Genomic DNA, 230,686 nt, shown 5'->3' on the forward strand with positions numbered 1-230,686 from the left:
TCTCGCACACTGAGAAAGGACAGGGGAATATCCAGGTCCAGCAAGTGGCTGTGCACGCCGCGGACGCCAAGGCTACGGTCGGTTTCGGCGGCAGTCAGCAAGGCGTCGATGACTTTCAGGCGGATCAGGCTGGTTCGCAGACCATAGCTTTTGAGCAACAGCCTGATCCGTTCGTTGCCATTGCGCTCGCCCCGTTGACTGAAAACACCGGAGCCCATGGCGGAGCCCTTTGGCGCATTGCTACCGTCCGTTGGCAGTTGCGAGTTGTACATGCAAAAACTCCTTTTCAGAGCCGGCCAGGAAATGTGATGGGTGCTCTCACTCAATAAGACGTACGAGCAAGGCAAATAATGAAGCCCCGAATGTAGAAATTTTGTCGCCATCACGTCAGCAGCCTGTGAGACGGCGGTAAAAAGCGTCTTTCACGGCCTAAATTTTTGTCATTTGTTTCGTTCCTAGGGGAAGGCGCAGTGCGTGTATGACGCAGGGTGTTTGTCTTTTCGATCAGGAGCGAGCGTGATTATTTCCAGGCAGTTAACCCGGTTGAGCCTTGCAGGCGTGTTGGTAGGCTTGAGTCTTGCGGCAAACGCACGCAGTCAGCCGGAGCAGGCGAGCGCTGACATTCGCCGGACCAGTTTCGGTGTGCCGCATATCCGCGCCGACAACGAGCGCGGGCTCGGTTATGGCATTGGTTACGCCTACGCTCAGGACAACCTGTGCTTGCTGGCCAATGAGGTCACTACGGTGAACGGCGAACGCTCACGCTATTTCGGCCCGGATCAGTTCACGGTCGAAGAACGCGAAAACCTGGTCAGCGATCTGTTTTTCAATTGGCTGAACACGCCACAGGCTGTCGAGGGTTTCTGGCAGGCGCAAACCCCGCCAGTGCGCGATCTCATTGAAGGGTATGTGGCGGGCTATAACCGTTCGCTGACAGAACGTCGGGTGCAGGGTTTGCCGCCGCAGTGTCAGGGCGACTGGGTGCGCGAGATTACCGCCCAGGATCTGGTCAAGTTGACGCGGCGCCTGCTGGTCGAAGGCGGATCAGGGCAGTTTGCCGAAGCATTGGCCGGTGCAACGCCACCCAAAGCCGTGGCTCATGTGGCAGGCGAACCGGTGTCGTTCCAGGTGGCCGCCTCGCGCATGCAGCGTTTTGCTCTGGATCGCGGCAGCAACGCCGTGGCAGTCGGCAGTGAACGTTCGTTCAATGGCCGCGGCATGTTGCTGGCCAATCCGCATTTCCCTTGGGTCGGCGGGATGCGTTTCTATCAAATGCACCTGACCATTCCCGGCAAACTGGACGTCATGGGCGCAGCGCTGCCGGGGCTGCCGATGATCAACATCGGTTTCAACCAGCACCTGGCGTGGACCCACACAGTGGACTCGTCCAAGCATTTCACCTTGTATCGCCTACAACTCGATCCCAAGGATTCGACCCGTTATCTGCTCGACGGCAAGTCATTGCCGATGAAGAAACAGACCCTGACCGTGAACGTGAAACAACCGGATGGCCAGACCAGACCGGTTTCTCATGTGGTCTACAGTTCGCAGTTCGGCCCGATCGTGCAATGGCCCGGAAAGCTCGACTGGGACAACCAGTTCGCCTACAGCTTGCGCGACGCCAATCTGGATAACGACCGGGTCTTGCAGCAGTGGTATGCAATGAACCGCGCGGTCAGCCTCAACGACCTGCAGGTCTCGGTGCACAAGATCCAGGGGATCCCGTGGGTCAACACCCTGGCGACGGATGATCAGGGGCAGACGTTGTACATGAACCTCTCGGTCGTGCCGAACGTCAGTGCCGACAAACTGGCCAGGTGCAGTGATCCGCGGGCCGGGTTGCAGATGATCGTCCTCGACGGTTCCAACAGTGCGTGTGCCTGGGACATCGACCCGACGGCTGCACAAAAAGGCATTTTTGCGGCAGACAAGTTGCCGCAGCTGTTGCGCAAGGATTTTGTGCAGCACTCCAACGATTCGGCCTGGATGGCCAACCCGGCGCAACCGCTCACCGGTTTTTCGCCCTTGATCAGCCAGGATGGCCAGCCATTGGGGCTGCGCTCGCGTTTTGCGCTGGATCGCCTGAACACGTTGAACAAGGCAGGTCCCATAGATGCGACGGATCTGCAACACATGGTGATGGACGACCAGGTGTATCAGGCGGCACAAGTGATGCCGGACCTGCTGCAGTTCTGTGCGGCGGCACTGGGTGCCGATGCACCAGCGCTCGCGCCGCTGTGTGCCAGTCTCAAGGCCTGGGATCGCAGTGCGAATCTGGACAGTGGTCTGGGGTTTGTGCATTTCCAGGATGTCATGGCGTCGCTACAGGAAACGCCTGATCTGTGGCGTGTGGCGTTCGATCCGAAAGACCCGCAACACACCCCGCGTGGCCTGGCGGTCGATCGTCCGGAAGTCGCAAAGGCAGTTCGCGAAGCGATGCTGGCGTCGGTCGCTCAGGTGAACAAGAGGGGGCTCAAGGCCGATAGTCGCTGGGGTGATATCCAGGTGGTCAGCAGCGGCGGTCAGCAGACACCGATTCACGGTGGACCTGGCACTCTTGGCGTTTATAACGCCATACAGAGCGTGCCAAGAACCGACGGGAAACTCGAGGTCGTCAGCGGTACCAGCTATTTGCAGGTGGTGACCTTCGATGACAAGGGACCGCAGGCCCAGGGGCTGCTGGCATTCTCGCTATCCAGTGACCCGGCCTCGCAGTACTCCAGAGATCAGACCGTGGCATTTTCCAGGAAGCAGTTGAGTGTGTTGCCGTTCACCGAACAGCAGATCACGTCCGATCCGCAGTATCAGGTTCAGACGATCCGCGAGCAGGATGAAAAAGCCGGGAAGGTGGCCGTACAGTAACGCTGAGGGTGTTTGAACGAAGCATGAAGGCCGCACCTTGCAAAAGTCGCGGCCTTCAGCTTTTTGGGGCTTGTTGCGGAATGGAATTGAGGACCGGATTGCCATCCTTGTTGCGGGTCAGGTAGACCGGTAACACCTTGGGCAGGGAAGCCACCAGGTTGTTGAGCTCTTTGATGTTGTAGATGCCGCCGATGCGAATCGAGCCAGTGCTGTTGTCGGCCACCATCACCGGTTTGCTCAAGTAGCGATTGATCAATGGCAATGCGTCGGTCAGCGCCAGATCATCGAGCACCAGTTTTCCGCTGCGCCAGGCCAGTGAGTTGTCATTGTCGTGAGTCTGACTGATCCGGGGAGTGAAGTCGCCGCGTCTATAGCTAGCCTGCATCGCTGGCTCGAGGCGCAAACCGTCACCTGTAACGGCGTCATTACTGCTCACCAGCACCGAACCTTCTATCAGGTTCACGCGTACCTGATCGTCATACATCCAGACGTTGAATTGGGTGCCGGTGACTCGAATCCTGCCTTCGGCCGCTTTGACAATGAAGGGGTGTCGAGTGTCATGGCTGACACTGAAGAAGGCTTCGCCTTTTTTCAGCGTAATCCGACGTTGATCCTTGTAGTTGCTGAACGTCAGCTCACTGCCCAGGTTCAGTTCCACCTGACTGCCATCGCTCAGGGTGACCTGGCGGACATTGTCGTTCGCCTCGAAATGTTGGTAGGAATTGGGTAGCCAGCCCAGGTTCCAGCCGCTATAGGCCGCCAGCGGCAATGCCATGGCGCAAACCGCGGCGGCGATCCCGAAGGTGCGCCAAGGCGTAGCAGGTTTGGCGCGGACCATCGGGACCACGGCTTCTGGACGTGGCAAGTCCCCCGCGACATCCCAGATCTCCAGCATGGCCTCGTACTCGAACGCGTGAAGCGGATGAGCGTCATGCCATTGCTCGAACGCCTGCCGCTCTTCAGCAGTGCAATCGTTGGCGTGCAGACGCATGCACCAATGCGCAGCGGCATCGGTGATTGCGTCATATTGGGCTTGCGAGAGAGGGTTGTCGGTCATTGACTCATCCTGATTTCCTGCATTCTAACCTTGTGAGGAAGTCTGCGAGAACAACCGTCATGGCAATTACCCATCAAACTGGCACTTATTTTTTAAAATTTACGGGGTGCTGGTGTGCAATTGGCGACCCAGATGAGTGATCAACCAGGTGACGCTGTCGGCGTTAGCGAGTTGCACCCCCAGTCTGATCAGTGGGTCTTTTTTGAAGGTTGTGCGGGCACCGCTGAGGTTGTCCTGGCCGGTCAAGGTCAAGATATGTTTCTTTATCCGATCCGTATTTCCATCAGAAGTATCACCCAGGTCCTCCCATTCACCGTCATCAGGGTTCAGGACTTTGAACAGCTGTGTATACGGCGTCTTGATTGACAATGCGCTGCCCTGAAGACCGCTTAAGGCAGTCTTGAGCTCAGTGGCATAAATACTGGCCGTTCCTATCAGGTCGACAAATGGTCTGCCGGTATCGAGATAAGAAATGTCTTCGGTATTGCAGGCAATGTGCGAAATCTCATGGATCAGGGTTGCCGCCCGGGCATGAGTGTTGATGGGGAAGGCGGAGTCGAACAGGTGTGGACGGTAGAAGTCGAAATTGGGAAAAAAGAAGTTTTCTGTCAGGTAAATTTTCCTTTTTACGTCCTTTGGAATGGTGAAGGCGTAGGTGTTTTCCGCGCTATCGAGGTGTTTTCCGATCACAAAACGCCTGGAATTCGGCTTTCTGAGTGTCGGTTCCAACAAGGCCGCAAAAACGTCGCCCAGGACTTTTTCGATCTTCTCCACATGTGCGTCCGTCACTGCGGGCACGTCGATAAAATCCATGATGAGCTGGTGCACGGGCGTGACCGTGCCGTCTGACGTTTTCAGCAGTTGCAGGTTGCGCAAGCTGTTCCATGCGTAGGTGGTTGCCAGATCCAGCGCCTCGTCAATCTGACGAGCCTTTTGCGGAAAAATTTGACGGATTTGGGGCATTCCACGGGCTTCGACATTAATGCTTACCCAAACCGAAATCGCGCTCTGTAGTCGGTTGACAAGGCTGAAGCGGGGCGCGGGTGTTCCCCTGTTCAGAACCCATTGTTTCGATTCGTTCAGACGTAGATAAGGGCCACGGTTGTTTGTGTCGCCGATACGCCAGCGGGTGCCGTGTTTTTCGACGGGATACACTTTGCCTTCAACCGGCCCGTAGTGTTTTTTTGTCGACGGATGAGAGTAGAGCCCAAGCCTGGAGTCGTGTGTCAGCGAACCCAGATCGACGTCAATGCTTTCATGACGCTTCAACTGCGTGCGCTCGGGTGAGGTGATGTCGATGGCCTGCCATTTGAGTCGGGTGACGGGCGTTTCTGGTGCCGGCACGCTGGACGTCGAAGGCTCCGTCACTGGATTCCCCATCGATTGCCGCAACGAGGCCAGTTGTGCAATGCCGCTGATAAATTCCTTTATCGCCGCCCCCCATTTGTGCGTTTGAAGGTCCTCGGCGGACTGCTTGATGTCGCGATAACTGCGCCACACCGTGATCGGGTAGGCCAGCTTGCCGGTCAAGAACGTAAGTGCCTCATGCAAATCTTCACCCAGCACATGCTTGATGGTTGCCCATTCACCCTGCTTGTTGTCATCGGTCTGACAACCGAGCAATCGGGTTAGTAACCCGACGTTGTCGTTGAACAAGTGTTTGAACAGATTCCCCTTGATTGGATTGGACGCCAGTGTCACTTCGGGGAGGCGGTTACTGGAGGTCGCCATCCTGTACTCAAGCTGTATCCGGTCAGGCTGCGCAAGGTTCATGAGTACCCAGTCGAGCAGGCCGCCGCGAGTCTTCAGTTCTGTCAGCAGTTGTGCTTCATTCTTGTATTCTTTCACTGCGTGCCGAGGGCTGTGAGGCGCGAGAAGGACCTGTGGCGCTGCACTATTCGCCGATGAGCCGATCAAATAGACGCCAGGTATTTTGATCGCCTGTCCGCTCTTGATACCCAGGAATTCAAGTGGGCGGATGATCGCGAGGGCGCCGTCGACAGCCGCGCGGGCGATGCCGTCGGGCATATCCATGACCTGGCGAATAAGGTCAAACCCGGTTTCGCTCAGGCGCTCTTGTAGTTTTTCCGAATGGGCGTAATGCATCAGTTGCCAGGGTAATTGTGCGTAAAACCGCTTCCTGCGGTCCGTTGCATTTGCCTGGGTGTCTGCAAAGGCTTCGTTCAATGTCTTTTGTTGATGTTCACCCAGCTTCAAGTTTCGTATCAGGTCCCTGATGTAGTTTTGGTCCATGTCCTCGGGAATCACGGCGGCATCCAGCGACGCCAGTCTGAAATGGGTTATGTCCAGATCCTTGAAATGGGTCAATGCAAAGTCGGTCAAGGTTTGAGTGCTGGCCGCAGACCTCGGGCGTGCGCTGATCAGGATCTGGACCTTGTCCGGATCAATGTCGAACGTATCTGCCTTGAGTTGTTTTTCAAGTTCGTGGTGCGCCGTGCGCGCCAGGGAACGTATGCCAGTGAGGTAGTCCTGATCGTCGGTGACATTGTTGAGGTATTGCTGAAGCAACTCGCCATGCAATATCTGATCTTTGATGGACGCCTTGGCCAGCCATGCGGGCAGTTTTTGCTGGGTCGTCAGGGATAGGGCAATGTCCGCCGCACGGTCCAACCCAGTCATCGGTTGGCGTAGCGCCACCAGCTTCAGAAGACTGGCCAGGGTTGTCGCGGGGAGCTTCGTGGCCAGCGCACCGGTGACGCACACCTGGTCCAGCTGGACATAGGGCTTTTGCACGTGATCGAGAAAATGCTCATCTATTCGCTGCAGCGGCGCCAGGGTGTAAGTCTTCCCGGCCACTCTCTCGCTACGTCCAAGGTTCTCCAGAAGGGTGGTGCGAACATCGGCGTCCTTGAGGCGTCGATCCAGCTCGCTCAGCAACGGAGTCAATGCCCTGAAGGCTTCAAATCCCGACGCCGGCGTCCACAAAATTGCCTTGCCCGAATGCTTCGGGTCCAGGCCTCCACGTTCAGTCAGCACAAAACAACTGGCCAGTTTCAACGGGGCCGTGGCTTCGCTTGCCTTCAAGGCCAAGGAAAATACGTCCGGCAAAAAGCCGTTCAATGCCGCTCGCTGCAAGCGTACCGGGGTATCAAGCACGGTTTTGATGATCGCCTGTTCCGTCGCACTCAGGGTGCGCATGACGGCGTGCAGATTCAATTCACTGCGCAATGCCGTTGACAGGGTGTGAGTGAAACTCGATTGCAAGCTCCCGAGCGACGAATCGACGATGCGCTGTGCCTCGGTAATTGTGCGGGTTGTTGTGGGAATGACTGGATGGTTGTCGAGGAGATGGTCGAGCGCCTGCTCTACGGAGGAGAGTCGCGCCAGCTGCTCTTTGGCCGACTCGGCGCGAACGGTGGCCGGTTGCGCGCTCCAGCGCTGGTCAGCGTGTGTACTCCAGCGTCCTTCGGTATCGGCCGCCAGCAGTCGATCGTCGATCAGTCCCCGGACATCCAGCGCCTTGTCGATCAAGGCTTGAGGATCCTGTGTACCGTCGCTTTCACGGTAACGGCTCAGCGCGTGGGACAGGTTCTCCCGCTGTTTGCCAAGGATGTCGTCCATCAATTGTTCAAACACCGGGCCGATGATCGGCTCACCGACAATGACACGCTCATCCGGCGCCAATGACAGTAACGTGCCGCGTTCGTCCGATGACATGAAGTTGAGCAGCGTGTCTTCATGGCCTTCGCTTTTCATCATCTCCAGGACGATTCTCCTGACAGCGGGCAGGTCGCTGGTCGCCTCGATACCTCTGGACTGTGTGTACAGAAAGCCCAGGGTTTCGCGGCTGCCGATCATCAAGGTCGAGGCCAGCTGCGCGTAATGCTTGAAGGGCGCGGTGATACGCACTTTTTCGATGCGAAGAGGATCGACGGTTTCAGGTTCGAGGCTGACATTCATCAGTCGCACGTATTCCTGCGTCGTTAGAACACCTTGCTGACGCTCAAGCAAAAGCTTCACGTGAAAGGTATCGCGCAAACCCTCGGCAAAAAACGCCGAGCGTGACTGCCCGTTAATCATCGGTGTGTTCCAGAACGTCTTGAGCAGGCTCTGCAAGTGAGGGGTAAAACTTTGCGCGATCTCTTTGACTGCGCTTTCCCAGGTCCGGTTATCGGCGTCGCTGCTCACACTGTGTTGGGGATTGGAAAAGACTCTGGAATCGCCAGCCGGCCACTGGTTGGTCAGGTAGTAATGCAGCAGGGCATCGCTCAGTGAAGGCGAGGAAAGCGTGTGCGGGTCATCGCTGCCGTTGGAGGCTGAAATCGTCCTGACAAAGCTCCTCAGTCGAGTAAGGCGCTGGTCCAGTTTGGGGAACGGTTTGTGCAACGCGTTCTTGAGGGTCTCGTCCAGCATCGATTGCAACGTTGGCAGCTTGACCAGTTCGCCCATCATCGTCTTGATGTTCTGAGCCTGATTGCGCTCGAGGGTGAGCTGCTGGTCCTGGAACACCGCTCCTTCGATTGTTTTCGTGGCAATGTCTGGCGCAGTGGCGGCCGCTAAAGCGCTGCGTTGTTCGATGGAGAGAAAGCGCAGCAGCTCACGCTTTCCGGTGGGCTGTGCCAACCATTCCTTGAGTCTGCTTTTGAGGTCCTCCATGTCCGCGAATTTGATCAGGCCTTTCCACGGGGTGTAGAGCGTGACTTCTCCAGCGTTGGGCCGGCTCATGGCAAAAGCGCCGGCCAGGGGGATATCGGGTGCATCAGGTACGCTTAAAAGCAGCTGGTCGACGTGCATGGGCTTGCTATTGGCGATGCGGATTTGATGCGTCGCCAGATAAACAACCTGCAACCACTTCAGGTCATCAATCGTGAAGGACAGTTCCTTTTCGCGTTCATCGGGCTGTCTGGCTCTGGATGCAATTTCTGCCTCGTCGAAAAAATACGGTAATGGACTACTCATGGTTTTCCTCGATGTGCTGCGATCGGCGGGTGATCGCAGGCCGTTGGATTGAGGAAAAACAGTACGGTCAATGGAAGGCACGGGTGCGGTACATATTGCTTGAGCCAAACAGGCTGTCGAGACTTGACAGGACGCCGGTAAAACAGCGCTTAATCGACAACTGTTTTGGGTTGCCCAGCAACCTTGTTTCACCCTGTTGCCCGTACTCAATAATAAAACTGGAGCTTCAGATGACCGCAACGCCCGAAGTGGCCGTCAGTTCGAACACTCAAACGCTCGATTTCGACGCGCTCGTTCTTTTGCTTGAGCAGATTTTTCAACGCCATGGCACCTCCGCCGAGGTGGCCAGGACACTGGCCCTCAACTGCGCCGGCGCCGAGCGCGATGGCGCCCATAGCCATGGCGTGTTCCGCATTCCCGGTTACGTGTCGACGCTCCAGAGCGGCTGGGTCAATGGCCAGGCCGTGCCGGTGGTCGAGGACGTGGCTTCGGGCTTTGTCCGGGTCGATGCCGGTAATGGTTTCGCCCAACCGGCCCTCGCGGCAGCACGCGGCTTGCTGGTGGAAAAGGCCCGCAGTGCCGGCATTGCAGTGCTGGCGATTCGTAACTCCCACCATTTCGCCGCCTTGTGGCCGGATGTCGAGCCCTTTGCCTATGAAGGGCTAGTGGCGCTGAGCGTGGTCAACAGCATGACCTGCGTGGTGCCGCACGGCGCCGATCGTCCGCTGTTCGGGACCAACCCGATTGCTTTCGCCGCCCCTCGGGCTGACGGCGATCCGATTGTCTTCGACCTGGCGACCAGCGCCATTGCCCATGGCGATGTGCAGATCGCCGCACGCAAGGGCGAGCGTTTGCCGCCGGGCATGGGGGTGGACGGTCTTGGCCAGCCGACCCAGGACCCGAAAGCGATTCTTGAGGGCGGCGCGTTGCTGCCGTTTGGCGGGCATAAAGGCTCGGCGCTGTCGATGATGGTGGAACTGTTGGCGGCGGCGTTGACCGGCGGCAATTTTTCCTTCGAGTTCGATTGGTCGAATCATCCGGGCGCCAAGACGCCGTGGACGGGCCAACTGTTGATCGTGATCGACCCGAGCAAGGCGGCCGGGCAGAATTTTGCCGAGCGCAGTCAGGAACTGGTCCGGCAGATGCACGGGGTAGGGCTCAAGCGTTTGCCGGGCGATCGACGTCACTTCCAGCGGGCGAAGGCCAGCACCGATGGCATCCCGCTCGACGCGCAGACGTTGGCGAATTTGCGGGCATTGGCCGGGCTCTGAGGTCCGCATAAAACCGGGGCATGAAAAAGGCGAGCGCAATGCTCGCCTTTTTGCTTTTGTACCTAAAGCAGAACCGCTTACCGCCGACCGAGCAACAACCCGACTACCAGGCCGAAACCGGCAGAGATCGCCACGGTTTGCCACGGATGACCACCGATGTAGGTTTCAGTGGCTTCGACCGCAGGTTTGGTCCGGTCACGAACGCTGGTGACGGAGTCCCGAGCCTGCTGAAGTTTCTGGGCGATCTGCCCACGAAGGGTGTCCGCTTCCTCACCCACCAGTGAGGCACTGCTTTTGAGCAGCTTTTCCGACTCTTCGATCAGAGCCTGAAGTTCGCTGAAGGCTTGATCCTTGATCTGGTCTTCGGCGATTTGTGCGGCGGTTTTCCGGGCCATTGAGGTACTCCTTGCAGATAAAAGGACAGTGAACAGTGGAGTCTGTCGTCAGTGAAAAAGTTGCAGTGGATTTCGCGTTGACCCAACCCAGACGAAAAATCCTGAGTCGGACATTTCTTCCTACAGTGTAAGATGTCGCCTATTTTACGCAGCAGGTAACTCCCATGAGCTTCAATCTGGCCGACAAACCCCTTGCCGAGCGCGCTGCGCTTGAAGATGAGAAATCCCGTCTGTTCGATCTCTGGCAAAGCAACCTGGGCAAGTCCAAGGGCGAGGCCGCACGACTGTTCGGTGAACGCGCCAAGCGCAAAGGCAAATGGGCGGAGTGGGTCCGTGCCGAACTTGACGGCATGTCGCCCCCGGAATTTGCGAACATGGTGCGCAGTGAAGTCAATCGCCTGATGGCTGCCAAGTAGCGCTCGTAAAACTTGCGACAATCGCTTCCCGCACTTTCAGCACCACCGGATCGAGCTGCGTACTGGTGCGCCAGCCCAGTTCGATCGGGTATCGCGGCAACGCCAGAGGGCAGGGCAGCAGTGCCAGTCCGCTGAGCGCCGCAATGCTTTGGGCCGCATGGGCCGGAATGGTCGCCACGGCCTGACTGCCCTTGAGCAAGTGCGGTAATGCCGCAAAATGTGTGGTCGAGGCGCACACACGCCGACTCAACCCCAGCGCCGCCAGCCCCTCATCGGTGATCCCGATAAAGCCGCCCGACGACACCAGAATGTGCTCGCGAGCGACGAACTCATCAAGGCTGAGGGTCTGCTGTCCCTCGGCCAGGCTGAGCGGGTCCACCAGGCACAGATAACCGCCTTCTCCCAACACCTGACGGCTGAGCAAGCGCTCGGCAAACCCGCCTGCGGTGATCGCCAGATCAATGCTGCGTTCCATCAACGCCTGGGCGACGATCTGGCTATGGGTCTGACGAAAGATCAACCGCAGCTTCGGCGCGACGCAGGCGATTTCCTCGATCAGCCGGCGCCCATAAGCGATTTCGAAATCATCGGACATACCCACGGTCACCGAACGCCCGTCGTAATGGTGAGCGTGCGGATCGACCATCGCCAGGCTCTGCCGGCATTTGTTCAGGGCATCGCTGACCACCGGTTTCAACTGATTAGCCTTGAGCGTAGGCGCGAGCCCTCGGCCGGTTCGCACAAACAACTGATCGCCATACACCTCGCGCAGCCTTCGCAATGCGGCGCTGACGGCTGATTGCGTCACGCCCAGACGCAACGCGGCCCGGCTGGCGCTGGACTCTTCATGCAGTGCTTCGAAGACTTTCAGCAGGTTGAGATCGACGGTGGCGATATTCATTTGGTTCATATCATTCAGCAGTGAATGGGGCTTTATTGATGATCCCGTGGCGCCTGAGAATGAGCAACACCTCATTGCTTTCGGAGTTACTGCGATGCCCAAGTCAATCGTTGCTGCACTGCAAATCGGCTCTTTACCCGGCGGCAAAGCCGAGACCCTGGAACAGATCCTTTCTTGGGAAAACGCGATTATCGAATCCGGCGCCGCGCTGGTGGTCATGCCGGAAGCGTTGCTCGGTGGCTACCCCAAAGGCGAGGGCTTTGGTACTCAGCTGGGTTATCGACTGCCGGAAGGGCGTGAAGCCTTTGCCCGGTATTTCGCCAATGCGATCGACGTGCCCGGCGTGGAAACCGAAGCGTTGGCCGGGCTGTCTGCGCGCACCGGCGCCAACCTGGTGATCGGCGTCATTGAACGCGCCGGCAGCACCTTGTACTGCACCGCGTTGTATTTCGATCCGCAGGCCGGGCTGGTCGCCAAGCACCGCAAACTGATGCCCACCGGCACCGAGCGGTTGATCTGGGGCAAAGGCGATGGCTCGACGCTGCCGGTGATCGACAGTCAGGTCGGGCGGATCGGCGCGGTGGTGTGTTGGGAAAACATGATGCCGCTGCTGCGCACCGCGATGTACGCCAAAGGCGTGGAGGTCTGGTGCGCGCCAACGGTGGACGAACGGGAAATGTGGCAGGTCAGCATGCGCCATATCGCCCATGAAGGACGCTGCTTTGTGGTCAGCGCCTGTCAGGTCCAGGATTCACCGCAAGCCTTGGGCGTGGCGATCGCCAACTGGCCGGCGGACCGGCCATTGATTGCCGGTGGCAGCGTGATCGTCGGGCCGATGGGCGATATTCTGGCGGGACCGTTGCGTGACAGCGCCGGTTTGCTCACCGCAGAAATCGACACCGATGACTTGGTCCGCGCCCGTTACGACTACGACGTGGTCGGGCACTACGCGCGCCCGGACGTGTTTGAGTTAACGGTGGATGAGCGGGCCAAGCCTGGTGTGCGCTTCACCGCGTGACCGGGACATCCGGGTTCTCCATGACCCGCAGGATCGAGGCTTCCGGATCGAAATCGTCCTCTTCCAGCTCAATGAACTCTTCGGGCAGGAAGATATTCAGCACGATTGCGCACAGCGCGCCGACGGTGATCGGCGATTCGAAGATGTTGTGCAGCGCCTTCGGCAACTCGCGCAGCACTTCCGGAACCGCCGCGACACCCAGGCCCATGCCGAGCGAAATCGACACGATCAGCATGTTGCGCCGATGCAGGCCGGCTTCGGCGAGGATCTTGATCCCGGCAACGGCGACGGTGCCGAACATCACCAGTTCAGCACCGCCGAGTACCGGTTTGGGCATCAGTTGCAGCACCGCGCCGATCATCGGGAACAACCCCAGCACCACCAACAAACCGGCAATGAAGAACGCCACGTAGCGGCTGGCCACGCCGGTGAGCTGAATCACGCCGTTGTTCTGGGCGAAGGTCACCATCGGCATGCTGTTGAACACGGCGGCCATGGCCGAGTTGAGGCCATCGGCGAGCAGGCCGGACTTGATTCGGCGGAGGTAGATCGGGCCTTTGACCGGCTGCCGCGAAATCATTGAGTTGGCGGTCAAGTCACCGGCGGCTTCCAGTGGCGACACGAGGAAAATCACCGCCACCGGCACAAACGCCACCCAATCGAAGTTAAAGCCGTACTTGAACGGCACCGGTACGCTCATCAGCGGTACGTCGGGCAGGCTGGCGAAGTTGACGTCACCCATCAGCCAGGCCACGACATAACCGAGGGTCAGGCCGATGACGATCGCACCGAGACGCAGGAACGGCACATCGACCCGGTTCAATACCACAATCGTTCCGAGCACCAGGGCGGCCAGGGCCAGATGACTGGCCGCGCCGAGGTCCGCCGCACCGAAGCCGCCGGCGATGTCGGTCATGGCGACTTTGATCAGCGACAGGCCCATCAGCGTGATGATCGTGCCGGTCACCACCGGGGTGATCAGCATGCGCAATTTGCCGATGAACTGGCTCAACACCACTTCGATGAAGGCCGCGAAAAAGCATACGCCGAAGATGGTCGACAGGATCTCATCGGTGCCGCCACCCCGGGCCTTGACCATGAAGCCGGCACTGAGAATCACGCTGATGAATGAGAAGCTGGTGCCTTGCAGACACAGCAGGCCGGAACCGATCGGGCCGAAACGTCGTGCCTGAACAAACGTGCCCAGCCCCGAAACGAACAGGGCCATGCTGATCAGGTACGGCACTTCGCTTTGCAGGCCGAGGGCGCCCCCCATGATCAGGGTCGGGGTGATGATGCCGACGAAACTGGCGAGCACATGTTGCAGGGCGGCGAAGACGGTGGCGGTCAGAAGCGGGCGGTCGTCGAGGCCGTAAATCAGGTCGTTATTACGCGGGGCGGGGGCTTTTTCAGAGGCGGTCATGGTGGTGTGCATGCCAGAAGGCGGGCCGGGTCAAAAAATGGAGGCGCAGGATGCCAGCAGCGGGCATCGAGGGCAAACGATACAGAGGCGGTGTACGCAGAACCTGTGGCGAGGGAGCTTGCTTCCGCTGGGCTGCGAAGCGGCCCCAAAATCGGCTATCGCAGTATTTCAGTCATACCGTATGTGACGGATTTACGGCTGCTGCGCAGCCGAGCGGGAGCAAGCTCCCTCGCCACAGGGTGCAGTGGAGATCAAACGGGCGCCGCGAACGCTGCTAACAAATCCTCTTCAAACGCCTTCTGCGCATCCCCCGGCACCTGCGCGCGATGGCGGGCCAGATGGAAGGCCACATCAAAACTCATATCGCCACGGCGCACGGCGCGCAGCAGTCCCTTGTCTTCCCAGCTGCGGGCAAAGTGTTCGGGTAAATAACCGACATGCTTGCCGGAGAGAATGAAGGCGAGGGTGCCTTCGACTTGCTCCGAGCGCGCCGAACACATCTTCCCCTGGAAGGGCTCGTCGCTGCGCAGGAAACGGTAAGGGTGATCGACCCGGTCACAAGCCTGTAGCGCCAGATCATCAGGCGCATCGTCGGTGAACAGCGGATGGCCAGGGGCGCAATACAGGTGCTGGGTTTCCGTAAACAGTTCGCGGTAGTCAAAAGCGCTTTGCACTTGTGAGAAATAGCCGATCGCCAGGTCCAGTCGTTGTTGCAGCAGCAACCGTTCCATTTCGCCGGGCATGGCGCTGATCAATTCGATGCGCACCGATTCGTCCCGTTCACGGAAGCGCCGGATCGCATCGGCGACCCGTTGCAGCACGGATTGATCGAGTGCTTCGGACAGCCCCAGACGAACCTCGCCGATCAAACGCCCGGCCACACCATTGGATTGGTGGCGGAAGGCTTCGATGGACTCGAACAGGCTGCGAGTCGCGCTGAGCAGTTGCTCGCCCTTGGGCGTGATTTTGAAACCACCCTTGCCGCGACTGCACAGCCGATAGCCGAGTCGGGTTTCCAGTTTGGCCATTTGCTGGCTGATGCTCGACTGGCTCAAGCCCAACTCACCCTGAGCCGCGCTGAAACCGCCGCACTCCACCACGTTGACGAACAGGCGCAGCAGTTGCAGATCGAGATCATGGAGTTGGCCGAGCATCAAACATTACTCCGGGATAAAGTCAGGATAACAAACTTGATATTTCACCAATGTATCCGACGACGCATTCTGCATCCACTTCCTCTGGTCAGGTGTTCGTCATGGCTCCCACCTTCAAGTTGTGTTTATCCGCGCTGTTTCTCGCCATGGCCGTATCGGCTCAGGCCGAGGAAAAAGTCGTCAATCTCTACAGTTGGGCCGATTACGTTGCGCCGGAAACCTTGCAGCGGTTCGAGCAGGAAACCGGCATTCACGTGCGTTACGACACGTTCGACGCGCCGGAAGTGCTCGAAACCAAACTGCTCACCGGTGGCAGCGGTTATGACGTGGTGGTGCCGTCGTCCAGTGTTCTGGCACGCGGGTTGGCGGCCGGTGCGCTGAAGGCCATTGCTCACGAAGGCCTGAAGGGCTACGCCAACCTTGATCCGGATCTGTTGGAAAAACTCGCTGCGGTCGACCCCGGCAATCTCTACGGTGTGCCCTATACCTGGGGCACGCTGGGGCTTGGGATGAACGTCGAAGCGGTGCGCAAACGCTTGCCGAACGTGCCGCTCAACAGCCTGGACCTGCTGTTTAAACCGGAGTACGCCAGCAAACTGAAGGACTGCGGCATCGCGATCATCGACTCGCCACAGGAGGTGATCGGTCTGGCGTTGCACTATCTGGGTAAAGATCTCTACAGCACGGACAAGAACGACCTGGACGCGGCGCAAGCGTTGCTGCATCAGTTGCAGCCTAACGTGTTGTACGTCGCCAGCGGACGGCAGATCAACGATCTGGCCAACGGCAGCGTCTGTCTGGCCCTGGCCTATAACGGTGACGCGAGCATGGCCGCCGATCAGGCGCGCAAGGCCAACAAACCCTATGAAATCGCCTACCGGATTCCTAAGGAAGGCACCCTCGTGTGGCAGGACAACCTGGCGATCCCCAAGGACGCGCCACATCCCGAAGCCGCACGCCAGTTCATTGAATTCATGTTGCGTCCGGAGTCCGTCGCGGCGCTGACCAACACCTTGTTCTTTGCCACCGCCAACCAGGCCGCCACGCCGCTGGTGGATGAGGCCGTGCGCACCGATCCGGACATTTACCCACCCGCCGACGTGCGTGACCGGCTGTACGCCGACCGCAGCATGAGCCTCAAGGACATGCGTCAGCGCACCCGTGTGTGGACCACTTTCCGTAGCCGCCAATAATAAGGAACCCGAGATGGACGTCCCGATGCAAAACGATCAGGCCATGACCCGCGACAGCCTCTACGGCACTGCCGCCGAAAGTACCTACGCCGGCATCACCAGTTTCATGCGTCGTCGCTACAGTCGCGACTTGCGCGGCGTTGATGTAGCGGTCAGCGGTGTCCCGTTCGACACCGCCACCAGCAACCGCCCCGGCGCGCGTTTCGGACCACGCGGCATTCGTGCCGCGTCCACCGGGATTGCCTGGGAACGCCATTGGCCATGGACCTTCGACCCGTTCGACCATCTGGCGGTCATCGACTACGGCGATTGCGACTTCGATTACGGCACACCGCAGTCGGTGCCGGAAAGCATCGAAGCCCATGCCGAGCACATTCTCAATGCCGGTAGCGCGATGCTGACGTTCGGCGGGGATCACTTCATCACGTATCCGCTGCTCAAGGCTCATGCGCGTAAACATGGTCCGCTGTCGTTGATCCACTTCGACGCCCACAGCGACACCTGGCCGGACGAAGACGGCAAGCGCGTCGATCACGGCACGATGTTCTGGCACGCGGCCAAGGAAGGTTTGGTGGATCCGTCGCGTTCGGTGCAGATCGGGTTGCGCACCACCAATGACGATCACCAGGGCTTTCAAGTGCTGGATGCGCGGCAAGTGCATCGAAGTGGTGTTGATGCGATTGTCGAAGCCATTCGGGCGCGGGTCGGTGATAACCCGGTGTACCTGACGTTCGACATTGATTGCCTCGATCCGGCTTTCGCTCCAGGCACCGGAACGCCGGTGTGCGGCGGCTTGAGCACGGTGCAGGCGCTGGAAATCCTCGGTGGCTTGCGCGGGATCAATCTGGTGGGGATGGACGTCGTCGAAGTGGCGCCGGCCTACGACAGTGCGGACATTACCTCACTGGCGGCGGCGACGTTGGCGATGGAAATGCTGTGCCTCTATGCAGCGAAGCATAAGGTCGACCGGTAAAACGCCTTCGCGGGCAAGCCTCGCTCCTACAAGTTTTGTGGCGTTCACACATTTGTGTTCGCCGATATCCTGTAGGAGCGAGGCTTGCCCGCGAAGCTTTTTCAGGCCACTGGGATGATAGGCAGATCCAGGGTTTCAGCCCCGGTAAATCGCGCCATCGACCCGGCAATGGATTCATGGGGCACGCCCATCTCCACACCACTGACCCCATCAAGCCGCGACAGTTGATCCCCACTCAATTGCACATCCAAAGCACCCAAGGTCGCATCGAGTTGTTCACGGGTGCGCGAGCCGAGAATCGGAATCAGCGCCGTGGTCGAACGCTTGGCTTTTTCCCGCAGCCAGGCAATGGCCACGTGCGTCGGGCTGGCGCCCAGTTCCGCGGCGACGGCCAGCAACGTGTCGAGCAGGGCGGTTTCACGGGCGCTTTTCTCGGCGTGGATCAGCACGCCGAGTTTGGCGGCGCGGTTGTCGCCATCGTTGGTGCGGTACTTGCCGGTGAGGAAGCCGCCACCCAACGGTGACCATAACGTCGCGGCCAGGCCCAAGGCTTCGGCCATCGGCAGTTGTTCACGTTCGGCGGTGCGTTCGGCGAGGCTGTATTCCACCTGAATCGCAGCAATCGGTGAGAAACCACGTACTTCGGCCAGCACATCGGCTCGCGCGATGCGCCACGCCGGGAAGTTCGACAGCCCTGCGTAGTGAATTTTGCCGGCGCGCACCAGATCGTCGAAACCGCGCAGGATTTCTTCCATCGGCGTTACGCCATCGCTCATGTGGGCCCAGAACAGGTCGATGTGGTCGGTGTTGAGTCGTTTCAGGCTTTCTTCCACGGCGCGAACCATGTTCTTGCGGTTGTTGCCGGTGTGGGAAATGCCCGCAGCCGGCGTGGTCCCCAGGGTGTATTTGGTGGCGATAACCAGACGATCCCGTTCCGCTGCGATGAACTCGCTGAGCATGGCTTCCGACTGGCCCGCCTGATAGCCGTTGGCGGTGTCGATGAAATTGCCGCCGGCCTCCAGGTAGCCATCAAAAATGCGTTTGGCTTCGTCACGCTCGGCGCCATGACCCCAACCGGTGCCGAAATTACCGGCGCCCAGCGCCAGTTCCGAGACCCGCAAGCCGGTTTTGCGGCCGAAGACTTTGTAATGCATGGGATGACTCCTGAAGGAAAAAGCGTTGGGGGTCGAATATAAATGTCTGTCGACATGTATTTAATATGATGCGAGTAATATTTGGCGTCAAGGGGCTTTTCCGTTCGCAAGGGAAAGGCCGACCACCGGCCTCATTGCTACTGCCACTTTCTGACAGGGTCCTCTGCTAAGCTCCGACAACTTTTACCGACAGAGCCTGCCAATCGTGTCGCGAACCACTCGTTTACTGACCTTGTTGCAAGTGCTGCGTGGCAAAAGTCGTCCGGTGACCGCGGCGACGCTTGCCGGTGAATTGGAGATTTCCGAGCGCACGCTGTACCGCGACATCGCCGAACTCACCGCCCTCGGCGCGCCAATCTACGGCGAAGCTGGGATCGGCTATGTGCTGCGCAGCGGTTTGTTTCTGCCGCCGTTGATGCTCAACGCCGATGAAACCGAAGCCATCGTGCTGGGGTTGCGCTATGTCGATCAGCGCGGCGATGAGGTGTTGAGCAAGGCGGCGGCGGATGCGCTGGCCAAGATTGCTGCGGTATTGGCGCCTGAAGCGCTGGACGCGTTACGCAACCCGACAGTGTTGCCGGGGCCGCCCGGTTATGGCTTTGCGCCCAACGCGGTGCCACTGAATGTGTTTCGCCAGGCCATCCGCGATCAGATCAAGCTGCACATTGATTACGCGGACGCCCATCAGGTGCCGAGTCAACGGCTGATCTGGCCGCTGGCCCTGGGGTTTCTGAACGAGGTGCGAATCATCGTCGCCTGGTGTGAATTACGCAGCGCCTATCGCACCTTTCGCACCGACCGGATCTCGGCGGCGAACGGGCAGGGCGAGCGTTATCCGGGGCGGCGCAGCGACCTGCTGCGCACCTGGCGCAAGCAGATGCAACTGGACGAAGCAGGGCGTTTCACTCCTGACAAGAACTGACACAGGCTTGTTTTAGCATGGCTCCAGAATCAACAAACAAGGAGCCGTAACCATGTCCAATCCCGCCTCTTCACTGGCACCCGCCATCGCCGCCTACATTGCTGCCGCCAATGCCCGCGACACCTCGCGGGTCGCCAGTTTTTTCGCTGAGGATGCCAATGTGTTCGATGAAGGCCAGCACCAGGTCGGCACTCACGCCATCGCGCAATGGATGCAAGACACCGCCCAGCGTTATCAGCCACGGGTCGAAGTGCTCGACGTGCAACTGCGCACCGGCAAAGTGTTGGTGCATAACCTGATCTCCGGAACGTTTCCGGGCAGCCCGCTGGAATTGCGCTACATGTTTCGCCTGAATGAACAGGGCAAGATTGCCCGGCTAGACATCTCTCTCTAACCAAGGGGCATGGCATACTGCCGCGCATGAATGTCGACTCCCCCTTAAGCGCCTGGCAACACGCCATCGAACAGAAGGGTTTCGTCCAGGACGAAGCCCAGGAACATGCCGTGTGGGCGCTGCAGAAATGCTACGAGGCGCTGCATGAAGGGCGCACCCCGATCACTGGCGTGTACCTCTGGGGCCCGGTCGGGCGCGGCAAGACCTGGTTGATGGATCAGTTTTACCAAAGTCTGAAGGTTCCGGCCCGTCGCCAACACTTTCACCATTTTATGGGCTGGGTCCATCAGCGTTCGTTCCAGCTGACCGGCACCGCCGACCCGTTGAAGGCGCTGGCTCGCGAACTGAGCGAGGAAGTGCGGGTCCTGTGCTTTGACGAACTGTTCGTCAACGACATTGGCGACGCGATCATTCTCGGGCGTTTGTTTCAGGTGATGTTCGAGCAGGGCGTGGTGGTGGTCTGCACCTCCAATCAGCCACCGGACCAGCTGTACGCCGATGGCTTCAATCGCGATCGGTTCGTGCCCGCCATCGAAGCCATCAAGAAACATATGCAGGTGATTGCGGTGGATGGCGGCGAAGATCATCGCCTGCACCCAGGCAAAGCTTTGCAACGTTACTGGGTGGCGGCGCCCGGGCAGCCCAGCGCGCTGGGTGAAGTGTTCAAGGCCTTGACCGTCGGCCAGTCGGTGTCCAGTGACCCGATCAAGGTGGGCTACCGCTCTCTCAATGTCGTTCAGGCCAGTCAAACCGTACTCTGGACTCGTTACGCCGATCTCTGTGAACAGCCGTTTGCCGCCATGGATTTCATCGCCCTGTGCGACACCTTCAGCGCTATTCTGTTGAGTGAAGTGCCCAACCTCAGCGCGCAAAAGCGCGAAGGGCGCATCGCCCGAGGCACTGAAGACGGCGTCGAACGGGTGGTGGCGGGCGATCGCGAGTTGCCGCAATTGTCGGTGCATGACGACGGTGTACGGCGTTTCATCGCCCTGGTGGACGAGTGCTACGACCGCAAGGTGCCGCTGTGCCTCGAAGCGCAGGTGCCCATGGAATCGTTGTACACCGAAGGTTATCTGGAGTTTCCGTTCCGCCGCACCCTCAGCCGTTTACAGGAAATGCAGCTGCAACGCTTCGCCGAAGCTTGAACAAGGAGCCGCGAACATGAATCAGCCTTTGTCGCACCATTTGCTGACCATGGCCTATCAAAACGCCTGGGCCAATCATCGTCTCGCCAAGGCCTGGAGCCAGTTGACTCCGGCCGATCTGGCGGCACTGCGGGTCAGCTTCTTTCCCAGTCTGCGCGCCACCCTCAATCACATCCTGACCTGCGACTGGTTTTACGTGGATGCGCTGGAACGCGAGTTGCGCGGCGATGATCCGCATCCCGAATGCTATGTGTTTTTCAACCAGGACGAGCCGTTTACGCACGCCGTGGACCTTAAGCGTGAACAAGCGCTGGTGGACCGTCGACTGATCGCCTATTGCGAGCAAATGCGCGATGCAGACCTCGGCAAGATCGTGACCATCGCCCGGGACACGCCGCAACATGACAGCCGCTTGCGCCTGCTGTCCCATCTGTTCGAGCACCAGATCCATCATCGCGGGCAGGTTCACGCCATGCTCAGCGGCACCTCGGTCAAACCACCGCAACTGGACGAGTTTTTCTGTGCCGGTGAGTCAGGCCTGAGGGCTGAGGATTTTGCCGAGCTGGGGTGGACCGAGGCGCTGATCTGGGGCGCTTGAGCGAAAAATTACCGCAGGATCGGGTTGTCGACACAGCTGTGCCCGCGATATTGTCGGTCGGCCCTTCAGTGCGAGATGCACTGGGGCAACTTAATGTGTGAACGAGGGTGGAAATGGAATCCGCAGAAATTCTTGTGCTTCAGGCCAGTTACACCAATGCGGTGCATGCCGAGGCTATTGGACTGGTGCTGAATGCTTACGCCGAAGACCCGATGGGTGGCGGCCACTCGTTGTCCGCCGACTTGTTGAAGCAACTGCCGGCGGAACTGGCCAAACGTCCCCACGCGTTCAGCGTTCTGGCTTTTGTCGGTGGCGAGCCGGCCGGGCTGGTCAATTGCTTTGAAGGTTTCTCGACCTTCGCCTGTCGGCCGCTGGTTAATGTGCACGATGTGATGGTGGTGAAGAAGTTTCGCGGCTTGGGGTTGAGCCAGAAGATGCTGCAAAAGGTCGAGGACATCGCTCGCCAGCGCGGTTGCTGCAAAATCACACTGGAGGTGCTGGAAGGTAATGCAGTCGCCCAGGCTTCCTATGGCAAGTTTGGTTTTGCCGCAGGCATGTTTGACCCGGCGCACGGTCGGATGCTGTTCTGGACCAAAGCGCTTTAAGGTATTACGAGCAAAGAAAAAGGGCGTCCATCAGGACGCCCTTTGTCGTTACGGTTTGTAGTGCTCGGTCACTTGCGCGGTTTGATCATCTGGAACCCGGAGTTCATTGCTCTGGGTAACTTGGCCCTGGGCCTGTTGTTGATTGAACCGCAGGCTCTCAAAGTAATACCGCATGCGTTCAGCGCCACCTTCGGCGAATACAGCGGTTGAACTGAACATCATCAGGCCAGCGAGGATCATGGTTGTACGTTTCATGGTGTGCCCCACTACGAGTTGTCGGGTCCTTTCTTCCATGAAGCAGTGTCGAAGGGACATTATCCGCCGATTCCGTCAAATGGGAATTACCAGCACCTAGAGCTTCCAGTCCAGGCTCAGGGTCACCGTGCGCGGGTCACCCCAGAACACACCGTTATAGAACCCGACGTTGTCGTAATACTTCTTGTCGAACAGGTTATCGACGTTCAGCGAGGCAGACAGGTGCCTGTCGAATTCATACCGCGACATCAGTTTGACCACGGTGTAGGCCTCTTGCCGCATCTTCGTCCTTTCGGTGATCACCGCACCGTTGGCATTACGTCCCACCGGGCGACTGGCAGCGCGGAACACATCGCTCTGCCAGTTCACCGCGCCACCCACGGTCAGTGCCTGCCAGTCGCCGGGCAAACGATAGGCCGTGGAGAGCCGGAACATGTTCAGCGGCTGGTTGGTATTGGCGCGTTTCTTTTCGCCATTGGCCGAGTGGGTGTAGGTGTAGCCGGCCGTCATGTTCCAGCCCGCCATGAGCTCGCCCGAGAGCTCGGCTTCGAAGCCCTGAACCTTGTTGCCTTTACCGCCTGACTTGAAGAACTCCTCGCCGGTGACCGGGTCCGGCGGCACCGAATCGTCGAGTTCGGCAACGTTGTCCTGTTTGCTCCAGAACAGCGCGGTGGCGAGGTTCAAACGTTCTTCAAGCAGGCTGCCCTTGAGCCCCAGTTCATAGTTGCTGCCCACCACTGGCTCGAGGTATTTGCGATGGCTGTCGCGATTGTCTTGCGGGTTGAAGATGTCGGTGTAACTGACGTACGCCGTGTATTCAGGGGTGAGGTCATAGAGCAGCCCGGCGTAGGGCGTCCACATGTCGTTGTGTTCCTGGCGGGTGGCATCGACGCTGCTCAATTGCAGGTTGGCGTCGTACTTGTTGGTCTTGCTCGACATTTTCCAGCTGCCATAACGACTGCCGAGTACGGCGTGCAGGTCATCTGTCAGGCTCAGGCGAGTGGCCAGGTAACCGGCCTTCTGGCGGGTACTGTCTTTTGAACCTGAAAGGCGGGTGACCGTGTCGGGAAACTTGGCGATGTTGCCCATGTATTTCCAGTCGCGGATGCTTTCGTAATCCTCCGCCCTTGGGCCGTCCACCATGTAGGGGGAGTCTTCCCGGCGCTCGGCCTCGCCATAGCCGATCATCATTTCGTGGTTCCGTCCGAACAGCGAGTAAGGGCCCGCCACGTTGAAGTCATAAGCCTTCATTTTTTGCGTGCTGAGCATGTGGCTGACGTTGGCGCTCATGCCACTGCGATCCGCCTCAGGAAAACCCCCGCCGCCGTAGTAGATCTTGCCGTCGGTGTCGCTCTCGCGATGGGTGTAGGCGGCCTTGGCGTGCCAGCCGGCACCCAGTTGGTGTTCCAGCGTGGCGAACGCGGTTTTGTCCTTGAGTGGCCAGGAACTCCACGACGTGGCCATGTTGGTGGAGCGTCCGAGGTTGGCCTTGCCACCGTCGGCGTTCCAGTACGGCACCGTGCCCCAGGACGTGCCCTGGACGTGTTTGTTCTGATAGTCGTAACCCACGGCCAACACGGTGTCATCGGTCAGGTCGGCTTCGAGAATGCCGTAACCGACCTCCCTTTGTTGCTGGTACTTGTCGCGAAACGAATCGCTGTCGCGATAGGCCAGCACGCTGCGTCCGCGCAAACGGCCATCGAACGCCAGCGGGCCACCGACATCCAGATAACTGTTGTAGTCGTCATAACTGCCGCCGCTGACACCGGTCTGGACTTGCCACTGCGCCGTCGGCCGTTTGCGCACCATGTTGATGGTGGCGGAAGGGTCGCCCGCGCCGGTGGTCAGCCCGGTGGCACCGCGAACCACTTCGATGCGGTCGTAGATGATGGTGTCGGAATCGGACTTCATGTAGCTGAAGGTGTTCAGCATGCCATCAATCTGGAAATTGGTGATCGAGTAACCCCGGGACGAATAGCTGACCCGGTCCGAATCGTTGTGCTGAACGACGATGCCGGTGGTCTGGCTCATGGCTTCGGACAGCGTGCCGAGTTTGAAATCGTCCATTTGCTGGCGCGTAACCACGGACACCGATTGCGGCGTTTCCTTGATCGACAGGTTCAAGCGCGTCGCAGTGCTCATGGCACCGGTGGTGTACGACTCGGTGTTTTCGGTGGTGCTGCCTAAACCTTGGGCGGTGACATGGGTGGCGCCCAGTTCGAGGGTGCGGCCGGGCTCTTTCTCAGGTCCGGTTTCAGCCAGCAAGTCGGGGCACAGGGCGGCACTGCACAGGCCCAGGGTAAAGGTCATGGAACGGGTGATAGGCGCGAACATCGCAGCCGACTCCTTGTCTTCGAGGAAAAAATTCCGTTTGTTCAAAGACGAAGGGGAGGGACGGGATTTAGCTGTAAACGAGAATAATTGTTATCTTTGCGAAGTATCGGACAGCACAGTCGCGCAATGGCGTAGGAAAAGGGGGCCGGAGCTAATGCCAGTCGCGGATACCGAGCGGCCATAGGGCGCGGGAGTATCAACAGGCAGATGTGAAAACTTCGTGAGTTGACGGGGCTGTCAAAAAGGGGATGGCAGGTCGGAAACAGCAGTGGGCTGCTTCCGAATCAAGCGAGGGGATCAGGCGTGAGGCACACGGTGAGTGACGGGCAAAGGCTGGGCCTGATTGCTTTGTGTCAACAAGCGCAATTGCGCGAGCTCCTGCTTCAACTGGTCGCGCTCGTCTTTCAACTGGCGCAATTCATCGCGACGGATCGTGACGTAAAGGGTTTGTGCTGGTCGTGCTGCGTGTACTGTGCCCATTGCTCACCTCGCAAATGGCTGCCTCAACTGTAAATCCGCCCCGACATCGGTGCTTATTTACTATCGGCTGCGATTTTGATTTCTTTTGCCCCTGAAGGGAACTTTTTTATTTTTCATGGTCGTTGTGTCTTCGGCACGATTCCCGACGTTATCAATCTGGATCGGGCACAATGCCCGGAAACTATGTGGCAGCGCTCTGGACTAACCCTCAATAGTCGCGTTGGGCTATAACCTTTTGACACACATTATTTGTAGTAGGGAGCATCAGCACATGCAACTCGGGATTATTGGACTGGGCCGCATGGGCGGCAATATTGCGCGGCGCCTGATGCTCAACGGGCATACCACCGTTGTTTACGACCGCAATACCGCCTTTGTCGACACCCTGGCCGCAGAGGGCGCCTCTGGCGTCATCGACCTGCCGGCGCTGGTCGCTGGCCTGGCCAAGCCACGTGCGGTGTGGGTCATGCTGCCGGCTGGCGCACCGACCGAAGACACCATCGACACCCTGAGCACCTTGCTCGAAGCTGGCGATACCATCATCGACGGCGGCAACACCTTCTATAAGGACGATATCCGCCGGGCGAAAACCCTCTCGGAAAAAGGTCTGCACTACGTCGACGTCGGCACCTCCGGCGGCGTCTGGGGCCTGGAACGCGGTTACTGCATGATGATCGGTGGCGAAGCCGAGGTGGTTAAACGCCTTGATCCGCTGTTCGACAGCCTTGCACCGGGCCTGGGCGACATTCCCCGGACCAAGGACCGCAAGTCCGAAGACGATCGTGCCGAGCGCGGTTACATCCACGCAGGCCCGGCCGGTTCGGGCCATTTCGTGAAAATGATCCACAACGGCATTGAATACGGAATGATGCAGGCCTTCGCCGAAGGCTTCGACATCCTCAAGACCAAGGCCAGCACCAACCTGCCGCAAGACCAGCGTTTCGACCTGAACGTTGGCGATATCGCCGAAGTCTGGCGTCGTGGCAGCGTCGTGTCGTCCTGGTTGCTCGACCTGACCGCCGACGCGCTGGCCAGCGATCCGAAGCTCGACGGTTACTCGGGTTCGGTGGCTGACAGCGGTGAAGGTCGCTGGACCATCGAAGCCGCCATGGAGCAATCGGTGCCTGTACCGGTGCTGTCGAACTCGCTGTTCTCCCGCTACCGTTCGCGCGGGCAAGGCACCTTTGGCGACAAGATTCTCTCGGCCCAGCGCTTCGGCTTCGGCGGCCACGTGGAGACTTCGAAAAAATGACCCGTCTGATCCGCAATAAATCCAAGGCAGAGCCCGCACCACCGACCACGCTGTTTCTGTTCGGTGCCCATGGTGATCTGGTCAAGCGCCTGCTGATGCCGGCGCTGTACAACCTGAGTCGTGACGGTCTGCTTGGGGATGGACTGCGGATCATCGGCGTTGACCACAACGCGATCACCGATGAAGCCTTTGCGCAAAAACTCGAAGACTTCATTCGGGCCGAAGTGGCCGCCAAGGTCGGCAAGGGCGATCAAGCCCTTGACCCGGACTTGTGGGCCAAGTTGGCCAAAGGCATCAGCTACGTCCAGGGCGACTTCCTGGACGACAGCACTTATCAAGCGCTGGCGGCGAAAATTGCCGACAGCGGCACTGGCAACGCGGTGTTCTACCTGGCTACCGCGCCACGATTCTTCAGCGAAGTGGTGCGTCGTCTCGGCGCCGCCGGCTTGCTGCAGGAATCGCCAGAAGCGTTCAGAAGGGTAGTGATCGAAAAACCCTTCGGTTCCGATCTGCCAACGGCCGAAGCCTTGAACGCTTGCTTGCTCAAGGTGATGACGGAAAACCAGATCTACCGGATTGATCACTATCTGGGCAAGGAAACCGTGCAGAACATTTTGATCAGCCGGTTCTCCAACAGCCTGTTTGAAGCGTTCTGGAACAATCACTACATCGACCACGTGCAAATCACCGCCGCCGAAACCGTTGGCGTGGAAACCCGTGGCAGTTTTTACGAAAACACCGGCGCCTTGCGGGACATGGTGCCCAATCACCTGTTCCAATTGCTGGCGATGGTCGCCATGGAGCCGCCGGCCGCCTTTGGCGCCGATGCGGTACGCGGCGAGAAAGCCAAGGTGGTCGGTGCGATTCGCCCCTGGTCGGTCGAGGAGGCGCTGGCCAACTCGGTGCGCGGCCAATACACCGTTGGTGAAGTCGACGGCAAAGAGTTGCCGGGGTATCGCCAGGAAAACAACGTGGCGCCTGACAGCAATACCGAAACCTACGTTGCGCTGAAAGTCATGATCGACAACTGGCGCTGGGTCGGCGTGCCGTTTTACCTGCGCACCGGCAAGCGCATGAGCGTGCGCGATACCGAGATTGTCATCTGCTTCAAACCGGCTCCGTATGCGCAGTTCCGTGATACCGAGGTCGATGAGCTGCAACCGACCTATCTGCGAATCCAGATTCAGCCTAACGAAGGCATGTGGTTCGATCTGCTGGCCAAACGGCCCGGCCCGGCCTTGAAAATGGCCAATATCGAACTGGGCTTTGCCTACAAGGATTTCTTTGAAATGCAGCCGTCTACCGGCTACGAAACCCTGATCTACGATTGCCTGACCGGCGATCAGACGCTGTTCCAGCGTGCCGACAACATCGAGAACGGCTGGCGCGCCGTGCAGCCTTTCCTTGATGCCTGGCAGCAGGACACGAGCGTGCAGAGCTATGCCGCTGGCGAAGACGGCCCGCAGGCTGCGCAAGATCTGCTGACTCGCGACGGTCGCGTTTGGCACGGCCTCGGATGAGTGAGCCGACGCAACAGCCCATCCGTTTTCTGCTCAGCGACATGGACGGCACTTTGTTGCTGCCCGATCACAGCCTTAGCCAACGCACTATCGAAGCAGTCCGCTCCTTGCGCGAAGCCGGCGTGCTGTTCAGCCTGGCCACCGGTCGTCCACCCAAAGCCATGTTGCAGCAGATTGAAGCCCTGGGTGTCGACCTGCCGACGGCAGCCTTCAATGGCGGCACTATCGTCAACCCGGACGGCAGTTTGCTGGTCGCGCATTACTTGCCGGCAACGGCGGCGCTGACGGCATTGACGTTGTTTGCCGACCGGCCGGACATCGAAATCTGGGTGTTCAGTGGTGGCGACTGGTTGCTGAAAGATCCGGACGGCCCAATGGTGCCGCGTGAACAGCACGGCCTGGGTTATCCGCCAGTGGTGGTCGAGAGTTTTGAGCCGTACCTGGAACGCATCGACAAGATCGTCGCCACCAGCAACAACACGCAGTTGTTGATTGAACTGGAAGCGCTCCTGCTGCCCGAAGTGGAAGGCCAGGCACAGGTCTCCCGTTCACAGCCGATTTATCTGGACGTGACCGCGATGCAAGCCAACAAGGGTGCAGCACTGGCGACACTGGCCGAATTTCTTGGTGTGCCGCTTGAGCAGACCGCGGCGCTGGGCGATGGCGGCAACGACCCGGCGATGTTTCACCGCGCAGGCTTGTCGATCGCCATGGGGCAGTCGGAAGAGGCGGTGAAGCGCCAGGCGGACGTGGTGACGGGCGCCAATACCGAGGACGGTGCGGCGCAAGCAATCGAGCGTTATATCCTCAACGCAGGTTAACCGCGTTATCGTTCTTCGCGGGCAAGCCTCGCTCCTACAGGTTATCGGTGTCCGTGTGATCGATATAAAACCTGTAGGAGCGAGGCTTGCCCGCGAAGGCGTCAGACCTGATGTCTCAAAGCCAGAAACTCACCGCATACCAGCCAAGAACACCCATCACCACGGTGTACGGCAACGCCATCCACACCATCCGCCCGTACGACAGGCGAATCAGCGGTGCAATCGCCGAAGTCAGCAGGAACAGAAACGCAGCCTGACCATTGGGCGTCGCCACGCTAGGCAGGTTGGTGCCGGTGTTGATCGCAATCGCCAGCGTCTCGAAATGCTCACGGCTCATGTGGCCAGAGATGAAGGCCTGTTTGACTTCAGTGATGTAAATGGTCGCGACGAACACGTTATCGCTGATGGCCGACAGCAAGCCGTTGGCAATAAACAGCATGCCCGGTTGTTGATCCGCTGGCAGCGCCAGCACCCACTGGATCAAAGGCGTGAACAGCTGCTGATCGTGAATCACCGCCACCACCGCGAAAAACACCACCAGCAGCGCAGTGAACGGCATGGCGTCCTTGAACGCGTTGCCGATACGGTGCTCGTCGGTGATGCCAGTGAATGCGGTGATCAGCACGATCACCATCAAACCGATCAGGCCGACCTCAGCAATATGAAACGCCAACCCCGCAATCAGAATCAGCGCTGCCAATCCCTGCACGATGAGCGCTGCACGTTGGCGCGAGGTGCGTTCGGCATTGTCTTCTGCAGCGTAATTGGCCAGCACCGCACGCACGTTGTCCGGCAACAGCGTGCCGTAACCGAACCAGCGAAGTTTCTCCAGCAGGACGCAGGTCACCAGGCCTGCCACCAGGACCGGCAATGAAACCGGGGCGACTTTCACAAAGAACTCAGAGAAGTGCCAGCCCATCTCGTGGCCGATCAGCAGGTTCTGCGGCTCGCCGACCAATGTGCACACGCCGCCCAGTGCGGTACCCACGGCACCGTGCATCAGCAGGCTGCGCAGAAAGGCGCGGAATTGTTCGAGGTCGGCGTGATGGAGGGCGGGCAGGTGCTGGTCATCGCCAAACGCGCTGTCCTGACGCGGATCATTGCCGGAGGCGACGCGGTGATACACCGAGTAAAACCCGACGGCGGCGCTGATGATCACGGCGGTCACGGTCAAGGCATCAAGAAACGCCGACAGAAACGCCGACAGAAAGCAGAACATCAACGCCAGCAGCGCCTTGGAACGAACCCCGAGCAGCAGTCGTGAGAACAGAAACAGCAGCAGGTCTTTCATGAAGTAGATGCCGGCCACCATGAACATCAGCAGCAGGATCACCGGGAAGTTGTGCACCAGCTCGTCGTAGAGTGCCTGGGGCGTGGTCATCTTCAGCAACAGGGCTTCGATCAACAGCAGGCCGCCGGGCATTAACGGATAACACTTGAGCGCCATCGCCAGGGTGAAGATGAACTCCAGCACCAGCAGCCAACCGGCTACCACTGGGCCTACGGTCCACAGCGCCAAGGCGTTGAGAATCAGGAAGCCGATAATGCTTGCCTTGTACCAGCGGGGTGAATGCCCGAGAAAATTGTGCGCGAACGCCTGTGCCATTGAACCGGGCATCGGCTACTCCTTGTATTAAGAAGCGCGCAACTTGCCGTAAGCGGAAGGGAAGATCAAGTGTAGGAATACTGTGCGGGCTTACCCGAGATAGCGTGCGACGATCGCTCGATAGTTGCCGTCCAGTGAATAGCCTCCGACGACGATGTTTCCATCGGCCTGCATGACCACTGAAGTCGCGGTATCCAGGCTGCGGCTCAGGCGGGTGCGAACCCAGCCGACGCCATTGCCGAAGCTGAGATCGAGTTGCCCGTCGGGTAGATGCCGCGCCACAATGAAATCCGCCTCGACGCCGCCGATCGTGGCTCCGACCGTCACCACGCTGCCGTCCGGCAGTGCCTTTGCGTCGGTCCACTGGCAGCCACTGTGACCGATTCCCAGCAGTTGGGCCTGGCCGCCATTGCAATGAATGTCCGGGCGGCCGTTGCTGTGTACTTTAAGTGCCAGGCAGTGCATCGGGTCGCGGCTGCTGCCGAAGCACTGCACATCGCCATTTTCCTGTTGGACGATCTGGCTGACCTGAGCGCTATACCCACGGGCCTTGAAGGTCATGAAACCATCCACGGCAAAACAATCGTCGAGCCTGCCGTCGGTGTGATAGCGGGCCAGCAGACCTTCTTCAGGAAAGTTGATCGACCCGCCCACCAGGATCCGCCCGTCTCGTTGCACCATCAGGCTGCTGAGCCAAGTGTTCATCAACAAGTGCCTGACCATCACGAAGCCACGACCATTAAAGGTGTGGTCCAGCGATCCGTCGGTGTTGAGCCGTATCAGTATGCCGACATGATCGGACAGTTCGAAGTGATGATTGGCCTGCAGCAGGATTCGACCATCTTCCTGCACGCAGAAATCACAAGCCTCTGCACCCGGTACGCCGGGGGGGAGCCAGGTATCACGCACGCCTTGGGAAAGACCGCCCGGCAGGCGCACGACGCAGCGGCCATTGTCGCCAAAACCGTGAGCCGGCCGACCCTGCTGATCAAACAGGGCGAGGGCGGGCAGTGTCCGGTGAGCATTTTCGTAGTGCAGGCCGGCTACCAGAATGTGCCCATCGGGCAGTACGTGGACTTTACCCGCCATGGCCTCGAAGCCGTGTTCGAATTGCCCGATGACGCTGCCTTGATTGCCGAATGCCAGATCTGCCGAGCCGTCCTCGAGCAAACGTGCCACGCCGAAGCGGCTACCGCCTGGCGTTCCTACCTTCGCTGCGACTAACAACCTGCCACGTGAATCAATCGCGACCCCGTTGGCCATGCTTGAGAGGCTGCCAGCGAAATACACCTGGGTTTTGCCGGCCGAGGCAAAGGTAGTATCAAGTTTTCCGGCGTCGCTCAGTGTTTCCGGTAACGCAAACGCGGTCTGGATTGACATGCACGCAGCTCCTTGCGAGTCGTCCTGAACCGGGAGTTTGGGCGGCGACTTTATAAGGAAACATTCAATCCCTGAACGCCTGGATGCACAACTGTCATAACTAACAGGCGGAGGGTCGCTGTGTGCCAGAACAGTGTCTTTTCGACCCACTGACAAGCCTGCCAAGTAGTTGGCCGCGTGTAAGTTCGAATATTAATCGGGGGAGGGGGCGGGTTACCGTTTAGTAACCCGCAAAACGCTTAGTGCGGCATCGACCACGATTGGAGTTTGTAACCTTCCTCGCTCAATTCCGCACGTGCTGCTTCAAGCAGGCATTCAAGTTGCGCAGGATCGGTATAGGCACTGCTTGGGATCTGCTTGCGGCCGATGCTGCGGGTGTTGGTGCGATCGATGACGGTCAGGCTGAGTTCGCCATTGCCGTCTTGTGGGGCCCAGGCCACGCATTGGAACGGTTGGAATGCGCGGTCGGCAATCAAAAGAGCTTCATTGATGCGGAGCGGGGCGTTCATGGGTTTTTCTCTCTGTATGCCCAATCAAGTGATGTGCCGTCGGCTGGGCTTACCGTTCGGCTGGTTACTTGTACTGATGCCCGCAACCGGGGGGCGGGTCACATACAATTAAAAGAAATATCAACTTTCTTTCATTGGCTCAAGGTGTGGGCAGGGTTTGAAAGCTGAATGAAAGGAAGGAGTCGTTAGGTCACTAACTAAATCGCTTCTTATAACTAATAACGCAACTGCTCTATAGTCAAACGGTACAAGGTCACGTCAAATTATTGCTAACGTTACAGCCAGGCCCGCCAAACGACTGTTTTTAATAATATTTGATAAATTTGGCGCCAAGGAACAGTCATGATCGAAGCGCCTGCGTTACGACGTCTGTTAGTAGTGGATCCTTGCGACGACTGCCATCGTCTGCTGCCGGTTTTGCGCTCTGTGGGTTGGGACGTTGACAGTTGCACCCTGGAAAACGTTGCCGACAAAACCTGCGATGTCGGCCTGTTGCGTTTACAGCCTTTTCACCTCGAACGCCCGGAAGCCGTCAAAGAGCTGATCAGCCGTAGCGGTACCGAGTGGATCGCCGTACTCAACCAGGAAGTCCTGCGATTGCAGAATGTCGGGGACTTTGTCTGCGAATGGTTTTTCGATTTCCATACCTTGCCATTCGATGTGTCCCGGGTTCAGGTGACGCTGGGCCGGGCATTCGGGATGGCACGCTTGCGTGGGCAGGGCACGGTTCACATTGATCAGCCTGAACACGAGCTACTTGGCGACAGCAAACCCGTTCGTGAACTGCGCAAGTTGCTGAGCAAACTGGCGCCCACCGAGTCTCCGGTATTGATCCGTGGTGAAAGCGGTACCGGTAAAGAACTGGTCGCCCGCACGCTCCATCGACAATCCCAACGTCACAGCAAACCCTTTGTCGCGATCAATTGCGGCGCAATTCCCGAACACTTGATCCAGTCCGAACTGTTTGGCCACGAGAAGGGTGCTTTTACTGGCGCCCATCAACGCAAGGTCGGGCGGATCGAAGCGGCTAACGGCGGCACGCTGTTTCTCGACGAAATCGGTGATCTACCCCTGGAGCTGCAGGCGAACCTGTTGCGTTTCCTCCAGGAAAAACACATCGAGCGGGTGGGCGGCAGTCAGCCGATTCCCGTGGATGTGCGGGTGTTGGCTGCGACCCATGTCGATCTTGAGGCCGCGATCGAGAAGAAACGCTTTCGCGAAGATTTGTATTATCGCCTGAACGTGTTGCAGGTCGCGACCGCGCCGCTGCGTGAGCGCAATGGCGATCTGTCGATGCTGGCCAACCACTTTTCCCATTTCTACAGCCATGAAACCGGCCGCCGTCCGCGCAGCTTCAGTGAAGACGCGTTGATTGCCATGGGCAAGCATGACTGGCCGGGCAATGTGCGTGAGCTGGCCAACCGGGTACGTCGCGGGTTGGTACTGGCCGAAGGCCGTCAGATCGAAGCGCGAGACCTGGGGCTGATCAGCCAGCAGGCCATTGCCGCGCCGATGGGCACACTGGAAAACTACAAACACCGGGCAGAACGCCAGGCCTTGTGCGATGTACTTAACCGCCACAGCGATAATTTGAGCATCGCCGCCAAGGTGCTGGGGATATCCAGGCCTACCTTCTACCGTTTGTTGCACAAGCATCAGATACGTTAGACGCAAACAACAAAAAAGCCCCGCCGGGATTGAAGTCGCGGCGGGGCTTTGTTGTTGTGGATTAGAAGTAGTACGGGAATTTCAGGCTGAAGGAAAAGTCTGGCGAGTCGTCGGTCAGACCGATGGACAGGTTGGGAACGATTGTCAGGTTATTGGTTGCTGCCAGGGTCATGCCGATGTTGAAGTTGGCCGAGTTGTAGTCGCTGTTGGTAATCGATTGCCAATCACCTCCGTCCGGCTTGATCTTGCTCTTGCGGGCGAACTGATCGGTGAACGAGAACGACATACTCATCTTCTCGTTCAAGGCGAATGCAATACCAGCGCCGACCTGCCAGGAATCGCCCAGTTTCACGTCCCCGGGCACCTTGGAGTTGACCTGAGGGCTGATGTCGCTGAAAGAGTCTTGCATGTTGTAGGTGTAGGCCAGGCTGCCGAACAGTACGGCCGGGTCGAAGGTCTTGACCAGCGAGATACCCGGGGTGATCGACCAGACACCATTGCCGGTAGGCAAGTCCTCGGGTACCGAGAGGTTATCGTTGGACGGATCATTGACCAGCTTGATGCCGTAAGGGTCATCACCGGTCGGGGCCTTGACGCGCAGTGTAACGACCGCGTCGGGCAGATTGGCCGACTCATCCAGAAACTTGTAAGCAACACCAACGTTCACATCGCCGATGGTCGGGTCGCGGGTAACGGTTGCGTCCGACGTCACCGGGCCTGCGCCACCAGCGCCACCGGAGGAGTACGTTGATTCGCGATAAACCACGGGGACGTTAATGTCGAACTGCCAGCGTTGCCCCGTGTTGTAGCGGGCAGTCAGGTCCAGTGTCCAGTTGTCGGCCTTGATACGGTCGAGGTTGATGTTGCCGAGGAAAATCGAGTCCAGTGCCAGGAACCCGTTAAGTACCAACGCTCGGGTATCGTAGTGCGTGTAGGTCAGGCCGGTTTCGAAACTGAACTTGCCGCCACCGAAGAAGCCGCTGGCTTCGTCATACAGGTTGGAAACGCTTTGCGCAGGCTCCGAATCATCCTTGAGCGATTGGCCGTATGAACTGCCTGTGGTTCCCGGCGCACCGGCGGCCACCGTCTGGGCACCCCTGGTCGGTTCCGCAGGGGATTTGGTCAGGCGTTTGGGAGGCGGTGGCGCCGGTGTTTCTTCGACTTGGCGAACGCGTTGCTCGAGTACCATCAGCGCGTTCTGTTGTGCTTCGTAACGCTGTTTCAACTCCATGAGTTCTTGTTTTAGTATCTCGACCTGGGGGTCCGGTGCTGCGTACAGCAGTGTCGCCGGGGCCAGGCTACTCAAACAAACGATAGCTCTGAACGTTAACGATCGGTGCATGGGTTAGCCGTCCCTTCTGAGTACATCTGATGAGACTGAGCGTAGATCAGAATCCTTGAGTGCGAAGACCTTTAAGCTGGTCCAGGTTGCCGTTCAGCGATCCGGTTGTCGCCACGTTGTCACGCAGCACGACATTGAGGGACGTGAAGTTGCGGACCTGGTTGCCACCGCCGAGCAACGTCGCATTCTGCATCAGCCCACCTTGGGCAAGGCGTTGTACGGTACTGCCCTGGTTGTTGTTGGCCACGATGTTGAGTTGCACACCGGTACCGGTCGAGGAAACGCTCAGCGAACCCGCGCCATTGGCGCCGACCAACGTCTGGCCTGCGCCCAGTGCCTGGCCCTGCTGTTGCGTTGTGGGTGCCTGGTTACCCTTTGTGACGTTGATATCAACGTTGTTGTAGGCGGTGTTATGGTCGCCGGCAGCGCGCACGACTTGAGTGACGCCTTCGGTGCTGTTGAGGCCGTTGCCGCCAGTGACGGTACCGGTGCCTTGCGAACTCGCCGAACCATTACCTTTTTCGTCGATCATCGATACATAGAACTGTGGCTGGAGGGTCGATTGTTGAATTTGCATCGAGGAAGTTGCCCCGATCACTTCACCGTTGGCATTTTGCCAAGTGCTGGTCATGACAATGCCGAAACTGACGATCCGTCCCGGCATCACATAGCGGCCTCGCAAGATCGACAGTTCCTGATCATTCAGTTCAATGGGTTTGAACGTCTGTGCCTGGGTCGGCAGGCTGGCGGCCAGGCAAACCACGGCCAGCCAGATTGGAGTCTTCATTGGAATGCTCCCGGAGCGTCGTGCTCCCTTGTTATTAGAAGAAGTCGCTTTGGATGAATCCGAAATCCATCAACTCTGCGTCTTGCACCGGGCTGAAGGTGTTGATGCGGTTCTTGGCGGTCAGTGGTAGCGGGGGGGTGAGCAACGCATTGGTTTTGTCGTAGCCCTGGCCGATCACGGCAAAGATGATGCCGTTCCAGCCTTTAACAAAGTCGTCGACTTTGTAACGTTTATGACCGAGTACCGGATCTCCGATATAGACCCAGCCCTCATGGACTCTTTGCATGACCACAAAATGTTTGTAGCCACGGATATCCATGAGCACCACCACCGGAATTCTGATCTGGCTCAACGTTTCCGTCGCTACCCGGTAGCCACGGGCCCGCATGCCGATACTTTCCACGTAGCGCTTCATGTCGAGCATGGAAAAGCCCTGGACGCGGACAAGATCCTGATCGGAGTGTGCCAGCATGCCTTCGATGATTTGTTCTTCGTTCACGTCCAGCCAATAGGCCTGGCGCAATACGGTCGCCAGCGCAGCTGCGCCGCAACTGAAGTCGGTTTTCTGTTGCACCAGGTCGGCAAATTTACGCTCGCGGATGCTCTGGATCGGCTTATACACCACCGCGCCGCCCGGCAAGACGGAAAGCGGCAGTTGTGCAGCCTCGATCACACTGGCCACGCAAAGCAAAAATGCCAAGGCGATTATGCGCATAGTGGGACGCCCTTCTGGTTGTGTTGAAAAAGGCCCCCGTAAGGGGGCCTCAAGAGACAACAATTAGAACGACTGGTTGGCAATGGACAGCGAGTTGCTTTGTTGGTTACCCACACCGGCAGCCACGTTGACGCCCAGGTTGCCACTGCCACCATTCACCGAACCGCTCAGGGTTGCAGTGTTGGTCACAGGGTTAGCCCAGCCAGTTGGAGTCAGCACTTGATAGGAGTAGGTGTTGCTCAAATCAAATGAACTGCTTTCACTGAAGCTTCCCGCTTTTGCGAACTCGGATTCGGACGATTTACTGGCCGATTTTTCGAACGAGGAGGAGTTCGATTTCTCGAACGACTTATCGAACGATTTTTCGAACGACGAATCGCGCGATTTGTTGTACGCAGATTCACGAGACTTGTCGAACGAGGAGTCGTGAGATCTGTCGAACGAGGATTCGCGCGATTTATCGAACGATTTGTCTACCGATACGCTAAGCGATGCGTCAAGCGATGCGGTAAGCGATGCTTCGGAACTCCTGCTGCGGGTGCGATCGCCATAGCCATTGTTGACGGTAGTGGAATGGGAAGCCGCCGCAGCAGCGTCCAAATTAGCGGTCAAGGAAGCATCCAGGGATGCACTCGAAGAACCGCTTGCACTGCTGCTGTTGGAACCGCTTGCAGAACTGCTGTTAGAACCGCTCGCAGAACTGCTGTTGGAACCGCTCGCATTGCTGCTCTTCGAACCGCTTATATCAACGCTAAGGGAACCGGCGGAATTAGAGCTCTTGGCACCGGACGCGGACCAGCTCGAAGAAGCGCTTTCACTGCCGCTAACCTCGAACGACTTATCTTTAGAGAAACTGCCGCTGGCCGTTTTAGTTACCGTAATGGTATCTACGCGATAGGTCCGATCAGCGTTGTTATTCACTGTCAGGCCAGGACCGCTTTGATTGGCAGAGGCGCTGGCTGTTGCGTTACCCAACGGGGCGTTGGAGTTGGCAATTGCCATGGTGTTTTTCTGTTGGTTAAGGTCGCCACCAGCAATGTTGACCCCCATATTACCGCTGCTGCCATCGGCCGATCCGCTCATCACAGCAGAGTTTTGAGTGCCGTAGTTCCACACCTTGTTGTTGTTGCTGTATTGCGTGACTCGAGCGCTGGCGTCGGCATTGCCGAACACGAAGCTGTTATCGAGGCTGGAGGTGGAACCGGCGTTTGCGATGGCGGCCGCGTTGTCTTGTTGGTTGCCGGCGCCTGCTGCCACGTTGACGCCGACGTTGCCGCTCGCGCCTGAGGCAGAGCTGCTCATCTCGGCTGAGTTCTCAGTCCCTTCGTTGTAGATGCGGTTGCCGGTACTGGTCTGCCTGTCGTGCGCAGTGGCGGTCGCGTCGGTATGGATCACTGTTGGAGGAGGAGTGTGGTGGCCATTGTGATGGTGACCACGCCGATCGTTCTGTCCAGCTTGTGCAGCAACAGCCAAGACCGCAGCGATTGCAAAAACCAGAGGTTTTATTGCCATCGAAGGTTTCATGGTGGTTCTCCGTACTTATTTTAGGTTAAGTGTTGTACCTACCTGTTTGGGTCAGTCCGTGACCCGTACGCTCAGGGTATTGGCCGTTCGGTTTCCCACCCCGGCGCTCTGATTCAACTGAATCACCCCACGGCTACCGGTGAAGGCCTGATCGCTGGTAGCGATCTGGCGATAGCCTGGTTCAGAGTCAGTTGGATCGGAGTTGATGATCAGCGTCACGTTCTGTTGCCTGAGGACGCTGTCGTCGATGCTTTGCGGCTGTGCGCCAATGCTTATTCGCACGGCATTGGCTTGCTGGTTGCTGGCGCCCGCGCTCTGGTTGACGCCCAGTACGCCGTTGCCGTGGCTGAAGGAGTCGCCTTGAATGCTGGATCGAGCATCGATCCTGGGGTCGACCACCGTACGCAGCCGTTGGCGGATCTGTGTGGTCGCGCTGGCTCCATGGCCCACGGCGATAGCCCGGGCGTTAGCCTGTTGCTGTAAATCGCCGGCGGCCTGGTTGACCCCGAGGTTGCCTTGGTACTGCGCGCCCGAACCGTCGATTTCGGCATTGTTGATGACGGGAGATTGGGCAAAGGTCGATGCACTGCAAAACATGGCGATAATCAGCAGCGTACGATTCATCTTAACGGTCTCCCGTTATGACTTTCAGAGCACCCAGGCCTTGCTGGACGCTTGAATTGACCATGTTGGCAATACCGTTGCCGGCATTTCCCGAACGTCCGGCGGGGAGGTTGGAAAGCTGGGTCTGGTTGCTGATATTGCCGCCCAGGTTGTTGGTGTTTTGAGTGACCAGGCGGGAGATGCCTGCACCACTGGCGACACCGGCAAAGTCGCCGTCGCTCAACTCGTTCGTTTGACTGAGGATTTGTTTGGACGGGTTGGCATTGGCGGTCGTGGGACTCGGATCGGGAATTATCGGCGCACGCGTTGCCATGCGCGGCTGAACATCGCGTTTGATAATGATGATGCCGTTGTCAGCTTGTACAGGCAGGCAAACACTTGAGCCCAATGCGCATCCGATCAGCAGGAGGCTAAAGAAGTTGTTTTCAAGTTTCCCCACGGCGGCAATTCCTTCTGTAAGTGGAACGCTGGCCCTTATAGCGTTGCGAGGAAGAGAGCAGAAGGTGTGCCGGTTTTCGTTTTTCTATTGAAAACAGTGGCTTGGCTTTAATTGTCGAGGTGGTCAATAAGTTTTGTAACGCCTCTGAGACAGATCCACGCAAAAACGCCGTCCAAGCAGGCGATATTGCTCGCTAAGGGCGCTGAAGGCAGGTTGTATCAGTGGCTTAACATATTCTTGCTGGAGTGCTTTAGCCGCTTTAGCTCGCGGGTTTGCGCAGGGGTTGGTGTTTCAGGAGTGGACGTTTTCGACAGGACGCGGTAGCGCTGTCAGGCTTTGAGCAGGCGCATCACAGCCTCGAAGGCTGCGTCCTTGCGCTGTTGCCAATCACCTTGCAGCACCTGGTAAGGCTGGCGGTGCAGGTCAAGCCATTGGCGGCTGGCCTGGAAAAACGCCTGGCGTTCTGCCAGTTGCGGTTGGCAACGCTGCCCGTCGTCATGCCAGACCACAATTTCAGGGCTCAGCAGCAAATGCAGGTCGTAGTGACGTGCCAGCAATGCTTGCTCGATCCACGTCGGGCAAGCGCCAAACAAGGTCTGGCTCCAGAGGATGTTGCTCAGCAAGTGAGTGTCGAGAATCAGCAAATGTGGCTGCCGGGCACGTGCCTCATCCTCCCATTTCAGCTGCCCTCGGGCGATTTCCGGAATGTCGGCCAGGCAGGTGTCTCGTGGGTTTTGTTCGATGAACCAGCGTACATATTCGTCTACCAGAACGCCGCCGAAATGCTGTTGTAACTCGGCTGCCAGCCAACTCTTGCCGCTGGATTCGGGGCCCGTGAGTACCAGAACTTTCATGTCCGCAACGCCGGATCGGCCCGCCATTCCCGCCAGCCTTGCACGGCAATCATTGCGAACAGTGCGTAGAGCCCGGCGGTCAGGTACAGGTCTTTGTAGATAAACAGCCCCACGAAGATCACATCCAGGGTGAACCACAGCGGCCAGCATTGAACGCGTTTTTGCGCCATCCATACCTGCGCCACCAGGCTGAAGCCAGTCAGCGCCGCATCGAGCCAGGGTTGTGCGGCATCGGTCCAGTTCGCCATTGCAGCGCCCAGCAACAGACTGCCAACCGCTCCAATGAACAGGCTGATAGCGATCGATTTACCGTCGAGCAGGCTGACCTGCCGACCATGGCGCGCGTCCCCCGCACGCGTCCATTGCCACCAGCCATAGAGCTGCAATGCGGCGTAGATCACCTGCAGGAGCATGTCCGAGTAGAGCTTCACCTCAAAAAAGATCCAGCTATAAAGCAGCACCATGACCAGACCGATCGGCCAGCACCAGGGGTTCTGTTTGACCGTCAACCAGACGGCAATGACACCGAGGGCAGCGGCGAACAGTTCAAGCCCGGACATGGAGGTTCCTTGGGGGAAGTCGAAGAGGGCGGCGATTGTACCCAGAGAGTTGAGGAAGGCGTTAGTCACCCTGGGCCAGGGTCGGCAGGGTTATTGTGGCGAGGGAGCTTGCTCCCGCTCGGCTGCGCAGCAGCCGCAAAGATGGCTGAGTCGTTTTGCCTGACAAAACGCGATGACCGATTTGAGGGCCGCTTCGCGCTGGAGCGCCAGCCCGGCCCAGCGGGAGCAAGCTCCCTCGCCACAGAGATGAATTTTGGCCGCTCGGTGGTTACACCCGGAACTGCTTGAGCAGTCCGTTCAATTGCTCACTCAATTCCTTCAGGTGAACGCTGGCCACGCTCGACTGTTCGGCCGCCAGCGCCGTGCTGTGGGACAAACCGGCCGCCTGGGTGACGTTCTGGTTAATGTCCTCGACCACATGCGCCTGTTGCAAGGTTGCGCTGGCGATGGAGGCGTTCAATCCGTTGAGGTTGCGCAGCGCCTGGGCAATGGCATTCAGGCTTGCACCGGCCAGGCCGGCCTGTTCGATGGTCAACTGCGAAGCACGGCTGCTGTCGCTGATCACTTTGACCGCCGCTTCGGAGTGACTTTGCAGGCGTTCGATCATCGACTGGATCTCGGCCGTGGACTTCTGGGTACGCTGGGCCAGCAGTCGCACTTCGTCGGCCACCACCGCAAAACCCCGACCTTGCTCGCCGGCCCGGGCGGCTTCGATGGCCGCGTTGAGGGCCAGCAGGTTGGTTTGCTCGGCGATGGAGCGGATCACTTCGAGGACGCTGCCGATCTGCGTGCTTTCGGCGGCCAGGGTACGAATCACTTCCACCGCCTGGTCGATGGTCGACGACAGCTTGTCGATCTGTTGCAGGCTGCCATCGATGTTGACCTGGCCTTGCTGCGCCTGAGACTCGGCATCGCGCATTTCGCTGGCGGCGTGCTCGGCGTTTTTCGCGACGTCGTGTACGCCATACGTCACTTCATTGATTGCCGTGGCCACCAGTTCCATTTGCTGGGACTGTTGCTGACTGCGTTGCTGGGCCTGGGCGGCGTCGTTGCCCAGTTCGCTGGAAGACTGGCCCAGGGCACTGGCGGACACTTGCAGTTCCCTGATTACGAGTCGCAGCTTGGCGGTGAAGGCGTTGAAGTGGCGTGCCAGTTGCGTGACTTCATCCTGGCCATGGGTATCGAGGCTGCGGGTCAGATCGCTCTCGCCACTGGCGATGTTGGCCATGGCGTTCACGGTTTCCTGCAGTGGACGCACGATGCTGCGGGCAATCAAAATCACCAGCAGCGCCATGATCAGGGCGATCACCAGCCCCACGAACGAGGCCTTCCAGACCTGGCCATAGAACTCGGCCTGCATGTCATCGATGTACACGCCCGAACCGATCACCCAACCCCAGGGTTCGAACAGTTTGACGTAGGAGGTTTTTTCTACCGGCGCGCTGGCGCCCGGTTTAGGCCAGCGATAGTCGATGGTGCCGGCACCCTTGGACTTGGCGACGGCAACCATTTCGTTAAACAGGGCAAAACCGTCCGGGTCACGGATTGCCGAGAGGTTCTGGCCATCGAGCTTCGGGTTGGCCGGGTGCATGATCATCACCGGCGTCAGGTCATTGATCCAGAAGTAGTCGTTCTGGTCATAACGCAGACCGCGAACGGCGCTCAGCGCCTGCTTCTGCGCAGCGTCGCGGGTGAGGGTGCCGGCAGTTTCGAGGTCGTGGTAATAGGTCAGAATGCCACTGGCGGTTTGCACCACATGCTGGGTTTTCTGAGCCTTGGCGTGGTACAGGTCATCGTGAATCTGCTTGAGCATCAAGACGCCCAACGTCAATAGCATCAGGACGGCCACGATCAAGATGAGCCACAAACGTCGGCTGATCGACATACTGCGCAAGCTGTTCATAACGCTGTCACTCCGGTTTCTTTTTCTTGTAATAAATGATCGCCAGCATCCAACCACACTTTGCCGATCGGTCATATCCGACCCAAGTCCAATAACGCGGCAGCGCTAATCGGGCTTGTCTGATAGGATTTCGGCCCCGCGCGGAAAAACCTGAGTCCAAGTTGATTTTTCACGGAATTTTGATGGTTCCGTCTGGATCCTGTGCGCGCGGGACTTCAGCTAGGCTGATCGCAGTAAACGTTCTGAACAAATATTAACGGGGCATGCCGTGGCGCATGGCTTCTTGGGGGATTGATGGATCTTTGGACTGCCTTTTCGGCATTGATACTTGGGGTTGTAGAAGGGCTGACGGAGTTTTTGCCGATTTCCAGTACCGGCCACCAGATCATCGTGGCTGACCTGCTCGACTTCGGCGGCGAACGGGCCATGGCCTTCAACATCATTATTCAGTTGGGGGCGATTCTGGCGGTGGTGTGGGAGTTTCGCCGCAAGATTTTCGATGTGGTTATCGGTTTGCCGACGCAGCCGAGCGCTCGACGCTTTACCGCGAACCTGCTGATCGCCTTCCTGCCGGCCGTGGTATTGGGGGTGATTTTTTCCGATTTGATCCACCAATACCTGTTCAACCCGATCACCGTCGCGACGGCGTTGGTTGTGGGCGGGATCATCATGTTGTGGGCCGAAAAGCGTCAGCATGAAGTGCATGCCGAAACGGTTGATGACATCACCTGGAAAGACGCCCTGAAAGTCGGCTTCGCCCAGTGCCTGGCAATGATTCCCGGAACTTCGCGTTCCGGCTCGACCATCATTGGTGGCTTGTTGTTCGGGCTGTCGCGCAAGACCGCTACTGAGTTCTCGTTCTTCCTGGCGATGCCGACCATGGTCGGCGCGGCCGTTTACTCGGGCTACAAATACCGCCACCTGTTCGTCCCGTCGGATTTTCCGGTGTTCGCAATCGGCTTCGTCACCGCGTTCATCTTTGCAATGATTGCCGTCAAGGGCTTGCTCAAGTTCATCGCCAGCCACAGCTACGCAGCGTTTGCCTGGTATCGCATCGCGTTCGGCCTGGTCATCCTGGCCACCTGGCAGTTCGGCTGGGTCGACTGGACCGCGGTCAAGCCATGAATGATGGTAGCGCGCGCAACAAGGCCGGTGGAGAGATCCGCAATCTTCGGCTGAAACTGTCGGTGTTTGCGGTCCTGTGCGCGCTGCCGCTGTACGGCTCGATGTCGTTGTGGCTGCACGGGGTTTCGGTGATTCCCCTGGCGGCGTACGGGGTCGTCAGCCTGCTGGCGTTCTTGCTGTACTGGAGCGACAAGCGCAAGGCGCGCGCCGACCATTGGCGCACACCCGAGAACGTGCTGCATGCAGTGGAACTCGCCGGCGGCTGGCCGGGTGCCTTACTGGCCCAACAGGTGTTTCGGCACAAGACGCGAAAGCTCTCGTTTCAATTGGTGTTCTGGATCATCGTGCTGATGCATCAGGTGTTCTGGATCGACCAGCTGTTTCTCGGCGCCCATCTGTTCGCGCTGTTTTAAAGCAGCAGTCCGACCTGGGTGCGCTTGGGCAACTTGCTCACCACCAATTGATGGGAACGCTGCAACAAGCCTTGCAGCTCTTCAGGGCCCAGCGGGTAGGGCGTTTCCATGATGATCCACTGAGCCCGCGCCAGATACGGCGCCGGGCGGATTCCCGGGCGGTCGCAATGACCGAGAAACAAGTCCTTGTCGACCTTGAACGCCAGGGATTCGCCCCGCAGATTCTGCAAGGCGAACATCTTGTTCCCCGCAATCGAAAACACCCGTACGCCACCCCATTTGTAGTCTTCCCGCGCACCCGGCAGCGCGAGACAGAATTGCGCGACATCCTCTTCGCTCATACGTCCAGCCTTCATATCAGTCGGTCCCCACAGGCATTGAATGATTCGATCAAATGGTCGAGCCAGGCGCGTACGGCCGGCATCACCCCGCGCCGATGAGGGTAGACCGCTTGCAGCCAGCCGCCAGGCAGCGACCAATCGGGCAGCAATTGCACCAGCGAGCCGTTTTCCAGTTCCTGCTCGCAATACATCATCGGCAGCATGGTAAAACCCTGGCCGGCGAGGGTGCAGGCCTTGCGCACGATAAAGTCATCGATGCCCAATCGCGCTTCGAGGGTGAGATCGCAGCTTTTGCCCTGTTGGTCGAGCATACGGATATGCACCAGGCGGTCGGCTTCCAGGGCGCCGAGCACGGGCAGGTTTTTCAGGTCTTCGGGGTGGCTGATTTCACGTCCGTGCAAAAAACCAGGGCTGGCGACCATTGCCATCTGCGCCTGGCGCAAACGTCGGGTGACCAGCAGCGGATCCTCATCGCCCAACTCACGCACCCGCAGCGCCACATCGACGCCCTCGGTCACCAGGTCGACGCGGCGATTGAGCAGCATGACTTCCAGTTGAACCTGAGGGTACTTTTCAAGAAATTTGCTGATCACCGTCGGCAACATCTCATGGGCCAGACCGACGGGGCAGGACACCCGCAAGCGCCCCCGAGGTTCGCTGGACATGCTGGCGACGGCTTCATCGGCCATCTCGGCTTCCAGCAGCATCGCCTGACAGTGCCGCAGGTAACGTTCACCCACGGCGGTCAACTTCAGTTGTCGGGTGGTGCGTTGCAGCAGGCGCGCGCCGAGACGCTCTTCGAGCTCGGCGATGCGCCGCGACAACCGCGACTTGGGAATGCCGAGCAAACGCCCGGCCGCCGCGAAGCCACCGGCTTCAACCACCTTGGCGAAGTAGTAGAGATCATTGAGATCTTGCATGGTGCGAGCTCGATTGTTCTATCAGTGGGACGAACTATCGCATTGTTGCAGTCTAATCAGCTATTGGTTTCGCCTGTAGGATTCTCCCCATCAGATCGCCTCGTAGCGATCCTCACCTGGAGATCCCACATGAAACTGCTGCATATCGATTCGAGCATTCTTGGTGACAACTCGGCTTCCCGTCAGCTGAGCAGCGAAGTCGTTAAAGCCTGGCAAGCCGCCGAGCCGACCGCCGTGGTGACCTACCGCGACCTGGCTGCCGATTCCATCAGCCATTTCTCCGCCACCACCCTGGTTGCCGCCGGCACCGCCGCTGAATTGCGTAACGCTGCGCAGCAGCACGAAGCCGAGCTGAGCGCCACTACCCTGGCCGAATTCCTCGCCGCCGATGCCGTAGTGATTGCAGCTCCGATGTACAACTTCACCATCCCGACCCAACTCAAGGCCTGGATCGACCGCATCGCCGTTGCCGGTCAGACCTTCCGTTACACCGAAGCCGGCCCTGAAGGCCTGTGCGGTGGCAAGAAAGTCGTGATCGTATCGACTTCCGGCGGTCTGCATGCGGGTCAGGCGACTGGCGTTGCTCACGAGGAGTACTTGAAAGTGCTGTTCGGCTTCATCGGCATCACTGACATCGAGTTCGTCCGTGCCCATGGTCTTGCCTACGGCGACGAAGTCCGCACCAAAGCCATGAGCGACGCTCACACGCAAATCAGCGAGCAGTTGTTCGCCGCTGCGTAAGGCTTCTGTAAAGAAAATCAAACAGCTCGAGCAACATCCAAAAAACTCTGTATTCTGATCACGCAAGTGCCAGATACGGAGTTTTTTGTTTCTGGCTGTTTCGGAATTTCATTAAACAGTGGCCCGAGTTATGCAGTCGAGGGTTAACGTCCCCGGTCAGTAGCCAGGTGGAGCCTCCCATGGTGCGTCTTTGTGCAACCTTACTGATTTGCCTGCTCAGCAGCCTGAATTCAGTGCACGCCGCGCCTGTGCCGCAGCCTCGCTGGAGCGTCGGTTTCCATGAGATGAGCTTTCTCGACCCTCTGGACTTGCAGCCGATGCGCGCCATCGCCTTCTATCCCTCCAGTGACAAGGAGCACTCCAGCATCCTCGAGGGCTACACGGTCGAAGCGGGCGAAGACACCCGAGTCGCCATCGGCCGTTTCCCGATGCTGATGCTGTCCCACGGCAACACCGGAACCCCGCTGGCCTTGCACGACCTGGCCACGTCGCTGGCACGCAAAGGGTTTGTGGTGGTGGCGGTGATCCACCCCGGTGACAACTCCAAAGACCACAGCCGCCTTGGTACGTTAAGTAACCTTTACGGTCGGCCTATCCAGATTTCCGAAGCTATTACCGCGACACTCGGCGATCGTATGCTCGCGCCCTTCGTCAATGCCGATCAGGTCGGTGTGATCGGCTATTCGGCGGGTGGGGAGACGGCGCTGATTCTGTCCGGCGCGACACCAGACCTGGACCGTCTGCGCCGTTACTGTCAGGAGCGCCCGGACGACCACGATGCCTGCAACACCCAGGGCGAATTGATTGCTGACCGTGATGACTTGCAACCGGTGGCTGACCCGCGGGTTCGCGCCTTGCTGCTCATGGCGCCGCTGAGCCTGAAGTTTGGCCGCCATACCCTGGCCGACGTGCATGTGCCGGTGCTGCTCTACAGCGGCGACGGCGACAAACTGGTGGCGTTCGACAAAAATGCCGCCGCCCTGGCGCGCAAACTGCCGATCGCACCGGACTTCAAGTTGCTGGCGGGGGCAGGGCACTTTGTGTTCCTGGCGCCTTGCAATGAAGAGCAGATCCTCGCCATGCCGGCGCTGTGTACCGATGCCGATGGCGTCGATCGCAAAGACATCCATCGCAACATGGTGTCCGAAGCCGGGCGTTTCTTCTCTCACGCGCTGAGCAAACCGACCCGGGCCGGAATGCAGACGGCGGATCAGTAATCAGGCGTTCATCGCACGACGTTTCAACAACAGCGTCAGGCCCAATCCTGCTACCGACAACAACGCCGCGCTAAAGAAAATCCACGTGTACCCCAGGTTCAACGCCACCGCGCCCATCAACGGCCCGGCAATCGCCAGCGCCAGATCGAAAAACACCGCGTATGCACTCAGTCCCGCCCCGCGACTGGAATTGGGCACTTGCTTGATCGCTTCGACCCCCAGCGCCGGATACACCAGCGACAGACCGAACCCGGTCAGGCCTGCGCCGATCAGTGCATAACCGGTCGAAGGTGCAAGCCATAGCAATGCAAGGCCCACCGTTTCAATGCTCATACAGGCAATGGCCGAGGTGAATCCACCGAAACGGCTGATGCTGGAGATGAATAGCAATCGCGCCAGAATGAAACACACGCCAAACACCGTCAGACAGTAAGCCGCGCCGGCCCAGCCACGACTGACGTAATACAGGGTAATAAAAGTGGTCAAGGTGCCGTAACCGATGGAGGCGAGGCTCAGGCTCGCGCCGAACGGTGCAATTCGCCCGAACACCGCCCAGAACGGCAGGCGCTCGCCGCGAATCACCGGCACCGAGGGTTTGTTTCGGATCAGCAACAGCGCCGCCAGCGCCAGCACCGACAGCGCGATCCCAAGACTGGCGAACCCCAGCTCGCCGACCATCACCACGCCCAGCGGCGCACCAATGGCGATGGCGCCATAGGAGGCGATGCCGTTCCAGGAGATCGAGCGCGCGGTATGTTCAGCGCCCACCTGACCCATGCACCAACTGATGGTGCCGACCCCGATCAAGCCTTGGGCAACGCCCAGCAACAAGCGGCCGGCGATCAGGACCACCAGGCTCAGCAACGGAAAGCTTTGCAGCAGCGTTGAGATCAGCGTCAGCACGCCACTCAACACAATCCCCGATAAGCCGTAAACAATCGCTCGCTTGGTACCGATGTTGTCCGACATGCGCCCGGCCATCGGGCGGCTGAGCAGGGTGGCCAGGTATTGCGAGCCGATGGTCAGCCCCGCGATGATCGCGCTGAAACCGAGCTGCTCGTGGACGTAGCCTGGCAATACCGCAATCGGCAGGCCGATGCAGAGGAAGGCAATAAAGGTATAAAAGACGATGGAGACGATCTGCCGAGTGATCGCCATGGAGCTTTGTGGGGGCAGTTGCTGCACAGACATGAGGGCTCGTTCGCGGGCGGCGGTAGGAGAACTGCATCATGGCGCGGGCATGAAATAAAAGAAAGCAGGCTAACTATATTCGTTGCACTTCTGGGCTTCATCGCGAGCAGGCTCACTCCTACAGGTGACCGCAATCCACTGTAGGAGCGAGCCGGCTCCGGGCGGCGTTCCGACGAAGGTTTCAGCACCACAGAATTATTAAATCCTGAAATGCAAAAAGCCCTGTCACCAGGACAGGGCTTTCTATTGAAGCAGGCTTACTTAGAACACAACGCCCTGGCTACGCAGGTAGTCGTCATATGTGCCGCTGAAGTCGATCACGCCGCTAGGGCTCAACTCGATGATGCGGGTGGCCAGGGACGATACGAACTCACGGTCGTGGCTGACGAAGATCAGCGTGCCCGGATAGTTCTCCAGCGCCAGGTTCAGCGCTTCGATGGATTCCATGTCCAAGTGGTTGGTTGGTTCGTCCATGATCAGCACGTTCGGCTTTTGCAGGATCAGCTTGCCGAACAGCATGCGACCTTGCTCACCACCGGAGATGACCTTGACCGACTTGAGGATCTCGTCGTTGGAGAACAGCATCCGGCCGAGGGTGCCGCGAACGATTTGCTCGCCGCCCTGGGTCCATTGTCCCATCCAGTCGAACAGGTTGCAGTCGTCTTCGAAGTCGTGCGCGTGGTCCTGGGCGTAGTAGCCCAGTTCCGCGGCGTCGGTCCACTTCACGGTACCGGCATCCGGGGTCAGTTCGTTGACCAGGGTGCGCAGCAGGGTGGTTTTACCGATACCGTTCGGGCCGATGATCGCCACGCGTTCGCCAGCTTCAACCTGGAAGCTGAAGTCCTTGAACAGTGTCTTGCCGTCGAAGCCTTTGGCCATGCGCTCGACGATGACCGCCTGACGGTGCAGCTTCTTGGTTTGTTCGAAACGGATGAACGGGCTCACACGGCTCGAAGGCTTGACTTCGGCCAGCTGGATCTTGTCGATCGCCTTCGCGCGGGAAGTGGCCTGCTTGGCTTTCGAGGCGTTGGCCGAGAAGCGGCTGACGAACGATTGCAGCTCGGAAATCTGTGCTTTCTTCTTGGCGTTGTCCGACAGCAGTTGCTCGCGGGACTGGGTCGCCACGGTCATGTACTCGTCGTAGTTGCCCGGGAACAGACGCAGCTCGCCGTAATCCAGGTCAGCCATGTGGGTGCACACGCTGTTCAGGAAGTGACGGTCGTGAGAGATGATGATCATCAGGCTGGAGCGCTGGGTCAGAATGTTTTCCAGCCAGCGGATGGTGTTGATGTCCAGGTGGTTGGTCGGTTCGTCGAGCAACAGCACTTCAGGATCGGAGAACAGCGCCTGAGCCAGCAATACGCGCAGTTTCCAGCCCGGGGACACTTCGCTCATCGGGCCGAAATGCTGCTCGATGCCGATACCCAGGCCCAGCAGCAGTTCGCCGGCGCGGGATTCGGCGGTGTAGCCGTCCATTTCGGCGAATTCGGTTTCCAGCTCGGCCACGGCCATGCCGTCTTCTTCAGTCATTTCCGGCAGCGAGTAGATACGGTCGCGCTCGGCCTTGACCTTCCACAGTTCTTCGTGGCCCATGATCACGGTATCGATCACGGTGAATTCTTCGTAAGCGAACTGGTCCTGGCGCAATTTACCCAGACGCACGTTCGGCTCGAGCATGACCTGGCCGCCGGACGGCTCGAGGTCGCCGCCGAGGATTTTCATGAAAGTCGACTTGCCGCAACCGTTGGCGCCGATCAGGCCGTAGCGGTTGCCCGCGCCGAATTTGACCGAAACGTTTTCGAATAGCGGCTTGGCGCCGAACTGCATCGTGATGTTAGCTGTAGAGATCAAAGGTTTTTCCTGCGAAGCATTCAGAGTAGCTAGGGTTGCGGCAGTACCGATTCAGTACCCGTTTCCGGTTTTCGAACCACAGGAAATGCATCCCGGTCAGAAGCGGAAGGTCCATCTGGCAATAAGTGGACAGCAGCATATGGAGCGCTTGGCCCGAGTCGAAGTGCGCTGAGACGGGGTTTATTCCCGTCATCAACCAAGGGGGGCGCGTAATGTTTGGCGGCGATTGTACTGGTCTGGCTCTTTAAACGATAGGGCGTTAAGGCCGCACGGCCACTTTGGCAGCATCAGTGGACAGATTTTCACATCTGAAGGTTAACTATTGGTTACAAACTGTGGCTAAAATGCCATCTATCAACTGATGCCGACAGGCGGCACAGGCTCAAGGACGCGCCATTCGGGAGCGCTATTTCGTATTCAGACGCTGCACAAGACCTTTGGGCCGATTGGCCGGCAAGGGACGCAGTATGTTCACTTCTGACGTGTGACGATTTGTTGTGAAATTGATCATTGCCGCTATTTACGTTGTATCCATTGCGTACGTCCACTTGCGCGGACGTGTGCGCCACAAGCTGGGCCGCCAACTGAGCGACCACTCGACATTTCTGGCGCCGATCAACTGCTTCCTTTATATGTTCTCGAAAATCCCCAACAAGCCTTATCTCAACCCGGCCGATTTCCCTGATCTGAGTCCGCTGCAGGACCATTGGGAAGAAATTCGCGCCGAGGGCCGAAACCTGCTCAGGGCCGGGGAGATCAAGCGCTCGAATCAATACGACGACGTCGGTTTCAACTCGTTCTTCAAGACTGGCTGGAAACGTTTCTACCTGAAGTGGTACGGCGACAGCCATCCTTCGGCCATGAAACTCTGCCCGCGCACCACCGAACTGGTGCAAAGCATCGGCTCGATCAAGGCCGCAATGTTCGCCGAGCTGCCACCGGGTTCGAAACTGGTCCGTCACCGCGATCCGTATGCCGGTTCCTACCGCTATCACTTGGGCCTGGAAACGCCGAACGATGCCGGTTGCTACATCAACGTCGATGGCGAGCACTACCACTGGCGTGACGGTGAAGCGGTCATGTTCGATGAGACCTTCATTCATTACGCCGAAAACACCACCGAGCAGAACCGCATCATTCTGTTCTGCGACGTTGAGCGGCCGATGAAGTATCGCTGGGCGGCGGCGTTCAATGGCTGGTTCAGCCGTAATGTGATGTCGGCGGCGGGCGCGCCGAACGATTCGAGTGACAAGACCGGCGCTATCAACCGCTTGTTCGCCAAAATCTACAAGATTCGCCTTCGCGGCAAAGCGCTCAAGAAACGCAATCGCAAGCTGTATTACCTGGAGAAGTGGGCGATTTTTGGTGGTTTGCTGGCGATTTTGGTGCTGATCTGATTTCCGCGTTGTGGCGTATGACGCCTTCGCGAGCAAGCCCGCTCCCACAGTTAATCGCGATCACCTGTAGGAGTGAGCCTGCTCGCGAAGAGGGCCTGACATTCACCACAAAATCATCAATCAGCCACGAGAAGTCTTCGTGGCTTTTTTGTTCGCGGCCGGCTTCGTTTTACCCGTGCTCTTGCCGCCGAGGCTGCGTTTAAGTAGCTCGGTCAAATCAATAACATCCGCGGTTTTGCGTTCCTCTTCACCCGTCGCAGTCTCGACATCCTCAATCTTGCCTTCATTAGCCTTCTTCTCGACCAGCGCCATGATCTTGTCTTCAAAACTGTCGCGGTAATCTTCGGGCTTCCAGTCGGCACTCATGTCCTGAACCAGTCGTTTGGCCATGTCGAGTTCACCTTTGGCCAGTTCGGGCTTGGTGACTTCACTGCCCAAATCCAGCGTATCCAGACTTCGCACTTCGGCGGGCCAGCGCAGCATCACCAAGACCATTGCCGATTCCAGCGGCATCAGCGCGGCGAGGTGCTGGCGCGTGTGCAGCACAACATGAGCGAGGGCGACTTTATTGGTTTTGCTTAGCGTTTCGCGCAACAGCGCATAGACCTTGCCACCGCGTTTGTCCGGCGCGAGGTAGTAGGGCGTATCGATGTTTTGCAGGGGAATCTGGTCGCTGTCGACAAAGGAAAAGATGTCGATGGTTTGAGTGGACAGCGGGTGCGCCGACTTGATTTCCTCTTCACTGAGGATCACATACCGACCCTTTTCATACTGCACACCTTTAACGATGTGTTCTTTGGTCACTTCCTTGCCGGTGACCTTGTTGACGCGCTTGTAGCCCACCGGGTCCATGCTGCGGCTGTCGAGCCAATCGAAATCCACCCCTTGCGATGACGTCGCCGAGACCAGCGCTACAGGGATATGCACCAGACCGAAACTGATCGCGCCTTTCCAGATTGCCCGTGCCATGGTCGTCTTCTCGCGAGTGATGTTCAGGTGACCTGTGACGCGGTGTAAAAGTTTCCGCGGGCTGCGACCCGGTCCTGCGGGCGTATCGGCGGTCGTGTCAACTCGTGTTACATCTTGTGAAGGAGGTTTTAGTTAACAAATCCGGACCCCGGGCGTAGCGTGATATCGAAGTTCCTATCCACGCTGATGGCGAGAGGCTCCCCATGAACAGATTTGTGCTCGGCTGCACCGCGTTGGCGTTGAGTGGCGTGCTGAGCCATCTGGCCCAGGCTGACACTGCATCACCACCTTCTTCACTGCTATTGGCCCAGAGCCCGACGGGCCACACCAGCAATCCTTACAACAGTCCGATTCGCCGGGCCAATCCCAACAGCATGCAAGGCACGCAACCCAGCGCGCCGGCCATCCGAGGCCCAAACACAGTGCCCGTGCCGCGGCCACCGACGCTTGATAATGGTGGCATCGGCAACCGCTATCCCCAGGATCGCTCGCCTTCCGCCACTCCACCGAAATTCATTCCCAATCCACCTCCTCGAGACTCAGGCACCAGCAACCGTTGAACGGCACAACAGCGTTCTTGCCAGCCATTCAAACGACAAAAGGAATCGTGCATGTTGCGTAAAACCCTTCTGGCCACACTGTGTGCCAGCGCACTGATCACTGCCACGGCGCCCGTTTTCGCAGCGCCAACCCAGAATTTCAAAAGCGAACAGGGCACCCTCGAGGTGACGACAATGACCAAGGGGCTTGAACATCCCTGGGCCTTGGCGTTTCTTCCCGATCGCCAAGGGATGCTGGTGACCGAAAGGCCCGGCAACCTGCGGGTGATCAGCGCCGACGGTAAACTTTCCGCTCCGCTCAGTGGCGTACCAAAGGTTTGGGCCAAGGGGCAGGGCGGCTTGCTGGATGTCGCGTTGTCGCCCGACTTCAAGCAAGACCGCACGGTCTACTTGTCTTATGCCGAAGGTGGCGGTGAGGGCGACAAGGCCGGGACGGCGGTGGGTCGCGGACGTCTGTCTGACGACCTGACAGCCATCAAGGATTTCAAAGTGATCTTTCGCCAGGAGCCCAAGCTTTCACTCGGTAACCACTTTGGCTCGCGCCTGGTATTCGATCGCGACGGCTATCTGTTCATCACCCTTGGCGAGAACAATGACCGGCCGACCGCCCAAGACCTCGACAAGCTGCAAGGAAAGGTCGTGCGGATCTACCCGGACGGCAAGGTGCCGGATGACAACCCCTTTGTCGGCCAGGCCGGCGTACGCCCGGAAATCTGGTCCTACGGCCAGCGCAATCCGCAAGGCGCGGCGCTCAATCCCTGGACCGGCACCCTCTGGGAAAACGAACACGGTCCCCAGGGTGGCGATGAAATCAACATCATCGAGCGTGGCAAGAACTACGGCTGGCCGATGGCAACCCATGGCATCAACTATTCCGGCCAGCCGATTCCGGAAGCCAAGGGCAAGACCGCCGAAGGCACCGTCGCCCCGCACCATGTCTGGGAAAAGTCCCCCGGCCTCAGCGGCATGGCGTTCTACGATGGCGACCGCTTCAAGGCCTGGCAGCACAACGTGTTTATCGGCGCGTTAGTGAGCCAGGAGTTGATCCGCTTGCAGTTCGATGGCGACAAGGTCGTTCACGAAGAACGATTGCTGGGCGAACTCAACAAGCGAATTCGCGATGTGCGGCAAGGCCCGGACGGGTATTTGTATGTGTTGACCGATGAGGATGACGGGGCGTTGTACAAAGTCGGATTGAAGTGAAAAACCACCGCCCCAAAACTCCAGGATCAGGTCTCTTGATGGACTGTTACGGCTTTCTTTCGATCCTGCAGCCCACGCACCACCAAGTACAACAACGGCCCGATGGAAACGAATAGTGCGGTGATCAAAAGATAAGGAATCACTGTCCTCCCTGACTGGCCACGCTTGCGTGCATCTGTGTACATCCAGATGCCCGCGAGCGTCGCCAACAGGTACAAATCAATCACCACCTGCGCCGTGTCGGGGCGCGACATCAGGCTGAGGCCGAAGTCGATCAATGACTGTTCAGCCTGGAGCATCACCGAAACGGTGTAGCCGGCGAACGCAATCAGGGCAATGAGGGGCAGGGCGACAGACTTCATGGTTTCCTTCCTTGGGACAATGAGCAGAGTCGCCAGCCTACAGAGGCCGAGTAAAATTGGCCATTGACTTGCCATCAGCGTCCGGCTAATTTCCGGACATGACTTCTACTGTATTGCGCTGCCAGCCAAGCATTATTAACGCCATTCCTTATTTGGCGGGCTAGCTCACGACTGCAGCACCCAACCCGCCCTAGAGGCGGGTTTTTACTTTCTGTCTCTTGGGCTCCGATCAAAGTCAGGAGACGACCATGAGCAACACCACCGCCCAGCAGACCTTGCTTGAGCACTACGTGAAAAAGATCCTCGCCGCGCCCGTGTACGAACTCGCGGTGCGTACGCCGCTGCAACCGGCGCCAGCGTTGTCCGAGGCGCTCGGTAATCAAATCCTGCTCAAACGCGAAGACCTGCAACCGACCTTTTCCTTCAAGATCCGCGGCGCCTACAACAAACTGGTGCAGTTGAGCGATGAGCAAAGGGCTCGCGGGGTCATCACCGCTTCCGCCGGTAATCATGCCCAAGGCGTGGCATTAGCGGCCCGTGAACTGGGAATTGCGGCGACTATCGTCATGCCGTGTACGACGCCGGAACTGAAGGTGCTGGGCGTACGCAGTCGAGGCGCCGATGCCGTGCTGCATGGCGAGAGTTTTCCGTTTGCGCTGGACTATGCGCTGAACCTGGCGCAGCAAACCGGTCGCACCTTTGTCTCGCCCTTCGACGACCCGGACGTGATCGCGGGGCAGGGCACCGTCGCCATGGAAATCCTGCGTCAGCATCAAGGTCCACTGGACGCGATCTTCGTCCCGGTCGGCGGTGGCGGCCTGATCGCCGGCATCGCGGCGTACGTCAAATACTTGCGACCTGAAGTCCGCATCATCGGCGTCGAGTCGGAGCATTCCGCCTGTTTACATGCGGCATTACAGGTCGGCGAGCGAGTTGTCCTGCCAACCGTAGGTACTTTCGCCGACGGTGTGGCCGTCGCACAGATCGGTGCTTATGGTTTCGAAGTCTGCCGGTTTTGCGTCGATGAGGTGTTGACCGTCAGCAACGACGAACTCTGCGCCGCGATCAAGAATATCTACGACGATACCCGCTCGATCACCGAACCTTCCGGTGCCTTGGCCGTGGCCGGAATCAAGAAATACGTGGCGCAAACCGGTGCGTGTGGTCAGACACTGGTAGCCATCGACTCGGGCGCCAATATCAATTTCGACAGTTTGCGCCATGTGGCCGAGCGCGCCGCATTGAGCGGCGCCCCGGCGTGAGCGGTGTCAGGCCAGCAGCGGGCGCAGGAAGGTCCGCTCGTAACTGACGATAAACTTCTTCTCGACCAGCGAAGCTACAAGCGCGGTGCTTTCGGCGTCAGTCATCGCGATATGCCGGTAGCTTTCGTAGTCCGCCAGCGAAGGAAAGCTGAACAGGCAGTAGGCGATATTGCTCGCGCCCTCGGAAGGCAGGAAGTACCCGTGGTGCGTACCGCCCAAACGCTCGACGATGCCGAGCCAGGCCTTGGCGTAGGCTTCGAATTCGCTGAGTTGATACGGATCGATCACATATTTGACGTGGCAGGTAATCAAAATGGCGCTCCTGTAACGGGATAGAACGGTTATTCCTGGGCGGCTTTCTCGACCTTGCTTGACGCCGACCAGATCCGGTAGCGGACTTCGACGTCTTTGGGCACGTAGAGCACGATCGGCAGTTTGCTGTTGTAGCGCAGCATGAAACCGTCACCGACCACCGGCACAAAGTCCTTTTTACTTTTGCCGTCAGGGCAGGCCATCTGCGTACTCATCGGGCCGATGACTTTTTCCAGTCGGTAGAACGGGTAGCCCCAGCCCTCGAGGTTTTTCTCCTCGAGAATGCCGCCCAAGCGTTGGCGATTACAGTCGACGGTCAGGGTTTTGCCGGCGAGGACTTCGACCTGGAAGCTGTCTTCCTGAGCCTGCGGGGCAAGGTGAATGACCTGGCGGGCGAAACCGCTCTCGGGCTTCGGAAACGGCGCAACTTCTTCGAGTTTCGCGGCGTGAGCAATGGTCGACATCCCGGCAACAATCAGCCCGACGGTAGTGATACAGGTCAAAGAACCCATGGTGCCTCCTTGCGTGCGAGTGGGGTCAGCGGATACTGAATTGATTGGCCGCATTCTTACTGGCGTCGTCGGCCAATGCAAACTTGTCGCTGGATGTATGCAAATTGCAGGGGCACCACAACGCCTTTCTTGCATATTGCATGGGCTATTTACGCGAGGTTTCGCTAAATCGTTGATTTACCGATGAGCTGCAGTGCGAAATCCAAGGCATGTTTTATGCTGTAGCTGGTCTTAAGCTGGCCAGGGATTTCATTGAGTCAGTGTCGATCGTTGATTGGCAGTCTCACATTAAGGAGAGGGTCGTCATGTTTCTTTCTGCCTTGGAACTTCGCAATATCATTGAAAGCAGTTTTTTGCCGAAACGTTGTCAATGCACGCTGTCGCCGGACCTGTCGATGACCGTCAAGGTGTATTCCGATCGTGAAACTGATCATCTCGATCTGGTGAAGACAGGAATAAATGCCAAACAGCTGAATGGTTGCCGGGAAATCAATGACCTGATAGCTGGACTGCGCTCTGACATGCAGCGCCAAACCATTGCCCAGACCCTGCATCCAGACAGAAAAGCGCTTTAGCCCACGGTTTCGAGTTCCATCGACACGCGCTGGGTCTGGAGAAATGCCAGACCCAGCGCCAGTTCGAACACCACCGCAAGCAATATGCCCGGACCGGCATGGCCATTGAGCCATTCGCCGAAGCCCAATGCTGCCAGCCCCCAGCAGCCGACCATGAAACCATTGCTCAGCGCATGGCGGGTGATCGAAGGCGCCTCGTTTCGAACCCGATAAAACATCACGCCCAATGCCGCGAACAGCATTGCACTGCGCCGCGCGACAACGCCCACCGCCAACGAGTACTCGATGCTCCAGATTGAAAGCAACCAGTTGGGCATCAAACCCCAGACCAGGGCCAACAGAAAACACAGCGCGGCGGTAAAAGTCGACAAGGCACGAAACGATAACTGCATGGCGAATCCTTGCGGCAGTGGAGGGGAGGCGCTAGAGCATAGCGCCAGAACCCCTCACAGGAATACCGCAACGTGTTGAATCAGACCTTTCAGTCAGTTCTGATAACTGCAGGCGTCGGAAAGTTTACGGTAGGAGATTTCCGCAGGCTTGCCCGAGGTGCTATCGATGTACTTCATGTCGGCTGTGACCACTTTGCAGTCCAGCGTCTGCGGTTCGGTCAAGGTAATGACCTTGCCCACGTGCAGCGGCATACCGTAGTGGTACGGCACCGCCTGGGAGCTCGAAGTGTCATTGGCCTGGGCCAGGCCGGCAAACGCGGTGCAGGTGAGGGCGGTGGTGATCAGCAAGGTGCGCATGTTCATGAACGTTCTCCGATGCAGGCTTAAAGTCAGCTCGACGTCTAGGCGTCGAACCTGCCGCACTGGGCGTCAGAGAACTCTGAGGGCGTGCGGTCCAGTAAAGTTTTGGACCGCGGGGTTAAGCGATGGTTAACCCGACCGAATGCCGCCTGTCGTGAGGAGGTTTCTGACAGAGGTTTCATATAGGTAAAAAAACTGAGGGAGCTTCGGCGTGTTCCTACACGCTCGGACTCTTTGTCGTCTTTCGCCGGCAGGCTACCAGCGTTTACTGTTTGACCTCGCTGCAAAATCAGCGAGCAGGTTTGGTCACCTGAGAACAGTGCACATATGTGTGCCATGATTCGCCTTACGGACATCTATGTCCTTATGGCGCATTGCTGTGGCGGCTGTGTGCAGGACGCCTTCGGGCGAGCTGAGTTACTGTTCTCGGTTGACCAAGCCTGTATACAGTCCGCCTCCCATCGTTTGGTCACGGTGCTGGCGGTTACTTCAAAACAGACGAGTAACTTACTATGCCAACGCTAAATCCATTCCCCGATCGCTATCGCTCAATCAAAAGCAGCGTTACCGAGACAAGCCCAATGGTCATCGACACCGAGGCCAATCCCCAAGACATCCTCGAAGCCGCTTTACAGCGTGTCCGAGCCGCCAGCCAGTTACTCGAAACGCTTCATTGCCAGTGTTTCAAGAACGGTGATGTTCAAGATATTCCGCACATTACTCATGCGCTTTATCTGCTAACGCAGGATGGGTCCGATTTGCTGCTGGTTGCGCAGCAGCAGATGATGGGGTGGAAGGCGCCGGCCTGACGCTATGCGGGAAGGATGGGAAGCAGGAAATGCGGTTCATATTGATCGTTGCGAATCAATTCCTCCACTTACTGCTTCCAATTCTTAGGCGAGGGTTGAGTGCTCACTGGACCTCGTAGGTGAGGTTCCAATAGGTACTAGCGGCTCAGCTTTTCTGGGAAAAACGACAGTGGAGGATGGGTTGCTTTCCATGTTTCGGCAAGTTTTTTTGCCTCAATGATCTGTTCGGGAGTTATTTTTGCAGAGATTTTCTGCAGTTGGTCTTTTACGTCTGCTTGCATCCCTCCGCCGCCGTCCAGTTCTTTTAGTAGGTAAATTAGTGCGTAGCCTTTTACAGCGTCGAGAGGATATCCATATAAATCAGGCTCGTGAGCTAAATCCGAACCGTACAGTATTGCATACTCCCTCATCCCTTTTGGATATCCTCCTTCTGCAGATGCTTTAAACCATTTTTCAATAGAACCTTGACGTTGCCAAGGTAGAAAAAAACCTTCCCCTTGCTTCTCCGTTATACCCATCCAATATTGTGCAATTGGGTGCCCAGCCTCTGCCGCTCTCTTCAGCCAATTTTTATCGACTGTGAGTTCGTACATTATATACATTGTTTCTGCATCACCATTTTCTGCTTTTGGCTTGGCGATTCTTTGCGCTTGCTTCAACCACTCGATGGGCTTTTTTTGATCAGGAGGACAATCATTTGAAAACGTACATAGATCTTTTTCGCTACGCCCAAGCTGAATCATGGCGTAAAGATCCCCTTGCGCGGCAGAGGCCTCATACCATTTCCGAGCTTCAGGATTCATATAGTGATTTTTTCTCCTGAGCGACTCTCCCAGATAATACTGTGCTTCGTGATCGCCGGCTTCCGCTGCAATGGTCAGGAAGTGGGTGGCAGAAACAGCCTTGTATTGATTGTAGAGAGTTATTCCCCGCACTTTTGCTGATTGCTGCTCCGAGGAAAATTCGGCGGATGCTGGATTTGCAAACGCAATAATCAACAGTGTGGTAAATAGACTTTTCTTAATCAATGTTAACGACTCAACTTTTCCGGAAAAAACGACAGAGGTGGATGAGTCGCTTTCCAGTTTTTTGCAAATTCGTTAGCTTCTGAAATTTGTTCCGATGTCATTTTTTCGGCAATTTCCGGCAGGGTTTCATTTACGTAGACCTGTACATCTCCGCCTCCGTCAAGTTCAGATAGTAGCGAGGTTAACGCATAACCTTTAACCCTATCTAATGGGAAGTCGTAAAGCGATGGTGAGTGGGCCGAATATGCGCCATAACTGCTGACGCCTGACTTGTACCCCTTTTTAGCTGCTTCGACAATCCAATGGCGAGCGACTGTTAAATCACCTTGGTCTTCATAAATAAACGCAGCGTATTCCATCATTGCAGGCGGGTATCCTCCTTCTGCAGATAGTTTCAACCAGTTTCCAACTGCCTCATGCCGCTTCCACGGCAAGAAAAAACCGTCTCCTTGCCGAGTTCCAATTGCCATCCAGTATTGAGCTAATGCATATCCAGAATTTGCAGATTTCTCAAGCCATTCCTCCTTAAGTGTTAGTTCATACATTAAGTACATCGCTTCGGGGTCACCACTTTCAGCAACAGGTTTCGTCAAATCTAGCGCGTGTTTCAACCATTGCGCCGGTGTTTTTGTACTTGCAGGGCAGTTGCCCATGTTGACGCAGAGATTATCATCACTTCGTCCGAGCTGAATCATCGCATAAACGTTATTTTGGTTTGCTGATTCCTCGTACCACTTTTGAGCTTCGGCGGTCATAAACTGCTTTTCTTTGCGTAGCCTTTCGGCTAAATAAAACTGTGCTTCTGCATCTCCAGCTTCAGCTGCAATACGCAACTCAAGTTGCGCATTTTTATATTGATTGAATAGCAAGATTCCTCGCGATTTGGCAGCTTGCTCATCCGGAGTAAGGTGTGCGTTTGCGTTGCCTGATAAAGCTGAAATAAGTAACGCACCAATAATGATTTTTTTCATTTCACATCTCAGAGATAGGCTATCTAGCTTCCTTCCAAGGGCAAGATTAAACACGCTGAAACTCCTATGGATGGAGGCTGATATTAGAAATCGATTTTTTCAGGATAAAAAGACAGCGGGGGATGCTCATTTTTCCATTTTTTAGCAAGCTGCATTGCAAGTTCAATTTCTTTGGGGGGCATATCTTTTGCTATTTGCGGTAGCGTTTCTTCGACGTCAACCTGAGCAGTTCCTCCGCCGCCTAGTTCTTTCAATAGCGAAATTAATGCGTAGCCTTTAGTTTTATCCATCGTAAAGCCTAATGTATTAGGCTCGACAGCCAGAAAATAGCCATAGTTATAAACGCCGGATTCATATCCAGTAGAAGCCGCTTGCTCTACCCAATATCGGGCCTGTTCTAGATCTCCTTTTTCTCGGTATATTCCAAAGAGCTGCATCATTGCTTTAGGGTTTCCGCCTTTTGCGGAGGCCAAAAACCAAGTCTCAACCGATTGCTGGCGCTTCCAAGGTAGCAAAAAACCTTCTCCTTGACGGTCACCGATAGCCATCCGATATTGCGCGACGGGGCTTCCAGCATTAGCAGATTTTTCTAACAATTTCCGGTCGGCTGTTAATTCATACATTATATATAGTGATTCAGCGTCACCTTGATCAGCTTTTTCTTGTGCGATCGTTGTCGCTTCTGCCAACCATTCCTCTGGTTTCTTTTTTCCACTTGGGCAGTTGTTCATGGTCCTGCATAGATCGCTGTTACTCCTGCCAAGTCGGATCATTGCGTAAAGATCACCTTGTTCTGCGGCCGCCTCATACCATCTATAGACTTCGGTAGTGATATATTGATTTTCTTTACGCTGTTCTTCGGCCAAATAGAATTGAGCCTCTGAATCTCCACCTTTTGCTGCGATACGTAATTCAGGTTGGGCACTTTTATATTGATTGAATAGCATCAAACCCCGAGTTTTGGCTGCTTGCTCAACCACGGTGAGGCCTGCAAATGAAGAGCCTGAAAGACATAGTGAGAACAAAGCGATTATTCGAAGACATTTTGTAGGCACATGCGACTCACTTATTATATAAATGCCGGCGATAAAGTCGGCGATATATCTGCATAAATAATTACTTCAGGACAGTTGACCCACATCTGAGCTCTAGTCGTCAAGCTATTGGTCTCTCAGTATCCAAGTTTGTCAGGATAAAATGAAAGTGGGGGATGAGAGTCTTTCCACTTTTTAGCAAGTATCTTAGCTTCGTCGATTTGTCCAGGGGACATTTTTGCAGCTATTTCGGGCAGGACTTCGTCCACATAGGGTTTGATGTTTCCTCCTCCATCGGGCTCGGTGAGTAGGGATGTCAACGCGTACCCTTTGACCAAGTCGAGCGGGAAATCGTAAAGCGATGGCGCGTGTGCCAAGTAAGCACCATAGCTACTCACACCTGTTTCATACCCCGATTTTGCTGCTTCTTCAATCCAATGGCGTGCAACGCTGAGATCACCTCCGTTCTCATAAAGGTATGCTGAAAATTCAAGCATTGCTTTTGGAAAACCACCTTCTGCGGAGGCCTTCAACCATCGCCCAATTACTTCTTGACGCTTCCAGGGTAAAAAAAACGTTTCTCCTTCTTTATATCGATTTGCCAGTAGCCATTGACCCTGTGCATAGCCAGCTTCGGCTGATTTTTCAAGCCAGTCTAATTTGGTAGTAGCGAGATACATGATGTACATCGCTTCGCCGTCACCGCTATTCGCTTTAGGCTCAGCGATTTTCCATAGATGCTCTAGCCATTCACCTGGGCTCTTCGAGCCTTTAGTGCAATTGTTCATTGTGTTGCACAAGTCACTTTTTGATGTCGCAAGTTTAAACATTGCGTAGTAGTCATCTTGCGCCGCCGCCGCTTCGTACCATTTTTGGGCGTCTGCGGTAATGCACTGCTTCTGCTGGCGTAATTCTTCCGCTAAATAAAATTGGGCTTCTCTGTCTCCCGCTTCTGCCGCGATAGTGAGTTCAGGAGTAGCAATTTTGTATTGATTGTAGAGGACCAAGCCCTGAATTTTGCTCTGTTGCTGCTGAGGGGTAAGATCTGCTCGGGCGTGGCAACTCAACATAAATAGAATAGAAATTGCTAGTGCGACTCTGGTTTTTATAGAGTGTGCCCATAGATGCGGTTGTGTGCCTTGATGCGGCCGTGGATAGATTCTAGAACTCAAAGTTACAGGCCTAATTTTTCGGGGTAGAAGGAAAGTGGTGGGTGTGTGGCTTTCCACTCTTTAGCAAAATGATTGGCTTCGGTGATTTGTTCGGGCGTCATTTTTTCCGAAATAAGAGGGAGTTTTCCTTCGATATAAACTTGGACGTTTCTACCTCCGTCTAGCTCTTTCAGTAACGATACCAATGCATAGCCTTTTATGAGATCGATAGGGTATCCGACTTTATCAGGGGTATGAGAAAGATAAGTGCCGTAGCTGCTTACAGCGTCTTGGTAACCAGTTTTAGCAGCGATCTCAAGCCAATGACGAACGCCTTCCATATCACCACGCTCATACAAAATAGAAATGTATTCGATCATCGCCTTCGGGTATCCACCCTCGGAAGATGCTTTCAACCATTTCTCTTCGGCGGATTTACGATTCCACGGTAGTAAAAAACTACCTTTTCCCTCCGAATAACGATTGGCTAACAGCCATTGTGCCGGGGCGTAGCCTGCTTCTGCCGATTTTTCTAGCCATGTTAGATCAGACTTTGCGTTGTACATGATGGCCATTGCTTCGGCATCCCCCTTCATAGCGCGAGGCTCCGCCGTTTTTATTAATAACTCTAACCAATCACCAGCACTTTTAATTCCAGAAGGACATTTATTTGCCACCGCGCAAAGGTCCCCTCCAGCCGTGGCGAGCTGAAACATTGAGTAGTAGTCACCTTGAACAGCAGAGGCTTCGTACCACTTTTGAGCTTCGTCGGTCATAAGCTGTTTTTCTTTGCGCAGTTCTTCGGCTAAATAAAACTGTGCCTCTGCATCTCCGGCTTCTGCGGCTATACGCAATTCACGTTTTGCATTTTTATATTGGTTGAATAGCAAGATTCCCCGCGATTTAGCAGCTTGCTCATCTGGAGTAAGGTGCGCATTTACGTTGCCTGATAAGGCTAAAGCGAATAATGCACCGACAATGAGCTTTTTCATTACAGAGCGCATGTAAGAGATTCGCCTAGATAGTATTGGGTTTCATGATCGCCACTTTCGGCTGCTGCTTTGAGATAGGGTAATGAAGAAATGGATTTGAATTGATTGTAAAGCGCCAAACCTTGATTTTTTGCAAGCTGCAAATCTTCGGAAATATGCGCATATGCAGTCATTGAGAATATCCAGATAATAGCAATTACTGATTTTTGTTTCATGGACTGTTTAGCGGCTTAGCTTGAAAGGGTAAAACGAAAGGGCGGGGTGAGTTTTTTTCCAGTTGGCAGCAAATCTATCTGCCTCATCTAATTGAACCTTATTCATTTTTTCTTTGATTTTAGATATGACGTATTCTGCATCTTCCTTAGCGCCGCCGCCATCAAGTTCAAGGAATAGCGAAAGCAGTGCATACGATTTCACAAAGTCTACTGGAAATCCGAAGTCGGTGTTTTTTCCAGATAAATAGTAGCCGTAGTTAAAAATCGCCTCCACATATCCTGTAGCTGCAGCCCGTTCGGTCCAGTTTCTAGCACCTTCAGGGTCCTTTTTTTCTAGCAAGGCCGCTGCCAGTCCACTCATTCCCCTAGGATAACCACCTTCCGCGGAGGCTTTCATCCAGCGTTCAACTGCATCTGCTCGACTTGAAGGCAATAGAAAAAAACCTCCTCCTTCACGATAATCAGTTGCCAATAAATATTGTGATAATGCGAAGCCGTTTTCCGCTGATTGCTCAAGCCATTTTTTATCGCCAGTAATCTCGTACAGTAGATACATTGATTCGGCGTTGCCTTGTGCGGCTTCCTTAGCGGCCAATGATTTTGCGCTTGCCAGCCATTCCTTAGGGTCTTTTTGACCTTTCGGGCAGTTATTCATGGTTGCACAGAGATCACCCTCCATCTGGCCAAGCCTAATCATTGAATATATATCGCCTTGAAGTGCAGATGCTTCATAAGAGCTCTGTGCCTTAGGTGTAATATATCTATTCTTTTTTCGAAGTGCTTCGCCCAGATAATACTGGGCTTCGTGATCACCTGCGTGGGCCGCTAATTCAAGGAATGGCACTGCTGAGCTTGTGTTGAACTGATTGTAAAGTGTGATGCCTTGCGTTTTCGTGGAATTCAGGTCCAACGTAGGCTGTGCGTTAACCTTGATAGATATTTCGATCGCGAAGAGGGCTATGAAAAAATACGCTCTCATAGTGTTAATAGTTCATAGCTTGTCAGGGAAGAAGGATAGTGGTGGGCGAGTTACTTTCCATTCCGTCAGGGTTTTTTTTGATTTTTCAATCTGTTCAGCAGTCATTTTTGCCGCGATTTCAGGAAGTTCGTCTAGTGCAAATTCTCGCATGCCGCCCCCACCGTCTAGTTCAAGCACCCAGGAAATGGATGCATAGGCAGTTACTAGATCCTCCTTAAAGCCGTATTCCGGCGATTGACCTGCTAAGTAAGACCCATAACCATATACAGCGCTGACATATCCAGTCATTGCAGCTTTTTCGTTCCACGACCTGAATTGCTCCCAGTCCTTTTTTCGACCCTGAATCGCGGCATACGCCAACATACCTTGAGGGTTGCCACCCTCCGCCGACGCCTTCATCCAACGTTCGACCATATCCGCGCGTTTTGACGGTGTCAGGAAGAAGCCTTTACCTTCGCGGTATTCCGCCGCTAGATAGTACTGCGCTAGCGCAAAACCTCCGTCTGCGGATTTTTCAAACCATTTGTCGTCTCCGGTTATCCGGTACATCAAATACATAGCCTCAGCGTCACCTTTTTCAGCTTCTTTCGTAGCAGCCTCTAAAGCACTTTTGGACCACTCGCTTGGCGATTTTTTTTCACCTGAGCAGTTGTTCATCTCAACGCAGAGATCGTTATTGCGTTGAGATAATCTTATCATTGCATATATATCACCTTGGCGAGCAGAGGCTTCATACGCGCCCTGGGCTTCTGGAGTTATATATTTGTTGTTTTTACGTAAAGCTTCGCCCAAGTAGTATTGTGCCTCACGATCGCCACCTTCCGCTGCCGCCTTCAGATAGGGGATTGCAGATATGGCTTTGAATTGATTGTAAAGCTCAATACCCTTTTCCTTTGCTTTCACCTGCTGCGTCGATACTTCTGCCTGCGCCGCAAAGCTAAAGATTAGAGTTGATAAGGCAATGCAAATGGCACTTTTCAGTCTTAACATGTTTAGTTGGCTCGATTATAAAGGGCCGGAATATTTCATGGTGGTAATCGGGACATAGCTGTTTTCCCGAAAGTCCAGCTTGCAGAACGCGTCTATACGCTGACCCATTTTCTTCACATTTGATTTATAGCGGGCCCGAGCTTTAACGCCTTCAGGACGTTCCATGCTAAGTACAGGCACTGCCATGAAATTGTCTAGTCTGTATCTATTCTCACAATACGCTTTCCCGGACTCTTCAGGTGCGATACCTAGTTTGTTCATGCATTTGCAAGCGTCTTCAAATAGCTGTTGAGCTTTGGTTAACGCTTCAGCGCCATCCGCCGTTGATCCTACCCAATAAATTACTCTGTCGAGAGCTCGTTGTTGGAGCAGGCGTGCTTCCTGTTTCACGTACTTACGATCGACAGTGTTACTTGCACTTAAATCTTGGTTCGTTGAAGTTACTGAAAACTCTTCTGGTTCAGAACTGAGCGTCATAAGGAGCGGGCCCAAAGCCGCAGGCGTTGCTTCCATAAACCATTTTTTCAATTCAGCTTGATTTTCATATTCAATAATAGTGTCTGCAATGGGCCCTCCCTTTCCACTACTGGTCATCGCGTCATATAGATTCATAATAACGTTGATTCCCATCATGTAGACCATTGCAACATCCAACCCAACCGCGCCGAGCATGTTCAGTGCAGAAGCTTGTTCAGCAGCCTCCGGAGTCATCCAACTAATAGAAGCGCCTTTAGCCTTATACAACTCACGCCGATAAATGTTGATAAGTTCTACAACAGCCTCGTAACCCACCTCAAATTTGAAACTACCAGTTGCACCCGGCCCAAGAACAACGGTTGCTTTAAGATTGAGGATGAATTTTCCCTTATCCAGAGAAATGCCAGCATTGCCCTGCAAGCCCGCGCCATAGGCAGCGCCTAAAGATCCGCTGAGGTTGGCAAGCGTTAGCCATTGGCTAGCGCTCGTAGCCTCCTTGCTGTTATTGATTCCGGTGGTGGGTCCTGCACGTAACGCAGCCAATGCTTTAGGTGGAGCCCAATTTAAAGCTCCTGTCAGTTGGATACCTGCTTGCACGCCGGCGAACAGATCGAATTTGGCCTTCATGCCATCTTCAATTTGTATTTTGGCGGCCTTGCCGGACAGGACTTGGCCACTTGATTTGGTGTCGACGGCGGTCAGAGCCTTGGATTTGTATTCAAGGTCTGGAGTAGGGCTGGTATCACCATTGTCGGCTTTGGTTTTGATCGTTTCTTCGTGGGTCTTACGTTCGGCCTTCGCTTCGGCATCTTCTCGTTGTGCCGGTTTGACAGGGCTGAGTGTTGCGCCATATTTGGCGTTGCCAGTTACAGGTGAAAGTTCAATGCTGCCGGCTAGCATGAGTGACGCACCAGCGTATCCCCAGGCACGGGCACCGAAGTGGAAGGACATACGGCCGAGGTTCAAGGTTTGAAGCTGAGGATTATCTTCAAGGTAGTAATCGACAGTCACATCCTTGGCCTTCTCGCGCGTCGGCATGTCGATTTTTAGCAGTTCCACTTCACCTCGTGCCAAGTCAAAGCTCAGTGATGCGCTTGCCGACGTCTGAAAACCTTCAGCGGCGGTGTAGGAGGGGCCTTCCAGTTTCACTTCGCCATGCAGTTTTTTTTGTGGCGGCGCCAGGCAGCGGACGAATTGCGCTTGTGGGCTCTTATCGAAGAGCCTCACCTCACCACGAACACTCTTTTTGAAGACTACCTGCTTGAGATGCTCGCCCCATTCTTTGCGCGCGCTGGCATCCTCGAGCTCAGTCACTTTATGGCCACTGCTTTGGAGGAAGCTGTAAAACTTGTCAATATTGAACCAGCCAGTGGTGTCAAACCAATCGCCGGCCTGGTCTCCAATTCTTAGTGCACCCTGGCTTTCAAGCCACTGCCCGAATACCTTCTGCGCACTGTTTTTACTCGCACCACCGTCACCATTTGCGGGGATACCTTCAACCACTTTGCTGATGCTCTTACCGGCTTTTTTCAAGTCTTCCTCAAGCAGTTTTGGCGCACCCTTGAGGGTCAGCAAACTGAACCATTTCAATGGTGTCCCGCTTGCACCCAGCGTGCTGACCTCCCTTAGCGGAAAGCCCTCCTTGATGAGGCGGTCAATAGGCTGCGGCTCAAACTGCTCTGGTTCCCATAGCAAGTGACGTCGAATAGGGTCAGCGGCGACTTTTTGCTTGGCCTTTTCGTGCAAACCTTGTTTTACAACTTGCAACCGGTCCCATTCAGTACGTTCGGCCTCGACCAGCCCGGCCGGTGCCTGGGCATTTTGACCGGTCGCTTCGATCCAGTTTTTATACTTTTCACGTAGACGGTCATTGATTTCCGACTGCTGTTTTTCTGTATCGAGGTACAACTTGAACTGCTCGATACCTGAAGTGATGTCATTGCCACTGATCAGCGCATATTCAGGCAAGGCGATCCCGTACTCCGCTACCTTAATTATCGCGTCGGTGTATTCGTGATAGGCAAACGACTTGGCTTCGCCGTGCTTCCAGGCCAGATAGGCGTACGTATCACCTTCGCAGGTGTATAGGCACTTCTGCAGCTCATCACGTTTTTTCTTGTCTGTTTCAAGGAGCTTGGCGATATCTTCCTGCGCCTGTGGCTGGATGCCGTCCCCGCTGATCAACGCCTTGCGTTTTTCCAGATAATTCTGGACGCGGGCGCGGGCTTCGATTGCCGCAGGAGCGAACAACGTGCCGTTCTCGTAGGAATGCCCCGTCTTTACAGCCGCAGCGATAGCTGTTTTTTTAAGCGCCAACCATTCGCTGCGTAACTTATGTAGTTCGCTGTAATCATTGCGAATGCGGTTCTGAGTATCGTTATCCGCCTGAAGTTGATCTATCCGCGAGCGTTGAGTATCGGTTTTTGGCGCTTCGGCCTTTGGTGCATCCTTCTCTTTGGCGCGTTTTACTTCTTGTCGACTGCGAAGGACCATTCCTGGGTCCATTTCGATATTCGGTTCCTGAGCTTCAATGGCCTCCATTCTCTGGCGCTGTTCGCCTTCGAGGAAATTACTCAGTTTTGGCTCAAGGAAGTAACTCAGCAATCCGCTATCGTCTAATCCCTTCAGGCGCTCATCGCGGGATTTACTCGGCGAAATCTGATTCTCCAGCGCGTGCATCGCCTCCTTCATCGAGGACGCAGCGCGCTCAGGCAGTAACCAAAACTCTTGTTCGTCGGTTGCATAAATGGCGGTGCCAAACGTGCCGGAACAAGGCTTTGGCTGATCCTTGAAACTGGGCGCACACGTTTCTGTAAAGTCTTTTTTGGGTCCCAAATCAATGGATTCAGAGCCAGGCGCAGCTGCGCTTTGGGCCTTTGGAGCTTGTTCGGAGGACGCTGGTGGAGCGGCCGCGGGCGTTGCAACCACTTCAGCCTGAGCACTCTTGGGAACACTAAGATTCCAGCCCGGCATAATCACATCCGGGTAGGCGATAAAGGGATTCAACTGGCGCAATTGCGCAACAGTGGTTTTGTAGCGAACAGCAATCTCGCTGAGGGTTTCACCAAGACTGACTGAATGATTGGTAATTTCCATGGTGCTTCCGTTCTATTGTTGCGTCGGGTTCATTGGGGATTGGCGGATGCTGTTTGCATCAGCTGTTCAACCTTGATGAACGACTCTTCCCTGGATTGCAGGATGGCCATTGCTTCTGGCCGTGTTTCAAGCAACGGTCCGTCGACGACGGAGGCGAGCTTGAGCAAGTGATCACCTTCGTAGATGTTGTTTTTGAGCAAAAGGTCCAGGTTCTCGGTAATTACATTGATCCGGTCATCACCGGGCTCACTGAACGCTGCATATTGCTCATCGACCCAGTACAACCAACCCAGTCGCGCTTGAACCTTTGCCGCGCTGTCGGGAAGGTTGAACGCCGGGCCATCACCACGCCACTTCAGTTCCGATTTAGCCGTCCATGACAGCCACGCACCGCGCTCTTTGCCGAAGTGGCTCGGGGCAGGGCTGTACACCGCTTGCCAAGGACCGAACAATTGAATGGACGTGTCGCCTACGGTGTAGGCCAATGCGGCCCAGAGACTCGGTTTGTGATAGCTCAACAGGCTTTGGCCGCCGGAACCGTCATTGGCTCGCAGCAACCAGCGAGCGTGTGCGAGCGCCTGAGTGGCGTCTTCTGCGGCCAAGGCAATGCCCGAATGGTTTTCTTCGCACAAACGCGTGGCTTCGACTGCCAACCGGCTGCCCCAAGACGCCGTGAGCCAGAGCGGACCTTCATTGGCGATTTCCGCAAAGTCAGTGCTGCTGAACAAGGCTTGAGCATTCATCGGTTCGCCTATGCGATACAGACGCGACATCGCTTCGGGCTGGCGTGCGCGATCGATGATGAAACACAGGACCTGACTGGACTGTTCCCTGGGCAGCGACTCGAATCCGTAACGCGGTGCGGCCAGCAGGGTGTTCATGGCGGTTACATGCATGTGCAATCCTTACGGCTGCAAGCGCCGTTGCTTTGTTTGCCGCATAACGGAGTAATGCCCGACTCGTTGAGACGGCTGGGGAGAGGGGCCTTGCCCGCTACATCCGCATCCGCCACCTTCATCGGCCCCGGCAACAACGGCGCAGCAGGCGTCCCCGAACCTGGTCCGCCGCCCGAGTTAACCTTCACCTGCGCGCCACTGATCGTCACGCCCCCCGCATCCACCTTCACAAAGCTCCCGCCAGCCTTGGCCGTCAGCTCCATGCCACCCTCAACCACAACCTTTTCCCCAGCGTTGTAGTGAATCTCCTGACCGGCCTCGACAAACTGCGCCGTCCCCACCTTTACATGCTGAGTCACAGCAACTGTCAGGTGATCATTCGCCCGCGTTTCAGTTTTACGATCGAGGTGGGTAATCCGATGCTCTTCAACCTTGAACTCACTGAAAACATTGGCCTCGACCGTGTCGTGTCGCTCGTTGCCGATGCGAATCTTCTGGTCGTGCTCAATGTTTTCATCCCAATCGCGCTGGGCGTGCAGATAAATCTGTTCCGCACCTTTTTTGTCTTCAATCCGAAACTCGTTGTAACCGTTGCCACCCGGTGAACTCAGGGTCTTGAAAGTGCTGCGGGTCTTGTTCGCCGGCAGGTCGTACGGGACGACGTTTTCCTTGTGGTACAGGCAGCCGGTGATCAGCGGTTGGTCGGGGTCGCCTTCCATGAATGACACCAGCACTTCCATGCCGATGCGCGGGATGGCGATGCCGCCGTAGGCATTGCCGGCCCAGCCGGTGGCGACGCGCAGCCAGCAGCTGGTGTTGTCGTCGGCCTGGCCTTCGCGGTCCCAGTGGAACTGGACTTTGACGCGGCCGTATTTATCGCAATGGATTTCATCGCCCTTGGGGCCGGTGACGATGGCGGTCTGGCTGCCCAGGACTTTGGGTTTCGGATGTTCGAGGGCCGGGCGGAAGTGCGCGTCCCACGGGGTGGCGAGGAAGCGGTTGCGGTAGCCCTGGTGGAAATCGTCTTTGTTCTGGGTGACGTCGCTGGTGACGTTTGCGCCGAGCACTTGCGGCTGTTTGCCTTCGTGCACCACTTCCAGCAGCAGCCAGAGGTCGTTCCACTCGGCGCGCGGGTGTTCGCTCAGGGCCAGGAAGTGGCCGCTGACCAAGGTTGGCTCGTCGCTTTTGCCTTCGGCAAGCTTGTAGTCGCTGCGGTGGCGTTCCAGGGCGCGGGTTGCCAGTTGCTTGCCGCGTTCGCGGTCGGTGAAGCGGCCGGGGTAGTCGTAGTCTTCCAGGTCCGGGGCGAACGCGCTTTTGGCGGAGCCCTCGGGCAGGATGCGCGGTTTCTCGAAGTCGTAGTCGCGGCGGCTGACGCGGGTGGTGCGGGTTTCCAGGCGCAGGTTGAAGCGTTTGATCACCGGTTTCTCGGCGGCCATGCCGGAATCTTGCTGATAGGCTACGGGCGCGAGTTTGCGGAACACCGTCTGGTCATCGCCGAACACCAGTTTGTGACCGCTGGACGAGTGCTGGAAGTGGAAGTGAATGCCTTCTTCTTCGCACAGGCGCTGGATGAAATGCAGGTCGGATTCGTCGTACTGCACGCAGTAATCGCGTTCCGGGTAGGTCGCGCCGAGCTGGAAGCTGTAGGCGTCGGCCAGGATGCCGCGCGCTTCGAGGACCTGAGCGATGATCTTCGGCACGCTTAAATGCTGGAAGATCTGCTGGTCATGGTTGTGGCGCAGGTAGGCGAGTTGCGGCACCAGGCTGATGCTGTAACGGGTCAGGCTTTTGCCGGAGTCGCCTTGCTCGATGCGGTACACCAGACCGTGGATGATGCCTTTGCCGGTGGCGCCGAAGGTCAGGCAGCCGGGCTTGTGCAGCAACTCTTCGAGTTTCAGGTCGGGGCGCGTGCTGACCAGTTCGATGTCGAAACAGAACGGCTGATTGATGGTTTCGCGACCGACGAAGCTAAGTACCTGAAGGTCAACGGAAACGCCTTCCAGCGTCAGGGAAATATGGGTTGCGTTCGCGTCCAGCATGCCTTTAATTCCGTCCTTTGAATAAGCTGGGGCGGATGGTGCAGGATTAAAGCGCCTCGTTCAAGGAAACGAACAGTCATTTACCGACTAAAGTCGTCTGTGGCCCGTAACAGCCTTCTGCCATCATTGCCGCTCACTTCTGTGTGTCCACTTCATCCTGGCAAGTCACTTGTCCGGGACGAAGGCTATTTCTTTGGCTTATTGCGCCTTGCGCAAACGCTGCACTGTTGGAGCTTTTTTTCATGCGTCCCCCCTTTACTCTCATCACCGCGCGCCAGTCACTCGGCTTCGGCGCTTTAGTCCTGTGCGCCGGTTTTACCGGGTCGTCTTTCGCGAGCGGTTTTATCGACGACACCACGGCGAAACTCGAGTCGCGCACGGTGTACTTCAATCGCGACTTCCGGGATGGACACACGTCCAACGAGCAGGGCGCTTCGAAGCGTGAAGAGTCGGCTCAAGGTTTTATTCTCAATCTGCAATCGGGTTACACCGAAGGCACCGTCGGTTTCGGCATTGATGCCTTGGGCATGCTGGGGCTCAAGCTCGACTCCAGCGCCGACAGCAGCAACAGCGGTTTGATGCCGTCCACGGGGCAGGATCCGCGTGGGTCGAAAGATGAATACGCGAAACTGGGCCTGACCGCCAAAGTGCGATTCTCGCAAAGTGTATTGAAGTACGGCGCGCTGCTGCCCGACGTGCCGCTGCTGAAATACAACGATGGTCGGCTGCTGCCGACGATGTTCAACGGCGCAATGCTCACTTCCAAAGAGGTCAAGGACCTGACCTTTATGGCGGCGCGGCTGGACAAGTACACCGCCCGGGATTCCACCGATTCCCAGGACATCCGCGTGCACTGCAAGAACAAGCGCTATGCCTGCAACGTCACCGCCGATCATTTCGACATGTACGGCTTCGACTACAAGATCAACGAGCGCCTGACCGGCCAATATCACTACGCCGAGCTGGAAGACATCTACCGTCAGCACTTCGTCGGTCTGCTGGCCAACCAGCCGTTGGGCGAGGGCGTGCTCAAGGCTGACCTTCGACTGCTCAAGAGTGCCGACAGCGGCGCCGCGCGTGCAGGCTCCATCGACAACCGTGCCCTGAGCGGCATGCTTGCTTACGCCATCAGCGGCCACACTTTCAGCGCCGGTTGGCAGCGCATGAACGGCGACAATTCGATGCCGTATCTGGATGGAACCAACCCGTACCTGGTCAACTATGTACAGGTCAACGACTTCGCCGCTGCGCAGGAGCGCTCGTGGCAATTGCGGTATGACTATGACTTCAAGGCGATTGGCATCAATGGCCTTAGCTTCCTGACCCGTTATGTGAACGGTGACCACATCAAGGTGTTGGGCAGTGATCAGGAAGGGAAGGAGTGGGAACGCGACAGCGAGCTCAAGTACGTGGTGCAGAGCGGGACGTTCAAAGATGTCAGCCTGCGACTGCGTAATGCGACGTACCGTACCAACTACGAGAAGTTTGCCCGGGATGTCGATGAGACCCGGTTGATTGTGAGTTACAACTTTTCGGTGTTGTAGCGCCTGACAGAACGCCATCGCGGGCAAGCCCGCTCCCACAGGTTCAGCGCACAACCTGTGGGAGCGGGCTTGCTCGCGAAGAGGCCTTCAGCCACAGCGCATTTACAGCTGATGGCGATATGGCAAGTCCGGCCCGGTCTTGCTGCACGTCAGTGCCGCGGCTTGCACCGCAAACTTCAACATCCCGTCGATCTGCTCGCGGCCGAGCGATTGCACGCCCTCAACCGAATCCAGCTGCTGCTCCGTCAGCCAGGTAATCACCGCCGCCTGGAACGTATCGCCCGCGCCCACGGTGTCGGCGATTTTCACTGAACTCGCCGGCACCGACCAGGCGCCGTGCATACGGCTGAACACTGTCGCCCCCTCGCCACCACGGGTCAGAAACACCAACTGACAGCGATGCTGCAGCCAGCCTTCGATTACCCGTTGCGGATCCTGCTCGGGGTACAACAGGCTCAAATCCTCATCGCTGACTTTGATCAGGTCGGCCAGCTCAACCAAGGTCGCAATCCGCGAACGCCACAAATCGATATTCGGCTCAGGATTGAGCCGCACGTTGGGGTCAAGGCTGATCAAGCGTTTGCCGCTTTCACGCTGCACCAATGCCAGCAGCGTGTCGGCAATCGGTTGCACCACCAGCGAGAACGAGCCGATGTGCAGGCCGCGCACCTCAGGTCCCAGTTCCGGCAGATGCTCCAGTTTCAGTTGCCGATCCGCGCAGCCTTCGCCCCGGAAGCTGTAATGCGGTGAACCATTGGCACCGACGGCCACCATCGCCAGGGTCGTAGGCGCAGCGAAATCCACCAGGTAATCCGGGCGCACGCCTTCATCCTGCAGGACCTGCTGCAAGCGCCGACCGAGGTAGTCGGTGGACAGGCCGGCAAACAGCGCCGCATCCACGCCCAAACGACGCAAACCCACCGCAACATTGAACGGCGAGCCGCCGGCAATCGCCTTGAAATTCACTTTTGAAGCCAGGCTGCTGGCATCGTCTTCACTGAAGAAATCGAACAGCGCTTCGCCACACACCAGGTACATAGTTATTCACTCTTTAAAGGGTTGCGACATGCTGTTGATAGCGTTCGTAGGCCTGCTGACAGGCCATCACATTGTCTGCGATCGGCAAGGTTTCGCTGGCCGGATCGAGCTTCACGCAACGCTCGCAAAGGTCCGCCAGGCTGTCTTCATGCCCGTTTGCCCAGGACTTGCACCACGCCGCCTGAATCGCGGCGCCAAGGGCCGCGGCTTCGCTTTGTTCGGTGCAGATCACCGGGGTGTTCATGATGTCGGCGACGATTTGCCGCCACACCGGGCTTTTCGAGCCGCCGCCGATCAGGCAAATGCTGCGGCTTTGTAAGCCATTCTGGCGCAGCAGGTCCAGCCCATAACGCAAACCGAAGGTCGTGCCTTCGACCACCGCGCGGCACAGGTTGGCCTGAGTCAGGTTGGTCATCGTCAACCCCAGCAAGCTGCCGGTGGCATGGGGCAGGGCGGGGACGCGCTCGCCGTTGAGGAACGGCAGCATGCACACGCCTTCGGCACCGATGGGTGCTTGCGCGACGAGGTCGTTGAACTGTTCGATATCCAGGTCGAACAGCTCGCGAATTACCCCGGTCGCGTTGGTCAGGTTCATGGTGCAGATCAGCGGCAGCCAGCCCCCGCTGGAGGAGCAAAACGTTGCGACTGAAGCGTCCGGACTGACCTTCGGTTGATCCGCATAGGCGTAGACCGTCCCCGAAGAACCGAGGCTCATGGTGATAGCGCCGGGCTTGATATTGCCGGTGCCGATGGCGCCCATCATGTTGTCGCCACCGCCGCTGGAGACCAGCGCCTGCGGGTTGATGCCCAGGTGTTCGGCGATGCTTGGCAGGATCGTGCCGACGGCTCGATGAGCGTCGATCAGCTCCGGCAGCGCGGCTTGCAGTCGCCCGGTGGGATCGATGTCACGCAGCAGCTGCAAATCCCACTGACGCGTTCGCACATTGAAATAGCCGGTGCCCGAGGCGTCGCCGTACTCGCTGCAACTGCGGCCGGTGAGCCAATAGTTGAGGTAGTCATGGGGCAGCAACATGTGGGCGATGCGAGCGAAAATCTGCGGGTGTTGTTCTTGGGTCCAGAGCAGTTTGGAGACGGTGTAGCCCGGCGCGATCACAACGCCGAGGCGTTCCAGGGAGCCTTTTTCGCCACCCAGATGGGCAAGCAGACGGTCGTTTTCGGGGGTGGATTCGGTGTCACACCAGAGTTTGGCCGGACGCAGCACCTGGCCCTGATCGTCGAGCAGCACCAGCCCGTGTTGCTGGCCGGAAACGCCGATGCCGAGGATGTCCTGGCCGTCGACCTTTGCCGCGAGCAATGCGCGGTGGCTGGCCAGCGCGAAGGCCTCCAGCCATTGCGAGGGGTCTTGCTCGCGGCGGCCATTGGCGCCACTGATCAGGCTGTGCGCGGCGGCTCCCTGGCCCAGCACCTGACCGCTGACGGCGTCGAGGATGATGGCTTTGGAGCCTTGGGTGCCGCAGTCGATGCCGAGGAATAAATGTTGGGTTGCCATAGAATGTCCCAAACGTTGAATACAAGTCTGTTCCGAAAACCACCCCTCACCCCAGCCCTCTCCCCAGTGGGGAGAGGGGGAAAGGGGGCCGATCTGTGTGTTTTTCAAGCCAGAGTTCGACTCGATTTTTCAGGTCGATGCATGTCTAAAAAACAACTCGGTCAGTCCCCTCTACCCCCTGGGGAGAGGGTTAGGGTGAGGGGTGGTTCCCGCTGACACTCAACTAACATCCGCAAGCACCCGCTCCAGCGTCCGCGACACCCCAACATCGCGCAAGCTGTTACAGCACCACTCAAACGCCGCCACAAACTCGGGCGAATGCGCAATCGCCGCTCCAAAAATCTCCTCAACCGTCAGCAACCGCTGCGTGATCAACGCATCATCCGCCACCAGCGCCTGACAAAACGCCGCCCGCGGATCAGGAATGCTGTAGGTATCGCCGTTCTCATCCACGCCCTTCAAATACAGCGCCCAAGCCGCTACTACTAATGCCGCTCGTTTGGTCTCCTGCCCATCAGCAATCAAGCGATTGATCGTCGGCACGGTGAACTTCGGAAACTTCGACGAACCGTCCGAACACACGCGCTCCAGTTGATCGGCAATCGCCTCATTGGCGAAGCGCGCCTCCAGGGTGTTTTTGTACTCGGTCAGGTCAATCCCCGGCACGGGTGACAGTTGCGGGGTCACGTCCAGGTCCATGTAGGCACGCATGTAGCGCACGAACAGCGGGTCGTTCATGGTTTCGTGGACGAAGCGGTAACCCTTCAAAAACCCCAGATAAGTGAGCGCCAGATGACTGCCGTTGAGCAGTTTGATCTTCATCTCTTCATAAGGCGTGACGTCGTCGGTGAACTGCACGCCGACCTTTTCCCAGGCCGGACGGCCGTTGACGAACTTGTCTTCCAGCACCCATTGCACAAAGGGTTCGCAGACCACCGGCCAGGCATCGTCGATAGTGTGCTTATCGTGCAGTTGCAGCTTGTGTTCGGTGCTGGTCATCGGCGTGATGCGGTCGACCATCGCGTTGGGGAAACTCACGTGGGTGGCGATCCAGTCCCGCAAATCGGCATCGTGCAGGGCGGCGAAAGCCAGTAACGCTTTGCGAGTGACCGCGCCGTTGTGCGGCAGGTTATCGCAGGACATCAAGGTGAACGCGGGCGTACCGGCTGCACGGCGTTTAGCCAGCGCGGCGCAGAGAAAGCCGAACACGGTTTTCGGTGCGTTCGGGTGTGCCAGGTCGTGCTGGATCTGCGGCAGCTGGGCCATGAACTCGCCGTTGCTGTCGTCGATGCAGTAGCCGCCTTCGGTAATGGTCAGCGAAACGATACGGATCTCGGGGCTGGCGAGTTTGTCGATCAGCGCCTGTGCGCCGTCTTCGGCCAGCAGCATGTCGCGAATCGCGCCGATCACCCGGACTTCGGTGTCGTCGGTATCGCCCAGTTCGAACAGGGTGAAGAGGTAATCCTGCTCTTTGAGATCGTCCCGGGCGCGGCGGTCTTCGGCGCGCAGGCCGACGCCGCAAATCGCCCAGTCCAGGCCTTCGCCGGTATTCATCAACGCATCGGTGTAATACGCCTGATGCGCCCGGTGAAAACCGCCGACGCCGATGTGCGCGATGCCTTGGCGGGTGTCGCTCAGGGCGTAGGCGGGCAGGACCACCTCGGGGGCGAGGCGGTTGAGGTTCTGTTTATTGAGTTTCATCACAAGGTCTCGAAATCAGGCCGCAGCGCGAAGTGGGCGGGTCAACGCCACACCGTCGGCATCGAATAAATGGCAGTGCTCGGCGTCCAGATGCAGGCTCAGTGTTTCGCCGTACCGGCTGGCCAGGTCGCCGCGAACACGCATGGTCAAGGCTTCGCCGGACGAGGTCACCACGTGGCAGAAGGTGTCGCTGCCCAGGCGTTCGCTGACGTCGGCCGTGACCTGCAAGGTGCAGTCGCCGCTTTGCGCGAGATTCAGATGCTCCGGGCGAATGCCCAGGGTGACCGCGCCGCCGACGCTCAGGTTGGCGCCGCTCAGCGGCAAGGTGATGCGGGTGCCGGCGTCCAGCAGCACTTCGCAGCTTTGGCGCTCAATGCGGGTGACTTTGCCCTTGAGGAAACCCATTTTCGGCGTCCCCAGGAACCCGGCGACAAACAGGTTGGCCGGCTGGTGATACAGATCCAGGGGCGAGCCGACTTGTTCGACTTTGCCGCCATTGAGTACGACAACCTTGTCGGCCATGGTCATGGCTTCGACCTGGTCGTGGGTCACGTAGATCATTGTGGCTTTGAGTTCTTTGTGCAGGCGCAACAGTTCCAGGCGCATCTGTACGCGCAGGGCGGCGTCGAGGTTGGACAGTGGCTCGTCGAACAGGAAAATTTTCGGGTTGCGCACGATGGCCCGGCCGATAGCCACGCGTTGACGCTGACCGCCGGACAACTGTTTCGGTTTACGTTCGAGCATCGGCCCGAGTTCGAGAATGCGCGCCGCTTCGCCGACTTTCTTCTCGACTTCGGCTTTCGGTACGCCGGCCAGGTCGAGGGCAAACGACATGTTTTTGCGCACGCTCATGTGCGGGTACAGGGCGTAGGTCTGGAACACCATCGCCAGGTCGCGCTTGGCCGGGCTGACTTCGGTGATGTCGCGGCCATCCAGTTCGATCGTCCCGCCGCTGACCTCTTCCAGGCCGGCGATCAGGCGCAGCAACGTGGATTTGCCGCAGCCCGACGGGCCGACGAACACCACGAACTCGCGGTCGTTCACTTCCAGGTCGATGCCTTTGATGATGGAAAAGCCTTCGAAGCCTTTTTGCAGATTCTTGATTTTCAGGTTGGCCATGATGATGGGCCTCCGCATGTTGTTATTCGATTAAGCCGAACAGGCTTTTTGTAGGAGTGAGCCTGCTCGCGATGGGGCCGTGTCAGTCGACATCATCGGTGCCTGATACATCGCTATCGCGAGCAGGCTCACTCCTACAGGGATATTCATTTCACGGCGCCGAACGACAGGCCGCGGACCAATTGTTTCTGGCTGATCCAGCCGAAGATCAGGATCGGCGCGCAGGCGAGCGTCGACACCGCCGACAACTTGGCCCAGAACAGACCTTCGGGACTTGAGTAGGAGGCGATCAATGCGGTCAGCGGTGCGGCTTTCGACGAGGTCAGGTTCAAGGACCAGAACGCTTCGTTCCAGCACAGGATCAGCGACAGCAACACCGTGGACGCCAGGCCACCCTTGGCAATCGGCAGCAGCACCCGGACCATTTCCTGCCACAGGGTGGCACCGTCGAGGCGCGCGGCTTCGAGGATGTCCTTGGGGATGTCTTTGAAGTAGGTGTAAATCATCCAGACCACGATCGGCAGGTTGATCAGCGTGTAGATCACGATCAGCGCGATGCGCGTATCCAGCAGGCCGAAACTCTTGGCCAGCAGGTAGATCGGCATCAGCACGCCCACCGGTGGCAGCATCTTGGTGGAGAGCATCCACAGCAGCGTGCCTTTGGTGCGTTTGGTTTCGTAGAACGCCATCGAGTAGGCCGCCGGCACCGCGATCAGCAGGCACAGCGCTGTAGCGCTGAAGGAAATCACCACCGAGTTCCAGGCGAAGCTGAAGTAGTCGCTGCGCTCGTTGATGTGCAGGTAGTTCTCCAGCGTCGGCGTGAAGATGAACTGCGGCGGCGTGGCGAACGCATCGATTTCGGTTTTGAAACTGGTCATCACCATCCAGAAGATCGGGAAGAAGATCAGGATCGCGATGGCCCAGGCCAGGGTGCCGAGCAGCAGGCTTTGCAGGCGGCGGGATTGTTGAAGGGTCATGGCGCAGGCCTCAGGCTTTGTCTGTCAGGTTTTTGCCGATCATGCGCACCAGCACGATGGCCGCGATGTTGGCGATCACCACCGCGATCAAGCCACCGGCGGACGCCATGCCGACGTCGAACTGCACCAGCGCCTGGTTGTAGATCAGGTAGGCGAGGTTGGTCGAGGCGTAGCCGGGGCCGCCGTTGGTGGTGGTGAAGATTTCGGCGAACACCGAGAGCAGGAAGATGGTTTCGATCATCACCACGACGGCAATCGGCCGGGCCAGGTGCGGCAAGGTCAGGTGCCAGAAAATCGCAATCGGCCCGGCACCGTCGAGGCGCGCGGCTTCCTTCTGCTCCTGGTCGAGGGACTGCATGGCGGTCATCAGGATCAGGATCGCGAACGGCAGCCATTGCCAGGACACAATGATGATGATCGACAGCAGCGGGTAGTGCGCCAGCCAGTCCACCGGCTGCGCGCCGAACAGCTTCCAGACGTAGGCGAGAATCCCCGAGACCGGGTGGAAAATCAGGTTCTTCCAGATCAGCGCACCGACGGTGGGCATGATGAAAAACGGCGAGATCAGCATCACCCGCACGATGCCGCGACCGAGAAACTCACTGGCCTCCAGCAGCGCACTGATCAACACGCCGAACACCACGCTGATCAGCAGCACGCTGCCGACCAGCAACAGGGTGTTGGTGGCGCCGGGCAGGAAACCCGAGTCGCTGAGGAAGTAGCTGAAGTTCTCCAGCCCGACGAACTCGTTCTCACCGGGGTAGAGCAGGTTGTAGCGGATCAGCGAGAAATAAACGGTCATGCCCAGCGGCACGATCATCCACAGCAGCAACATCGCCACCGAGGGGCTGACCAGAAACCAGCCGGGGTTGGCCAACCGGCTTTTACGCACCGGTTGGGGAATGTCCATGTGAGCTTTGGCAGTTGAAATATTCATGGCGATAGAACCGATAAGGAACAGACAAATGAAGATCAAACTGTGGGGTTACTTGGGGTAACCGGCGCGCTTCATTTCACGTTCGGTGGTTGACTGGGCAGCGGTCAGGGCCTGTTCGACGGTGGTCTGACCGATCAGCGCTGCCGAGAACAACTTGCCGACCTGGGTGCCCACGGCCTGGAATTCAGGGATGGTCACCAACTGGATGCCGATATACGGCACGGGCTTGAGGGTCGGCTTGCTCGGGTCTGCAGCTTTCAGCGATTCCAGAGTGACCTTGGCAAATGGCGCGGCGCTCATGTAGGCCTCGCTGTAGGTCGAGGCCCGAGTACCTGGCGGCACGTTGGCAATGCCGTCTTTCTCGGCAACCAACGCTCCATACTCTTTGGAAGTGGCCCAGGCGCTGAAGGTTTTCGCGGCGTCCTTGGCCTTGGAGCTGGTCGGAATGGCCAGCGCCCAGGAATACAACCAGGCCGAGCCCTTGTCGGTGGTCTCGTGCGGCGCGTAGGTGAAGCCGACGTGGTCGCTGACCTTGCTTTGGGTCTTGTCGGTGACGAAGGAACCGGCAACGCTGGCATCGACCCAGATCGCGCATTTGCCGCTGTTGAACAGCGCCAGGTTTTCGTTGAAACCGTTGCTCGATGCACCCGGCGGGCCGGATTTTTTCATGGTGTCGACGTAGAAGTTCAGCGCGTTTTTCCACTCGGGGCCGGTGAATTCCGGCTTCCACTGCTCATCGAACCAGCGCGCACCATAGGCATTGGCGACGGTGGTGATCAGCGCCATGTTTTCGCCCCAACCGGCCTTGCCGCGCAGGCAAATGCCGTACTGTTCTTTATCCTTATTGGTGAGTTTGCTGGCGAATTCGCTGATCTGGGTCCAGGTCGGGTGCTCGGGCATGGTCAGCCCGGCTTCCTTGAACAGATCGGTACGGTAATAGGTGATGGAGCTTTCGGCGTAAAAGGGCAAGGCATACAGCGAACCCTTGACCGACAGCCCTTCACGCACCGATGGGAACACGTCGTCTAGGGCGTAACTGGCCGGCAAGTCCTTCATCGGCTCCAGCCAACCTTTGGCGCCCCAGAGTGCGGCTTCGTACATGCCAATGGTCAGTACATCGAACTGCCCGCCCTGAGTGGCGATGTCGGTGGTCAGGCGTTGGCGCAGGACGTTTTCTTCCAGCACCACCCAGTTGAGCTTGATGTCCGGATGCTCGGTCTCGAAGGTTTTCGAGAGTTTTTGCATGCGGATCATGTCGCTGTTGTTGACGGTGGCGATGGTCAGGGTCTGGGCGCCGAGGCTGACGCTGCTGAGGGTCATGCAGGTAAGGGCAAGCAGAGCTTTTACAGAAGGTTGCATCGTGCACTCCTTTTCTGCACCCGGCGGGTTACAGAAGGACAGTTATTGTTTTTGTGTCTTCCGGCGGAGGAAGAATGTGCGCTGATTACAGCCTTCTATTGATGGCGAGACAAATCATCCATCGCACTTGAATCGATACTATTTTGCACTGAAGTCTGGAAAGGCAGGATTTGGCGCCTGGCGCCCGGTAGCAGCTGCCGAAGGCTGCGTTCGAGTCGGGCCGCGTTCGGACGAAGTTCTCGCTGGAGCAGAGTACGCGGTGATCCTGGCGTAATGGAGTCGCAGGTTTAGCGCCTGCTGCGCAGTCGAACGCAGCCTTCGGCAGCTGCTACAGGGATCGTCCGTGTTACAAAGTCAGTGCTGATTTTGCTCAGTCAACCGCTGCACCGCCAACCGCCGGTAATGCGATGGGGTCATGCCCTTGAGTTGCTGAAAGCGCCGATTGAAATTGGAAATATTGTTGAAGCCCGATTCGAAACACACATCGGTTACCGGTTTGTCACCGTCGGCCAACAGCTCACAGGATTTGCTGATGCGCAGTCGATTGACGAATTCGATGAAGCAGCGGCCGGTGGCTTGCTTGAACACTCGACTGAAATAAGTCGGCTTCATGCCCAGGTGCTCGGCGACTTCCTCCAGCGGCAGTTCACGGGCGTAATGGGCGAAGATGTAATCCACCGCCCGGTTGGTGCGATCGATATTGTGCTCGTCGGCCAATTGCGGTGTCGTGGCCCCGGACAGCAGCTGATAGTCGTCAGAGGTCGCCAGCAACTCCAGCAGAATGAAAAAGTGCCCGAGGCGCGTTACGCCTTTGGTGTCGGCGATGCGCTGCATCAAAGTCATGGCCTGGCGGATGGTGCGCTTGCAGCGAAACTCGATGCCGTACTGGGCGCGCTCCAACAGCGGCGCCAGCGTCTTGAGCTCGGCAAACACCAAGTGGCCGCTGTCGAACAACTCGTCCGTGAAATTGACCAGCATGTCGCGCTTGGGCACCACTTCGTCTTCGGCCACCTGGCTGATCCAGTTGTGGGGCAGGTTGGGGCCGGTGAGGAACAGCGATTCCGGATAGAAGTTACCGATGTAGTCACCGATGAACACTTTGCCGGAGCTGGCGACGATCAGGTGCAGTTCGTATTCCTTGTGGAAATGCCAGCGCACCAACGGGCAGGGGAATCCGTGCTGGCGGTAGATGATGGACAACCCGTTGTGGTCGTCCATCAGTTCGTAGGAGGGGTCTGTCACACGGGCTGTTCGGGTCATGTCAGGACGCTTTTCTTGTTATCGCTGTCGGATCATGCCTCTTTTGGCGCCTGCTGTGCCAGCTTGCTTTGGCTTTCGCCTATGCATGCAACCTGTCTCCGTAAACGGCTTTCATGCTGGTGGCGCTCCAGCAGTAGCGGACAATATCTGCCTCATCAAAAAAATCGGTACTGATGATGCTGCAACGGGTGACCCAGTCGCGGGAGGTGTGGAACCAGTCATTGATTTGGTTTTTGATGTGCTGCGGGCCACCCAGCAGCGAATAGCAGGTCGCAGGCAACGACCATAGAAATGTCTCGTAAGGTGCCCCCAAAAGGGTGGTCTGGATATGCGATTGCAGATCGAGGGTGTCGGTGAATACCTTGCCGTTCCATTTGTGAGGTATTTTCGGCCAGAAATACTCACTGTCGAGTCCTGGTTTCGCCGGGGCGGCCATGACAATGCGGCGCTGCGAACTGGCGCGCTTGAGCTGTTCCACGGTACTGCGCGCGTGCGAAGGTCGGATCAAGCGCGAGCCCAGGCCGCGCATCAGAAGTTTATTGAGTTGTTGGTAGTCGAAAGGCTTCGCCGCATCCCCTAACTGGTGGAAGTCGAGGACGATGAATTCGTTCGGGTTTCGGTCGAGGAATGTCGTCACCGCGTCGATCAGTTCATCAAGAATGCGGTGGGACTGATAGCCGTTGTGATGGAAGTAGAACACCGGGACTACCGGGCCGGCGGTGCAGCCAAGCCGGATATCGAACGCCCGTGCGCCGTTGGCCAGTTGCCAGGCAAATGAGTCGTTCTGGCACGTCGTCCAGTTGCCTACCACCACCTCATAGTTGGGTGCTTTTTTGTCCATGCCAGCGTTGTGCGTGCCGGGCCAGATAATATCGGTCAGCTTCAACCGACCGATATCCAGTACGTTGCTCATCCATTTCTGTTTGTCGAGTGTGGTTGCTGTATTGCGGGTCATGACAGTTCCTTGTCGTTGATTCGCCCCATCCGTGGGGAGAAGAAGTTCATGTGTCGGAGGTGACTGGGTGCCACATCTGTATCACTCGCCTGAGACAAAAGGTTTTCATGACCCAGCATAGGGGGGCGTGGCAGTATTGCCAGCGTCGGAAACACTTACACAAGAATAGCTATTTGATGGCGCGAAAATGGTTAATTTCGCTTGCTCGCTTTGGTCAGGTTTATAGTTCGGCAATAAGAGACCATGTTGGACTCTTCCATAAAGTCGACATTGATGATGTTGCACTTTGACGCCCAGTCGCTTTTCTTCGGATCGAACCAGGCGTTAAGTTCGTCATGAATATCTACGGGGCCCCCAAGAGCGCTGTAGCTGGTGGCGGAAAGCGACCACGGTGCCCATGTGCCTGGCGGGTTTTTCAGTACATTAATAACGTGCTGTTTCAAATCAGCGGTATTGGTGATACCGCTGCCAGACCATTTGTGCCCGATCTGCTCGTGAAACACATTTCGATCAAGTGCACTGTGCCATGGGGCCGCGACCAGTACCCTTTGCAGTGGGCTGATTTTCTTGAGGCTATTAAGGCTCAGGCCCTGGTTTTGGGCAGGAATCATCCGATGGCCGATAAACCTCAACATCATGTCGTTGAAGTATTTGAAGTCAAATCGATGCTCGCCGTCCTTGAGTTGGTGGAAATCCAGAATGACAAACTCATCAGGGTTTTCCATAAGGAATTTATTCAGATCGGTTACCAGGTGTCCCAACGTGCGGTTAGAACGGTGACGGTCATGTAAAAATATGAATTTTCCTAACCCCGGAGCAGTGGCGTCATACATCAAACGGGCATCAAGTGCTCGGGACCCATGACACAGTTGGTGGTAGAACGATTCATGCTGACAGGCTACCCAGTGGGCGGGAGGGCCGAATAACGGCCAGGGGGCTTTCCAGTCGCAGCCAGCATTATGAGTGCCAGGCAGCGTCAGTTCGCAGAGCGATAAAGTGTCAATGGCTGGCGTGGCGGCCATCCAGTTATTATTGGCGTAGTTGCTCATTTAATGCATCCTTGCATTAATTTATAAGAAGGGTTGGTAGTGCTGAACTTAATTAAGTTCGGCCAGGTGTTTATAAGGAGGATGCTGGGGTCGGTCAATAATAGTGATAATGCAAAATGTTTGTTGTTAGTGTGGGGGCTATAACGAAATTCGATTCTTCGCTTCAATCCATTGTGCCATGTATTGCGTGCTTTTGTGATGGTGATGACGCAACATGCTTCCCGTAAAGTTGTCACTTCTAAGTTGTGCCAGGTGTTGTTGGCAATACAACAACTTTTCGATCAGCGCGGGGCCATGTTCCGATTGTCGATAACGATCGGCCAGTAATGTCTTCCCTCGGGATTGGGCGTCCGTCCACAGAGCCTCGTCCTTGTACAGCTGAACCGCGCAATCGGCGAACGCCTGTGCTGTTCGGGTCACAGCCCCCGGCCAGAGATGTTCGCCATGCATCGCTTCTGCGCCAATTGGTGTGGTGATGGTGGGCGTGCCGCACAACATGGCGTCGACAATCTTGCCTTTGATGCCGGCACCGAAGCGTAGGGGGGCCAGACAAATCCGTGCGCCAGACATGACTTTTAACGCATCTTCCGCCCAGTTCATTACATGAAACCCCTGCCCAGGGTTGTGCAGCGCAGTCGCTTTGGGCGGTGTGTAAGCACCGTAGATGTGCAATTGAGCCTTTGGCAGTTGTTCGCGGATCAGCGGCCAGATAGTGGTTTTCATCCAGAGCACCGCATCCCAGTTGGGCGCATGACGGAAGTTGCCGATGCTGAGGAAGTGCTCGCGGTCGTCAAAAGAAACCGATGGCATGCTCGGTAGATCGACCATCAGCGGGCACCAGTGCAGCAAGTGGCGCGGTAGTTTGAATTGCTCGGCCAGCAACTCAATCTCTACTTCGGAAATCATCAGATTCAAGTCGCAACGATAAATCGCTGCGATTTCCCGTTTGGCCAGATCGGTCTCGGCCATGAGCTCAAACTCTTCACGTAACGCCGGCGCGAACAGTTGATTGAAGTCATTGGCGTCGTCACTGGCCTTCAATCGCTCCTTGAGGCGTTGATGGCGGGCATCCCGCAGGCTTTGCAGGTCGGAGGTCTCAAGCACGCGCAAGGCATCGGGGCAGTGTTTTTCGACGCGCCAGCCGAACTGTTCTTCCATCATGAACCGATCGAACAGAACGATATCCGGGGCCAGTTCGCTGATGAACGTGTCGAAACTGCTGCTGTTCAATTCGATCGGGACTTCGCGAATGCCCAAGACCGTCAGGTCTGCCCGGTGCTCACCGGTGCCGGCCGGGCTACTGAAAGTAATGTCCCAGCCTTGCTGCAAGAACGTCTCGAGAATTTGCATCATGTGCCCGCCGGCCGCCGAAGAGCGAGGCTCGGGCCAGACGTAACCGATGATCAGGACTTTGGTGGAGGAGGGCTGACTCATGGGGCATTCCTTGATGCGGGCACTGGGCGTCGAAAAAGCGCGCAATTAAACCACAGTCAGTTCTTTCCATTCAGTCAATCTGCCGCAGGCCCCCCCTGCGGCAGATCGTGCGGCTTAAACCGGATTCAACTTCACAAGCACCTCCCAGCCGATGTAGCCGTTCTGGCTTCTTTCGAGCGCCTTCAACATCGTCTCAATGTTTAGCCGGTACGAGACTGGATCTTTCGATAACTGGCTAAGCAGTGAAGTGGTCAGTGCGAACGAATCCGCATTATTGAAAGCGTTGGCCTTGTCGATCACTTTCAGGGTGTCCAGATCACGCAGGTGGCCGGATGCCAGGTTCATCAGCGGAGCAACATCCACTCGTTGGTAGTTACCTTGGCGTCCGGATATTGGATTGTGGGCATAGGAGTGATCCAGTGTGTTGGGGGCGCCATGAAACAACTCATGAACAATGTCATCGGCGAGTACATCATGGCTATAGCCTTCAGTACGGTACTGCCGATTGAAGTTATGAGTATAGATGCGCATGAACTTCTTTTGGGCTGCGTCTTTCGGGGTTGCGCGTGCCCATTCTGCATACCAGGCCGGGTTCAGGGCTGCGTAACTTTGCGACTCCGCGGTGTCCAGGACAAAGTTGTCGGGTGTGACTTTGGCAACATCGTTTTTTACTTCGTTCAGGTGATTCAGAAGTTTGCGTCTACCTTGGCTGGAGTTGTCACCTAACAGCAGTTTCACAATCTTCCCGGAGTCGGTTTCAAGTGAGGCGTCCGTCAGGACTCTGATAGCATCGTCGACCTTTGCTTTAGAGGCTGGCAACGCGTCCTTGAGCAGTTTGCGGGTGTACGATGCCGGCATCAGCTTATCCAGCTTGAACAGATGCCAGATTTTCGTTGGTTCGAAGTTTTTGAGCTTCGCTCCCCATGGCTGACCGTGCCGGTTGAGTGCGTACCAATGGTCGTTCTGGCGTATACCCCAGACCCGGAAAAGGTCTTTCGAAGACTCCACGGGGCGCCAGGTTCCAAGACGAATGATGTCTGGATCGCCGGCTCTGGCCAACTGCTCGAATTGAGTCTGACTCGTCAACTTGCGAAAATCGGAAGTGGCGTTTTCCAAGGCCGCGATACTCCCGTTAAAACCTTTGCGCAACAGTTTTGCGCCACCCTTAAGCAAGTCCGGAACGCCATCCAGCGGATTCAGCAAGCTGCTCACCAGGCCCAGGCCAGTCTTGGCCATGGCGCTGGCTTTCGTTGCAAGGGTCATGCTTCTGGCGGCAATACTGGCTACCTTAGCGATGGCTCCGACCACTAACAGAAGTGTCATCGCGGCTTCCAGGGTGCACGCAGCTACTCCTTGGAACTGTCGATCCAGGTCGTCTGAGCTGATGTCTTCGATGCATGATTTAAACGGTACGACAATATTGAGAAACGTGTTCAGATCTTCTTCACGTTCTGCGCGCAATGCCTCCAGTCGGGTTTGCCCCCAACATTCTTTTACCAACTCATCGTAGGTTGCGATTGGCCGGTGCTTGAGGACGAAGTTCGCGAGCGGGTGGAATTCACTTGAATAGAAACTTTGGTAATAGCCTTTGCTTTCAGTGTTCGAAGGCAGGTGTGTCGCTGATAGTTCACCGATTTTTTCAATGACGCCGCGACTGGTATTGACGAGGCCAGGTGTGACTGCATGGGTGTAGCACTCAATGTCCGTGGGCAGTTGATGCACCGGTGCCGGATGGGAGTGGTATTTTCCACTGCTGCGGGGGCTTGTGTGTAACAGGTTCTCCCTTTCGATCAGCTCGGCCAGCTCCGCGTTTTCACGACAGACGCCGTGCAAGGTGAACAACTCATAACAACTCAGTCGTCCTTCGAAGTAGGTACACACCACCACGCCGTAACGACCGGTGGCCTGCTCTTTGTCTTTCTGACTCTCCATGGGAACCCGATTCTGCACTTTCAGGATGACGTCAAGGGTTGCCGATAATGGATTCATGGGGGGGCGGGTGATTGGATGAAGCTTGGCGACTGAAGGCCGTACAGCGAATATCGTCACCTGTCCGCGCAGCAGCTGCGCCCGGTCAGGAAGCGGCAAGGATGAAAGGGCCAGTTTCAAATGCGTACTCATGGCCTGTGCATGTGACACATAGTCCCGATTGAATTGGCGGTAAAACTCTCCATCAGGGGAAATCAGATTGGGGAGCATCTTTGGAAACGCTTGATAAATACTCTCTCCATGTTTCAAGTCCCAATCACCTGTCTGCAGGTCGTTGGACATGTGCAGTTCTACAGGGGATATGAGAAACGGTTTGGCATAGGCGTCTACCAGTGTTCGATTGCGCTTTTGGTGAAGGACGTCAATTTCAAGATAGGTGCATCCCTTGGCGACTTGCTTGAGGATGTCCAGGGCGACGCTCTTGCGGGTCGGCAAGGGGCGAGACAACGCATCAGCCGTTTCAGCAAAGGTTTTCGCATGGCGGGCGTAAGCGGCCACTGCCACTTCAAGCGAATCCTTGGCTGACCGATTCACTCCACTGTGGGTGACGATGCCGTTGAGCAACGCCCAGTCGATCACTGGGTCTACAGCAGCCAAGGCATTGAGTGTCTGTTGCGACTCGGTGACTGACTCGGACTTCATCAGGTGTTGTATTTGCGCATGGGTCATTGAGCGCGACGATCCCGGTGAAATGATTTCCTGCACCGCGATGGTCCGGCAGTAATCAACCCATTGCGGGGTGCCTAATAGAAGAGTAGGCGGCAAGTCCTTGACCAGGAACTCCGGCGCGGTGCCGGCCAGCAATAAATGCGAGGCCAGTGCTGCGTTTTGTTCAGTGATCCGGTGGTTATTGATCAGATGTTTTTCGAATTCCGTTTGAACACTGGCAAAAGACTTCTCTATGTGTTGGGCCGCATAGAGATCGAAACCGGCCACTTGATTGCGCGGCTCTTGCCCCCCGACCATCGGATGGAGATCCAACAATAGCGCGGTCAAAAGTATTTGCTGGAGAGACTCGTCCGATAAGGGCTGATTTTCTTGCGCACCATACCAGTCCAGGTCTCGTACAAAACCTTTTGCCCAGATAAGAGCAATGGAGCTGGAAACAAGCGTTTTCAGATAAAACTCCGCATCAGATCGTTTGAAGGGAGTGGATTGTCCACCCAGAATGGTGCCTGACAGATGTTCCAATAATGACTGGCCCCTGATGTATTCCTTGATAAGCGCTCGAAGCCGGTTGCACTGTGCTGATGACATAGTGAGTGGATTGTTTTTCCCCGCCTTTATCAATTCCCAATAGTTGCCGAATGTCGGACTGACGGGATTTCGCTGTTCCAGGAATGCAATCAGGTTCTGGGCATCGATTACCGTCCGAGGGAGGAGGTAACGATGGAATTTCAACCATTGAGTCAGGCTGACCTGGTCATCAAGGGTGACGACGCCACCGGTCAATTGCGCCATTTCAACCAATACAACAAGATCATCGTTCAGGTCCGGAGCCAGTTTGGATGCACCCTCAAAACTCAAAGTTTTGCCTGCATAGTGTGCCTTGACCTGACCATCAGCGGTCACTTCAAACAGTGAATGTTCGGAGAGCTGGAGTTTCATCAAAAGTTTTTTGAAAGAGGCTTTTTCGACCATGTTTCGCAACATGACCCTTGCCGGCTGGAGAGCTTCTTCCAGCGATGAGCCAGACTCCAGGGAGATGGAAGCACCTTCCAGACTGACTTCCTTGGAGTAACGTTGGTCTTGCGCGCGACGCTTTAATTTGCTGAGGATTTCCTGTCGTTCGATATTATCTTTTTGACTGTTGTGGTCTTTGGGTTGGATATAACCTGAAGGTCTTGATAGGTGTCTTTGAAAGGTAGTGTCTGAATTTATAATGGTCATGGTGAGTCTATCTAATTTCTGGGTGGTGTGTTTGAGGCATCCTCTTTTAATGTTTGAATGGTCGCAAGTGAGTGTATGTAAGTGCGTGTTGCATTTTCCTGAAAATGAAAATAATGACGGCTTTAGTTTGCTGCCATGTTGTTAGGGAGCTCTTCGCTATAACTGGATGCGAACAGCGGGTTGAAGGCAGGCAGAATGAGATTGAACCACAATCGACTGGACTATTTTTCATCCTGTTAACATTGTGACCTGTTCTGAGCTAAATCCATTATTTGAAAGGCAGGTGTCTGAGTATTGCCATGCTCGTTTCTTATATTGATTTGTCTAAAAGAAACACGACAACCCCACAGAGCAAAAGGGTTGAGATTGTCGTGTCTTGATTTACTGACCCTGGGTGGCGGGTAGCGTTCTGCAAAACGCCTCATCGGCGGGTGGTGCCTGATTCGGATACGTTTCCGGAAGAACCTTGACCATCGTCGTTTCGACAACGCCGTCCGCGTACTCAGCTTCGAAGAACTCTGCGCTCCAACCCACCTTGGGAGCACGGAGAGTCGTCTGGACGTCCATTGAGACCGGCAATTGTGCTGCGGTGTAGCGCACGCCGCAGTTGTACCGGAAGTCCCGAGCCTGCGGATTACGGGCTGTCCACTGGGTCAACCTGATCGGTATTTCGGACAAGGTCAGGTGCAACTTGGACGATGTGGCATCCAGGCGCTGTTCCTGTGCTTTTAACCTTGGTGCGGTATGGCCGGTCTGCCGCCGTTTGATATAAGGAATCAGGTTCGCTTCAACAAACGCCCGCACATCGTGGGCGGAATTGGGAATGACCCGAAGTGTATTGTCACCCGGCAGGTCCGGAAAATACTGACGTGAAGCATCCGGGATGAAGAAGTCATCGCCACTGGCGTTGACGATGTATTTCGGGATCTTCAAGCGGTCGGTGTAGCCGGACAGATTCCGATAGGTCATCGGATCCTCGACCTGCATCAGCTTCTTGAACGGCTCGGTCTTGCGTTGGGCGATCACACCTTGCAAGTAGTAGTCGATGTACGCCAGTGGCCAGTTACCGCCGTAGGCCAGAAACGTCTGGTCGAACACTTTGTCCGTGTTCAAGACGTCGATGACAAACGGCACGATGCTATCGACGCGTGAGTCCGCAAGGGCGGACAGCCATACCGCCCAACCGCGTTTCGACGCGCCGGTGGCAAGAAAACTGACCACCTGGCCCGGCTGCGTTTCCTTTTGCGCCAGGTCCATGGCCTTGACCAGCGCTTCCATCATCGGCACATGCAGCGACATAAAGGGCTGTTGTTCCGGGGCCTGCATGAATAGTTTCCAGCTGTGGGCAACACTGCCATCTTCTGTGCGCGGCACGCCGTCATCGCTGTAGGTCAAATACTGGTTAGGGACATTGCTGACAGCCACTACGATCAAACCGGTTTGCCGGGCAATGTTGAGCAGTGTTTGCTGCGAAAAGTTGTTGGGTGCTCCCGGAGACTCACCGGGCAAAGGGTTGTTGACGCCGTCATTGGCGACCAGCACGGCGCGCGTACCCTTGACGTTGTCGGGAATGTACAGGTCGACGCCATGGGTCCAGTTCGCCGGAGTGACTTGACCGCCCTGGCCCCAGGACTGTGACGTCAACTCGAAGCGCCGGATGTTGACGCCGGGTTGTTGCTCTTGTCCCTTGCTGATGTAGCGTAGCGGTTGTGTCGCTTGGGCGTTGCGATAGCAGTTCAATACTTCGCTGAACGCCTGTCCGCTCTGTTCAAAGCAGTGCTGGGGATTGTCGGAAGAGGCTGACTGGCAACCATATCCGGCGATGAGCATCAGCAATAATCCGCTGATTTTCAAATAACGTGCGTAGCGTTCGGTTCGACTCGGCATGGACTCGGTTCCTTATGAGTGGGGTCACCGGTCCAATCAAACGCCAGGCGGGCGGTCTTTTCTACTGTCAAACTTGACAGGTCAACGCCCAAAAACGCCGAAAAATGCAGCCTTACGTTGGTTTATGCAGAAAAGTGGTGGGGCCAGGATGCCCAGTCAACTGTCTCAGGCCAGCATGCCTTTGACCTTGTCGCGCAGCTGATCAATCGAAAACGGCTTGCCGATCACTGACATGCCTGCGGGCACATCAAGGGTTTCGGCATAACCACTGGCAAACAGGATGGGCAGTTCGGGGCGCAGCATCCGGGCCTGGGTGGCCAGTTGACGCCCATCCATCACCGGCAAACCGACATCGGTCATCATTAAGTCGATGTACTGGTCTTCATCGTTGAGGAACTCCAGTGCCTTTTCACTGCCATCGGCCTCGAGCACCTTGAACTCAAGTTCCTCCAGCACATCGACAATCAGCATGCGCACGATGGCGTCGTCTTCGACTACAAGGATGATGGACGCGGTGGCGGACATAGTGGGGTTCTCAGAGGTTGAATTCGCGGTTGTCGGCCGATCTAGATCGCCGGGCTCTTGCTTGAGTAAGTTTCGGAGCCCGACAAGTTCCCACGCGGTAGAAAAAAGAATAGCCGCACAAGTGTTGGCAAGGATAACCGCTCCTTTGCGCTGGAGCAGTGGAATGTGGGATTTTGCGCGAAAAGGTGTCAGAAAATTGGATCAATCCGGCGCTTTTGGGGCAAACTCCTTGGTTTTCAACAGTTCGACAAGGTTTCCCCCATGACATCCGCGTCTTCGGTTGATGAGCAACGATTCCGCAAACTCCTGAGCCGCAACGTCAGCCTGCCATTGGGTGTCGGCGTGCTCAGCGCAGTGTTCTTTGTTTCTCTGATCACTTATCTGTTGTCGATGATCCAGTGGGTCGAACACACCGACCGGGTGATCAATAACGCCAATGAATCGATCAAACTGACCGTCGATCTGGAAACCGGTATGCGCGGCTTCCTGCTCACTGGCGACGAGCACTTCCTTGAACCCTACGAAACGGCCAAGCCTCGAATCGCTGTCGCCCTCAATACCTTGCTTGAAATGACCGCGGACAACCCGGTGCAGACCGACCGTCTGCACCGGCTCCAGGCCTTGCAGAATGAGTGGGCCACTTACGCGCAGACACTCATTGAATTGCAGCGCGCCAGCGGCGATTACCGCAGCGCGGTCAAGGCCGGGCGCGGCAAGCGGCTGACTGATGAGATCCGCAAGCAATTCGAAGACGTGATCGATATGGAGCAGCAGTTGCGCGCCACGCGCAACGAGGACGTGCGCCGCACCACGATCTGGAGCATCAGCCTTTATCTGTTGTTCATCGCCGGGATCAGCGCATTGCTGGCCTACATTGGCCGTCGGGATTTGCTCAACCTTTCACAAAGCTACAGCGCCAACCTCGCCGCGCAACAGGCCAGCGCCAAGCGTCTGAAACAACAGGCCTGGCTGCGCAATGGCCAGACCGAACTGGCCGAGCAAGTGCTGGGGCAACTGTCGCTTAATCTGCTGGGCCGCAACATCCTGCAGTTCTGCGCGCAGTACTTGGGCACCGCCGTCGCAGCCATCTATGTCCGCGAAGAACATGGCGGTCTCAAGCGCATTGCCTCTTACGGTTTTTCCCGTGAGCAGGAAGCGCGCGAACAGCAGATTTACAGCGATGAAGGCATTGTCGGCCAGGTGGCGAACCAGGCTCGCTTGATTCGTCTTGATGACGTGCCGAGCGATTACTTCAAGGTCAGCTCCGGCCTGGGCGAAGGGTTGCCCCATAGCGTGCTGGTCGTGCCGACCAGTGACGACGACCGGGTCAACGGTGTGATCGAACTGGGCTTCCTGCGCCCGCTGACGGACCGTGATGTCGAATTGCTTGAACTGATTGCCGGCAACATCGGCACGTCCATCGAGGCCGCTCGCTATCGCCAGCGCTTGCAAGAAGTGCTGGCCGAAACCCAACAGCTCAACGAAGAGCTGCAGGTTCAGCAAGAAGAGCTCAAGACCGCCAACGAAGAGCTGGAAGAGCAGTCGCGGATTCTCAAGGAATCTCAGGCGCACCTGGAAACCCAGCAGGTCGAGCTTGAACAAACCAATGAGCAACTCGCCGAACAAGCGCAGATCCTCGCCGACCAGCGCGACGTCATGGACCTGAAAAACACCGAGCTCAATCAGGCCCAGATCCAGCTCGAAGAACGCGCCGAAGAGTTGCAGCGCTCGAGCAAGTACAAGTCTGAATTCCTCGCCAACATGTCCCATGAGTTGCGCACGCCGCTGAACAGCTCGTTGATCCTGGCCAAGTTGCTGGCGGAAAACCCCCAGGAAAACCTCAGCGCCGAGCAGGTCAAGTTTGCCGAGTCGATCTACTCCGCCGGTAATGATTTGCTCAACTTGATCAACGACATTCTCGACATTTCCAAGGTCGAGGCCGGCAAGCTTGAGATGCGACCGGAGAACGCCAGCGTCGCCCGTCTGGTGGATGGTTTGCGGGGGATGTTTGAGCCCTTGGCGAGCGACAAGAAACTGGATTTCCAGGTCGAGGTGCAGGCCAGTGCGCCGATGATGATCTACACCGACCGCCAGCGTCTGGAGCAGGTCATCAAGAACCTGCTGTCCAACGCGGTGAAATTCACCGAAAGAGGCACGGTCAGCCTGACGGTCGCCAGCCAGCCAGGCGACGGTATCGCCTTTATCATTCGCGATTCGGGGATTGGCATTGCCGCGGATCAACAGGACAGCATTTTCGAAGCCTTCCGCCAGGCCGATGGCACCACCAATCGCCGTTACGGCGGTACCGGCCTGGGCTTGTCGATTTCCCGTGACCTGGCCGCCTTGCTCGGCGGTTCCATCAGTGTCACCAGCGAGCCGGGGCAGGGCAGTGTGTTCACGCTGGTTTTGCCGCAGCATTACGTTGAACCGGGCGAGGAGCCTGTCGAACCGATGAGAGCCACGCCGGTGGCCATTACGCCCAGAGTGACGCCCGCCGCGCTGGTGCCGTTGATTGCCGAAGTCGATATCCCGCGTTTCGACGACGATCGCACCAAGGCCCCATTCGCCACTCGTTGCATTCTGGTGGTGGAGGACGAGCCGAACTTCGCCAATATCCTTTACGACCTGGCGCATGAGCTGGGTTATCAGTGCCTGGTGGCGCACGGGGGGGACGAGGGTTACGACCTGGCCAGGGAATTCATCCCGGACGCCATTCTGCTGGACATACGTCTGCCGGATCACTCCGGGTTGAGTGTGTTGCAACGCCTGAAGGAGCACGCTGAAACCCGGCACATTCCGGTGCATGTGATTTCGTCGGAAGACCGGGCCGAAGCCGCGATGCACATGGGCGCCATCGGTTACGCGGTCAAACCGACTACCCGTGAAGAGCTCAAGGACGTGTTTGCCCGCCTTGAGGCCAAGCTGACCCAAAAGGTCAAACGCGTCCTGCTGGTCGAAGACGATGATCTGCAGCGTGACAGCATTGCCCGGCTGATCGGCGACGATGACATCGAGATCACTGCCGTTGGCCTTGCGCAGGACGCGCTGAACTTGCTGCGCACGACGATTTTCGATTGCATGATCATCGACCTGAAGTTGCCGGACATGCTCGGCAACGACCTGCTCAAGCGCATGTCCACCGAAGATATCTGCTCGTTCCCTCCAGTGATTGTCTACACCGGGCGCAATCTGACCCGGGACGAAGAGGCCGAGCTGCGCAAGTATTCGCGCTCGATCATCATCAAGGGCGCGCGCTCGCCAGAGCGTTTGCTGGATGAGGTCACTCTTTTTCTGCACAAAGTCGAATCCAGGTTGTCCCATGAACGCCAGAGGATGCTCAAGACCGCGCGCAGTCGCGACAAGGTCTTCGAGGGTCGCAAGGTGCTGCTGGTGGACGACGATGTACGCAATATCTTCGCCCTCACCAGTGCCCTGGAGCAAAAGGGTGCAGTCGTGGTCATCGGCCGAAACGGCCGTGAAGCGATTGAAAGACTGAATGAAGTCGAGGACATCGATTTGGTGTTGATGGACGTGATGATGCCGGAGATGGACGGTTACGAAGCCACCATCGAGATCCGCAAGGACCCGCGCTGGCGCAAGCTGCCGATCATTGCGGTGACGGCCAAGGCCATGAAGGACGATCAGGAGCGCTGCTTGCAAGCGGGCTCCAACGATTACCTGGCCAAGCCCATAGACCTGGATCGCCTGTTCTCGCTGATTCGCGTGTGGTTACCGAAGATGGAACGCATTTAGTGGAACGCAATTTTTCAGTGGAACGAAATAGCGAGATCGAAATTCGCTTGTTGATCGAGGCGATCTACCTCAAATACAGCTATGACTTCCGCGATTACTCCGGCGCTTCGATCAAGCGCCGGGTCAATCACGCGTTGAGCCAGTTCGAGTGCACGACCATTTCAGCGTTGCAGGAAAAGGTCCTGCACGACCCGACGGCGTTCATGCAGTTGCTGCAACTGCTGACGATCCCGGTCAGCGAGATGTTCCGCGATCCTTCGCATTTCCTCGCGATCCGTCAGGAAGTGGTGCCGCTGCTCAAGACGTACCCCTCGATCAAGATCTGGATCGCCGGTTGCAGCACGGGTGAAGAGGTCTTTTCGATGGCGATTCTGTTGCGCGAAGAAGGCTTACTCGATCGCACCATCATCTACGCCACTGACATCAACCCGCGCTCGCTGGACAAAGCCAAGCAGGGGATTTTCTCCATGGAGAATGTCCGCGCCTACACTCATAACTACCAGCAGGCAGGTGGCCAGCGTTCGTTCGCCGACTACTACACGGCGGCTTACGGTTACGCCATTTTCGACAAGACACTGTGTGAGAACGTGACCTTCGCCGATCACAGCCTGGCGACTGACAGTGTCTTTTCAGAAACTCAATTAATTTCGTGTCGTAATGTTTTGATTTACTTCAACAAAAAGCTTCAGGATCGTGCGTTCGGTTTGTTTCATGATTCCCTTTGCCATCGAGGATTTTTGGTGCTGGGCAGCAAGGAAACCGTGGATTTCTCGGCCTACGGCAACCAGTTCGAACCGTTGGTCAAACAAGAACGGATTTACCGCAAATCATGAACAGTGCAGCGGATTTGCCTTCTATAGAGGCTATCGTGATCGGCGCCTCGGCCGGCGGTGTGGAGGCGTTGCTGAGTATCCTCAGCCCATTGCGAGAAGGCTTCACGCTGCCGATCATCGTGGTTTTGCACCTGCCGGAAGTACGTCGAAGCCATCTGACCGAGGTGTTCGCACGGCGAGTATCCATGCCTGTGCTGGAAGCCCGCGACAAGACGCTGGTCGAAGCCGGAACGCTGTATTTTGCGTCACCGGGTTATCACTTGTCGGTGGAGCAGGACCGCAGTTTTTCCTTGAGCCTGGAAGCCCGCGTGCATTATTCGCGACCGGCCATTGATTACCTGTTCGAGTCGGCCGCCGATGCCTACGGTTCAGCCTTGGCCGCGGTGTTGTTGACCGGCGCCAACCGTGATGGCGCCCACGGCCTGGCCCAGGTCAAGCGCCGTGGCGGCATGACCATCGTCCAGGACCCGGATGAAGCCCAGGTCGCAACCATGCCCCGGGCTGCACTTGATTTACACCAGCCAGACCACATCCTCCCTATACGCGGCATCGGCCGTCTGCTTGTCGAGCTGGAACGAATCGCATGCTAAGTACTACCCAGGCCAAATTGCTGATCGTCGACGATCTGCCGGAGAACTTGTTGGCGCTTGAAGCGTTGATCAGGCGCGAAGACCGTATCGTCTATAAAGCCTTGTCCGCCGACGAAGCCTTGTCGCTGTTGCTGCAACACGAGTTCGCCATGGCCATTCTCGACGTGCAGATGCCCGGCATGAACGGCTTCGAACTGGCCGAGCTGATGCGCGGCACGGAAAAGACCAAGAACATCCCGATCGTGTTCGTCAGTGCCGCCGGTCGTGAGCTGAACTACGCGTTCAAGGGCTATGAGAGCGGCGCCGTGGACTTCCTCTACAAGCCGCTGGATATCCATGCGGTCAAGAGCAAGGTCAACGTGTTCGTCGAGCTTTATCGCCAAAGCAAGGCGATGAAACAACAGGTCGAAGAGCTGGAGCAAAGCCGCCGTGAGCAGGAAGCGCTGCTCAAGCAGTTACAGAGCGCCCAGCTGGAACTGGAACAAGCGGTGCGCATGCGTGATGACTTCATGTCCATCGTCGCCCACGAAGTCCGCACGCCGCTCAATGGCCTGATCCTCGAAACCCAGTTGCGCAAGATGCACCTGGCCCGGGATAACGCCGCGGCGTTCACGCTGGACAAGATGCACGCGATGGTCGATCGCGACGAGCGGCAGATCAAAAGCCTGATCCGGCTGATCGAAGACATGCTCGATGTATCGCGCATTCGCACCGGCAAGTTGTCGATCCGGCCGACGCGCTTCGATCTGTCGGCGCTGGTTCGCAGCTTGCTGCAGAACTTTGCCCCACAGGTCGATGCTGCCGAGTCCTCGATCACCCTGGAGGCCGAGCAACCGGTGGTGGGTAGCTGGGACGAATTCCGCATTGAACAGGTGATTTCCAACTTGCTGACCAATGCTTTGCGTTACGGCGCCAAGAGTCCGATCACCGTTAAGGTGTACAGTGAGAGCGGTCAGGCTCGGGTGGAAGTGCGCGATCTCGGGATCGGCATTGGCGAAGAGAACCAGAAGCGTATTTTCCAGCAGTTCGAACGCGTCACGGCCAAACACGCTGTCGCGGGGTTGGGCCTGGGCTTGTTTATTTCCGAGCAGATTGTGGCCGCCCATGGCGGTTCCATTACCGTCGAAAGCCGGATTGGCGAAGGCGCCTTGTTTCGCGTTTGTCTGCCGCTGTAGGAAAATAGCCGGATAAACGCAACCTCTGATCGACCCCACGGTCGTATCAGCAGCTATTGATCGAACAAAGGCTTCCCATGAGTGAAGATGCACAAGACGTCGTATTGATCGTCGAAGATGACCCCTCGATTTTGATGGTGCTGTCGGCCTATCTGTCGGGTGAGGGCTACCGGGTATTGCAGGCCGAAAACGGCGAGCAGGCCTTCGAGATTCTGTCGAGCAAACCGCACCTGGACATGATGATCACCGATTTCCGCCTGCCGGGCGGAATCTCTGGCGTCCAGATTGCCGAACCTGCCGTGAAGCTGCGACCGGAACTCAAGGTGATCTTTATCAGCGGTTATCCGCAGGAGATCCGCGAGACGGACAGCCCGATCACCCGTAAGGCGCCGATCCTGGCCAAGCCGTTCGATCTGGATGTGCTGCAAGAGCTTATGCAGGAAATGCTCTCTTAAGCACTTTCAGACGCGGATCATCTCCCGCACCTTCGCCGTCAACAGGTCGAAGGTGAACGGTTTGGTGATCATCTGCATGCCGGGATCAAGGAATCCGCCGCGCACCGCCGCGTGTTCGGCGTAGCCGGTGATGAACAACACCTTCAGATTCGGTCGGTATTGCCGGCCGATTTCCGCCAGTTGCCGGCCATTCATGCCGGGCAATCCCACGTCGCTGATCAACAGATCGATACGCTGCCCGGAATCCAGAATCGGCACCGCGCTGGCGGCATCGCCAGCCTCGACGAAGGCATAGCCCAGATCACTCAACACCGTACTGACCAGCACCCGCACCGCCGGATCGTCCTCGACGATCAGCACCGTTTCGCCATTCTGCGCGAAAGGAGCGTGCTGCACGTTCACCGGACTGTCCTGAGGCACGTCACCGCCGAATCGCGGGAGAAACAGGCTCACCGTGGTGCCTTCGCCCACTTCACTGTGAATGGCGACGTGGCCGCGGGATTGCTTGCTGAAGCCATAGATCATCGACAATCCGAGGCCTGTGCCCTGGCCGATTGGCTTGGTGGTAAAGAACGGATCAAAGGCTCGGCTGATGGTGCTTTGCGGCATGCCGCACCCAGTGTCGGTGACGCTCAGCACCACGTAATCACCCGGTTGAAGGTTGCTTTGGGTCTTGGTGAAGCCAATGTCCAGATACTGATTGCTGGTTTTCACCACCAGTTTGCCGCCATCGGGCATCGCATCCCGAGCATTGATCACCAGATTGAGCAGGGCGCTTTCCAATTGGTTGGGATCGGCCTCGGCCACCCAGAGTTGCTCGTTCAGTTGCATGTCCAGCTGAATGGTTTCGTTGATGCTGCGCTCAAGCAACTCGCCCATGGACACCACCAGAGTGTTCATGTTCACGGGTTTGGAGTCCAGCGACTGACGCCGGGAGAACGCCAGCAGACGGTGGGTCAGGCCGGCAGCGCGGTTGGCTGAGGTCACGCCCAGGTCGATAAGGCTGTCCAGATCTTCGGTGCGCCCACGGGCCAGACGTCGGCGCAGCAGCTCCAGGCTGCCGATGATGCCGGTCAGCATGTTGTTGAAGTCGTGGGCAATGCCACCGGTGAGCTGGCCGACCGCTTCCATTTTCTGCGATTGGCGCAGGGCTTCTTCATTGTTGCGCAGTTGGGCGGTGCGTTCCTCGACCTGTTGTTCGAGGGTTTCGAGGGTGTTTTGCAACCGCAGTTCGCTTTGACTCAGATCGATCAGGCGGTCCCTGGCTTCGTACTGTCGTCGACGTCCGCGCAATGCGGTGGTCACCAGACTGATCAATGTGACCGGGTGAAAAGGGCGCTCAAGAAAGGTCACGTTCCCCAGCTGTGGGCCGTAGCGCGACGCCGGGTTTTGTTCCGGGCCGCCATGGTGGGTCATCAATACAATCGGAAGGTCCGACCAGGCCGGCTGGTGCTCGATCAGCCCGAGCAGCGGTTCAAGATCACCCCCCAACAACGCCTCGGAAGAGATCAACAGCAAGCCTGCCCCTTGCTCCAGCTCGCTGCATAACGCCACCAGGTCCCGAGTAATCACCCCGTCGTAACCCGCTTCGTTGAGCATCATCAGCGCAATCTGGCTGTCGCGACCCAGCGGTGCGAGAATGATCGCGCGCTCGGACATTGCTTCCTTGGCAATCACGGGTTTTGCTCCTCAAGCAAAGGATTGCTGGCACCCAGATAGGTCGGGACACCCCGCAATACCCCCTGAAAGGCATCCAGTGGTTCACCAATGGTCATGCCCTGAGCGCTGATGCGGTATTCCCGAATGGTTGACTCATGGCTGCCCGTGCGTTTCTTGATAATCGAGATCGCCCGGCGAACCTTGCCCAATGCCTCGAAGTAGCGCAGCAGGATGACCGTGTCGGCCAGATAGGTGATGTCGACGGGGGCTTGCATGTCACCGACCAGTCCATGCTGGGCGACGGTCATGAAGGTCGCGGCACCCTGGCGATTGAGGTACAGCAGCAACTCGTGCATGTGCAGTACCAGCGCGTTTTCTTCGGGCATCGCCGCCTGATAGCCATTGATGCTGTCGATCACCACGGTCTTGATATTGCCCTCATCGACGCAGCGACGAACCCGGTAGGAAAACTCGCCGGGGGACAACTCAGCCGCGTCCACTTGCTCGATCATCAGGTTGCCGGTGTCTTGCAGCGCCTTGAGGTCGATGCCGATGTTCTTCATGCGCTCGAACAGCAACCCAAGCTCTTCATCGAAAATGAACAGCGCGGCTTTTTCGCCTCGGGCCACGGCGGCAGCGGCGAAGATCATCGAGATCAGCGATTTGCCGGTACCGGCCGGGCCGAGGATCAACGTGCTGGAACCGGTCTCGATCCCGCCGCCGAGCAGGGCGTCCATGGCCTTGATGCCACTGGACAATTGCTGGCGGACATAGCGACCGCGATGTTCGGCGGCCACCAGACGCGGAAAAACATGCACGCCATCGCCCATGATGGTGAAGTCGTGATAACCGCCACGGTACTTCTGACCGCGATATTTCACCACACGGATGCGCCGCCGCTCGGCGCCATAGTTGGGGGTCAGTTCTTCAAGGCGAACAACGCCGTGGGCCACACTGTGCACGGTTTTGTCGAGGGATTCGGTGGTCAGGTCGTCCAGTAACACCACTGTGGCGTCATAGCGCACGAAGTAATGTTTGATCGCGAGGATCTGGCGACGGTAGCGCAATGAGCTTTGGGCCAGCAGACGGATCTCGGAAAGACTGTCGAGCACCACGCGGGTCGGCTTGATCCGTTCGACCACTTCGAAAATCTGCTTGGTGGCTTCGCCCAGTTCAAGGTCCGAGGAATACAACAAGCTCTGCTGATGCTCGGCATTGAGCAGGCTTTCCGGGGGCGTCAGCTCAAAGATGTGGATGTTCTCATCCAGTTCCCAGCCGTGGGACAAAGCCCCTTGGCGCAATTCGCGTTCGGTCTCGGACAGGGTGATGTACAACGAGCGCTCGCCGGCACGAGCGCCGGCCAACAGGAAATGCAAAGCGACGGTGGTTTTGCCGGTACCGGGTTCACCCTCCAGTAAAAACACATGCCCGCGGGACAAGCCACCGGCCAGGATGTCATCCAGACCTTCGATGCCGGTGGCGGCTTTTGCACTGATCAACTCGTTAGATGTAGACAAAAAATGCCCTCTCATGACTAGGGGAAACGAGGCAGCAGGCCGTGAGTGCCTGTATGAGCTGCCTGTTCTCTTGACCCTGGGCCGAGACGACGAGTTCAACGAAATTTTTTGTTGTTGTTAAAGCCCTTGCTGTAAGGCGGGGTCGTCGGGATTGAGTTGTTCAAGTTGCGCCAGCAGAATCTGCACGTTCTGCAGTTGGCCGCTTTCTTTCCAGTAGTTGATCAACAATACCCGGGCTCTCCGGTCGGCCGGGTGGCGCTGGACGATCTCCTGCAACTGTTTCTGCGCCGCTTCCAGCTCCTGTTCATCGTGAAGCGTGGTGGCCAGGTCGTAGCGGTAATCCTTGTTGTCCGGCTCCAGCTCCACGGCTTTGGAAAGGCCGAGCAGGGCGAATTCACTTTGCCCGTGATGCAGCAGCCAGAGTCCCAAGGCATGTTGCAGGTAGGCCGAGTCGGGCTGAGCTTTTAGCTGCTTGGCCAACAGTTGCCGGGCAGCATCGTTTTGGCCCAGGCGATCCAGCACGTCGATTTGCATCACCAGCGCGGGCAGGTTGCCGGGCGCAAGACGCAAGGTGTTCTCTAGCGCCTGCTGCGCCTCTTTCAATTCGGCATTGTGCAGATGCAGCCGAGCCAGTTGATATTGGTTGTCGGCGCTTTCCGGTTGACTCTTCAGGTCTTGTTCCCAGGCGTCGATGGCTTGCTCCAGCGGCCCGAAGTACAAACCGAGATCGTCCGGCGACAGCCCCAGCAAGGCGTTCACGGCGGCATAGCGGACGCGCTGTTCGCTGTCATCGAGTAACGGGCCGAGCAGCAGGCTGCGTTGACCGCTGGGCACCAGGCCGCTGATGCTTCTGATCGCCGCGATGCGCACGTCCGGCGATTCATGCTGCAAGTCCGCATCCGCCAGTTTCAGGGCCACGGAGCTGGGGTAGTTGGGCAGTTCGGCATGCAACCAGACGCGGCGTTTTACCGATATATCGGAGCGGCCCAATTGCTGGTAAAGGACCCGCGCTGCACCCGGCTGGCCTGCGCGCGCCTGATTCAGCGCCTCGCTGTAGCCGCGCTTGATCGCCTCCGGCACCACGGGGGTTGTGCTGCGCAGGAAAAACCAGGCAAGGCCGATGGCAAACAGAACGCAGAGGCTGATGAGCAAGTAGCGGCGAGACTGGGGCATGCAGGAATCCGGGAGCTGGCAAGCTGTTGCAAAGTAGCCAGCTTCGGTCAGGCAAGGCTGTGAGTCAAACCCAGACTTGTTCGATACGTGAGTCAGTCGATTCAACGCGGTCTGGATTTTCGATGATTTTACCTACAGGTTGCGTCGACATTGAAACCCGTCGAGGCGCCTTGGCAGTGACTACGCTTGCTGGAGATGACTCGATGAGCGTTCCCATGCAACCGCTGCTTCAGTACTTCAAAGCGATACTCAACCCCGGCCCCGGAGTGGCGTTGTTCGCCCTGCGGACCATCGCGGCCGGGTTGCTGACGTTGTATCTGGCGTTCCTGTTCGACCTTGAGCAACCCAAGTGGTCGATCATGGCGGTGGTCATCGTCAGCCAGCCATTGGGCGGCATGGCCCTGGCCCGCAGTTTCGGCCAGGTCATCGGCACCACGCTCGGGGCGGTCGTGGCGGTGTTGATCATGGCGATCTTTCCCCAGGCGCCCCTGCCTTTCATCCTCACCCTGGCCTTGTGGCTGGCGCTCTGTACCGCCGGTGGCACCTTGTTGCGCTACACCAGTTCCCAGGCGTTTGTTTTGAGCGGGTACACGGCGGTGGTCGTGGCACTGCTGGCAATACCCGATCAGGACGGTACGTTCCTTCTCGCCGTCACCCGCGTGACCGAGACGCTATTGGCCGTGGCTTGCGTGTGCGTGGTCAGCCTGCTTACGGCGCGACCGGAAGCCGTGGCCCGGGATTACTTCGCGAAGATCGATCAGGTCATCAAGCTGCTCGCGACCCACGCCGCTGCGGTCATTCGGACCGAGGAAAGCGAAGCCGATTTCCATCGACGGCAGATGCAACTGCTCGGCGCGATCAGTGCCCTGGAAGGCGTACGGCGGCATTTGTATTTCGATGCACCCCGGTTGCGCAGCTCCAATGAGTTGGTGCAGTTGCTGGGCAATCAGCTGGTGTTGTTGACGTCGCGGCTGACGGCTTTGCGTCACCAGCGGGAGCTGCTTGCCGAGCGCTGGAAAGGTGCCTTGCCGGAGGAAGTACAGCGATTACGCGCCGAAGAACTGGTCTTTCTCGATGAATTGGCCTTGCAGGGGCGATCATTGTCGACCAAGGCCCGGCAGCGTTTCTCTGCGCTGCAACAGCGTTTCGATGACCAGGCCTACAAGGCCGAACAACTCACCGAGACAATGCCAGCCACCCTGCGTTCACTGGCCTGGGCTCTGCGCTGGGAACAGGCGCGGATGCTGGAGCAGCTCGGCCAGATTCTCGAACTGAGCGACGCAATCCAGGACGGGCGTGCGGCCAGTAGCATGTTTCGCGGCCAGGACAACCCCTTGCATCTGGACTTCACTCTGGCGGCAATGAACGCGATCCGCGCATTTACCGCATTGGTGGTAGCCGGTCTGATCTGGATCGAAACCGCTTGGGACGGGGCACGTGGCGGGATGATCGTGGTGGGGATTCTGTGTTCGCTGATGGCGACGTTTCCGCGGCCGATGCTGGCCAGCCAAAGCTTTGCCAGGGGGCTGGGCCTGGCCTTGGTGGTATCGGCGCTGTATCTGTTCCTGCTGATACCGATGATCAGTGACTTCGAGTTACTCGCCTTGTTGTTGACCCCCTTGCTGTATGCCGTCGCGGTGGGGTTGTCCAGTCCGCCAACCACGGGTACAGGCATTGGTCTTGGGCTGACGACCATTCTGTTGCTGGGCCCGCAAAACACGGAAATCGGCCAAAACAGCGCCATTCAGTGGTTCGAGTTTGCCGGTTCCTATATCTGCGCAGCCGCGCTGGCGCTCAGTGTCTACGCCTTGATCTTCCCGTTCAGGCCCGCGTTGCGGATGCGCCGACTGTTCAATGAGAACTGTGAGCAGGTCTACGCTTTGCTAAAGACGCCGGCCACCGATGAGCATCAATTTGCGTTTGAAAGCCGCATGGTCGATCGCCTGACCATGATGTTGGGGCTGCTGCCGGCCACCAACGACAAGCCATCCAGCGAGCTATTCGAAGTCAGCCTCGGGTGCATGGCGCTGGGTGTGGCGCTGAACCAGCTCAGGCAACAGGGGCAGAGCAACACCTTGCTCAGTACTGATCAACAAAACCGTTTGCTCGCTGCCGTCCGTGAGACTGGACGATTGATCGCCGGGCGGCCCGGGATTGACCTTGAGCAACTGCTCGGGAACCTGCGTGTCTTGGGCGATGAAATGGACGACTTGCATTTAGACGTTCATGAACACTTGTGGTCGGTATTCCGGATGCGCGTGGCGTTGTTGATCGTGGTGTCGTTTCTGGAGCGACATCGCAAATACTTTCAACCCGCAGCAACGGAAGGAGTGTCGGCCCTTGCCCATTGATTTTGAGTTGGGTGGCGTCTACTTGCCGCCGATTGCCCAGGCGTTATTGCTGGCGCTACCGATTTACCTGGTGCTGGACTGGATCTTGCGCCGCCTCGGCGTGCTGCGGTTCGTCTGGCATGAAGCCTTGTTCGAAGGCGCGTTGTACGCCTGCGTTTGCGCAACGCTGATTCTGGTAATGGGAGCTTGATGCTTTGAAGAAGATCCTTGCCCGACTTGCGACGGTGGCGGTGGTGTTGCTGGCCTTAGTTCTCGGCTGGTTTGCCTGGGAACATTACACCCGCGCCCCTTGGACCCGCGATGCGCGGGTGCGTGCCGATGTGGTGACCTTGTCCGCCGATGTCTCGGGGCGCATCGTTGGCCTGGGCGTGCAGGACAACCAGCATGTGGAGAAAGGCCAGTTGCTGCTGGAAATCGACCCGGCGCGCTATGTCCTGGCGGTGGAGCATGCCAAGCGCTCGGTGGAAGTGGCGAAAGCCACCCTTGGCCAGTCCGAGGCAACGATTGTCGCCAGTGAAGCGTTGCTCCGCCAGCGTCAGAGTGAAGAGCACCGACGGCGCACGCTCAAGCAGCGGTTCGCCATTTCTGGCGAAGAATGGGAGAAATCCAGCACGGAAGTGGCGGTGGCACAGGCCGAGTTGCTGCGCAACCAGGCTAACCTCGGCTTGGCCCGGGCCAACGTGCAATTGGCCATCGCCGCATTGACCCAGGCCGAACTGGACTTGCAGCGCACGCGGGTCGAAGCGCCCGTGACGGGTTACGTCACCAACCTGCTGACCCGTCAGGGTGACTACGCCGCAGCCGGCGGCGCGCTGTTGGCGCTGGTGGACAGCAACTCGTTCTATGTCAGCGGTTACTTTGAGGAAACCAAGCTGCCGCGAATCGAGGAGGGCGACCGGGTCAGGATCGAATTGATGAGTGGCGAAACCTTCGGCGGCACTGTGCAAAGCATTGCCTTCGCCATTTCCGACCGGGAGAACCTGCCCGGCGGTCGCCTGCTGGCCAACATCAACCCCAGTTACACCTGGGTCAAGCTGGCGCAACGGGTGCCGGTGAGGATACAGATCGACGCCGATTACGCTGCCAAAAATCGACTGCGTGCCGGGACCACGGCCACCGTAACGGTCCTGGAAAACCGCGAGACTCAAGAACACCGCTAACCCTGTGGGAGCAAGCCCGCTCCCACAGGGGAATGTGGTGGACTCAACAAGCGTGCAGGCAAAAAAAAGCCCCGCGACCGAATGAGGCGCGGGGCAAAGGAAATGGTTGGTTGCTACCAACCAAAGGAGCTCGTTGAAACTTTACTTGCTGGCAACCGTCTCTGGTTGCCAGCCACCGCCCAGGGCTTTGTAAATCGCGACAATGCCGCGATACAGATCGACTTCGGCCTGGGCCTGGGTGTCTTCAGCCGCCAGACGCTCACGCTGGGCGTCGAGCAGGACGAGGAAGTCCGCCGTGCCTTCGCGGTAGCGAATTTCGGCGAGGTCGGCCGCAGCGCGACTGGATTCGCTCTGACGAATCAGCGAGATCAAGCGCTGCTGACGTTTGCCGTAGTCGCTAAAGGCGTTTTCCGATTCTTCCAACGCCAGCAGTACTTGCTGCTCGTAGGTCGCCAGGGCGCCTTCGGCATCCGCATCGGCGCCCCGCAAACGGGCGCGCACGCTGCCAAGGTCGAACGCCGCCCAGGTAATGCTTGGGCCCAGCGCCCAGGCGTTGGCCGCCGAGGAACCGATTTGCGAACCGCGCCCGGCGGTGAAGCCCAGGAAACCGCTGAGGCTGACCCGAGGGAACAAATCAGCCTTGGCCACGCCGATACGGGCAGTGGCGGAAGCCAGTTTGCGTTCGGCGCTGAGAATGTCCGGACGACGCTGCAGCAGTTCTCCCGGATCACCGATCGGCAGGGCCTTGGCGATCGCCGGCAAGTCTTTTGGACTCAGGTCGACGGTCAGCTTGTCCGGACGTTCACCCAACAGGGTAGCGATGCGGTTTTTCTGTCGAACCTGTTCGGCCTGCAATTGCGGCACGCTGGCTTCGACGGACGCCAGGCGTGCATCGGCGCGAACCACATCGAGCTGATCGCCGACGCCGGCATCACGCAGGCTGACGGTAATCTTGCTCGACTCTTGCTGATTGTTCAGGTTGGCCAGGGCGATCTTTTCCCGCAGCTGTGCACCGCGCAGTTGTCCGTAGGCATCCACCAGTTCGGCAATCATCGAGACTTGCAGTTGGTACAGATCGGCTTCGAGCGCTTGCTGTTCGGCGTCGGCCGATTCCAGGTTGCGCTGGATACGGCCAAACAGGTCGATCTCCCACGCCATGTCCAGACCGAGGTCGTAGCGTTCGCTATTGACCCGCTTGGTGGTCTGGCCCGGGATCTGACCCTTGGCCAGGTCACTGCTGACCCGGCTGGTGATGGTTGGCATGGCGTCATTGCTGACGTCATCGCGAATGGCCCGGGCCGCTTTCCAGCGAGCGAAGGCTACGCGCAAATCACGGTTGCCTTGCAGCGATTGAGTCACCAACTGGTTGAGGGTTGGATCTTCAAACTGCTGCCACCAGATGCCTTCGAAACGCGAGCGGTCGAAGTTCTTCTGACCGGCGCTGCCATCGGTGGCGGTGGTGATGTTGGCCGGCTCAGTGGCTGGGGTCTTGTAGTCCGGGCCGACGGCGCAGGCACTCAGGGCCAGTACCAGAAGGCTCGGGAGGAAGGCTTTCAGGCTCATTGTTGCGCCTCCAGTTTCAGGGCCTTGGCCGCTTTGCGCTTTTCACCGCGCTCCACAAAATTACGAATCAATACGTAGAACACTGGCGTCAGCAACAGACCGAAGAAGGTCACCCCGAGCATCCCCGAGAACACCGCCACACCCATGGCATGACGCATTTCGGCACCGGCACCGCTGGAGAAGACCAGAGGCACAACACCCATGATGAACGCGAAGGATGTCATCAGGATCGGCCGCAGACGCAGGCGGCAAGCTTCCAGTACCGCGGCGAGCGGGCTGAGGCCTTCGTCCTGCTGTTTGTCCTTGGCAAACTCGACGATCAGAATCGCGTTCTTACAGGCAAGCCCCACCAGTACGATCAAGCCGATCTGGGTGAAGATGTTGTTGTCGCCTCCCGAAGCAATCACACCGGTGATGGCTGACAGCAAGGTCATCGGTACGATCAGGATCACCGCCAGTGGCAGGCTCCAGCTTTCGTACTGTGCCGCGAGTACCAGGAACGCCAGCAGTACGCAGAGCGGGAATACGAACAGTGCGGTGTTACCGGACAGAATCTGCTGGTAGGTCAGGTCGGTCCACTCGTAGGTCATGCCGTTCGGAAGTTCTTCCTTGAGCAGTTTCTCGATGGCTTTTTCGGCCTGGCCGGAGCTGTAGCCGGGGGCTGCCGCACCGTTGATTTCAGCGGTGATGAAGCCGTTGTAGTGCATCACGCGGTCCGGCCCCGAGGTGTCGCTGACCTTGATGAAGGTCGCCAGCGGGATCATCTCGCCTTTGTTGTTACGCACTTTCAGCTGACCGATCTGGTCCGGTTCGAGACGGAACTGCTGTTCAGCCTGAACGTTGACCTGATAGGTACGACCAAAGCGGTTGAAGTCGTTGGCATACAGCGAACCCAGGTAAATCTGCAGGGTGTCGAAGATGTCGCTGACGGCCACGCCGTGGGTCTTGGCTTTTTCGCGGTCGATAGCGGCATCGACCTGTGGCACGTTCACGGTGTAGCTGGTGAACAGGGCGGCCAGTTCCGGCACGTTGTGGCTCTTGGTGATGATGTTCATGGTTTCTTTGTACAGCTCGTCATAACCCAGGTTGCCCCGGTCTTCGATCTGCAGGCGGAAACCACCAATGGTGCCCAGGCCTTGTACCGGCGGCGGCGGGAAGATCGCCATGTAGGCTTCCTGAATCCCGGCGAACTGGCCGTTCAATGCACCGGCAATTGCACCGGCGGACATGCTCGGGTCTTTACGCTCATCAAACGGTTTCAGGGTCACGAACACGATGCCGGCGTTAGGACTGTTGGTGAAACCGTTGATCGACAGGCCAGGGAAGGCCACGGCACTTTCTACGCCAGGCTGTTTCAGGGCCAGGTCGGACATGCGTTTGATCACGTCTTCGGTACGGTCCAGGCTCGAGGCGTCCGGCAGTTGCGCGAAGGCCACCAGATATTGCTTGTCCTGGCCGGGGACGAAACCGGTCGGGGTGTTGGCGAAACCGAAGAAGGTCAGCACCATCAGGCCTGCGTACAACAGCAGGGCGATACCGCTGCTGCGGATAACCCGGCCTACCGTGCCGACATAACCGTGGCTGGCCTTGTCAAAGAAGCGGTTGAACGGACGGAACAGCCAGCCACCGAAAATCTTGTCGAGGACCTTGGAGAAACGGTCCTTCGGTGCGTCATGGCTTTTGAGCAACACGGCAGCCAGCGCTGGCGACAGGGTTAGCGAGTTGAACGCCGAGATCACGGTCGAGATCGCAATGGTCAGGGCGAACTGCTTGTAGAACTGCCCGGTCAACCCGGAGATGAAGGCCGCCGGGATAAACACCGCACACAGCACCAGCGCCGTCGCGATGATCGGGCCGGTCACTTCACGCATGGCCCGCTTGGTTGCTTCGACCGGCGTTAGTCCCAGTCCAATGTTTCGCTCGACGTTCTCCACCACCACGATGGCGTCATCCACCACGATACCGATGGCCAACACCAGGCCAAACAGTGAAAGGGCGTTCAGCGAGAAGCCAAACAGGTGCATCACGGCAAACGTACCGATCAGCGAAACAGGCACTGCCACCAACGGAATGATCGAGGCACGCCAGGTTTGCAGGAACAGGATCACCACCAGAACAACGAGGATCAGCGCTTCGAAGAGGGTGTGAACCACCGCCTCGATGGAGCCGCGCACGAAGATCGTCGGGTCATAGACGATGCTGAAGTCCATGCCTTCCGGGAAGCTCTTTTTCAGCTCCGCCATCTTGTCGCGCACTTCGTTGGAGATTTCGATCGCGTTGGAGCCCGGGCGCTGGAAGATCGGGATCGCCACCGCCGGTTGGTTGTTAAGCAGCGAACGCAAGGCGTATTGGCTGGAACCCAACTCAATGCGAGCGATGTCTTTCAGGCGAGTAATTTCACCGTTTTCGCCGGAGCGAATGATGATGTTCTCGAACTCTTCTTCAGAAACCAGACGGCCTTGGGTGTTGACCGACAGCTGGAACGCGGTGGCACTCGGCGCAGGTGGCGCACCCAGTGCACCGGCAGCCACCTGACGGTTCTGTTCACGAATTGCGGTCACAACGTCGGTGGCGGTCAGGTTGCGCGAAGCGGTCTTGTTCGGATCGAGCCAGACCCGCAGCGAGTAATCGCCCATGCCGAACAGCTGCACGTCACCGACACCGCCCAGACGCGCCAGCTCATCCTTGATGTTGAGCAAGGCGTAGTTGGACAGGTAGAGCATGTCGTAGCGTTTGTCCGGCGAGGTCAAGTGCACAACCATGGTCAGGTCGGGCGAAGCCTTGTCCACGGTGATACCGATGCGCGTCACTTCCTCGGGAAGTTTCGGCTCGGTCCGGGTCACGCGGTTCTGCACCTGTACCTGTGCGTTGTCCAGGTCAGTGCCCAGAGCAAAGGTAATGGTCAGGGTGATCTTGCCGTCAGCGGTGGACTGCGAGGACATGTACAGCATGTTCTCGACGCCGGTGATCGCTTGCTCCAGTGGAGCGGCCACGGTTTCACCGATGACTTTAGGGTTGGCACCCGGGAAGTTCGCACGAACCACAACGGTCGGAGGAACCACTTCCGGGTATTCGCTGATCGGCAGCTGGAACAGCGAGATGGCACCGGCGATCAGGATCAGCAGCGAAAGTACCGCTGCAAAGATCGGCCGTGAAATGAAGAATTGGGAAAAATTCATCGTAGAGATCCCTTAACCGCGTGGTGTCGCAGCAGCCAGTTTCACAACCGAACCCGGCGCGACCTTGGCAGGTGCGACTTGGGGCAGGTTGCTGGCTTCCAGCGCTTGTCGTTGTTGTGCGAGTGCCGCGAGGGTTTGTTCACTGGCCATCGGGATCACTTCTGGTGTGACCGGCGAACCAGGGCGAACCCGTTGCAGACCCTTGACGATGACGGTGTCGTCCTTGCTCAGGCCGCTGCGCACGATGCGCAAACCTTCGATCTTCGGACCCAGCTCGACCGAGCGGTACACCGTCTTGTTGTCGGCATCCATCACCAGCACGAACTTTTTACCCAGATCGGTACCGACCGCTTCGTCGTTGATCAGCACGGCGGAATAGGTGCCGCTGCCGACCAGTTTCAGGCGGGCATACAGGCCTGGGGTGTAGGCGCCGTCGCTGTTGTCGAACACGGCACGACCGCGGATGGTGCCGGTTTTCGGGTTGACCTGGTTGTCGATGAAGTTCATCACGCCCTGGTGTGGGTTGCCGTCTTCGTTGGACAGACCGAGGTAAACCGGGGTGGTGGCACCGCGTTTGCCCTGGCGAGCGAGCTGGGTGTATTTGAGGAACACACGCTCATCGGCGTCGAAGTAGGCGTAGACCTTGTCGGTGGACACCACACTGGTCAGCGCGGTGGTATCGGCGGTCACCAGGTTGCCGGCGGTGATTTCCGCGCGGCTGACACGACCACTGATCGGTGCAGTGACACGGGTGAAGCTCAAGTTCAGTTTGGCCAGGTCCAGTTGTGCCTGGAGGGCACCGACGGCGGCGCGGGCTTCTTGAGCAGCGCTGGTGCGCGAATCGGCCAGCTCGGCGGAGATCGCGTTGCTGGTGCGCAGACGCTCACCGCGCTGGGATTCGTTTTCGCTGCGGGTGGCGTTGGCGCGGGACTGGGCAACCAGTGCTTCGAGGCGGCGAACCTCGGCCTGGAATGGACGCGGGTCGATCTGGAACAACAGGTCGCCTTTTTTGACCAAAGCGCCTTCAGTGAAGGCCACTTCATCGATCTGACCAGAGACCCGTGGACGTATTTCTACGGTTTCCGGGGCTTCGAGGCGCCCGGTGAATTCGTCCCACTCGTTAACCGGTTGTTCCAGCACCTTGGCCACGCTGACTTTGGCTGCGGGCATAGTGGCGGCCGTGTCCGGAGTCTTGCCGCAGGCGCTCATCACCAGTACGGCCAACAGGGCCAACGGGAAGCGTAAATGTTTGAGTGATTGTTCCATGGATGCATCCGCCAATGTATTGAGAATGGACGGATGATGCTCGGCGAGGTTGTATCGCACGAATCGAATGAGGCAAAGGTAACTATCATTCGGAATGATATAAGCGCCAGCCAAGCTCTCTAGCATGCACCTTTCGTTAGGCGGCTATCAATTGGGCTGATGACAATTCAGTGTTGCCTGGACTGCAAAAGTCCAGGCCGGGGCCACGGCCGCACCAATGCCTATGGCCTCGTGTTGACCTCAAGTGGTAGCGACGAACATTTGGGGGTCGATTTCTGGCACTTCCGGCTGATCCTCGACGCCCACAATTCGTTCCTGAGAACCTCGAATCGGCGCGCCGGCATGCATGACAAACATAAAGAAACCTCCCGTGGCAGGCTGGCAGTGAACTCGATTGGGGACGGAACCACCCTGAGCAACAGGAGAGCGCTACATGCTGACACTGACTGAATCTTGTCGGCAACACCCGCCGACACTGCGCATCGGCTTCTGGTTGCTGGAAGACTTTGATTTTTATGCTCTGGCCAATGCGCTGGAACCCTTGCGCCTGGCCAACCAGATGGCTGGACGTAGCGTCTGTATATGGCAGATTCTCAGCCTGGAAGGTCGCGATCTGAACGCCAGCAACGGCATTGCCACCGCCACTACCCGACTGGATCAGGTACAACCCCTGGACGTTTTGATCCTCTGTGGCGGCGATAACCTGCACGCTCAGGCGGAGTCTCCAGCAGTGCGCCAAAAGTTGCACTACTGGGCTGCGCAGCCGGTGGGCCTGGGCGCATTAGGCAAGGCTGGTTGGCTGCTGGCGCAGACTGGCGCGCTGGACGGTTTCCGTTGCAGCCTGCCTGAACCCGATCCGTCGCTGTCGTTTACGACTTCCAGCGATTTGAGCCCGGTGGCCGCACCTTTTTGTGTCGACCGCCAACGTCTGACATGCGTCGGCCCACAGGCCGTCCAAGGGTTAATGCACGAACTGCTGGCCCGGTCCCACGGTCGCGGCCTGGTGCTGCGTATGGAAAAACACGTGACCCGGCAGGCCCGGCCACTGCAATCGGTGTACAACGCGCCAGCAAAACTTCAGGCGACGCTGGCGTTGATGAATGAGCACCTGACTCGTACATTGGCTATCGACGAACTGGCCGAATCCATGGGCATTTCCCGCCGGCATCTGGAGCGGCTGTTTAAACGCAACCTGGGTTGTTCGCCGTCGCGGCATTATCTGGACTTGCGCTTGCAACAGGCACGTCAGTTACTGCAGACCACTAAACGGCCAATGAAAGATATCGCGCAACAATGCGGATTTGTTTCACTGCAGCACTTTTTCCGTTGCTACCGTCAATACTTTGGTGCGCACGCGCGCGATCATATGGAAGCGGATCAACCCACGACGAGGTCCTGAGAGGCCGTCAAACCGCAATTCACTGTGCCAATTCCAATGCCTCCGCCAAGCGGCTTTCACTGCGCTTGCCGGGGGCATTGTCGTTTCTGGTGTATGGCCTTTTGGGCCACGTTGGCGAAGAGCGGATCTGGTCAACTACAGGTCGGATTCGCGCAAAAAACCTCACCTTGCATCTGTTCGAATGATCTTCAGCGGCCCGCCAGAGTGGCGCTTCCCGTCGATCAATCACTGACAAGGATAAATGATATGCAAATGCCGAAAACCATCCAGATCAAGAACGGCGAAAAAGTGGCACCGACGTTCTCGGCGCAAGAATATGCCAATCGCCAGGCCAAATTACGGGCGTACCTGGCGCAGAACAACATCGACGCGGCCGTCTTCACGTCCTATCACAACATCAATTACTACAGCGATTTTCTCTACTGCTCGTTCGGTCGCCAGTACGCATTGGTAGTGACCCAGGACAGTGCCGTGACCATCAGCGCCAACATCGATGGCGGTCAACCATGGCGCCGCACCATGGGCACTGAGAATATTGTCTACACCGACTGGCAGCGTGATAACTATTTTGTTGCGATCCAGCAAGCGTTACCCAAGGCCGGGCGTATCGGTATTGAGTTCGACCATCTGAATTTGCTCAACCGCGACAAGCTTGCCAGTCGTTATCCGCAGGCCGAGCTGGTGGATATCGCCGCGCCCTGCATGCGTATGCGCATGATCAAGTCCGCCGAAGAACACGCGATCATCCGTCATGGTGCACGCGTGGCGGACATCGGCGGCGCTGCCATCGTCGAAGCCTTGCGTGATCAGGTTCCAGAATACGAAGTGGCCCTGCACGCCACCCAAGCCATGGTCCGCGAGATTGCCCGTACGTTCCCGGACTCCGAACTGATGGACACCTGGACCTGGTTCCAGTCCGGCATCAACACCGACGGCGCCCATAACCCGGTGACGTCGCGCAAGGTCAACAAGGGCGACATTCTCAGCCTCAATTGCTTCCCGATGATTGCCGGTTACTACACCGCACTGGAACGTACCCTGTTCCTGGATCACTGTTCCGACGAGCATCTGCGTTTGTGGGAAGTGAACGTCAAAGTGCACGAGGCCGGTCTGAAACTGATCAAACCGGGCATGCGCTGCTGTGATATCGCCCAGCAATTGAACGAGATTTTCCTGGAACACGATCTGCTGCAATACCGTACCTTCGGCTACGGTCACTCCTTCGGTACGCTGAGCCATTACTACGGCCGTGAAGCCGGGCTGGAACTGCGCGAAGACATCGACACGGTACTGGAGCCAGGAATGGTGGTGTCCATTGAACCGATGATCATGTTGCCCGAAGGCCTTCCGGGGGCCGGCGGTTATCGTGAGCACGACATTTTGATCGTCAACGAACAGGGCGGGGAGAACATCACCAAGTTCCCGTATGGCCCGGAACACAACATCATCAAGAAGTAAGACTTTGCGCCGCACAGTGAACCTGTGCGGCGTTTTATGTTGATGAGTGGGAAAAATCTTCCCGGTGGTTTAGATAAACCGGAAAAAACGACGCATACGCACCCAAGAGCGCGCAGCATCTAACGAGCCTTAACCCTGCCAAGTAAAACAATAGAGGGTTTTGTCATGTACTACGTCCCGACGCTTTTTCCTGATCGCCGTACCTCTAACACAGGAGGTGCCCAATGAGCACTCAAAGTGCAAGCCTGACGCCGACCCTGGCGCAAAAACTTGAACAGACCGCCGAGCGCAAGGCCTTGCGGCGTGCTGCCAGTGCCAGCTTCATGGGCAACTTCGTCGAGTGGTTCGACTATGCGGCCTACGGCTATCTGGCCACCGTGATCGCGCTGACGTTTTTCCCGCAAACCGACAAGGCAAGTGCGTTGCTGGCGACCTTCGCGGTGTTCGCGCTGTCGTTTATCGTTCGCCCTTTGGGGGGCCTGGTCTGGGGCCACTTTGGCGACAAGTACGGGCGGCGCAGTGCATTGTCCTGGTCGATCCTGATCATGTCGATCTCGACCTTTTGCATCGGCATCCTGCCGACTTATCACCATATTGGCCTGTTGGCACCGGCGTTGTTGCTGCTGATTCGCTTGTGCCAGGGCTTCTCGGCTTCGGGTGAATACGCCGGGGCATCGGCCTTTCTCGCCGAGTACGCCCCCGAGGGTAAACGCGGTTTGTACACCAGCATTGTCCCGGCGAGCACGGCGGCCGGTCTGCTGTTTGGTGCGGTGTTCGTGGCGGGGTTGCATGCGTGGATGAGCGTCGAAGACCTGCACAGTTGGGGCTGGCGCTTGCCCTTTTTGCTGGCAGCGCCGTTCGGGCTGGTGGGGCGCTACATCCGCATGAGTTTGCAAGACACACCCAAGTTTCTGGAGATGGAAAAGCGCCTGGAAGCGAAGGAGTGCGCGACCCACGCACCTGTTCGCGAATTGCTGACCGTACATCGGCGTAGCGTATTGATCGGGATTGGCGTGACCTGCCTGAACGCCGTGGCGTTTTACCTGCTGCTCAGCTACATGCCGACGTATCTGTCCACTGAGATGGGCATGAGCGAGAGTGATTCGTTCCTGGCGTCGACGGTGTCGCTGGCGACCTACATCGGCCTGATTTTCCTGATGGGCAAGCTGTCGGACCGGTTCGGCCGCAAGACCATGTTGCTGACCGCTTCGGTGCTGTTCCTGGCGCTGACTTTTCCACTGTTCGGCATGCTGGAGAACCAGCCGCTGATCGTGATCTTGATGATCCAGATTGCCTTCGGCGCCATCCTGGCGATGAACGACGGCACCTTGCCGTGCTTCCTCGCCGAGATATTCCCCACCCGCGTACGCTTCAGTGGCTTTGCCTTCAGCTTCAACATCGCTAATGCCGTGTTCGGTGGCACCGCGCCGTTTATTGCGACCTGGTTGATCCAGCTGACCGGCAACAAAATGGCCCCGGCCTGGTACCTGCTGGCGGCAGCGGCGGTGGCGTTGGTTGCCATGCTGGCGAGCCGGGAAACGGCGCATAAGGCATTGCAGGACTAGGCGACCCCACGGCCTCTTCGCGGGCAAGCCCGCTCCCACATCAAGCCGCGTCCTCCTGGGCAACTCGGCTGACTGTGGGGGCGGACCTGCTCGCGCAGAGGCCAGTGCAGCTAACATCAATGTTCAATGGCAGCACTCAATGCACCGCCGCCACTTGCTTGCGCTCACCAATGGGCGATATGCCGAAGAAACGGCTGTAGCACTTGGAGAAATGCGCCGGCGATACAAACCCGCAGGCGAGGGCGACGTCGCGTACCTGCGACTCGCTACGCAGCAGTAACTGACGAGCCCGTGAAAGGCGTAGCTCCAGGTAGTATTGGCTGGGCGTGCGCTGCAGGTGTTTGTGAAACAGCCGTTCCAGTTGCCGCACCGACACCTCATTCAACCGCGCGAGCTCCTCAAGACCCACCGGCTCTTCGAGGTTGGCCTCCATGATCGCCACCATCTGACTGAGCTTGGGTTGGGAGGTGCCCAGTTTTTGCCGCAACGGCACCCGCTGTTGCTCCTGCGCCCCCCGCACCCGATCACACAGCAACAGCTCGGCCGCATGGGCTGCGATGTCCCGACCACCGGGTTCGCGGGCAATCAATTGCAGCGTCATGTCCATGGACGCCACGCCACCGGAGCAGGTGTAGCGGTCCCGATCCAGCTCGAACAGCTGGTTGGAAATGATGATCCCCGGGAAACGCTCCTTCAGCGCTTCGATGTCTTCCCAGTGAATCGTGCAGCGATAGCCTTTGAGCAAATCGGCACGTGCCAACAAATGACTGCCCGTGCAAATCCCGCCCAACGGCACCTGATCATGTGCCAGCTTGCGTAGCCAATTGAGCAACGGTCGGCTGCTGTGGTTGGAAACGATCGGGTTGGAGCCGACAACGAACAGAATGTCGAGCTTGGGTGCGTCGTTGATGGTGTAGTCGGGCAGTATGCGCATGCCATTGCTGGCGGTGACCGGCTCCAGGCTGGCGGCGATGATCACCGTGCGGAACATCGGTTTGCGCGCTGCCATATTGGCCATGCGCAAGGTTTCCACAGCGGAGGCGAAGCCGATGGTGGTGAAGTTGGGGATGACCAGAAAACCCACGGTTTTTACCGGTCGTTGTTCATTAGCCGAACGTCCGGCAGCGGTTTTCGCCACTTGGAGTTTCGCCATCATTACCGCTCCTCAACTGCAAAAGTGAAGTGCTCTTCGGCAAGCCGCCGACTCGGCAACATCATCTCGTTTTTATGGTTGTTAACCCTGCTTGCGGGTAGGCGGATATTACACCGTGTCCCGGATCAATAGGCCTGTCGGGGAGGAAGAAGGAGGAGAAGAAGGGTAAAAAAAACCGGCCCGCTCATCGTGGGAAGCGGGCCGGAAAGAGGTGAACGGTTAATCGTTGGCGCGGACTGTAAATGATGCGTCGAGGATTGAGGTGTTCACGCCAGTTCGGCTGTGCGCACGGTGCCCTTCCTGGCGTTGAAAATGGCACTCATACAGACAATGGACAGCGTGAGCGCACCTGTGGCGATCACTTCCATGCGATGCTCGGGCAATATCAGCATGACTATCAAAATGCTCAAGATGCAGAAGATAACCAGGTAACTGAGCCAAGGGTAAAACCACATCTTGAAGACGATCGGCTGCCCTGAAGCATTCATCTTTTTACGAAGTACCAATTGAGAAACAGCAATGGCCAGGTAGACCAGCAGTGCGACAGCGCCCGAGCTGGCCAAGAGGAAGGAGAACACTTCGTCAGGGGCAAAATAATTCAGTGCCGTGGTCAGGAAGCCAACCGCTGTACTGGCCAGCACGGCAATGTAGGGCACCCCTGAAGAAGAGGTCTTTTGCAGGATTCGGGGGCCATCCCCGCGCTTGCTCAGTGAAAAGACCATGCGTGACGCCGTATAAATGGCTGAGTTAAGGCAACTGGCGACAGCGATCAGGACGACGATATCTACAATCATTTTCGCGTGTGGAATATTCATCAACTCAAGCGCTCTCTGATAAGAGCCGACTTGCATCAGCATCGGGTCGTTCCAGGGCACGATGGAGATGATGAGGAACACCGAGACGATGTAGAAAATCCCCATGCGCCAGACAACAGAGTTGGTCGCGCGGGTGATCTGTTTGGAGGGGTTGCGCGATTCTGCTGCTGCGATGGTGACGATTTCCGTGCCCATGAAGCTGAACACTGTGGTGAGCATCGCACCGATAACAGCGGTCATGCCATTGGGCATGAAACCACCAAACTCTTTACTCAACTGGACGACACCACTGACGCTCGTATCAGGTAAAGCACCGGCCAGGGCAAGTGCGCCAAGCGCGATAAAGCCCAGTACAGCAATGACTTTGAGCATGGCGAACCAGAATTCGAACTCCCCGTAACGAGCGACACTGAACAGGTTGGTCAATGTCAGCAGACCGGTTACGGCAATCGCGAATTCCCAGGTGGGTATCGAGGGAAACCAGGCGTGCAAAATCGCAGCAGCGGCAATGGCTTCGATGGGAATGACCAGCACCCAGAACCACCAGTACAGCCAGCCAATGGTAAAACCGGCGGTACGTCCCATCGCCCGCTCGGCATAGGTCGAAAATGAGCCTGTATCAGGCGATGCGACGGCCATTTCTCCCAGCATGCGCATGACCAGCACCACCAGGGTGCCGGAAAAAATGTACGCCAGAATGGCGGCCGGTCCCGCAGACGCGATGGCGTGTCCCGAGCCGATGAACAGGCCGGCACCGATGGCACCGGCAATGGACAACATGGTGACGTGACGTTGTTTGAGGCCTGGGGCCAGAGTTGAGCTGCTGGACATGAGACTTACCCTTTTTATTATGCTTTGGAGGGTTAACGGCGGGTTGTTGTTTTGGCGCGTCCTTGTGCTCGTTATGTCTCTAAATCGAAAGCCTCTCGTACGGCGGCGCTGATGCCTGAGACACACACTTCAAGAATCAACTCGCCTTTCTCGCGACTGGAACCTTTAGGGGATGACAGTGTTCCGCAGGCCGGAGTGCGCGCCGGGATGATGGGGAAGACGTCGTATGGCGGGAAAGTCGCTGGCGGGTGATCGACGGCGCGACTCAGGTCGACCTTGTCGGGGTGAAGCGCCAGCATCAGGGACGTTTCGAAAATGCCGCCATGTTCGATGTCCCATCCGAGGAATCCATCGGGGTACAGCTTTTCGATGACGCCCGGATCGTTGACGAAGTCCCAATAGGACAGCACCACGACTTTGAAGTCATTGATGCCACCGTAACGAAGTTCCCGCAGCGCAAGGTCAATGCCCTCGACAATGAACATCGAGTTTTCATAGTGACCGTTCATCATCACCAGTTTGCGTGCGCCGTGGCGCGCCAGTTCTCTGATGATGTCCTGCACGGTATGGGTCAGCGTGGCGCCATCGAGACTGGTCGTTCCGGGAAAGTGGTTGCCGCCTCCTGATTTCTGCTGGGACTTGTAGCCATAGGCGAGTGCAGGCAGAACCAGGCCGCTGACATTTTGCGCGACCGCCTTGCATATCGCAGTCGGCAGCAGAACATCGACCTCCATGCACAGGTGATGGCCATGCTGTTCGAGTGCGCCTACTGGCAGAAAGATCGGGCAGCCGGTAGCGACCTTCTCGGCATACTCCGGCCACGTGAGCTCTCCAATAACCACGCTGTTGTTCATCTACACACCCTCTGAAAATAATTGACCGCTGGGTGACTGCTCACCGTTGGATGGGGGGCGTTTGCCTGGTGTCTGACCAGCCCTTTCGGATGGCAGAAATCACAGGTGGCGCGTAGAACAATTCGATCAGAGGGGGAGAGCGCCGATTTGTCTAAATCCGACCCGTAATTGACAAAACACCCTGTGGTTTGACGTTTCTGTCCGGTTATCGGACCGGCATTCGCCGCAATCGGGTAAGAAGGCGTCGGGGTCGGATCTGACAAAGTCCGGGTCGGGCGCGTACAAAAATGGGTGATGGCGATCTGCTGCAATGCATCCAGCCAGCCATTGATGCTTGGGGGTTGGCAGCGGCAGCAGGAGGCAAGGCAAAAGGATGAAACGGACAGACGCACTTTCCATCACCCGGGAGAGACAACAATGACAAATCGCATCGACCTTTCACGCCGTACATTTCTCAAGACCACCAGCATCCTGGCAGGCACGGCAGCGCTTTCCGGTTTCCTGCCCTTGAGAAGCTTTGCAGCTGCGGAAAAAGAACTGGTCATCCTGGCATGGGCCGGACACGCCGAGCCGGACATCGTCGCCGATTTCGAACGCCAATACCGGGTCAAGGTCCGGGCCAAGTACTACACCGGTGGGGACAACATGCTGGGGCTGATCGCGCAATCCCCGCCCGGCACCTTCGATCTGATCCTGTCCGACGCCGAATATGTTCAGCAACTCAACGCCGCCGAATACATCGAACAACTCGACCCCGCGGACTACCCGTTTGACGACTTCTACCCGGAATTCCAGCATTTCCCCGGTCACTGGCAGGGTGACAAGCTCTATTCGGTGCTGATTCGCTTTGGATTTCTGGGCATCGCCTACAACACCCAGCTTGTTCCCGAAGCCAAAGTTCGCAGCTATGACGTGTTCTGGGACCCAAGCCTCAAGGGCAAGGTCGGGCATTTCGACTGGCACCTGCCGAACCTTGGGCAGGTCAGTCTGTTGAGTGGCAACGCGCGTCCTTACGACATCGACGCGGCGCACTGGCAAACCGTCCAGCAGAAAATGATGAGCCTGCGCCCGCAGATTGGGGGGTTCTTCGATTATGGCGGAACCTTTTCTTCGCTGAAAAACGGTCAGATCCATGCCATGTGCGGCATCGGCGACTGGATAACCGGTGTCTTGCAGCGCGCCGGTGCACCGGTAAAAACCGTGCTGCCACAGGAGGGCGGTTTGCAATGGACGGAGTCCTACTGCATCGCCAGGAAGGCGCATAGCCCGGACCTGGCGAAGAAGTTCATCCAATACATCACCTCACCGCAAGGCCAGGTCAAGTCGGCGAAGATGGCCGCCTATCCCGCGCTCATCCCCAGCAAAAAAGGCTGGGAGTTGCTGAACCAGACCGATCCCGCCGAAGCAAAGCGCCAAGGCATGGTGCTCGGTCAGCGCAACGTCATGGATGACATCCGCGATGGCCGCATCAAGTACCGCGAGCTCCCGATCCAGCAGAGCCTGGAGGAGTGGAACGACTTCTGGTCGCAATACAAGGGTGCTTGACGAGACGCGTGGAGGTGATCGCAATGCTGTCAGACAAATTAAAGATTTCGCCGCCGGTGCTCACCGATAACGCTGTTGCCGAGAGGTCGATGCGTCAGCGCGCTGGCAAGAAGGTTTTCCGCATGCCCTGGTACGGCCTCAGTTTCTCGATGCCGATCCTGATCTGGCAGTTGATCTTCTTTTTATTCCCGCTGGCATTTTTGGTGGCAATCAGCTTCTGGGTGGTGCGCAATTTTCGAATGGTGCCGACGTTCGAATGGCTGAATTGGAGCTACATGCTCAGCCGCGGCTTCTTTTGGGACGCCTACGTGCATACCCTGGCAATGGCGGCGGGCGCCACCGTGCTGGTCAGCCTGGTGGCATTTCCCTGTGCCTACGCGATTGCCTTCAAGTTCCGCGAGTCGACAAAGCAGTTGCTGGTGTTGCTGCTGATCACGCCGTTCTTCACCAGTTACCTGGTGCGAACCTATTCGTGGCAGGTGTTCCTTAGCGATAACGGCATTTTCAACGCCGCGCTTGGCCTGATCGGACTGGAGCCGTTTGCGATGCTGAACACCACGTTCGGCACCTACGTCGGCTACTTCACGCTGTGCCTGCCACTGGTGGTGTTGCTGCAACTGTTCAGCCTGATGTACATCGATCGCTCGTTGATCGAGGCTGCGCACAACCTCGGCTGCGCAAGGCTGCGAACAGTGTGGCTGGTGGTGATTCCGTCGGCGCGAATCGGCATTGTCGTTGCGGCACTGTTCTGCTTCATCCTGACCTTCGGTGACTTCGTGAGCCCGCTCTACCTGGGCGGGGGGCAGCCGCCGACCTTGAGCACGCTGATCACTGACACCACCAAGTCCGGTCAACAGTGGCCGCGCGCCGCGGTGATCGCCACGATGATGATCGTAACGCTGCTCATCGCGGCTTTTGGCGCGGTTCGATTCGCTTACCGGAGGCGCGCATGAACGAGCATCGCTTGATTAACTTCCTGCTGCGCTGCTTTGTCGTGCTGGTGTTCATGTTCATCTTCACGCCCATTGCCGGCAGCTTCGTGTTCTCGTTCAACATCGACCGTTTCCCGTCCTTGCCCCTGGGTGGATTCAGCCTGCACTGGTACGAAGCTATCGCCGCCGACCCGGCAGTCTGGCAGGCATTCAAGAACAGTCTCACGGTGGGTGTGGTCGTTTCGCTGGTCTCGACTCTGCTTGGCTTCACCGCGGCCTACACCGACTTTCGCTACCAGTTCTTCGGCAAGTCGATGTACATGGCGCTCGCGATGCTGCCGCCCACTATCCCAGTGGTGATCATGGGGCTGGCGATGCTGGCTTTTCTGTCGCGGGTCGGACTTTCCGGAGAGATCTACGCGGTGATGATCAGCCACATCGTGATGTGCGCGCCTTTCGCGATGGCGGTGATCAGGATGCGTCTGGCGCAGATGGACCCCAACATCGAGGCCGCGGCCTGGAACCTGGGTGCCAGTCAGTGGAAAGCCATGCGGTATGTGATCCTGCCATTCACCGCGCCAAGCCTGTTCGCCGCGCTGTTTGTGACCATGGCCGTGTCCTTCGATGAGTTTGCCGTCGCCTGGTTTGTGTCGGGGCTTAACGAGACGGTGCCCGTGCGCGTCCTCAACACGTTGCAAGGGCAAGTGAGCCCGACCATCAACGCGATCGGCACGATCGTATTTATAACGACCATGACCCTGGTGATCCTCGCGCAACTTCTATTGATGCGGCGGCGCAAGCCTGCGAGCGCCTGATACCACCCTGACAATCTTCCGAGGATGAAGCCATGACTCAACCGCTGGTGGTTTTCGACAACGTGGTCAAGCATTTCGGCAGCTACCAGGCCGTCGAGCGTATGAACCTGGAAATTTACAAAGGCGAGTTCGTCGCGATCATGGGGTCGAGTGGCTGCGGCAAAACCACAACGCTGCGCATGCTGGCGGGCCTCGATAAACCTAGCGAGGGCGAAATTCGACTCAATGGTGAGCGTATCAACGACCTCAGCTCCTGGGAGCGGGAAACGCCGCTGGTCTGGCAAAACCTGGCGTTGTTCCCGTTTCTCAACGTGCTCGATAATGTCGAGTTCGGTTTGCGAATGAGGGGCATGGCCAAGGCTGAGCGCCGCAAGAAAGCGCTGCTCTGGCTTGAGCGGCTTGGACTGCAGGACTTCGCTACTCGCGATATCAGCCTGCTCTCCGGCGGTCAGCGCCAACGCGTGGCGCTCGCTCGTTCGCTGGTCACCGAACCGCCGATCCTGCTACTGGATGAGCCGCTGAGCGCGCTCGATGCGCATTTGAGCGTACGCATGCAAGGCGTGCTGACCGGGCTCCAGAAAGACCTTGGCATCACCTTCGTCTACGTCACCCACAGTCAGTCCGAAGCGTTTGCGATGGCCGATCGCGTGGTGATTATGAGTCAGGGCCGGGTTGAACAGATAGGTTCGCCCCAGGAGGTTTTCCTGGAACCACACAACCGTTTCGTCGCCGAATTCGTTGGCGGTAAAAACATTCTGTACGGCACGGTCGTCGGCTTCGATCACGGGGGATTGGTCCGTCTCGATTCGAACCAAGGCGGATTCCTGGCACGGCTGCCGGAGGGGAAGTCGGTCGCCCCCGGCGAGCGTGTCGCTGTTTGCATCAGCGCCGAGTACATCGACCTGACCGCGCAATCTGTGCGGCGCAACCGGCTGGCCTGCACCGTGGTCGGTGAAGAATTCATCGGCTCGATGGTAAACATTTACCTCGAAGCCAGCGGCGGGCTCGAGCTGCAAGTGCAGAAACCGCATGCCGATTACAGCCTGCTTAATATGCACTGTGGCCAGGAAATCTTCGCTGAGTGGGACGATGCACATGCGCTGATTCTGCGCGGCGACTGAGGATCGGTCACCCGGCTGTCGCCAATCGGACATGCGGATGCAGGGCTCGCGCGGACATTCGGATGGCCCTTTATGCCAGGCTATCCGGATCCCCAAAGAACATCTGAATCCGCGACCTTAACCAACGCTCACCCGGATCATTATCCTGCGACCCGCGCCAGGCCATGTGCAATTCAAAGCTGCGCACCGGCAACGGCGGGTCTTCAGCCCGGACACCGCCGGCCGCGGTCAACGCTTCAGCCGTGTAATCCGGCACGGTCGCGACAATATCAGTCCCGCTGATGAGCGTGCTGAGTCCGTTGAATTGCGGCACCGCGAGCACCACATGTCGTTTGCGTCCGAGCTTTTCCAGTTCTTCATCTATAAAGCCGCTCAGGTCGCCGGCGAACGACACCAGCGCATGGGGCCGAGCGCAGAAATCATCCAGGCTCAACGGCCCTGGCACGGTGTCGGCCCGCAATAGCTTTGGCATGCTGCGGCGCAGTACTTTGCGCTTGGCGTTGGCCGGCAGGTCGGCGGTGTAGCTGACGCCGATGGAAATTTCGCCCGAGGCCAGCAGGCTCGGCATCAGGATGTAGTTGGCCCGACGCACCACCAGCACGATCCCCGGAGATTCGGCACGCAGGCGCTTGAGCAGCATCGGCAGCAACGCGAACTCGACATCGTCCGACAGACCGATGCGAAATACCGCGGTGCTGGTGGCCGGGTCGAACTCTGCCGCACGGCTGACTGCGGTGGAAATCGAATCCAGCGCAGGAGAGAGCAGGGCGAAGATTTCCACCGCCCGGGCGGACGGTTCCATGCTGCGACCGGTACGCACGAACAACGGATCATCGAACAGCCCGCGCAGGCGCGAGAGCGCCGCACTGATGGCCGGCTGGCCGAGGAACAATTTCTCCGCAGCGCGGGTCACACTGCGTTCGTGCATCAATGTTTCGAAAACGATCAACAGGTTCAGGTCGACACGACGCAGGTCATTACGATTCATCTGGAGTCCTGGCAGAGTCATCAAGCTTGACGAGAGCGGCCATATGAGAACAATGGCCGGCATGAATATTACGGGGAAAGGCTGCTACTCTGCACCGAGTAATTCAGTTTTTCCTGAAAGGGCGCTTCGGTTTTCACGACATTTGCGAATGTCACCGTCGCTGCGGAATCAATGACAGGCATGTCGACTATTAATAGCCACTGATAGTCTTGGGTAGAAAGCCCAGATAGAGTTCATGGCATTAGAGGTTTCTTTGACGAGGTTTGCGATGTCCCGCACGATCCGTTTTCACAAGTTTGGTCCAGCCGAGGTGCTCAAATGCGAAGAGCATGCGGCCGCTCTCCCTGCGCCGGGCGAAGTGCAGGTGCGTGTCGAGGCGATTGGCATCAGCTGGTACGACATTCTCTGGCGCCAGAACCTGGCCTCATCCCACGCTCGTCTGCCTTCAGGCCTTGGCCATGAAATGTCCGGCGTCGTGACGGCGGTCGGCGAAGGCGTCGATGATCTGGCAGTCGGCGACAAGGTCGCCAGCTTCCCGGCTGAAAGCCCCAACGATTATCCGGTCTACGGCGAACAGATCGTTCTGCCGCGCTCGGCACTGACCCGTTACCCCGACGTGCTCAGCCCGATCGAAGCCAGCGTGCATTACACGCCGCTGCTGATCGCTTACTTCGCTTATGCCGACCTGGCACGGGTCAAGCCTGGGCAGTTTGCCTTGGTCACCGACGCCAGTCACTGTGCAGGTCCGTCCTTTGTACAGCTGGGCAAGGCCTTGGGTGTACGGGTGATTGCCGCCACCAAGACAGCTGACGAACGTGAATACCTGCTGTCGCTGGGTGCCGAGAAAGTCATCGTCACCGAGGAAGAAGATCTGCTGATGCGGATCAACAAGATCACTGACAATCGCGGTGTAGACGTCGTGTTCGACGGTCTCGGCGGTCCACAGATGTCATTGCTTGGCGATGTGCTTGCACCTCGCGGCAGCCTCGTGCTGTACGGCCTGCAAGGTGGCAACCAGACGCCATTCCCGGCCTGCGCAGCGTTCCAGAAGAACATCCAGTTCTTTGTGCATTGCATCGGCAACTTCACCGGCAAGCCTGAACTGGGCATCATCCAGGACCAGGTCGCACTGCAACGCGCCTTGCGCGACATCAACCAGATGACTGCCGATCGCGTGCTGCTGCCGCTCAAGACTCGGGTCTTCCCGTTTTCCGAGTTTGTCGAAGCACACCGCTACATGGACGAATGCCCATGCCGCGAACGGGTCGCCCTCCAGGTCGAACCTGCATAAACCCTTCATGTAACCCCCTCTGCAAGAGTCCGTGCCCCCACGGACTCTTCTGTTTTCAGCACCTGCCAAAATGAGACGTCCCATTGCCCCGTCAATGGGTCAGTTCAGCAACTGAACTGGTTTTTGCTCTCGATCTGTATCTTCTAATCATCATATAAGCCTTGATAATTGAATGATTACTTTCATCTCAAGGAATGAGTCATGGCTGGGTATCGGCTTGATACTTTTCAATACACACTGTTAATACATATCCGACCAATAGTTCGTCGTTGCGCAGTTACCAAAAAAACATGGGTGACTTCTTTCTCTATTTCTTGTGCTAATTGTCTGTGGGACGCTGTCGGACATTTCCTAGGACGTCGCTCGCAACCGCAAGAGGCCGGTTATACGGGGGTTGGCGACCATCTGTCTCTGGCGGGAGCAGGGGAGACTTCCAGTTATTTCAAATAATTACTAAAAGCTTAAGTGCTAGCATTTGGCAATAGCGTCCAGTACTTCAATCGTGGCAAGCAACCCATTGCGCAATGCGTGTCGTTGTTGGCGCGATATCGAACTTACAAGCATCAGGTAAATAAAGATGACCAATATCCATGACCAAGCAATGAACTATGTCTATCAACAAGTGCTGCAGCGATTGCTGAGTTTCTTCTCGCGTGCCGAGCGCACGGCATTGCAACTGATGATTCAGCGACTGGTGGTGGCCGCCGGGGGCATGGAGCGTATTGGCGAGTACAAGGTCTTGGCGATTCAGTCCGGGTCCCGCGACAGTTGTTACACACTGGCGCTGCTGCGCGCGGCCCAGCTGAGTATCGCCGGCCGGGCGCCTGCGACATTCCAGTTGCGGGTGGCATCCTTGCGTTTGAACGACGCAACCCCGACGGCCCTGGAAAACATTCATCGAAGCTACAGCGCCTTGTTCCTCTACGACGATCCTCGGGTCGAAGTGTTGATGGTTGATAACCGGGAAGTCCTGCCGTTCAGCCACCTGACGCCGATTTCCGAAGGCGGCCGTGAGTCGAATCGGCTCAATCTTTTGATGGTGGGTCATCGTCGCGCCTGGAGCGGGCCGCTTGATCTGTGGGACGACGGCTATCTGGCCACCGGCGAGTTCTATGGGCAAATAGCGCGTTGGGACAGCGGTGTCGATGCATTGGTCAGCAGCGACTCACCTCGTCAGCAGAAGCAGTTTCTCGACGGCTTGAAACGTGCTGCCTCCAAGGCCGGGCTTAAGACCTCGAATCACCACGAAACCGGCTATGAGCAGCTTTTCGCGCTGCTCGATGAGCTGGGCAGCGACTGCTACCGCGCTTTTTATGCGGAGCATGACCAGGTGGCGTGGCGTCCGGCCGAACGATTTGAGGCCTGTCGTCGCGCCACGTACATCGACATTCACGACATGCTGGTCAGCAACCTGGAAGAGCGTTGGCCGCTGCTCACGGAGTTTCTCGGTTTTCAACCTGACGAACTGGCGGCTCAGCTCAGCGACAACGAGTACGTCAGCCTTTCTATCTCTGCACACATGCAGGGTTTGCAGTCGTGCTTCGTGCACGGCCGCGGCTACGAGACGGGTGTCGCCGAATACCTGCAACGGGCATTGGTGATGATGCGGCGCAAACAACTGGCGGAACGGTTGTGCGAACAGGCGGTAGAGGCGTTCGGCAATCCGGCAACGTGGGCCGAGCAGCGCGTTCTGGCAGCGGCTGAGGCTCAAAAAAAACTTGGCCTGAGCGAAGCTCAACTGGTGTGCCTGCTCTTTTCACCTTTCGTCGAGAATGGCGCGGCGCTTGAGCGTTTTCTGCGCCAGTGTCACCCCGGCATGCTCGTGGCGATGCCTGATCTGCACCGGGCAATGCAGGGCAATCCGGTGCCGGAGCAGGTCCTGCAATGGATGACTGACGTCAGCGGATTGCCTGTCAGCTTGATCGGCACGCTTTACCGCATGGGCCCGGTGTCTGCGGATGAGGGCAGGGCAGGCGCCCCGGAACTCGGCGGCGCGGGTTTGCAAGCCGAAGCAGGCGACTATGACGACGACACGGCGGTGGCGGATGACTGGTCAGCGGGGCGCTGAAAGTGCGTGGTTTGACAGATTTCTTGACGATGCGTGATGACGTTCACATGGCATTCGGCCCTCGACCATGAAAGGGCCACGAGAAACTGACTTCGCGTATCAGGCTGTGTACCGATATCTGACCAACTTGATCAACGAACCGGTCAGTGACACACGAGTCCGTCTGCCTTCGTTGCGACAGTTGGCGGAGCGTCTGAGCGTGTCGATCTCGACCATTCAGTACGCTTATTCGCTTCTGGAGAAGGAAGGGCGCGTTTATTCGGTGGCCAAGTCCGGCTATTACGCGTTACCGGTGTCCTCCATCAGCACGCTCAGCAGTGGCAACGACCTGCTCGAAACCGTTTATGTCAACGCCAGACGCCCCGGAATGCTGGTCTTGAGCGCCGATGAACCGGCGTTGTTGCAACCCCTCGACAGTCCGTTGTTACTGCTGGAGCGAGAACTGCTGCGCCAGTATCCGCGTCAGCCGCAACCGGCATCGCAACCTTGCGGCGAACCGGAGTTGCGCATTGCCCTGGCAGCGCGCTACACCACCTCGCCGTTGCGCTGCTGGCATGCCGACGATGTCTATATTGGCGCCGACCTGCGTGGCGTGCTGGAAATACTGATTGCTGTGTTGAATCTCAAGGACGCCACGGTGTTGGTCGAGTCGCCGTGCGACTGGGCGATTCTGCGGTTGCTCCAGGCGGCGCAGGTGCGAGTGATCGAGCTGGCGGTGCAATCCAGCGGTGGCCTGGACGTCGAATGGCTCAAGGAGCTGCTGGAGACCGAGCCGGTGCGGCTGGTGATGGTTTCATCCGGGCTGAACATGCCGCGAGGCAGCCTGGCACCCGACGACAACCGACAAGTCGTCGCGCAGTTGCTGGAGCGACATGGCAGCTGGGTGTTGGAAAACGACTGCTACGGCGAACTCGGATTCGAACCGGACGGCCAGCGGTTTCGCGACCTGCTGGACCCCGATCGGCTGATCGTGTTTTCCACCTTCGAGAAAATCATCGGGCCGGAAGCGCCATATGGCTATCTGCTGTCGCGGCATTTCAGTGCTGAGCTGCAACGGTACTTTCTGCTGCGGTCGTTCCGCTTGTCTCCGATTCGCCAGAAGGCCATCGCTCGCTTGTACGGCAACGGACGTGTCGATCAGCACCTTCAGGTATTGCGGCGGATGCTCAAGGATCGCAAGGTGCAGATGACGCAGCTGTTGCAGGAGCGTCTTGGCGATGCCTTGCACTTTGTCGAACCTCAGGGTGGTGCAACCATCTGGGTGCGTTCGCTGCGCCAGGTCGATGTGCGTCGGGTGTTCCAGCGCCTGCTCAAGCACCAGGTGGTGATCGCACCGGGAGAGCTGTTCAGTCTCCAGGGCCTGCACGCGCAACACTTGCGCCTGAGTCACACCTTCGGCGGTGATCACGACCTTGCCGCGGCAATGGGCTGGTTAGGGGACGCCTTGCGTCTGGAGTCGATCGATTGAACGGGGCCACACACGCCGCGTGACACTCATGGATCGATCCCATCGCGTTGCGGTCGAACTGCCAGTAAACTGCGTTCCTATTCCTGAACCACTCGACTTCAGAGGTTTTGCATGACACTCAGTCCTTTTGCGGGCAAACCGGCACCGGTAGAACTGTTGGTCGACATCCCGCGACTGGTGACGGCCTATTACACCGGCCAGCCCGATGCCGCCATTTCGACCCAACGCGTAGCTTTTGGCACGTCCGGGCACCGAGGCAGCTCGTTCGACTTGAGTTTCAACGAATGGCACGTCCTGGCGATCAGCCAGGCGATCTGCCTGTACCGCGAAGCCCAGGGCATCGACGGCCCGCTGTTCGTCGGCATCGACACCCACGCGCTGTCCACCCCGGCCGGCGCCAGTGCCCTTGAAGTGCTGGCCGCCAATGGCGTGACGGTTATGATCGCCGAAGGTGACGAATACACCCCGACACCGGCCATTTCCCACGCCATTCTTTGCTACAACCGCGGACGCACGTCGGGCCTGGCGGACGGCATCGTCATTACGCCGTCTCACAATCCGCCGCAAAGCGGTGGCTACAAATACAACCCTACCAACGGTGGCCCAGCCGATACCCACATCACCAAGTGGATCGAAGCCAAGGCCAACGAACTGCTGAGCAACAAGCTCGCCGGTGTCAAACGCATCAGCTACGAGCAGGCGCTGAAGGCCAGCACGACCCATCGTCACGATTACCTCAATACTTACGTCGCCGACCTGATTAACGTGATCGACTTCGACGCCATCCGTGATGCCAAGCTGCGTCTGGGTGTCGATCCGCTGGGCGGCGCCGGGGTGCGCTACTGGTCGGCGATTGCCGAGCATTACCGTCTGGATCTGGAAGTGGTCAATAAACAGGTCGATCCGACCTTCCGCTTCATGACGGTCGACTGGGATGGTCAGATCCGCATGGACCCATCGTCCACTCACGCCATGCAGGGCCTTATCGGTCTGAAAGAGCGTTTCGACGTAGCATTCGCGTGCGACCCGGATCACGATCGCCATGGCATCGTGACCCCGTCCGGTGGTTTGCTCGCGCCGAACAACTACCTCGCCGTAACGATCGACTATCTGTTCCAGAACCGTCCGCAATGGCGCGCCGATGCGGCCGTGGGCAAAACCGTGGTCAGCAGCGGTTTGATCGATCGCGTGGCCAAACGTCTGGGGCGTCGCCTGTACGAAGTACCGGTCGGCTTCAAGTGGTTTGCTGACGGCCTGTTCGACGGCTCTCTGGGCTTTGGCGGCGAAGAAAGTGCCGGTGCTTCGTTCCTGCGCAAGGATGGCAGCGTCTGGTGCACCGACAAGGACGGCTTGATCCCGGCACTGCTGGCAGCAGAAATGACCGCCCGCACCGGCCGCGACCCAAGCCAGGCCTATCGCGCCTTGACCGATGAACTGGGCGAACCGTTCTCGGTGCGCGTCGATGCCAAGGCCAATCCCGAGCAGAAAGCACTGCTGAGCAAGTTGTCGCCGGATCAGGTCACCTCGACCCAACTGGCGGGCGAAGCGATCCAGAGCATCCTCAGTCACGCACCGGGTAACGACCAGGCGATCGGCGGTCTGAAAGTCATGACTGAGAACGGCTGGTTCGCGGCGCGTCCGTCGGGCACCGAAGACATTTACAAGATCTACGCTGAAAGCTTCGTCAGTGACGAACACCTCAAGCAATTGGTGGCAGAAGCGCAAACACTGGTGGACGGCGCGATCTCTGCGAAGTAATCCAGAATGTAAAAAGGGGCGACCATGACGGTCGCCCCTTTTTTTGCCCCGCGTTTACCCGATCAAGCCAGGTCCACCAGGACAATTTCGCTGTCTTCGATCGCAGTCACCCGCAACACCTGCTCATCGGCAACCGCAATACCGTCTCGAGCTTGTGCGCGCAAGCCATTGACTTCAATGATACCGGTGGCCGGTACCAGATAGGCGCGACGGCCATTGTCCAGGTGATACTCGGCAGATTCACCAGCCTTCAGGTTCGCGGCCACCAATCGCGCATCGGCTCGAATCCGCAGGCTTTGATCGTCGCCGGCCTTGCCGCTTGCCAGTGTCACGAAACCTTCGCGCTGGCCTTTGGGGAAGGGCTTGGCGCCCCAGGACGGTGCCAGACCGGTTTCGTTCGGGATTATCCAGATCTGGAAGATCTTGGTTTCGGTCGCTTCCAGATTGTATTCACTGTGGGCGATCCCGGTGCCGGCGCTCATGACCTGAACGTCGCCCGCTTCGGTACGACCCTTGTTGCCCAGGTTGTCTTCGTGAGTGATTGCGCCTTCACGGACATAAGTGATGATTTCCATGTCCCGGTGCGGGTGTTTCGGGAACCCGGTGCCAGAGGCAATCACGTCGTCGTTCCACACCCGCAGGTTGCCCCAGTTCATGCGTTTTGGGTCATGGTATTCGGCGAACGAAAAGTGGTGGTGAGCATCCAACCAGCCATGGTTGGCGCTGCCCAAGGATTTGAAGGGTCTGAGTTCAAGCATGATCGTCTCCTGAAAAGGTTCGTCATGGGGCAGAGCGCCTGAGCCACGAAGCGCGAACCGGTGGTTGATGGCGAGCATCATCTATCAGGCACTGATCGATAAAAAGCGTAAAAAATGCCTCAATACAATCGAATAATTTGATATCAAATGACCTCGAAAGATTCTCACCCAACCTTCACTTCATCGCATAAGCCAATGACCTGTAAGCATTTCACTAGAACTGAACGGCAAATGCAGACACCATAGCCCTCAACAGCCTCACACCCTGGAGTCAGCCCGCGTGCCGCAACACACCCCCGATCTTCCTCCTGAACTTCGTCCCCTGGCCGAGATGCCGCTGCTCAAGCGTCTGGCCGCCCGGTTCTTTGGTCATGGCCTGACGCGTCTGCGCGCACAACACCGGGCATCCTGGCTGCACGGCCAGGCTGACGGCTTTCGCAGTGGGCACAGTGCCGGGGTGGATTACGGCTATAAGGAAGGCAAACTTGAAGGGTTGGAGGAAGGCCGGCAGGTATTGCTGATCCGCGACTCGCGCTCGACCGAACACCGGCCACCCAACGTTGACGAGAATCTGTTCGACGATTGGCGTCTGCCGTTGAGCGCCGAGTTGAAGAAGCGCATGAAGACGGATGTCGCACGACTGCTGCCAGCGCGCGCCCAGCCCAGCGCCGCACAGTGGAAAATGATCTTCAGCGACACGCCCTCGACCTCGGTGATTGCCGGCGCGGGTGCGGGCAAGTCGACCACGTTGGTGTTGCGCATTTTGCTGCTGACCCATTATCTGGGGTTCGAGCTGAGTTCGATGACGGTGGTGACCTTTACCCGTGAATCGCGCAAAGACTTCATCAACAAACTGATCGAGCTGTTCGCACTCTGGGGCCGGTCGCTCAGTTTCAAAGAAGCGCGTGAACTGGTGCGCACCTTCCATTCGCGAATCCTGCCGATGGTTCGCAGCCTGCCGGGCTTCGAGCGGTTGCAAGCTTTCGAAAACCTCAGTCACCGTCCGCAAAACGGCGATGAGGAGGTCGACAGCAATCCTTTCGACTTGCGCATCAACGACGCCCAGCGCCAACAACTCAACGCCTGCTATCACAAGCTGCACACCCGTGATGAGCGTTTCCGCGAATTGATCAAGCCATTGTCCCGTCACGCGCTGCAGCTCAAGGAGTTGGAACGCGATCACCCGGACGTACAGAAGCGCATGGCCGTGACCGAACTCGCCGCCAAGCGTGATGAAGAACTCTGCGACGCTATCGAAGATTTGTGGTTTCGCGCGGGTGCCTGGCCAATCAAAGGCATCGAGCCGAAGCGCCAGACGTTCGAAATCAACGGCTCAACGTTTCATTGCCATGGCTATATTCCTAGCCTCGACGCTTGGGTGGTGCTGGGGTTCGATCCCCGGGAAAACCCGCAGGTCAGCCGCCCCAATGCCAAATTGAGCGTGCGCGCGGAATGGGCGGTCAAGCGCACTCTGTTTCAAGCTTTCTGTCGTAAGCCATTGATATGGCTGGATAGTTACGAGTCGTCAAAACGTGTATTGGCCTCTCTGGGAGGCGATGCCAGTGCCGGGCCGGGCTTCGATTACAAGGTCAAGGGTGAGCTTAGCTCTGCGCCGTTACTGGACTGTTTTGTCGCTGCCGCCGGATTTATCGAAAACCTTGGCCTGGATGTACCCCATGCCGTGGGCCAGATGAGTTTTGCCAAGGACGACCCGGACCGGTTTTTCTTCGAGGCCTTGAGCCTGTACTGGCGAGCGCTGGAAGATCATCTGCTTGATCAGAAACCACCGGTGATGACCTACAACCGGATGTTCGCCTTGTTCAGCGAACATTCGCCGGAAAACCTGAAGCTGCTGAGCGATGAGCTGCTCAGGCCGATGTCGCACTTGATGATCGACGAATTTCAGGACGTCTCACCGCAGATCGTTTCCTGGATTCGCGCGAGCCTGACGGAAATCCGCAGTCGCGGGCCCGCCATGCACGTAGGGCGCGGCGCACAACGTTCGTCGTTGCTCTGTGTCGGCGATGACTGGCAGTCCATCTATGGCTGGCGGGGCAGTTCGCCGACGTACTTCATGGAATTCAACAAGGAATTCCCTTCGCCGAGCACCACCAAGGTCATGCTGAGCGACAACTATCGCAGCCATCAGCACATCATCGATGCCGCCGAACACATCGTTCGTGCGGCACCGGCAATCGCAGGCAAGAAGGCCAAGGCCAGTGGCGAGCCGAAGGCATTGCTGCCGGTTAACGTTCTCGATCGCGACGATCAAGGCATGGCCAAACGCCTGATGGAACACTACAGAAAGGGCGATTCAATCTTGATGCTTTATCGAAAAAGTAGCGATAAGTCATTGATAGAAGAGCATATTCAGTCTGTAGTTAATGTGGATTCTAGCTTGCCGTACGAAGCGCGACGGCTCAAGCAACTGACGTATCACAGCGCCAAGGGACTTCAGGCTGACGCGGTGTTCCTGCTGGGTGACTGTCAGCACCTGACCAGTTCACCGTACAAGAACCAGGTCTACCGCATGGCAGGTCTGGGCAAGTCAGGCGACAGCGAAGCGTATGACAGCGCACAAAAAGACGAGATCCTGCGACTGGCTTACGTCGGCATCACTCGGGCGGTGAGTCATTGCTACTGGTATGTCGATGGGCAAGACACCCAAGCAGCCAACATGCCTAAAGCTTCCGATCGGATCGGCAAGGGCAAGGCGTTCTTTGCCGATCACCGGCAGGGCAAGACATCGGCGTGAACCGTAAAAAATCGTCGCGCACAAAAAAGCCCACTTAATGTGGGCTTGTTGTTGAGTGTTCAGCCTTCAGGCATAGCTCCTGAGGGCGGCTGGCGGAATGAATGCCTCAAGCTCATCTTCCACCGCTTCGATTATGCGTTCTACATCCGCAGCATTCATTACCGTCGCGCAAGGAATGCCGGCGATGGCGATCATGGTCTCGCCACTGGCACGGTCAAACAGACGGGCAATCATGCTGCCCGGCGCATCCATGCTCGCCTCGAAACCCATGGGATGAAAATGCCAGCGCATCAGCTGGCAGGCGTTTGGAAAGGTGACTTTACTGAACCCTTTATTCATATGTAGCCCGCCTCATTCATCGAGCGCTTCCTTTAGCTCATGTTAGGAGGGAAGAGCCTTCAATGGCTCAACCGGTGACTGCCTTTAAAAGTAGCATCCAGATGTGAAATTAATGTGGATTTTTCAGGCCGTTTAGCGATTGGTTCAGTTTTTTTGATGCAGGTCACTGTAATGGCCGGGGTTCAACCGTTGGCCTCCACGGGTTGGTCATTGAAGCTGAGACGGAATTTCGGCAAGCTCGGCTTTTTCTCGCCGAGTCCTTTATGCACGCCGATGATGATGGTCCGCTGCAAACCCAGGCCACGGGCGACACGGTGATGCGTTATCACTTGCGCTGGAAACACCGGGACCTGGACGGAGTGATGGCGCTCTATCACCCAGAGATTCAGTACAGCGATTTTTTCCAGAATCGTGTGATGGGGCTGTCCGAATTACGTGAATACGTGCGCAGCAGCATGCCCCGCGATCCCGATGAAGCCCTTGAGCACTCGGACCGTATTCGTCTGGACGGCAACACGGCGTTCATTCAGTACCGTATAACCCTTCGCGGCGGTGAAGGCCTGGTGTCGTTCCGGGCCAGCGAGGCGATTACCGTCCGCGACGGACTGATCTGGCGGGTCAACGAATACGCCTCGCTGGTGCATGAACAGCCCTCCAGCAAGGTCGCCAGCAGCCAACGCCCGGCGGTCAGTCGACTCGGGCTGTCTGCACGCCAGCTGAGTTTCATGGCTGAAGACTTGCAACAGTATTTTCAGCGCCAACAACCTTATCTCGATCCCGAACTCGACCTGCAACGGGTGGCGAAGGAGTGCGGGTATAGCCGCAATCAGATTTCCTACCTGCTGAATCAGGTGCTTGGCCAAAGCTTCTATCGATACGTCAACCAGGCACGCCTGCAGCATTTGCTCGCGACACTGGATAGCGCCACGCCGCCACTGCGTATCGACGAACTGGCGTTTGCCGCCGGGTTCAATTCGCTTTCGGCGTTTTATAGCTGTTTCCGTCAGCACACCGGCCAGTCGCCCAAGGCCTACGTAAAACAAATTTCTTTGCGTGCACGCGCGCAAGACAGCCTCTAAGCCCACGCACTAGGATCGACGCCATCGAAGTTTGAGTGGCGGAGTCTTGCATGCCGGCGTGGCGCACTATCAGTTTGTGGATGGATCAACTCGACGAGCCATTATTGGCGCGTCCGGCGCTGGAACAGGATCTGGACGTCGACGTCGCAATCATTGGCGCGGGATACACCGGGCTCTGGACCGCGTACTACCTCAAGCGCCAGGCGCCCGACCTGAGCATTGCCATCGTTGAAGCGCAAACCGCCGGTTTTGGCGCCTCGGGGCGTAACGGCGGTTGGTTGATGGGTAATGTGCTGGGCGAAGACCGCTTGCTCGCCGACCTGTCGCCCGAACAGCGCCGGGCTTCGTTCGATTTGCTGCACGGCATTCCGGATGAAGTCGGGATTGTCCTTGAACGTGAAGACATCGACTGCGATTACCGCAAAGGTGGGGCGCTGTATTGCGCGGCACGCTACCCGGAACAGGAAGCCAGTCTTCGGCACTATCTCGACACGCTCTATCGCCAGGGATTGACCGAAAACGATTACCGCTGGCTCAGCCCCAAGCAGTTGGCGCAACAGATCAGAATCGCCAAACCTTATGGCGGTATCTATGCACCGCACGTCGCGACCATTCACCCGGCAAAGTTGGTGCGAGGTCTGGCTCGGACGGTGGAGAAAATGGGCGTCAGAATTTACGAGAACAGCCCGGTCACCCAGTGGCAATCGGGTGGTCTGCGCACGGCGAAAGCCTCGGTTCGCAGCCATTGGATCGTGCCGGCGGTCGAAGGTTACTCGGTCACCTTGCCACCCTTGGGACGTTATCAGTTGCCGGTGCAAAGCTTGATAGTCGCCACCGAGCCGCTATCCGCTGCCACGTGGGACGAAATCGGCCTGAATCGCGGCCAGGCCTTCAGCGAAAGCAGTCGTCAGGTCACTTACGGTCAGCGCACGGCTGACAACCGGTTGGTGTTCGGCGCACGGGGCGGTTACCAGTTCGCTGCCAAGTTGCGCCATGACTTCGACTTGACCACCAGCGAAGTGGAGCTGCGGCGTTATCTGTTTGGCGAACTCTTCCCGCAACTCAAGAACGTGCGAATTACCCATGCCTGGGGCGGCAACCTGGGAATGTCCCGACGTTTCAAGCCGCACATGCTGTGCGATCAGGCCAGCGGCATCGCCTTGTCGGGTGGCTATGGCGGGGAGGGCGTCGGTGCCAGCAACCTGGGTGGCCGGACGCTGGCCGACCTGATTCTTCAGCGCGACACCGAGCTGGTTCGCCAGCCGTGGGTCATCCAGGGAGGGCTCGACGCGCTCAGGGCCTGGGAGCCGGAGCCCTGCCGCTGGCTCGGTTACAACGCGATCATCCGCAGCTTCGTCCACGAAGACCAGACCCTGGCCAATCCGGCCACCGCACCCTGGCGTCGCAAACTGGCCACGGGTATTGCCGGTTTCATGGAAGGTTTCATGCAGTAAACGGTGCGCTCTTCATCTCTAGGCTCAATCGACAGGTACTCCCATGAGCATCACGCAATTCAAGAACACCGCAACCCTGAAGCTGGAAGAATCGAATCCGGTCGCCGTGCCGCTGGGCACGCCCGTGGCAGTGGCCTCGACCACCAGTGTCGAACGCGACGATGGCGTCGAAACCGGCGTCTGGGAATGCACGCCCGGCCGCTGGCGGCGGCAGATCGTCGCCCAGGAGTTCTGTCACTTCATCCAGGGGCGCTGCACGTTTACCCCGGATGACGGTGAAACCCTGCACATAGAAGCCGGCGATGCACTGATGTTGCCAGCCAACAGCCTCGGCATCTGGGATATCCAGGAAACCGTGCGCAAGACCTACGTTCTGATTTTTTGATTTTTTGATCCTTTGATTGCCTGCCAATAACAACAAGCCCATACAGGAATCGACTCATGATCCGAAAGACACTGGCTCTGGCTCCACTTGCGCTCTTCGCGACCCTCGGCCACGCGGCCGAGATCGTCAAGATCTACAACTGGTCGGAATACATCGCCCCGGACACCACCAAAAATTTCCAGAAAGAAACCGGCATCGCGTTCAGCTACGACGTCTTCGACAGCAATGAAACCCTCGACGGCAAATTGATGACCGGCAAATCCGGCTACGATGTGGTCTTCCCGTCCAACCACTTCATGGCGCGGCAGATTCAAGGCGTGGCGCTGAAGAAACTCGACAAGAGCCAACTGCCGAACTGGAAAAACCTTAACCCGGCGCTGCTCAAGGCCTTGCAAACCAACGATCCGGGCAACGAACACGGCTTCCCGTACCTCTGGGGCAGCACCGGCATCGGTTACAACATCGCCAAGGTCAAGGCCGTGTTGGGGGCTGACGCGCCAGTGGATTCCTGGGACCTGATTTTCAAACCCGAGAACATGCAAAAGCTGCAGAAATGCGGCGTGGCCATCCTCGACAACGGTCCTGAACTGTTGCCGGCGGCACTGAACTACCTGGGCTTGCCGCATCACAGCAAAAACCCGGAAGACTACAAAAAGGCTGAAGCGTTGCTGATGAAAGTCCGCCCGTATGTCAGCTATTTCCACTCGTCCAAGTACACCAGCGACTTGGCCAATGGCGACATCTGCGTGGCCGTCGGCTTCTCCGGTGACATTCTGCAAGCCGAAAACCGCGCGAAAGAAGCCAGGAACGGCGTCGACATCGGCTATTCGATTCCCAAGGAAGGCGCCGCCATCTGGTTCGACATGGTCGCCATGCCGGTAGACGCCCCGGACGAAAAGGCCGGCTACACCTTCATGAACTACCTGCTGCGCCCGGACGTGATGGCCGGCATCAGCAACTACGTGCACTACGCCAACGGTAACGAACAGGCCGACAGCCTGATCGACCCGGCGATCAAGAACGACACCAAGGTCTACCCGAGCCCGGAGATGATGGGGAAATTGTTTGCGCTGGAGGCGATGCCGCTGAACATCGACCGGGTTCGTACGCGGGTCTGGAACAAGATTCGTACCGGGAGTTGAGGTAGATTCCTGGCCTCTTTTCAATGGTTAGGAGGCAATGGAATGCCTGTCTGCTTGAATGCTGGTCATCTGCGTATTGGTCGCTTCTCTGAGCCAGGGCGTATTTATTTGATAACGGCTGTCGTTGACCAACGGCAGCCGTTTTTTGTTGATTGGCGACTGGGGAGGTTGGTCGTTCAGGAGTTGCGTCAGGTGCAGGAGGAGGGTTGGGCGGATTTTTTGACGTGGGTTGTGATGCCGGATCATATGCATTGCCTGGTGCAGCTGCATGACAAGACGCTGGCGGAGCTGATGTGCCGAGTCAAATCCCGGAGTGGCTTGGCGGTCAATCAGGCGTTAGGGCGGCGAGGGCGCCTCTGGCAAAAGGGGTATCACGATCGTGCGGTTCGGCGAGAGGAAGATGTGAAGGATCTTGCCCGGTATGTCGTGGCCAATCCGATTCGAGCGGGACTGGTGACACGGGTTCATGACTACCCACTTTGGGATGCGTGTTGGTTGTGAGTATCTGACGACTGCTGCGCAGCCGAACGCAGGCTGCGCCAGCTGCTACAAGTTTCGCGTACGCCACAATCCGTGTAGCAGCTGCCGAAGGCTGCGTTCGGCTGCGCAGCAGTCGTAAAAACCTAAACCCCAACAAATCTCCAACTGATATCAATGCGCTGGCACTCATATTAATAACTCACTCAAAGTGAGACCCCATCGACAAAAAAGAAACTTACCTCTATTTAATATTTAAATAACAAATCGTCAGACAATTTGCGCAAACCGCCATCTAACAAACAATATTTCGACAGCACAGGCATTGTTTCCGGGTACTTGCAGGAACAACTCAATTTGACGTCAAAAAAAATGTAGACGGTTGATTTCAAATTGTGTCAGTTTTCTTTCGCCTTCATTGGGCGAGTGATAGGACGATCTCGCCAGAGATTGTCGCTGTCTGACAAAAAACTGTTCCATAGCTAAACAAGGAAGTGTGTTTATGTCGAAAGTAAAAGACAACGCTATTGATACCGCCGAACAGGCGTTCCAGCCACTGCAAGCATTGGCTGCATCCAGTTCTGCGTTCAACCAGATCAATAGCTTCAGCCATCAGTATGATCGGGGCGGTAACCTCATGGTCAATGGCAAACCCTCCTTCTCCGTCGACCAGGCAGCGACCCAATTGCTGCGCGATGGCGCTGCCTACCAGGACAAGGACGGCAGCGGCAAAATCGAACTCACCTACACGTTCCTGACCTCGGCATCGTCGAGCACCATGAACAAACACGGGATCACCGGGTTCAGCCAGTTCAGCGCTCAGCAGAAAGGCCAGGCCGTGCTTGCCATGCAATCCTGGGCCGATGTGGCCAATGTCACGTTCACCGACAAGGCTACGGGCGGCGACGGTCACATGACCTTCGGCAACTACAGCGGCGGTCAGGATGGGGCAGCGGCCTTCGCCTATCTGCCTGGCACCGGCGCGGGTTATGACGGTACTTCCTGGTACCTGACCAACAGCAGCTACACGCCAAACAAGACGCCGGACCTGAACAATTACGGCCGGCAAACCCTGACCCACGAAATCGGTCACACCCTGGGCCTTGCCCACCCTGGCGACTACAACGCAGGCGAGGGCGCTCCGACCTACAACGACGCTTCCTACGGGCAAGACACCCGCGGTTACAGCGTCATGAGCTACTGGAGTGAAAGCAATACCAGCCAGAACTTCAGCAAGGGCGGCGTCGAAGCTTATTCGTCCGGTCCGCTGATGGACGATATCGCGGCCATCCAAAAGCTCTACGGCGCCAACACCACCACCCGTACCGGTGACACCACCTATGGCTTCAACTCCAACGCCGGGCGCGACTTCCTGAGCGCGACGTCGTCGTCGGACAAGGTTGTGTTTTCGGTATGGGATGCGGGCGGCAAGGACACCCTGGACTTCTCCGGTTTTACCCAAAACCAGAAGATCAACCTCAATGAGGCCTCGTTCTCCGACGTTGGCGGCCTGGTGGGTAACGTGTCCATCGCCAAGGGCGTCACCGTCGAGAACGCTATCGGCGGTTCGGGCAGCGACCTGCTGATCGGCAACAGCGTGTCCAACGAACTGAAGGGCGGTGCCGGCAACGACATCCTCTTCGGCGCGGGCGGCGCGGACAAACTGTGGGGTGGCGCCGGTTCGGACACCTTCGTTTTCGCGGCCAGCAGCGATTCCAAACCCGGTGCTGTCGACCAGATCCTCGATTTTGTCAGTGGCCTGGACAAGATCGACCTGACCGGCATCACCAACGGTGCAGGCCTGCATTTCGTGAACTCGTTCACCGGTGCGGCGGGCGATGCGGTGTTGACCTCTTCGGGTGGCAACAGCCTGTTGTCGGTGGACTTCTCCGGGCATGGCGTGGCCGATTTCCTGGTCAGCACCGTGGGCCAGGCGGCTTACTCCGACATCGCTGCGTAATCTGAGGTGAAAAGGAGGGCAGCGCAGACGCGCTGCTCTCTGCACCTTGATCGGAGTAAAGCGCCTTATGATCGATAACGGCTTCACCTGCAGAACAACCGCGTGGCTATTGGCGACGTTCATGATGTTTTTTGGAGATTCAGCCATGGCAAGCAGCCTGAAATTAGCAGACCCCTCGGAATTGGCGGGCAAATGGCAGGCGACCCTGATCGCCAAGGAGGACTCGCCAGAGTCCCAGGCGTTGCAGGACAAACCGTCCAACGTCTGCGTCATCGACTTTCAACCGAAACAGACGCTGGGTGAGGGCGCCGATTGTCTCAGCGCCTGGCTGAGCGGCGAATCGGCGATCGGCTGGTTCCCTGAGCCGGATGGCCTGGCGATCACCGGCAAAGAAGGTTCGAAGATTCTATTTCTCAGTCGCCAACGCGACGGATCGTATAAAGCCACATTGAAATCCGATCTGGTCATAACACTTGTGCGCCAGGTGCAATAACACGATTCGGATATAACGCTCGTCATTGCCGACATAAGCACAACACAACTAGTCCAGGCGCTCTGTCGCCCACGAAAAGTTGTTATTAGTTTGTAAGCACTACCGCAAGGCCTATATCCGCCCCTGCGCGGACAGTTAATGGAAACTTCGCCAGACAGGGCGAGGAATAACACCTCAGGAATAACCCATGAAGATGGCAAAGAGCCCGGCCACCGCACCGTTAATTAAGGCGCTGGGCGACTATAAGAGCATCCTGATCAGCGTCGGTTGTTTTACCGCGTTAATTAATGTGCTGATGCTGGTTCCGTCGATTTACATGCTTCAGGTCTACGACCGCGTGCTGTCTTCGCAAAACGAAACAACGCTGGCCATGTTGTCCTTAATGGTCGTCGGGTTCTTTGCCTTCATTGGCTTGCTTGAAATTACCCGCAGCTTCATCGTTGTCCGCATCGGCAGCCAGCTGGAGCGCCGCTTCAACCTGCGGGTTTATCAGGCTGCATTCGAACGCAACCTGTTTCGGGGCGAGGGCAACGCCGGGCAAGCCTTGGGGGATCTGACGCAAATTCGCCAATTCGTTACTGGTCCTGCGCTGTTTGCCTTCTTCGATGCGCCGTGGTTTCCGGTCTATCTGTTTGTGATCTACCTGTTCAATGTCTGGCTCGGCGTGTTTGCGACGGTGGGCACGGTGCTGTTGATCGGCCTTGCGTGCCTCAACGAGGCAATGACCAAAAAGCCCTTGGGCGAAGCCGCAGGGTTTTCCCAGAAATCCAGCCAACTGGCCACCAGTCACCTGCACAACGCCGAAACCATTCAGGCCATGGGCATGCTCGGGGCGTTGCGTACACGCTGGTTTCAGGTCCATTCACGGTTCCTCGGCTTGCAGAACCAGGCCAGCGACACCGGTGCCGTCATCAGCTCTCTGAGCAAAACCCTGCGCCTGTGCCTGCAATCGTTGGTGCTGGGGCTGGGTGCCTTGCTGGTGATCAAGGGTGATATGACGGCCGGGATGATGATCGCCGGCTCCATTCTGATGGGCCGCGTGCTGAGCCCCATCGATCAGTTGATCGCCGTGTGGAAGCAGTGGAGCGGCGCCAAGCTCGCTTACCGTCGTCTTGATTCGTTGTTGCAAGCGTTCCCACCGAGTGACGAAGCCATGGCGCTGCCAGCGCCGAAAGGCCAGATCGCGTTCGAGCAGGTCAGCGCCGCGCCGCCAGGGCAACGGGCGGCCACGCTGCACCTGGTCAATTTCAGCCTCGGTGCCGGGGAAGTGCTGGGCGTGCTCGGAGCATCCGGTTCCGGCAAATCGACATTGGCCCGGGTGCTCGTTGGCGTCTGGCCGACGCTGGGCGGTACGGTGCGGCTCGACGGCGCGGACATTCATCGCTGGAACCGCGACGATCTTGGCCCCTACATCGGTTATCTGCCGCAGGACATCGAGCTGTTCAGCGGCAGCATCGCCGAAAACATCGCCCGGTTCAGCGAGGCGGACCCGCAAAAAGTCGTTGAAGCCGCGCAGCAGGCCGGCGTTCACGAACTGATTCTGCGCATGCCGCAAGGCTACGACACCGTGCTCGGCGAGGACGGCAGCGGCTTGTCCGGGGGCCAGAAGCAGCGTGTGGCACTGGCCCGCGCCCTGTATGGCAACCCGCGCCTGGTGGTGCTGGACGAACCCAATTCCAACCTCGACACCGTGGGCGAAGCCGCATTGGCCAGCGCCATCGCGCAGATGAAAGCCCAAGGCACCAGCGTGATTCTGGTGACCCATCGCTCCTCGGCACTGGCCCAGGCCGACAAGTTGTTGGTGCTCAACGAAGGGCGCTTGCAAGCCTTCGGTGCAAGCCAGGACGTGCTCAAGGCACTCGCAGGCCATCAGGAGCAGCCGCGGGAGAAAACCGCGCAAGCACCGGGCGGACTCAGCATGAGCCGGCAGTATCAGCCCTCGACAAGGAACTCGGGCGTATGAGTAACATCAGCGAAGCCACCCTGGAACACGACTACATCGCCGAACGCCCTGAGCGCGACGCGCGTTTCTTCGTCCGCATGGGCTGGATTCTGGCGATTGTCGGCGCCGGCAGCTTCTTCACCTGGGCCAGCCTCGCGCCTCTCGACCAAGGCATTCCTGTGCAAGGCACGGTAGTGGTGTCGGGCAAGCGCAAAGCCGTGCAATCGATGAGCAGTGGCGTGGTCAGCCAGATTCTGGTGCGCGAGGGCCAAGTGGTGAAGCAGGGCCAGCCATTGTTCCAGCTCGACCAGACACAAGTCGCCGCTGACGTGCAATCGCTGCAAGCGCAATACCGCATGGCCTGGGCCAGTCTGGCGCGGTGGCAGAGTGAACGGGACAACCTCAAGCAAGTGAGTTTCCCCGCTGAACTGAGCAACAATCCTGACCCGCGCCTGGCCTTGGTGCTGGAAGGTCAACGGCAGTTGTTCAGCAGCCGCCGTGAAGCGTTTTCCCGCGAGCAGGCTGCCTTGCGCGCCAGCATCGAAGGCGCCAGCGCGCAACTGGCCGGCATGCGCCGCGCCCGCACGGACCTGACTGCCCAAGCCAGTTCTTTGCAACAACAGCTGAGCAACCTTCAGCCCCTGGCGGATAACGGCTACATCCCGCGCAATCGGTTGATGGAGTACCAGCGTCAGCTGTCGCAGGTTCAGCAGCAATTGGCAGAAAACACCGGCGACAGCGGCCGTGTGGAGCAGGGCATCCTCGAATCGCGGCTGAAACTGCAGCAGCACATCGAGGAGTACCAGAAAGAAGTCCGCACCCAACTGGCCGATGCGCAATTGAAAAGCGTGACGCTGGAAGAGCAGCTGACTTCCGCCGGGTTCGATCTGCAACACAGCGAGATCATCGCCACGGCCGATGGCATTGCGGTCAACCTCGGGGTTCACACCGTCGGCGCGGTGGTGCGTCAGGGCGAAACCCTGCTGGAGATCGTGCCTCAGGGGACGAGTCTGGAGGTGGAAGGGCACCTGCCGGTCAACCTGGTCGACAAGGTCGGTACTCACTTGCCGGTGGACATTTTGTTCACGGCGTTCAATCAGAGCCGCACGCCGCGTGTGCCCGGCGAAGTCAGCCTGATCTCCGCCGACCAGATGATCGACGAGAAAACCGGTGCGCCGTATTACGTGTTGCGCAGCAGCGTCAGCGATCAGGCCATGGAAAAACTCAACGGTCTGGTGATCAAGCCCGGCATGCCGGCGGAAATGTTCGTGCGCACCGGTGAACGTTCACTCCTCAACTATTTGTTCAAACCGCTGCTCGACCGGGCAGGTTCCGCGTTGACTGAGGAATAAGGATGTTCCGCTGTATGAATAAGCTTTCCATGCTCGCAGCGACCCTGGCGTTGCTGACCTGCAACAGTGTGCTGGCGATGGGACCGTTCGACATCTACGAACAAGCATTGCGCAATGATCCGGTGTTTCTCGGCGCCCTCAAGGAACGCGATGCCGGCCTTGAAAACCGCGTCATTGGCCGCGCCGGGCTGTTGCCCAGGATCGGTTACAACTACAACAAGGGGCGCAACTCCTCAAAGGTGACCTACCTGAACGATCGCGGTCGTAGCCAGAGCGATGACCGCAACTACAGCAGTTACGGCTCGACCCTGACCCTGCAACAACCGCTGCTCGACTACGAGGCTTACGCGTTGTACCGCAAAGGCGTGGCGCAATCGTTGTTTGCCGACGAAGCCTTTCGCGGCAAGAGCCAGGAATTGCTGGTTCGGGTGCTGGAGCATTACACCCAGGCGCTGTTCGCTCAGGATCAGATCGACATCGCGCAAGCCAAGAAAAAGGCGTTCGAGCAACAGTTCCAGCAGAACGAACACATGTTTCGTCAGGGCGAGGGCACGCGCACCGACATCCTTGAGGCCGAGTCCCGCTATGAACTGGCCACGGCCGAGGAAATCGAAGCCCGTGATGAGCAGGACGCGTCGTTACGAGAACTGGGCGCGCTGATCGGCGAGCCGGCAATCAACATCGGGGATTTGGCGCCGCTGGATCAGCGTTTCCAGACGTTCACGCTGCAACCGGCCAATTACGACACCTGGCACGAGATGGCCGTGGCCAACAACCCGAATCTGGCTTCGCAGCGCCATGCCGTGGAAGTTGCGCGGTATGAAGTCGAACGCAACCGCGCCGGGCACCTGCCCAAAGTCAGTGCCTACGCCTCGGTGCGCCAGAACGAGTCGGAAAGCGGCAACACCTACAACCAGCGTTACGACACCAACACCATCGGGATTGAAGTCAGCGTGCCGTTGTATGCGGGTGGCGGGGTGTCCGCATCGACCCGCCAGGCCAGCCGCACCATGGAACAGGCTGAGTACGAACTGGACGGCAAGACCCGGGACACGCTGATCCAGCTGCGTCGCCAGTTCAGCGCCTGTCTGTCCGGTGTGAACAAGCTGCGCGCTTATCAGAAGGCCCAGATATCTGCCGAAGCGCTGGTGGTGTCGACCAAGCAAAGCATCCTGGGCGGTGAACGGGTCAACCTCGATGCGCTGAACGCCGAACAACAACTCTTTACCACCCGCCGGGATTTGGCCCAGGCACGCTACGACTATTTGATGGCCTGGACCAAGTTGCACTACTACGCCGGGACGTTGAATGAGCAGGATCTGGCCAAGGTTGACGAGGCCTTCGGCCAAGGCCCCAGAACTCAATGAATTCCTGAAGAAACACCACATGTGGCGAGGGAGCTTGCTCCCGTTCGGTTGCGCAGCAACCGCCGTCAAGGGCCGCTTCGCGGCCCAGCGGGAGCAAGCTCCCTCGCCACAGGAACAGCGACAACCTGAGGAAAGCAGCACCCAACCAGAATTCTAAAAACGCCAAAAAAGCGAGAAGTCATGAACATGGACGTACAGATCAAGCCGATGTCGGTCGGCACGCTATTACTCCTGGTGTCAGCAATGCCCGTCTCAGTGCAGGCCGCTTACCTGGAAACCGGCGTGCCCGGTGATGCCGCCAGTTGGCGCTCGGCGGAGTTCCAGCGCGACTGGGGACTTGCCCGTATGCAAGCCGATCAAGCCTATGCCGCCGGCATCACTGGCAAAGGGGTGAAAATCGGCGAGCTCGATTCAGGCTTCGATGCGGCCCATCCCGAATTCGCCACCGGCCGTTACCACGCGGTGACCGCCAGCGGCAGTTACGTTGACGGCTCCCGGTTCAATGTCGACGGCGCACTCAACGCCAACAACGATTCCCATGGCACGCACGTCGCCGGCACCATTGGGGCTTCCCGCGATGGTACCGGCATGCACGGCGTGGCTTACAACGCGCAGGTCTACGTCGGCAACACCAACAAGAACGACAGCTTCCTGTTTGGCCCCAATCCTGATCCACGCTACTTCAAAGCGGTCTATAACGCGTTGGCGGATGCCGGTGTGCGAGCGATCAACAACAGCTGGGGCAGCCAGCCACCGGACGTCAGCTATCGGACCCTCGCCGATCTGCAGGCGGCCTACGCCCAGCACTGGAACAAAGGCACCTGGCTCGATGAGGCGGCGGGCGTTTCCCGACGCAGCGTAATCAACGTGTTCAGCGCCGGTAACAGCGGGTACCCCAATGCCAGCGTGCGTTCTGCCTTGCCTTACTTTGAGCCGGACCTGGAAGGCCACTGGCTGGCGGTGTCGGGTCTGGATCAAGGCAATCAGCAGAAATACAACCAGTGCGGGATCGCCAAGTATTGGTGCATCACCACCCCCGGCGCGAAGATCGACAGCACCATTCCCGGCGCAGGCTTTGCGATCAAGTCCGGCACCTCCATGTCCGCGCCGCATGCCACCGGTGCCCTGGCGCTGGTGATGGAGCGCTACCCGTACATGAACAACCAGCAGGCGCTGGAAACCCTGCTGACCACCGCCACCCAGCTCGACGGTTCGATCACCGAGGCGCCGAATACCCGCGTCGGCTGGGGCGTGGCCAACCTCGAACGGGCGATGCGCGGGCCGGGGCAATTGCTCGGACGTTTCGACGCCAATCTGGGGGCAGGGCAGAGTGATGTCTGGAGTAACAACATCACCGACAAGGCGCTGATTCAGCGTCAGAGCGAAGACGCGGCGGAACACAGTGCCTGGCAACAGACATTGCAGACCAAAGGTTGGGAGAACGGTGTACCGGTCGGTGCCAGCCAGCAGGATCAGACGGACTACGCGGTGGGCATGGCACGCGATCTTGCCGCCTCCACTCGGGTCTACGAAGGCAGCCTGATCAAGTCCGGTGCCGGACGCCTGATGCTGACCGGCAACAGCACTTATCGCGGGCCGACCACGGTGAATGGCGGTCTGCTGTCGGTCAACGGTTCGTTGGCATCAAAGGTGACCGTCAATGACAGCGGCACGCTGGGTGGATCGGGGCTCTTCGGCGCACTGACCGCCAACCGCGGCGCGACGGTTGCGCCTGGCAATTCCATTGGCACCTTGCAGGTCAGCGGCGACGTCACGTTTGCGCCGGGTTCGACCTACGCGGTGGAGCTGTCGCCGACCGATAGCGACCGGATCGTCGTGGGCGGTACGGCCACGGTCAGCGGCGCGACCGTTAGCCTGTCTCTGGAAAACAGCCCGACCTTGCTCAGCACTCAACAAGTGCAAAGCCTGCTCGGTCATCAGTACAACATCCTGCAAGCGGCCGGCGGCATTCAAGGTCAGTTCGGTGCGGTGCTGCCCAACTACCTGTTCATCGGCGGCAGCCTCGATTACGCCGCCACCGGTATTCAATTGAGTGTCGAGCGCAACGACACGACCTTCGCCAGCGTCGGCCAAACGCCGAACCAGCGCGCCGTAGCCTCCGCCGTGGAAGGCCTCGGGGCGGGCAATCCGGTTTACGAAAGCCTGCTGCTGTCGCCCACCGCGACGTCAGCTCAACAGGCGTTTCAGCAGTTGTCGGGGGAAATCTATCCGGCGCTGGGTTCGGTACTGATCAACGACAGCCGCTACCTGCGTGATGCTGTCGGCGAGCGACTGATTGACGCCCAAGGCACTCAAAGCAATGGCTGGATCAAGGTGCTGGGCGCCTGGGGCAAGACAGATGAGCGCCATGACACCGCCGGTTACACCACCTCGATTGGCGGCTTGCTCGCCGGTGTCGACGGAGCGCTCGATGAGCAAACCCGGATCGGTCTGGTCACCGGTTATAGCGACAGCTCGGTGAGCATGGGCTCCGGCACTCACTCATCGGCCAAGGTCGACAGCTATCACCTGGGTGCTTATGCCGGCCGCGAGTCAGGTGCCTGGCGTCTGAGTGCCGGTGGTGCCTACAGCTGGCATCGGGCCGACGTCAAACGTGACCTGCAATACGGCGACGTCAGTGCCAAACAGAAAGCCAAGGTCGATGCCGGGACCACCCAAGTGTTCGGCGAAGCGGCGTATCGCCTGAACCTGCAACCTCTGGCGCTCGAACCTTTCGCGAATCTGGCCTACGTGCACCTCGACACCGAAGGTTTCACCGAGAAAGGTGACGCCGCCGCACTGAAAAGCAGTGGCGACACGCGTGACGCGGTGCTGAGCACGTTGGGCGTGCGCGCATTGAAAACCGTGAACCTGTCCGGCCAGCAGAAACTGGACCTGAGCGGCAGCCTCGGCTGGCAGCACAACCTGAGCCAAACCGATTCTGATGAGCACCTGGCGTTTGCCGGCGGCAGCACAGCGTTTTCCGTGGAGAGTTCGTCAATGGTGCGTGATGCCGCGCTGGTGGGCGCCCATGCCAGCCTGGCCCTGAGCCGGGACATCCGCTTGAACCTCGATTACACCGGCCAACTGGCCAGCCGCGAGAAGAGCCATGGCGTAGGGCTCAGCCTCAATTGGCAGTTTTAACGCAGACCCCTTGTAGCAGCTGCCGAAGGCTGCGTTCGGCTGCGAAGCAGTCGCAAAATCAGACTCCGCGGTCCATCAGTCACACCGTGCATTCAGGGTTTACGACTGCTGCGCAGCCGAACGCAGGCTGCGCCAGCTGCTACAGGATGTGTGTGAATTTGAAGGGTGCTTTTCAAGGCACAGGGATTTTGGCAACACAACTAAGGACGGTAGCTGGATGAATAACAAGCACAACAACCTGGCCATGCTTTGCGCATTGGCCACCCTCGGTACCGCACACGCGGCGCCTTACGTGGAAAACGGTAGAGCAGGCGATCCCAACAGTTGGCGCAGCACTGAATTCAATGCCGATTGGGGGCTGGGAGCGGTCAACGCACAGGAGGCCTACGCTGCCGGTTACACCGGCAAAGGCGTGAAACTGGGGATCTTCGACCAACCGGTCTACGCCGCGCATCCGGAGTTTTCCGGCCCCAACAAAGTGATCACCCTGGTCACCAGCGGCATCCGCGAATACACCGACCCGTACATCCCGGTCAAAGCGGGAGACGCCTTTCGCTACGACGGTTCGCCCTCGATTGGTTCCGACGGCAAGCTGGGGGCCCACGGCACCCACGTTGGCGGGATTGCTGCCGGCAGTCGCGATGGCGGCCCGATGCATGGTGTGGCGTTCGGCTCGCAGATCATCAGTGCGGACAACGGAGATCCGGGCCCGGAAGACGGCATCATTCGCGGCAATGACGGTGCGGTCTACAAGGCTGGTTGGGATGCCTTGATCGCCAGCGGCGCGCGGATCATCAACAACAGTTGGGGCATCGGCATCACCGATCGCTTCGACCTCGGCGGACGCAATCCCGCCTACCCGCATTTCACCGTGCAAGACGCGCAATTGCAGTTCAATGAGATCCGTCCGCTGCTCGGGACCAAACCGGGCGGAGCCTACGACGGCGCCATCGCGGCGGCCCGCAGCGGTATCGTGACGATCTTCGCGGCCGGCAACGACTACAACCTCAACAACCCGGACGCCATCGCAGGCCTGGGCTATTTCGTCCCGGACATCGCGCCGAACTGGGTGACCGTGGCGGCGTTGCAGAAAAACCCGGACCTCAACAGCCCGGATCTCTACAACATCAGCACCTTCTCATCGCGCTGCGGCTACACCGCCAGCTTTTGCGTGTCCGCCCCGGGCAGCAAGATCTACAGCTCGATCATCAGCGGTACCAACGCCGGCGACCTGACCACCGGCTACAAGAATTACAACGGCACCTCGATGGCGGCGCCGCATGTCGCCGGTTCCATGGCCGTGCTGATGGAACGCTTCCCGTACATGACCGGCGCCCAGGTCGCCAGCGTGTTGCGCACCACGGCCACCGACCTCGGTGCGCCAGGTGTCGATTCGCTGTACGGCTGGGGCATGATCAACCTGCGCAAAGGCATCGATGGCCCGGCGATGTTTGTCACCGAGCAAGACATTCCCGAGGAGTTGCGCATCCAGGGTGCCTACGGTTCGAGCCAGTTTGTCGCGGATTTGCCGGGGATCGGCGCGATCATCGACGCGGGCAAACCGACCGAACGCGTGTGCAATGACGTGCACTGCGGCCTCGACACATGGCGCAATGACATTTCCGGCCATGGTGGCCTGACCAAGCAGGGCATCGGCACGCTGGTGCTGACCGGCGCCAACACCTATGCCGGCCCGACCCTGGTCAATCAGGGCCGCCTGGCAATCAACGGCTCGCTGCTCTCGGCGGTCACCGTCAACGACAGCGGGATCCTCGGCGGTAATGGCCGCATCGGCGCATTGACCGCGAAAAGCGGTGGCACGGTAGCGCCAGGTAATTCCATCGGCACCTTGCAGGTGGCGGGCGACGTGATCTTCGAACCTGGCTCGACCTACGCCGTGGAGTTGTCGCCGACCAGCAGCGATCGGATCGTGGCGGGCGGCAAAGCGGTGATCGACGGCGCTACCGTCAGCCTGTCCCTGGAAAATAGCCCGACCTTGCTGACCACCAGTGAAGTGAAATCCTTGCTCGGCAACCAATACAACATTCTGCAAGCAGCCGGCGGGATCGAAGGGCGTTTCGGTGCCGTACTCCCGGATTACCTGTTCATCGGAGGCACGCTCGACTACTCGGCCAATGGCATCCAACTGGCGGTAGAGCGCAACGCAGCGTCCTTCGCCAGCGTCGGCCAAACCCCGAATCAACGCGCCGTCGCCGCAGCCGCCGAGCAACTGGGCGCCGGCAATCCTCTCTATGAAACCTTACTGCTTTCGCCGACCGCTGCCGTCGCGCAACAAGCGTTCCAGCAACTGTCCGGTGAGATTCACCCGGCGATCGGCACGCTGCTGATCAACGACAGCCGTTACCTGCGCGATGCCGTCGGTGAACGCCTGCGTGAGCGTGATCTGTTCAACGCTGCGGCACCGACCGATGACCGTAGCAACGCCTGGGTCAAAGTCCTCGGCGCCTGGGGCAAGAGCGATGGCGGGCATGACAACGCCAGTTCCAACAGCTCCATCGGCGGCTTGCTGGCCGGTGTCGACGGTCTGATCACTGAAGATACGCGGCTGGGTTTCGTGACCGGTTACAGCGACAGTTCGTTGAGCATGGGCGATGGCACGCATTCGTCAGCCTCGGTCGACAGCTACCACTTGGGCGCCTATCTGGGCCATGAAATCGATGCGCTGCGTCTGAGCGTCGGCGGCGCATACAGCTGGCATCGCATCGACGTGAAGCGTGACCTTCAATTGGGCGACGTCAGCGGCAAACAGAAATCCAAACGCGATGCCACAACCGCACAACTGTTTACCGAAGCGGCGTATCGCCTGGACCTGCAACCGCTGGCGCTGGAACCGTTCGCCAACCTGGCTTACGTGCACCTCAACAGCGACAGTTTCACCGAAAAGGGTGATGCCGCAGCGCTCAAGGGGGGCGAAGACAACCGCGACGCCGTGCTCTCGACCCTCGGCCTGCGGGCGAGCAAAGCCATTGCCCTGTCGGACAAGCAGCTGGAACTGTCCGGCACGCTGGGCTGGCAGCACAACCTGAGCAACACCCGTTCCGAAGATCACCTGGCCTTCGCCAACGGCAACACCGCGTTCAGCGTGCAGAGCGTTTCCCTGGACCGTAACGCTGCCGTCATCGGTGCGCGGGCCGGTTTGGCTGTGGCGCAGGACGTTCGTTTGAGCCTGGATTACAACGGACTGCTCGGCTCCCGCGAGAAAGACCACGGTGTGGGTCTGACGCTCGACTGGCAGTTCTGATTTAAATGCTCCGGGGCGCCTCGTGATGGGACGTCCTGGTTGTGAGCTATCTCTAACAATTCCAACAAAGAGAGAGGCAATACCAATGGGTGTGTACGACTACAAAAACTTCGGTACAGCCGATTCCAAAGCGTTATTTACCGACGCGATGGCGATCACGCTGTATTCCTATCACAACCTGGATAACGGCTTTGCCACCGGCTATCAGCACAACGGCTTCGGCCTTGGCTTGCCGGCGACACTGGTGACCGCACTGATCGGCGGCGCCGATTCCCAGGGCGTCATTCCCGGAATCCCATGGAACCCCGATTCGGAAAAAGCCGCGCTGGACGCGGTGCAGAAAGCCGGGTGGACACCGATCACCGCCACGCAACTGGGCTATGACGGCAAGGTCGACGCACGCGGAACGTTCTTCGGCGAGAAGGCCGGGTACACCAGCGCCCAGGTGGAAATCCTCGGCAAGTACGACGCGCAGGGGCATCTCAGCGAAATCGGTATCGCCTTTCGAGGTACCAGCGGCCCACGAGAAAGCCTGATCGGCGACTCCATCGGCGATGTGATCAACGATCTGCTGGCGGCGTTAGGGCCCAAGGATTATGCGAAAAATTACGTCGGCGAAGCCTTCGGTAATCTGCTGAGCGACGTCGCGGCGTTTGCCCAGGCCAATGGCCTGTCGGGCAAGGACGTGCTGGTCAGCGGCCATAGCCTCGGCGGGTTGGCGGTCAATAGCCTGGCGGATTTGAGCAGCGGCAAGTGGAACGGGTTCTACCAGGATTCCAGCTACATCGCCTACGCCTCGCCGACCCAAAGCAGCACCGATAAAGTGCTGAACGTCGGTTACGAAAACGACCCGGTGTTCCGCGCCCTCGACGGCTCCTCGTTCAACCTGTCGTCGGTGGGCGTACACGATGCCGCCAAGGTTTCGACGACCGATAACATCGTCAGCTTCAACGACCACTACGCCTCGACGGCGTGGAATGTGCTGCCGTTTTCGATCCTCAATATACCGACCTGGATATCGCACTTGCCGACCGCCTATGGCGACGGCATGAACCGGGTAATCGAGTCGAAGTTCTACGACCTCACCAGCAAAGACTCGACGATCATCGTTGCTAACCTGTCGGATCCGGCGCGCGCCAACACGTGGGTTCAGGACCTGAATCGCAACGCTGAAACCCACAAGGGCAGCACCTTCATCATCGGCAGTGACGGCAATGATCTGATCCAGGGTGGACGGGGCAACGACTATCTGGAAGGCCGCGATGGCAACGACACCTTCCGCGACGGTGGTGGCTACAACATCTTGCTGGGTGGCAAGGGCAACAACGTGCTGGATGTGCAGCAGTCGGTGAAGAACTTCGACTTCGCCAATGACGGCGCCGGCAACCTGTACATCCGCGACGCCAATGGCGGCATCAGCATGACCCGCGACATTGGCAGCATTGTGACCAAGGAACCGGGGGTTCTGTGGGGGCTGTTCAAGGATGACGTGACTCACAGCGTCACGGCCGAAGGCCTTAAGGCGGGCAACAACGTTACCCAATACGCGTCAACGGTAAAGGGCGGCGCCGGTGCCGATACGCTCAAGGCACACGCTGGCGGCGATTGGCTGTTTGGACTGGACGGCAACGATCATTTGATCGGCAGCACCGGTAACGACGTGTTTGTCGGCGGGGCGGGCAATGACGTGTTGGAGTCGGGGGGCGGAATCGATACGTTCCTGTTTAGCGGCGCGTTTGGTCAGGACCGGGTGGTTGGCTACCAGGCCAGCGACAAACTGGTGTTTCTCGGGGTTCAGGGTGTGACGCCGAACGACGACTACCGGGCGCATGCCACGGCGGTGGGGCACGACACGGTATTGACGTTTGGGGGGGATTCGGTGACGTTGGTCGGGGTTGGGCTGGATAGCCTGTCGGGCTCAGGGGTTGTTATTGCCTGAAGGTGAAGTGGCGCCGGTAAGGGCCCCTTCGCGAGCAAGCCCGCTCCCACACTTGATCGCATTTCTCCAGGAAGAACTCGGTCAAATGTGGGAGCGGGCTTGCTCGCGAAGAACGATAACGCGGTACTCAGTCTTCCTGCCGAATTGTGCTCACATCATCAGCCTTGACCCTCACTTTCGCCCCGGAAATATCTTCGAACTCAAAGAAACCGTCCTTGGTCTTGGTTTTCGGCATGTCCTTGGTCAAATACTGGGTGCCGTTCTGCAGCGTCACAACCGTTGGCGTCGAGCAACCGGCCAGGGCCAGAAAGGCCGCTACCGCCAGGGGCAAGCCCAGAGTCTTGATATTCATAACCACCTCTCATCCTTCAAAAAAAGCAGCGCGACTGCCACGAGCGAATTTCAATCGTCACTGTACCTATAAGGCGGTTTGTGCGATGGATCGGCAGAAAGTTCATAGCCATCCGAAAAATTACCGATTAACGCCGCCGCTTATCCTTTTCCGTTTGCACCGGGCAGGGCGTAGCTGGTATCTGTACGCATAACCAGTACTCGCTCGCCATGGCCTTTTTTCCTGTGACTGCAAACCCTCTCGACGATCCGTTCTACTACTTGAACAACTTCATGCAAGTGCTTGATTGGCTTGAGCATCGCTATGCCGATGTGTTGAGTGTCGAAGAGCAGCACTTCATCCGCGAGTTCAAGCGGTTGCCCCGTGAGTCCAGGGCGCTGCTGGTCAGGATGGTGATGCGCAAGGGGAATCACTTTCGGGCGAGCAAGCTGCATTACCTCGAGATCGGCGACACCGCCATTGCCGCCGGCCCACTGCTGGCGCTGGGCTGGATCGATGAGCAATCGCCGCTGTCGATCGAAGCGCTGTTCGAGGTGCTGCTCAAGGCGGAAATTCTCCAGTGTTTTGGCGCCACCATCGATCAGCCCAAGGGAAAAAAAACCGATTGGCTGCCCGCCCTGAGCGAACAGTTTCCCCAGGCTCACAGCTTCGGCCAATGGTGCCCGTCGCTGGATGACCGATTGTTCAGCCTGACCATCATGGGCCTCTGCGACCGGCTGCGCTTGATGTTTTTCGGCAATCTTTACCAGGACTGGTCCGAGTTCGTGCTGGCTGACCTGGGCATCTTTACCTATGAAAAAGTCGAGTTCTGCACCGACTCCCGAGGCCTGCGTAGCCGCGACGACGTGGACGCCTGCCTCTTCCTTCATGAGTGTCAGCAGCATTTCGAGGCCGGCGAAGCAGTAGAAGACATTGTCGAGCAGATCAAAGGGCTGGCGCTGAACAATCCCTGGCTGCAAAGACGTCGCGGCAAACTGTTGTTCCAGATCGGTCAGCATTGCGAGCGCATAGCGGATTTCTCTACCGCACTGGCGATCTACCGCGAGTGTGCGTATCCCGGCGCGCGCCTGCGGTTGATTCGTGTGTTGGAGCGCTGTGGTGAATACCAACTGGCCATGGACCTTGCCGCGGTGGTGGAGCAATCGCCGGAAAGTGCCGCCGAGCAGCAACAATTGTTGCGTGTGCTGCCCAGGCTGCGGCGCAAGTTGGGCGGGCCGGTGATAAAGCGCGGATCCCCACGGGAGATGCTGCGCCTGGACCTGCAACTGCCCAGAACCGACCCGGCGTTGTCGGTGGAGTCTTACGTTCAGGCGCATTTGGCGCAAGAGTCGGCACCGGTGCATTACGTCGAAAACAGCCTGATCAACTCGCTGTTTGGTCTGCTGTGCTGGCCGGCGATTTTCGCGCCGTTGCCGGGAGCGTTTTTCCACCCGTTCCAGCGTGGGCCGGTGGATCTGCTCAATGAGGACTTTCATGAACGTCGTGCGGAACTGTTCCAAAGCTGCCTGGCTGAACTCGATGACGGGCGATATCGCCAGACAATTCGTGAACGCTATGCCAGCAAGTGGGGCGTGCAGTCGCCCTTCGTGTTCTGGGGTGTGCTGAGCGAAGAATTGCTCGATCAGGCACTCGATTGCTTGCCGGCCGAGCACCTCAAGCACTGGTTCAATCGACTGCTGTCGGACATCAAGGCCAATCGCGCCGGCATGCCGGACCTGATCCAGTTTTGGCCGCAGGACAAAACCTACCGAATGATCGAAGTCAAAGGCCCCGGTGATCGCCTGCAAGACAATCAATTGCGCTGGCTCGAGTTCTGCCATGAGCACCAGATGCCGATTGCCGTCTGCTACGTGCAATGGGCGGAGCAGGGCGCTTGAGTTACAGCATCGCAGTGCGGGCGCTGTGTGAATTCACCGCCAAGGTTGGTGACCTCGACCTGCGTTTTACGCCTTCGCCGACGGCGCTGGAAGGGATTGTCGGGCACCGTACGGTGGCGTCCCGGCGCAGCGAGGGCTACCAGAGTGAAGTCGCGCTTGAAGGCCTGTATCAAACGTTGAAGGTCAAGGGCCGGGCCGACGGCTACGATCCCGCGCAAAACTGCCTGGAAGAAGTCAAAACCTATCGCGGCGACTTGAGCAAGCAACCGGCCAACCACCGTCAACTGCACTGGGCGCAGGCAAAAATTTACGGCTGGTTGATGTGCCAGAAACTGGAGCTGGCACAGATCAATCTGGCCCTCGTGTACTTCGACATCGTCAGCGAAAAGGAAACCTGCCTGGTCGAGGCTTTCAGCGCCGCGCAACTGCGGCTGTTCTTCGAACAACATTGCGCCTTGTTCCTGCACTGGGCCGAGCAGGAAATGGCCCATCGCGAGGGGCGTAATCGGGCGGCGCAACAACTGGCGTTTCCCCACGCCGACTTTCGACCCGGGCAACGTCATCTGGCGGAATCGGTGTTCAAGGCCGTCAGCACCGGCCGTTGCTTGATGGCGCAGGCGCCCACGGGGATCGGCAAGACGGTCGGCACGCTGTTCCCGATGCTCAAGGCCCTGGCGCCGCAGCAACTGGACAAGGTGTTCTTCCTCACGGCGAAAACCCCGGGGCGCAAACTGGCGCTGGACGCCGCGCAAGTGATCCTCGACAGCGCCGACGCGCCCCCCTTGCGGGTGCTCGAAATGATCGCCCGGGACAAGGCCTGCGAGCATCCGGACAAAGCCTGCCACGGCGAATCCTGCCCGTTGGCCCAGGGTTTCTATGATCGCTTGCCCGCCGCTCGCCAGGCGGCCAGCAAGTTGTCCCTGCTGAACCAGAACGCTTTGCGTGAAGTCGCCCTGCAACACGAGGTCTGTCCCTACTACTTGAGCCAGGAAATGGCCCGCTGGGCAGACGTGGTGGTCGCCGATTACAACTACTATTTCGATTTCAGCGCACTGTTGTTCGGGCTGGCCCAGGCCAATAACTGGACAGTCGCGGTGCTGGTGGACGAAGCGCATAACCTGGTGGAGCGCGGCCGGCAGATGTACAGCGCCAGCCTCGACCAGTCGACCCTCAACGGCGTACGAAAAACCGCGCCCGATGCGTTGAAAAAACCCTTGCAACGGGTCAACCGTGAGTGGAATGCCCTGCATAACCTGCAACTCGGCGCCTATCAGGCCTATGACAAGGCGCCGGAAAAACTGCTCCAGGCGTTGTCGTCGTGCAGCGCGAGCATCGGCGAATACCTGAACGATCATCCGCAAGGCCTGGACGGCGCGTTACAGAACTTCTATTTCGACATGCTGCAATTTTGCCGGGTGGCCGAGCTCTTTGATCAACAGTTCCTGTTCGACATCAGCAAGCGCGACCTCGACCGCCAACGCAACCTGTCGCAGCTGTGCCTGCGCAACGTGGTACCCGCCGGCTTCATCCGCCCACGCCTGACGGCTGCACGCAGCACCGTGCTGTTTTCCGCGACCCTGAGCCCTCGCCACTACTATGCCGATCTGCTCGGCACGCCGGCGGACACGGTGTGGATCGATGTTGAATCGCCATTTCACGCCGATCAGCTGCAAGTGCACATCGTCAGCCAGATCTCCACACGGTTCGTCCATCGCCAGTCATCCCTTGCGCCGATCGTCGAGCTGATTGCCCGGCAGTTCAGCCAACGTCCCGGCAACTACCTGGCGTTTTTCAGCAGCTTCGATTATTTACAGCAAGTGGCGCAGTTGCTGGCCGAGAAACACCCACACATCAATCTGTGGTCGCAGTCCCGGGGCATGGGGGAAGGGCAGCGTCAGGACTTCCTCGATCAGTTCACCGCCGACAGTCAGGGCGTCGGTTTTGCGGTGCTGGGCGGGGCGTTTGGCGAAGGCATTGATTTGCCGGGCGCGCGACTGATCGGAGCGTTTATCGCCACCCTCGGGCTGGCGCAACTCAACCCGGTCAACGAGCAGTTGAAACAGCGCATGGCGGCGATTTTCGGTGCCGGTTATGACTACACCTACCTGTTTCCCGGCGTGCAGAAAGTGGTGCAGGCGGCGGGGAGGGTGATCCGCACCCAGCAGGATCAAGGGGTGGTCATGTTGATCGATGACCGATTTGGCGATAGTAAGGTCAAGCAGTTGTTGCCGCGCTGGTGGTCGATTGCGCCAGCTTCTTTTGCAACTCAGCGAACGTCTGACCACCCAATAATCTGAGGCGTAGGTTCCAGAGCCGCCACCCAGCGTTTTTTTCGAACTTTCCAAATTTCTGGTTTGTCGCATACTCCAGAAAAACGATAACGACGTGAGAGATCAATGAACGAGGATCGGACCAAAGCCGACGCCATCGACGACAGTCGTTTTCGCCTGTTGATCGATGCTGTGATTGACTACGCGATCTACATGCTTGATCCCGATGGCATCATCACCAGCTGGAACGCCGGCGCCAGGCGCTTCAAGGGGTACGAGGAGTCCGAAATCCTCGGGCAGCACTTTTCGCGGTTCTATACCGAAGAGGATCGCCGTGCCGGTTTGCCCCAGCGAGCGCTGAACACGGCGACCAGGGAGGGGCGTTTCGAGGGGGAAGGCTGGCGGGTTCGCAAGGACGGCACGCATTTCTGGTGCCACGTCGTCATTGATCCGATTCTCGACCCGTCGGGTAAGTTGCTGGGGTTTGCCAAGATTACCCGCGACCTGACCGACCGCAAGATGGCCGAAGAAGTCCTCAAGCAAAGCGAACAGCAGTTCCGCCTGCTGGTTCAAAGCGTTACTGATTACGCCATCTACATGCTCACCCCGGATGGCCGCATGACCAACTGGAACCTCGGGGCTCAGCGCATCAAGGGCTACTTGCCCGAAGAAGTCATTGGCCAGCATTTTTCGATGTTTTATACCCCGGAGGACCGCGAGGCCGGCGAACCACAACGGACCCTGGACATTGCCGTACGTGAGGGGCGATTCGAAAACAAAGGCTGGCGCGTGCGCAAGGACGGTACGCGGTTCCTGGCACATGTCGTGGTCGACCCGATTTGGGGCGACACCGGCACGTTACTCGGCTTTGCCAAGATCACCCGTGATATCACCGAAGTCACACAAGCCCAGCAAACCCTGGAGCAAACCCGTGAAGCGCTGTTTCAGGCGCAGAAAATGCAGGTCATCGGTCAACTCAGTGGTGGCATTGCCCACGACTTCAACAACTTGCTGACCGTCATCCTTGGCAATCTGGAGATCATCCGCAAACGCGTCGGGGACGATCCGAGAATTACCCGATTGGTGGACAACGCCACCCAGGGTGCCCTGCGTGGCGTAACCCTGACTCAGCGCATGCTGGCGTTTGCCAGACGCCAGGAGCTCAAGTCCGAACCTGTCGAGATCCCGAAGCTGGTGCAAGGGATTACCGGACTGTTGCGCAGCTCCCTCGGGCCTTCCGTGGTGCTCGAAACGCGCTTTTCGCCAGACCTTGAACCGGTCCTGGCCGACGTCAATCAGCTCGAACTGGCGGTACTGAACCTGGTGACCAACGCTCGAGATGCAATGCCTCATGGCGGAAAAATCGTGATCAGTGCCCAGACAGATGCTGTTCTGGACAAGACGAAGCTTTGCCTGGCGCCCGGTCGTTATGTCTGCCTGAGTGTCACCGATACCGGTGAGGGCATGGATGACGTGACGCTGGCATCGGCGACGGACCCTTTTTTCACCACAAAGGGAGTAGGCAAAGGTACTGGCCTGGGGCTGTCGATGGTTCATGGTTTTATCGAGCAGTTGGGCGGCCGATTCGTCCTCAAGAGCCTGAAGGACAAAGGCACAACCGCCGAACTGTGGATACCCTTCGCCACCGCTGGTTCAGTCACCAAACCTGTTGCCGAGGAGCAAGCCGCACCGCCCGTGCCCCGACTGTGTGTGTTGGTGGTGGACGACGACAGCCTGGTGTTGACCAGTACCTGTCTGTTGCTCGAAGACCTGGGGCATCGAGTGATCAGTGCCGCGTCCGGCGCACAGGCGCTGACTATGTTCGACAGTGAACAGGCGATTGATCTGGTCATCACCGACATGGCCATGCCACAGATGAATGGCGCGGAACTGGCGCAGGCTATCAGGATCATCAAGCCTAGCCTGCCGATCATCCTTGCCACCGGTTACGCCGAGCGCCTGGAAGGTTTCGCCACCAGACTTCCGCGCCTGTCCAAACCCTTTACCCAACTCAATCTGGTGGAAATCATCGCCACGACCATGAAATGACCAAGCGAGCTCAAAGTTCGGTCGCGGATTCCTTTGTCTGTCATTCCAGCTGAACTTGTCGGGAGACGTTACTTCTAAACGCTTTCCATCCCGTGCGTGACTCTTGTGCCCAGAATATTGACCGAGGCCCCGGCCGAAGAAACCCTGACCGAACACAACGCCAAGATGTTCGGGTCCCCCAAGGAGCGTCTGGATTTCTACCGCCGGGAAATCCAGTATGAAACCAGCATTCTGGCCAATCGCACCGACGCCTACCTGGCGGCGCAATCGTTTCTGGTGATTGCCTTCGCATCGTGCATGTCTAACCTCAACCCTGAGTGGGGAAAACTCTTCACGCTGGTGGTGCCACCCTTTTTAGCACTGTTGGGGCTGCTCAGTTCGCTCAACGCCTGGCCGGGGATTCGCGCGGCATACGACATCATTGATCACTGGCATTTCAAACAGAGTCAGTTGCTGCACAGTGAGCCCTTGATGGGGCTTGCTTACGATGAGTCGCCGCTGTTCAGTGAGATGGAATCGTCCCATAAGGGGTATCGCAAGTCGTTGCTGTTTTCCGTGCGTACGCCGTGGATTTTCGCCATTTTTTGGATGCTGTTGGGCAGCTACGCGGTTTACATCCAGGTGACCAACCCTGGCGGGTGAATCGAACACCCGAAAAGGCCCGGTATATACCTAATGCCGATCAGTTCAGGAACGACACAATCCGTAGCAGCTGGCGAAGCCTGCGTTCGGCTGCGCAGCAGTCGTAAAACCTGAGTTTGCGGTCTTCCTGAAATACCGCATCGTCTGATTTCACGACTGCTTCGCAGCCGAACGCAGGCTTCGCCAGCTGCTACGGATCGCGTTTGGCTTGAGTGATCAGCATCAGGCCTTTAGGGTTGCCGCCACTTGCATCAAGCCGCCAGATTGGCTGCACTCATTTCTTTCTTGTACTGAGCTTTCAAACTTTCCATTTGCGCACCCAGCTCTTCCAGGGTGGCGTTACCCAGCAGCTTTTTCGCCTGAGGAAACATTTCCGTTTCCTCTTCTTCGATGTGGTGTTCCAGCAGTTCCTTGACCACTTTCACGCGACCGGCAAATTCCGGGGTGGACGGGTCGGTGACTTTCAGGTCTGGCAGCACCAGCGAATCAACGGTGCGATGTTCTTCCTTGGCTTCGTAATACATGACGTCCTGTTCCTTACCCCCGGCTTTCTTGTACGCCGGGTACAAGACTTCCTCTTCGAGGCGGGTATGGATGGCGATCTCCATTTCCAGCTTGGCCAGCAACTCGCCGCGCTTCTTAACTCCACGCTCAGTGGATTCGCTTAATTGGGTCAGGATGCCTTTTACGCGTTCATGGTCGGCTTTCAACAAGTCTATGGCGTTCATGGTCGGGTCTCTCCAACGAGTCAGGGGGTGAGCGCGAACGGTCTCAAGGCCGAAAGTCGCTCATAGTCCTTGAGCATTTGTCGTGCCGGTTTTCCGGTGAGATACCTTTCTTATAAAACAAGGAGTTGAAGCAACTGATAGCAAACTGAAGTCATGCAGCCTGCATGAGTCCGGAAATTGACTCATGCAGTTCGCGGTAAACATCAGCTATTTTTATTCTTGTGTTGTTCATATCGAGCGAGGAGGGGTTGAGTGCTGATGCCGTGGAGCAGGATGCTCAATGCGACGACAGACAGTGTGAGGTTGATGCACAGCGTTGCCACCGACGGGTTCAGGCCGTGGTTCAACGAATAGAACAAGTAATACAGACTGCCGATGCCGCGTATGCCGAACCAGCCAATCAGCATTCGCTGGCGCCCGTTGAGCAAACTGCCCCAAGGCATGGCGACGACGCTCAACGGTCGTATCAGGCAAAACAACACGCCAGCGATCGGCAACGCGCGCCAGTCCCAGTGCGCCATCAGCACCACGCCGAGCAACGTCACCAGAAAGACTTCCATGGCCCGTTCCACCAGACTACCGAAGGCGAGCATGTCGCCCATCATGATGCCCGCCGCGACCTGAGTGTCCTCAAGGCTTGCGGTATCACCATGAACCGCATGTTGCGGCTCGACGTTCTGATGACCCACAACCGGCTGAACCAGATGCTCGGCGGGAAGTTCGTCGTCGCCCATGGATTTGACTTCTTCGTGGCGCAAACCCAGGCCGGCAGCGAACACCGACAGAAAGCCATAGCCGTGAATCGACTCAGCCCCGACATACGCCAGGGCAATCAAGGCGAGGGCGAGGTAATCATTTGGGGAAAGGGTGCTGTCGTCATTCTTGATGCGCATTAACAAGGTCAGGCGACCAATGCCGCGTCCCATCCAGTAGCCGGTGAGCAAACCGGCCGGGACAGCCCATAACAGACTGCGCAGCACCCAGTCGCTCAGCCAGCCGGGGTCGCCGTCGTGTTGCACCAGCAGCAGACCGAGGATGACAAACGGGAAGGCGATGCCGTCATTGAGCCCGGCCTCACCCGACAGCCCGAAGCGTACGCTGTCGTCATCCCGGGCGTCGTTGACCTGCACCAGGGCGGCGAGCACCGGGTCGGTGGGCGCCAGAATCGAGCCGATCAACACGGACGCGCCCCAGGACAATTCGAAGCCGTAATGCAGCAACAGACTGACACCGGCAATGGTCAACACCATGACCGGGCCGGCCAGGCCGTAGGCAATGCGCCAGTTCTTGTCCCTGAGCGGCAAGCGCAACTTCAAACCGCAGACAAACAACGAAAACAGCACCGCGACTTCCGTCAGATGCTCCATCCAGGTGGACGCATCATCGGTGTCCAGTTTCAACAGCCCGAACCCCGCGGGCCCGATGGCTACACCCAGCACCAGGCACACCGCCGACGTAGTCACCGGCATCCAGCGCAGGTACGACGACGTCAGTGCCAGCGTCAGCAGCACCGCACCCAACACCGCCACCCACAAAATGAAACTCATGCTCGGTACTCGTCGGGTGCGTGCCGCGATGTCGTGCCTTTGGTGATTGATCGACGGTCGCGGGCAGGTATTCAGGCGTCAGTACGTTGAACCATAGCAGGATCATTGAGAGCAGGAGGATGACTAGCGCCACTCCTGAATATCGATTCGTCTGCAGAGTACTACGTCTCTATTTCGCCTCAGCGCCTGATGGCGGACTTGGCCTTGCAGGTGCACGATCAACGCCTTCTCGACTTGGCCGCCCAATGCCTCACGCGTACCGCTGAGCGCGGCGGTTTATTTTGGGACCATCCCCGGGGGATGCGTTTGGCGTGGTCACTCAGCTCTCTGTTGGGTGGCTTCTACTTGTGCTGTCTGGATGTGGCCTTGACGCGGCCAGATGTGTTCCACCTGCGTTATATGGATAGCGTGCTGGTGCTGACGCCGACACACCATAAATCGGGTCAGGCCGTGCGCGTGGTCAATGACCTGTTTAATGAACTCGATTTACTCAAGCATCCCGACAACACCTACATCGGGCGCATCGAACGCGGCTTTACCTTCCTGGGCCGGCGTTACCCGCCTCCCTAGACTCGCGTTCATCGAGATGAAGGTCCGCGCGTCCGACGACTGACCCGAGCCATACAACGCTTTGGCGGTAATGCTGTGAGCCGCCACCGACGGTCCCCGCCCAGGTCACGCTCAGCTTGTCCGTGGCCAGCATGCCGGTGTAGTGCGGCACGACGACGGTCAGGCGATCCTTGGCGGCGATCGGGTCCAGCTTGCCGTCAGGGGCTTCTTTCACGCGAGGAGGGCGCAGCGTCAGGCGAATGCGGTCGTAGGCGCGCCGGTTGGTGTAGTCGAAGCCGAATACCACGCCTTGCGCAGCCTGTTCGGCATCCACCCCCTGATCCCGGACGGCCGTCGGTATTTGCAGCCGCATGCCTGCAGGTGCCGGTTCGCCGGGCGCACGAAGGTGGTACAGCACCTCCAGGACTCGGGATTTTTCGGCGCCGTTCCCGCCGGGCCGGGTGACGATGTAATGGAGCGTGTTGACACCGTCCTGCAGCTGTCCGTGTGGCACGTTCAGGCGAATACGAAGATTTTCCTCGCCAGGATTGATGGTCTTGCCATGAACGGGCGTCGCTGCGTCGTTGACATACAAATCCACACGATCATCCACCGCCAGGGTCCAGGACTGAACCTCGGTCCATGGATCGATCAAGCACTCAAGCCCCGTGAGCACCCCATCGTAAAGTGATTTTGGAATACCCCCGTCCGCGGTACCGGCGGGCAGGACAGGACTGATCCAGCCTTGAATAATCACTGGATAGAGCACGAACAATTCGTTCAGCGCGGCAGACTGGATGTCCATCATTCACTCCCTGTGTGGTTAACCCTGGCCTTCGAGGGGGCAGGCTCATCACACACCAGAGGTGTGAATAGGGGCTACTGTCAGATCTGACAGTAGCGACGAACGGTTGCAGTGTCGCGCACGTCGGTCACTCGACAACCGACCTAAAGCTCACAGCCCTTGGCAACGCCTATGCAGAGATCGGAGTCATTGGGAGTATTTATTCCAATACTTGAGATGGCTTTTGTGGTGCGGGTCGGATGACAGCTGTTCACCTTTTGAAATCAGCGTTCGACGCTCCTGACGGAGCGCCGAGTCAGGTGCAACGCAAAGGTTAGCGAACCTCGGTTGGCGGGGTCTCGTTGAGCGCTGCGCAGCGACTGGCTTTCAGGGCCAGCCCCCTGGATGCCGGGCTGGCCTGGTAGGAAACCTGGCCAACCAGGCGATCCTGGACGGCGCTGCTGTCGCCTCCGTACTGAGGATAACCCCAGGTCACGACACGACCATCGGCGGTCAGGGCGGTAAAGCCATAGTCATTGCTGTAAAGCGCCCGTACATTGGTCAGTTGGCTGACGACTGCTGACGTATCGCCGCCCCCGGTGGGATCCCCCCAGGCCACCACGGTGCCGTTCTGGCGCAAGGCGGCGAACGCGGTGTATGTACCGCACACCTGAACGATATCGTCCAGCGCCGCGATCTCGGCAGGCACTATACCACCTGAGTACACGCTGCCCCAGCCGACGACAGAGCCGTTAGCCCGACGAGCGACGAATGCACCAGCGGTGGCAGTGACTTCAACGATATCGGTCAGCGCTCCGAGCCACGGGTCAAGGGTGCCCCCCACGCCCGGAGGCCCCCAGGCCACAATCTGGCCGGTCGCCCGTCTTGCAGTAAAAGCGCCATAAGTGGCGCAGCTCAGTTCAATGATGTCGGTCAGGGCGGCGATATTCGCCGGCACGGTTCCACCGTATTCTGCTTCACCCCAGGCTACGAGCCTGCCGTTGGCCCGGAGTGCCGCAAACGCGTGCTGACTGCCGAGGAGTGTCTGGATATCGGTGAGCGCGGCAATGTCGCTCGGCACGCTTCCACCCACGGCGCCCCAAGCCATCACCTGTCCGGTGGCCCGCTGCGCAACAAACGCGAACCTAGAGCCGACCAACCGAACTACGTCGGTCAGCGCTCCGACTGGAGTCGGGACCGTGCCGCCATTGTAACCCCAGGCAACCACCTGCCGCGTGTTTTTGATACCGGCAAAGGCAGAGTCGTTACCAATGACCTGAACGAAATCCTGAGGTGAGACGCCGCCCATGTTTCCACCATAAGTCGCTAAGCCCCAAACCACCACTATCCCATTGGCTCGTCGGGCGGCGTAGGCGGAACCGGTGCAGCTCACCTCGACAATGTCGTTCAGGGCGATGATGGGCGCGGGAATCGTTGCCCCATATTCCGCACGGCCCCAGCCCACGACATCCCCCCGATCCCGATGCGCCACGAACGCCGCCTCATTGCCAATGATATTCGCCGCATTCAGCGTAATCTGATCATCAGCGGTGCGCACTTGCAGCGGTAGCTGTGGCGCGGTATCGCGCCAGGTGGTGCCGGCCGTCCATTCGCTGTCTTCAGGGTATTTCCAGTGGGCCTCGAGCGGCTGACCGGTGGTGGCGTTAAACGCGCTCAACAGACGTGAAGCGCTGGACACTCTCCAATTGCTGCGGTTAGCACGCGCGCCCATGACCCTCAGAATGCCCGAACCGATCACCTTGCGAACATCGTAAACCGTGGGGTCCGAGGGCCCGTCCGTGCCCCCGGCTTTGCGCTTGACGAGGTAACTCAAGTTAATGCTCAAGCCGTCGTTGGCCTCGATCAGCGCATGCGGTACCTTGATGGAGGACAACTCCTTGCCTGCTTCCGCAGGCAGGACCCTGTGCGGGTACGTGGTGATGGTCTTGCTCTCGACGGTGACGATGACGTCGTCATCGGTTTTCAGCAGGGCTGTCGCCGGGATGATCACGGTGGCGCCAAGGGGGAATACATCGTCCGGGTTCAGTTGGTCTTGCTGTGCACCGGAGGCCTCTTTGAAGGTCGCGACCGGCAGTCTCACTGCCGCGCTGACGGTGTAGGTGCGTACCGGAAAGCTCACCGCCTCTTTGTCGTCCGGACTCTTGCCCAGCGCGGCCTTGAACCTCATTGTCAGGGTTTTGCCATCGCCCAGGTCTTTCAGATAGTCGTAGGGCAATGTCACGTCGTAATAGCCCTGATTGATCCAGGCCTGATTCACGTAACTGCCCGTCGCCTGCATCAGCCGGCGATTGTGGATAGTGCCATCGGCTTTGAAACCCTCAAGATCCAGCCACACATACTGGCCGGTCGCAATCAGTGGCCAACTGGGCGAGCGTGTTGTCGCTCCACCGGTCACGTCGCTCAGGTTCAACACCGTGCCTTCACCGTTGTTGGCGGCCTGCAGGATCAGCGGCGGTTTGAGCTCACTCACCGGCAGGGTCAAGACATTCAGCGTGAAGGTCTCCGAGGGTGGATAGGTTGTGCCGTTGCGGATCACCGTGTAGCTCACCGTCACCGGCTTGCCCAGGTTGAAGGCCACCACGCTGTTGGGGATCGGGACTTCCTTGATGCCGACGCTGCCCACCTCAACCGGGGCCGAGGTGTGCGAGCCTTCACCGGCGGTCCCCGCCCAGGTCACGCTCAGCTTGTCGGTGCCCAGCATGCCGGTGTAGTGCGGCACGACGATGGTCAGTCGGTCCTTGGCGGCGATCGGGTTGAGGCTGGTACCGACGGCTTCTTTCACGCTCGGTGCGGGCAGGTTCAGGGCGGCCCCCACCTGCAAGACGCGGGTGAAGGACCCCGGTTTTTTGCCGTTGGCGCGCAACACTTCGTACCGGACCTGCACGGTATTGTTGAGGTTAGCCGTGACGTATTTGAGTTCGACGTCGAACTTCACTTCCTGGCCGACGCCGGCAGTATTGATCGGTACATAGTCGCTGGTGCTGCCGGCTTCGGTCGCGCCTTGCCAGAAGAACGTCACCTTGTCGCCGTCGGCCATGCCGTCGTACGCGGCGATGCGCACCTTGGTGCCGACAGGCGGGACCAGGGCCGGGTCGAGCACATCGTCGGCAGTGGCGTAATCCACGCTGGGCTTGGGCAGCAGGGCCCCACCGCCGAGGACCGTCAGTTCCAGCGGCGGTGAGTCCAGGGTGGCACGGGCAAAGGTCACCACTTTGTAGGAGACGCTCAGGCGCCCACCGACCAGAGGGCTGAGCTTGTCCTTGGGCACCAGAAAGCGCACCGGCTGGTCATCCGAACCGCCGGTGATGGGTTTGTCATCGGTGTGGATCAGCGGTGAGCCGCCTTCGGTTTCGCCGGCCCAGGTGAGGTAGACCCGGTCGCCGGGCTGCATCAGGTCGCCGTAGGGCGCGATGATCACGGTGGCCCCGGTGGCGGGGATCAGGGCCGGGTCCAGGGTTGGCCCGGTGATCCCTTCGATCGACGGCGGTGCCAGCTCAAAAGCCTGGCCACTGACCGTGACCCGTTTGCGCCGTGAGCGATATTTGCCACCGATCAGCGGCTGCACTTCATACAGAACCGTTGCTTCGCCGCCGCCAATCGCCCGCACGATGCTGTTGCTGATCGGCAGTTCCTTGGAAAACCCCAGGTCATCGGGGACGACGTCGTAGGTGACGACCTCCGGAATCAGGGTGCCCTCGCTGGTCTGGCCGTTCCAGGTCAGGATGATGTGGTCCTTGTCCGCCATGTTCGGGTACACGGGCAAGGCGATGCGTGCGTCTTTGCTGCCGAGCTCGGCCAGGTTCAGGTCATCGTCGCCCAAGGCATCCAGCACCCGCGGGGCCGGGAACGCGCCACCGCCGGCTTCAATGTCGGTATTGGCGGCGAGGGAGAACAAGGACCAGTTGTTGACCCGGTCACGGATTTCATAACGTACGATCAGCGGACCGTCCCCCGGCGCCACGATGACGTCGGGTTCGACGCGGATGGCAATGGGCGCGTTGATGTCCACGATGGTGTGTTTGATCGGGTAGCGACTGCCGCCCCAGAACAGCGTGACGATGTCGTTGGCGGCGATGTAGGCATAACGTGCCAGCGTCACGGCGAGGCCGTTCGCCGCTTCGGTGTCGCCAATGACCGGCGGGATACCGCTGGGGGCGAAGAGGCGTTCATTGATGGTGGGGGTGGACGGGTCGGGGTCCGGGTCGCCGGGGATTGTGGTCTTGACGAGCACGTCCAGGTGAAAGGAGATCGACACGTTGCTGCCCACGAAGGTGGTCACGCGGTAGAACAGCCGGGCATCGCCTTCGACAATGTGCTGGGGGAGGACGGCGAAGGTCAGGCTGTGGGAGTCGATGTGGCCCTGGTTGACCGGGAAAAAGTCGACTGTGGCGCCGTCCCACACCAGCTCGATGCGGTCATTCAGGGCGATGCCGGGGTAGCCCACGGCGGTCACATGCACCGGCACGGTGGGGTCGTTGAGGTCCTGAAAGCGCAGGCCGCCATTGATCTGGGCGACCGGGATTTTGGGGGCGACCAGGGTGGGCGCCGGGTCGGCGCGTTGGGACAAGGTCGTGGGTTGCAGCGGGGCGTCGGGTGAAGTGTTCATGTCCATGATGAAGTCCATTTGCAGGAAGTGGGGATGAGCGACGCCTGCCCGCCGCCTTAACGGCGTGGCGGGATGGGGCAGGTCGATTCGTGTGGCAATTTCACATCGATCAGGACAAAGGCTTCACGCGATGTGGCTTTGGCGCCGCTAACTTTGGCGGTGACCCTGTATTTGACCTTGGCCGAACCTTGGGTACAGATATGCAGAATGTTGAGCGCTGGAATCGGGAAGTCGACGTACCCGCGGGTCATATCGGCGACAACCACTTCATGGGTCGGCTCAAAACGTGACGCTTCGATCTCGTTTCCGGTACCGGCATAATTGTCGATGCCGATGAAGAACAGTTCGATTTTGTCCTCGACTTTCATGTTCAGGTAGTTGGTGATGCGCAGTGGAGTGCTGCCATCCTCAATCACCGCACGACCAATCGCGTTGTCTGCGTTGGCCTCGGTGAAAACGCCTGGCCCCAGGCCGCCGACGCCACCGGGCAAGTCGCCGGCCGAAAGGACACTAACGTTCTGGACCGGTGAGCGACTGACGCCCTCGTGAGGCGCGGTGGCCAGTTTGCGGGTGACGGTGTAGCGGACCGGCACATCCCCCGAGCCTTCCAAGGCAATGATCGCCTGTAGAACTGGCAGCACCAGATCAGCAGCATCGGTGGATTTTACGGGATACGGTGCGAGTGACTGGGTGCCCCAGAACACTTGGACGATGTCCCCCGTGACCATATACGCGTTGCCCGTTTTGTCCCGCCACGGGAGGGTCGCCGTGGCGTCCAGCTCGAAGTCTTGCGGTGTAATGACATTGGGGGTTTTGCTGGCACCGAGCACGAGGTTAGGCCGCAGGTTTTCATTCTCCGGGGTTTCAGGATCCGGGTCCGGGCCGCCCGGAATACTCAGGTCCACCACCACCGGTGTCACCGGGGAGGTCTTGGCGATAATCGTGCTGCGGCGAAATTCATACTTGACGTCAATCGGGCCCTGACCGGCCGACTCCACCAGCGCGTACAGCAGCTTGACGCCGATGATTGGATCGTTGGGCAGGTCTGTATCGAGCAGCGTCACTGGCGCTGCGCGCTTTGAGCCCCAGAGGACGGTGATCTCATCACCGGCCAACGCATTGTTGAAGGTCGGAATCAGCACTTCAACCGGTATCCGGGCATCGGCGTCGGTGACCAGACCGTCGTCAAACGCCGGCACCCGGGGGGCTTTCAGCGGTCCAGGTTCCTCACCTGAACCCATCACTTGAGCCATCGCCTCTTTCGAACGTCCCACCACCTGGCCATTGCGCACCAGCTCAAAAGCCACCCGCACCTGGCTGCCGCTAATGACCCGGTCATTGGGGACTGGCATGAGGCAGGGCTTGAACTGGCCAAACCCATCCTTTTCGACGGTGCCTTGCGTCGGGACCTCGAGGTCGGGCGGGGTCGAGCGATAGATCGCCTGAACGGTGTCCCCGACCTGCCAGGTCGGTGCGCGCGGCAGAACCACCACCCACAAAGGCCCGCCCTTGAGTTTGTCGCGATCAATGAGACCGGGATCATCTTCGCTGTCATCGAGGTCTTCCCGCAGGAGCGGGGCGTCGAGCGTCGTATGTGCCAGGTCAACGTCAGCTACGATGACGTGCGATTCGCGCCGTCTATCCGTCGGATTGTTCACCTGAGAAATCACGGTGTAGCGGATCTCGAAGGCGGGGTTGTCACCGGCCTGTTCAAGCAGGTCCTGGGTCAGGAGAATCACATAGGGTCGGTTCTCTTCACCCGGTTGCAGGGTGAAGGTAAACCGCTTGCCGTTGAGCATCAGCAGGATGTTGTCGTAAGGCTGGCCGTGGGGGTAAGACACGGTCAGGGGCACGCCCTTGGCCGCTTCCTCTTTGCCGATCCGGGGCGGGTTGCCCAGTTCCGGTGGCAGGCTGAGCATCAGATAAGGATGAGCCCCGGTGCCCGGGACATCATTGCCGCCAGGGAGTTGGTGATGGTACAGCGCCCAGGACGCAATTGAGGGCCCGTCATTGCCGCTGCTGCGCTCGACCACATAGAAAAAAATGTTCACGCGCTCGACAAGCAACGACTGGAACACGTTGAAAAAGGTGGGGCTGTTTTGGTCTTCGGCGGCCACGGATTTTCGTTCGACCAGCAGCGGTTGCGGATCATCGAGGGTTTTCATGTACAGCGCGATGGCGTCATATTCCCCGCCGCTCGGGGGGTCGATCTTCACCTGGGTCGCCCCCTCCCGGCGACTGGGGTCCTGGGTGAACGTGGAATGGGCCAGTCCTCCGACCGGCACGTTTGCGGGGGGCAGAGGGTCACTGATCACCGGGTAATTGGCGCTGGTAAAGCGCAAAGGGTAGAGCACCAACACACCGGGATTAGTTTGATCAGTCGCCATCAGGTACCTCCGAGGTCATGACGCCGGGCGCGTCCGCGTCGGAACATCAAACACCGGGGGTAGAAGGCTGGCTACTGTCATATTTGACAGGTAGAGGGTGGATTCAGACGGACGGTCGACCTTAGGTCGATAGGAGGAGGGTGCTTTAAACGACAAAAATGAGCATCAAAACTGTGGGTGGGCCAGCTGTCCTGACGCATTAAAGGAAGTGATGCAGCCGCTGCCGAATGCATCGGTTTGCGTGATCGTTCCCACGCTCCGCGTGGGAACGATCATCATCAGGCGTTGCGATTGAGCAAACTACGCTCCATCCGCGCAATGCCTTCTTCCAGCAATGCCCGTGGGCAGCCGAAGTTCAGGCGCACGAATTGTTTGCTGTCATCGCCAAAATCCAGACCAGGGCTCAGCCCGACCTTGGCTTGATCAAGGAAAAACTGCTGAGGGTTATCCAGTCCCAGCGCCGAGCAATCGAGCCACGCCAGATACGTGCCTTGCGGGATATTCATGGTCACACCCGGCAGTCTCGTGTTGACTGCTTCCACCAGATAATCCCGATTGCTTTGCAGGTACGCCTTCAACCCGGCCAGCCAAGGGCCGCCTTCGCTGTAGGCGACGCGGGTCGCTTCCATGCCCAACGGGTTGACGCTGTCGACCATGCCGCAGCGGGCGTGGTTGACCTTTGCACGCAACGCCGAGTCCTGAATGATCATGAATGACGTCTTCAGCCCGGCGATGTTGTAGGCCTTGCTCGCCGACATCAGCGTGATGGTGCGTTTGGCGATTTCCGGGCTCAGGGAAGCCGTCGGAATGTGCACGCGGCCGTCGAAACACAGCTCAGCGTGGATCTCGTCAGAGATGATCCAGGCATCGTGCTCCAGACAGATGTCGGCAACTGCTTGCAGTTCTTCTCGCGGGAAGACTTTGCCCACCGGGTTGTGCGGGTTGCTCAGCAGCAGCGCACCGCCACCGGTCAGCGCCCGATTCAAGGCATCGAGTGGCGTGGCGTACGTGCCGTCCGCCAACGCGTCGAATTCGAGTTCAACCTTGTTCAAACCCCAGTGCCCCGGCGCATGTCGCAGCGGCGGGTAGTTCGGGACCTGAACCACAACGTTCTGCTGCGGCTGGACCAGCGCATTCAGCGCCATGTTGAAACCCGACTCCACGCCGGGCAGGAAAATAAGTTCCTCAGGCAATACGCGCCAGGCGTACTTGTTCCAGAGGTCGGCGACGATGGCATTGCGCAAGTCATCCTGGGCCACGCTGTAGCCGAGCATCGGGTGTTCCAGACGTTTTTGCAGGGCCTGGATGATCACCGGCGGTGCGGAGAAGTCCATGTCGGCCACCCACATCGGCAACACGTCGGCCGGGTAACGGCTCCATTTGGTACTGCCGGTGTTGTGGCGGTCGAACACCTGATCAAAATCGAAAGTCATGCTCAGTCTCATAAAGGGCAGGGTAAATCCGACGCTCATGATAAACGCCAAGCCCCTGTGGGAGCGAGTTTGTGTGTGATGGCTGAAGCTCCGGTATTGCCCGATGGTCGGTTTTCACACGGTCAGTTCTAACATTGTCTACAGTTTCAAATGTCGGCAGCCAGACTGCCACAACTGTGTTTGTCCAGAAAAACCCGGCAAAAGTACCGGGTCTCCACCTGACAGGAGTGCACGATGGACCTCAACCGTCGTCAGTTCTTCAAGGTCGCTGGTATCGGCCTTGCGGGCTCGAGCCTCGGCGCGCTGGGCATGGCCCCCGCGACTGCCTTCGCCGAGCAGGTGCGCCACTTCAAGCTTGCCCACACCCATGAAACCCGCAACACCTGCCCGTACTGCTCGGTCGGCTGCGGTGTGATCATGTACAGCCAGGGCGATGCCGCCAAGAACGTCGCGCAAAACATCATCCACATCGAAGGCGATTCCGATCACCCGGTCAATCGCGGCACCCTGTGCCCCAAAGGCGCCGGTCTGCTGGACTTCATTCACAGCCCCGGTCGCCTGCAATACCCACAGGTGCGCAAACCCGGCACTACCGAGTGGACGCGCATCTCCTGGGATGAAGCGCTGGATCGCGTCGCCGACCTGATGAAGGCCGACCGCGACGCCAACTTCATCGAGAAGAATGCCCAGGGCCAAACGGTGAACCGCTGGCTGACCACCGGTTTCCTCGCGGCCTCGGCGGCGTCCAATGAAGCGGGTTACATCACCCACAAAGTCATTCGCAGTCTCGGCATGCTGGGGTTCGATAACCAGGCGCGTGTCTGACACGGCCCGACGGTGGCAAGTCTTGCCCCGACGTATGGCCGTGGTGCCATGACCAATACCTGGACCGATATCGGTAACGCGAATCTGATCCTGGTGATGGGCGGCAACGCAGCAGAAGCGCACCCGTGTGGCTTCAAATGGGTGACCGAAGCCAAGGCGCACAACAAGGCACGCTTGATCGTGGTCGATCCGCGTTTTACCCGGACCGCCTCGGTGGCCGACTATTACGCTCCGATTCGCACCGGCACCGACATCGCCTTCATGGGCGGGCTGATCAATTACCTGCTGACCGAAGACAAGATCCAGCACGAGTACGTGCGCAACTACACCGACGTGTCGTTCATCGTCAAAGCCGGGTTCGGCTTCGAGGATGGGATCTTCAGCGGTTACGACGTCGCCAAACGCGCCTACACCGACAGGTCCGGCTGGGGTTATGAAGTCGGCGAGGACGGCTTCGTCAAGGTCGACCCGACCCTGCAGGACCCGCACTGCGTCTATCAATTGATGAAGCAGCATTACAGCCGCTACAACATCGAACTGGCGAGCCAGATTTGTGGCATGCCAGTGGATGCCATGCAGAAGATCTGGGAAGAAATCGCCACCTGCTCGCAACCGGGCAAGACCATGACGATTCTCTACGCGCTGGGCTGGACGCAGCACTCGATCGGTTCGCAGATCATCCGCAGCGCGGCCATGGTGCAATTGCTGCTGGGCAACGTCGGCATGCCGGGCGGGGGCGTCAATGCCTTGCGCGGGCACTCCAACATCCAGGGGCTGACTGACCTCGGTTTGCTGTCCAATTCGCTGCCGGGCTACCTGACTTTGCCGCAGGATGCGGAGCAGGATTACAACGCCTACATCGTCAAACGCACGCAAAAACCGTTGCGTCCGGGGCAGCTGTCCTATTGGCAAAACTACGGCAAGTTCCACGTCAGCCTCATGAAAGCCTGGTACGGCGCGAATGCCACGCTCGAAAACCGCTGGGCTTATGACTATCTGCCGAAACTGGACATCCCGAACTACGACATCCTCAAAGTGTTCGACCTGATGGGCCAGGGCAAGGTCAACGGCTATATGTGCCAGGGCTTCAACCCCATCGCCGCGTTGCCTGACAAAAACCGGGTGATGGCGGCGCTGGCCAAGCTGAAATGGCTGGTGGTGATGGACCCACTGGCCACCGAGACCTCGGAGTTCTGGCGCAATGTCGGGCCGTATAACGACGTCGAAACTGCCGGCATCCAGACCGAAGTGATTCGCCTGCCCACCACTTGTTTCGCCGAAGAGGACGGTTCGCTGGTCAACAGCAGCCGCTGGCTGCAATGGCACTGGAAAGGGGCCGACGGCCCTGGCGAAGCGCGCACCGATGTGCGGATCATGAGCGAGCTGTTTATCCGTCTGCGCCAGCGTTACCAGGCCAACGGTGGCGCTTATGCCGAGCCGATCCTCAAACTGTCCTGGCCGTACAAAATCGCCGACGAACCTTCGCCGGAAGAACTGGCCAAGGAAATCAACGGCTATGCCACCACGGACTTCACCGACGCTACCGGCGCGGCGATCAAGGGCAACGCGCAACTGGCCGGTTTCGGCCAGCTCAAGGACGACGGCAGCACGGCTTCCGGTTGCTGGATTTTCTGTGGCAGCTGGACTGAAGCGGGCAACCAGATGGCCCGGCGCGACAACAGCGATCCGTACGGCATGAAGCAACATCAGGGCTGGGCCTGGGCCTGGCCGGCGAACCGGCGGATTCTCTACAACCGCGCTTCGTGCGACCCGCAAGGCAAGCCGTGGGACGAGAAAAAACGCCTGGTGTGGTGGAACGGCAAGGTCTGGAGCGGCACCGATGTGCCGGACTTCAAGGCCGACTCGCCACCGGAAGCCGGGATGAATCCGTTCATCATGAACCCTGAGGGCGTGGCGCGGTTCTTTGCCGTCGACAAGATGAACGAAGGGCCTTTCCCTGAGCACTACGAGCCGTTCGAAACGCCGATCGGCATCAACCCGTTGCACCCGCAAAACAAGAAAGCCACCAGCAACCCGGCGGCGCGGATCTTCGATTCGGTGTGGGATTCCTTAGGCGTGGCCAAGGACTACCCCTATGCGGCGACCAGTTACCGGCTGACCGAGCATTTCCACTTCTGGAGCAAGCATTGCAAGCTCAACGCGATTGCCCAACCCGAGCAGTTTGTCGAGATCGGTGAAGTGCTGGCCAAGGAGAAAGGCATCGTGGCCGGCGACCGAGTCCGTGTCAGTTCCAAGCGCGGGCATATAGAAGCGGTGGCGGTGGTGACCAAGCGGATTCGTCCGCTGCAGGTCAATAATCAGGTGGTGCACCAGATCGGCATCCCGCTGCACTGGGGTTTTACCGGCCTCACGCGTCACGGTTACCTGACCAACACCCTGGTGCCGTTCCTCGGCGATGGCAACACTCAGACCCCGGAATCCAAGTCATTCCTGGTCAACGTGGAGAAAGTCTAAATGGCCAGCCAAGACATCATCGCCCGTTCGGCCACCACGACCGTCCCATCCTCGGTACGCAATCAGGAGGAAGTGGCCAAGCTGATCGACACCACCAAGTGCATCGGCTGCAAGGCTTGTCAGGTCGCCTGCTCGGAATGGAACGAGCTGCGCGACGATGTCGGCCACAACCTCGGCACTTACGACAACCCTCAAGACCTGAGCGCAGAAACCTGGACCTTGATGCGCTTCACCGAGCACGAAACCGACGCCGGCAATCTGGAATGGCTGATTCGCAAGGACGGCTGCATGCACTGCGCCGAGCCGGGGTGCCTGGCGGCGTGCCCGAGCCCGGGGGCGATCATCAAGCACGCCAATGGCATCGTCGATTTCGACCAGGACCATTGCATCGGTTGCGGATATTGCATCACCGGATGCCCGTTCAATATCCCGCGAATCTCGCAAAAGGATCACAAGGCCTACAAATGCACGTTGTGCTCGGACCGGGTGGCGGTGGGGCTGGAGCCGGCTTGCGTCAAAACCTGCCCGACGGGCGCCATTGTGTTCGGCACCAAGGACGACATGAAAGAGCACGCGGCCGAAAGGATCGTCGACCTCAAGAGCCGTGGCTTCGAACACGCGGGGCTGTACGACCCGAGTGGCGTCGGCGGTACTCACGTGATGTATGTGCTGCACCATGCCGATGAGCCCCGGTTGTATGCCGGCCTGCCGGATCAACCGACCATCAGTCCGCTGGTGGACCTGTGGAAAGGCGTGAGCAAACCCTTGGGGTTGCTGGCCATGGGCTTGGCGGTGCTGGCCGGGTTCTTCCACTACGTGCGCATCGGGCCGCAACTGGTCGAGGAGGACGAACACCCGAGCATCCCCGATCCCGCCGTGCATGAAATCGATCCATCGGTGCACACCTATGATCCGAAGGGGGAGGACAGGCCATGAACGACAAACCGATCCTTCGCTACACCTCGAACCAGCGCACCAATCACTGGCTGGTGGCGATTCTGTTTCTGATGGCGGCACTGTCGGGGCTGGCGTTGTTTCATCCGGCGCTGTTCTGGCTCAGCAACCTGTTCGGCGGCGGCCCGTGGACGCGCATCCTGCATCCGTTCATGGGCGTGGTGATGTTCGTGCTGTTCCTGGGGCTGGTGATCCGTTTCTGGCGCGCGAATTACTTTATTGCCAATGATCGGTTGTGGCTGAGGCGAGTCGGACGGGTGATCAAGAATGAGGAGGAGGGCGTGCCGCCCATCGGCAAGTACAACCCTGGGCAGAAGCTGCTGTTCTGGACCTTGCTGATTTGCATGCTGGTGCTGCTGTTCAGCGGGCTGGTGATCTGGCGTGCGTATTTCAGCGAGTACTTTGGCATCACCAGCATTCGTTGGGCCATGCTGCTGCATGCGTTGGCGGGTTTCATCCTGGTGCTGAGCATCATTGTTCACATCTACGCCGGCATCTGGATCAAGGGTTCGGTCAGCGCCATGGTGCATGGCGGGGTGAGCCGCGCCTGGGCGAAAAAACACCATGAACTGTGGTACCGCGAAGTGACCCGCGACGAGCACCCCGACCGGCCGATCAGCAAAAAAGGATAACCCCGTGGCGACGATTCTTGAGCCTGGCGAGATCGAAGCGGCGGCGAGTTCACCGCCGTTTCTGCACCTGCCGCCGAACAACCTGTTCACCTTGCGCGCCTTGCGCCTGGAGCGTCTGGTCGACGGCCATCCACTGGCCGATTACCTGCGGCTGGTGACCGGGCTGTGCCATGTGCAGCAGGGTTTGATGGACGATCCGCCCGTCGCCGCCATGCCCGATGCCGAACGCCTGCGCGTGTGCCAGCAACACGGCTTGCCGCCGTTCGCCGCGGACAGTCTGGTGCGCGAGGACCATTGGCTGCCGTACCTCGAAACGCTGTTGCAGCGTTACCAGCCACCGCCGCAACCTGCCGTGGAAAAAGCCGTGGCGACCTTGCGCAGCACCAACGTCGGACAACGTAAGGTCTGGGCGATTGCGCTGGTCAGCGGCCAATTCACCTTGCTGCCCGCCGCCGTGGTGCCGTTTCTCGGCGCGGCGTTGCAAGTGGCCTGGAGTCATTGGTTGCTGAGTACGCCGGACCTTGCGCTAAAACCCGGCGACAGTCTCAGCCAATGTCCGGCCTGCGGTTCACCGGCCATGGCCGGGGTGATTCGCCATCGCGGCAAGTACAACGGCTTGCGGTATCTGGTGTGCTCGCTGTGTGCCTGCGAATGGCATGTGGTGCGGGTCAAATGCGTGTATTGCGAACAAAGCAAAGGCCTTGAATACGTCAGCCTCGATGACGACCGCCACGCCGCCAATCAGGCTCCGTTGCGCGCGGAGGTCTGTCCCGGCTGTCGCAGCTACCTGAAGTTGCTGTACCTGGAAAACGACGCCGAGGCCGAAGCGCTCTCAACCGACCTGACCAGCCTGCTGCTGGACATGCGCCTGGAGCAGGAAGGCTACCTGCGTCCGGCGCCTAATCTGTTGCTGGCACCGGGAGGTGGCTGAGCTACCCCTTTGAGCTTTCCCTCTAAGCTATCCCTCCGAGCTCAGCAGCTACACTCAGGCGCTACGGTCATTCGTAATCAGGAGCGCCTGATGTCCTCCAGACCCGCCAGCCAGGTTCTCCGGCTGCCTTCCATCGACAGTCTGTTGCGCCATCCCGCTTGCCAACCGCTGGCCGAGCGTTATGGGCGTGACGCGTTGCTGGCGAATTTGCGGCAATTGCTCGATGACTTGCGTGAACCGGTGCTTTCAGGGCAACTCGACGCCATTGAAATCGCGCCTGAAGTGTTGGCGGGCAGGGCGGGCGAACGCTTGGCCACTCAGCATCGCAGCAACGTGCGCCGGGTGTTCAACCTCACCGGCACGGTGCTGCACACCAATCTGGGGCGAGCGTTGTTGCCGGAGGAAGCCATCGATGCCGTGCAACTCGCGGCACGCTACCCGCTCAATCTGGAATTCGATCTGCACAGCGGCAAGCGCGGCGACCGTGATGACCTGATCGAAGGCCTGATCCGCGAGCTGACCGGCGCCGAGGCGGTGACGGTGGTCAACAACAACGCCGCTGCGGTGTTGCTGACACTTAACAGTCTGGGCGCGCGTAAGGAAGGCATCATTTCCCGGGGCGAACTGATCGAAATCGGTGGAGCCTTCCGCATTCCCGACATCATGGCCAGGGCCGGGGTCAGGCTTCACGAAGTCGGCACCACCAATCGCACCCATGCCCGGGATTACGAGGCGGCCATCGGCCCCCGTAGCGGTTTGGTGATGCGCGTCCATACGAGCAACTACAACATCGAAGGCTTCACCGCCCGGGTGCCGACTGACGAGTTGGCGCATCTCGCGCATAAACACGGCTTGCCGTTACTTGAAGACCTCGGCAGCGGCAGCCTGCTGGACCTGACGCGCTGGGGCTTGCCCGCCGAGCCGACGGTGCGCCAGGCGCTGATCGATGGTGCGGACATCGTCACCTTCAGTGGCGACAAGTTACTGGGTGGGCCACAGGCCGGGTTGATCGTCGGTCGCAAAGACCTGATCGCGAAGATCAAGAAGAATCCACTCAAGCGCGCCTTGCGGGTCGACAAACTGACCCTGGCCGCCCTCGAAGCGGTGTTGGGCCTGTACCGCGATCCTGATCGACTGGCCGAACGGCTGCCGAGTTTGCGCCTGCTGACCCGGCCCCAAGCGGATATCCTGGCCCAGGCTGAGCGCCTGCAACCCTCGCTGGCCAAAATCCTGGGCGACGGCTGGAGCGTCAGCGCGGTAGCTGCGCTGAGCATGATCGGCAGCGGTAGCCAACCGGTGGCGCGATTGCCGAGTGCGGCTTTATGCCTGCGACCGAACGCGTCCAAACGTCTTCGCGGACGGCAGTTGCACGGGCTGGAAGCTGCCCTGCGTGCGTTGCCGATTCCGGTGCTCGGGCGCATTGATGACGATGCGTTGTGGCTGGACCTGCGGCAACTGGACGATGAGCCGGCGTGGCTGGCGCAACTCGATCAATTACAGGAGATATAGGGTGATCGTCGGCACCGCCGGGCACATCGACCACGGCAAGACTGCCTTGCTCCAGGCCCTGACCGGCCAGGCCGGTGACCGTCGCCGGGAAGAACGTGAACGCGGCATGACCATCGACCTCGGCTACCTCTACGCGGCGCTGGAACCGCAAGCGCCCCTGACCGGTTTTATCGATGTGCCCGGTCATGAGCGCTTCACCCACAACATGCTGGCGGGGGCTCAGGGCATTGATCTGGTGTTGCTGGTGGTCGCGGCCGACGATGGCGTCATGCCGCAGACCCGCGAACACCTGGCCATCGTTGAACTGCTGGGCATCCCTCGGGCGCTGGTGGCGATCAGCAAATGCGACCGGGTCGAACCGTCCAGAGTGCAAGTCGTCCGCGAGCAGATCCAGACATTGCTGGCGCCGGGACCTTATGCCAACGCGCCGCTGATTGCGCTGTCGAGTGTGACCGGGGAGGGCATCGAGACCCTGCGGCAAGCCTTGCTCGAGGCGCAGCGTGAAGTCGTTCAGCGCAGCACCATCGGCGGCTTTCGCCTGGCGATTGATCGCGCCTTCAACGTGGCCGGCGTCGGTATTGTGGTGACCGGCACTGCGTTGTCTGGCGTGGTGGCGGTGGGCGATACGCTGATGCTCGGCCTCCAGGGCAAACCCGTTCGCGTGCGCGGCCTGCATGCACAGAATCGGGCTGCTGAAGTCGCAATGGCCGGACAGCGAGTGGCGTTGAACCTGAGTGCCGAACGCTTGGCCCTGGAACAGATTCATCGTGGTCACTGGTTGCTGGCCGAGTGGCTGTACGCGCCGACCCAGCGAGTGGATGTCGACCTGCAATTGTTAGCCAGTGAACCCAAGGCCCTCGAGCACTTTCAACCCGTGCACGTTCACGTCGGGACTCAGGACGTGACCGGGCGGGTGGCGTTGCTGGAAGGCGCCCGCCTGGCGCCGGGTGAACGGATGTTCGCGCAACTGCTGCTGAATACGCCGGTGCAGGCCGTGAAGGGCGATCCGTTGATCCTGCGTGACCAGAGCGCCCAACGCACCCTCGGCGGCGCGCGGGTGCTCGACCCGTTTGCACCGACCCGACAACGCCGAAGCCCCGAGCGGCTGGCGCAGCTACACGCCCTCGCCACACGCAAAGAGTTGGAAGACAGCCTGCCGGCGTTATTGGCCAACAGCGACACCGGGCTCGATCCGCAGCGTCTGGAGCGACAGTTCAATCGCCCCCGCAATACGTGGGTTTTGCCCGATGACGTGCGCCTGATCGACACTCGCCAAGGTCCGTTGCTGTTCAGTGCGGCCCGCTGGGAAGCGCTGAAAGCGCCATTGCTGGAACACCTCGCACGTCTTCATCAATTGGAACCGGATCAAATGGGCCCGGACCGGGATCGCCTGCGGCGGTTCACCGGCACAGCGCTGGACCGTCCGACGTTTATCAGTCTGCTCGACGAGTTACTCGCCAGCGGGGCCATTGTCGCCAGCGGGCCATGGCTGCATTTGCCCGATCATCAGGTGCGTTTGAGCGAAGACGAGGAAGCCCTGTGGCAACACTTGCAACCGTTGTTCGAACAGGCTGGTTTTGATCCGCCGTGGGTGCGCGACCTTGACCATGACGAGGCGGCCGTGCGCTTGCTGCTGTGCAAAATGGCGAGGTTGGGAAGGGCGCATCAAGTCGTCCGTGACCTGTTCTACACCGATACGATGATCCGCCGATTGGCGGCTATGCTTGTGCAACTGGCCGCGCAAAACCCGGTGATTCAGGTCACGGCGTTTCGTGATGCCGTGGGCCTGGGGCGCAAGCGCAGCATCCAGATTCTCGAATACTTCGACCGGATCGGCCTGACGCGACGGTTTGGCGACAAGCGCCATATCCGCCTCGACAATGCCTTGGCCCAACGCACCGAGCACTGACTTCAAGGAAGGCAATCGCGCCCGGTGGCGCGGCCGGGCTTCAAACCCGGTTGGGGACGGCATCCGTTCCCGGGCAGGTTCGACTCCGGCTGCCTTCCGCCATTTTTATCATAGGTGCCCGAAGGTCAGCGGGTACTGGATAACGACGTAGATCCTGTCGATATCATCGCCGGCCTGTGCGCTATTGGCCCGGTGCGACACATGGGACAGTTGCAGGGACAAGCCCTTGGCCGATCCGGATTGCACGATGTAGCGCAGGTCTATGTCTCGCTCCCAATGCCGCCCGCCGTGCCCTTGTTGAGGTACGTACTCACCGAGCGTTTCGTCGAACGGGTTGTAGGCTCCTCCCTTGGGCGCATGGGTGCCGTCGATCTGGTTTCCTTTCACGTAACGGGTCATGAAGTTGAGCCCGGGAATCCCGTAGGGGCCCAGGTCGAGGTCGTAGCGTGCTTGCCAGGAACGTTCATGGGCGCCGTTGAAGTCGGCGTACTTGATCGAGTTGGCGAGGTAGATGGAGTCGCCTCCGACGAAATCGAAGGGCGTGTCGCCATTGATTTTCTGATAAGCCAGCGTCAACGCGTGGGCATCGTGAGTGTATTTGCCCGACAGGCTGAACGCCGTGTTGTCGATCGCGCCGGCCAGCGCCTGGCCGGTGTCCTGCGTGTGATAGACATTGGCGTCGAGGAACATGCCGGATTGTTTCAGGTGCAGGTTGCCGTAGTACTGATGCCAGGTGTCAGTCAGTTCGGAAGCGTAGAGCGCTCCTCCGACGGGACTCTGGGTGAACAGGTCAGCGCCGAGAAACGAGATGCCTCCCGCCTCGGTGTTGGCGCCGTAGCCGTAAAAGTCGTCCTTGCTTGAAGAACTGTCCTGGTTCTTGAACGCCGTAAAGTGACCGGCCACCAGATTCATACCGTCGATTTCACGGCTGTTGAACAGAAAGCCCGTGGCGTACTCCGGTTGCAGGCGTTTGTCTGCGGTGTCGAACACCGGGGTTTCCACCATCATTTCACCGAAGGCCACTGTGGTTCGGGAGGCCCTGATTTTCAACGCCGCGCCGCCGCTGGAGTAATTGTCTTCACTGCGGCCATCAGCATCGACTGGAAGCAGTCCTGTCCCGGAATGGCCCTTGCCGCCATCGAGCTTCAGCCCCAGAAACCCATGGGCATCCAGGCCAAATCCAAATGTGCCGGGTGTGAATCCGGATTCAAAAGCACCGATAAAACCTTGAGCCCATTCCTGTTTGTAGTTTTTGCCCGCAGGCGAGGGTGACCGATAGTCACTGTTGAGGTAGAAATTTCGACTGAGCACCGACAACGATGCACCGTCCAGAAAGCCTTGGGGGTTTTGCGTCGATTCGTCAGCCAGAGCGGCCCCGGCCGAGTCCGCGAACAGCACCGACACCCAGATCGGCAGTGCGAATTTCAGGTCTTGCGAGGAAAGCTTCATGGATCATTCATCACGAGGACAGCGACTCCAGAATATCCGGAGTCGCTTGTTTTTAGATGGCGCTTAGTGGCCTTCCGAGGCACCGAACATGGTCTTGGCATAGATCAGACCCAGACCGTAGGCACCACCATTGGCAATCGAGGTTTTCACGGTTTCCTCGTAAGTCTCGCTGCGAGCCCAGTCCCGCTGCAGTTCAAGCAGGTATTGCAACGAGGTCATAGGGCGAGCACCGAGCTGGATCATGCGTTGCATGGCCATTTCATGGGCTTCGGTGGTGACGTCGCCGCAGGCATCGGCAATCACGTAGACCTCAAAACCCTGGTCGATCGCCGACAGCGCCGGGCCCACAATGCACACGGAAGTCCAAAGACCGGCCAGGACAATTTTCTGTTTGCCGGCAGCGTTGACCTCGACAGCTATGCGCTCGTCTTCCCAGGTGTTCATGCTGGTACGGTCAATGACGTTGTGTTCCGGGAACACTGACTTTATTTCGTCGAAGATCGGGCCGGAAAAGCTCTTCTCTGCAACGGTGGTCAGGATGGTCGAGACCTTGAAGCCGCGCGCTGCCTTGGCCACGAGTGCGGCGTTGTTGCGCAGGGTGACAGCGTCGATCGACTTGGTCGCAAAGGACATTTGCGACTGGTGATCGATCATGATCAGGGTGTGGTCGGTCGGGGTCAGCAGGGTTTTGCCAGGAACAGCTTTTGCGATGGCCATGACGATGTCCTTACGGTGTGAGTGAGGAGGACATGATTGCCGGGATTGCCGCGAGGATATTGAGCGTATGTGCTGTTTTTACGAGGATGAGTGAAGAGGGAGTCCCCGCGCCATAGTGGTTATCGCGCGGGGTTGTCGATCATTGCATCACATAACGCCCAGGTGCCGACTCGATCGCCGGGTATTGGGCGTTACCGGTGTGCAGCACCGAGGGCTGGCGTTCGCCGGACTGTTCAGCCAGCCAGACGAACCAGTCATTCCACCAGCTACCGGAATGTTGCTGGGCGTTCTTGAACCAGGTTTCCGGGTTTTTGGTGACCCGGTTGTTGGTCCAGTAGTGGCGTTTTTCCTTGGCCGGCGGGTTGATCACCCCGGCGATATGCCCTGATGCACCCAGCACAAACCGCTTGGTCCCGGAGAGCAACTCGGTGCTGGCGTAAGCGCTTCTCCACGGCACGATGTGATCGTCATGGGTGGCGAGGATGTACGCCGGAGCATCGATGGCGCGCAGGTCCAGCTTGACCCCGCAGCAGTCCAGCTCACCGGATTTCAGGTCGTTCTGCAGGTAGGTGTGGCGCAGATACCAGCAGTACATCGGGCCCGGGAGGTTGGTGCTGTCGTTGTTCCAGTACAGCAGGTCGAGGGGGATCGGTTTCTGGCCCTTGAGGTATTTGTCGACGTTGTAGTTCCACCACAAGTCGTTGGGGCGCAGCAGCGAGAATGTATTACCCATGTCCTCGCCCTTGAACAGGCCGATGGGGCCATCCAGACCGCCGATGGTGCGCTCGCGGTAGGCCACCAATTGTTCGTCGACGAAGATGTCGATGGGGCCCGTATCGAGGTAGTCGAGGAAGGTGGTCAACAGGCTCACGCTGCCAATCTCGCGGTCACCGCGCGCCGCCAGGACGGCCAGTGCCGAACTCAACAAGGTGCCGCCGATGCAGAAGCCGACGCAATTGGGCCGTTGGTCGCCGCTGATTTCACGGGTGATTTGCAGGCCTTTGATGATGCCGGTTTCGATCAGGTCATCCCAGGTGGTGCCCGCGTGTTCCTGGTCGAAGTTACGCCACGACATCAGAAACACCGGGTGCCCTTGTTTCAACAGATGGGCAACCATCGAGTTGTCCGGGCGCAGGTCGAGAATGTAGTACTTGTTGATTGACGGCGGCACGACAAACACCGGGCGCCGGTACTGGGTTTCGCTTTGCGGGTAATACTGGATGAGCTGGAAGAGTTCGTTCTCGAACACCACTTCGCCGGGGGTGTTGGCGAGGTCAACGCCGACTTTGAAGGCGCCGGCGTCGCACTGGCGCATCTTGCCTTCTTGCAGGTCGCTGGCCAGGTGCAACAGGCCGGTGAGGAGGCTGCTGCCCTGGGTATCGACGACCCGTTGTAGCGCATCGGGGTTACTGGCCAGAAAGTTGCTCGGCGCCCCGGCGGCGATGGCTTGTTCCACCAGATAGAGCAGGCGCTGGCGCGGCTTTTTGTCCGGAATCGCTAACTTGTCCAGCAGCTTCAGCAGAAACCCTGCGTTGAGCAGGTAAAACGCTGCGAGCGAGCCGAACAGTGGCTGGCTCCAGTTGCCGCTGGCAAAACGTCGATCGTCGAAGCTGAATGGCTGACCGGTCAGCAGTTGCTGGCCCAGTTCGCCCCATTGCTGTTGGTAATCCGATTGAAGGCTGTCCAGGGTGCCGCGCGGCAGGTCAAACCACTCGTTGTATTCCTGGCCGGTAAACCACGGATTGCTACTGACCCAGAGACGTAATTGTTGCACTGCAAAGGAGGCAATGAACGGAACCTGGCCTGACCAGAAGGTGTTGAAGGTATGCGCGTTATTGTCCATGGAACTCCTTGCCCACTGACGTAAACCGGGCAGAAAAAAACCGCGGCGCCGGACTTCGGCGCCGCGTCAGCAACTTAAGCAAACACTCCTGTGTTTCTAGCGCTCGATGACCAGGCTGACGCCCTGGCCGCCACCGATGCACAACGTAGCCAAACCTTTTTTGCCGTCGCGACGAATCAACTCGTGCAACAGCGACACCAGAATCCGCGCGCCCGATGCGCCAATCGGATGACCGAGGGCAATTGCGCCGCCATTGACGTTGACTTTGCTGGTGTCCCAACCCAGCTCCTTGCCGACTGCCAGTGATTGCGCGGCGAACGCTTCATTGGCTTCGATCAGGTCGAGGTCGTCCAGGCTCCAGCCAGCTTTGGTCAATGCCAAGCGGGTGGCCGGCACCGGTCCGATGCCCATGATCGCTGGGTCCACGCCGGAGCTGGCGTATGCCTTGATGCGTGCCAGAACCGGCAAGCCGAGGGACAGGGCCTTGGCGGCGCTGGCCAGCAACAGCACGGCGGCACCGTCGTTGAGGGTCGACGAGTTACCGGCGGTGACGCTGCCGTTTTTCTGGAATGCGGGTTTGAGGTTGCCCAATGCCTGCAGTGTGCTGTCTGGACGCGGCTGTTCATCGGTGTCGAAGACCAGCGGCTCACCTTTGCGCTGAGGGATCAGGATCGGGGTGATTTCACGCTTGAAGTAGCCCGCTTCGATGGCGGCAGAGGCCTTCTGTTGTGAGGCTGCGGCGAAAGCGTCCTGGTCTTCGCGACTCAGTTCGTACTTACTCGCAAGGTTCTCGGCGGTGATGCCCATGTGGTAGTCGTTGAAGGCGTCCCACAAACCATCCTGAATCACGCTGTCTTGCAGTTGCGCATGACCCAGGCGCAAACCGGTGCGGGCCTTGGGCAGCACATACGGTGCCAGGCTCATGTTTTCCTGACCGCCGGCAATGATCAGTTCGGCGTCGCCGCAACGGATGGCCTGGACCGCCAGCTGGACAGCCTTGAGGCCCGAGCCGCAGACCTTGTTCAGGGTCAGTGCAGGGGTGGTATGGGGCAGGCCGGCCTTGATAGCCGTCTGGCGTGCCGGGTTTTGCCCCGAGCCTGCGGTGAGCACCTGGCCGAGGATCACTTCATCGATCTGCGAGCCGTCCAGACCGGTCTCTTCCAGCAAACGGCGAATGACCGCCGCGCCGAGCTCGGTGGCTGGAATCGCGGACAAGGCACCTTGAAAACTGCCAATGGCGGTACGAGTAGCGGCAACGATTACGACTTCGTTCATGCGTGACCTCATTAAGATGTTGTCGAGCGAAAGCAGGGCATCCATGCCCTGACAGGTCTACTGCATGTTCATGCCGCCGTTGACCGAGAAGTCGGCCCCGGTGCTATAGGCCGATTCATCGGAAGCCAGCCAGGCCACGATGGAAGCGATTTCTTCAGGTTGACCGAGACGCCCGACCGGTGTGGCCGCGATCATGGTGTCGAGAATGTCCGGGCGGATGGCTGCGGTCATGCTGGTCTGGATGTAACCTGGGGAGACGGTGTTGACGGTCACGCCCTTGCCGGACACTTCCCGGGCCAGGGCCATGGTGAAACCGTGGATGCCGGCCTTGGCCGCGCTGTAGTTGGTCTGGCCGAACTGGCCGCGCTGACCGTTGATCGAGGAGATGTTGATGACCCGTCCCCAACCCTTGGCCAGCATCCCTTCAATCACCTGTTTGGTGGTGTTGAACAGGCCGCTCAGGTTGGTGCCGATGACCGCGTTCCAGTCTTCGGGCGTCAATTTGCGAAAGGACGCATCACGTGTGATGCCGGCATTGTTGACCAAGACATCGATCGGGCCGTACTGCTCACGAGCCATCTCGAACGCTTTGCGCGTTGATTCCCAATCGGTGATGTCGCCATAGATGCATTCGAATTGATAACCCGCCTCCAGTTGGCTCGCCATCCATTCTTTCTTGCGGGCGGAATCTGAGCTGCAGCCCACGATGACCTTGAATCCTTCCTTGTACAGGCGTTGGCTTATCGCAGTGCCAATCCCACCCATACCACCCGTGACCAACGCAATACGACCAAGCGACTTCATATGCTCTCTTCCTTTTTGTATTTTGCGCTGCAAGATGGGGATTGTTCGGCATTGACGGGGCGTGCGGAAGTGTTGAGAGGTGACGGTCTGGTGTCCATCGGTGCCATGCACGAAATGAAACAGAACTATTGGACACTGCTGTCGTCGCCTCGAAGCGTGTGTATAGGATGACGACTGACCTGAAATAGTGGCTAAAAGTGAGGAGTACCTATACTGGGATCAATATTGGCAACTGAACCACCCGTTAGTCTTTGATTCATCGCAGATCAGTTATGGCTCCGGACAGGATGTTCGGTTCCACAGGTCATTGAGGACGCCATGTATAGAATGAGTTCAGGCTATGCCAGCGTGCTGGTAAATACGCTCTTGGCTCAAGGACTGGATGTTGCCAGTCTGTGTCAGGAGGCTGAACTAGACATGAAGCTTGCGGACAAACCAGGAGCGTTTTGCGAGCGAAAGGCAATCTATCGACTTTGGGATCTGGCCGCTCAGGCCTCGGGTGATCCAGACATAGGCTTGAAGGCCTATGGAAGTTTCAACCCCGGCAGCTTTCAGATCGTCGGCTACACCATGATGTCCAGCCTGAATCTGAAAAAAGCCCTTGAACGACTGGTCCGTTTCAGTCCGTTGATCGGCACCGGATTCAGCCTTTTCTTTACATCGGAACAGCAGAACTACCGACTTTCCGGCCTTGATCATCAACAAAAAGGCTCGGTCAAACCTCGCCAATACACCGATGCAGCGCTGGCTTCATTGCTGGGTTTCTGCCGGACGCTGGCGGGCGGCAACGCACCGCAACCCTTGAGCGTGGGATTCACCTATCCCGAACCTGGAGACACCTCCGAGCATCGTCGGCTGTTTGGCTGCGACCTGCATTTCGACGCGCCATACGACAGCATTTTGTTTGACGGTCAGGAACTGATGCGTCCGTTGAACATGGCCAATGAAGCGTTGGCGGTGCTGCATGACAGTTTTGCCGAGGCTCAACTGGACCTGCTGTTTGGTTTTTGCATCGTCGGCAGGATTCGCGCGCTGATTACTGAGCGTTTGAGTCAGGACCATGGACAGTGCGACATGGAGTCGATCGCGGCGGCATTGAACATCAGCAAGCGGACGTTGCAGCGCGCGCTGGAAAAAGAAGGGACGCAATTCAAGGATGTGCAGAACGCGGTGCGCCGGCAATTGGCCGATTTCTACCTGCGCCATTCTCACTTCAACATGAAGCATGTCGCGTATCTCCTTGGTTTTCATGACCACAGCAGTTTCAACAAAGCCTGTAGCCGCTGGTTTGGCATGACACCCGGTCAGTATCGGGCCGATGAATCGTTTGAAATCGAGGAAGCCGCGCCGGTCTGACGCGGTCCTCGTCAGTGTTATTTCACCGGAGGTTTTTTTACGCCATTCTTGCCCTTGGCAGGTTTGCGCACTGGACTCGCAACCTTGGCGACGGGGTCAGGGGTTACTGCGGTTTTTTCCTGCTTGATTGGCTCAGGGATGGCCACCGGGGTTTCCTGCTTGATTGGCTCGGGGATGACCACTGGGGCTTCATGCTTGGCCGGCTCTGGAGCTACCACCGGGACTTTCTCTTCGATGGCATCGGCTGCACCGGGTGATTGGGTCAGGCTGAAACCTGGCAGCGGCACGTCAAGCAGTGTGTGCAGCTCACGCCAGAAGAGGTTCTCGGCGCCACTGGTCAGCAGTTCCGGCAGCAAATTGGCGACGGCCGCGAGCACTTGCTGGCGTTCTTCGACCTCAACCAGCATCAAGGGCAGGCTGTGCAGGCTTTCTTGCGGATGGGTAGCGACCAGCAGTTTTTGCAGGCGCAGGGTTTCACGCAGATCAAGCGGCTTGGCACTGTAGTCCTGAAGCAACACTTGCAGTTGCTGGATCAATTTTTCGACACTTTGCTTGCCCGGCTCGTCGCTGTCGCGGCCCAGCAGGAACAGGATCCGTATCAAGGCTTCCATCAGGCCGCCAAGGGGCAGGGCATCCTGCAAGCGCTCGATCAACACCTTGTCGTGCTGCTCGGCATGTTCCTGCAGATTTCGCCCGGGCGCATTGCCGGTGAGGCCGTTGAGTACGCCATACACGCCGTAGAAACACATCTCCTGAGCCGCATCGCGCAGATCCCGATAGCCGTTCAAGGCGTCCTGCACCTGGTTGGAAAACAGTTCCTGCCAGACCAGCAACGGGTTGGTTTGGCTGGCGGGGTGACGATCCTTGTTCACTTGGGCGGCACTGCCTGCCAGCCACCACAGCGCCGGGTTCAAACTGCTCCAGGCCACTTGCTGCTGATGGAAAGGGTGCGCCCGGCGCAGCATTTCGGCGCTCGGTTCGTTGATCAGCTGGCGCAACCACGGGCGTATGAATTCGTCGTACACACTGTTGTTGATAGCGGACGCGCGCTGGACCAGCGCAAATTCGCGATCGTCATCACGGGGCGTTTGCACCTGGCCATGGATGTCGGCGATACGCCGGCGTTCGAAACGCACGGCATACGGCGTCGCCGAATTCTCCGGCAGGTCTTCGATCAGCATTTCATACAGCCCGGCTGACAGCGCATTGATCGCATCGACCGCACCGAGCAATTCACGGTGTTCACGCCGCGCCACTTCACCGGACACGAAGATGCCCAGGTGGCCGATGCTCGCGTGTCGCAGGTACACGATGGTGCGTCCGGCATTTTGCAACGCGAGATCGCTGGGATAAACGTCGGAGATCCAGTCCAGTGCCTGTTGCGGCGGGGTGATGTTGTCGCCATATGAGCAGAACACCACCACCGGTACTTCGATCAGCTTGAGGTCAAGCCCGCTGCTCTTGCGCCCCAGGCCGCCGGACAGCTGATTACCGATGAACAAGTCGTCGACAATCATCTCGATCTCTTCGCCATTGAGCAGGGTCGGGCTGCCCCACCAGCGTTCGAAATCCAGAAAGCGTGCGGCCTCGCTGTCGACTTCGCTGAACAGGTGGTAGTACTTGCCCCAATAGGTGTTGGCCGGGTCCAGGTTTTCGAAATTGCTGACCAGCCAGGTGCCGTCGAAACGGTCATTGCCGAGGTCGCTTCCCAAGCGTGCCATCCAGCCACCGCCCAGCAGACCGCCGGTGTAGCGCATTGGATTGCGGCCATTGACGCCGGCCCAGTACGACAACGGCGCACCGTTGACGATGATCAGCCCCGGCAACTCCGGCCGGGTGGCCGCGAGGCCCATTAACGCCCAGCCCGCCTGGCAGTTACCGATCAGCACGGGTTTGGTGCTGTCCGGATGCCGGGCGCTGACGACTTCGATGAACCGCGCCTGGGCTTCTGTGATATCGGCAAGGGTTTGCCCTGGGCGGGGCGAGTGACTGAAGGAGATGAAGTAGGTGGGGTGGCCGGCTCTCAAGCTCTCGCCGATGACCGAATCCTGTTTGAAACCGCCGATGCCCGAACCGTGGCCGCCGCGGGGGTCGATGATGATCACCGGCTGTTTTTTGCTGTCGATCTGTTGTCCGGGACCGCCGAGGATTTGCAACAGCGAGTAATTGACCGGGCGGGGCAGGTCCTCACCGGCAACCAGCGTTTCATGATTGAACTTGAGCAGCAGCGGATACCCGGCGCGTTCGTGGGCCAGGGTGTTGTCGCCGCGCTGACGCAAGGTGTCCCAGAACAACACGCTGCGTTGGCCGAGGTCCGTGAAGTATTCCTGCCAGTCGGCAGGCGTCGGCTGTCGGAGTTGCCCAAGGCTTAAAGGCGCGAAGGTTTTTGCCTGGCGCTTCTGCACGGCGTCGAGGACATTTTGGGTATTGAGGCGCTGCAGATGATTCAGGTGTTCGAACAAGCCGGCGGGTGCGCAGAGCTCTTCATCTTGCAGCGCAATATTTAATTCCTGACCCATCGTAATCTCCTGACGCTGTACATGGGAACCGGCCCATCTGAACCCTTTAGTTAAAGAGGTCTAGCCCGGCCGTTCGATGAGCAGGAGTTTACAGTGAATAAGGAGGGCTTTAGCAAAGGTTATTTTGCACCGCACAAAAATAGACGTTGCCAAATAGTTTTGTGCACTGCAATATCAAGGCTAACGCGATGACTGGCCGGATCGCTATCGCGTCCTCAGGTCCATCAGGGCCTTCTAGTACCAGGAGATTCAAGCATGTCTTTTTTCAATTCGGAAAAACTGCAAACCGCTCAGAAAGCCAACCTCGATCTTTTGCAGCAAATCAGCGGCAAAGTCTTCGCCAGCGTTGAACAGCTCAGCCAGTTGCAGTTCAAGGCACTGCGCGACTCCACCGAAGAGCACTTCGAAGGCGTTCGCAAGCTGCTGGCCGTCCGTGATCCACAAGGTTTCGCCGAGCTGCAAGCTTCTTTCACTCAGCCGAGTGCACAGACCGAACGTCTGGCCGAGTTCAATCGTCAGGTTCAAGCGCTGATCGTCGGTACTCAGTCGGACATCGCCAAACTGACCTCGAGTCAGGTCGAAGCGGGCACCCAACAGGTGCAAGAGTTCGTTGAAACCATCAGCAAGAATGCACCGGCCGGCTCCGAGCCTGTTGTGGCAGCATTCAAGTCGAGCCTGGCGAATGCCGGCACTGTGTTCGAAAGCGCACAGAAAGCCGTAAAACAGGCTGCCGATGTGGCTCAGAGCAGTTTCGACGCAGCATCTGCCGCGGCGACCAAAGCTGCTCCAGAAGCAAGCGCCAAGGCTACTAGCGGTAACAAGTAAGTCGCATTAGATCAGCGGCACCAAATGGCGATGGGTTGATCCCCCATCGCCATTTTTTTGTGCCGCGGAAACCTTGGCGGGGCGGCTCTGGCTCATACCGATACCAGTCGTCTGATCCAGTCCAGCAGGACGCTGGGCAACAGTTCTGGTCTGTGCAGCAAGGCGTATTGCCGCGCTCCGAATACCGCGGGCAGGTAATTCGCCGCCTGGTGGTCGATGGTCAAACAGAAGGGATAGATGCCTTGGAGCTTGGCTTCGGTCACGGCTTGGCGCATGTCTTCCACACCATAGCGGCCTTCGTACTGGTCAACATCGTTCGGCTTGCCGTCGGAGAGCAGTAACAAGAGACGGTGCGTGGCGGCTTCGCGCATCAGCAATGTGCTGGCGTGGCGCAGGGCAGCGCCGGCCCGGGTATAGCGTTCCGGTTCGAGGGCGGCAATGCGCCGACCGACTTCATCGCTGTAGCGCTCATCGAATGCTTTCAGGTTGCGGATCGTGACCCGCTGCGGCCCTTCGCCGGAAAATGCCAGCACGCTATAAGGCTCGCCCAGGCTTTCCAGCGCCAGACAGACCAGCAGCAACGCCTCGCGCTCGACATCAATAACCCGGCGATGGCAGGACAGCCAGCTGTCGGTGGAGCCGCTGACGTCGATCAGCAACATGATCGCCATGTCGCGCCGGCCACGGCGCTGGGTCTGATACAGCGCCTGCGGCATGCTCAGGCCGGCGCGGGCCTCGGCGTAACCGTCGATATACGCCTCCAGATCGATATCGTCGCCCTCCCATTGTTTGCGCAGTCTGACGCGTTGGGCCCGCAGACTGTCGAATTGCCGGCGGATGGCATCGAGCACCGGACGGTGCGTGTCGAGGGTTCGCTCGACCCACTGCTGCGGGCCTTCCAGGGCAGGACACAGTTGCAGGGTCGCACCCGGATCACGGTAAGCCTGGCGGCGGTAATCCCACTCGGGGTAGCTGATTGCGTTGTTGGCGAGGTCCTGTGCACCGTGCTGAGCGCGGGTCTGGGGCGGGTCGTCGGACAGCAGCACTTCTTTCGGGCGACCGGCGGTGATCACCAGTCGGGCTTCGTTGAGTTCGGCCAATGCCTCGGCGAAATCAGCCGCCGGAGTATCGGTATCCCGGTCGGCAGGGCGCTGCATCCCCACGGGGTCTTCGGCCTTTTCCAGCGGTTCGGCGGGCTGCACCATCCACAGGCCTTGCTCCTGATCATCGTCCTCATCGGCACTGGCTTCGCGCACAGTGGGCTGACGTGCGAGGCGGGCGCTGCGTGGCAGGGTATCGGCGGTGTCGATTTCGCCGGGCAAGGGCTGCACCTTCACAGCCACCGCCGGCTCGCGCAGGTCGCCGGTCCAGCCATCGAGCAGCAACAGATGAGCGCCCGGCTTGTGCGGTTCATCAATGGACAGAAAACGTTGCGCAAGGGTTTCTGACTGCTGTACCGAGTCGGCTGTTTTGGCGGGTATCTCCAGCCCTTCCAGAGGGGTGCCGCATTCGCTGCGCAGCAGTAAACGAAGAAAATTTTCCAGGGGGTGTCGCGAGTTTGGAAAGGCGTGAAGCGGCGGGCGATTCGCCAGGGCATGTTCGCGCAAGCCATGGATTGATGGCGCCAACCCCGGCAAAAGTCGCACCAAATCCGTGTCGGCGGCCCAGGCTTCCAGGAGCATATAGACGCTGCGCTGCATCGGGTTGTCGAGGGCTGACAGGGCGCTGGCACTGCCTCGTCGGGCACGCATCGCCTGTTGCAAGGCCAGGGTTTTATAGCGTTGCAGCGAGAGCGGACCCTCGTGGCTGCCCAAGTCCTCCGGCAGCCATATCGTCACGCCATCGGTCGCCGGGACGGCGTTTTGCCGACACGGCTTTTCATGACGCAGCAACAGCTTTTTCAGGAACGTGGGGGGCGAGGGTGGTTGCGCGACACGCAGCGGATAGTGGGTGTTGAACACTGCCTTGATCAGTAAATCGAGGTGTTGTGCGACATCCCCGAGGGTGATGATTTTTGCGGTGTCCAAAGGTGCCCGGTGACGACGCCACAGCGCCTGCGCATACACCGTAGCGTGGCGAGCGACGTCGGTGATGAGGTCCTCGGCTTCAGCCATCTAGATAAACGTCAGGTCGACGAGGTCGCGCATGGCCGCGACCAGCACCGCGTCATCGGACAGCGGCGAGATCAACGCGACCCGGCACGCGATGGGCGCAGCAATGCCGTGGCTGATCAGCCGCGCCGTGGCAATCAGCAGACGGGTGCTGGGAACTTCCGCCAGCCCCCGGTCTTGCAAGGCGCGTAGCCGCTGGGCGAGAGTGACCAGGGCGTGGGCGGTGGCGTAGTCGGTGCCACCCTCATGGATGACGATGGCGATTTCGCGCTCGGCCGGTGGGAAGTCAAAATCCAGCGCCACGAAGCGCTGGCGGGTACTCGGCTTCAAATCCTTGAGTATTCGTTGGTAGCCGGGGTTGTAGGACACCACCAGCTGAAAGTGGGGCGAGGCTTCGAGGGTTTCGCCGATTTTGTCCAGCGGCAGAATCCGTCGGTGGTCGGTCAGCGGGTGCAGGACGACAATCGTGTCTTGCCGCGCTTCGACCACTTCGTCCAGGTAACAGATAGCGCCTTCGCGCACGGCTCGGGTCAGTGGGCCTTCGGTCCAATGGGTGCCCTGGTGACCGATCAGGAATCGCCCGACCAGGTCGCTGGCACTCAGATCGTCATGGCAGGAAATAGTGATCAGCGGGCGTTTGAGACGCCACGCCATGTGTTCGACAAAACGGGTTTTGCCACAACCGGTAGGTCCTTTGAGCATGACGGCCAGTTGCTGCGCATGGCATTGCTCGAAAATCGCCACCTCGTCGCCGCTGGGCTGGTAATAGGGTTCAGCTTGCAGTGCTGCGGGTTCGGCATGCATCAGCGAACGTTCCATCACAGCGCCGCGCCCGAGGCTTGAGGTGTGGCCAGGACCGGATCGGCTTCATCGACATTGAAGTCCGGCGCATGGCGGAAAAATTCGAAGATGAACAGTCCGGCACCCAGGCTGAACATCGACGCCGTCGCCACCAGCATCAGGAAGTGCACCTGAATTTTCAGCTGAACGTCCAGGTAACCCAGGCCGAGAATGCGTTCCAGGTACACCTGACCAATGCCCGCGGTGGCAAATGACAGGGTCATGCCGAACATTCCGCCCAACTGCAGCCAGAATGCCCAGTAACCAATACTGCTTTCCTCCACCGGACGACGGGTCATGCCGGGCAACGCATAGGTGATCATCGCCAGGACAATCATGGCGTAGGCACCATAGAAGGCCGCATGGCCATGCATGGCGGTAATCAGGGTGCCGTGGGTCCACTTGTTGACGTCGGGGAAGGTGTGAGCCAACCCCAGCAGACCGGCGCCGAACATGGTGAACACCGCGCTGCCCAAGGTCCAGTGCAAGGCCAGTTTGTTGGGGTGAGAGAGGCCGGAGCGGCGCATCGCGTTGTAGGCATAGATCGCCATGCCGATCAGCGCCATCGGCTCAAGTGCACTGAAAAAACCACCCAGTGGCAGCCAGTAATGAGGAACGCCGATCCAGTAATAATGGTGTGCGGTGCCCAGAATGCCGGCAATGAACACCAGGCCGACGATGACGTACAGCCACTTCTCCATCACCTCGCGGTCAGCGCCGGACAGCCGGATCAGCAGATAGGCAAGGAAGCCACCCTGAATCATCTCCCAAACACCTTCGACCCACAGGTGGATCGTCCACCAGCGGTAATAGATCGACACCACGTAGTTTTCATAATGCAGCAGCGCCGGCAGAAAGAGCACGGCGGCGCTGGCCAGGCCCAGTAGCAGGACGCCTTCGGTGGCGGTGAAACGCCCGGCCTTCTTGATCGTCATGCCGATGTTATAGAGGAACATCAGCATGCAAATCACGATCACGATCTTGTGGGGCAGCGGCTGTTCGAGCAGCTTGTTCCCGGTGCCATAGCCGAACAGGTAGCCAAGAACGGCGGTGACCCCCATGGCCGTCCACAACCCGAGCTGGATGTAGGCCAGTTTGGTGCTGTGCAACTCGCCACGGGATTCGTCCGGCACCATCCAGTAAGTCGCGCCCATGAACCCGGTGAGCACCCAGACAATCAACAGATTGGTGTGAATGGACTTGGTGACATCGAATGGCAAGAGGTTCAGCAGCGGATCCGGCCCGAGGTATTTGGCCGCCGAGAGCAGGCCGAAGACCAGTTGCAGGCCGAACAGCACCATGGCAACGGCAAAATACCAGTAGGCGACGGATTGAGATCTGTAGCGCATGGTCATCCCCTGCGGTTACTGGAACGACGCCAGATAGGCGACCAGTTGATCGATCTGTTCGGGCGTTAGCGATTTGGCGAAGGTGTCCGGCATGAAGGACATACCGTTGGCGGAAAACATGTCGCCCGGATGCAGGTAAACACTCGGCGTGACGATGGATTCGCGGATGAAACTTTCGGCGTCCTTGGCCTTGCCTTTGTAGTCAGGCGAGGTGATGACCTGTTTGGCCCGACTGGCCAACCCGGCCAGTGATGGCCCGGCGAGGTTGACGCCCGGCGCTATCGAGTGGCAAGCGCTGCACACCGGGCTGGCGGTTGTTCGAAACAGCGCCTCGCCCAGGGCAATCGGGTCTTCCTTGCCGGACACCGGGCGGGCGGCGGGGGGCGGTTGGTCGCCGCCGGCGGCATTCTGCTGTGCCACGGTGAGGTCCATGCCGGGAATCGACGCACCGGTCACCAGAATCGGGCGCGGAGGCCAGCCTTGATTGTCGACCTTGCTCACCCAGTCGAGGAAAGTGATCAAATCGGCGATTTCCTCATCGCCGAGTTTCAGGTTCGGCATCAGACGCCGATGGCGTTTCTCGTCATAGAACTTTGAGGGATCTTTGAGGAACGCAGTGAGATACGGGGTGCCGCGCTGCTGGGTGATTTTCGTCAGGTCCGGGGCGTAATAAGCCCCCTCGCCGAACAGGGTGTGGCAATTGATGCAATTGTATTGATGCCAGACATCCTTGCCGCGAGTCACCTGCGGCGTGATCTGTTGGGCATTGGTCAAAGTGGGAAACTGCCGATGACTATCAACGGTCATGCCCAGAAACACCACAGTGGCGATCGCCGTCGATATCAGCGCGAACGAGCGTGTCTGGCGTTTGTTCATTGCGAACTCCCTATACGCCGATACCGGTCCAATAGGTGATGCCGATCACTCCGGCGTAGACGACCGCGCTGGCCATCAGCACGAGCACTGCATAGCTGACGAGCTTCAAGACTGTTTGCACGACTGCCTCCCAATCTGAAAGTGCAGGTGGAAAGAGCGTTAGCCCGTTGCATTGACGATTGCTTGAGGTCTGCATTCGAACAGCTGCGAACAGGCGCTAAAGATTGACGACTTCACCAGGCCTTGCGTTTAAGTGCCGTGGTTCAGTGGGGGAGGCAGGATGACTGTGAGCCTAGTAGACGACGCGCGACTGTCAATGATTCGGGTGGACTTCATTCACCGTCTTTTTTCTTTCCGCCATCAGCGTCTGGCTTGCCACCGAACATGCCAAACAGGTTCTGGGTGTTCAGATAAAGCGCCTTCGACTGGTCGACATATTGGCGCATCAGGTCCTGCATCACCGGCGCCTGCTGGTGCATGAAGGTGCTCCAGGCTTCGGACGACTGCGCGCCAGTCTGGGACTGGACGTCGATCACGGTCTGAATGCTCTTGTCCAGGTAACTGCCGAGTACGCCCTGATAAGGGCCGTAGAACTGGATAATTCCCATCAGCATTTCGGTGGTGAAGATCGGCTCACCGCCGCTTTCGGCTTCCAGAATCACTTGCAGCAGGATGCTGCGCGTCAGGTCCTCGCCGCTCTTGGCATCGACCACCTGAAACGCCACTTTATCGACGACCAACTGACGTATGTCCGCCAGCGTCAGGTGACTGCTGGTGTGGGTGTCGTAGAGTCGGCGATTGGGGTACTTTTTGATCAGACGGGGCGAATCTGGCATGCGGGGCGTCTCGTGGCGAGCCTGGTTTGCAGGCATCTTAACCTACAATCATCATTGGTGTTCTTCAGGCCGCCATCGCGGGCAAGCCCGCTCCCACAGTGATCTCTATTGTTCACAAATACTGCATTCACAGCAGAACCCTGTGGGAGCGGGCTTGCCCGCGATGGAGTCATAAAAAAGGGGAGCGCGCTGTTAGCGTGCCCCCCCTCGGAGAAACTGAATTGGCTTACCAGATCGGCAGGGTGTAGCTGAGGATCAGGCGGTTTTCATCCAGATCGCTGCCGAAGTGGGTCGAGCGCACCGTCGCGTTGCGCCACTTCACCCCGACATTTTTCAGCGGCCCGCTCTGCACCACATAACCGATGTCGGTATCGCGTTCCCATTCCTTGCCTTCCGGGCGGTTGCCGCCCAGATCGATATTGTCGCCGGTGAGGTAACGGGTCATGAAGGTCAGCCCCGGTACGCCGATGGCCGCAAAGTTGTAGTCGTAGCGCGCTTGCCAGGACTTTTCGTCCTTGCTGGCGAAGTCGCCGATCTGCACGAAGTTCACCAGGAACGCATCGGTACCGTTGACGTAGGCGTAGCCGGTGTCGCCGCTCATGCCTTGATAACCCAGACCGAACGCATGCCCGCCGAGGTTGTAGGTGAACATCGCGCCAATCGCATTGTTATCGACATTGCTGCCGCCATCGTCCGTGGAGCGGGCGAAGCGCAGATCCGTCTTGAATGACTGGCCCGTCGTCACCGGCAACACGTAGGTCAGGTTGACCAGATGTTGGCTGTAGAAGTTGTCGAGATGGCCGTAGCTGTAACCGGTGGCGAGGTTGCTGGTCCATTTGTAGTTCAGGCTGGCGAAATCGAAGCTGTCGCTGTCGACATGGCGGGTGGTGATGCCCTTGGCGCCGGTGCGGGTGATGCCCATGTCCTCGTAGTCCGAGGAGTCGCGCTGATTGACCTGCGTCAGTCGCCCGGCATCCACGGTCAGGCCTTCGAGTTCCAGCGAGGTCAACTGACCGCCCTTGAAGGTTTGTGGCAATAGCCGTGAATCGTTGGCCAGTACCGTCGGCAGTTTCGGCAGCAGCGTGCCGAGTTTCAGGGTGCTTTTGGAGGCGCGCACTTTGGCGGTCAGGCCCAGTTCGCCGTACTCGTCCTGCGCCCCTTTGCTCGTATCGCGGTGACGTTTGAGCAGGCCGGAACCTGCGCGATCCGGGCTGGAGTCGAGCTTGACGCCAACCAGGCCGATGGCATCGAAACCGACACCGATCAAACCGTCGGTGAAGCCCGATTCGTAGCGCAGCAGGAAACCCTGGGCCCATTCCTCTTGTTTGGATTGGGCGGCGTTGTCCTGGCGATAGTCACGGTTGAAATAGAAGTTACGCAGCTCAAGACTGGCCTTGCTGTCTTTGACAAAGTCAGCAGCGGCGGGGGCCGAGAGGCTGATGACGCCGCCGGCCAGCAACAGTCGGGTAGCGAGGGTGCGGGTGTTGCGGTCCATGGTGAAGCCCCTTTGTTTTTATTATGGAAAGACAGGTCCCGCGGCCCTCGCCAGGTGGGCGAGGGCTTATCAATAAAAAAACGCGAACGCCGAAAGGATAGGAACGTGGCGCCGCGTGCGGTTCAATCGTTAGAACTGTTCGGCGCTCAGGCCAAACAACGAGGCACTGCCCGCGCGGATGGATTGCTCCAGGCTCAAAGTGCGCGGCAGCAAGCGGCGGATATAGAAGTCGGCAGTGGCGATTTTTGCGCCATAAAACCCTTCGTCTTCGTGCAGTTTTTGCTTGGCCACCTGTGCCATGCGCGCCCAAAGCCAGGCGTAAGCGACGTAACCGAACAGGTGCAAATACTCCACCGACGCGGCGCCGACTTCGTTGCGGTTGGTCGCAGCCTGGTCCTGTAGCCAGTCGCTCAGGTCTTCCAGACGCTGAACGGCATCGAACAGTTGGGCGGAGTAGGGCGCGTCAGGCTGATGGGCGAAATGACGGATCTCAGCGGTGAACTGGCGCAGCGCGAAGCCCTTGTCGGCGAGCACTTTGCGCCCGAGCAAGTCCAGGGCCTGAATGCCGTTGGTGCCTTCGTAGATCTGCGCGATGCGCACGTCACGGACCAATTGTTCCTGGCCCCATTCACGGATGTAGCCATGGCCGCCGAACACTTGCTGGCCGTTGATGCAGCTTTCCAGGCCGGTGTCGGTGAAAAACGCCTTGGCCACCGGCGTCAGCAGCGCGACCAGGGTTTGCGCGCTGTCGCGTTCTTTGGCGTCATCGGAAAACTTCGCCAGATCGAGTTGCTGACCGACATAACTGGCGAACGCACGACCACCTTCGGTCATGGCTTTCATGCTCAGCAGCATGCGGCGCACATCAGGGTGGACGATGATCGGGTCGGCCACTTTGTCCGGAGCAATAGCACCGGTCGGCGCGCGGCTTTGCACACGTTCACGGGCGTAAGCCACGGCGCTCTGATAGGACGCCTCGGCGCAGCCAATGCCCTGAATACCGATGGACAGGCGTTCGTAGTTCATCATGGTGAACATCGCCGCCAGGCCTTTGTTGGCTTCACCGACCAGCCAACCGCTGGCGCCGTCGAAGTTCATCACGCAGGTGGCCGAGGCCTTGATGCCCATCTTGTGTTCGATCGAACCGCAACTCACGGCGTTGGCATCGCCGAGGGAGCCGTCGGCATTGACCAGCACTTTGGGCACTACAAACAGCGAGATGCCTTTCGGTCCAGCCGGCGCGTCCGGCAGTTTCGCCAGCACCAGATGGACAATGTTTTCGGTCAGGTCCTGATCGCCACCGGTGATGAAGATCTTGCTGCCGGTGATGCTGAAGCTGCCATCGGCCTGAGGTTCGGCGCGGGTGCGGATAATCCCCAGATCGGTGCCGGCGTGGGCTTCGGTCAGGCACATGGAACCGGCCCAGCGGCCTTCGTACATCGGCGGCAAGTAGAGGTTTTTCAGGGTGTCGCTGGCGTGGGCATCCAGTGCCAGGCAGGCACCGGAGCTCAATGCCGAATACAGGGCGAAGCTGGAGTTGGCGCCGTAGAGCATTTCTTCGAACTGCACGGCGAGCATCTTCGGCATGCCCATGCCGCCGAAATCGGCGTTACCGGAAAGACCCACCCAGCCGCCTTCGATGTAGGTGGCATAAGCCTGTTTGAAACCGATTGGCGTGCTGACCTGGCCATCGACCCACTGGGCGCCTTCCTCGTCGCCACTGCGATTCAATGGCGCAATCAGGTGTGAGGTGACTTTGGCCGCCTCCTCAAGAATGGCGTCGGCGGTGGCGGCGTCGACACTGTCGGCCAGGGCTGGCAGACGTGCCCACAGGGCCGGGGCGTCGAACACTTCATGCAAGACAAAGCGCATGTCGCGCAGCGGGGCGTTGAATTCGGGCATAACGTGAACCTCAAAAGGTTGTGCGATGGGCACGGCGCCGCTTGAGCAGGCCGTGCCCTTTCTATCAATGGCTGGAAGCGCTGGCGGCACCGAGGCCGGTCTGGGCGCGAACGAACTGGTCGGCGTAAGCATCACGCTCCTTGTCGGCCCGCACGCTGCGGTCGAGTTTCGACACCACGACGATCACGAAGAACGCCAGCGGCATGGAGAACAGCGCCGGGTGGTCGTACGGGAAGATCGCGTGAGCATGGCCGAGCACGGTGACCCAGACGGCTGGCGACAGGATCACCAGCACCAGTGCGCAGATCAGGCCGGCGAAACCGCCGATGATTGCGCCTTTGGTGGTCAAGCCTTTCCAGTACATCGCCATGATCAGCACCGGGAAGTTGGTCGATGCGGCGATGCCGAAGGTCAGGCCCACCAGGAACGCGACGTTCATCTTCTCGAACAGAATGCCCAGCAGAATCGCGACGATGCCCAGGCCGACAGTGGCCATGCGGGTCACGCGCATTTCCTGTTTCTGGCTGGCTTTGCCTTTCTTGAACACTGTGGCGTAGAGATCGTGGGATATCGCCGAGGCACCGGCCAGGGCCAGCCCGGAGACCACCGCCAGAATGGTGGCGAAGGCCACGGCCGAGAGGAAACCGAAGAACAGGTTGCCACCGACCGCTTTGGCCAGGTGCATGGCGACCATGTTGCCGCCGCCAATCAAGGCGCCGCCGACTTCACCATTGACGTAGTACTGCGGGTCGGTGCCGATGATCACCATCGCGGCAAAGCCCAGGGTGCAGACGACAAGGAAGAAGAAACCGATGAAACCGGTGGCGTAGAACACCGACTTGCGCGCTTCCTTGGCGTTAGGCACGGTGAAGAAGCGCATCAGAATGTGCGGCAGACCGGCAATCCCGAACACCAGGCCCAGCGACATCGAAGCGGTGTTGATCGGGTCGGCGAGCATCGAGCCAGGGCCCATGATGTTCCAGCCGCTGGCATGAGCTTCGACGGCTTTGGTGGCCAGGGTTTCGTAGCTGAAACCGAACTGCGACATGGCCATGAACGCCAGGGTCGTGCCGCCGGCAAGCAGCAACACAGCCTTGATGATCTGTACCCAGGTGGTGGCGATCATGCCGCCGAAGATCACGTACACCAGCATCAGCGCGCCGACGATCACCACCGCAACCGGATAGTCGAGACCGAACAGCAACTTGATCAACTGACCGGCACCGACCATCTGTACGATCAGGTAGCAGCACACCACCGTCAACGAACCAAACGCGGCGAAGATCCGCACTTTGTTCTGGTCCAGTCGATAGGACACGATGTCGGCAAAGGTGTAGCGCCCCAGGTTGCGCAAGCGCTCGGCCATCAGGAAGGTGATGATCGGCCAACCGACGAAGAAGCCGATGGTATAGATGAAGCCGTCGTAGCCCTTGGCAAACACCAGGCTGGACAGCCCCAGCAATGTGGCGGCGGACATGTAGTCGCCGGCAATCGCCAGACCGTTCTGAAACCCGGTAATGCCACCGCCTGCGGTGTAGAAGTCCGACGTGGATTTGGTTTGCCGCGCGGCCCACCAGGTGATGGCCAGCGTGCCCAGCACGAAGACGAAGAACATGCCGATCGCATGCAGGTTGAGCGGTTGTTTTTCCACCGCACCCAGCGCGGGTGCAGCCAGCACAACGGAGGCCGGCAATAGCCCGGCAGCGGCGAGGAGAAGTTTACGCAGAAGAGTCATTACTTGCTCTCCTCGAGAATGGCGGCGCCCAGTGCATCAAAACGCGTGTTGGCGCGGTAGACGTACCAACCGGTCAGTAGCCAGGAAAAAATGATGATCGCCGCGCCAACCGGCATGCCCAGGGTCAACATCCGATGCTCGGCGAGCGGCGCATGCAGCCACTGCGGGGCAAACGCCACCACCAACATGAACGCGTAGTAAGTGCCCAGCACCGCAGCACTCAGCGACCAGGCCAGGCGCGAACGGCTGCTCACCAATTGAAGGAATTTCGGGTTGGACCGAATGCGCTCACAGCGTTGGGTATCGGTTGAATGGATGTCGATCATGGGTGGCTCCACATTTGTTGTTATAGGCGTTTGAACGGGGCCGAATTCGGCGTGCACGAGCCCGAAGCGGCAGGTAAAACACCTGCCGCCGGGAGGTACAACGTTGGTTCGGGTTAGAGCGCTTTGGCCCTGTCGCGCAGGACGTACTTCTGGATCTTGCCGGTGGACGTTTTCGGCAACAGGGTGAAGATCACTGTGCGCGGCACTTTGAAACCGGCCAGGTGTTCGCGGCAAAAACTGATGATGTCGGCCTCGCGAACGTCCTGGTGATCAGCCTTCAATGTGATAAAGGCGCAGGGCGTTTCGCCCCACTTCTCATCAGGGCGGGCGACGACGGCCGCTTCCATGACGCCTGGATGGCGATAGAGCACGCCTTCCAGTTCGATGGTGGAAATGTTCTCGCCGCCGGAAATGATGATGTCCTTGAGTCGGTCCTTGATCTCGACGTAACCGTTCGGATGACACACCGCCAGGTCGCCGGTATGGAACCAGCCGCCTTCGAACGCTTCGGCCGTGGCGGTCGAGTTCTTCAGGTAGCCCTTCATCACGGTGTTGCCGCGCATGAAGATTTCACCGATGGTCTGACCGTCTCGCGGGGTCGGTTCCAGTGTCTTCGAGTCGCCGACCATCACACCTTCAAGCGTCGGGTAGCGCACGCCTTGACGGGATTTGATTTGCGCCCGTTCGTCCAGCGGCAACTCATCCCATTCGGCATGCCACGCGCAGAGCGTCACCGGACCATAGGTTTCGGTCAGGCCATAGACGTGGGTGACCTTGATACCCATTTCTTCCACGGCACCGATCACTTTGGCCGGTGGCGCGGCACCGGCGACCATGGCGTTGACCGGGTGATCGATCGCCGCTTTCGCCGACGCCGGCATATTGACCAAGGCATTGAGCACGATCGGCGCAGCGCACAGATGGGTGACCTGATGCTCGCGGATCAGCGTGAGGATTTTCTGTGGATCGACACGGCGCAGGAACACATGCACACCGGCCATCGCGGTGATGATCCACGGGTAGCACCAACCGTTGCAATGGAACATCGGCAGGGTCCAGAGGTACACCGGATGGTTGCCCATGGCCCAGGTCATCTGGTTGCCCAACGAGTTCAGGTAAGCACCGCGATGGTGGTAAACCACGCCTTTCGGGTTGCCGGTGGTGCCGGAGGTGTAATTCAGCGAGATGGCGTCCCATTCGTTCGCCGGCCACTGCCAGGCGAAGGCCGGGTCGCCTTCGGCCAACAGCGCTTCATAGTCCAGATCGCTGACCGCCTGGCCTTCGCCGTATTCCGGGTCATTAACGTCGATGACCAGCGGCGGGTGATCCAGCATGCCAATGGCAGCGTGAATCACATCATGGAACTCGCGGTCGGTAATCAGCACCTTGGCTTCGCCATGTTGCAGCATGAAGGCGATGGCTTCGGCATCCAGACGCACGTTGAGTGGGTTGAGCACCGCACCAATCATCGGCACGCCGAAATGCACTTCAAGCATCTCGGGAATGTTCGGCAGCATCACGGCCACCGTGTCGTTCTTGCCGATGCCGCGACCGGCCAGCGCCGAAGCCAGGCGGCGGCAGCGGGTGTAGGTCTGCGCCCAGGTACGGCGAATGGAACCATGGATGACGGCGGGGTAGTCCGGATAAACGCTGGCGGTGCGCTCGATGAAGCTGAGCGGAGACAAGGCAATATGATTGACAGCCGCAGGGCCTAGCCCTTGTTCATAGATCGACATGTACGGGTACTCGGTGGCTGATTGTTAGCTCTATAGATGACCTTGCAGCGTCGCCGCTGAGGGCACCTTTTATGTCCGGTTTGCTTTATATAACATTCAGCTACTGATATGGAAGTACAACCTACGTCATATAGGATATGTACTATATTTGATTCTTCCAGGTCTAAATCAATACAGTCACACCGCCAAGGCCGGTATATCCTTGGCCTCCCCAACGAAGCGGACCCGTGATGACCCTGACTCCCGTTCGATTGCACAGCTGGTTGCGCCTGCAGCGCGAGGGTGTGTCTCTGGCCGCCCGGGCCGATGCGTTGTGCCGTGCGCTGCAGGAATGTCCCGAGGTACGCCGGGCGGTTTATTTGAGTTGGCAAGCCAATGCGCGGATATACAGCCACGAGGGTGCCGCCCAGCATTTTCCACCGGGCCTGGGCGATCCGTCGCTGGCCAGCGATCAGTTGCTGTTTGATCGGCTGGGCGAGGCGGGGCGCCTGGATCTGGCGCAAGTTCGGCAACTCGATTGCTGGTTGTCCGGGCGACTGCGTCGTGCGGCTATCAGCCATGGCCAGGTGTTTGATCTGGCCTTGCAACCGGCGCAGCCGGGGTTGTTGCTGGTGGAAGTGTGCGAGGGCGTGAGTCTTGATTGGCTGGGTTGGGTGCAGGACTTGCTGACGACCTTGCTGAGCAGCGTCAACGGCATGCTGCGCGGCTCACCGCTGTTAGGGCACGATCCACAGCCGAGTCTGTTGCTCGATGCCCAGGGCCGACCGCTGGAGTTCAATGCCGCGCTGTTGGCACTGCTCGCCGAAAAACCGTTGACCGATGTGCTGGGTTTTCTGCCGGTCAATCACCGGGTGCTGGTCCGTGCCTGCCTCGACCAGCAACGCGCCATCGACGGGGTCGAAGCCCAATTCGAAGCGCAGATCCTGATCTGGACGTTTATCCCCGATCCCCAGGACAACCGCGTGCTCGCCCGTTGCCGCGATGCCACGGCACAAGTGCTGGCCGAGCGTGAAGCCGCCACGGCGCGCCGGTTGTACCGGTTGATCATCGAGAACACCACCGACCTGATTTCCCGACACACCCCGGACGGGCGTTTTCTCGATGCCTCGCCCGCGTCCTGGACGTTGCTCGGCTATTGGCCGGAAGAGTTGCGCGGGCAAATGGCCCAGGGTTTGTTCCATGGTCAGGACCTGGCCAGCCTGGTGCAGCGCGCGCGAGATGCCCTGGAGCAGGACGGTTATCACACGATGACCTATCGCATTCGCCATCGAGACGGGCATTACCTGTGGTTCGAAACCGCGAGCCGGGCGATTCGTGAAACCTACACCGGGACAGTGGTTGAAGTGGTCAGCGTGTCCCGGGACATCACCGCCCGGGTGCAAGCCGAAGAGAACAAGCGGCGCCTGGCGGAAGTCGTTGAAGCCAACACCGATCCGGTGCTGTTCATCGATCCCGAGGGGCAAGTCACTTACCTCAATCCGGCGGCGCGGCGCATCCTCGGGATCGACGAACAACAACCGATGCCAGCCCTGGCACAATTGTTCGCCAGCGCCGACCTGACACGTCTGCAGCGTGATGGCTGGAGCAGCGCCGAACGCGACGGTGTCTGGAGCACCGATGCGCGATTGCAGCCACCGGGTGGCGGCACTTCAGTGCCGGTATCGCTGGTGTTGCTGGCGCACCGTTCGGCCGGCGGCGAGCGCTACTACTCGTTGGTGGCGCGGGACATGACCGAGCGTGAACTGCGCGAGGTGCAACAGCGACGCCATCAGGACGAACTGGCCCACACCGCGCGGCTGGTCACCCTGGGTGAGTTGGCCTCGGGCATCGCTCACGAAATCAACCAGCCGTTGGCGGCGGTGGTCAATTACGCGAATGCCAGCCAGCGCTATTTACAGACGCTGGATTCAAATCCCCAGGCCGCCGCCCGAGTGGCGCAAGGGCTGGAACGCATTACCCATCACGCCACGCATGCTTCAGAAGTGATCAGGCGTTTACGCGCGTTTCTGCGCAAGGGACAACGCCGGATGCAGGCCCTGAATTTCACCGACGTCGCCCGCGAGGCCGTGCGTTTGTGTGCCTGGGAAGCGAGCAATTGCCAAGTGACAATCGAGGATCGCCTGCCGGATAATCTGCCGCCGATTTATGCCGACCGGGTGCTGCTGGAGCAGGTGCTGCTCAATCTGTTGCGCAATGCCATCGATGCCAACCGCGAACAACATCCGGGGCAGCCTTCGCTGATCGTGATGGCTGCGGGGCAGGGCGGTGGTGCAACCGTGGAAATCAGTGTGCAAGACCAGGGGCCAGGCGTCAGCGAGCCCGAACTGGAGCAGATATTTACCCCGTTCTATACCAGCAAGGCCGATGGCCTGGGGCTTGGCTTGTCCATGAGCCGCAGCATCATCGAAGGTTTCGGTGGCGAATTACAGGCTCGACGCCAACCGGTCGGGCTGCTGATGTGCTGCCGTTTGCCGCTGGCCGGTCCAACAAAACAACAACAGGAATAACGTAATGGCAGGTGTGACGGAGCACGTGGTGTATGTGGTCGACGACGATCAAGGCATGCTCGACTCAACGGTCTGGTTATTGGAATCGGTAGGGCTCAAGGCCTTGCCGTTCACCAGTGGCGTGGAGTTTCTCAATGCTTGTGATGCCACGCTCGATGCCTGCGTGCTGCTCGATGTTCGCATGCCCGGCATGGGCGGTTTGAACGTGCAGGAAGAAATGCGCGCACGTGAGCTGAACCTGCCGATCATTTTCGTCAGCGGGCACGCGGATGTGCCGATCGTGGTTCGCGCCTTCAAGGCAGGCGCCCATGACTTCATCGAGAAGCCCTATAACGAGCAATTGCTGCTGGACAGCGTGCAACAGGCACTCAGTAACTGCGCGGCAAACCGCTCGGGCAATCAGGGCCATGAAGCCTTGCAGGCACGCTTGCTGACACTGACCCCACGGGAGCGCGATGTCTTGCTGCCGCTGGTCCAGGGTTACACCACCCGTGAGATCGCTGAGCAACTGGGCGTGAGCGCAAAAACCGTCGACCTGTATCGCTCGCGGGTGATGAAACGCATGCAGGCCAATACCTTGCCGGACCTGGTGGGCATGGCCATCGCGGCTGAATTGGTTGATCCGCTGAAGCTGAGGTGATTTGCGCAAGGGTAACGCCCCTCACCCTAACCCTCTCCCCAGGGGGCGAGGGGACTGACCGAGTTGTTCTTAGAGTTACATCGACCTGAAAGCCCGAGGTGAACTCAGGATTGAAGAACAACACAGATCGGCTCCCTTTCCCCCTCTCCCCTTTGGGGAGAGGGCTGGGGTGAGGGGTGGATCCTGAGCCAGACACAAAATCCAGAATCACCCAATCAACGCTTCGCTTTCACCCCATCCACTCACTTTTCCAACTGAACGTCTATGCTGGGCTAACTGATCTCATCCCTCTGCAGCGATCTGCAAGGAGGCAGCAATGGTGCCCACATCCAGCTCCGAAAAGGCGTTCACACGCAGTCTGCTCGATGTTTTGATCCGAGCCGGGTTGATTACCGTGCTGGTGCTGTTCTGCTTTGAAATCTTCAGCCCGTTCCGCGACCTCATGCTGTGGTCGGTGATCCTGGCGATCACCCTTTATCCATTGCAAGAGCGGCTCAAGGGACCACTGGGTCTGAAAGACGGCCATATTGCGACGCTGATTGTGCTGATCGCGATCATTGTGCTCATGGTGCCGATCTATCTGTTGGTCACCTCGATTGCCGATTCGGTCTCGCATGCCATGACCACCGTCAAGGACGGCAACTTCCATATTCCGCCACCCGCCGATTCAGTCGCTGACTGGCCGTTAGTGGGCAAGCGTCTCTCTGCCATATGGCTGCAGGCCTCAACCGACCTTCCCGACCTGACAGCGAAGTACCTGCCGCAGATAAAACATTTCAGCGTGAGTTTCCTCGGCAAACTGGCCGGCATCGGCATGGGGTTCCTCACCTTTATCTTTGCATTGATCATCGCCGGCATCTTCATGGCCTATGGCGAGAGCGGCAGGCGCAGTGCGGTACAGATCGCTTCACGCGTCAGCGATCCGGGCAAGGGGCCGAAAATCGCCGCACTGTGTACCGCAACGATCCGTGCGGTCGCGCTGGGGGTGGTCGGCATCGCGTTCATCCAGATGCTGCTGGTGGGCATCGGATTCGTACTCAAGGGTGTCCCCGGTGCCGGTCTGCTTGCCTTGGCGGTGCTGCTGCTCGGCATCATGCAATTGCCCGCGACGCTGATTACGGTGCCCGTGATTGCCTATGTGTTCGCCACCGAGGGGGCCAGCACAGCGACCATCGTCTTCGCCATCTATGTGTTCGTTGCCGGCCTGGTGGATAACGTACTCAAGCCCTTGCTGCTGGGGCGCGGTGTCGATGTGCCGATGCCGGTGGTGCTGATCGGAGCCTTGGGCGGCATGGTCACCAGCGGCATCCTCGGTCTGTTCATCGGCCCGGTGGTGCTTGCGGTCGGCTATCAGTTGTTCTGGCAATGGGTGGAGGATCCGACGCCGAACAGACCGGACGTCCCGCCGACGTTATGACAGCCCGGGCTTGCGCTAGCATTTAAGGTGTTCAGGCCATTCGCCCTGACGAGCAGGACAGTGCACCCCGTCAGATGACCGTTTGGACTTCGCCACTTAATGCGCGGTGCAGGACTTCTACTTCGGCGAGGACTTCCTGCTTCGTCGACTCGACTACAACGTGGACGTGAGTGGTGGCTATCGACCTCAGCGACATCAGCTACGCCTAGAGAGGGTTGAATCATGACCATCCATTCCTGGGAAAAACTCTACCTCGATGACTTGAGCCTGGGTCAGCAGTTCGAAAGCGACAGCCTGCGTGTCCATCGAGCGTCGATGCTGGCCTTCGCTCAGGAATTCGACCCGCAACCGTTTCACCTCGATCCTGAAGCCGCCGAACTGAGCCTGTTCCGTGGCCTGGCCGCCAGTGGCTGGAACACCGCAGCCCTGACCATGAAGCTGCTGGTGGAAAGCGTGCCATTGGCAGACGGGATCATCGGCCTGAGCATCGAGTTGAGCTGGCCGACACCGACCTACCCGGACGACCTGTTGCGTCTGCAATGCACCGTGCAGGCCATCGAACCGTCCAGCTCCAAACCAGATCGGGGCGTGGTGACCCTGTTCATGGAAACACTCAATCAAAACGACAAGGTCGTGCAGCGAGCCACCGGCAAACTGCTGGTCTTCAGAAGACCGGCGCCTGATTGAGAAAGCAGGCGTGTTCTTTGTCAATTACAGGGGCCGGAGGAGGCGTTTTGAAAACATTCCTGCTAAGGCCTAGCGCCTCAACGCTGAACATGTTGCGTCAGGCGTGCCTGCAACGCCGAGATGCGGTGCCGCCAACGTTAACCGAAAAAGCGCTCATCCCCGGCATTCCAAATGCTCGCTACTGGCTGGACCAGGATCTGACGCCGTTCATTCGGGATGTGAGTCAGGCCAACCTTCGAGAAGCCGAGGCGCTCGCCAGCGCCGGGCTGCCCAATGACACCCTGCCGCTGGCAAGCATGTTGGCCGTTTCGGGGGGCGGCGATGCAGGCACCTTCGCGGGGGGCATCATTGCGGGATGGACCCTGCATGGGTCTCGACCGGTGTTCAAAGTTGTCACCGGCATTAGTGCTGGTGCCCTGGTCGCCCCGTTCGCCTACCTGGGGCCCCAGTACGACGGGGTCATTCTGGGTATCTGCAACGCAGTCGGTCCCAAAGACATTTTCCATGCGCGCAATGTGCTGACCCGTCTTGCCAGTGACGGTATCGCGCACAGCAAGCCACTGTCGCGGCTCATTGCACAGCACATCACGGCTGAGGTTCTTGCGGCGATCGCGTCGGAATACGCCAAAGGACGTCTTCTGATGATCGGCACCACCGACCTTGATTCTGGGCGCCCGATCACCTGGAACATGGGCGCTATTGCCTCCAGCCAGGCACCGGGCGCGCTCGACCTGTTTCGCAACATCATGATCGCGTCGATGAGTATTCCCGGCGCCGTCTCACCCGTCATGATCGATGTGGAGGTTGACGGCCAACAGTTTCAGGAAATGCACGTGGACGGAGGCGTCCTGACTCAGGTGTTCCTTTACCCACCCGGCACCGTGACGGCGCTGAGCCGCGTGACCGGAGCGCGTTCGCGTGATGAACGGCATTTCTATGTCATTCGCAACGGCAAACTGGAGCTGCAGTGGTCCGGAACCAAGCGCCGCACCTTGAGCATCGGCGGTCGCGCCATCAGCGCATTGATCCAGACTCAGGGGATCAGCGATCTGGATCGCATTTACCGAATTGCACAGCAGGATGGCGCGGACTTCAATCTGGCGTACATCGGCTCCGATTTTGATACTTCCCGCGCTTATAAATTTGATGGCGAGTACATGAAGCGCTTATTCGATTACGCCTTTCAACTCAGTGCGAAGGGGTATCCGTGGCATAAATCGCCGAATACGTGAGAGAGGGCAATCAGCTGACCGGCTCGGCCGTACAACTCATCGCCCCAGTGCCTGGCTTCTGGAAAATCACCCCGTTGCCGTCTTGCCAGAAGCGGTAGTTCCCCAGGGAATCCTTGCCCGTGTATTGGGTGCCCGAATCACTCGGCACCTGGTTCAGGGTGATCGAGGTGTTCGCCCATTTCAGGTACACGACACCTGGCTGCGTGTTGAAGAAGGTGGCGGCTATCAGTGCGTTAAACCCTGCGCAACGAAAAGCCAGGGGGCCTTCGGTGAGCCTGTCTGGATCCTTGGTTCTCACAATGGCCGAGCCTTGGCGCAGCTGGTGCGCGCGCTCGGCATAGCTTCGGATCGTGCACGCCTTGGGGTCAGGCGTGGACGCACACTGATTACGGGAGTCGATCCAGAACTGCTGGTCGATCAAGACTTTGTCTGGCCGCGGTACTGAACGTTCATCCGTGAGCGCCAGGCGATAAAGACGTGTCAGTTCGATATCCATCTGTGCCAGTTGCCGATCGCGACAGATCAGCTTTTCGACGGACGCCCTTGCGGTGGCGCAGTCGAAGCTGGTCTTGAACGACGCAGCATTTGCGCAGGTGCTCGTCGCCGCGCAAACGCTGGCAGCGAGCAGACAGGTGAAAAGGGCCGTGACCGTTTTCATGTTGGCTTCACCCAGATCATGACGTGATCCCCGGATTGCCATGGAACCTATCGGTCTATTGAACATTCATTCGTTCGCATTGGGTGTATCGCAGTGTAAGTCAGTGCTCAAAACTTGCCACACCGCCGGGCGCAGAAACGCATGTCTTGTAGCAGCCTGCGTCCGGCTCTGTAGCAGCTGTCGAGCTTGCGAGGCTGCGTTCGGCTGCGCAGCAGTCGTGAAATCAGTGCTCTCGGTGAATCAGGTAGACCGCGCTCGTCGGATTTACGACTGCTGCGCAGCCGGACGCAGCCTCGCAAGCTCGACAGCTGCTACATCGCACGTATGGGTTTACCGAGGATCCGCAGGGCATGTTAAAAAATGTTAGGTTGAAAAAATACTTCACATAATCTGATCATTGGTAGATGATCTCCAGCAGCCGGTATGACAACCTGATAACACGACAAAAACAGGATTGCCTTGATGTTCGATGAGATCGCGACTCATGTGCTGAATGACAGCGCCCCTCAGCGGGTTTATCCGCTCGGCGCTGATCCTGTCTACCGCAGCCCTCTCTACAACGCGGCCAATGTCTGCGCCTTGCAGGCGCGCAAGCAGTCGCTGCTTTCCTCTGGAGTACCCCATGAATAACAAGAATGTCGGTGTTGTCGGTCTGGGCGCGATGGGCCTGGGCATTGCCCGCTCGTTGTTGCGCAGCGGTTTCAATGTGCATGCCTGTGATGTGCGGGCTGCGGTGACTGAACAGTTTGCCGGGGAGGGCGGCGTGGCGTGCTCTTCGCCGTCGCACATGGCCGCTGAGTGCGACGTGATAGTGACCGTCGTGGTCAACGCCGAGCAGACCGAAACCGTACTGTTTGGTGAGGGGGGTGCCGTGGCCGCACTGCGTCCGGGCAGCCTGGTGATCGGCTGTGCCACCGTCGCCCCGACGTACGCGGTGGATCTGGGCCAGCGCCTGGCCGCGTTGGGTCTGCTTTATCTGGACGCACCGATTTCCGGTGGCGCCGCCAAGGCTGCCGCTGGCGAGATGACCATGATGACCTCGGGGCCGGCCGACGCCTATACCAAGGCTGAGTCGATCCTGGCGGGCATGGCCGGCAAGGTGTATCGCCTGGGTGACGTTCATGGCCTGGGTTCGAAGGTCAAAATCATCAATCAGCTGCTCGCCGGGGTGCACATCGCCGCTTCTGCCGAAGCCATGGCGCTGGGCCTGCGTGAAGGGGTCGATGCCGATGCACTCTATGAGGTGATCACCCATAGCGCCGGTAATTCCTGGATGTTCGAAAACCGCGTGCCGCACATTCTCAAGGCTGACTACACACCGTTGTCCGCGGTGGATATTTTCGTCAAGGACCTGGGCCTGGTGCTGGATACCGCCCGGGCCAGCAAATTCCCGCTGCCGCTGTCGGCCACCGCGCACCAGATGTTCATGCAGGCGTCCAGTGCCGGCTTCGGCCGTGAGGACGACTCGGCGGTGATCAAGATTTTCCCGGGCATCGAATTGCCGACTGCCAAGCCCCAGTCCGTTTGAAGCCCGAGCCCGTTTGAGGAACACACCATGACTACCTCCACCGCACGCCCGCTGCTGGGCTGCATCGCCGACGATTTCACCGGTGCCACGGACCTTGCCAACATGCTGGTGCGCGGCGGAATGCGTACCGTGCAAAGCATCGGTATCCCGAGCGCAGACGTTGCCGCCGGGCTTGATGCCGATGCGATCGTCATCGCCCTGAAGTCGCGCACTGTTCCTGTCGCCGACGCGGTCGAACAATCCCTCGCCGCACTGGCCTGGCTGCGCGAACAAGGCTGCGAGCAGATCTTCTTCAAATACTGCTCAACGTTTGACTCCACCGCGGCCGGCAATATCGGCCAGGTCAGCGAAGCGCTGCTGGCGGCGCTCGGTAGCGACTTCACCCTGGCGTGTCCGGCGTTTCCGGAAAATGGCCGCACAATCTTTCGCGGCCACTTGTTTGTGCAGGATCAACTGCTCAGCGAGTCGGGCATGCAGCATCACCCGCTGACGCCGATGACCGATGCCAACCTGGTTCGGGTCCTGCAATCGCAGACAGGCCTGAATGTCGGCCTGTTGCGCTACGACACCATTGCCCGCGGCGTTGAGCAGGTGCGTGCACGAATCGCCGAGCTGAGGGCGCAAGGTGTCGGCATGGCCATCGCGGACGCTCTGTCAGACAGCGATCTGTACACCCTCGGCACCGCCTGTGCCGATCTGCCGTTGTTGACGGGTGGTTCGGGGCTGGCCCTGGGCCTGCCGGAAAATTTCCGTCGCGCTGGCAAGCTGCGCGACCTCGATGCCTCGAAACTCCCTGCGGTGGTCGGCGGGGAAGTGGTGTTGGCCGGCAGTGCTTCGATCGCGACCAATGGACAAGTGGCGGCCTGGCTCGAAGCCGGGCGGCCGGCCTTGCGGATCGATCCGCTGGCCTTGGCGGCGGGGGAACCGGTGGTGGCGCAAGCCTTGGCTTTCGCCCGTGATAACGAGCAAACCGTATTGATCTACGCCACCAGCTCACCGGACGAGGTCAAGTCGGTGCAGCAGCAACTGGGTGTCGAGCAGGCTGGCAGCCTGGTGGAAAACGCCTTTGGCGAAATTGCCCAAGGTCTGCGTCAGAGCGGCGTGCGCCGCTTCGTGATCGCCGGCGGAGAAACCTCGGGCGCTGTGGTTCAGGCGTTGGGCGTACAGCTGCTGCAGATCGGCGCGCAGATCGATCCGGGTGTGCCGGCGACCGTCAGCAGTACTGACGAACCTTTGGCGCTGGCACTCAAATCGGGCAACTTCGGTGGTCGCGACTTCTTCAGCAAAGCCTTGAGCCAACTCGCGGGAGGTGCTCAGTGAGTAACGAAAGCGCCCTGCGTGAAGAAATCTGCGAGGTTGGCCGCAGCCTATACCAGCGCGGCTACACCGTCGGCAGCGCTGGCAATATCAGCGCGCGCCTGGACGACGGCTGGTTGATCACACCGACCGATGTCTGCCTCGGGCGTCTCGATCCGGCGACTATCGCCAAGGTCAACCTGGCCGGCGAATGGGTGTCCGGTGACAAGCCTTCAAAGACCCTGGCGCTGCATCGTCAGGTCTACGACCGCAACCCGAGTGTCGGCGGTGTGGTGCATACCCATTCCACTCATCTGGTGGCGTTGACGCTGGCCGGTGTCTGGCAAGCGGACGACATCCTGCCGCCACTGACGCCGTATCAGGTGATGAAAGTCGGGCATATCCCGTTGATTGGCTACCAGCGACCCGGTTCGCCGAAGGTTGCCGAGCAAGTCGCGCAGCTGGCCAATAGTGTTCGCGGCGTGATGCTCGAACGGCTGGGCCCGGTGGTCTGGGAAAGTTCGGTCTCCAGGGCCAGTTACGCCCTGGAGGAGCTTGAGGAAACTGCGCGGCTCTGGCTGATGAGCCATCCCAAACCGGAACCTCTCGACCAGGCAGCTCTGGACGAGTTGCGAGAGACCTTCGGCGCGACCTGGTAACGCGCTGGCTTAACCCGACAAATCGATACAGCAGGCCCTGTACATGAGGCGCGCAGCGACTCTCGACGGACCCGGCTTGCCTGAAAAAACAATAACAACAGGAAATCCAAGCATGACTCACCTTCACTGCGGCATTTTCAGATTCAGTGGCACAACCGTTTCGTTTACCCGGCGTGGAGGGGTTCTGAAATGAGCCCGTTAATCCTGATGATTACCGCAGGGGTGGGCATCGCACTCTTGTTGTTCCTGGTGCTCAAGTACAAGTTCCAACCCTTCGTAGCGTTGATGCTGGTAAGCATTCTGGTGGCGCTGGTGGCCGGGGTGAAACCGGCCGATCTGGTCGCCACCATCGAAGGCGGTATGGGCAAGACCCTGGGCCATATCGCGATCATCATTGCCCTGGGCGCGATGATCGGGCGGATCATCGAACTCTCCGGTGGTGCCGAGGCCTTGGCCAAGACCCTGATCACTCGTTTCGGCAACCGGCGTACACCGCTGGCGCTGACGATTGCCGGGTTCATGGTCGGGGTGCCGGTGTTCTTCGAGGTCGGCGTGATCATCCTGATGCCGCTGGCCTACGGTATTGCGCGCAGTGCGCGTAAGCCGCTGTTGGTCTTTGCACTGCCGATGTGCGCGGCCTTGTTGACCGTACACGCCTTTCTGCCGCCACACCCGGGCGCCGTGGCCGCTGCCAGCCAGTTGGGCGCGGACCTGGGTCGCGTGCTGATGTTCGGTCTGCCGCTCACCGCGTTCCTTTGCTATGTCGGCTACCGCGTGGCCGGGCGCATGACCCGTCGGGTATACCCGATGACCGACGATATTCGTGCCGAGGTCTATGGCCCGCATGTCACCAACGAGGATCTGGCTGCCTGGTCCAATGGCAACGACAAGAGCCCTGAGCGAGCGGCTGTGGCCGCGTCGCACATGGGCCTGGAAGAGTCCACCAGCAGCATCGTTTCCAAGTTGCCGCCGGCACCCCCACCGGGGTTTGGCCTGATCGTCAGCCTGATCCTGCTGCCCATCATTCTGATTCTGCTGGGAACGCTGTCCACCTCGTTGCTGCCTGTCGAATCGACCCTGCGCGGCATCATGACCGTGCTCGGCGCGCCGCTGGTGGCGCTGCTGATCGACACCTTGCTGTGTGCCTGGTTGCTGGGTTCGCGTCGGGGCTGGAGCCGGACTCAGGTGTCCGACGTGATCGGTTCGGCCTTGCCCGGTGTGGCCATGGTGATCCTGATTGCCGGTGCGGGCGGGGTGTTTGGCAAGGTGCTGGTGGATACCGGAATCGGCGCCGTGGTCTCCGATATGCTGCGCACCACCGGTCTGCCGGTGCTGGCGCTGGGCTTTCTGCTGACCCTGCTGTTGCGCGCGGTGCAGGGCTCGACGACGGTGGCGCTGGTGACCACTGCCGGCATCATCAGTCCGCTGATTGCGACCCTCGATCTCACGGCAAATCACATGGCGCTGCTGTGCCTGGCCATGGGCGGTGGCGGGTTGGCCATGTCCCATATCAATGACGCCGGTTACTGGATCTTCACCAAGCTGTCCGGGCTGAACGTGGCCGACGGCTTGCGCACCTGGACGGTGTTGACCACCTTGCTCGGCACCTTGGGTTTCTGTATTACCCTGCTGATCTGGCCGTTTGTCTGACTCTTAATCTCTGGAGCTACCATGCCTCGTTTTGCTGCCAACCTCAGCATGCTCTACCCGGAACATGCGTTTCTGGATCGCTTCGCCGCCGCGGCTGCCGATGGTTTCGAAGCGGTGGAGTATCTGTTTCCCTACGACTACAGCGCTGAAGAACTCAAGCAACGCTTGAGCGACAACGGCCTGGTGCAGGCACTGTTCAATGCGCCGCCCGGTGATTGGGCGGCGGGCGAGCGGGGCACGGTGTCGTTGCCGGGCCGTGAGAGTGAGTTCCGTAGCGGTTTTGATCGCGCCCTGGAGTACGCCAGCGTGCTGGGCAACTCACGCATCCATGTCATGGCCGGCCTGCTGCCGTCAGAGAGTGATCGGGCACGGCATCACGCCATTTATCTGGAAAACCTGGCCTATGCCACCGCCCAAGCGGCGAAGGCCGGTGTCTCGGTATTGCTCGAGCCGATCAATACACGAGACATGCCGGGCTTTTTCCTCAACCGCCAGGACCAGGCCCAGGCCATCTGCAAGGAAGTCGGCGCCAGTAACCTGAAGGTTCAGTTCGACTGTTATCACTGCCAAATCGTTGAAGGCGACCTGGCCACCAAACTGCGTCGTGATTTCGATGGCATCGGCCATATCCAGATCGCCGGCGTGCCGGACCGGCATGAACCGGACTTGGGAGAAGTCAACTATCCCTATCTGTTCGAGTTGATCGACCAGTTGGGGTATGACGGCTGGGTAGGGTGCGAATATCGGCCGCGTGGCAACACGTCTGCCGGCTTGCAGTGGTTGCGGGACTGGAAGGCGCGCTAAGCGCAACAGAGAAGAGAAAGGCGGGCTCTGCTGAGATGCAGGAGCCCGTTTTTTTTAGGCCGGAGGATTGTCAGACGGCAGCAACAGATCGACTCCCTGCTTGCGAATGCCATCGGCCGCCGCCGGGGCCAACGCATCGTCGCTGAGAATAATGTCGAACTGCTCGAGCCCGGCAATCTTGTACATGCTGAATGTGCCGTACTTCGAACTGCTGGCCACCAGCACCACTTGCGACGCCGATTGCATCGCGGCTTGTTTCACTTCCACCTTCAGCGCCGAAGGCGTGGTGAGGCCGCGACGCAAATCCCATGAGCTGGTCGATATGAACGCGATGTCCGTAACGACCTGGCGCAAGGTGGCAACCGCCAGGCCGCCGACGCACGATTGATTGGAGTGATCCAGCTGCCCGCCGGTATGAATCACCGTGACATGCGGGGCTTCGATCAGCGCGTGGACAATGCCGAAGTCGTTAGTCACCACGGTCATGCCGGACAGCGCCTTGATGTAGGGGACGATTTCCAGCGTGCTGGTTCCCGCATCCAGGTAAATCGTCATATCGGCATGCAGTAGCCGGGCGGCGAGCCTGGCCATGGCCTGCTTCTGCGGCAACTCGACCACCGCCTTGAGCTGATGGCTGGGCTCACTGTGGAGCTGGCTGGCGATCCGCACCCCACCCGTTACCGAATAAGCACGACCTTCCTGCTCCAGCAGCGCGATATCGCGACGTATGGTCATGTGCGAACAGTCGAACATTTCCATCAACTGGTGCACGCTCAGCACCTGATGCTTGCGCAACTGTCGCAGCATCAATTCACGGCGCTGCTCAGGAATCATCGGTGCGCCGCTTTCGGCGGCGATGTCCTTTTGATTAGGCATTCGGGCTCCAGATTAAGGAAGGCTGACGGTATCGCTAACGGTCAAACATAGTAGCGAATCTGTGGCGGGATCAGTAGCGCGGCGATGTGACGGGGCCAAGCGACAAAGAGCGTCATTCTGGCTTGTTTGGTACTTGGGACTAAAATTGAGCCACGTTTCGCGTGCAGAGGGCTTCCTGCTCTTTCGATATGTAGCGAGTGAAGGCACAATGCGCATCCTTTTTTGGCTGGCCTTGCCGGAGGCGCCTCGAAATGATCAAAACGCCGTACTACCTCATCGATAAACAAAAGCTGCTGGCGAACATGCAGAAGATCGCCTATGTGCGCGAACAGTCCGGGGCCAAGGCGCTCCTGGCACTGAAGTGTTTCGCCACCTGGTCGGTGTTCGACCTGATGCAGCAATACATGGACGGCACCACGTCGTCGTCGCTTTACGAACTCAAGCTCGGTCGACAGAAGTTCGCTGGCGAGACCCATGCCTACAGCGTGGCCTGGGCCGACGACGAGATCGAGGAGATGCTCGTCAACTGCGACAAGATCATCTTCAACTCCATCAGCCAGTTGCAGCGCTACGCCGAGGCTTCGGCGGGCAAAGTGCGCGGCCTGCGGGTCAATCCTCAGGTGAGCAGCTCGGATTATCTGCTGGCCGACCCTGCGCGGCCGTTCAGCCGTCTGGGCGAGTGGGACCCGGTGAAAATCGAGCAGGTCATCGAGCAGATCTCTGGCTTCATGTTCCACAACAACTGCGAAAACGGTGATTTCGGCCTGTTCGACCAGATGCTGTGCACCATCGAAGAACGCTTCGGCGACTTGCTGCACAAGGTCGAGTGGGTCAGCCTCGGTGGCGGTATCCACTTCACGGGTGAAGGCTACGCACTGGACGAGTTCTGCGCGCGCCTCAAGGCCTTCTCGCAAAAATACGGCGTGCAGGTTTACCTGGAACCGGGCGAAGCGGCCATCACACAGAGCGCGTCGCTGGAAGTCACCGTGCTCGACACCCTTTACAACGGCAAGAACCTGGCGGTCGTAGACAGCTCCATCGAAGCGCATATGCTCGATCTGTTGATCTATCGCCTGAATGCCAAGCTGGCGCCTAGCGATGGCGAACACACCTACATGGTGTGCGGCAAATCCTGCCTGGCCGGAGACATTTTCGGTGAGTATCAATTTGATCGGCCACTGGCTATCGGGGATCGGCTGTCGTTCATCGACGCGGCGGGTTACACCATGGTCAAGAAGAACTGGTTCAACGGCTTGAAAATGCCGTCCATCGTAGTGAAACAACTCGACGGTACAGTCGAGGTGGTTCGTGAGTTTGGTTTCAACGACTACATGTCCAGCCTTTCGTAAGCTGGCAGATAAGGAGAGAGAGAAAAATTGAAGAAGAACGTGCTTATCATTGGTGCAGGAGGTGTCGCCAAGGTGGTGGCCCACAAGTGCGCGCAGCACAACGATGAACTCGGTCGTATTGCTATCGCGTCGCGCAACATCTCCAAGTGCCAGGCCATCATCGACAGCGTCAAGGCCAAGGGCAGCCTCAAAGTGCCCGCCGAAATCCTGGCCTTCTCGCTGAACGCGCTGGATGTCGAAGCGACCAAGGCGCTGATCCGCGAAACCGGATCGCAGATCGTCATCAACGTCGGTTCCGCCTTCCTCAACATGTCGGTGCTGCGCGCCTGCATCGATACCGGCGTCGCCTATCTGGACACCGCCATCCACGAAGAGCCGGGCAAAATCTGCGAAACGCCGCCCTGGTATGGCAACTACGAGTGGAACCACCTCGAAGAGTGCAAAGAGAAGAACATTACCGCCATTCTCGGCGTGGGCTTCGACCCGGGTGTGGTCAACGCCTATGCAGCACTGGCGCAACAACAGTATTTCGACCGCATTGACTCGATCGACATTCTCGACGTCAACGCCGGTTCCCATGGCAAGTATTTCGCCACCAATTTCGACCCGGAAATCAACTTCCGCGAATTCACCGGACAAGTGTGGAGCTGGCAGAACAGTCAGTGGACCAGCAACACGATGTTCGAAGTCAAACGCACCGACGACCTGCCGGTCGTAGGCGCGCAGAACCTGTACCTGACCGGCCACGATGAAGTGCACTCGCTGTCGAAGAACCTCGACGTGCCCAACGTGCGTTTCTGGATGAGCTTCGGCGAACACTACATCAATGTGTTCACCGTGCTCAGGAACCTCGGCCTGCTCTCCGAGCAACCGGTCAAGACCGCCGAAGGCCTGGAAGTCGTGCCGCTGAAAGTGGTCAAGGCCGTGCTCCCTGATCCGAGCTCGCTGGCGCCTGGCTACACCGGCAAGACCTGCATCGGCGATCTGGTCAAGGGCACCAAGGATGGCCAGCCGCGCGAAGTGTTCATCTACAACGTGGCTGATCATGAAGACGCTTACGCGGAAACTGACAGCCAGGGCATTTCCTATACCGCAGGCGTGCCGCCCGTGGCCGCAGCCCTGCTGGTCGCCCGTGGCGAGTGGGACGTGCAGCGCATGGCCAACGTCGAGGAGCTTCCGGCTGAGCCATTCCTCAAGGCGCTGGATGTGATGGGCCTGCCGACCCGCATCAAGGACGAGAATGGAGATCGTCCCTGGAGCTGAAACGCTTGAGGCTCGCAACATACAGGTGAACCTCGTTTCCCGCTCCAAACGCAAAAACGCCGCTCTTTGAGCGGCGTTTTGCTTTGTGCGTAATCGGTTGGGCTGGTTGAGGACGAGATCAAGAACGCTGCATCGAACATTCCCGCCTGTCACCCCACATGCAAACCCAGCCCGTCGAACCGGCACTATCCCGTGGTGGCGTGGTCAGTAATTGGCGCTTGTAGTGGCGAGGGTCGTCTTTGATAACGACGCGTCAGGCTACGTTTAGTGTTTTCTCCATGCCTTAGGGCAAACGTACGCGATGGATTGCGTCTTGGACCGACTTTTCCTTTTGCGGGCGACACTTTATGGGTTTGCTTCTCGATCCGCGTCATGACATTGATGCCGCTTTATTAAGCTATCGCAAGGTGTTCTGGTCGCTGGCACTGTTCAGTGGGGTGATCAACCTGCTGGTGCTGGTGCCGTCGCTCTACATGATGCAGGTGTACGACCGGGTTCTCACCAGCCGCAACGAAACCACCTTGTTCATGCTCACCTTGATCGCGCTGGGACTGTTCATGTTCAGCGGCCTGATCGAGTGGGCGCGCGGCGAGGTGATGATTCGCATGAGCGCGGGGCTGGACGATGCCTTGGGCGAACGGATCTTCGACGCCGCCTTCGCCCGCAGCCTGCGCGAGCACAACGCCAACCCGGCGCAGGTGCTCACCGATCTGGCGACGCTGCGGCAGTTGATCACCGGCCAGGGCCTGATCGCCTTGCTCGATGCGCCGTGGTTGCCAATTTTCCTGCTGGTGGCGTTCATCTTTCATCCCTGGTTCGGCCTGCTGACGCTGGTTCTGGCCCTGGTGTTGATTGGCCTGGCGCTGTGGGGCGAATTGTCGACTCGCACACGCTTGGGCGAAGCCAATCGCCTGGGTGTGCAGTCGTCGATCTATTTAAACAGCACATTTCACAATGCCGAAGTGATCCAGGCCCTGGGCATGCTCGGGCCGTTGCGCCAACGCTGGAGCCTGCTGCAGCAACGCATCATTGCCGCCCAGGCGCATGCCAGCGACCGCGGCGCGCGTATCACTTCGATGACCCGTTTCGTGCGCATCTCCGGACAGTCTTTGGCCCTCGGCTTAGGGGCTTTGCTGGTGCTTGAAGGCCAATTGTCGGCGGGCATGATGATTGCGATGTCGCTGCTGCTGGGGCGTGCCCTGGCGCCCGTGGAAATCGCCATTGGCTCGTGGAAGCAATTCAACTCCGGCCGCCAGAGCTACCAGCGCCTGAGCCAACTGCTTGCCCAGCATCCGCGCGAGCGCCTGCGCATGCCTTTGCCCGCGCCCACCGGGGCTGTGCGCCTGGAGCAGTTGTATGTCGGCCCGCCCGGCGCCACGCAACCGATCCTGCGAGGCATCAATTTCAGCCTGGCCAAAGGTGATGTGCTCGCCGTCGTCGGCCCCAGCGCCAGTGGTAAATCAACCCTGGCCAGGGCGATGGTCGGCGTATGGCCGGCCTTGGGCGGTTCGGTGCGCCTGGACGACGCCGAGATCAGTCAATGGTCCCACGACGCCCTGGGCCCGCACCTTGGATACCTGCCGCAGGACATCGAGCTGTTCGACGGCAGTGTGGCCGACAACATTGCCCGCTTCGGCGAGCAGGACGCCGACAAGATTATCGCCGCCGGGCGTCACGCCGGCATTCACGAGATGATCCTGAGGTTCCCCAAAGGTTACGACACGCCGCTGGGCCCCGGCGGGCTTGGCTTGTCCGGTGGACAAAAGCAACGCATCGGTCTGGCTCGCGCGCTCTATGGGCGCCCGTCGTTGATTGTGCTCGATGAGCCCAACTCCAATCTTGATGACGCCGGAGAGCGGGCGCTGGTGCAGGCCATCAGTGTGCTCAAGGCTGCTGGCAGCACCGTGGTGCTGATTACCCACCGGCCTAATGTGCTGGCGGTGGTCGATCACATCCTGGTGCTCAAAGACGGCACTCAACAAGCATTCGGTCCACGGGACCAGGTGCTCAAGGCATTGATGCCGGGGCCGAGACCGGCCGCGGTAAGGGAGACTGGCGAAGATGCGTGATCTTACCCCTGGGGCACAAACGTACAGCGAGCAGGGCCAGAGCGTGCGCGGCGCCACAACGCTGCCCTGCGCCAGTACCGACGCTGGAGGGGCGGCACGCTATGGCGTGGGTTTCCTGGTCCTGACGCTGGGTGGCTTCCTGCTCTGGGCCTGCCTGGCGCCGCTCGACCAGGGTGTCGTCGGCAGTGGCACCGTGGTGGTGGCGGGCGAACGCAAGGCTGTGCAGTCGTTGGTCGGTGGGGTGGTGGAAAAGCTGCTGGTCAGCGATGGCGACCGCGTCACCCAGGGGCAGTTGCTGGTGCAGTTCAATACGGTGCAGGCGCAGTCGCAACTGGACGTGACCCTGGGCAAGTTGCTCAACGATCGCAGCGTCGAGGCGCGGTTGATTGCCGAGCGCCTGGGCTCAGCCGAGATCCAATGGCCCGCTGAACTGCTGGAACGCGCCAACGAGCCACGGGTCAAGGCG

182 protein-coding genes, 1 tRNA gene and 1 pseudogene (2 of these 184 cut by a window edge) are annotated in these 230,686 nt (G+C 58.5%); 88 read left to right on the plus strand and 96 right to left on the minus strand.

Annotated features, from left to right (window positions below; translation table 11 throughout):
* Positions 1–272, minus strand: the 5' portion of a protein-coding gene (locus ABH912_RS04790) for a fe2+ zn2+ uptake regulation protein (RefSeq protein WP_033055102.1). 100 nt of this gene lie to the left of the window's left edge; 272 of the gene's 372 nt are visible here — the first part of the coding sequence; it begins with the start codon at positions 270–272; its stop codon lies off the left edge, out of view.
* 244 nt (positions 273–516) lie between these two features.
* Here ABH912_RS04790 and ABH912_RS04795 point away from each other — a divergent pair, with 244 nt between their 5' ends.
* On the plus strand, positions 517–2,862 hold the full coding sequence (locus ABH912_RS04795) for an acylase (RefSeq protein ID WP_429509776.1): 2,346 nt from the start codon (positions 517–519) through the stop codon (positions 2,860–2,862).
* A gap of 55 nt (positions 2,863–2,917) precedes the next feature.
* On the opposite strand, the gene ABH912_RS04800 is transcribed toward ABH912_RS04795, so the two are convergent.
* Together ABH912_RS04800 and ABH912_RS04805 are read right to left on the minus strand one after the other, a co-directional pair.
* Positions 2,918–3,919, minus strand: a complete 1,002-nt coding sequence (locus ABH912_RS04800) for a FecR family protein (RefSeq protein WP_429509777.1) — start codon at positions 3,917–3,919, stop codon at positions 2,918–2,920.
* 99 nt (positions 3,920–4,018) lie between these two features.
* Positions 4,019–8,839, minus strand: coding sequence for a dermonecrotic toxin domain-containing protein (locus ABH912_RS04805; RefSeq protein ID WP_429509779.1), 4,821 nt, complete (start codon positions 8,837–8,839; stop codon positions 4,019–4,021).
* A gap of 230 nt (positions 8,840–9,069) precedes the next feature.
* Here ABH912_RS04805 and ABH912_RS04810 point away from each other — a divergent pair, with 230 nt between their 5' ends.
* Positions 9,070–10,110, plus strand: coding sequence for an Ldh family oxidoreductase (locus tag ABH912_RS04810; protein ID WP_429509780.1), 1,041 nt, complete (start codon positions 9,070–9,072; stop codon positions 10,108–10,110).
* Between the two features lie 77 nt (positions 10,111–10,187).
* On the opposite strand, the gene ABH912_RS04815 is transcribed toward ABH912_RS04810, so the two are convergent.
* Positions 10,188–10,505, minus strand: a complete 318-nt coding sequence (locus ABH912_RS04815) for a DUF883 family protein (RefSeq protein ID WP_429509781.1) — start codon at positions 10,503–10,505, stop codon at positions 10,188–10,190.
* 164 nt (positions 10,506–10,669) lie between these two features.
* On the opposite strand from ABH912_RS04815, the gene ABH912_RS04820 reads away from it, so the two are divergent.
* Positions 10,670–10,921, plus strand: coding sequence for a hypothetical protein (locus ABH912_RS04820; protein WP_008155229.1), 252 nt, complete (start codon positions 10,670–10,672; stop codon positions 10,919–10,921).
* Here ABH912_RS04820 and ABH912_RS04825 read toward each other — a convergent pair.
* Positions 10,896–11,831, minus strand: a complete 936-nt coding sequence (locus tag ABH912_RS04825; protein ID WP_429509783.1) for a LysR substrate-binding domain-containing protein — start codon at positions 11,829–11,831, stop codon at positions 10,896–10,898. The two genes, ABH912_RS04820 and ABH912_RS04825, sit on opposite strands and share 26 nt — an antisense overlap.
* 85 nt (positions 11,832–11,916) lie before the next feature.
* On the opposite strand from ABH912_RS04825, the gene ABH912_RS04830 reads away from it, so the two are divergent.
* Entirely contained in the window at positions 11,917–12,840 is a 924-nt protein-coding gene (locus tag ABH912_RS04830) for a carbon-nitrogen hydrolase family protein (RefSeq protein WP_429509785.1), read from the plus strand.
* Here ABH912_RS04830 and ABH912_RS04835 read toward each other — a convergent pair.
* Positions 12,830–14,263: a nucleobase:cation symporter-2 family protein gene (locus ABH912_RS04835; RefSeq protein WP_429509787.1), complete on the minus strand. Its 1,434-nt coding sequence runs from the start codon at positions 14,261–14,263 to the stop codon at positions 12,830–12,832. The two genes, ABH912_RS04830 and ABH912_RS04835, sit on opposite strands and share 11 nt — an antisense overlap.
* A 251-nt stretch (positions 14,264–14,514) precedes the next feature.
* Positions 14,515–15,417, minus strand: coding sequence for a LysR family transcriptional regulator (locus ABH912_RS04840; protein ID WP_033055090.1), 903 nt, complete (start codon positions 15,415–15,417; stop codon positions 14,515–14,517).
* Positions 15,418–15,518: 101 nt separating this feature from the next.
* Here ABH912_RS04840 and ABH912_RS04845 point away from each other — a divergent pair, with 101 nt between their 5' ends.
* Positions 15,519–16,610: a polyamine ABC transporter substrate-binding protein gene (locus ABH912_RS04845; RefSeq protein WP_429509789.1), complete on the plus strand. Its 1,092-nt coding sequence runs from the start codon at positions 15,519–15,521 to the stop codon at positions 16,608–16,610.
* Positions 16,611–16,623: 13 nt separating this feature from the next.
* Complete coding sequence (gene speB, locus ABH912_RS04850) at positions 16,624–17,583, plus strand: agmatinase (RefSeq protein ID WP_033055088.1); 960 nt, start codon at positions 16,624–16,626, stop codon at positions 17,581–17,583.
* 101 nt (positions 17,584–17,684) lie between these two features.
* Here the strand turns inward: speB and ABH912_RS04855 are convergent, their stop codons facing one another.
* Positions 17,685–18,737: an aldo/keto reductase gene (locus ABH912_RS04855; RefSeq protein ID WP_429509790.1), complete on the minus strand. Its 1,053-nt coding sequence runs from the start codon at positions 18,735–18,737 to the stop codon at positions 17,685–17,687.
* Between the two features lie 205 nt (positions 18,738–18,942).
* Here ABH912_RS04855 and ABH912_RS04860 point away from each other — a divergent pair, with 205 nt between their 5' ends.
* The 5 genes from ABH912_RS04860 to ABH912_RS04880 all read left to right on the plus strand — a co-directional run bounded on the left by ABH912_RS04860 (position 18,943) and on the right by ABH912_RS04880 (position 22,401).
* Positions 18,943–19,659, plus strand: a complete 717-nt coding sequence (locus ABH912_RS04860) for a helix-turn-helix transcriptional regulator (protein ID WP_429509792.1) — start codon at positions 18,943–18,945, stop codon at positions 19,657–19,659.
* A gap of 52 nt (positions 19,660–19,711) precedes the next feature.
* On the plus strand, positions 19,712–20,053 hold the full coding sequence (locus ABH912_RS04865; protein WP_008069241.1) for a nuclear transport factor 2 family protein: 342 nt from the start codon (positions 19,712–19,714) through the stop codon (positions 20,051–20,053).
* 26 nt (positions 20,054–20,079) lie between these two features.
* Positions 20,080–21,198 carry a cell division protein ZapE gene (gene zapE / locus ABH912_RS04870; RefSeq protein ID WP_429509793.1) on the plus strand — a complete coding sequence of 373 codons (1,119 nt, stop codon included), beginning with the start codon at positions 20,080–20,082 and terminating at the stop codon, positions 21,196–21,198.
* Between the two features lie 16 nt (positions 21,199–21,214).
* A complete protein-coding gene (locus ABH912_RS04875) occupies positions 21,215–21,796 on the plus strand; it encodes a DinB family protein (RefSeq protein WP_429509795.1) in 582 nt (193 codons plus the stop codon).
* A 113-nt stretch (positions 21,797–21,909) separates the two neighbouring features.
* A complete protein-coding gene (locus tag ABH912_RS04880) occupies positions 21,910–22,401 on the plus strand; it encodes a GNAT family N-acetyltransferase (protein WP_429509797.1) in 492 nt (163 codons plus the stop codon).
* Between the two features lie 48 nt (positions 22,402–22,449).
* Here ABH912_RS04880 and ABH912_RS04885 read toward each other — a convergent pair whose 3' ends face one another.
* The 3 genes from ABH912_RS04885 to ABH912_RS04895 all read right to left on the minus strand — a co-directional run bounded on the left by ABH912_RS04885 (position 22,450) and on the right by ABH912_RS04895 (position 25,470).
* On the minus strand, positions 22,450–22,656 hold the full coding sequence (locus tag ABH912_RS04885; protein ID WP_033055079.1) for a hypothetical protein: 207 nt from the start codon (positions 22,654–22,656) through the stop codon (positions 22,450–22,452).
* 96 nt (positions 22,657–22,752) lie between these two features.
* Complete coding sequence (locus ABH912_RS04890) at positions 22,753–24,990, minus strand: TonB-dependent siderophore receptor (RefSeq protein ID WP_429509800.1); 2,238 nt, start codon at positions 24,988–24,990, stop codon at positions 22,753–22,755.
* Between the two features lie 297 nt (positions 24,991–25,287).
* A complete protein-coding gene (locus ABH912_RS04895) occupies positions 25,288–25,470 on the minus strand; it encodes a DUF6026 family protein (protein ID WP_033055075.1) in 183 nt (60 codons plus the stop codon).
* A 271-nt stretch (positions 25,471–25,741) separates the two neighbouring features.
* Here ABH912_RS04895 and gnd point away from each other — a divergent pair, with 271 nt between their 5' ends.
* Genes gnd through ABH912_RS04910 form a run of 3 tightly spaced genes read left to right on the plus strand, consistent with a single transcriptional unit; the run spans position 25,742 to position 29,063 of the window.
* Positions 25,742–26,722 (plus strand): phosphogluconate dehydrogenase (NAD(+)-dependent, decarboxylating), encoded by a 981-nt coding sequence (gene gnd, locus ABH912_RS04900; protein ID WP_033055072.1) that lies wholly within the window; start codon positions 25,742–25,744, stop codon positions 26,720–26,722.
* Positions 26,719–28,242, plus strand: a complete 1,524-nt coding sequence (zwf, locus tag ABH912_RS04905; RefSeq protein WP_429509802.1) for a glucose-6-phosphate dehydrogenase — start codon at positions 26,719–26,721, stop codon at positions 28,240–28,242. Before gnd ends, zwf begins: the two co-directional genes overlap by 4 nt.
* Entirely contained in the window at positions 28,239–29,063 is an 825-nt protein-coding gene (locus ABH912_RS04910) for an HAD family hydrolase (protein WP_429509803.1), read from the plus strand. The genes zwf and ABH912_RS04910 overlap by 4 nt, the downstream gene beginning before the upstream one ends.
* Before the next feature lie 115 nt (positions 29,064–29,178).
* On the opposite strand, the gene nhaB is transcribed toward ABH912_RS04910, so the two are convergent.
* The 3 genes from nhaB to ABH912_RS04925 form a co-directional block, all read right to left on the minus strand.
* Positions 29,179–30,681, minus strand: coding sequence for a sodium/proton antiporter NhaB (nhaB, locus tag ABH912_RS04915; protein WP_429509805.1), 1,503 nt, complete (start codon positions 30,679–30,681; stop codon positions 29,179–29,181).
* Positions 30,682–30,759: 78 nt separating this feature from the next.
* Complete coding sequence (locus ABH912_RS04920; protein ID WP_429509807.1) at positions 30,760–32,049, minus strand: hypothetical protein; 1,290 nt, start codon at positions 32,047–32,049, stop codon at positions 30,760–30,762.
* Between the two features lie 239 nt (positions 32,050–32,288).
* The gene (locus tag ABH912_RS04925) at positions 32,289–32,558 is read right to left on the minus strand and encodes a hypothetical protein (RefSeq protein ID WP_008149930.1); all 270 of its coding nucleotides are present in this window, start codon (positions 32,556–32,558) and stop codon (positions 32,289–32,291) included.
* Between the two features lie 342 nt (positions 32,559–32,900).
* On the opposite strand from ABH912_RS04925, the gene ABH912_RS04930 reads away from it, so the two are divergent.
* A complete protein-coding gene (locus ABH912_RS04930; protein WP_033055064.1) occupies positions 32,901–34,226 on the plus strand; it encodes a sigma-54 dependent transcriptional regulator in 1,326 nt (441 codons plus the stop codon).
* A 61-nt stretch (positions 34,227–34,287) separates the two neighbouring features.
* Here ABH912_RS04930 and ABH912_RS04935 read toward each other — a convergent pair whose 3' ends face one another.
* The 9 genes from ABH912_RS04935 to ABH912_RS04975 form a co-directional block, all read right to left on the minus strand.
* Positions 34,288–35,568 carry a transporter gene (locus ABH912_RS04935; RefSeq protein WP_033055063.1) on the minus strand — a complete coding sequence of 427 codons (1,281 nt, stop codon included), beginning with the start codon at positions 35,566–35,568 and terminating at the stop codon, positions 34,288–34,290.
* Positions 35,569–35,614: 46 nt separating this feature from the next.
* Positions 35,615–36,355, minus strand: coding sequence for a hypothetical protein (locus ABH912_RS04940; protein ID WP_429509810.1), 741 nt, complete (start codon positions 36,353–36,355; stop codon positions 35,615–35,617).
* A 34-nt stretch (positions 36,356–36,389) separates the two neighbouring features.
* Positions 36,390–37,070 (minus strand): C39 family peptidase, encoded by a 681-nt coding sequence (locus ABH912_RS04945; RefSeq protein ID WP_033055061.1) that lies wholly within the window; start codon positions 37,068–37,070, stop codon positions 36,390–36,392.
* Positions 37,071–37,133: 63 nt separating this feature from the next.
* Positions 37,134–38,594, minus strand: a complete 1,461-nt coding sequence (locus ABH912_RS04950; protein ID WP_033055060.1) for a hypothetical protein — start codon at positions 38,592–38,594, stop codon at positions 37,134–37,136.
* Between the two features lie 51 nt (positions 38,595–38,645).
* Entirely contained in the window at positions 38,646–39,218 is a 573-nt protein-coding gene (locus tag ABH912_RS04955; RefSeq protein ID WP_429509811.1) for an adhesin, read from the minus strand.
* Between the two features lies 1 nt (position 39,219).
* The gene (locus ABH912_RS04960) at positions 39,220–39,657 is read right to left on the minus strand and encodes a hypothetical protein (protein ID WP_033055058.1); all 438 of its coding nucleotides are present in this window, start codon (positions 39,655–39,657) and stop codon (positions 39,220–39,222) included.
* Positions 39,658–39,986: 329 nt separating this feature from the next.
* On the minus strand, positions 39,987–40,511 hold the full coding sequence (locus tag ABH912_RS04965) for an AAA family ATPase (RefSeq protein WP_429509813.1): 525 nt from the start codon (positions 40,509–40,511) through the stop codon (positions 39,987–39,989).
* A complete protein-coding gene (pnuC, locus tag ABH912_RS04970; protein ID WP_429509815.1) occupies positions 40,508–41,071 on the minus strand; it encodes a nicotinamide riboside transporter PnuC in 564 nt (187 codons plus the stop codon). Before pnuC ends, ABH912_RS04965 begins: the two co-directional genes overlap by 4 nt.
* A 268-nt stretch (positions 41,072–41,339) precedes the next feature.
* Positions 41,340–42,974: a methyl-accepting chemotaxis protein gene (locus tag ABH912_RS04975; protein WP_429509819.1), complete on the minus strand. Its 1,635-nt coding sequence runs from the start codon at positions 42,972–42,974 to the stop codon at positions 41,340–41,342.
* Between the two features lie 294 nt (positions 42,975–43,268).
* On the opposite strand from ABH912_RS04975, the gene ABH912_RS04980 reads away from it, so the two are divergent.
* Both ABH912_RS04980 and ABH912_RS04985 read left to right on the plus strand, forming a co-directional pair.
* Positions 43,269–44,099, plus strand: a complete 831-nt coding sequence (locus ABH912_RS04980) for an undecaprenyl-diphosphate phosphatase (RefSeq protein WP_033055054.1) — start codon at positions 43,269–43,271, stop codon at positions 44,097–44,099.
* A complete protein-coding gene (locus ABH912_RS04985) occupies positions 44,096–44,512 on the plus strand; it encodes a DUF1294 domain-containing protein (protein WP_429509820.1) in 417 nt (138 codons plus the stop codon). Before ABH912_RS04980 ends, ABH912_RS04985 begins: the two co-directional genes overlap by 4 nt.
* Here the strand turns inward: ABH912_RS04985 and ABH912_RS04990 are convergent.
* Both ABH912_RS04990 and ABH912_RS04995 read right to left on the minus strand, forming a co-directional pair.
* Entirely contained in the window at positions 44,509–44,868 is a 360-nt protein-coding gene (locus ABH912_RS04990) for an MmcQ/YjbR family DNA-binding protein (RefSeq protein WP_008149946.1), read from the minus strand. The genes ABH912_RS04985 and ABH912_RS04990 overlap by 4 nt on opposite strands.
* Positions 44,865–45,773: a LysR substrate-binding domain-containing protein gene (locus tag ABH912_RS04995; RefSeq protein WP_033055051.1), complete on the minus strand. Its 909-nt coding sequence runs from the start codon at positions 45,771–45,773 to the stop codon at positions 44,865–44,867. Before ABH912_RS04995 ends, ABH912_RS04990 begins: the two co-directional genes overlap by 4 nt.
* A gap of 129 nt (positions 45,774–45,902) precedes the next feature.
* On the opposite strand from ABH912_RS04995, the gene ABH912_RS05000 reads away from it, so the two are divergent.
* Both ABH912_RS05000 and ABH912_RS05005 read left to right on the plus strand, forming a co-directional pair.
* On the plus strand, positions 45,903–46,514 hold the full coding sequence (locus ABH912_RS05000; RefSeq protein WP_429509822.1) for an FMN-dependent NADH-azoreductase: 612 nt from the start codon (positions 45,903–45,905) through the stop codon (positions 46,512–46,514).
* 179 nt (positions 46,515–46,693) lie between these two features.
* The gene (locus tag ABH912_RS05005; protein ID WP_033055047.1) at positions 46,694–47,731 is read left to right on the plus strand and encodes an alpha/beta hydrolase family protein; all 1,038 of its coding nucleotides are present in this window, start codon (positions 46,694–46,696) and stop codon (positions 47,729–47,731) included.
* On the opposite strand, the gene ABH912_RS05010 is transcribed toward ABH912_RS05005, so the two are convergent.
* Together ABH912_RS05010 and ABH912_RS05015 are read right to left on the minus strand one after the other, a co-directional pair.
* The gene (locus ABH912_RS05010; RefSeq protein ID WP_033055046.1) at positions 47,732–48,922 is read right to left on the minus strand and encodes an MFS transporter; all 1,191 of its coding nucleotides are present in this window, start codon (positions 48,920–48,922) and stop codon (positions 47,732–47,734) included. It abuts the gene before it with no gap.
* A gap of 261 nt (positions 48,923–49,183) precedes the next feature.
* Positions 49,184–50,773: an ABC-F family ATPase gene (locus ABH912_RS05015; protein ID WP_080943075.1), complete on the minus strand. Its 1,590-nt coding sequence runs from the start codon at positions 50,771–50,773 to the stop codon at positions 49,184–49,186.
* A gap of 497 nt (positions 50,774–51,270) precedes the next feature.
* Here ABH912_RS05015 and lpxO point away from each other — a divergent pair, with 497 nt between their 5' ends.
* Complete coding sequence (lpxO, locus tag ABH912_RS05020; protein WP_429509825.1) at positions 51,271–52,170, plus strand: lipid A hydroxylase LpxO; 900 nt, start codon at positions 51,271–51,273, stop codon at positions 52,168–52,170.
* Positions 52,171–52,290: 120 nt separating this feature from the next.
* Here lpxO and ABH912_RS05025 read toward each other — a convergent pair whose 3' ends face one another.
* On the minus strand, positions 52,291–53,139 hold the full coding sequence (locus ABH912_RS05025) for a Ku protein (RefSeq protein WP_429509827.1): 849 nt from the start codon (positions 53,137–53,139) through the stop codon (positions 52,291–52,293).
* A gap of 203 nt (positions 53,140–53,342) precedes the next feature.
* On the opposite strand from ABH912_RS05025, the gene ABH912_RS05030 reads away from it, so the two are divergent.
* Together ABH912_RS05030 and ABH912_RS05035 are read left to right on the plus strand one after the other, a co-directional pair.
* The gene (locus ABH912_RS05030) at positions 53,343–53,699 is read left to right on the plus strand and encodes a hypothetical protein (RefSeq protein ID WP_429509829.1); all 357 of its coding nucleotides are present in this window, start codon (positions 53,343–53,345) and stop codon (positions 53,697–53,699) included.
* A gap of 51 nt (positions 53,700–53,750) precedes the next feature.
* A complete protein-coding gene (locus ABH912_RS05035; protein ID WP_429509830.1) occupies positions 53,751–54,902 on the plus strand; it encodes a PQQ-dependent sugar dehydrogenase in 1,152 nt (383 codons plus the stop codon).
* Between the two features lie 26 nt (positions 54,903–54,928).
* On the opposite strand, the gene ABH912_RS05040 is transcribed toward ABH912_RS05035, so the two are convergent.
* Positions 54,929–55,264 carry a DUF2834 domain-containing protein gene (locus tag ABH912_RS05040; RefSeq protein WP_429509832.1) on the minus strand — a complete coding sequence of 112 codons (336 nt, stop codon included), beginning with the start codon at positions 55,262–55,264 and terminating at the stop codon, positions 54,929–54,931.
* A gap of 248 nt (positions 55,265–55,512) precedes the next feature.
* Here ABH912_RS05040 and ilvA point away from each other — a divergent pair.
* Positions 55,513–56,508: pseudogene (gene ilvA / locus ABH912_RS05045) on the plus strand (threonine ammonia-lyase, biosynthetic); the annotation flags it as partial.
* 24 nt (positions 56,509–56,532) lie between these two features.
* Here the strand turns inward: ilvA and ABH912_RS05050 are convergent.
* The gene (locus tag ABH912_RS05050; RefSeq protein WP_033055038.1) at positions 56,533–56,838 is read right to left on the minus strand and encodes an NIPSNAP family protein; all 306 of its coding nucleotides are present in this window, start codon (positions 56,836–56,838) and stop codon (positions 56,533–56,535) included.
* A gap of 29 nt (positions 56,839–56,867) precedes the next feature.
* Entirely contained in the window at positions 56,868–57,350 is a 483-nt protein-coding gene (eco, locus tag ABH912_RS05055; protein ID WP_033055036.1) for a serine protease inhibitor ecotin, read from the minus strand.
* Positions 57,351–57,655: 305 nt separating this feature from the next.
* Between eco and ABH912_RS05060 the strand changes: the two genes are divergently transcribed.
* A complete protein-coding gene (locus tag ABH912_RS05060; RefSeq protein ID WP_429509834.1) occupies positions 57,656–57,925 on the plus strand; it encodes a DUF1652 domain-containing protein in 270 nt (89 codons plus the stop codon).
* Here the strand turns inward: ABH912_RS05060 and ABH912_RS05065 are convergent.
* Together ABH912_RS05065 and ABH912_RS05070 are read right to left on the minus strand one after the other, a co-directional pair.
* On the minus strand, positions 57,922–58,317 hold the full coding sequence (locus ABH912_RS05065) for a hypothetical protein (RefSeq protein WP_429509835.1): 396 nt from the start codon (positions 58,315–58,317) through the stop codon (positions 57,922–57,924). The genes ABH912_RS05060 and ABH912_RS05065 overlap by 4 nt on opposite strands.
* Positions 58,318–58,410: 93 nt before the next feature.
* Positions 58,411–58,680, minus strand: coding sequence for a DUF2790 domain-containing protein (locus ABH912_RS05070; RefSeq protein ID WP_033055032.1), 270 nt, complete (start codon positions 58,678–58,680; stop codon positions 58,411–58,413).
* Between the two features lie 509 nt (positions 58,681–59,189).
* Between ABH912_RS05070 and ABH912_RS05075 the strand changes: the two genes are divergently transcribed.
* A complete protein-coding gene (locus ABH912_RS05075; protein ID WP_429509837.1) occupies positions 59,190–59,486 on the plus strand; it encodes a hypothetical protein in 297 nt (98 codons plus the stop codon).
* Between the two features lie 137 nt (positions 59,487–59,623).
* On the opposite strand, the gene ABH912_RS05080 is transcribed toward ABH912_RS05075, so the two are convergent.
* From ABH912_RS05080 to ABH912_RS05130, 11 genes are all read right to left on the minus strand, one after another.
* Positions 59,624–60,511 carry a tetratricopeptide repeat protein gene (locus ABH912_RS05080; protein ID WP_429513048.1) on the minus strand — a complete coding sequence of 296 codons (888 nt, stop codon included), beginning with the start codon at positions 60,509–60,511 and terminating at the stop codon, positions 59,624–59,626.
* Positions 60,512–60,516: 5 nt separating this feature from the next.
* Positions 60,517–61,485, minus strand: a complete 969-nt coding sequence (locus ABH912_RS05085) for a tetratricopeptide repeat protein (RefSeq protein ID WP_429509839.1) — start codon at positions 61,483–61,485, stop codon at positions 60,517–60,519.
* An 83-nt stretch (positions 61,486–61,568) separates the two neighbouring features.
* Entirely contained in the window at positions 61,569–62,465 is an 897-nt protein-coding gene (locus ABH912_RS05090) for a tetratricopeptide repeat protein (RefSeq protein ID WP_429509841.1), read from the minus strand.
* A gap of 191 nt (positions 62,466–62,656) precedes the next feature.
* Positions 62,657–63,526: a tetratricopeptide repeat protein gene (locus ABH912_RS05095; protein WP_429509842.1), complete on the minus strand. Its 870-nt coding sequence runs from the start codon at positions 63,524–63,526 to the stop codon at positions 62,657–62,659.
* A gap of 167 nt (positions 63,527–63,693) precedes the next feature.
* On the minus strand, positions 63,694–64,662 hold the full coding sequence (locus ABH912_RS05100) for a tetratricopeptide repeat protein (protein ID WP_429509844.1): 969 nt from the start codon (positions 64,660–64,662) through the stop codon (positions 63,694–63,696).
* Positions 64,662–64,835 (minus strand): hypothetical protein, encoded by a 174-nt coding sequence (locus ABH912_RS05105; protein WP_429509846.1) that lies wholly within the window; start codon positions 64,833–64,835, stop codon positions 64,662–64,664. The genes ABH912_RS05100 and ABH912_RS05105 overlap by 1 nt, the downstream gene beginning before the upstream one ends.
* Positions 64,836–64,884: 49 nt before the next feature.
* Positions 64,885–65,787 (minus strand): tetratricopeptide repeat protein, encoded by a 903-nt coding sequence (locus ABH912_RS05110; RefSeq protein WP_429509847.1) that lies wholly within the window; start codon positions 65,785–65,787, stop codon positions 64,885–64,887.
* Positions 65,788–65,868: 81 nt separating this feature from the next.
* Positions 65,869–66,846, minus strand: coding sequence for a tetratricopeptide repeat protein (locus ABH912_RS05115; RefSeq protein ID WP_429509849.1), 978 nt, complete (start codon positions 66,844–66,846; stop codon positions 65,869–65,871).
* Between the two features lie 15 nt (positions 66,847–66,861).
* Entirely contained in the window at positions 66,862–70,419 is a 3,558-nt protein-coding gene (locus ABH912_RS05120) for a LysM peptidoglycan-binding domain-containing protein (RefSeq protein ID WP_429509851.1), read from the minus strand.
* Positions 70,420–70,448: 29 nt separating this feature from the next.
* Positions 70,449–71,315, minus strand: a complete 867-nt coding sequence (locus ABH912_RS05125; RefSeq protein WP_429509853.1) for a DUF4123 domain-containing protein — start codon at positions 71,313–71,315, stop codon at positions 70,449–70,451.
* A complete protein-coding gene (locus ABH912_RS05130) occupies positions 71,306–73,354 on the minus strand; it encodes a type VI secretion system tip protein VgrG (RefSeq protein ID WP_429509855.1) in 2,049 nt (682 codons plus the stop codon). Before ABH912_RS05130 ends, ABH912_RS05125 begins: the two co-directional genes overlap by 10 nt.
* A gap of 242 nt (positions 73,355–73,596) precedes the next feature.
* Between ABH912_RS05130 and ABH912_RS05135 the strand changes: the two genes are divergently transcribed.
* Positions 73,597–74,898, plus strand: a complete 1,302-nt coding sequence (locus tag ABH912_RS05135) for an OprD family porin (RefSeq protein WP_429509857.1) — start codon at positions 73,597–73,599, stop codon at positions 74,896–74,898.
* Positions 74,899–75,000: 102 nt separating this feature from the next.
* Here ABH912_RS05135 and ABH912_RS05140 read toward each other — a convergent pair whose 3' ends face one another.
* From ABH912_RS05140 to ABH912_RS05205, 14 genes are all read right to left on the minus strand, one after another.
* Complete coding sequence (locus tag ABH912_RS05140; protein ID WP_429509858.1) at positions 75,001–75,936, minus strand: carbohydrate kinase family protein; 936 nt, start codon at positions 75,934–75,936, stop codon at positions 75,001–75,003.
* 13 nt (positions 75,937–75,949) lie between these two features.
* Positions 75,950–77,446: a xylulokinase gene (xylB, locus tag ABH912_RS05145; RefSeq protein ID WP_429509859.1), complete on the minus strand. Its 1,497-nt coding sequence runs from the start codon at positions 77,444–77,446 to the stop codon at positions 75,950–75,952.
* A 219-nt stretch (positions 77,447–77,665) separates the two neighbouring features.
* Positions 77,666–79,147 (minus strand): mannitol dehydrogenase family protein, encoded by a 1,482-nt coding sequence (locus tag ABH912_RS05150; protein ID WP_429509861.1) that lies wholly within the window; start codon positions 79,145–79,147, stop codon positions 77,666–77,668.
* 15 nt (positions 79,148–79,162) lie between these two features.
* Complete coding sequence (locus tag ABH912_RS05155) at positions 79,163–80,266, minus strand: ABC transporter ATP-binding protein (RefSeq protein ID WP_429509863.1); 1,104 nt, start codon at positions 80,264–80,266, stop codon at positions 79,163–79,165.
* Between the two features lie 146 nt (positions 80,267–80,412).
* A complete protein-coding gene (locus ABH912_RS05160; protein WP_033055010.1) occupies positions 80,413–81,243 on the minus strand; it encodes a carbohydrate ABC transporter permease in 831 nt (276 codons plus the stop codon).
* A gap of 10 nt (positions 81,244–81,253) precedes the next feature.
* Positions 81,254–82,180: a carbohydrate ABC transporter permease gene (locus ABH912_RS05165; protein ID WP_033055009.1), complete on the minus strand. Its 927-nt coding sequence runs from the start codon at positions 82,178–82,180 to the stop codon at positions 81,254–81,256.
* A gap of 48 nt (positions 82,181–82,228) precedes the next feature.
* Complete coding sequence (locus ABH912_RS05170; protein ID WP_429509866.1) at positions 82,229–83,539, minus strand: ABC transporter substrate-binding protein; 1,311 nt, start codon at positions 83,537–83,539, stop codon at positions 82,229–82,231.
* 354 nt (positions 83,540–83,893) lie between these two features.
* Positions 83,894–84,799 carry an AraC family transcriptional regulator gene (locus tag ABH912_RS05175; RefSeq protein ID WP_056740114.1) on the minus strand — a complete coding sequence of 302 codons (906 nt, stop codon included), beginning with the start codon at positions 84,797–84,799 and terminating at the stop codon, positions 83,894–83,896.
* Positions 84,800–84,878: 79 nt separating this feature from the next.
* Positions 84,879–85,754 (minus strand): phospholipase, encoded by an 876-nt coding sequence (locus ABH912_RS05180; protein ID WP_429509870.1) that lies wholly within the window; start codon positions 85,752–85,754, stop codon positions 84,879–84,881.
* Between the two features lie 191 nt (positions 85,755–85,945).
* A complete protein-coding gene (locus tag ABH912_RS05185; RefSeq protein ID WP_429509872.1) occupies positions 85,946–86,803 on the minus strand; it encodes a phospholipase in 858 nt (285 codons plus the stop codon).
* 138 nt (positions 86,804–86,941) lie between these two features.
* The gene (locus ABH912_RS05190; RefSeq protein ID WP_429509874.1) at positions 86,942–88,237 is read right to left on the minus strand and encodes a glycosyltransferase; all 1,296 of its coding nucleotides are present in this window, start codon (positions 88,235–88,237) and stop codon (positions 86,942–86,944) included.
* A 114-nt stretch (positions 88,238–88,351) separates the two neighbouring features.
* Positions 88,352–92,116: a hypothetical protein gene (locus ABH912_RS05195; RefSeq protein ID WP_429509876.1), complete on the minus strand. Its 3,765-nt coding sequence runs from the start codon at positions 92,114–92,116 to the stop codon at positions 88,352–88,354.
* Positions 92,117–92,497: 381 nt separating this feature from the next.
* Positions 92,498–94,003 carry a PhoPQ-activated protein PqaA family protein gene (locus ABH912_RS05200; RefSeq protein ID WP_429509878.1) on the minus strand — a complete coding sequence of 502 codons (1,506 nt, stop codon included), beginning with the start codon at positions 94,001–94,003 and terminating at the stop codon, positions 92,498–92,500.
* A 165-nt stretch (positions 94,004–94,168) separates the two neighbouring features.
* Entirely contained in the window at positions 94,169–94,528 is a 360-nt protein-coding gene (locus ABH912_RS05205) for a response regulator (RefSeq protein WP_033054995.1), read from the minus strand.
* 261 nt (positions 94,529–94,789) lie between these two features.
* On the opposite strand from ABH912_RS05205, the gene ABH912_RS05210 reads away from it, so the two are divergent.
* From ABH912_RS05210 to ABH912_RS05230, 5 genes are all read left to right on the plus strand, one after another.
* Positions 94,790–98,281: a response regulator gene (locus tag ABH912_RS05210; protein ID WP_429509880.1), complete on the plus strand. Its 3,492-nt coding sequence runs from the start codon at positions 94,790–94,792 to the stop codon at positions 98,279–98,281.
* Positions 98,281–99,114, plus strand: coding sequence for a CheR family methyltransferase (locus tag ABH912_RS05215; RefSeq protein ID WP_429509882.1), 834 nt, complete (start codon positions 98,281–98,283; stop codon positions 99,112–99,114). The genes ABH912_RS05210 and ABH912_RS05215 overlap by 1 nt, the downstream gene beginning before the upstream one ends.
* On the plus strand, positions 99,111–99,704 hold the full coding sequence (locus ABH912_RS05220; RefSeq protein ID WP_429509884.1) for a chemotaxis protein CheB: 594 nt from the start codon (positions 99,111–99,113) through the stop codon (positions 99,702–99,704). The genes ABH912_RS05215 and ABH912_RS05220 overlap by 4 nt, the downstream gene beginning before the upstream one ends.
* Positions 99,698–100,879, plus strand: a complete 1,182-nt coding sequence (locus ABH912_RS05225) for a hybrid sensor histidine kinase/response regulator (RefSeq protein ID WP_033054991.1) — start codon at positions 99,698–99,700, stop codon at positions 100,877–100,879. The genes ABH912_RS05220 and ABH912_RS05225 overlap by 7 nt, the downstream gene beginning before the upstream one ends.
* A gap of 77 nt (positions 100,880–100,956) precedes the next feature.
* A complete protein-coding gene (locus ABH912_RS05230) occupies positions 100,957–101,334 on the plus strand; it encodes a response regulator (protein WP_008146959.1) in 378 nt (125 codons plus the stop codon).
* A 6-nt stretch (positions 101,335–101,340) separates the two neighbouring features.
* On the opposite strand, the gene ABH912_RS05235 is transcribed toward ABH912_RS05230, so the two are convergent.
* The 3 genes from ABH912_RS05235 to ABH912_RS05245 form a co-directional block, all read right to left on the minus strand.
* Positions 101,341–102,993: an ATP-binding protein gene (locus ABH912_RS05235; protein WP_429513050.1), complete on the minus strand. Its 1,653-nt coding sequence runs from the start codon at positions 102,991–102,993 to the stop codon at positions 101,341–101,343.
* Between the two features lie 14 nt (positions 102,994–103,007).
* Positions 103,008–104,510 (minus strand): ATPase domain-containing protein, encoded by a 1,503-nt coding sequence (locus ABH912_RS05240; RefSeq protein ID WP_429509886.1) that lies wholly within the window; start codon positions 104,508–104,510, stop codon positions 103,008–103,010.
* Positions 104,511–104,627: 117 nt separating this feature from the next.
* Positions 104,628–105,683, minus strand: coding sequence for a tetratricopeptide repeat protein (locus tag ABH912_RS05245; protein WP_033054989.1), 1,056 nt, complete (start codon positions 105,681–105,683; stop codon positions 104,628–104,630).
* Positions 105,684–105,886: 203 nt separating this feature from the next.
* On the opposite strand from ABH912_RS05245, the gene ABH912_RS05250 reads away from it, so the two are divergent.
* The 3 genes from ABH912_RS05250 to ABH912_RS05260 are packed head-to-tail and all read left to right on the plus strand — an operon-like array spanning position 105,887 to position 109,194.
* Positions 105,887–108,034 carry an FUSC family protein gene (locus tag ABH912_RS05250; RefSeq protein WP_429509888.1) on the plus strand — a complete coding sequence of 716 codons (2,148 nt, stop codon included), beginning with the start codon at positions 105,887–105,889 and terminating at the stop codon, positions 108,032–108,034.
* Positions 108,024–108,224, plus strand: a complete 201-nt coding sequence (locus tag ABH912_RS05255) for a DUF1656 domain-containing protein (RefSeq protein WP_033054985.1) — start codon at positions 108,024–108,026, stop codon at positions 108,222–108,224. The genes ABH912_RS05250 and ABH912_RS05255 overlap by 11 nt, the downstream gene beginning before the upstream one ends.
* Positions 108,225–108,228: 4 nt before the next feature.
* Complete coding sequence (locus ABH912_RS05260) at positions 108,229–109,194, plus strand: biotin/lipoyl-binding protein (RefSeq protein WP_429509890.1); 966 nt, start codon at positions 108,229–108,231, stop codon at positions 109,192–109,194.
* A gap of 141 nt (positions 109,195–109,335) precedes the next feature.
* On the opposite strand, the gene ABH912_RS05265 is transcribed toward ABH912_RS05260, so the two are convergent.
* From ABH912_RS05265 to mexE, 3 genes are read right to left on the minus strand one after another with little or no spacing between them, the layout of a single operon-like run.
* A complete protein-coding gene (locus ABH912_RS05265; protein ID WP_033054981.1) occupies positions 109,336–110,757 on the minus strand; it encodes an efflux transporter outer membrane subunit in 1,422 nt (473 codons plus the stop codon).
* Positions 110,754–113,936 carry an efflux RND transporter permease subunit gene (locus ABH912_RS05270; RefSeq protein WP_033054980.1) on the minus strand — a complete coding sequence of 1,061 codons (3,183 nt, stop codon included), beginning with the start codon at positions 113,934–113,936 and terminating at the stop codon, positions 110,754–110,756. The genes ABH912_RS05265 and ABH912_RS05270 overlap by 4 nt, the downstream gene beginning before the upstream one ends.
* A 12-nt stretch (positions 113,937–113,948) precedes the next feature.
* Positions 113,949–115,202: a multidrug efflux RND transporter periplasmic adaptor subunit MexE gene (gene mexE, locus ABH912_RS05275; RefSeq protein WP_429509891.1), complete on the minus strand. Its 1,254-nt coding sequence runs from the start codon at positions 115,200–115,202 to the stop codon at positions 113,949–113,951.
* A 433-nt stretch (positions 115,203–115,635) separates the two neighbouring features.
* On the opposite strand from mexE, the gene ABH912_RS05280 reads away from it, so the two are divergent.
* The 3 genes from ABH912_RS05280 to ABH912_RS05290 all read left to right on the plus strand — a co-directional run bounded on the left by ABH912_RS05280 (position 115,636) and on the right by ABH912_RS05290 (position 119,624).
* Positions 115,636–116,601: a GlxA family transcriptional regulator gene (locus tag ABH912_RS05280; RefSeq protein ID WP_429509893.1), complete on the plus strand. Its 966-nt coding sequence runs from the start codon at positions 115,636–115,638 to the stop codon at positions 116,599–116,601.
* Positions 116,602–116,847: 246 nt separating this feature from the next.
* A complete protein-coding gene (locus ABH912_RS05285) occupies positions 116,848–118,059 on the plus strand; it encodes a M24 family metallopeptidase (protein ID WP_033054978.1) in 1,212 nt (403 codons plus the stop codon).
* A 224-nt stretch (positions 118,060–118,283) separates the two neighbouring features.
* On the plus strand, positions 118,284–119,624 hold the full coding sequence (locus ABH912_RS05290; RefSeq protein ID WP_429509894.1) for an MFS transporter: 1,341 nt from the start codon (positions 118,284–118,286) through the stop codon (positions 119,622–119,624).
* Between the two features lie 136 nt (positions 119,625–119,760).
* Here the strand turns inward: ABH912_RS05290 and ABH912_RS05295 are convergent, their stop codons facing one another.
* The 3 genes from ABH912_RS05295 to ABH912_RS05305 all read right to left on the minus strand — a co-directional run bounded on the left by ABH912_RS05295 (position 119,761) and on the right by ABH912_RS05305 (position 123,277).
* Complete coding sequence (locus ABH912_RS05295; protein ID WP_033055213.1) at positions 119,761–120,777, minus strand: GlxA family transcriptional regulator; 1,017 nt, start codon at positions 120,775–120,777, stop codon at positions 119,761–119,763.
* 266 nt (positions 120,778–121,043) lie between these two features.
* Positions 121,044–122,423, minus strand: coding sequence for a GABA permease (gene gabP / locus ABH912_RS05300; protein ID WP_429509896.1), 1,380 nt, complete (start codon positions 122,421–122,423; stop codon positions 121,044–121,046).
* Positions 122,424–122,494: 71 nt separating this feature from the next.
* On the minus strand, positions 122,495–123,277 hold the full coding sequence (locus ABH912_RS05305) for a creatininase (RefSeq protein ID WP_429509898.1): 783 nt from the start codon (positions 123,275–123,277) through the stop codon (positions 122,495–122,497).
* Positions 123,278–123,694: 417 nt separating this feature from the next.
* Between ABH912_RS05305 and ABH912_RS05310 the strand changes: the two genes are divergently transcribed.
* Genes ABH912_RS05310 through ABH912_RS05325 form a run of 4 tightly spaced genes read left to right on the plus strand, consistent with a single transcriptional unit; the run spans position 123,695 to position 127,690 of the window.
* On the plus strand, positions 123,695–124,822 hold the full coding sequence (locus tag ABH912_RS05310) for an extracellular solute-binding protein (RefSeq protein ID WP_429509899.1): 1,128 nt from the start codon (positions 123,695–123,697) through the stop codon (positions 124,820–124,822).
* Between the two features lie 23 nt (positions 124,823–124,845).
* Positions 124,846–125,775, plus strand: a complete 930-nt coding sequence (locus ABH912_RS05315) for an ABC transporter permease (RefSeq protein WP_033054967.1) — start codon at positions 124,846–124,848, stop codon at positions 125,773–125,775.
* Complete coding sequence (locus ABH912_RS05320) at positions 125,772–126,569, plus strand: ABC transporter permease (RefSeq protein ID WP_033054965.1); 798 nt, start codon at positions 125,772–125,774, stop codon at positions 126,567–126,569. Before ABH912_RS05315 ends, ABH912_RS05320 begins: the two co-directional genes overlap by 4 nt.
* A gap of 32 nt (positions 126,570–126,601) precedes the next feature.
* A complete protein-coding gene (locus tag ABH912_RS05325) occupies positions 126,602–127,690 on the plus strand; it encodes an ABC transporter ATP-binding protein (protein ID WP_429509902.1) in 1,089 nt (362 codons plus the stop codon).
* Positions 127,691–127,760: 70 nt separating this feature from the next.
* On the opposite strand, the gene ABH912_RS05330 is transcribed toward ABH912_RS05325, so the two are convergent.
* A complete protein-coding gene (locus ABH912_RS05330; RefSeq protein WP_008156370.1) occupies positions 127,761–128,678 on the minus strand; it encodes a LysR family transcriptional regulator in 918 nt (305 codons plus the stop codon).
* A gap of 268 nt (positions 128,679–128,946) precedes the next feature.
* On the opposite strand from ABH912_RS05330, the gene ABH912_RS05335 reads away from it, so the two are divergent.
* The 4 genes from ABH912_RS05335 to pgm all read left to right on the plus strand — a co-directional run bounded on the left by ABH912_RS05335 (position 128,947) and on the right by pgm (position 135,263).
* Positions 128,947–129,969, plus strand: a complete 1,023-nt coding sequence (locus ABH912_RS05335; RefSeq protein WP_033054963.1) for a zinc-dependent alcohol dehydrogenase family protein — start codon at positions 128,947–128,949, stop codon at positions 129,967–129,969.
* A gap of 577 nt (positions 129,970–130,546) precedes the next feature.
* Positions 130,547–132,037, plus strand: a complete 1,491-nt coding sequence (locus tag ABH912_RS05340; RefSeq protein WP_429509904.1) for a hypothetical protein — start codon at positions 130,547–130,549, stop codon at positions 132,035–132,037.
* A gap of 67 nt (positions 132,038–132,104) precedes the next feature.
* A complete protein-coding gene (locus ABH912_RS05345) occupies positions 132,105–133,505 on the plus strand; it encodes a PLP-dependent aminotransferase family protein (protein WP_429509905.1) in 1,401 nt (466 codons plus the stop codon).
* 111 nt (positions 133,506–133,616) lie between these two features.
* A complete protein-coding gene (gene pgm / locus ABH912_RS05350; RefSeq protein ID WP_008156361.1) occupies positions 133,617–135,263 on the plus strand; it encodes a phosphoglucomutase (alpha-D-glucose-1,6-bisphosphate-dependent) in 1,647 nt (548 codons plus the stop codon).
* Between the two features lie 62 nt (positions 135,264–135,325).
* Here pgm and ABH912_RS05355 read toward each other — a convergent pair whose 3' ends face one another.
* Positions 135,326–136,021, minus strand: coding sequence for a pirin family protein (locus tag ABH912_RS05355; protein WP_429509907.1), 696 nt, complete (start codon positions 136,019–136,021; stop codon positions 135,326–135,328).
* A gap of 280 nt (positions 136,022–136,301) precedes the next feature.
* On the opposite strand from ABH912_RS05355, the gene ABH912_RS05360 reads away from it, so the two are divergent.
* Positions 136,302–138,776 (plus strand): UvrD-helicase domain-containing protein, encoded by a 2,475-nt coding sequence (locus ABH912_RS05360; RefSeq protein ID WP_429509909.1) that lies wholly within the window; start codon positions 136,302–136,304, stop codon positions 138,774–138,776.
* Positions 138,777–138,842: 66 nt separating this feature from the next.
* On the opposite strand, the gene ABH912_RS05365 is transcribed toward ABH912_RS05360, so the two are convergent.
* Positions 138,843–139,115 (minus strand): DUF1652 domain-containing protein, encoded by a 273-nt coding sequence (locus ABH912_RS05365; RefSeq protein WP_008156356.1) that lies wholly within the window; start codon positions 139,113–139,115, stop codon positions 138,843–138,845.
* Between the two features lie 263 nt (positions 139,116–139,378).
* Here ABH912_RS05365 and ABH912_RS05370 point away from each other — a divergent pair, with 263 nt between their 5' ends.
* The 13 genes from ABH912_RS05370 (at position 139,379) to ABH912_RS05430 (ending at position 159,111) form a co-directional block, all read left to right on the plus strand.
* A complete protein-coding gene (locus ABH912_RS05370; RefSeq protein WP_429509911.1) occupies positions 139,379–140,194 on the plus strand; it encodes a helix-turn-helix domain-containing protein in 816 nt (271 codons plus the stop codon).
* Between the two features lie 50 nt (positions 140,195–140,244).
* Positions 140,245–141,648 carry an NAD(P)/FAD-dependent oxidoreductase gene (locus ABH912_RS05375; protein ID WP_429509912.1) on the plus strand — a complete coding sequence of 468 codons (1,404 nt, stop codon included), beginning with the start codon at positions 140,245–140,247 and terminating at the stop codon, positions 141,646–141,648.
* A gap of 43 nt (positions 141,649–141,691) precedes the next feature.
* Entirely contained in the window at positions 141,692–142,033 is a 342-nt protein-coding gene (locus tag ABH912_RS05380; RefSeq protein ID WP_033054953.1) for a cupin domain-containing protein, read from the plus strand.
* 56 nt (positions 142,034–142,089) lie between these two features.
* On the plus strand, positions 142,090–143,175 hold the full coding sequence (locus tag ABH912_RS05385) for a polyamine ABC transporter substrate-binding protein (protein WP_429509916.1): 1,086 nt from the start codon (positions 142,090–142,092) through the stop codon (positions 143,173–143,175).
* Positions 143,176–143,217: 42 nt separating this feature from the next.
* Positions 143,218–143,676, plus strand: coding sequence for an REP-associated tyrosine transposase (locus ABH912_RS05390; protein ID WP_429509917.1), 459 nt, complete (start codon positions 143,218–143,220; stop codon positions 143,674–143,676).
* 478 nt (positions 143,677–144,154) lie between these two features.
* Positions 144,155–145,612, plus strand: a complete 1,458-nt coding sequence (locus ABH912_RS05395) for a serralysin family metalloprotease (RefSeq protein WP_429509919.1) — start codon at positions 144,155–144,157, stop codon at positions 145,610–145,612.
* Positions 145,613–145,679: 67 nt separating this feature from the next.
* Positions 145,680–146,105: an AprI/Inh family metalloprotease inhibitor gene (locus tag ABH912_RS05400; RefSeq protein WP_429509921.1), complete on the plus strand. Its 426-nt coding sequence runs from the start codon at positions 145,680–145,682 to the stop codon at positions 146,103–146,105.
* Between the two features lie 187 nt (positions 146,106–146,292).
* Complete coding sequence (locus ABH912_RS05405; RefSeq protein WP_429509922.1) at positions 146,293–148,068, plus strand: type I secretion system permease/ATPase; 1,776 nt, start codon at positions 146,293–146,295, stop codon at positions 148,066–148,068.
* Positions 148,065–149,399 carry an HlyD family type I secretion periplasmic adaptor subunit gene (locus ABH912_RS05410; protein WP_033054944.1) on the plus strand — a complete coding sequence of 445 codons (1,335 nt, stop codon included), beginning with the start codon at positions 148,065–148,067 and terminating at the stop codon, positions 149,397–149,399. Before ABH912_RS05405 ends, ABH912_RS05410 begins: the two co-directional genes overlap by 4 nt.
* Before the next feature lie 2 nt (positions 149,400–149,401).
* Positions 149,402–150,766, plus strand: a complete 1,365-nt coding sequence (locus tag ABH912_RS05415; protein WP_429509924.1) for a TolC family outer membrane protein — start codon at positions 149,402–149,404, stop codon at positions 150,764–150,766.
* Positions 150,767–150,952: 186 nt separating this feature from the next.
* Positions 150,953–153,910 (plus strand): autotransporter domain-containing protein, encoded by a 2,958-nt coding sequence (locus ABH912_RS05420; protein WP_429513052.1) that lies wholly within the window; start codon positions 150,953–150,955, stop codon positions 153,908–153,910.
* Positions 153,911–154,127: 217 nt separating this feature from the next.
* Positions 154,128–157,172, plus strand: a complete 3,045-nt coding sequence (locus ABH912_RS05425; RefSeq protein WP_429509926.1) for an autotransporter domain-containing protein — start codon at positions 154,128–154,130, stop codon at positions 157,170–157,172.
* A gap of 85 nt (positions 157,173–157,257) precedes the next feature.
* On the plus strand, positions 157,258–159,111 hold the full coding sequence (locus ABH912_RS05430) for a polyurethane esterase (RefSeq protein ID WP_429509928.1): 1,854 nt from the start codon (positions 157,258–157,260) through the stop codon (positions 159,109–159,111).
* Positions 159,112–159,238: 127 nt separating this feature from the next.
* Here ABH912_RS05430 and ABH912_RS05435 read toward each other — a convergent pair whose 3' ends face one another.
* Positions 159,239–159,463 carry a YgdI/YgdR family lipoprotein gene (locus ABH912_RS05435; RefSeq protein WP_429509930.1) on the minus strand — a complete coding sequence of 75 codons (225 nt, stop codon included), beginning with the start codon at positions 159,461–159,463 and terminating at the stop codon, positions 159,239–159,241.
* A gap of 209 nt (positions 159,464–159,672) precedes the next feature.
* On the opposite strand from ABH912_RS05435, the gene ABH912_RS05440 reads away from it, so the two are divergent.
* The 4 genes from ABH912_RS05440 (at position 159,673) to ABH912_RS05455 (ending at position 166,301) form a co-directional block, all read left to right on the plus strand.
* Positions 159,673–161,340, plus strand: a complete 1,668-nt coding sequence (locus tag ABH912_RS05440) for a VRR-NUC domain-containing protein (protein ID WP_429509931.1) — start codon at positions 159,673–159,675, stop codon at positions 161,338–161,340.
* A complete protein-coding gene (locus tag ABH912_RS05445) occupies positions 161,337–163,637 on the plus strand; it encodes an ATP-dependent DNA helicase (RefSeq protein WP_429509932.1) in 2,301 nt (766 codons plus the stop codon). The genes ABH912_RS05440 and ABH912_RS05445 overlap by 4 nt, the downstream gene beginning before the upstream one ends.
* Before the next feature lie 99 nt (positions 163,638–163,736).
* On the plus strand, positions 163,737–165,659 hold the full coding sequence (locus tag ABH912_RS05450; RefSeq protein WP_429509933.1) for a PAS domain S-box protein: 1,923 nt from the start codon (positions 163,737–163,739) through the stop codon (positions 165,657–165,659).
* Positions 165,660–165,764: 105 nt separating this feature from the next.
* The gene (locus ABH912_RS05455) at positions 165,765–166,301 is read left to right on the plus strand and encodes a hypothetical protein (RefSeq protein WP_429509934.1); all 537 of its coding nucleotides are present in this window, start codon (positions 165,765–165,767) and stop codon (positions 166,299–166,301) included.
* Between the two features lie 251 nt (positions 166,302–166,552).
* On the opposite strand, the gene ABH912_RS05460 is transcribed toward ABH912_RS05455, so the two are convergent.
* Positions 166,553–167,029 (minus strand): hemerythrin domain-containing protein, encoded by a 477-nt coding sequence (locus ABH912_RS05460; RefSeq protein WP_033054929.1) that lies wholly within the window; start codon positions 167,027–167,029, stop codon positions 166,553–166,555.
* Positions 167,030–167,232: 203 nt separating this feature from the next.
* Positions 167,233–168,576, minus strand: a complete 1,344-nt coding sequence (locus tag ABH912_RS05465) for a cation:proton antiporter (protein WP_429509935.1) — start codon at positions 168,574–168,576, stop codon at positions 167,233–167,235.
* A gap of 366 nt (positions 168,577–168,942) precedes the next feature.
* Between ABH912_RS05465 and ABH912_RS05470 the strand changes: the two genes are divergently transcribed.
* Complete coding sequence (locus tag ABH912_RS05470) at positions 168,943–169,146, plus strand: hypothetical protein (RefSeq protein ID WP_429509936.1); 204 nt, start codon at positions 168,943–168,945, stop codon at positions 169,144–169,146.
* Here ABH912_RS05470 and ABH912_RS05475 read toward each other — a convergent pair.
* The 4 genes from ABH912_RS05475 to ABH912_RS05490 form a co-directional block, all read right to left on the minus strand.
* On the minus strand, positions 169,112–169,930 hold the full coding sequence (locus tag ABH912_RS05475) for a hypothetical protein (protein WP_429509937.1): 819 nt from the start codon (positions 169,928–169,930) through the stop codon (positions 169,112–169,114). The genes ABH912_RS05470 and ABH912_RS05475 overlap by 35 nt on opposite strands.
* Before the next feature lie 313 nt (positions 169,931–170,243).
* Positions 170,244–174,542 carry a hypothetical protein gene (locus tag ABH912_RS05480; protein WP_429509938.1) on the minus strand — a complete coding sequence of 1,433 codons (4,299 nt, stop codon included), beginning with the start codon at positions 174,540–174,542 and terminating at the stop codon, positions 170,244–170,246.
* Positions 174,543–174,592: 50 nt separating this feature from the next.
* Positions 174,593–176,923, minus strand: coding sequence for a hypothetical protein (locus ABH912_RS05485; protein WP_429509939.1), 2,331 nt, complete (start codon positions 176,921–176,923; stop codon positions 174,593–174,595).
* A gap of 278 nt (positions 176,924–177,201) precedes the next feature.
* Positions 177,202–178,356, minus strand: a complete 1,155-nt coding sequence (locus ABH912_RS05490; RefSeq protein WP_429509940.1) for a MalY/PatB family protein — start codon at positions 178,354–178,356, stop codon at positions 177,202–177,204.
* 234 nt (positions 178,357–178,590) lie between these two features.
* Between ABH912_RS05490 and fdnG the strand changes: the two genes are divergently transcribed.
* From fdnG to ABH912_RS05525, 7 genes are all read left to right on the plus strand, one after another.
* A complete protein-coding gene (fdnG, locus tag ABH912_RS05495; RefSeq protein ID WP_429509941.1) occupies positions 178,591–181,656 on the plus strand; it encodes a formate dehydrogenase-N subunit alpha in 3,066 nt (1,021 codons plus the stop codon).
* Positions 181,657–182,592 carry a formate dehydrogenase subunit beta gene (fdxH, locus tag ABH912_RS05500; RefSeq protein WP_429509942.1) on the plus strand — a complete coding sequence of 312 codons (936 nt, stop codon included), beginning with the start codon at positions 181,657–181,659 and terminating at the stop codon, positions 182,590–182,592.
* On the plus strand, positions 182,589–183,242 hold the full coding sequence (locus tag ABH912_RS05505) for a formate dehydrogenase subunit gamma (RefSeq protein ID WP_033054916.1): 654 nt from the start codon (positions 182,589–182,591) through the stop codon (positions 183,240–183,242). Before fdxH ends, ABH912_RS05505 begins: the two co-directional genes overlap by 4 nt.
* A 4-nt stretch (positions 183,243–183,246) precedes the next feature.
* Positions 183,247–184,173: a formate dehydrogenase accessory protein FdhE gene (gene fdhE / locus ABH912_RS05510; RefSeq protein ID WP_429509943.1), complete on the plus strand. Its 927-nt coding sequence runs from the start codon at positions 183,247–183,249 to the stop codon at positions 184,171–184,173.
* A 90-nt stretch (positions 184,174–184,263) separates the two neighbouring features.
* Entirely contained in the window at positions 184,264–185,682 is a 1,419-nt protein-coding gene (gene selA / locus ABH912_RS05515) for an L-seryl-tRNA(Sec) selenium transferase (RefSeq protein ID WP_429509944.1), read from the plus strand.
* Position 185,683: 1 nt separating this feature from the next.
* Entirely contained in the window at positions 185,684–187,591 is a 1,908-nt protein-coding gene (selB, locus tag ABH912_RS05520) for a selenocysteine-specific translation elongation factor (protein WP_429513054.1), read from the plus strand.
* A 6-nt stretch (positions 187,592–187,597) separates the two neighbouring features.
* Positions 187,598–187,693 (plus strand) — tRNA-Sec (locus ABH912_RS05525).
* 6 nt (positions 187,694–187,699) lie between these two features.
* On the opposite strand, the gene ABH912_RS05530 is transcribed toward ABH912_RS05525, so the two are convergent.
* The 5 genes from ABH912_RS05530 to phbB form a co-directional block, all read right to left on the minus strand.
* Entirely contained in the window at positions 187,700–189,040 is a 1,341-nt protein-coding gene (locus ABH912_RS05530) for an OprD family porin (protein ID WP_429509945.1), read from the minus strand.
* A 63-nt stretch (positions 189,041–189,103) separates the two neighbouring features.
* Entirely contained in the window at positions 189,104–189,757 is a 654-nt protein-coding gene (locus tag ABH912_RS05535; RefSeq protein ID WP_033054906.1) for a hydrolase, read from the minus strand.
* A gap of 139 nt (positions 189,758–189,896) precedes the next feature.
* Entirely contained in the window at positions 189,897–191,600 is a 1,704-nt protein-coding gene (phaC, locus tag ABH912_RS05540; protein WP_033054904.1) for a class I poly(R)-hydroxyalkanoic acid synthase, read from the minus strand.
* A gap of 96 nt (positions 191,601–191,696) precedes the next feature.
* Positions 191,697–192,875: an acetyl-CoA C-acetyltransferase gene (locus ABH912_RS05545; RefSeq protein ID WP_033054902.1), complete on the minus strand. Its 1,179-nt coding sequence runs from the start codon at positions 192,873–192,875 to the stop codon at positions 191,697–191,699.
* Positions 192,876–192,932: 57 nt separating this feature from the next.
* Complete coding sequence (gene phbB / locus ABH912_RS05550) at positions 192,933–193,679, minus strand: acetoacetyl-CoA reductase (RefSeq protein ID WP_033054901.1); 747 nt, start codon at positions 193,677–193,679, stop codon at positions 192,933–192,935.
* A gap of 318 nt (positions 193,680–193,997) precedes the next feature.
* Between phbB and ABH912_RS05555 the strand changes: the two genes are divergently transcribed.
* Positions 193,998–195,035, plus strand: a complete 1,038-nt coding sequence (locus ABH912_RS05555; protein WP_429509946.1) for an AraC family transcriptional regulator — start codon at positions 193,998–194,000, stop codon at positions 195,033–195,035.
* A 17-nt stretch (positions 195,036–195,052) separates the two neighbouring features.
* Here the strand turns inward: ABH912_RS05555 and ABH912_RS05560 are convergent, their stop codons facing one another.
* On the minus strand, positions 195,053–197,554 hold the full coding sequence (locus tag ABH912_RS05560) for a DUF3141 domain-containing protein (protein WP_429509947.1): 2,502 nt from the start codon (positions 197,552–197,554) through the stop codon (positions 195,053–195,055).
* A 255-nt stretch (positions 197,555–197,809) separates the two neighbouring features.
* On the opposite strand from ABH912_RS05560, the gene phaP reads away from it, so the two are divergent.
* Positions 197,810–198,379 (plus strand): TIGR01841 family phasin, encoded by a 570-nt coding sequence (phaP, locus tag ABH912_RS05565; RefSeq protein WP_429509948.1) that lies wholly within the window; start codon positions 197,810–197,812, stop codon positions 198,377–198,379.
* A gap of 92 nt (positions 198,380–198,471) precedes the next feature.
* Here phaP and ABH912_RS05570 read toward each other — a convergent pair whose 3' ends face one another.
* From ABH912_RS05570 to ABH912_RS05615, 10 genes are all read right to left on the minus strand, one after another.
* Positions 198,472–200,493, minus strand: a complete 2,022-nt coding sequence (locus tag ABH912_RS05570) for a nitric oxide reductase activation protein NorD (protein WP_429509950.1) — start codon at positions 200,491–200,493, stop codon at positions 198,472–198,474.
* A complete protein-coding gene (locus ABH912_RS05575) occupies positions 200,494–201,309 on the minus strand; it encodes a CbbQ/NirQ/NorQ/GpvN family protein (protein WP_429509952.1) in 816 nt (271 codons plus the stop codon).
* Entirely contained in the window at positions 201,309–202,679 is a 1,371-nt protein-coding gene (locus tag ABH912_RS05580; RefSeq protein WP_403140962.1) for a cbb3-type cytochrome c oxidase subunit I, read from the minus strand. Before ABH912_RS05580 ends, ABH912_RS05575 begins: the two co-directional genes overlap by 1 nt.
* A 15-nt stretch (positions 202,680–202,694) precedes the next feature.
* Entirely contained in the window at positions 202,695–203,555 is an 861-nt protein-coding gene (locus ABH912_RS05585) for a c-type cytochrome (RefSeq protein WP_429509953.1), read from the minus strand.
* Between the two features lie 332 nt (positions 203,556–203,887).
* Entirely contained in the window at positions 203,888–204,427 is a 540-nt protein-coding gene (phaR, locus tag ABH912_RS05590) for a polyhydroxyalkanoate synthesis repressor PhaR (RefSeq protein WP_033054890.1), read from the minus strand.
* A 190-nt stretch (positions 204,428–204,617) separates the two neighbouring features.
* Positions 204,618–205,886, minus strand: a complete 1,269-nt coding sequence (locus tag ABH912_RS05595; protein ID WP_429509954.1) for an OprD family porin — start codon at positions 205,884–205,886, stop codon at positions 204,618–204,620.
* Positions 205,887–206,015: 129 nt separating this feature from the next.
* Entirely contained in the window at positions 206,016–207,788 is a 1,773-nt protein-coding gene (locus ABH912_RS05600; protein ID WP_429509956.1) for an acyl-CoA dehydrogenase C-terminal domain-containing protein, read from the minus strand.
* Between the two features lie 64 nt (positions 207,789–207,852).
* Positions 207,853–209,523 carry a cation acetate symporter gene (locus tag ABH912_RS05605; RefSeq protein WP_429509958.1) on the minus strand — a complete coding sequence of 557 codons (1,671 nt, stop codon included), beginning with the start codon at positions 209,521–209,523 and terminating at the stop codon, positions 207,853–207,855.
* Positions 209,523–209,849: a DUF485 domain-containing protein gene (locus tag ABH912_RS05610; RefSeq protein WP_050482769.1), complete on the minus strand. Its 327-nt coding sequence runs from the start codon at positions 209,847–209,849 to the stop codon at positions 209,523–209,525. The genes ABH912_RS05605 and ABH912_RS05610 overlap by 1 nt, the downstream gene beginning before the upstream one ends.
* A gap of 113 nt (positions 209,850–209,962) precedes the next feature.
* Complete coding sequence (locus tag ABH912_RS05615; protein WP_429509960.1) at positions 209,963–211,585, minus strand: acyl-CoA synthetase; 1,623 nt, start codon at positions 211,583–211,585, stop codon at positions 209,963–209,965.
* A 230-nt stretch (positions 211,586–211,815) separates the two neighbouring features.
* Between ABH912_RS05615 and ABH912_RS05620 the strand changes: the two genes are divergently transcribed.
* From ABH912_RS05620 to ABH912_RS05630, 3 genes are all read left to right on the plus strand, one after another.
* The gene (locus ABH912_RS05620; protein WP_429509962.1) at positions 211,816–214,092 is read left to right on the plus strand and encodes a PAS domain-containing sensor histidine kinase; all 2,277 of its coding nucleotides are present in this window, start codon (positions 211,816–211,818) and stop codon (positions 214,090–214,092) included.
* Positions 214,093–214,096: 4 nt separating this feature from the next.
* Positions 214,097–214,732 carry a response regulator transcription factor gene (locus tag ABH912_RS05625; protein WP_008146422.1) on the plus strand — a complete coding sequence of 212 codons (636 nt, stop codon included), beginning with the start codon at positions 214,097–214,099 and terminating at the stop codon, positions 214,730–214,732.
* Between the two features lie 316 nt (positions 214,733–215,048).
* On the plus strand, positions 215,049–216,149 hold the full coding sequence (locus ABH912_RS05630) for an AI-2E family transporter (protein ID WP_033054882.1): 1,101 nt from the start codon (positions 215,049–215,051) through the stop codon (positions 216,147–216,149).
* Positions 216,150–216,219: 70 nt separating this feature from the next.
* Here ABH912_RS05630 and ABH912_RS05635 read toward each other — a convergent pair whose 3' ends face one another.
* Positions 216,220–216,345, minus strand: a complete 126-nt coding sequence (locus ABH912_RS05635; RefSeq protein ID WP_269434504.1) for a hypothetical protein — start codon at positions 216,343–216,345, stop codon at positions 216,220–216,222.
* Between the two features lie 26 nt (positions 216,346–216,371).
* Here ABH912_RS05635 and ABH912_RS05640 point away from each other — a divergent pair, with 26 nt between their 5' ends.
* Both ABH912_RS05640 and ABH912_RS05645 read left to right on the plus strand, forming a co-directional pair.
* Entirely contained in the window at positions 216,372–216,836 is a 465-nt protein-coding gene (locus ABH912_RS05640) for a MaoC family dehydratase (RefSeq protein ID WP_111449927.1), read from the plus strand.
* 47 nt (positions 216,837–216,883) lie between these two features.
* Positions 216,884–218,068, plus strand: a complete 1,185-nt coding sequence (locus ABH912_RS05645) for a patatin-like phospholipase family protein (RefSeq protein WP_429509965.1) — start codon at positions 216,884–216,886, stop codon at positions 218,066–218,068.
* A 10-nt stretch (positions 218,069–218,078) separates the two neighbouring features.
* Here the strand turns inward: ABH912_RS05645 and ABH912_RS05650 are convergent, their stop codons facing one another.
* Positions 218,079–218,726, minus strand: a complete 648-nt coding sequence (locus tag ABH912_RS05650) for an MliC family protein (protein ID WP_033055203.1) — start codon at positions 218,724–218,726, stop codon at positions 218,079–218,081.
* A 462-nt stretch (positions 218,727–219,188) separates the two neighbouring features.
* Between ABH912_RS05650 and ABH912_RS05655 the strand changes: the two genes are divergently transcribed.
* From ABH912_RS05655 to otnI, 6 genes are all read left to right on the plus strand, one after another.
* Complete coding sequence (locus tag ABH912_RS05655) at positions 219,189–219,356, plus strand: hypothetical protein (RefSeq protein WP_197281711.1); 168 nt, start codon at positions 219,189–219,191, stop codon at positions 219,354–219,356.
* Complete coding sequence (ltnD, locus tag ABH912_RS05660) at positions 219,349–220,254, plus strand: L-threonate dehydrogenase (RefSeq protein WP_095132767.1); 906 nt, start codon at positions 219,349–219,351, stop codon at positions 220,252–220,254. The genes ABH912_RS05655 and ltnD overlap by 8 nt, the downstream gene beginning before the upstream one ends.
* A 27-nt stretch (positions 220,255–220,281) precedes the next feature.
* Positions 220,282–221,574 carry a 3-oxo-tetronate kinase gene (gene otnK, locus ABH912_RS05665; RefSeq protein ID WP_429509967.1) on the plus strand — a complete coding sequence of 431 codons (1,293 nt, stop codon included), beginning with the start codon at positions 220,282–220,284 and terminating at the stop codon, positions 221,572–221,574.
* Positions 221,571–222,209, plus strand: a complete 639-nt coding sequence (locus tag ABH912_RS05670) for an aldolase (RefSeq protein ID WP_429509969.1) — start codon at positions 221,571–221,573, stop codon at positions 222,207–222,209. The genes otnK and ABH912_RS05670 overlap by 4 nt, the downstream gene beginning before the upstream one ends.
* Before the next feature lie 189 nt (positions 222,210–222,398).
* Positions 222,399–223,859, plus strand: a complete 1,461-nt coding sequence (locus ABH912_RS05675) for an SLC13 family permease (RefSeq protein ID WP_429509970.1) — start codon at positions 222,399–222,401, stop codon at positions 223,857–223,859.
* Between the two features lie 21 nt (positions 223,860–223,880).
* Complete coding sequence (otnI, locus tag ABH912_RS05680; RefSeq protein ID WP_429509972.1) at positions 223,881–224,663, plus strand: 2-oxo-tetronate isomerase; 783 nt, start codon at positions 223,881–223,883, stop codon at positions 224,661–224,663.
* 54 nt (positions 224,664–224,717) lie between these two features.
* Here the strand turns inward: otnI and ABH912_RS05685 are convergent, their stop codons facing one another.
* A complete protein-coding gene (locus tag ABH912_RS05685) occupies positions 224,718–225,539 on the minus strand; it encodes a DeoR/GlpR family DNA-binding transcription regulator (protein ID WP_429509973.1) in 822 nt (273 codons plus the stop codon).
* 251 nt (positions 225,540–225,790) lie between these two features.
* Here ABH912_RS05685 and ABH912_RS05690 point away from each other — a divergent pair, with 251 nt between their 5' ends.
* The 4 genes from ABH912_RS05690 to ABH912_RS05705 all read left to right on the plus strand — a co-directional run.
* On the plus strand, positions 225,791–226,888 hold the full coding sequence (locus ABH912_RS05690) for a carboxynorspermidine decarboxylase (RefSeq protein ID WP_033054868.1): 1,098 nt from the start codon (positions 225,791–225,793) through the stop codon (positions 226,886–226,888).
* Between the two features lie 27 nt (positions 226,889–226,915).
* Positions 226,916–228,151 carry a saccharopine dehydrogenase family protein gene (locus ABH912_RS05695; protein ID WP_429509975.1) on the plus strand — a complete coding sequence of 412 codons (1,236 nt, stop codon included), beginning with the start codon at positions 226,916–226,918 and terminating at the stop codon, positions 228,149–228,151.
* Positions 228,152–228,498: 347 nt separating this feature from the next.
* On the plus strand, positions 228,499–230,220 hold the full coding sequence (locus ABH912_RS05700) for a type I secretion system permease/ATPase (RefSeq protein WP_429509976.1): 1,722 nt from the start codon (positions 228,499–228,501) through the stop codon (positions 230,218–230,220).
* Positions 230,213–230,686, plus strand: partial view of an HlyD family type I secretion periplasmic adaptor subunit gene (locus tag ABH912_RS05705; RefSeq protein ID WP_033054864.1) — the beginning only. It continues 897 nt past the right edge of the window; only the first 474 of its 1,371 coding nucleotides appear in the window; it begins with the start codon at positions 230,213–230,215; the stop codon falls past the right edge of the window. The genes ABH912_RS05700 and ABH912_RS05705 overlap by 8 nt, the downstream gene beginning before the upstream one ends.

This window comes from Pseudomonas sp. BT76 TE3572, assembly GCF_050435365.1.
GTDB classification, from domain to species: Bacteria; Pseudomonadota; Gammaproteobacteria; order Pseudomonadales; family Pseudomonadaceae; genus Aquipseudomonas; species Aquipseudomonas fluorescens_W.

Excerpts from the sequence above, each read along its gene's own strand:
- ABH912_RS04800 (WP_429509777.1), bottom strand. The coding sequence starts at position 3,919 with ATGACCGACAACCCTCTCTCGCAAGCCCAATATGACGCAATCACCGAT.
- ABH912_RS04805 (WP_429509779.1), bottom strand. The coding sequence starts at position 8,839 with ATGAGTAGTCCATTACCGTATTTTTTCGACGAGGCAGAAATTGCATCC.
- ABH912_RS04810 (WP_429509780.1), top strand. The coding sequence starts at position 9,070 with ATGACCGCAACGCCCGAAGTGGCCGTCAGTTCGAACACTCAAACGCTC.
- ABH912_RS04815 (WP_429509781.1), bottom strand. The coding sequence starts at position 10,505 with ATGGCCCGGAAAACCGCCGCACAAATCGCCGAAGACCAGATCAAGGAT.
- ABH912_RS04820 (WP_008155229.1), top strand. The coding sequence starts at position 10,670 with ATGAGCTTCAATCTGGCCGACAAACCCCTTGCCGAGCGCGCTGCGCTT.
- ABH912_RS04825 (WP_429509783.1), bottom strand. The coding sequence starts at position 11,831 with ATGAACCAAATGAATATCGCCACCGTCGATCTCAACCTGCTGAAAGTC.
- ABH912_RS04830 (WP_429509785.1), top strand. The coding sequence starts at position 11,917 with ATGCCCAAGTCAATCGTTGCTGCACTGCAAATCGGCTCTTTACCCGGC.
- ABH912_RS04835 (WP_429509787.1), bottom strand. The coding sequence starts at position 14,263 with ATGACCGCCTCTGAAAAAGCCCCCGCCCCGCGTAATAACGACCTGATT.
- ABH912_RS04840 (WP_033055090.1), bottom strand. The coding sequence starts at position 15,417 with ATGCTCGGCCAACTCCATGATCTCGATCTGCAACTGCTGCGCCTGTTC.
- ABH912_RS04845 (WP_429509789.1), top strand. The coding sequence starts at position 15,519 with ATGGCTCCCACCTTCAAGTTGTGTTTATCCGCGCTGTTTCTCGCCATG.
- speB (WP_033055088.1), top strand. The coding sequence starts at position 16,624 with ATGGACGTCCCGATGCAAAACGATCAGGCCATGACCCGCGACAGCCTC.
- ABH912_RS04855 (WP_429509790.1), bottom strand. The coding sequence starts at position 18,737 with ATGCATTACAAAGTCTTCGGCCGCAAAACCGGCTTGCGGGTCTCGGAA.
- ABH912_RS04865 (WP_008069241.1), top strand. The coding sequence starts at position 19,712 with ATGTCCAATCCCGCCTCTTCACTGGCACCCGCCATCGCCGCCTACATT.
- zapE (WP_429509793.1), top strand. The coding sequence starts at position 20,080 with ATGAATGTCGACTCCCCCTTAAGCGCCTGGCAACACGCCATCGAACAG.
- ABH912_RS04875 (WP_429509795.1), top strand. The coding sequence starts at position 21,215 with ATGAATCAGCCTTTGTCGCACCATTTGCTGACCATGGCCTATCAAAAC.
- ABH912_RS04880 (WP_429509797.1), top strand. The coding sequence starts at position 21,910 with ATGGAATCCGCAGAAATTCTTGTGCTTCAGGCCAGTTACACCAATGCG.
- ABH912_RS04885 (WP_033055079.1), bottom strand. The coding sequence starts at position 22,656 with ATGAAACGTACAACCATGATCCTCGCTGGCCTGATGATGTTCAGTTCA.
- ABH912_RS04890 (WP_429509800.1), bottom strand. The coding sequence starts at position 24,990 with ATGTTCGCGCCTATCACCCGTTCCATGACCTTTACCCTGGGCCTGTGC.
- ABH912_RS04895 (WP_033055075.1), bottom strand. The coding sequence starts at position 25,470 with ATGGGCACAGTACACGCAGCACGACCAGCACAAACCCTTTACGTCACG.
- gnd (WP_033055072.1), top strand. The coding sequence starts at position 25,742 with ATGCAACTCGGGATTATTGGACTGGGCCGCATGGGCGGCAATATTGCG.
- zwf (WP_429509802.1), top strand. The coding sequence starts at position 26,719 with ATGACCCGTCTGATCCGCAATAAATCCAAGGCAGAGCCCGCACCACCG.
- ABH912_RS04910 (WP_429509803.1), top strand. The coding sequence starts at position 28,239 with ATGAGTGAGCCGACGCAACAGCCCATCCGTTTTCTGCTCAGCGACATG.
- nhaB (WP_429509805.1), bottom strand. The coding sequence starts at position 30,681 with ATGCCCGGTTCAATGGCACAGGCGTTCGCGCACAATTTTCTCGGGCAT.
- ABH912_RS04920 (WP_429509807.1), bottom strand. The coding sequence starts at position 32,049 with ATGTCAATCCAGACCGCGTTTGCGTTACCGGAAACACTGAGCGACGCC.
- ABH912_RS04925 (WP_008149930.1), bottom strand. The coding sequence starts at position 32,558 with ATGAACGCCCCGCTCCGCATCAATGAAGCTCTTTTGATTGCCGACCGC.
- ABH912_RS04930 (WP_033055064.1), top strand. The coding sequence starts at position 32,901 with ATGATCGAAGCGCCTGCGTTACGACGTCTGTTAGTAGTGGATCCTTGC.
- ABH912_RS04935 (WP_033055063.1), bottom strand. The coding sequence starts at position 35,568 with ATGCACCGATCGTTAACGTTCAGAGCTATCGTTTGTTTGAGTAGCCTG.
- ABH912_RS04940 (WP_429509810.1), bottom strand. The coding sequence starts at position 36,355 with ATGAAGACTCCAATCTGGCTGGCCGTGGTTTGCCTGGCCGCCAGCCTG.
- ABH912_RS04945 (WP_033055061.1), bottom strand. The coding sequence starts at position 37,070 with ATGCGCATAATCGCCTTGGCATTTTTGCTTTGCGTGGCCAGTGTGATC.
- ABH912_RS04950 (WP_033055060.1), bottom strand. The coding sequence starts at position 38,594 with ATGAAACCTTCGATGGCAATAAAACCTCTGGTTTTTGCAATCGCTGCG.
- ABH912_RS04955 (WP_429509811.1), bottom strand. The coding sequence starts at position 39,218 with ATGAATCGTACGCTGCTGATTATCGCCATGTTTTGCAGTGCATCGACC.
- ABH912_RS04965 (WP_429509813.1), bottom strand. The coding sequence starts at position 40,511 with ATGAAAGTTCTGGTACTCACGGGCCCCGAATCCAGCGGCAAGAGTTGG.
- pnuC (WP_429509815.1), bottom strand. The coding sequence starts at position 41,071 with ATGTCCGGGCTTGAACTGTTCGCCGCTGCCCTCGGTGTCATTGCCGTC.
- ABH912_RS04975 (WP_429509819.1), bottom strand. The coding sequence starts at position 42,974 with ATGAACAGCTTGCGCAGTATGTCGATCAGCCGACGTTTGTGGCTCATC.
- ABH912_RS04980 (WP_033055054.1), top strand. The coding sequence starts at position 43,269 with ATGGATCTTTGGACTGCCTTTTCGGCATTGATACTTGGGGTTGTAGAA.
- ABH912_RS04985 (WP_429509820.1), top strand. The coding sequence starts at position 44,096 with ATGAATGATGGTAGCGCGCGCAACAAGGCCGGTGGAGAGATCCGCAAT.
- ABH912_RS04990 (WP_008149946.1), bottom strand. The coding sequence starts at position 44,868 with ATGAAGGCTGGACGTATGAGCGAAGAGGATGTCGCGCAATTCTGTCTC.
- ABH912_RS04995 (WP_033055051.1), bottom strand. The coding sequence starts at position 45,773 with ATGCAAGATCTCAATGATCTCTACTACTTCGCCAAGGTGGTTGAAGCC.
- ABH912_RS05000 (WP_429509822.1), top strand. The coding sequence starts at position 45,903 with ATGAAACTGCTGCATATCGATTCGAGCATTCTTGGTGACAACTCGGCT.
- ABH912_RS05005 (WP_033055047.1), top strand. The coding sequence starts at position 46,694 with ATGGTGCGTCTTTGTGCAACCTTACTGATTTGCCTGCTCAGCAGCCTG.
- ABH912_RS05010 (WP_033055046.1), bottom strand. The coding sequence starts at position 48,922 with ATGTCTGTGCAGCAACTGCCCCCACAAAGCTCCATGGCGATCACTCGG.
- ABH912_RS05025 (WP_429509827.1), bottom strand. The coding sequence starts at position 53,139 with ATGGCACGGGCAATCTGGAAAGGCGCGATCAGTTTCGGTCTGGTGCAT.
- ABH912_RS05030 (WP_429509829.1), top strand. The coding sequence starts at position 53,343 with ATGAACAGATTTGTGCTCGGCTGCACCGCGTTGGCGTTGAGTGGCGTG.
- ABH912_RS05035 (WP_429509830.1), top strand. The coding sequence starts at position 53,751 with ATGTTGCGTAAAACCCTTCTGGCCACACTGTGTGCCAGCGCACTGATC.
- ABH912_RS05040 (WP_429509832.1), bottom strand. The coding sequence starts at position 55,264 with ATGAAGTCTGTCGCCCTGCCCCTCATTGCCCTGATTGCGTTCGCCGGC.
- eco (WP_033055036.1), bottom strand. The coding sequence starts at position 57,350 with ATGGGTTCTTTGACCTGTATCACTACCGTCGGGCTGATTGTTGCCGGG.
- ABH912_RS05060 (WP_429509834.1), top strand. The coding sequence starts at position 57,656 with ATGTTTCTTTCTGCCTTGGAACTTCGCAATATCATTGAAAGCAGTTTT.
- ABH912_RS05065 (WP_429509835.1), bottom strand. The coding sequence starts at position 58,317 with ATGCAGTTATCGTTTCGTGCCTTGTCGACTTTTACCGCCGCGCTGTGT.
- ABH912_RS05070 (WP_033055032.1), bottom strand. The coding sequence starts at position 58,680 with ATGAACATGCGCACCTTGCTGATCACCACCGCCCTCACCTGCACCGCG.
- ABH912_RS05075 (WP_429509837.1), top strand. The coding sequence starts at position 59,190 with ATGCCAACGCTAAATCCATTCCCCGATCGCTATCGCTCAATCAAAAGC.
- ABH912_RS05085 (WP_429509839.1), bottom strand. The coding sequence starts at position 61,485 with ATGAAAAAAATCATTATTGGTGCGTTACTTATTTCAGCTTTATCAGGC.
- ABH912_RS05100 (WP_429509844.1), bottom strand. The coding sequence starts at position 64,662 with ATGAAAAAGCTCATTGTCGGTGCATTATTCGCTTTAGCCTTATCAGGC.
- ABH912_RS05105 (WP_429509846.1), bottom strand. The coding sequence starts at position 64,835 with ATGACTGCATATGCGCATATTTCCGAAGATTTGCAGCTTGCAAAAAAT.
- ABH912_RS05115 (WP_429509849.1), bottom strand. The coding sequence starts at position 66,846 with ATGTTAAGACTGAAAAGTGCCATTTGCATTGCCTTATCAACTCTAATC.
- ABH912_RS05120 (WP_429509851.1), bottom strand. The coding sequence starts at position 70,419 with ATGGAAATTACCAATCATTCAGTCAGTCTTGGTGAAACCCTCAGCGAG.
- ABH912_RS05125 (WP_429509853.1), bottom strand. The coding sequence starts at position 71,315 with ATGCATGTAACCGCCATGAACACCCTGCTGGCCGCACCGCGTTACGGA.
- ABH912_RS05130 (WP_429509855.1), bottom strand. The coding sequence starts at position 73,354 with ATGCTGGACGCGAACGCAACCCATATTTCCCTGACGCTGGAAGGCGTT.
- ABH912_RS05135 (WP_429509857.1), top strand. The coding sequence starts at position 73,597 with ATGCGTCCCCCCTTTACTCTCATCACCGCGCGCCAGTCACTCGGCTTC.
- ABH912_RS05140 (WP_429509858.1), bottom strand. The coding sequence starts at position 75,936 with ATGTACCTGGTGTGTGGCGAAGCGCTGTTCGATTTCTTCAGTGAAGAC.
- xylB (WP_429509859.1), bottom strand. The coding sequence starts at position 77,446 with ATGGCAACCCAACATTTATTCCTCGGCATCGACTGCGGCACCCAAGGC.
- ABH912_RS05150 (WP_429509861.1), bottom strand. The coding sequence starts at position 79,147 with ATGAAACTCAATAAACAGAACCTCAACCGCCTCGCCCCCGAGGTGGTC.
- ABH912_RS05155 (WP_429509863.1), bottom strand. The coding sequence starts at position 80,266 with ATGGCCAACCTGAAAATCAAGAATCTGCAAAAAGGCTTCGAAGGCTTT.
- ABH912_RS05160 (WP_033055010.1), bottom strand. The coding sequence starts at position 81,243 with ATGACCCTTCAACAATCCCGCCGCCTGCAAAGCCTGCTGCTCGGCACC.
- ABH912_RS05165 (WP_033055009.1), bottom strand. The coding sequence starts at position 82,180 with ATGAATATTTCAACTGCCAAAGCTCACATGGACATTCCCCAACCGGTG.
- ABH912_RS05170 (WP_429509866.1), bottom strand. The coding sequence starts at position 83,539 with ATGCAACCTTCTGTAAAAGCTCTGCTTGCCCTTACCTGCATGACCCTC.
- ABH912_RS05175 (WP_056740114.1), bottom strand. The coding sequence starts at position 84,799 with ATGACCCGAACAGCCCGTGTGACAGACCCCTCCTACGAACTGATGGAC.
- ABH912_RS05180 (WP_429509870.1), bottom strand. The coding sequence starts at position 85,754 with ATGACCCGCAATACAGCAACCACACTCGACAAACAGAAATGGATGAGC.
- ABH912_RS05185 (WP_429509872.1), bottom strand. The coding sequence starts at position 86,803 with ATGAGCAACTACGCCAATAATAACTGGATGGCCGCCACGCCAGCCATT.
- ABH912_RS05190 (WP_429509874.1), bottom strand. The coding sequence starts at position 88,237 with ATGAGTCAGCCCTCCTCCACCAAAGTCCTGATCATCGGTTACGTCTGG.
- ABH912_RS05195 (WP_429509876.1), bottom strand. The coding sequence starts at position 92,116 with ATGACCATTATAAATTCAGACACTACCTTTCAAAGACACCTATCAAGA.
- ABH912_RS05200 (WP_429509878.1), bottom strand. The coding sequence starts at position 94,003 with ATGCCGAGTCGAACCGAACGCTACGCACGTTATTTGAAAATCAGCGGA.
- ABH912_RS05205 (WP_033054995.1), bottom strand. The coding sequence starts at position 94,528 with ATGTCCGCCACCGCGTCCATCATCCTTGTAGTCGAAGACGACGCCATC.
- ABH912_RS05210 (WP_429509880.1), top strand. The coding sequence starts at position 94,790 with ATGACATCCGCGTCTTCGGTTGATGAGCAACGATTCCGCAAACTCCTG.
- ABH912_RS05220 (WP_429509884.1), top strand. The coding sequence starts at position 99,111 with ATGAACAGTGCAGCGGATTTGCCTTCTATAGAGGCTATCGTGATCGGC.
- ABH912_RS05225 (WP_033054991.1), top strand. The coding sequence starts at position 99,698 with ATGCTAAGTACTACCCAGGCCAAATTGCTGATCGTCGACGATCTGCCG.
- ABH912_RS05230 (WP_008146959.1), top strand. The coding sequence starts at position 100,957 with ATGAGTGAAGATGCACAAGACGTCGTATTGATCGTCGAAGATGACCCC.
- ABH912_RS05235 (WP_429513050.1), bottom strand. The coding sequence starts at position 102,993 with ATGTCCGAGCGCGCGATCATTCTCGCACCGCTGGGTCGCGACAGCCAG.
- ABH912_RS05245 (WP_033054989.1), bottom strand. The coding sequence starts at position 105,683 with ATGCCCCAGTCTCGCCGCTACTTGCTCATCAGCCTCTGCGTTCTGTTT.
- ABH912_RS05250 (WP_429509888.1), top strand. The coding sequence starts at position 105,887 with ATGAGCGTTCCCATGCAACCGCTGCTTCAGTACTTCAAAGCGATACTC.
- ABH912_RS05265 (WP_033054981.1), bottom strand. The coding sequence starts at position 110,757 with ATGAGCCTGAAAGCCTTCCTCCCGAGCCTTCTGGTACTGGCCCTGAGT.
- ABH912_RS05270 (WP_033054980.1), bottom strand. The coding sequence starts at position 113,936 with ATGAATTTTTCCCAATTCTTCATTTCACGGCCGATCTTTGCAGCGGTA.
- mexE (WP_429509891.1), bottom strand. The coding sequence starts at position 115,202 with ATGGAACAATCACTCAAACATTTACGCTTCCCGTTGGCCCTGTTGGCC.
- ABH912_RS05280 (WP_429509893.1), top strand. The coding sequence starts at position 115,636 with ATGCTGACACTGACTGAATCTTGTCGGCAACACCCGCCGACACTGCGC.
- ABH912_RS05285 (WP_033054978.1), top strand. The coding sequence starts at position 116,848 with ATGCAAATGCCGAAAACCATCCAGATCAAGAACGGCGAAAAAGTGGCA.
- ABH912_RS05290 (WP_429509894.1), top strand. The coding sequence starts at position 118,284 with ATGAGCACTCAAAGTGCAAGCCTGACGCCGACCCTGGCGCAAAAACTT.
- ABH912_RS05295 (WP_033055213.1), bottom strand. The coding sequence starts at position 120,777 with ATGGCGAAACTCCAAGTGGCGAAAACCGCTGCCGGACGTTCGGCTAAT.
- gabP (WP_429509896.1), bottom strand. The coding sequence starts at position 122,423 with ATGTCCAGCAGCTCAACTCTGGCCCCAGGCCTCAAACAACGTCACGTC.
- ABH912_RS05305 (WP_429509898.1), bottom strand. The coding sequence starts at position 123,277 with ATGAACAACAGCGTGGTTATTGGAGAGCTCACGTGGCCGGAGTATGCC.
- ABH912_RS05310 (WP_429509899.1), top strand. The coding sequence starts at position 123,695 with ATGACAAATCGCATCGACCTTTCACGCCGTACATTTCTCAAGACCACC.
- ABH912_RS05315 (WP_033054967.1), top strand. The coding sequence starts at position 124,846 with ATGCTGTCAGACAAATTAAAGATTTCGCCGCCGGTGCTCACCGATAAC.
- ABH912_RS05320 (WP_033054965.1), top strand. The coding sequence starts at position 125,772 with ATGAACGAGCATCGCTTGATTAACTTCCTGCTGCGCTGCTTTGTCGTG.
- ABH912_RS05325 (WP_429509902.1), top strand. The coding sequence starts at position 126,602 with ATGACTCAACCGCTGGTGGTTTTCGACAACGTGGTCAAGCATTTCGGC.
- ABH912_RS05330 (WP_008156370.1), bottom strand. The coding sequence starts at position 128,678 with ATGAATCGTAATGACCTGCGTCGTGTCGACCTGAACCTGTTGATCGTT.
- ABH912_RS05335 (WP_033054963.1), top strand. The coding sequence starts at position 128,947 with ATGTCCCGCACGATCCGTTTTCACAAGTTTGGTCCAGCCGAGGTGCTC.
- ABH912_RS05340 (WP_429509904.1), top strand. The coding sequence starts at position 130,547 with ATGACCAATATCCATGACCAAGCAATGAACTATGTCTATCAACAAGTG.
- ABH912_RS05345 (WP_429509905.1), top strand. The coding sequence starts at position 132,105 with ATGAAAGGGCCACGAGAAACTGACTTCGCGTATCAGGCTGTGTACCGA.
- pgm (WP_008156361.1), top strand. The coding sequence starts at position 133,617 with ATGACACTCAGTCCTTTTGCGGGCAAACCGGCACCGGTAGAACTGTTG.
- ABH912_RS05355 (WP_429509907.1), bottom strand. The coding sequence starts at position 136,021 with ATGCTTGAACTCAGACCCTTCAAATCCTTGGGCAGCGCCAACCATGGC.
- ABH912_RS05365 (WP_008156356.1), bottom strand. The coding sequence starts at position 139,115 with ATGAATAAAGGGTTCAGTAAAGTCACCTTTCCAAACGCCTGCCAGCTG.
- ABH912_RS05370 (WP_429509911.1), top strand. The coding sequence starts at position 139,379 with ATGCACGCCGATGATGATGGTCCGCTGCAAACCCAGGCCACGGGCGAC.
- ABH912_RS05375 (WP_429509912.1), top strand. The coding sequence starts at position 140,245 with ATGCCGGCGTGGCGCACTATCAGTTTGTGGATGGATCAACTCGACGAG.
- ABH912_RS05380 (WP_033054953.1), top strand. The coding sequence starts at position 141,692 with ATGAGCATCACGCAATTCAAGAACACCGCAACCCTGAAGCTGGAAGAA.
- ABH912_RS05385 (WP_429509916.1), top strand. The coding sequence starts at position 142,090 with ATGATCCGAAAGACACTGGCTCTGGCTCCACTTGCGCTCTTCGCGACC.
- ABH912_RS05390 (WP_429509917.1), top strand. The coding sequence starts at position 143,218 with ATGCCTGTCTGCTTGAATGCTGGTCATCTGCGTATTGGTCGCTTCTCT.
- ABH912_RS05395 (WP_429509919.1), top strand. The coding sequence starts at position 144,155 with ATGTCGAAAGTAAAAGACAACGCTATTGATACCGCCGAACAGGCGTTC.
- ABH912_RS05400 (WP_429509921.1), top strand. The coding sequence starts at position 145,680 with ATGATCGATAACGGCTTCACCTGCAGAACAACCGCGTGGCTATTGGCG.
- ABH912_RS05405 (WP_429509922.1), top strand. The coding sequence starts at position 146,293 with ATGAAGATGGCAAAGAGCCCGGCCACCGCACCGTTAATTAAGGCGCTG.
- ABH912_RS05410 (WP_033054944.1), top strand. The coding sequence starts at position 148,065 with ATGAGTAACATCAGCGAAGCCACCCTGGAACACGACTACATCGCCGAA.
- ABH912_RS05415 (WP_429509924.1), top strand. The coding sequence starts at position 149,402 with ATGTTCCGCTGTATGAATAAGCTTTCCATGCTCGCAGCGACCCTGGCG.
- ABH912_RS05420 (WP_429513052.1), top strand. The coding sequence starts at position 150,953 with ATGGACGTACAGATCAAGCCGATGTCGGTCGGCACGCTATTACTCCTG.
- ABH912_RS05425 (WP_429509926.1), top strand. The coding sequence starts at position 154,128 with ATGAATAACAAGCACAACAACCTGGCCATGCTTTGCGCATTGGCCACC.
- ABH912_RS05430 (WP_429509928.1), top strand. The coding sequence starts at position 157,258 with ATGGGTGTGTACGACTACAAAAACTTCGGTACAGCCGATTCCAAAGCG.
- ABH912_RS05435 (WP_429509930.1), bottom strand. The coding sequence starts at position 159,463 with ATGAATATCAAGACTCTGGGCTTGCCCCTGGCGGTAGCGGCCTTTCTG.
- ABH912_RS05440 (WP_429509931.1), top strand. The coding sequence starts at position 159,673 with ATGGCCTTTTTTCCTGTGACTGCAAACCCTCTCGACGATCCGTTCTAC.
- ABH912_RS05450 (WP_429509933.1), top strand. The coding sequence starts at position 163,737 with ATGAACGAGGATCGGACCAAAGCCGACGCCATCGACGACAGTCGTTTT.
- ABH912_RS05460 (WP_033054929.1), bottom strand. The coding sequence starts at position 167,029 with ATGAACGCCATAGACTTGTTGAAAGCCGACCATGAACGCGTAAAAGGC.
- ABH912_RS05465 (WP_429509935.1), bottom strand. The coding sequence starts at position 168,576 with ATGAGTTTCATTTTGTGGGTGGCGGTGTTGGGTGCGGTGCTGCTGACG.
- ABH912_RS05475 (WP_429509937.1), bottom strand. The coding sequence starts at position 169,930 with ATGGACATCCAGTCTGCCGCGCTGAACGAATTGTTCGTGCTCTATCCA.
- ABH912_RS05480 (WP_429509938.1), bottom strand. The coding sequence starts at position 174,542 with ATGGACATGAACACTTCACCCGACGCCCCGCTGCAACCCACGACCTTG.
- ABH912_RS05485 (WP_429509939.1), bottom strand. The coding sequence starts at position 176,923 with ATGGCGACTGATCAAACTAATCCCGGTGTGTTGGTGCTCTACCCTTTG.
- ABH912_RS05490 (WP_429509940.1), bottom strand. The coding sequence starts at position 178,356 with ATGACTTTCGATTTTGATCAGGTGTTCGACCGCCACAACACCGGCAGT.
- fdxH (WP_429509942.1), top strand. The coding sequence starts at position 181,657 with ATGGCCAGCCAAGACATCATCGCCCGTTCGGCCACCACGACCGTCCCA.
- ABH912_RS05505 (WP_033054916.1), top strand. The coding sequence starts at position 182,589 with ATGAACGACAAACCGATCCTTCGCTACACCTCGAACCAGCGCACCAAT.
- selA (WP_429509944.1), top strand. The coding sequence starts at position 184,264 with ATGTCCTCCAGACCCGCCAGCCAGGTTCTCCGGCTGCCTTCCATCGAC.
- ABH912_RS05530 (WP_429509945.1), bottom strand. The coding sequence starts at position 189,040 with ATGAAGCTTTCCTCGCAAGACCTGAAATTCGCACTGCCGATCTGGGTG.
- ABH912_RS05535 (WP_033054906.1), bottom strand. The coding sequence starts at position 189,757 with ATGGCCATCGCAAAAGCTGTTCCTGGCAAAACCCTGCTGACCCCGACC.
- phaC (WP_033054904.1), bottom strand. The coding sequence starts at position 191,600 with ATGGACAATAACGCGCATACCTTCAACACCTTCTGGTCAGGCCAGGTT.
- ABH912_RS05545 (WP_033054902.1), bottom strand. The coding sequence starts at position 192,875 with ATGAACGAAGTCGTAATCGTTGCCGCTACTCGTACCGCCATTGGCAGT.
- phbB (WP_033054901.1), bottom strand. The coding sequence starts at position 193,679 with ATGAAGTCGCTTGGTCGTATTGCGTTGGTCACGGGTGGTATGGGTGGG.
- ABH912_RS05555 (WP_429509946.1), top strand. The coding sequence starts at position 193,998 with ATGTATAGAATGAGTTCAGGCTATGCCAGCGTGCTGGTAAATACGCTC.
- ABH912_RS05560 (WP_429509947.1), bottom strand. The coding sequence starts at position 197,554 with ATGGGTCAGGAATTAAATATTGCGCTGCAAGATGAAGAGCTCTGCGCA.
- phaP (WP_429509948.1), top strand. The coding sequence starts at position 197,810 with ATGTCTTTTTTCAATTCGGAAAAACTGCAAACCGCTCAGAAAGCCAAC.
- ABH912_RS05570 (WP_429509950.1), bottom strand. The coding sequence starts at position 200,493 with ATGGCTGAAGCCGAGGACCTCATCACCGACGTCGCTCGCCACGCTACG.
- ABH912_RS05575 (WP_429509952.1), bottom strand. The coding sequence starts at position 201,309 with ATGGAACGTTCGCTGATGCATGCCGAACCCGCAGCACTGCAAGCTGAA.
- ABH912_RS05580 (WP_403140962.1), bottom strand. The coding sequence starts at position 202,679 with ATGCGCTACAGATCTCAATCCGTCGCCTACTGGTATTTTGCCGTTGCC.
- ABH912_RS05585 (WP_429509953.1), bottom strand. The coding sequence starts at position 203,555 with ATGAACAAACGCCAGACACGCTCGTTCGCGCTGATATCGACGGCGATC.
- phaR (WP_033054890.1), bottom strand. The coding sequence starts at position 204,427 with ATGCCTGCAAACCAGGCTCGCCACGAGACGCCCCGCATGCCAGATTCG.
- ABH912_RS05595 (WP_429509954.1), bottom strand. The coding sequence starts at position 205,886 with ATGGACCGCAACACCCGCACCCTCGCTACCCGACTGTTGCTGGCCGGC.
- ABH912_RS05600 (WP_429509956.1), bottom strand. The coding sequence starts at position 207,788 with ATGCCCGAATTCAACGCCCCGCTGCGCGACATGCGCTTTGTCTTGCAT.
- ABH912_RS05605 (WP_429509958.1), bottom strand. The coding sequence starts at position 209,523 with ATGACTCTTCTGCGTAAACTTCTCCTCGCCGCTGCCGGGCTATTGCCG.
- ABH912_RS05610 (WP_050482769.1), bottom strand. The coding sequence starts at position 209,849 with ATGATCGACATCCATTCAACCGATACCCAACGCTGTGAGCGCATTCGG.
- ABH912_RS05615 (WP_429509960.1), bottom strand. The coding sequence starts at position 211,585 with ATGTCGATCTATGAACAAGGGCTAGGCCCTGCGGCTGTCAATCATATT.
- ABH912_RS05620 (WP_429509962.1), top strand. The coding sequence starts at position 211,816 with ATGACCCTGACTCCCGTTCGATTGCACAGCTGGTTGCGCCTGCAGCGC.
- ABH912_RS05625 (WP_008146422.1), top strand. The coding sequence starts at position 214,097 with ATGGCAGGTGTGACGGAGCACGTGGTGTATGTGGTCGACGACGATCAA.
- ABH912_RS05630 (WP_033054882.1), top strand. The coding sequence starts at position 215,049 with ATGGTGCCCACATCCAGCTCCGAAAAGGCGTTCACACGCAGTCTGCTC.
- ABH912_RS05635 (WP_269434504.1), bottom strand. The coding sequence starts at position 216,345 with ATGTCGCTGAGGTCGATAGCCACCACTCACGTCCACGTTGTAGTCGAG.
- ABH912_RS05640 (WP_111449927.1), top strand. The coding sequence starts at position 216,372 with ATGACCATCCATTCCTGGGAAAAACTCTACCTCGATGACTTGAGCCTG.
- ABH912_RS05650 (WP_033055203.1), bottom strand. The coding sequence starts at position 218,726 with ATGAAAACGGTCACGGCCCTTTTCACCTGTCTGCTCGCTGCCAGCGTT.
- ABH912_RS05655 (WP_197281711.1), top strand. The coding sequence starts at position 219,189 with ATGTTCGATGAGATCGCGACTCATGTGCTGAATGACAGCGCCCCTCAG.
- ltnD (WP_095132767.1), top strand. The coding sequence starts at position 219,349 with ATGAATAACAAGAATGTCGGTGTTGTCGGTCTGGGCGCGATGGGCCTG.
- otnK (WP_429509967.1), top strand. The coding sequence starts at position 220,282 with ATGACTACCTCCACCGCACGCCCGCTGCTGGGCTGCATCGCCGACGAT.
- ABH912_RS05675 (WP_429509970.1), top strand. The coding sequence starts at position 222,399 with ATGAGCCCGTTAATCCTGATGATTACCGCAGGGGTGGGCATCGCACTC.
- otnI (WP_429509972.1), top strand. The coding sequence starts at position 223,881 with ATGCCTCGTTTTGCTGCCAACCTCAGCATGCTCTACCCGGAACATGCG.
- ABH912_RS05685 (WP_429509973.1), bottom strand. The coding sequence starts at position 225,539 with ATGCCTAATCAAAAGGACATCGCCGCCGAAAGCGGCGCACCGATGATT.
- ABH912_RS05690 (WP_033054868.1), top strand. The coding sequence starts at position 225,791 with ATGATCAAAACGCCGTACTACCTCATCGATAAACAAAAGCTGCTGGCG.
- ABH912_RS05700 (WP_429509976.1), top strand. The coding sequence starts at position 228,499 with ATGGGTTTGCTTCTCGATCCGCGTCATGACATTGATGCCGCTTTATTA.